Annotated in this window: 182 protein-coding genes, 19 pseudogenes, 2 riboswitches and 2 other annotated features; of the genes and pseudogenes, 114 read left to right on the top strand and 87 right to left on the bottom strand. The window is 33.9% G+C overall.

Going from position 1 to position 184,684, the window contains the following annotated elements:
- Positions 1-1,049: pseudogene (locus J4P91_RS14175) on the bottom strand (IS200/IS605 family accessory protein TnpB-related protein); the annotation flags it as partial.
- A gap of 313 nt (positions 1,050-1,362) precedes the next feature.
- On the opposite strand from J4P91_RS14175, the gene J4P91_RS14170 reads away from it, so the two are divergent.
- The 4 genes from J4P91_RS14170 to J4P91_RS14155 all read left to right on the top strand — a co-directional run bounded on the left by J4P91_RS14170 (position 1,363) and on the right by J4P91_RS14155 (position 3,610).
- The gene (locus tag J4P91_RS14170) at positions 1,363-1,842 is read left to right on the top strand and encodes an HIT family protein (protein WP_207994651.1); all 480 of its coding nucleotides are present in this window, start codon (positions 1,363-1,365) and stop codon (positions 1,840-1,842) included.
- Complete coding sequence (locus J4P91_RS14165; RefSeq protein WP_207994650.1) at positions 1,820-2,668, top strand: PP2C family serine/threonine-protein phosphatase; 849 nt, start codon at positions 1,820-1,822, stop codon at positions 2,666-2,668. The genes J4P91_RS14170 and J4P91_RS14165 overlap by 23 nt, the downstream gene beginning before the upstream one ends.
- 11 nt (positions 2,669-2,679) lie before the next feature.
- On the top strand, positions 2,680-3,126 hold the full coding sequence (locus tag J4P91_RS14160; RefSeq protein WP_207994649.1) for an NUDIX domain-containing protein: 447 nt from the start codon (positions 2,680-2,682) through the stop codon (positions 3,124-3,126).
- Positions 3,127-3,238: 112 nt separating this feature from the next.
- Positions 3,239-3,610 (top strand): DUF4181 domain-containing protein, encoded by a 372-nt coding sequence (locus tag J4P91_RS14155; protein WP_207994648.1) that lies wholly within the window; start codon positions 3,239-3,241, stop codon positions 3,608-3,610.
- Positions 3,611-3,685: 75 nt separating this feature from the next.
- Here the strand turns inward: J4P91_RS14155 and J4P91_RS14150 are convergent, their stop codons facing one another.
- The gene (locus J4P91_RS14150; RefSeq protein ID WP_207994647.1) at positions 3,686-4,531 is read right to left on the bottom strand and encodes an oxidoreductase; all 846 of its coding nucleotides are present in this window, start codon (positions 4,529-4,531) and stop codon (positions 3,686-3,688) included.
- 176 nt (positions 4,532-4,707) lie between these two features.
- Here J4P91_RS14150 and J4P91_RS14145 point away from each other — a divergent pair, with 176 nt between their 5' ends.
- The 9 genes from J4P91_RS14145 (at position 4,708) to J4P91_RS14105 (ending at position 16,150) form a co-directional block, all read left to right on the top strand.
- Positions 4,708-5,667 (top strand): helix-turn-helix transcriptional regulator, encoded by a 960-nt coding sequence (locus J4P91_RS14145; RefSeq protein ID WP_207994646.1) that lies wholly within the window; start codon positions 4,708-4,710, stop codon positions 5,665-5,667.
- Positions 5,668-5,811: 144 nt separating this feature from the next.
- Positions 5,812-7,017 carry an MFS transporter gene (locus J4P91_RS14140; RefSeq protein ID WP_207994645.1) on the top strand — a complete coding sequence of 402 codons (1,206 nt, stop codon included), beginning with the start codon at positions 5,812-5,814 and terminating at the stop codon, positions 7,015-7,017.
- 154 nt (positions 7,018-7,171) lie between these two features.
- Positions 7,172-8,170, top strand: a complete 999-nt coding sequence (acoA, locus tag J4P91_RS14135; RefSeq protein WP_207994644.1) for an acetoin:2,6-dichlorophenolindophenol oxidoreductase subunit alpha — start codon at positions 7,172-7,174, stop codon at positions 8,168-8,170.
- A 17-nt stretch (positions 8,171-8,187) separates the two neighbouring features.
- Entirely contained in the window at positions 8,188-9,222 is a 1,035-nt protein-coding gene (acoB, locus tag J4P91_RS14130) for an acetoin:2,6-dichlorophenolindophenol oxidoreductase subunit beta (RefSeq protein WP_207994643.1), read from the top strand.
- A 27-nt stretch (positions 9,223-9,249) separates the two neighbouring features.
- Positions 9,250-10,455 (top strand): dihydrolipoamide acetyltransferase family protein, encoded by a 1,206-nt coding sequence (locus tag J4P91_RS14125; RefSeq protein ID WP_207994642.1) that lies wholly within the window; start codon positions 9,250-9,252, stop codon positions 10,453-10,455.
- A 15-nt stretch (positions 10,456-10,470) separates the two neighbouring features.
- Complete coding sequence (lpdA, locus tag J4P91_RS14120; RefSeq protein ID WP_207994641.1) at positions 10,471-11,850, top strand: dihydrolipoyl dehydrogenase; 1,380 nt, start codon at positions 10,471-10,473, stop codon at positions 11,848-11,850.
- A 297-nt stretch (positions 11,851-12,147) separates the two neighbouring features.
- Positions 12,148-13,002: an alpha/beta fold hydrolase gene (locus J4P91_RS14115; RefSeq protein WP_207994640.1), complete on the top strand. Its 855-nt coding sequence runs from the start codon at positions 12,148-12,150 to the stop codon at positions 13,000-13,002.
- Between the two features lie 349 nt (positions 13,003-13,351).
- Positions 13,352-13,897: a GNAT family N-acetyltransferase gene (locus J4P91_RS14110; RefSeq protein WP_207994639.1), complete on the top strand. Its 546-nt coding sequence runs from the start codon at positions 13,352-13,354 to the stop codon at positions 13,895-13,897.
- 396 nt (positions 13,898-14,293) lie between these two features.
- Positions 14,294-16,150: a sigma-54-dependent Fis family transcriptional regulator gene (locus J4P91_RS14105; RefSeq protein ID WP_207994638.1), complete on the top strand. Its 1,857-nt coding sequence runs from the start codon at positions 14,294-14,296 to the stop codon at positions 16,148-16,150.
- Between the two features lie 136 nt (positions 16,151-16,286).
- Here J4P91_RS14105 and J4P91_RS14100 read toward each other — a convergent pair whose 3' ends face one another.
- The gene (locus tag J4P91_RS14100) at positions 16,287-16,838 is read right to left on the bottom strand and encodes a hypothetical protein (RefSeq protein WP_207994637.1); all 552 of its coding nucleotides are present in this window, start codon (positions 16,836-16,838) and stop codon (positions 16,287-16,289) included.
- Positions 16,839-17,041: 203 nt separating this feature from the next.
- Here J4P91_RS14100 and J4P91_RS14095 point away from each other — a divergent pair, with 203 nt between their 5' ends.
- Positions 17,042-17,284: a DUF3977 family protein gene (locus J4P91_RS14095; protein ID WP_207994636.1), complete on the top strand. Its 243-nt coding sequence runs from the start codon at positions 17,042-17,044 to the stop codon at positions 17,282-17,284.
- A 219-nt stretch (positions 17,285-17,503) separates the two neighbouring features.
- On the top strand, positions 17,504-17,941 hold the full coding sequence (locus J4P91_RS14090) for an NUDIX domain-containing protein (RefSeq protein WP_207994635.1): 438 nt from the start codon (positions 17,504-17,506) through the stop codon (positions 17,939-17,941).
- A 43-nt stretch (positions 17,942-17,984) separates the two neighbouring features.
- On the opposite strand, the gene J4P91_RS14085 is transcribed toward J4P91_RS14090, so the two are convergent.
- Complete coding sequence (locus J4P91_RS14085) at positions 17,985-18,602, bottom strand: TetR/AcrR family transcriptional regulator (protein WP_207994634.1); 618 nt, start codon at positions 18,600-18,602, stop codon at positions 17,985-17,987.
- A gap of 159 nt (positions 18,603-18,761) precedes the next feature.
- Here J4P91_RS14085 and kynU point away from each other — a divergent pair, with 159 nt between their 5' ends.
- The 6 genes and pseudogenes from kynU (at position 18,762) to J4P91_RS14055 (ending at position 24,476) form a co-directional block, all read left to right on the top strand.
- Entirely contained in the window at positions 18,762-20,048 is a 1,287-nt protein-coding gene (gene kynU / locus J4P91_RS14080; RefSeq protein ID WP_207994633.1) for a kynureninase, read from the top strand.
- 3 nt (positions 20,049-20,051) lie between these two features.
- Positions 20,052-20,681 carry an arylformamidase gene (kynB, locus tag J4P91_RS14075; RefSeq protein ID WP_207994632.1) on the top strand — a complete coding sequence of 210 codons (630 nt, stop codon included), beginning with the start codon at positions 20,052-20,054 and terminating at the stop codon, positions 20,679-20,681.
- A 38-nt stretch (positions 20,682-20,719) separates the two neighbouring features.
- Complete coding sequence (gene kynA, locus J4P91_RS14070) at positions 20,720-21,559, top strand: tryptophan 2,3-dioxygenase (RefSeq protein ID WP_207994631.1); 840 nt, start codon at positions 20,720-20,722, stop codon at positions 21,557-21,559.
- Between the two features lie 505 nt (positions 21,560-22,064).
- On the top strand, positions 22,065-22,307 hold the full coding sequence (locus J4P91_RS14065) for a hemolysin XhlA family protein (protein ID WP_207994630.1): 243 nt from the start codon (positions 22,065-22,067) through the stop codon (positions 22,305-22,307).
- Positions 22,308-22,558: 251 nt separating this feature from the next.
- The gene (locus J4P91_RS14060; protein WP_207994629.1) at positions 22,559-23,467 is read left to right on the top strand and encodes a serine hydrolase domain-containing protein; all 909 of its coding nucleotides are present in this window, start codon (positions 22,559-22,561) and stop codon (positions 23,465-23,467) included.
- A 268-nt stretch (positions 23,468-23,735) separates the two neighbouring features.
- Positions 23,736-24,476, top strand: a pseudogene (locus tag J4P91_RS14055) (hypothetical protein).
- 139 nt (positions 24,477-24,615) lie between these two features.
- On the opposite strand, the gene J4P91_RS14050 reads toward J4P91_RS14055, so the two are convergent.
- The gene (locus tag J4P91_RS14050; RefSeq protein ID WP_017149343.1) at positions 24,616-24,948 is read right to left on the bottom strand and encodes a YqzG/YhdC family protein; all 333 of its coding nucleotides are present in this window, start codon (positions 24,946-24,948) and stop codon (positions 24,616-24,618) included.
- Between the two features lie 145 nt (positions 24,949-25,093).
- Between J4P91_RS14050 and sleB the strand changes: the two genes are divergently transcribed.
- The 4 genes from sleB (at position 25,094) to J4P91_RS14030 (ending at position 28,640) form a co-directional block, all read left to right on the top strand.
- Entirely contained in the window at positions 25,094-25,831 is a 738-nt protein-coding gene (gene sleB, locus J4P91_RS14045) for a spore cortex-lytic enzyme (RefSeq protein WP_207994628.1), read from the top strand.
- A gap of 15 nt (positions 25,832-25,846) precedes the next feature.
- Entirely contained in the window at positions 25,847-27,187 is a 1,341-nt protein-coding gene (gene ypeB / locus J4P91_RS14040) for a germination protein YpeB (RefSeq protein ID WP_207994627.1), read from the top strand.
- A 26-nt stretch (positions 27,188-27,213) separates the two neighbouring features.
- Positions 27,214-27,810 (top strand): YhcN/YlaJ family sporulation lipoprotein, encoded by a 597-nt coding sequence (locus J4P91_RS14035; protein ID WP_207994626.1) that lies wholly within the window; start codon positions 27,214-27,216, stop codon positions 27,808-27,810.
- Positions 27,811-28,142: 332 nt separating this feature from the next.
- Positions 28,143-28,640, top strand: a complete 498-nt coding sequence (locus J4P91_RS14030; protein ID WP_207994625.1) for a GNAT family N-acetyltransferase — start codon at positions 28,143-28,145, stop codon at positions 28,638-28,640.
- A 108-nt stretch (positions 28,641-28,748) separates the two neighbouring features.
- On the opposite strand, the gene J4P91_RS14025 is transcribed toward J4P91_RS14030, so the two are convergent.
- The gene (locus tag J4P91_RS14025) at positions 28,749-29,153 is read right to left on the bottom strand and encodes a hypothetical protein (RefSeq protein ID WP_207994624.1); all 405 of its coding nucleotides are present in this window, start codon (positions 29,151-29,153) and stop codon (positions 28,749-28,751) included.
- A gap of 241 nt (positions 29,154-29,394) precedes the next feature.
- Between J4P91_RS14025 and J4P91_RS14020 the strand changes: the two genes are divergently transcribed.
- From J4P91_RS14020 to J4P91_RS14005, 5 genes and pseudogenes are all read left to right on the top strand, one after another.
- The gene (locus tag J4P91_RS14020) at positions 29,395-30,564 is read left to right on the top strand and encodes a ParM/StbA family protein (protein ID WP_207994623.1); all 1,170 of its coding nucleotides are present in this window, start codon (positions 29,395-29,397) and stop codon (positions 30,562-30,564) included.
- Between the two features lie 11 nt (positions 30,565-30,575).
- Positions 30,576-30,911, top strand: a complete 336-nt coding sequence (locus J4P91_RS14015; protein ID WP_017149350.1) for a hypothetical protein — start codon at positions 30,576-30,578, stop codon at positions 30,909-30,911.
- Positions 30,912-30,981: 70 nt separating this feature from the next.
- Positions 30,982-31,215: pseudogene (locus tag J4P91_RS28905) on the top strand (zinc-binding dehydrogenase); the annotation flags it as partial.
- A gap of 197 nt (positions 31,216-31,412) precedes the next feature.
- Positions 31,413-32,504, top strand: a complete 1,092-nt coding sequence (locus J4P91_RS14010) for a response regulator aspartate phosphatase (RefSeq protein ID WP_207994622.1) — start codon at positions 31,413-31,415, stop codon at positions 32,502-32,504.
- Positions 32,504-32,659 (top strand): Phr family secreted Rap phosphatase inhibitor, encoded by a 156-nt coding sequence (locus J4P91_RS14005; protein WP_017149352.1) that lies wholly within the window; start codon positions 32,504-32,506, stop codon positions 32,657-32,659. Before J4P91_RS14010 ends, J4P91_RS14005 begins: the two co-directional genes overlap by 1 nt.
- 529 nt (positions 32,660-33,188) lie before the next feature.
- On the opposite strand, the pseudogene J4P91_RS14000 reads toward J4P91_RS14005, so the two are convergent.
- Positions 33,189-33,572, bottom strand: a pseudogene (locus J4P91_RS14000) (sensor histidine kinase); the annotation flags it as partial.
- A 292-nt stretch (positions 33,573-33,864) separates the two neighbouring features.
- Here J4P91_RS14000 and J4P91_RS13995 point away from each other — a divergent pair.
- From J4P91_RS13995 to trpB, 12 genes and pseudogenes are all read left to right on the top strand, one after another.
- Positions 33,865-35,052 carry an esterase/lipase family protein gene (locus J4P91_RS13995; RefSeq protein WP_243763853.1) on the top strand — a complete coding sequence of 396 codons (1,188 nt, stop codon included), beginning with the start codon at positions 33,865-33,867 and terminating at the stop codon, positions 35,050-35,052.
- A 136-nt stretch (positions 35,053-35,188) separates the two neighbouring features.
- A complete protein-coding gene (locus J4P91_RS13990; protein ID WP_207994620.1) occupies positions 35,189-36,214 on the top strand; it encodes a homoserine dehydrogenase in 1,026 nt (341 codons plus the stop codon).
- Entirely contained in the window at positions 36,192-36,896 is a 705-nt protein-coding gene (locus tag J4P91_RS13985; RefSeq protein ID WP_207994657.1) for an MBL fold metallo-hydrolase, read from the top strand. Before J4P91_RS13990 ends, J4P91_RS13985 begins: the two co-directional genes overlap by 23 nt.
- Before the next feature lie 48 nt (positions 36,897-36,944).
- Positions 36,945-37,052, top strand: a riboswitch (TPP riboswitch).
- 400 nt (positions 37,053-37,452) lie between these two features.
- A complete protein-coding gene (gene tenA, locus J4P91_RS13980; protein WP_207994619.1) occupies positions 37,453-38,142 on the top strand; it encodes a thiaminase II in 690 nt (229 codons plus the stop codon).
- A gap of 424 nt (positions 38,143-38,566) precedes the next feature.
- A complete protein-coding gene (locus tag J4P91_RS13975; RefSeq protein WP_207994618.1) occupies positions 38,567-40,114 on the top strand; it encodes an alpha/beta hydrolase in 1,548 nt (515 codons plus the stop codon).
- 532 nt (positions 40,115-40,646) lie between these two features.
- Positions 40,647-41,567 carry a macrolide 2'-phosphotransferase gene (locus J4P91_RS13970; RefSeq protein ID WP_207994617.1) on the top strand — a complete coding sequence of 307 codons (921 nt, stop codon included), beginning with the start codon at positions 40,647-40,649 and terminating at the stop codon, positions 41,565-41,567.
- 462 nt (positions 41,568-42,029) lie between these two features.
- A complete protein-coding gene (locus J4P91_RS13965; protein ID WP_207994616.1) occupies positions 42,030-42,365 on the top strand; it encodes a hypothetical protein in 336 nt (111 codons plus the stop codon).
- A 461-nt stretch (positions 42,366-42,826) separates the two neighbouring features.
- Positions 42,827-43,594: a DUF3959 family protein gene (locus J4P91_RS13960; RefSeq protein ID WP_207994615.1), complete on the top strand. Its 768-nt coding sequence runs from the start codon at positions 42,827-42,829 to the stop codon at positions 43,592-43,594.
- A 151-nt stretch (positions 43,595-43,745) separates the two neighbouring features.
- Positions 43,746-43,889, top strand: a pseudogene (locus tag J4P91_RS13955) (helix-turn-helix transcriptional regulator); the annotation flags it as partial.
- A gap of 184 nt (positions 43,890-44,073) precedes the next feature.
- Positions 44,074-44,841 (top strand): CAP domain-containing protein, encoded by a 768-nt coding sequence (locus tag J4P91_RS13950; RefSeq protein WP_207994613.1) that lies wholly within the window; start codon positions 44,074-44,076, stop codon positions 44,839-44,841.
- A gap of 1 nt (position 44,842) precedes the next feature.
- A complete protein-coding gene (locus J4P91_RS13945) occupies positions 44,843-45,217 on the top strand; it encodes a hypothetical protein (protein WP_207994612.1) in 375 nt (124 codons plus the stop codon).
- Positions 45,218-45,410: 193 nt separating this feature from the next.
- Positions 45,411-45,675: a binding site (T-box leader), on the top strand.
- An 80-nt stretch (positions 45,676-45,755) separates the two neighbouring features.
- Entirely contained in the window at positions 45,756-46,946 is a 1,191-nt protein-coding gene (trpB, locus tag J4P91_RS13940; protein WP_207994611.1) for a tryptophan synthase subunit beta, read from the top strand.
- 615 nt (positions 46,947-47,561) lie between these two features.
- Here the strand turns inward: trpB and J4P91_RS13935 are convergent.
- Positions 47,562-48,233, bottom strand: coding sequence for a YukJ family protein (locus tag J4P91_RS13935; protein ID WP_207994610.1), 672 nt, complete (start codon positions 48,231-48,233; stop codon positions 47,562-47,564).
- Positions 48,234-48,679: 446 nt separating this feature from the next.
- On the opposite strand from J4P91_RS13935, the gene J4P91_RS13930 reads away from it, so the two are divergent.
- The gene (locus J4P91_RS13930; RefSeq protein WP_207994656.1) at positions 48,680-49,660 is read left to right on the top strand and encodes a DUF1835 domain-containing protein; all 981 of its coding nucleotides are present in this window, start codon (positions 48,680-48,682) and stop codon (positions 49,658-49,660) included.
- A gap of 354 nt (positions 49,661-50,014) precedes the next feature.
- On the opposite strand, the gene J4P91_RS13925 is transcribed toward J4P91_RS13930, so the two are convergent.
- The gene (locus J4P91_RS13925) at positions 50,015-50,473 is read right to left on the bottom strand and encodes a PQQ-dependent sugar dehydrogenase family protein (RefSeq protein WP_207994609.1); all 459 of its coding nucleotides are present in this window, start codon (positions 50,471-50,473) and stop codon (positions 50,015-50,017) included.
- A gap of 35 nt (positions 50,474-50,508) precedes the next feature.
- Here J4P91_RS13925 and J4P91_RS13920 point away from each other — a divergent pair, with 35 nt between their 5' ends.
- From J4P91_RS13920 to J4P91_RS13865, 12 genes are all read left to right on the top strand, one after another.
- Positions 50,509-51,111: a hypothetical protein gene (locus J4P91_RS13920; protein WP_207994608.1), complete on the top strand. Its 603-nt coding sequence runs from the start codon at positions 50,509-50,511 to the stop codon at positions 51,109-51,111.
- 73 nt (positions 51,112-51,184) lie between these two features.
- Complete coding sequence (locus tag J4P91_RS13915; RefSeq protein WP_207994607.1) at positions 51,185-52,036, top strand: sugar phosphate isomerase/epimerase family protein; 852 nt, start codon at positions 51,185-51,187, stop codon at positions 52,034-52,036.
- 12 nt (positions 52,037-52,048) lie between these two features.
- The gene (locus J4P91_RS13910; RefSeq protein WP_207994606.1) at positions 52,049-52,846 is read left to right on the top strand and encodes a TatD family hydrolase; all 798 of its coding nucleotides are present in this window, start codon (positions 52,049-52,051) and stop codon (positions 52,844-52,846) included.
- Between the two features lie 14 nt (positions 52,847-52,860).
- Positions 52,861-53,691 (top strand): sugar phosphate isomerase/epimerase family protein, encoded by an 831-nt coding sequence (locus J4P91_RS13905; RefSeq protein WP_207994605.1) that lies wholly within the window; start codon positions 52,861-52,863, stop codon positions 53,689-53,691.
- Positions 53,688-54,566 (top strand): UbiA-like protein EboC, encoded by an 879-nt coding sequence (gene eboC, locus J4P91_RS13900; RefSeq protein ID WP_207994604.1) that lies wholly within the window; start codon positions 53,688-53,690, stop codon positions 54,564-54,566. The genes J4P91_RS13905 and eboC overlap by 4 nt, the downstream gene beginning before the upstream one ends.
- A 32-nt stretch (positions 54,567-54,598) precedes the next feature.
- Positions 54,599-55,912, top strand: a complete 1,314-nt coding sequence (locus J4P91_RS13895) for an alkaline phosphatase family protein (protein WP_207994655.1) — start codon at positions 54,599-54,601, stop codon at positions 55,910-55,912.
- A 13-nt stretch (positions 55,913-55,925) separates the two neighbouring features.
- A complete protein-coding gene (locus tag J4P91_RS13890) occupies positions 55,926-57,101 on the top strand; it encodes an inositol-3-phosphate synthase (protein WP_207994603.1) in 1,176 nt (391 codons plus the stop codon).
- Positions 57,102-57,585: 484 nt separating this feature from the next.
- Positions 57,586-59,016, top strand: coding sequence for a PQQ-dependent sugar dehydrogenase (locus tag J4P91_RS13885; RefSeq protein WP_207994602.1), 1,431 nt, complete (start codon positions 57,586-57,588; stop codon positions 59,014-59,016).
- A gap of 778 nt (positions 59,017-59,794) precedes the next feature.
- Positions 59,795-60,211: a hypothetical protein gene (locus tag J4P91_RS13880; RefSeq protein WP_207994601.1), complete on the top strand. Its 417-nt coding sequence runs from the start codon at positions 59,795-59,797 to the stop codon at positions 60,209-60,211.
- Positions 60,212-60,420: 209 nt separating this feature from the next.
- Positions 60,421-61,656, top strand: a complete 1,236-nt coding sequence (locus J4P91_RS13875) for a cytochrome P450 family protein (protein WP_207994600.1) — start codon at positions 60,421-60,423, stop codon at positions 61,654-61,656.
- Positions 61,657-61,933: 277 nt separating this feature from the next.
- Positions 61,934-63,205 carry an MFS transporter gene (locus J4P91_RS13870; RefSeq protein ID WP_207994599.1) on the top strand — a complete coding sequence of 424 codons (1,272 nt, stop codon included), beginning with the start codon at positions 61,934-61,936 and terminating at the stop codon, positions 63,203-63,205.
- Entirely contained in the window at positions 63,195-63,827 is a 633-nt protein-coding gene (locus J4P91_RS13865) for a Vat family streptogramin A O-acetyltransferase (RefSeq protein ID WP_207994598.1), read from the top strand. Before J4P91_RS13870 ends, J4P91_RS13865 begins: the two co-directional genes overlap by 11 nt.
- A 32-nt stretch (positions 63,828-63,859) precedes the next feature.
- On the opposite strand, the gene J4P91_RS13860 is transcribed toward J4P91_RS13865, so the two are convergent.
- Positions 63,860-64,279, bottom strand: a complete 420-nt coding sequence (locus J4P91_RS13860; protein WP_207994597.1) for a hypothetical protein — start codon at positions 64,277-64,279, stop codon at positions 63,860-63,862.
- 191 nt (positions 64,280-64,470) lie between these two features.
- Between J4P91_RS13860 and J4P91_RS13855 the strand changes: the two genes are divergently transcribed.
- Complete coding sequence (locus J4P91_RS13855; protein ID WP_003204488.1) at positions 64,471-64,626, top strand: DUF1540 domain-containing protein; 156 nt, start codon at positions 64,471-64,473, stop codon at positions 64,624-64,626.
- Between the two features lie 98 nt (positions 64,627-64,724).
- Here J4P91_RS13855 and J4P91_RS13850 read toward each other — a convergent pair whose 3' ends face one another.
- Complete coding sequence (locus J4P91_RS13850; RefSeq protein WP_207994596.1) at positions 64,725-65,222, bottom strand: PadR family transcriptional regulator; 498 nt, start codon at positions 65,220-65,222, stop codon at positions 64,725-64,727.
- Positions 65,223-65,362: 140 nt separating this feature from the next.
- Here J4P91_RS13850 and J4P91_RS13845 point away from each other — a divergent pair, with 140 nt between their 5' ends.
- From J4P91_RS13845 to J4P91_RS13835, 3 genes are all read left to right on the top strand, one after another.
- Positions 65,363-66,574 (top strand): cytochrome P450, encoded by a 1,212-nt coding sequence (locus J4P91_RS13845; RefSeq protein ID WP_207994595.1) that lies wholly within the window; start codon positions 65,363-65,365, stop codon positions 66,572-66,574.
- Positions 66,575-66,785: 211 nt separating this feature from the next.
- Positions 66,786-67,646 (top strand): Cof-type HAD-IIB family hydrolase, encoded by an 861-nt coding sequence (locus tag J4P91_RS13840; RefSeq protein ID WP_207994654.1) that lies wholly within the window; start codon positions 66,786-66,788, stop codon positions 67,644-67,646.
- 321 nt (positions 67,647-67,967) lie between these two features.
- On the top strand, positions 67,968-69,752 hold the full coding sequence (locus J4P91_RS13835; RefSeq protein WP_207994594.1) for a PAS domain-containing sensor histidine kinase: 1,785 nt from the start codon (positions 67,968-67,970) through the stop codon (positions 69,750-69,752).
- Between the two features lie 92 nt (positions 69,753-69,844).
- On the opposite strand, the gene J4P91_RS13830 is transcribed toward J4P91_RS13835, so the two are convergent.
- Entirely contained in the window at positions 69,845-70,525 is a 681-nt protein-coding gene (locus J4P91_RS13830; protein WP_017149383.1) for an aspartate/glutamate racemase family protein, read from the bottom strand.
- 157 nt (positions 70,526-70,682) lie between these two features.
- Positions 70,683-70,797, top strand: a riboswitch (SAM riboswitch).
- Positions 70,798-70,933: 136 nt separating this feature from the next.
- Here J4P91_RS13830 and J4P91_RS13825 point away from each other — a divergent pair.
- From J4P91_RS13825 to J4P91_RS13805, 5 genes are all read left to right on the top strand, one after another.
- Complete coding sequence (locus J4P91_RS13825) at positions 70,934-71,482, top strand: ECF-type riboflavin transporter substrate-binding protein (protein ID WP_017149384.1); 549 nt, start codon at positions 70,934-70,936, stop codon at positions 71,480-71,482.
- A 10-nt stretch (positions 71,483-71,492) separates the two neighbouring features.
- Entirely contained in the window at positions 71,493-73,193 is a 1,701-nt protein-coding gene (locus J4P91_RS13820) for an ABC transporter ATP-binding protein (protein ID WP_207994593.1), read from the top strand.
- Positions 73,186-74,013, top strand: coding sequence for an energy-coupling factor transporter transmembrane component T family protein (locus tag J4P91_RS13815; protein WP_207994592.1), 828 nt, complete (start codon positions 73,186-73,188; stop codon positions 74,011-74,013). Before J4P91_RS13820 ends, J4P91_RS13815 begins: the two co-directional genes overlap by 8 nt.
- A 162-nt stretch (positions 74,014-74,175) precedes the next feature.
- Positions 74,176-74,283, top strand: coding sequence for a YjcZ family sporulation protein (locus J4P91_RS13810; protein ID WP_000007809.1), 108 nt, complete (start codon positions 74,176-74,178; stop codon positions 74,281-74,283).
- Between the two features lie 916 nt (positions 74,284-75,199).
- Complete coding sequence (locus J4P91_RS13805; protein ID WP_207994591.1) at positions 75,200-76,012, top strand: alpha/beta fold hydrolase; 813 nt, start codon at positions 75,200-75,202, stop codon at positions 76,010-76,012.
- Between the two features lie 181 nt (positions 76,013-76,193).
- Here J4P91_RS13805 and J4P91_RS13800 read toward each other — a convergent pair whose 3' ends face one another.
- Entirely contained in the window at positions 76,194-77,450 is a 1,257-nt protein-coding gene (locus tag J4P91_RS13800; RefSeq protein WP_207994590.1) for a sensor histidine kinase, read from the bottom strand.
- A gap of 106 nt (positions 77,451-77,556) precedes the next feature.
- Positions 77,557-78,438, bottom strand: a complete 882-nt coding sequence (locus J4P91_RS13795; protein ID WP_207994589.1) for a protein kinase family protein — start codon at positions 78,436-78,438, stop codon at positions 77,557-77,559.
- A gap of 129 nt (positions 78,439-78,567) precedes the next feature.
- Here J4P91_RS13795 and J4P91_RS13790 point away from each other — a divergent pair, with 129 nt between their 5' ends.
- Positions 78,568-79,095: a GrpB family protein gene (locus J4P91_RS13790; RefSeq protein WP_207994588.1), complete on the top strand. Its 528-nt coding sequence runs from the start codon at positions 78,568-78,570 to the stop codon at positions 79,093-79,095.
- 170 nt (positions 79,096-79,265) lie between these two features.
- Here J4P91_RS13790 and J4P91_RS13785 read toward each other — a convergent pair whose 3' ends face one another.
- Both J4P91_RS13785 and J4P91_RS13780 read right to left on the bottom strand, forming a co-directional pair.
- Positions 79,266-79,589, bottom strand: a complete 324-nt coding sequence (locus J4P91_RS13785; RefSeq protein WP_207994587.1) for a hypothetical protein — start codon at positions 79,587-79,589, stop codon at positions 79,266-79,268.
- 365 nt (positions 79,590-79,954) lie between these two features.
- Positions 79,955-80,110 (bottom strand): hypothetical protein, encoded by a 156-nt coding sequence (locus J4P91_RS13780; protein WP_207994586.1) that lies wholly within the window; start codon positions 80,108-80,110, stop codon positions 79,955-79,957.
- Positions 80,111-80,391: 281 nt separating this feature from the next.
- Here J4P91_RS13780 and J4P91_RS29420 point away from each other — a divergent pair, with 281 nt between their 5' ends.
- Positions 80,392-80,517, top strand: coding sequence for a hypothetical protein (locus J4P91_RS29420; RefSeq protein ID WP_279538613.1), 126 nt, complete (start codon positions 80,392-80,394; stop codon positions 80,515-80,517).
- 378 nt (positions 80,518-80,895) lie between these two features.
- Entirely contained in the window at positions 80,896-81,741 is an 846-nt protein-coding gene (gene speD / locus J4P91_RS13775; RefSeq protein ID WP_017149394.1) for an adenosylmethionine decarboxylase, read from the top strand.
- A 217-nt stretch (positions 81,742-81,958) separates the two neighbouring features.
- On the opposite strand, the gene J4P91_RS13770 is transcribed toward speD, so the two are convergent.
- A complete protein-coding gene (locus tag J4P91_RS13770) occupies positions 81,959-82,396 on the bottom strand; it encodes a cell wall hydrolase (protein ID WP_207994585.1) in 438 nt (145 codons plus the stop codon).
- Positions 82,397-82,655: 259 nt separating this feature from the next.
- On the opposite strand from J4P91_RS13770, the gene J4P91_RS13765 reads away from it, so the two are divergent.
- From J4P91_RS13765 to J4P91_RS13725, 9 genes and pseudogenes are all read left to right on the top strand, one after another.
- Entirely contained in the window at positions 82,656-83,252 is a 597-nt protein-coding gene (locus tag J4P91_RS13765) for a TetR/AcrR family transcriptional regulator (protein ID WP_207994584.1), read from the top strand.
- A gap of 60 nt (positions 83,253-83,312) precedes the next feature.
- Entirely contained in the window at positions 83,313-83,633 is a 321-nt protein-coding gene (locus J4P91_RS13760; protein ID WP_207994583.1) for a GDSL-type esterase/lipase family protein, read from the top strand.
- An 86-nt stretch (positions 83,634-83,719) separates the two neighbouring features.
- A complete protein-coding gene (locus tag J4P91_RS13755; RefSeq protein ID WP_207994582.1) occupies positions 83,720-83,998 on the top strand; it encodes a hypothetical protein in 279 nt (92 codons plus the stop codon).
- A gap of 101 nt (positions 83,999-84,099) precedes the next feature.
- Positions 84,100-84,921: pseudogene (locus J4P91_RS13750) on the top strand (SDR family NAD(P)-dependent oxidoreductase).
- A 64-nt stretch (positions 84,922-84,985) separates the two neighbouring features.
- Positions 84,986-85,242 (top strand) — a binding site (T-box leader).
- 82 nt (positions 85,243-85,324) lie between these two features.
- Entirely contained in the window at positions 85,325-86,569 is a 1,245-nt protein-coding gene (locus J4P91_RS13745) for an MFS transporter (protein WP_207994581.1), read from the top strand.
- Positions 86,570-86,643: 74 nt separating this feature from the next.
- Positions 86,644-87,678: a serine hydrolase domain-containing protein gene (locus tag J4P91_RS13740; RefSeq protein WP_207994580.1), complete on the top strand. Its 1,035-nt coding sequence runs from the start codon at positions 86,644-86,646 to the stop codon at positions 87,676-87,678.
- Between the two features lie 504 nt (positions 87,679-88,182).
- A complete protein-coding gene (locus J4P91_RS13735; RefSeq protein ID WP_207994579.1) occupies positions 88,183-88,920 on the top strand; it encodes a YrrS family protein in 738 nt (245 codons plus the stop codon).
- A 201-nt stretch (positions 88,921-89,121) separates the two neighbouring features.
- Positions 89,122-89,577: pseudogene (locus J4P91_RS13730) on the top strand (DUF1453 domain-containing protein).
- Between the two features lie 80 nt (positions 89,578-89,657).
- The gene (locus J4P91_RS13725; RefSeq protein WP_017149402.1) at positions 89,658-90,164 is read left to right on the top strand and encodes a DUF3189 family protein; all 507 of its coding nucleotides are present in this window, start codon (positions 89,658-89,660) and stop codon (positions 90,162-90,164) included.
- Between the two features lie 34 nt (positions 90,165-90,198).
- Here J4P91_RS13725 and J4P91_RS13720 read toward each other — a convergent pair whose 3' ends face one another.
- Positions 90,199-90,909 carry a hypothetical protein gene (locus J4P91_RS13720; protein ID WP_193352104.1) on the bottom strand — a complete coding sequence of 237 codons (711 nt, stop codon included), beginning with the start codon at positions 90,907-90,909 and terminating at the stop codon, positions 90,199-90,201.
- 566 nt (positions 90,910-91,475) lie between these two features.
- On the opposite strand from J4P91_RS13720, the gene J4P91_RS13715 reads away from it, so the two are divergent.
- The 3 genes from J4P91_RS13715 (at position 91,476) to mle (ending at position 94,922) form a co-directional block, all read left to right on the top strand.
- Positions 91,476-92,681: an MFS transporter gene (locus J4P91_RS13715; protein WP_207994578.1), complete on the top strand. Its 1,206-nt coding sequence runs from the start codon at positions 91,476-91,478 to the stop codon at positions 92,679-92,681.
- Positions 92,682-92,883: 202 nt separating this feature from the next.
- A complete protein-coding gene (locus J4P91_RS13710; RefSeq protein ID WP_207994577.1) occupies positions 92,884-93,780 on the top strand; it encodes a glycerophosphodiester phosphodiesterase in 897 nt (298 codons plus the stop codon).
- Positions 93,781-94,067: 287 nt separating this feature from the next.
- Positions 94,068-94,922, top strand: a complete 855-nt coding sequence (mle, locus tag J4P91_RS13705; protein WP_207994576.1) for an alpha/beta fold macrolide esterase — start codon at positions 94,068-94,070, stop codon at positions 94,920-94,922.
- Between the two features lie 186 nt (positions 94,923-95,108).
- Here the strand turns inward: mle and J4P91_RS13700 are convergent, their stop codons facing one another.
- Complete coding sequence (locus J4P91_RS13700) at positions 95,109-95,576, bottom strand: DUF2306 domain-containing protein (protein WP_207994575.1); 468 nt, start codon at positions 95,574-95,576, stop codon at positions 95,109-95,111.
- 145 nt (positions 95,577-95,721) lie between these two features.
- Here J4P91_RS13700 and J4P91_RS29725 point away from each other — a divergent pair.
- The 3 genes and pseudogenes from J4P91_RS29725 to J4P91_RS13685 form a co-directional block, all read left to right on the top strand.
- Positions 95,722-95,796, top strand: a pseudogene (locus J4P91_RS29725) (DUF4269 domain-containing protein); the annotation flags it as partial.
- A gap of 54 nt (positions 95,797-95,850) precedes the next feature.
- The gene (locus J4P91_RS13690) at positions 95,851-96,375 is read left to right on the top strand and encodes a GrpB family protein (RefSeq protein ID WP_207994574.1); all 525 of its coding nucleotides are present in this window, start codon (positions 95,851-95,853) and stop codon (positions 96,373-96,375) included.
- 23 nt (positions 96,376-96,398) lie between these two features.
- Positions 96,399-96,590, top strand: a complete 192-nt coding sequence (locus tag J4P91_RS13685; RefSeq protein ID WP_017149408.1) for a hypothetical protein — start codon at positions 96,399-96,401, stop codon at positions 96,588-96,590.
- Between the two features lie 68 nt (positions 96,591-96,658).
- On the opposite strand, the gene pdxR (J4P91_RS13680) is transcribed toward J4P91_RS13685, so the two are convergent.
- On the bottom strand, positions 96,659-98,104 hold the full coding sequence (gene pdxR / locus J4P91_RS13680; RefSeq protein ID WP_017149409.1) for a MocR-like pyridoxine biosynthesis transcription factor PdxR: 1,446 nt from the start codon (positions 98,102-98,104) through the stop codon (positions 96,659-96,661).
- Positions 98,105-98,258: 154 nt separating this feature from the next.
- On the opposite strand from pdxR (J4P91_RS13680), the gene J4P91_RS13675 reads away from it, so the two are divergent.
- From J4P91_RS13675 to J4P91_RS13640, 8 genes are all read left to right on the top strand, one after another.
- The gene (locus J4P91_RS13675; protein WP_207994573.1) at positions 98,259-99,170 is read left to right on the top strand and encodes a DMT family transporter; all 912 of its coding nucleotides are present in this window, start codon (positions 98,259-98,261) and stop codon (positions 99,168-99,170) included.
- 132 nt (positions 99,171-99,302) lie between these two features.
- The gene (locus tag J4P91_RS13670) at positions 99,303-99,761 is read left to right on the top strand and encodes a GNAT family N-acetyltransferase (RefSeq protein ID WP_207994572.1); all 459 of its coding nucleotides are present in this window, start codon (positions 99,303-99,305) and stop codon (positions 99,759-99,761) included.
- A 30-nt stretch (positions 99,762-99,791) separates the two neighbouring features.
- Positions 99,792-100,130, top strand: a complete 339-nt coding sequence (cutA, locus tag J4P91_RS13665) for a divalent cation tolerance protein CutA (RefSeq protein WP_207994571.1) — start codon at positions 99,792-99,794, stop codon at positions 100,128-100,130.
- Positions 100,131-100,218: 88 nt separating this feature from the next.
- Positions 100,219-100,665 carry an NUDIX domain-containing protein gene (locus J4P91_RS13660; RefSeq protein WP_207994570.1) on the top strand — a complete coding sequence of 149 codons (447 nt, stop codon included), beginning with the start codon at positions 100,219-100,221 and terminating at the stop codon, positions 100,663-100,665.
- 473 nt (positions 100,666-101,138) lie between these two features.
- Complete coding sequence (locus J4P91_RS13655) at positions 101,139-101,384, top strand: heterocycloanthracin/sonorensin family bacteriocin (protein ID WP_017149414.1); 246 nt, start codon at positions 101,139-101,141, stop codon at positions 101,382-101,384.
- A gap of 165 nt (positions 101,385-101,549) precedes the next feature.
- Positions 101,550-102,554, top strand: a complete 1,005-nt coding sequence (locus tag J4P91_RS13650; protein WP_207994569.1) for a serine hydrolase domain-containing protein — start codon at positions 101,550-101,552, stop codon at positions 102,552-102,554.
- A 71-nt stretch (positions 102,555-102,625) separates the two neighbouring features.
- On the top strand, positions 102,626-102,769 hold the full coding sequence (locus tag J4P91_RS13645) for a hypothetical protein (RefSeq protein WP_017149416.1): 144 nt from the start codon (positions 102,626-102,628) through the stop codon (positions 102,767-102,769).
- 304 nt (positions 102,770-103,073) lie between these two features.
- Positions 103,074-104,279, top strand: a complete 1,206-nt coding sequence (locus tag J4P91_RS13640; RefSeq protein WP_207994568.1) for an L-lactate MFS transporter — start codon at positions 103,074-103,076, stop codon at positions 104,277-104,279.
- Between the two features lie 49 nt (positions 104,280-104,328).
- Here J4P91_RS13640 and J4P91_RS28900 read toward each other — a convergent pair whose 3' ends face one another.
- Entirely contained in the window at positions 104,329-104,601 is a 273-nt protein-coding gene (locus J4P91_RS28900) for a hypothetical protein (protein ID WP_243763845.1), read from the bottom strand.
- Between the two features lie 314 nt (positions 104,602-104,915).
- Here J4P91_RS28900 and J4P91_RS13630 point away from each other — a divergent pair, with 314 nt between their 5' ends.
- The 4 genes and pseudogenes from J4P91_RS13630 (at position 104,916) to J4P91_RS13615 (ending at position 106,586) form a co-directional block, all read left to right on the top strand.
- Complete coding sequence (locus J4P91_RS13630; RefSeq protein WP_207994566.1) at positions 104,916-105,353, top strand: NUDIX hydrolase; 438 nt, start codon at positions 104,916-104,918, stop codon at positions 105,351-105,353.
- 33 nt (positions 105,354-105,386) lie between these two features.
- Entirely contained in the window at positions 105,387-105,845 is a 459-nt protein-coding gene (locus tag J4P91_RS13625; protein WP_207994565.1) for a hypothetical protein, read from the top strand.
- A gap of 123 nt (positions 105,846-105,968) precedes the next feature.
- Positions 105,969-106,283, top strand: a pseudogene (locus J4P91_RS13620) (NUDIX hydrolase); the annotation flags it as partial.
- A 120-nt stretch (positions 106,284-106,403) separates the two neighbouring features.
- Positions 106,404-106,586 (top strand): hypothetical protein, encoded by a 183-nt coding sequence (locus J4P91_RS13615; protein WP_207994658.1) that lies wholly within the window; start codon positions 106,404-106,406, stop codon positions 106,584-106,586.
- Positions 106,587-106,976: 390 nt separating this feature from the next.
- Here the strand turns inward: J4P91_RS13615 and J4P91_RS13610 are convergent, their stop codons facing one another.
- Positions 106,977-108,308: an erythromycin esterase family protein gene (locus tag J4P91_RS13610; protein ID WP_207994563.1), complete on the bottom strand. Its 1,332-nt coding sequence runs from the start codon at positions 108,306-108,308 to the stop codon at positions 106,977-106,979.
- 330 nt (positions 108,309-108,638) lie between these two features.
- On the opposite strand from J4P91_RS13610, the gene J4P91_RS13605 reads away from it, so the two are divergent.
- Positions 108,639-109,418, top strand: coding sequence for an LAGLIDADG family homing endonuclease (locus J4P91_RS13605; protein ID WP_207994562.1), 780 nt, complete (start codon positions 108,639-108,641; stop codon positions 109,416-109,418).
- 851 nt (positions 109,419-110,269) lie between these two features.
- On the opposite strand, the pseudogene J4P91_RS13600 reads toward J4P91_RS13605, so the two are convergent.
- The 4 genes and pseudogenes from J4P91_RS13600 to J4P91_RS13585 all read right to left on the bottom strand — a co-directional run.
- Positions 110,270-110,526 (bottom strand): annotated as a pseudogene (locus J4P91_RS13600) (DUF1963 domain-containing protein); the annotation flags it as partial.
- Positions 110,525-110,932 carry a DnaJ family domain-containing protein gene (locus tag J4P91_RS13595; protein WP_207994561.1) on the bottom strand — a complete coding sequence of 136 codons (408 nt, stop codon included), beginning with the start codon at positions 110,930-110,932 and terminating at the stop codon, positions 110,525-110,527. The gene J4P91_RS13595 and the pseudogene J4P91_RS13600, both read right to left, overlap by 2 nt.
- A 21-nt stretch (positions 110,933-110,953) precedes the next feature.
- On the bottom strand, positions 110,954-112,147 hold the full coding sequence (locus J4P91_RS13590) for an alpha/beta hydrolase-fold protein (protein ID WP_207994560.1): 1,194 nt from the start codon (positions 112,145-112,147) through the stop codon (positions 110,954-110,956).
- Between the two features lie 204 nt (positions 112,148-112,351).
- The gene (locus J4P91_RS13585; RefSeq protein WP_207994559.1) at positions 112,352-113,203 is read right to left on the bottom strand and encodes a patatin-like phospholipase family protein; all 852 of its coding nucleotides are present in this window, start codon (positions 113,201-113,203) and stop codon (positions 112,352-112,354) included.
- Between the two features lie 188 nt (positions 113,204-113,391).
- Between J4P91_RS13585 and J4P91_RS13580 the strand changes: the two genes are divergently transcribed.
- The gene (locus J4P91_RS13580) at positions 113,392-113,769 is read left to right on the top strand and encodes a PH domain-containing protein (RefSeq protein ID WP_207994558.1); all 378 of its coding nucleotides are present in this window, start codon (positions 113,392-113,394) and stop codon (positions 113,767-113,769) included.
- 176 nt (positions 113,770-113,945) lie between these two features.
- Here the strand turns inward: J4P91_RS13580 and J4P91_RS13575 are convergent.
- From J4P91_RS13575 to J4P91_RS13525, 11 genes and pseudogenes are all read right to left on the bottom strand, one after another.
- Positions 113,946-114,433: pseudogene (locus tag J4P91_RS13575) on the bottom strand (GNAT family N-acetyltransferase).
- Positions 114,427-114,948 (bottom strand): YfiT family bacillithiol transferase, encoded by a 522-nt coding sequence (locus J4P91_RS13570; protein ID WP_207994556.1) that lies wholly within the window; start codon positions 114,946-114,948, stop codon positions 114,427-114,429. Before J4P91_RS13570 ends, J4P91_RS13575 begins: the two are co-directional and overlap by 7 nt.
- 35 nt (positions 114,949-114,983) lie before the next feature.
- Complete coding sequence (locus tag J4P91_RS13565; protein WP_207994555.1) at positions 114,984-115,502, bottom strand: GNAT family N-acetyltransferase; 519 nt, start codon at positions 115,500-115,502, stop codon at positions 114,984-114,986.
- A 90-nt stretch (positions 115,503-115,592) separates the two neighbouring features.
- On the bottom strand, positions 115,593-116,915 hold the full coding sequence (locus tag J4P91_RS13560) for an FAD-dependent monooxygenase (RefSeq protein ID WP_207994554.1): 1,323 nt from the start codon (positions 116,913-116,915) through the stop codon (positions 115,593-115,595).
- 277 nt (positions 116,916-117,192) lie between these two features.
- A complete protein-coding gene (locus J4P91_RS13555; protein ID WP_017149432.1) occupies positions 117,193-117,972 on the bottom strand; it encodes an undecaprenyl-diphosphate phosphatase in 780 nt (259 codons plus the stop codon).
- Between the two features lie 373 nt (positions 117,973-118,345).
- Positions 118,346-118,549: pseudogene (locus J4P91_RS13550) on the bottom strand (DinB family protein); the annotation flags it as partial.
- A gap of 263 nt (positions 118,550-118,812) precedes the next feature.
- A complete protein-coding gene (locus J4P91_RS13545; RefSeq protein ID WP_017149435.1) occupies positions 118,813-119,187 on the bottom strand; it encodes a nucleotide excision repair endonuclease in 375 nt (124 codons plus the stop codon).
- Between the two features lie 128 nt (positions 119,188-119,315).
- Positions 119,316-119,879, bottom strand: a complete 564-nt coding sequence (locus J4P91_RS13540; RefSeq protein ID WP_207994553.1) for a GNAT family N-acetyltransferase — start codon at positions 119,877-119,879, stop codon at positions 119,316-119,318.
- Between the two features lie 201 nt (positions 119,880-120,080).
- Complete coding sequence (locus tag J4P91_RS13535) at positions 120,081-121,196, bottom strand: NAD(P)/FAD-dependent oxidoreductase (RefSeq protein ID WP_207994552.1); 1,116 nt, start codon at positions 121,194-121,196, stop codon at positions 120,081-120,083.
- Between the two features lie 360 nt (positions 121,197-121,556).
- Entirely contained in the window at positions 121,557-122,207 is a 651-nt protein-coding gene (locus tag J4P91_RS13530; protein WP_207994551.1) for a YdeI/OmpD-associated family protein, read from the bottom strand.
- 470 nt (positions 122,208-122,677) lie between these two features.
- Complete coding sequence (locus J4P91_RS13525) at positions 122,678-123,562, bottom strand: LysR family transcriptional regulator (RefSeq protein WP_207994550.1); 885 nt, start codon at positions 123,560-123,562, stop codon at positions 122,678-122,680.
- 242 nt (positions 123,563-123,804) lie between these two features.
- Here J4P91_RS13525 and J4P91_RS13520 point away from each other — a divergent pair, with 242 nt between their 5' ends.
- Together J4P91_RS13520 and J4P91_RS28895 are read left to right on the top strand one after the other, a co-directional pair.
- A complete protein-coding gene (locus tag J4P91_RS13520; protein WP_207994549.1) occupies positions 123,805-124,143 on the top strand; it encodes a VOC family protein in 339 nt (112 codons plus the stop codon).
- 617 nt (positions 124,144-124,760) lie between these two features.
- Positions 124,761-125,213, top strand: a complete 453-nt coding sequence (locus tag J4P91_RS28895; RefSeq protein ID WP_017149440.1) for a hypothetical protein — start codon at positions 124,761-124,763, stop codon at positions 125,211-125,213.
- A gap of 107 nt (positions 125,214-125,320) precedes the next feature.
- Here J4P91_RS28895 and J4P91_RS13510 read toward each other — a convergent pair whose 3' ends face one another.
- Complete coding sequence (locus J4P91_RS13510; protein WP_017149441.1) at positions 125,321-125,539, bottom strand: hypothetical protein; 219 nt, start codon at positions 125,537-125,539, stop codon at positions 125,321-125,323.
- A gap of 792 nt (positions 125,540-126,331) precedes the next feature.
- On the opposite strand from J4P91_RS13510, the gene secY reads away from it, so the two are divergent.
- The gene (secY, locus tag J4P91_RS13505; protein ID WP_017149442.1) at positions 126,332-127,636 is read left to right on the top strand and encodes a preprotein translocase subunit SecY; all 1,305 of its coding nucleotides are present in this window, start codon (positions 126,332-126,334) and stop codon (positions 127,634-127,636) included.
- A 372-nt stretch (positions 127,637-128,008) separates the two neighbouring features.
- Here the strand turns inward: secY and ppsA are convergent, their stop codons facing one another.
- Complete coding sequence (gene ppsA / locus J4P91_RS13500; RefSeq protein WP_207994548.1) at positions 128,009-130,624, bottom strand: phosphoenolpyruvate synthase; 2,616 nt, start codon at positions 130,622-130,624, stop codon at positions 128,009-128,011.
- Positions 130,625-131,458: 834 nt separating this feature from the next.
- Here ppsA and J4P91_RS13495 point away from each other — a divergent pair.
- Positions 131,459-131,923 carry a hypothetical protein gene (locus J4P91_RS13495; protein ID WP_207994547.1) on the top strand — a complete coding sequence of 155 codons (465 nt, stop codon included), beginning with the start codon at positions 131,459-131,461 and terminating at the stop codon, positions 131,921-131,923.
- Between the two features lie 158 nt (positions 131,924-132,081).
- Here J4P91_RS13495 and J4P91_RS13490 read toward each other — a convergent pair whose 3' ends face one another.
- The 3 genes from J4P91_RS13490 to J4P91_RS13480 all read right to left on the bottom strand — a co-directional run bounded on the left by J4P91_RS13490 (position 132,082) and on the right by J4P91_RS13480 (position 134,456).
- Complete coding sequence (locus J4P91_RS13490) at positions 132,082-132,546, bottom strand: GNAT family N-acetyltransferase (RefSeq protein WP_207994546.1); 465 nt, start codon at positions 132,544-132,546, stop codon at positions 132,082-132,084.
- A gap of 214 nt (positions 132,547-132,760) precedes the next feature.
- On the bottom strand, positions 132,761-133,291 hold the full coding sequence (locus J4P91_RS13485; RefSeq protein ID WP_207994545.1) for an isochorismatase family protein: 531 nt from the start codon (positions 133,289-133,291) through the stop codon (positions 132,761-132,763).
- A gap of 247 nt (positions 133,292-133,538) precedes the next feature.
- Positions 133,539-134,456 carry a DMT family transporter gene (locus J4P91_RS13480; RefSeq protein ID WP_207994544.1) on the bottom strand — a complete coding sequence of 306 codons (918 nt, stop codon included), beginning with the start codon at positions 134,454-134,456 and terminating at the stop codon, positions 133,539-133,541.
- A 147-nt stretch (positions 134,457-134,603) separates the two neighbouring features.
- On the opposite strand from J4P91_RS13480, the gene pdxR (J4P91_RS13475) reads away from it, so the two are divergent.
- Positions 134,604-136,040, top strand: a complete 1,437-nt coding sequence (gene pdxR, locus J4P91_RS13475; protein ID WP_207994543.1) for a MocR-like pyridoxine biosynthesis transcription factor PdxR — start codon at positions 134,604-134,606, stop codon at positions 136,038-136,040.
- A 27-nt stretch (positions 136,041-136,067) separates the two neighbouring features.
- On the opposite strand, the gene J4P91_RS13470 is transcribed toward pdxR (J4P91_RS13475), so the two are convergent.
- Together J4P91_RS13470 and J4P91_RS13465 are read right to left on the bottom strand one after the other, a co-directional pair.
- On the bottom strand, positions 136,068-136,622 hold the full coding sequence (locus J4P91_RS13470; RefSeq protein ID WP_207994542.1) for an undecaprenyl-diphosphatase: 555 nt from the start codon (positions 136,620-136,622) through the stop codon (positions 136,068-136,070).
- Positions 136,623-137,232: 610 nt separating this feature from the next.
- A complete protein-coding gene (locus J4P91_RS13465; protein ID WP_207994541.1) occupies positions 137,233-137,649 on the bottom strand; it encodes a CHRD domain-containing protein in 417 nt (138 codons plus the stop codon).
- A 202-nt stretch (positions 137,650-137,851) separates the two neighbouring features.
- Here J4P91_RS13465 and J4P91_RS13460 point away from each other — a divergent pair, with 202 nt between their 5' ends.
- Entirely contained in the window at positions 137,852-138,067 is a 216-nt protein-coding gene (locus J4P91_RS13460) for a spore germination protein (RefSeq protein ID WP_017149453.1), read from the top strand.
- Between the two features lie 109 nt (positions 138,068-138,176).
- Here the strand turns inward: J4P91_RS13460 and J4P91_RS13455 are convergent, their stop codons facing one another.
- The 3 genes from J4P91_RS13455 to J4P91_RS13445 are packed head-to-tail and all read right to left on the bottom strand — an operon-like array spanning position 138,177 to position 140,811.
- Positions 138,177-139,055 (bottom strand): SDR family oxidoreductase, encoded by an 879-nt coding sequence (locus J4P91_RS13455; protein WP_207994540.1) that lies wholly within the window; start codon positions 139,053-139,055, stop codon positions 138,177-138,179.
- An 18-nt stretch (positions 139,056-139,073) separates the two neighbouring features.
- Positions 139,074-139,415, bottom strand: a complete 342-nt coding sequence (locus tag J4P91_RS13450; protein WP_207994539.1) for a hypothetical protein — start codon at positions 139,413-139,415, stop codon at positions 139,074-139,076.
- Between the two features lie 22 nt (positions 139,416-139,437).
- Positions 139,438-140,811 (bottom strand): aminotransferase-like domain-containing protein, encoded by a 1,374-nt coding sequence (locus tag J4P91_RS13445; RefSeq protein WP_207994538.1) that lies wholly within the window; start codon positions 140,809-140,811, stop codon positions 139,438-139,440.
- A 124-nt stretch (positions 140,812-140,935) separates the two neighbouring features.
- Between J4P91_RS13445 and J4P91_RS13440 the strand changes: the two genes are divergently transcribed.
- Positions 140,936-141,868, top strand: a complete 933-nt coding sequence (locus J4P91_RS13440) for a DMT family transporter (RefSeq protein ID WP_207994537.1) — start codon at positions 140,936-140,938, stop codon at positions 141,866-141,868.
- Between the two features lie 24 nt (positions 141,869-141,892).
- Complete coding sequence (locus J4P91_RS13435; RefSeq protein ID WP_207994536.1) at positions 141,893-143,578, top strand: M3 family oligoendopeptidase; 1,686 nt, start codon at positions 141,893-141,895, stop codon at positions 143,576-143,578.
- Positions 143,579-143,803: 225 nt separating this feature from the next.
- Here the strand turns inward: J4P91_RS13435 and J4P91_RS13430 are convergent.
- The 9 genes and pseudogenes from J4P91_RS13430 to J4P91_RS13395 form a co-directional block, all read right to left on the bottom strand.
- A pseudogene (locus J4P91_RS13430) lies at positions 143,804-144,016 on the bottom strand (winged helix-turn-helix transcriptional regulator); the annotation flags it as partial.
- Between the two features lie 99 nt (positions 144,017-144,115).
- Positions 144,116-144,934 (bottom strand): MerR family transcriptional regulator, encoded by an 819-nt coding sequence (locus J4P91_RS13425; protein ID WP_207994535.1) that lies wholly within the window; start codon positions 144,932-144,934, stop codon positions 144,116-144,118.
- 206 nt (positions 144,935-145,140) lie between these two features.
- A complete protein-coding gene (locus tag J4P91_RS29415; protein ID WP_374192045.1) occupies positions 145,141-145,308 on the bottom strand; it encodes an SRPBCC family protein in 168 nt (55 codons plus the stop codon).
- On the bottom strand, positions 145,305-145,517 hold the full coding sequence (locus tag J4P91_RS28890) for an SRPBCC family protein (protein WP_243763844.1): 213 nt from the start codon (positions 145,515-145,517) through the stop codon (positions 145,305-145,307). The genes J4P91_RS29415 and J4P91_RS28890 overlap by 4 nt, the downstream gene beginning before the upstream one ends.
- Positions 145,518-145,596: 79 nt before the next feature.
- A complete protein-coding gene (locus J4P91_RS13415) occupies positions 145,597-146,094 on the bottom strand; it encodes an SRPBCC family protein (RefSeq protein ID WP_207994534.1) in 498 nt (165 codons plus the stop codon).
- A gap of 170 nt (positions 146,095-146,264) precedes the next feature.
- Positions 146,265-146,723, bottom strand: a pseudogene (locus J4P91_RS13410) (GNAT family N-acetyltransferase); the annotation flags it as partial.
- Between the two features lie 93 nt (positions 146,724-146,816).
- Positions 146,817-147,452 carry an SDR family oxidoreductase gene (locus tag J4P91_RS13405; RefSeq protein ID WP_207994533.1) on the bottom strand — a complete coding sequence of 212 codons (636 nt, stop codon included), beginning with the start codon at positions 147,450-147,452 and terminating at the stop codon, positions 146,817-146,819.
- Between the two features lie 34 nt (positions 147,453-147,486).
- A complete protein-coding gene (gene mtnN, locus J4P91_RS13400) occupies positions 147,487-148,194 on the bottom strand; it encodes a 5'-methylthioadenosine/S-adenosylhomocysteine nucleosidase (RefSeq protein ID WP_207994532.1) in 708 nt (235 codons plus the stop codon).
- Between the two features lie 24 nt (positions 148,195-148,218).
- Positions 148,219-148,332 (bottom strand): annotated as a pseudogene (locus J4P91_RS13395) (DUF3885 domain-containing protein); the annotation flags it as partial.
- Between the two features lie 354 nt (positions 148,333-148,686).
- Here J4P91_RS13395 and J4P91_RS13390 point away from each other — a divergent pair.
- A complete protein-coding gene (locus J4P91_RS13390) occupies positions 148,687-149,382 on the top strand; it encodes a response regulator transcription factor (protein ID WP_207994531.1) in 696 nt (231 codons plus the stop codon).
- Positions 149,372-150,529, top strand: a complete 1,158-nt coding sequence (locus J4P91_RS13385; protein WP_207994530.1) for a sensor histidine kinase — start codon at positions 149,372-149,374, stop codon at positions 150,527-150,529. The genes J4P91_RS13390 and J4P91_RS13385 overlap by 11 nt, the downstream gene beginning before the upstream one ends.
- A gap of 464 nt (positions 150,530-150,993) precedes the next feature.
- Here the strand turns inward: J4P91_RS13385 and J4P91_RS13380 are convergent, their stop codons facing one another.
- Positions 150,994-151,875: a LysR family transcriptional regulator gene (locus J4P91_RS13380; protein ID WP_207994529.1), complete on the bottom strand. Its 882-nt coding sequence runs from the start codon at positions 151,873-151,875 to the stop codon at positions 150,994-150,996.
- Between the two features lie 199 nt (positions 151,876-152,074).
- Between J4P91_RS13380 and J4P91_RS13375 the strand changes: the two genes are divergently transcribed.
- From J4P91_RS13375 to tatC, 4 genes are all read left to right on the top strand, one after another.
- Positions 152,075-153,295: an amidohydrolase gene (locus J4P91_RS13375; RefSeq protein WP_207994528.1), complete on the top strand. Its 1,221-nt coding sequence runs from the start codon at positions 152,075-152,077 to the stop codon at positions 153,293-153,295.
- A gap of 126 nt (positions 153,296-153,421) precedes the next feature.
- Entirely contained in the window at positions 153,422-154,831 is a 1,410-nt protein-coding gene (locus J4P91_RS13370; protein ID WP_243763843.1) for an amidohydrolase family protein, read from the top strand.
- A 170-nt stretch (positions 154,832-155,001) separates the two neighbouring features.
- Positions 155,002-155,205 carry a twin-arginine translocase TatA/TatE family subunit gene (locus J4P91_RS13365; RefSeq protein ID WP_207994527.1) on the top strand — a complete coding sequence of 68 codons (204 nt, stop codon included), beginning with the start codon at positions 155,002-155,004 and terminating at the stop codon, positions 155,203-155,205.
- A 44-nt stretch (positions 155,206-155,249) separates the two neighbouring features.
- The gene (tatC, locus tag J4P91_RS13360; protein WP_207994526.1) at positions 155,250-155,996 is read left to right on the top strand and encodes a twin-arginine translocase subunit TatC; all 747 of its coding nucleotides are present in this window, start codon (positions 155,250-155,252) and stop codon (positions 155,994-155,996) included.
- A gap of 106 nt (positions 155,997-156,102) precedes the next feature.
- On the opposite strand, the gene J4P91_RS13355 is transcribed toward tatC, so the two are convergent.
- Together J4P91_RS13355 and J4P91_RS13350 are read right to left on the bottom strand one after the other, a co-directional pair.
- Positions 156,103-156,420, bottom strand: a complete 318-nt coding sequence (locus J4P91_RS13355; RefSeq protein ID WP_207994525.1) for an antibiotic biosynthesis monooxygenase family protein — start codon at positions 156,418-156,420, stop codon at positions 156,103-156,105.
- A 183-nt stretch (positions 156,421-156,603) separates the two neighbouring features.
- Positions 156,604-157,977, bottom strand: coding sequence for a short-chain fatty acid transporter (locus J4P91_RS13350; protein WP_207994524.1), 1,374 nt, complete (start codon positions 157,975-157,977; stop codon positions 156,604-156,606).
- A 393-nt stretch (positions 157,978-158,370) separates the two neighbouring features.
- Between J4P91_RS13350 and J4P91_RS13345 the strand changes: the two genes are divergently transcribed.
- The gene (locus J4P91_RS13345; protein WP_207994523.1) at positions 158,371-159,381 is read left to right on the top strand and encodes a D-alanyl-D-alanine carboxypeptidase family protein; all 1,011 of its coding nucleotides are present in this window, start codon (positions 158,371-158,373) and stop codon (positions 159,379-159,381) included.
- A 60-nt stretch (positions 159,382-159,441) separates the two neighbouring features.
- Here J4P91_RS13345 and J4P91_RS13340 read toward each other — a convergent pair whose 3' ends face one another.
- The 5 genes and pseudogenes from J4P91_RS13340 to J4P91_RS13320 form a co-directional block, all read right to left on the bottom strand.
- Positions 159,442-160,227 carry a glycosyltransferase gene (locus J4P91_RS13340; protein WP_207994522.1) on the bottom strand — a complete coding sequence of 262 codons (786 nt, stop codon included), beginning with the start codon at positions 160,225-160,227 and terminating at the stop codon, positions 159,442-159,444.
- A gap of 348 nt (positions 160,228-160,575) precedes the next feature.
- A complete protein-coding gene (locus J4P91_RS13335; RefSeq protein WP_207994521.1) occupies positions 160,576-161,037 on the bottom strand; it encodes a DinB family protein in 462 nt (153 codons plus the stop codon).
- Positions 161,038-161,052: 15 nt separating this feature from the next.
- Positions 161,053-161,451: pseudogene (locus J4P91_RS13330) on the bottom strand (alpha/beta fold hydrolase); the annotation flags it as partial.
- Between the two features lie 491 nt (positions 161,452-161,942).
- Positions 161,943-162,431 (bottom strand): GNAT family N-acetyltransferase, encoded by a 489-nt coding sequence (locus tag J4P91_RS13325; RefSeq protein WP_017149484.1) that lies wholly within the window; start codon positions 162,429-162,431, stop codon positions 161,943-161,945.
- 22 nt (positions 162,432-162,453) lie between these two features.
- Positions 162,454-163,068: a flavin reductase family protein gene (locus J4P91_RS13320; RefSeq protein ID WP_207994520.1), complete on the bottom strand. Its 615-nt coding sequence runs from the start codon at positions 163,066-163,068 to the stop codon at positions 162,454-162,456.
- A gap of 95 nt (positions 163,069-163,163) precedes the next feature.
- Between J4P91_RS13320 and J4P91_RS13315 the strand changes: the two genes are divergently transcribed.
- Entirely contained in the window at positions 163,164-163,844 is a 681-nt protein-coding gene (locus J4P91_RS13315; protein WP_017149486.1) for an ArsR/SmtB family transcription factor, read from the top strand.
- Between the two features lie 85 nt (positions 163,845-163,929).
- On the opposite strand, the gene J4P91_RS13310 is transcribed toward J4P91_RS13315, so the two are convergent.
- The 14 genes and pseudogenes from J4P91_RS13310 to J4P91_RS13245 form a co-directional block, all read right to left on the bottom strand.
- Positions 163,930-164,280, bottom strand: a complete 351-nt coding sequence (locus tag J4P91_RS13310) for a hypothetical protein (protein ID WP_017149487.1) — start codon at positions 164,278-164,280, stop codon at positions 163,930-163,932.
- A gap of 158 nt (positions 164,281-164,438) precedes the next feature.
- Positions 164,439-166,379, bottom strand: coding sequence for an AMP-binding protein (locus J4P91_RS13305; protein WP_207994519.1), 1,941 nt, complete (start codon positions 166,377-166,379; stop codon positions 164,439-164,441).
- Between the two features lie 48 nt (positions 166,380-166,427).
- A complete protein-coding gene (locus tag J4P91_RS13300) occupies positions 166,428-167,969 on the bottom strand; it encodes an acyl-CoA carboxylase subunit beta (protein ID WP_207994518.1) in 1,542 nt (513 codons plus the stop codon).
- A 2-nt stretch (positions 167,970-167,971) separates the two neighbouring features.
- Positions 167,972-168,760, bottom strand: coding sequence for an enoyl-CoA hydratase (locus J4P91_RS13295; protein WP_207994517.1), 789 nt, complete (start codon positions 168,758-168,760; stop codon positions 167,972-167,974).
- A 4-nt stretch (positions 168,761-168,764) separates the two neighbouring features.
- A complete protein-coding gene (locus tag J4P91_RS13290; RefSeq protein ID WP_207994516.1) occupies positions 168,765-169,676 on the bottom strand; it encodes a hydroxymethylglutaryl-CoA lyase in 912 nt (303 codons plus the stop codon).
- A gap of 22 nt (positions 169,677-169,698) precedes the next feature.
- A complete protein-coding gene (locus J4P91_RS13285; protein WP_002056745.1) occupies positions 169,699-169,914 on the bottom strand; it encodes an acetyl-CoA carboxylase biotin carboxyl carrier protein subunit in 216 nt (71 codons plus the stop codon).
- Positions 169,915-169,941: 27 nt separating this feature from the next.
- A complete protein-coding gene (locus J4P91_RS13280; protein ID WP_207994515.1) occupies positions 169,942-171,279 on the bottom strand; it encodes an acetyl-CoA carboxylase biotin carboxylase subunit in 1,338 nt (445 codons plus the stop codon).
- A gap of 14 nt (positions 171,280-171,293) precedes the next feature.
- Positions 171,294-172,439 carry an acyl-CoA dehydrogenase gene (locus tag J4P91_RS13275; protein ID WP_017149494.1) on the bottom strand — a complete coding sequence of 382 codons (1,146 nt, stop codon included), beginning with the start codon at positions 172,437-172,439 and terminating at the stop codon, positions 171,294-171,296.
- 215 nt (positions 172,440-172,654) lie between these two features.
- Entirely contained in the window at positions 172,655-173,623 is a 969-nt protein-coding gene (locus J4P91_RS13270) for a YbgA family protein (protein ID WP_207994514.1), read from the bottom strand.
- A 4-nt stretch (positions 173,624-173,627) separates the two neighbouring features.
- On the bottom strand, positions 173,628-174,281 hold the full coding sequence (locus J4P91_RS13265) for a TetR/AcrR family transcriptional regulator (RefSeq protein ID WP_207994513.1): 654 nt from the start codon (positions 174,279-174,281) through the stop codon (positions 173,628-173,630).
- Positions 174,282-174,306: 25 nt separating this feature from the next.
- Positions 174,307-175,326, bottom strand: a complete 1,020-nt coding sequence (locus J4P91_RS13260) for an ABC transporter permease (protein WP_207994512.1) — start codon at positions 175,324-175,326, stop codon at positions 174,307-174,309.
- Positions 175,323-176,048: an ABC transporter ATP-binding protein gene (locus J4P91_RS13255; RefSeq protein WP_207994511.1), complete on the bottom strand. Its 726-nt coding sequence runs from the start codon at positions 176,046-176,048 to the stop codon at positions 175,323-175,325. Before J4P91_RS13255 ends, J4P91_RS13260 begins: the two co-directional genes overlap by 4 nt.
- 208 nt (positions 176,049-176,256) lie before the next feature.
- Entirely contained in the window at positions 176,257-176,508 is a 252-nt protein-coding gene (locus tag J4P91_RS13250; protein WP_207994510.1) for a hypothetical protein, read from the bottom strand.
- 647 nt (positions 176,509-177,155) lie between these two features.
- Positions 177,156-178,622, bottom strand: a pseudogene (locus J4P91_RS13245) (aminoacyl-histidine dipeptidase).
- Positions 178,623-178,857: 235 nt separating this feature from the next.
- Between J4P91_RS13245 and J4P91_RS13240 the strand changes: the two are divergent.
- Complete coding sequence (locus J4P91_RS13240; protein ID WP_207994509.1) at positions 178,858-179,244, top strand: GNAT family N-acetyltransferase; 387 nt, start codon at positions 178,858-178,860, stop codon at positions 179,242-179,244.
- Between the two features lie 15 nt (positions 179,245-179,259).
- On the opposite strand, the gene spoIISB is transcribed toward J4P91_RS13240, so the two are convergent.
- The 8 genes and pseudogenes from spoIISB to J4P91_RS13200 form a co-directional block, all read right to left on the bottom strand.
- A complete protein-coding gene (spoIISB, locus tag J4P91_RS13235; RefSeq protein ID WP_207994508.1) occupies positions 179,260-179,436 on the bottom strand; it encodes a stage II sporulation protein SB in 177 nt (58 codons plus the stop codon).
- Between the two features lie 76 nt (positions 179,437-179,512).
- Positions 179,513-179,641 (bottom strand): D-alanyl-D-alanine carboxypeptidase, encoded by a 129-nt coding sequence (locus tag J4P91_RS13230; RefSeq protein WP_207994507.1) that lies wholly within the window; start codon positions 179,639-179,641, stop codon positions 179,513-179,515.
- Positions 179,642-179,764: 123 nt separating this feature from the next.
- Positions 179,765-180,505 (bottom strand): type II toxin-antitoxin system SpoIISA family toxin, encoded by a 741-nt coding sequence (locus J4P91_RS13225; RefSeq protein ID WP_017149504.1) that lies wholly within the window; start codon positions 180,503-180,505, stop codon positions 179,765-179,767.
- A gap of 194 nt (positions 180,506-180,699) precedes the next feature.
- Positions 180,700-180,771, bottom strand: a pseudogene (locus J4P91_RS13220) (phosphoglycerate mutase); the annotation flags it as partial.
- 153 nt (positions 180,772-180,924) lie between these two features.
- A complete protein-coding gene (locus J4P91_RS13215) occupies positions 180,925-181,410 on the bottom strand; it encodes a MarR family winged helix-turn-helix transcriptional regulator (RefSeq protein WP_207994506.1) in 486 nt (161 codons plus the stop codon).
- A 167-nt stretch (positions 181,411-181,577) separates the two neighbouring features.
- The gene (locus J4P91_RS13210; RefSeq protein WP_207994505.1) at positions 181,578-181,988 is read right to left on the bottom strand and encodes a VOC family protein; all 411 of its coding nucleotides are present in this window, start codon (positions 181,986-181,988) and stop codon (positions 181,578-181,580) included.
- A 206-nt stretch (positions 181,989-182,194) separates the two neighbouring features.
- Positions 182,195-183,505 (bottom strand): DEAD/DEAH box helicase, encoded by a 1,311-nt coding sequence (locus J4P91_RS13205; RefSeq protein ID WP_207994504.1) that lies wholly within the window; start codon positions 183,503-183,505, stop codon positions 182,195-182,197.
- Positions 183,506-183,579: 74 nt separating this feature from the next.
- Positions 183,580-183,849 carry a hypothetical protein gene (locus tag J4P91_RS13200; RefSeq protein WP_207994503.1) on the bottom strand — a complete coding sequence of 90 codons (270 nt, stop codon included), beginning with the start codon at positions 183,847-183,849 and terminating at the stop codon, positions 183,580-183,582.
- Between the two features lie 191 nt (positions 183,850-184,040).
- Here J4P91_RS13200 and J4P91_RS13195 point away from each other — a divergent pair, with 191 nt between their 5' ends.
- Positions 184,041-184,370 (top strand): YkvA family protein, encoded by a 330-nt coding sequence (locus tag J4P91_RS13195; RefSeq protein WP_207994502.1) that lies wholly within the window; start codon positions 184,041-184,043, stop codon positions 184,368-184,370.
- A 240-nt stretch (positions 184,371-184,610) separates the two neighbouring features.
- On the opposite strand, the pseudogene J4P91_RS13190 reads toward J4P91_RS13195, so the two are convergent.
- Positions 184,611-184,684: pseudogene (locus tag J4P91_RS13190) on the bottom strand (glutamine amidotransferase); the annotation flags it as partial.

The raw sequence follows: 184,684 nt of genomic DNA, 5'->3' as shown, positions 1-184,684 counted from the left end.
CAAGCAAAATGATCTAGATTACAATCTACCCCAATTACACCATCCGCTTTACTATAATTTGTGTGAAGGTTTTCCGGCACATCGACTAAACATTTCACAATGTAATACTCCCCATAGTCTTCAACAGACCACGCAATCGATTTGCCATGTTTTTTCTTATTCTTACACTGTAATTGTTTTGTGATCACTATCTCCATGATTTCTTGCCCATACGGGAATGTGACAGCTGGCAACATAACTTGTTTTCCTGTACTTGTCGTCAGCCATAATTCCTGATTCTTGATAACATACTGAAACACAAAATTTCCGTGTTTGGCATCTTTACGGCCAGATAGAATGAGTTGTTTATTTCGAGCACGGGAAAATAATGCTTTCCATTTGTCATGATTATGTATAAATTCATCGATTGTAAATTGAGACCGAAACAGTTTTTTACTTCCAAATACTGCGCTTGGAATATTCGTTTGATAAGATGAAAGTTTTTGCGTTAAACGGTATTGCCGGTGGGTTAGAAGGCCGATTTTCGCCTGAATTCTTTTGATTTGAACATCTAAGTACTGGTGTTCAAACAGATATTCATTTAGCCAAATCAAGGTGTCTTTTTTACGGGATAAGGAGATGAGGTTGTTGTGCTTCGCGAAGTGGGTGTTTTTCGGAAATGTCAGCTTTCCTTTCACACAACTTTGTTTGATTTTACGAAGATTTGTCAGTTTTGTCCGTTCTTGTTTCAACTTTTTCTTGAGCTTCTTGATTTTCTCTTGTGTTTGCTTCTCATATAGTTTTTGTAACTCCATTAAACCTGTAAATAACGCCCTTGCTTCTTGCACCGCGCTGTTTGCATAGTAATCAGTCAATTGATATTTCCGCTTGAGAACAAGATGAAGACTATCCGCATGCATCTTGCGGCCCCAACGTTTTTCTCGGACGATTGTTTGAAACGCATATCGTTTCGCCCTATTAAATATTTCCATTGTCTGTGTCAAGGTATCTACCATTTCATACGATACATCTCTTTTATAGATCCGTTTTGAAAAATACGTTTTCTTCACCTGTTCTCACCTCATTTTGTTTGATAAGACAATTATACAGCAAAACAAACATACGTTCTACAAAGAATGTCTTTTCTTTAAAAAAAAGAAAAAAACCGATTCATCCCCCACTTTCACTTCGTTTAGAGGAGGGAGTCTTCTCGGTTAAAATGACAAATGCCCATATATGTTTAAAGGTGGCTCATTAAAAAATTAAGGTTATAAGTAAAAATCGCTTTAATATTTTAGGTAATTCTGTCAGTTCTAAAAAATCGCATTAATTATTCGTTTTGTGATATTATAAATGGTAAATTTAAGAAATAGAGGGATGCATATGTCTACACAAAGTCACTTTGAAGAGCACTGTTTTATATGCCGGAAACATAAAGGGGAGATTAGGGTGCCAGGCGGAGCAATCTATGAAGATGATCTCGTGTATGTAGGACATGTTCACTGGGAAGAAGATGAGACGTATCTCGGCTATGTAATGATTGATATAAAAAGACATACGCCTGGGCTAGCTGAGTTAACAGACGAAGAGGCAAAAGCTTTTGGCTTAATTACAAGTAGAGTAAGCCGTGCATTAAAAGAATGTGAGGGTGCAGAACATGTTTATGCCTTCGTTTCCGGTAATGGAGTAAATCATATGCACATGCATATCATTCCGCGTTACCCAAATACACCGAAGGAATTTTGGTCGCCAACTAAGATAGCGAATTGGGAAGGTGCACCTCATGGACAAGTAGAAAAAATCCAAAAGGTATGTGAAAGAATACAAACGTATATGGTGAATGAGTATGCATACAACAAATAACAGACAATATTCATGGGTTGGTAGTGATGAAATGTGCTTAGGGGAAATTTCAGTTAAGCAGTATGGTGATATAGTGCTTGGCAGATACGGTGGAAATACAAGTGCAGGGGCAAAGAAGAATGAAGACGGTGTTTTCGTTTGGTCAAATGGAAATTGGGAATTTGCGATGGTCTTAGATGGACACAATAGTGCAGAAAGTGTCGCTTTAGTCGTACATACAATACAAAACGAATATGAAAATATAAAGGTCTTATTAGAAGAACCAATTGAAACAGTCTTTCGTTCTGTTGAAAATTATATCCTTACACTTTTTCAATCTAATTCATTCAAAAAAGCGTGCCAGCAAGTACAAGGTGAAACAGCGTGTTTAATTTGTGTACGAAAAGAAAATTATATTTGGTGGTTTTCTATAGGGGATTGCCTCGTTTATGTATTTCATGAAGAGTTACATAAGTTAGGACAGTATATGCTGAATCAACGTCATTTCTATGAATGGGTTGGGCATGTGAATACATTTTCTTTGCCCGTTCCATGTTATTCATCTGGTATTCGTGAACTACGTACAGGGACAAACAGAATCGTAATGGTAACAGATGGTGTACTCGAATGCGGAGAACGTCGTTATGAAAATCCGCTTCATTTGTATAAAGATATATATGAAAACAAAGTGAAACTAACAGAATGTGTTCAAAATGTATTAGAACATGTTCATCATCAGCTTGGACGAGATAGTGCGACAATGATTAGCTGGGACTTTGAAAATTATGTTTATGCCACTTATCCGAGTGATCAACCAGAGAACATACAATCTTCAAATCAGTCGTAAAGGGGCAGGAAATGAAGAGACCTTTATTGCGCGCAGAAGCTATTATTATGAATGAAGATCAGACTAAAGTTCTTGTTCAGTGTGACAAGCAAGAAGCATTTTATCGTTTTCCGGGTGGATCGATTGAATTTGGTGAGCCAGCATTTGAAACAATTACTCGAGAGTTACTTGAGGAATATGACATACAAATTCAAGTGGAGACACTAGCGATTGTAAATGAGCACATATTTGAGAGTGATGGGGAATCATATCATCAATGTACGTTATTTCATTGGTGCAAGCCGATAACGGAGATAAATGAAGCGTTATTTCATAAAGAACATGAAAATATTATTCTTACATGGAAAAGTATACAAGAATTGAAAGATAAACCGACTTATCCTGAAGGAATTGTTTCTTTAATAGAACAAAAATGTGATAGTGTGGCGCATTTACTTACACAAAGGATATATTGCTAATCAAAGGGAAGGGGAGAATTAGTGTCTCTCATTTTTTTATAAAAAGAAAAATGGGCTATGTATTACACATAATTTTTATTGAATGTATTTTTTGAAAATGGAGGAAATAATTTTGGGGAAATTGTTATTTTTAATAATAATTGTTATTCTATTTTTTCTGTTGGAGAACTTGCTAAGAAAAAAATTAAAGATTACGCGGAAAAATGGTTTTATCTATCGACCTGTTAATAGATTTCATAAATGGGGAGAGCGGATTATAATAATCATCTATTTAGTGGCGGGCTTTGTTTGTATTTACACTTCAGAGTATATAAAGGGTGCATATATATTATTTATATTTTTAGGTACGCAACAGCTTTTTCGGGCGTATATGGAATGGAAATTTGATAAAGAATCAAAAGAATATGTAATTTCTCTCTTGGGAGTATTTTGTTTAATCATTACATTTAATGGAATGATATATTTATTCCAACCTGTTGGTTAAAAGAGCTAGATAATAAGAGTCGTGATCACAATTTCAATGTGTATAACGACTCTTATTTATCGATAGTCTTTTACATTATATCTTTTTAAAACTCCTCAAAACAAGAAACTCCCACAATCTCCACGGAAGAATCTTTTTCGCAACCACCATCAATTTTACACCTTTTCCAATTGGGTATCGAAGTGTTGTGTTTTTCTCTTCGGCAATCGCTGCGATTTTTTTCGCAACATCTACTGGATTGCCAAATGTATCACTGCCATTATAAATATGATTTTGTATTTTATCCATATATGCTTTATAAGGAGAGGTTGATTCTGAATAATTTTCAGCAAGTTCTTTACCAACTTCCCATATGTTTGTGTTATAAGAACCTGGTTCGATTAACGAAACGTCTATTCCAAATGGCTTTACTTCTAGGCGAAGAGACTCACTCCAACCTTCCAGCGCGTATTTTGACGAAACATAAGGTGATAAGCCGGGAAATCCAACTTGACCACTAATACTACTCACATTGATGATTTTCCCGCTTTGTTGTTTTCGCATATAAGGCAAGACAGCTTGCGTTATCGAAATAGCTCCAAATAGGTTAGTCTCAAATTGTTTCCGATATTCTTCTACCGGAATTTCCTCTATAAATCCACCGCTTGCATATCCTGCGTTATTAACGAGAAGGTCAATTCGATTTAATTCTTTTAAAAATGATTGGAATGTATGTATAGATTTTTGATCTGTCACATCTAGTTGATAAATTTTAATATTTTCTTGTAAGTGTAATGCAGTCGCTTGAGATAATAATTTTGCTTGTTTATCAAGATTACGCATTGTAGCGATGACAAGATAGTCTTTCTTCGCAAGTTCAAGGGTAGTTAAAAGGCCAAATCCGCTTGATGCACCTGTAATAATTGCGATTTTTTTACTCATTTTAAGCTCACTTTCTTTTTTCTTACATCATAACGATTTCTATGTGGAAAATCTATTATTCTCTCTGTTAAATCGTGAAGCATACATATTGTTTCTTTACATACGTTTGTTATAATTGAAAATAATTATCAATTAAGATAAGTTGTATATTGCTGTGTAAAAGGAGTGTGAACTTCATGGAAGCTAGCGGTTTTCATGATATTTTTCATAAATATTTCAATGGATTACATGTAGAACAAGAACAGAAGATGCATGTATCAAAACCAATAGGAGAAGGAGAAATACAGAGGTGGACTTCTCTTTCCGGCATGGAAATTGTTTTATCAGACTATCAATTTCATACTAACCATCGCATTCATTTTTCATCAGATGCTGCAATGGTTGAGCTTAATTTTTGTATACAAGGTTCAGGAGAAGTACATATTTCTAATTCGTCCTATAATCTCAAAACTGGAAATTGTTATTTGTACTTTATGAAGGATTTTGAAGTTTTATTTGAGTATGAAAAGCAGAATCCGATGTATTCATTAGCAATCGGGATCCCTGTACCTTTGTTTAATCACTTTATGGGAAATGTAGTACATCCGAAAATACTAGATTTTCATTCTGTTATTGGCGATCGATCCTTTAAGAAGTTTCGAGATCCAATTGATCCAATGACCGTTCATATCATCAAACAAATAATAGCGCGACCTCACAGTCACCGTATTCATCAACTTGATATAGAGAGTAAGGCACTTGAACTTCTATCCATTTATTTTGGTAGATTTCTATTAAATGATAATCATCAAAAAAGAAATGGTCAATTATCAAAAAGTGATCTTGAAAAAATAAGAAGGGCCGAGGGAATTTTAATAGAGAGGATGGAAGCTCCTCCGTCTCTATTAGAATTATCAAAATCAGTAGGGCTAAATGATTATAAGTTAAAAATAGGGTTTAAAGAGTTATTTGGTACATCAGCTTTTGCCTATTTACGTGAAAAACGAATGGAGAGAGCAATGGATTTATTACGTGCTGGAAATAGCAATGTAAGTGAAGCAGCTTCTGCGGTTGGTTACACGAACTTAAGCCATTTCTCAGAACTGTTTCGAAAAAGATATGGAATGAATCCATCTGAATTTTTACGTATATATTAGCCTTTTCAAAAAAATCCGTTATACCGTCAATTCCTCCGTCATTTGGTAGTTGCATTTCAATGGAATGATTATAATTTCTAACAAACGAATGAAGCAATTATCAATATAGTCTTTTATGTAGAGGTAAATGAGGAGGAGTAGAAAATGGAAGAAAAAGCATCGAAGGTTTCAAGTTATTTTTGGATGTTTGTTTTAACAGGAATGTTCTTAATTATAACAACGACTGGTTTCGCTCGAATGGCGTATGGTATCATATTGCCTTTTATGCAAGAAGGTCTTCACTTGTCTACAGCACAATCAGGGATGCTCGGAACAATTTTGTTTTTAGGATATTTATTGACAGTAGGGATGTGTGGCATATTTACTCTTCGCTTTGGGGGTAAAATGGTTTTACTATTAGGAAGCTGGCTTGTTGTAGTAAGTTTACTTGGATTAGGATTTGTTCCTTCCTTTTGGTGGGCTTCTATTTGTATGCTTCTTGCCGGAGCGGGAAGTGCGCTCGTATATACGCCACTTATGTCTATCACAGTAGGGTGGTTTCCTAAAAATAGAGGAACTGTCATGGGACTTTTACTAAGCGGGGCAGGAATAGGAATGTTGCTGAGCGGAGTGATTGTGCCATTTATCGTGCATGTATTGCCTGCGTATAGTTGGCGTGCTGTTTGGCTCATTTTCGGAGCGATAACGTTATTGGTAGTAATAGTAGCTTCAGCTGTATTAAAAAATCCTGATGTTCCTTCAGAAGATAAACAAGAAAAAGAGAAATCTAAAGCGTGGAGAACGAAAGAATTATATACAATTGCATGGTTGTATTTTATTGTTGGAGTTGTATATTTAATTCCAAACTTATATCAAACAAGTTTTATGATTGATCGTGGAATTTCACCAGCGCTTGCTGGAACTGTGTACGCGGTAGCTGGTATTTTCTCAATTACAGGAGCGCCTATTTGGGGAATGGTTTCAGATCGAATTGGCGTAAAGAAAGCATTATCTTTCGCGCTTTCATTAGCTGTAATTGGGGATGTAATTCCAATTGTTTTTGGGAATATGGAAGGGTTTATTGTATCGGCAATCATTTGGGGATCTAGTTTAGGAGGAATTTTATTATTAATTCAAGTTGCGGCTTCCAAGCAAGTATCTCCGAAATATGTTTCGATGGCAATTGGGTTTATCTCTATCTTTTATGCGGTGGGTCAAATGGTTGGACCAGGTTTTGCTGGTTGGATAATTGAAAAAGCTGGTTTTGCGGCGGCGTATGGTTTAGGTGCTTTCTGCTTCTTTGTTAGTTTGTGTATAGGAATGGGTTTGAAAAAAGAAGCGAGTATGGATTCGATACCTATGGAACAATAATGGTGGTGAACAAAAGTGGACATAATGAGACACCAGTCTCATTGTGTCCACTTTTTTCTCTATTAAAAAGAGAAAAAGCTTATCATTCTAAGTTTTTAAATTTGGCACGATACTTGCAATATAAAAGACGAACAAGAAAATAGGAGGGCTGGCCATGTTAAAAACAACTGAAAGTAAAGGGAATGAGATGACAAAAGAACAAGCTCGTTGGATGTATGAAAAAATGTTAGAGATTCGTAAATTTGAAGATAAAGTGCACGAATTGTTCGCACAAGGTGTTTTACCAGGTTTCGTTCATTTATACGCTGGAGAAGAAGCAGTAGCAGTTGGTGTGTGTGCCCACTTAACAGATAGCGATAGTATTACGAGTACACATAGAGGTCATGGTCATTGTATCGCAAAAGGTTGTGATCTAGATGGTATGATGGCTGAGCTTTTTGGAAAAGCGACGGGATTATGTAAAGGAAAAGGCGGCTCAATGCATATTGCCGATTTAGATAAAGGAATGCTTGGTGCAAACGGTATTGTAGGAGGTGGATTTCCACTTGCATGCGGTTCGGCGCTAACAGCAAAGTATAAAGGTACAAAAGATGTAAGCGTTTGTTTCTTTGGGGATGGTGCAAATAATGAAGGAACTTTTCATGAAGGCGTGAATTTAGCAGCAATTTGGAAACTACCAGTTATCTTTGTTGCTGAAAACAATGGATATGGTGAAGCGACTACATTTGAATATGCTTCAAGCTGTAATTCAATTGCAGATCGGGCAAAAGCTTATAATATCCCAGGTGTCAGGGTAGATGGAAAAGACCTTCTTGCCGTATATAAAGCAGCAGAAGAAGCAGTTAAACGTGCGCGTAACGGAGAAGGCCCAACTTTAATTGAGTGTATGACATATCGTAACTATGGTCACTTCGAAGGCGAAGCACAAACATATAAAACAGCAGAAGAAAGAGAAGAGCATTTAAATGAAAAGGATGCGATTGTGAATTTCCGTAAGCATTTGATTAATGAAGGATTACTTACAGAAACTGAGCTTGTCGATATGGAAAAAGCAGTCGATGAAGCAGTACAAAAATCAATTGAGTTTAGTGAAAATAGTCCATATCCAGCTGATGAAGAACTACTAAAAGACGTGTATGTTTCTTACAAATAAGAGGAGGGTGAAAAACAATGACTAGAACAGTAAGTATGTCAAGTGCAATTAATGAAGCGATGAAATTAGCGATGCGCCGTGATGAAAATGTTATTTTAATCGGGGAAGATGTTGCTGGCGGTGCGCAAGTTGATCACCTGCAAGATGATGAAGCATGGGGCGGTGTCCTTGGGGTTACGAAGGGACTTGTGCAAGAATTTGGTCGTAATCGCATTTTAGATACACCAATTTCTGAGGCTGGCTATATGGGTGCAGCGATGGCAGCTGCTGCCACAGGATTACGTCCCATTGCTGAGTTAATGTTTAATGATTTTATTGGTAGCTGTCTAGATCAAGTGTTAAATCAAGGAGCGAAATTCCGTTATATGTTTGGCGGAAAAGCAAAAGTGCCTGTTACGATTCGTACGATGCATGGAGCAGGATTTAGTGCAGCAGCACAGCATTCACAAAGTTTATACGCATTATTTACAAGTATTCCTGGTATTAAAGTTGTCGTTCCGTCAACTCCATATGATGCAAAAGGGTTACTGCTAGCATCAATTGAAGATGATGATCCAGTTATCTTCTTTGAAGATAAAACACTTTACAATATGAAAGGTGAAGTTCCTGAAGATTACTATACAATCCCATTAGGAAAAGCAGATGTAAAACGAGAAGGGTCTGATGTGACAATTGTAGCAATTGGGAAACAAGTTCATACGGCACTAGAGGCGGCTAATCAGTTAACAAAGAAAGGATTTGAAGTGGAAGTAATTGACCCGCGCTGTTTATCACCGCTTGATGAAGACACAATTTTGGCATCTGTTGAGAAAACAAATCGCCTTATCGTTATCGATGAAGCGAACCCAAGATGTAGCATTGCAACAGATATTGCGGCAATTGTTGCAGATAAAGGTTTTGATTTATTGGACGCACCAATTAAGAGAATTACAGCACCACATACACCTGTTCCATTCTCACCACCACTTGAAAAGTTATACTTGCCAACACCTGAAAAAGTAATTGAAACAGTATCTGAAATGATCGGAGACCGTTCATTATTAAACGTGTAAGGAAACAAGAGAAGGGAGAGAGAAAGCATGGCTGTTGAAGTTGTAATGCCGAAATTAGGAATGGCAATGAAGGAAGGAATTGTAACAGCTTGGAACATAAAAACAGGTGACAATGTTACGAAGGGCGAATCAATTGCTAGCATTAACTCAGAAAAAATTGAAATGGAAATTGAGTCTCCAGCAGACGGAACAGTTTTAGATATAGCTGTAGGAGAGGATCAAGGTGTTCCTCCAGGTACTGTTATTTGTTACATCGGTAAACCAAATGAATCGGTGCCGCAGCATGAAGAGAATTCTGCTTCAGAAGGTCCAGCGCCTAAAATAGAACCGCCTACCCAAAATGTACAACATCCAGAACCATATGCGAAAGAAGGAATAAAACAAAGAATTAAAATTTCGCCAGTAGCCAAAAAAATTGCAAAAGCTGAAAATCTTGATATTACTAAACTAGTAGGAACAGGACCTGGAGGAAGAATTACGAAGGTTGATGTTCTAAAAGTGGTAGAAGAAAAAGCTGCAATTTCAAAAGTAGCTGAGCAAGAACAAAGTAAACAAATTCCTGTTACTGGTATGCGTAAAGCGATTGCTACTCGGATGCATGCAAGCTTACAAAATAGTGCGCAATTAACATTAACAATGAAGGTAGATGTTACAGATTTAGTTGCTTTACATAGGCAAATGGCTGATAGTGTGCAAAAACGCTATGAAAATAAATTAACGATTACAGATTTTATTTCTCGAGCTGTTGTTTTAGCACTGGAGGAGCACAAAGGGATGAATAGTGCTTATATTGATGATACAATCCATCAATTTGAAAATGTACATTTAGGGATGGCAGTTGCGTTAGAAAATGGCCTAGTGGTACCAGCAATCCGATTTGCGAGCAATTTATCACTTGTGCAATTGTCAAAAGAAATTAAAAACGTTGCAGCAAAAGCAAGAGAAGGTAGTCTAAGTAGTGATGATATGCAAGGAACAACATTTACAATTAGTAATTTAGGTGGTTATGGAATCGAATATTTCACACCAGTACTCAATACACCCGAAACAGGAATTTTAGGTGTAGGGGCAATTGAGCATGTTCCTGTATATAGAGGCGAAGAACTACAAAAAGGAAGCATCTTACCTTTAAGTTTAACATTCGACCATCGTGTATTAGACGGTGTACCAGCCGCTGCGTTTTTACGTACGATTAAACAATATTTAGAAGAGCCAGTGACAATTCTTTTATAAAAAGAAGGTGAGAGAATGAGTAAATTAGTTGTAATCGGCGGGGGACCAGCTGGATATGTGGCAGCAATTACTGCTGCCCAAAATGGGAAAGAAGTTATTCTCGTTGAAGAAAATGCACTGGGTGGTACATGTTTGAATGTAGGATGTATGCCAACAAAATCGTTGTTAGAAAGTGCAGAAGTACATGATATAGTGAAACATGCAAAGGAATTTGGGGTAAGACTTCCTCAAGATGATGTTCTAATTGATTGGCAGCAAATGCAGAACCGGAAAAAGAACATTGTCACTCAGCTTGTACAAGGCATTCAATATTTGATGAAGAAAAATAAAATTAAAGTGATAAAAGGAAAAGCTCGTTTTCAAACGGATCACCGTTTACAAATTATACAGGGTGGTAAAGGAGAAACTTTAGATGCGAGTCAATTTATTATCGCATCTGGATCAGAACCTACTGAATTACCATTTGCACCGTTTGATGGGGAATGGATTTTAAATAGTAGTCATGTGATGTCCCTTGATCATATACCAGCATCATTACTCATTGTTGGTGGAGGGGTAATAGGGTGTGAGTTTGCTAGTATTTATAGCCGGCTTGGAACGAAGGTAACAATTGTGGAAATGGCACCACAGCTTCTTCCAGGTGAAGATGAAGACATCGCAAGTATTTTAAGAGAAAAACTAGAGCGTGATGGTGTTCAAATTTTTACTGAAACAAGCTTAAAAGGTTTGAATAATTATAAGAAACAAGCATTGTTTGAAAGTAAGGATGGTTCTCATGAGTTAAACCCAGATTATGTTCTTGTTTCAGTCGGTAGAAAGCCACGTGTGGATGGATTGGAGCTTGAAACAGCGGGGATCGAATTTTCGAGCAAAGGAATTGCTGTAAATGAGCATATGCAGACGAATGTTTCACATATTTATGCTGCAGGTGATATTATTGGTGGAATTCAGCTTGCTCATGTAGCCTTTCATGAAGGAGCTACAGCTGCTTTACATGCATGTGGCGAAGAAGCAAAAGTGAACTATCACGCAGTACCGCGCTGCATATATACAGCACCAGAAATTGCAAGTGTTGGTTTAACAGAAAAGGGTGCGCATGAGCGATATGGAGATGTTCTCATTGGAGAATTTCCATTTACTGCAAATGGGAAAGCACTCATCCTAGGAGAACAAATTGGGAAAGTGAAAGTAATGGTTGAGCCGAAGTATCAAGAGATTATTGGAATTTCGATTGTCGGGCCTCGTGCGACAGAACTGATTGGACAAGGAACTGTCATGCTTCATACGGAAGTAACAGCTGATATAATGAGAGATTTTATCGCAGCGCATCCGACATTATCGGAAGCGATTCATGAAGCCGTGTTAAAGGCGATAGGTCATGCTGTGCATGCGTGAGTAATATGGTTGGAAAAGAACAAGTTTGATATCACAAACTTGTTCTTTTTATTGTATGACGAGATTGTAAAATAATGTGGCATCGAGATATTAGAACCATATATTTGTAAGTTGAAAGTATTTCAGTCTAAAAAATCAGATTTGTCAGTTATTGATTAAATGTTATATAATAAGAACGTATATTCTCGTGAAATGATGAAATTTTATTGGGTTTATATCACCCTTTAAAGTATATTTTGAGTTGAATAAAGAAATGAAGTAGAAAACTTTTTGTTTTTAAAATAAGGAGGATTTTTTATGATATGCCATATTAAAGATGCACAAATATATTATGAAATAATTGGTGAGGGAAAACCCGTAATTCTTTTACATGGATGTTCTGTTGATCATAGGCTGATGATGGGATGTATGGAATCAGTGTTTCATAAACATACAGGCTATAAGCGCATTTATATTGATTTACCGGGTATGGGAAAATCGACTGCACCTAATTGGATAAATAGTTCTGATGTTTTATTGGATGTTTTGACTTTATTTATCGAAAAGGTTGTTCCAGATGAAAAATTTCTACTCGCGGGAGAATCATATGGCGGATATTTATCTAGAGCAATCCTTTCAAAAATGCCTCAGCGAATTGATGGTTTATTGCTCATCTGTCCTGTTATAATTGCAGATCATAAAGCCAGAACAGTTCCGAAATATAATAGGATTATAAGTGATGATGAATTTTTAAATAAACTTTCATCGGATGAAAGAAACGAATTTTGTGAGCTAGCAGTGATAGCAAATGCATATACATACAATCGGTATAAAGAAGAAATCAAACCAGGACTTACAGTAGCTAATACAGAGTTTGTTGAAATGCTTCAAAGAAATTATACGTTATCATTCAATGCAAATGGACAAAAATACGACAAACCTGTTCTTTTACTCGCTGGAAGGCAAGATATAGTTGTAGGATATCAAGACTTATTGAAGATTATGGAAGAGTATCCACGAGCAACAATTGCAGTTTTAGATATGGCTGGTCATAATTTACAGATTGAACAACCTGAGTTATTTGAGAATCTAGTCGGGGAATGGATGAAACGAACAGAGAATTCCATTCCTAATGATTCGCATGAAAAGCAACAAAAGGAATCACCTTTATAAGGATATTTCGAGGAAAAGACTGTGTAAAAAATGTCCTGTATTATAGAGTATCAAGTAATCTATGATGTAGGTTTACATTTCAGTAATTAACTATCTTTATATATATTTAACCTATGTCGGCTCTTTTATTTCTCGGTTTATGAAAGGGGAAAGAGGAAAAGGCTTATACAAAGATTACTTGATGGTGACGGCTACATCTATGATAAACTAAGATTATCAAGATTTACCACCTGAAAAAATATTCTATGGAAATAAATCAGGGCAGGCTATTTGGTTAGAATTGTAATGAATTACAAAGATTTTTACCCGTTTCAGTCTTTAAATCAACTTCATATCAAAGGAGTATACCATGATAATTAACAAACAGGAATTTTATGTAAATGGGATCCGTTATACTGTTAGATCCGCACTTGAAAAAGATGCAAAAGCTTTGTCTGATTTAAGATTACAGATTGATGGAGAGACCGAAAATATGGATAGAGAAAAAGGGGAGGCATTCATAGATATACCGGGGTTTGAAGAAATTATACAAACGGATACTGAAAGTCCGAGGAACTTATTTTTAGTTGCTGTAGTGAACGAACGGATTGTTGGTTTTTCAAGATGCGAGGGAGTGTATTTAAAACGATTCTCTCATAAAGTAGAGTTTGGAGTATGCGTATTAAAAGAGTTTTGTGGACATGGGATTGGTAAAAATCTTTTACAAGAGTCTATATGTTGGGCTGACGCTAATGGAATTAAAAAGATTGCTTTGAATGTGCTAGAAACAAACGATAAAGCTATTACACTTTATAAAAAACTAGGGTTTGAAATTGAAGGTGTATTAAAGAATGATAAAAGACTTGCTGATGGTAAGTACTATAATACCATCATTATGGGAAGATTTAATGGATAATAACTTATGAAGTTATATATATTTCTACACGAACAAATTAAAAAATAGAGTAGGAGCATACGTGTAAAGGAGTGAGAATGTTGCAATTAAGAACAAAATTATGCATTAGTATCGTGTCCACTGTTTTGTTCATTATAGCAAGTACCATATTTTTTCTAAACAATCATCCGATGAAGTGGTTATGGGTTTTCATTGCAGTGAGTTCTATTTTGCAAAATCTAGTATTATTTAGAAAGTATAAAAGTATTCATTAAAATATTCGAATTGTTAACATATTTGTGTCATCTCCTTGATTGTATTGAAAACGTTTTTATGGAGTTTTATAATAAAATTATATTTCCTCGCATGCCCTCTTAAAAATGAATCTCCAACAATGAAGAAAAGGGAGATGATAGAATGTTAGCTTCACCGTTTTACTTACATACTTGGAAAAAGTTTGTTGATGAAGGTGTACTCGATTCTGCTAGAATAAACAAAAGAATTTCAGAATCTTGGCACCGATGTAAAGAAGCAAATGTCAATCCGCATATGAATAAAGGTCAGAATATTTTAACTTCAAATACGTTTTTTGAACAAAAGAAAAAAAGCGAAATCTTCCTTGATATAGCCTTACCACACTTGCAAAATATGAAAAAAACAATAGATGAATTACAAATGATGGCCCTATTAATAGATCCTGATGGATACGTACTTTCTATAACTGGAAATAAAGATACGTTAAAGCAAGCTAAGCATATTAATTTTATTGAAGGTGTGAAATGGACAGAAGCAGCCGTGGGAACGAATGCAATTGGCACAGCACTTGCGATAGAAGAAGCAATTATGATAAGCGGTACAGAACACTATTCTGTTGCGTCTCATAGCTGGAGTTGTGCTGCTGCACCCATTCATAATGATGATGGCAAGTTAATTGGTGTTCTTGATTTTTCATGTCCAATTGAGTTTTCCCATCCGTATATGCTAGGTATGGTAACATCTATTGCACACGCAATTGAACGTGAATGTAGTATTCGTGTACATCGACATGAATTAGAATTAATTCATCGTTTTTTAGATGTAATTGATAGTGATGAACCATTGATTATTTGTAATCATCGACAAGTTGTCATTTCTGCGAGTAAACCAGTTCGCGAACAAGTTTCTAATTGGTCACGGATGAAGGTAAATGATTTATTGCAGTATGGATTTCAAAGCCGGATGGAGGTACCTGTATATAATAATGATAGGATGGTAGGGAAATGTATATACCTATCAAAAAAACAACTTGAAAAAGTGTATCACTCTTTTCAAATGCAAAAGGCAGTACATTTTCCAGGAGTTATTGGAACAAGTGATTCATTCCAGCGTACGTTAGAAGAAATTAAGCTTGTTTCGCAGACTGATACAAGTGTTTATGTTTGCGGAGAAACTGGGGTTGGAAAAGAGTATGTTGCAAAAGCGATCCATGAGAATAGTACAAGAAAAAATGGGCCGTTTGTAGCAGTTAACTGCGGAGCACTACCGAAAGAATTAATGGAGAGTGAATTATTTGGTTATGTAGAAGGGGCCTTTACAGGGGCACGCCGTCAAGGATACAAAGGGAAATTTGAGCAAGCGAATGGCGGAACGATTTTTCTTGATGAGATAGGAGAAGTTCCCCCGGAAATGCAAGTAGCACTTCTACGTGTTTTACAAGAGCGTAACGTAACACCGATTGGAAGTGCGAGAGAAGTGCCAGTGGATATTCGCGTCATTACTGCAACGCACCGTGATTTACTGCAGTTAGTAGAAGAAGGGAAATTCCGCCAAGATTTATACTATCGTTTACATGTATATCCTATTTATGTACCTTCTTTATGTGAAAGAAAAGAGGATATTCCATATTTTATTCAAGACTTTTGTAAAAAGAAAGACTGGGATGTTCAATTCCCATCTAGTATTTGTAATCAGTTTCTGCAGCATGAATGGCCAGGAAATATTCGTGAATTGTTAAATGTGTTAGAGCGCATATATATTCTTTCACAAGGGCGGGAAATATGTGAAAAACAAGTTTCTTTCTTATTGCAAACAATGCAGGCAAATCAAAAAGGACTTGAGTTAAAAGAGCAAACAAACGTTAAGCAAGAACATACATTAACTTTCCGTGAAAAAATACAGCGTGACGGAATGATTGAAGCGCTTCAAAAAACAAAGGGAAATGTATCACTTGCGGCAAAGCTATTGGATGTCCCGCGTAGTACGTTTTATAAACGAATGCAACGATTTCAGCTATAAAAGAAGCAGGTTTCTATCAATCTGCTTCTTTTATATGTAAGTGCACGTTCTGTCGGAATATGCGCTTACCGGGGAAATAGTAAACGATAAAAATTTTTATACATTTAAATTAGTTAATAGGATAAAGGTATATCATTCAAATGTGATTTTGCTGAAGGAATCGGGAAATCATATGGTATTCATTCCATACTCTCTTTCTACCGATATCAGTTAAGTGCCATGTATCTTTCGTAAGATTTCTATGATCTTGTAATGGAAGAACATCAATAGTCATGTTGCTAGTAGCAAACGCTGTTGCGATAAGCAAGAATCTCTTCATAAAAAAGGTCTTACCTACTAGTAAAATATTTTTACTTACTGTTGTTTTGGATAGGTGAAGCATTGCATTTTTTATAACATCGTTAGCGGTAGTAGCTTCTCCTGTTATTGGGACAATTATTTCTTCAGAAATGCCTAATGTAGTTAAAATTTCTTTATGAAAGATAAACTCATTTGCATTTAAAAATGCATTATGTACACTGGGAATCATAATCGTTTTAAAGCCTTCCTCATGAAATAATGAAACAATTTGTTCATTTAATTCAGTGTAATGACCAGGATGATAGAGAACAACATCTGGATTTTGAAAATTATTTTGTCTTTCTATAAAAATCATTTCACTTAATAGAGTAGTAAATTGGTTATTCATAATACATATACCTCTCTAAAGACAATATTTACTTATTTTTGAGTTATTCGTCATTATAGAACTTTCTCCTTTATGCTAACTTCAGTAAGGGAGAAACAAAGGAGAATCTGTCAAAACATGCGCTTACCAGGGAAATAGTAGAATGTTTAGAACAACATTTCCTAAGAGGAGATTACAGGTATTTCATATAAGGAGAGTTATAAGTGAAGTATGTAGAAGTTGGTATCGGAAATAAATGGTTTATCCGAACAGAAATAGAGCGAGAAGATGGAACAGAGTTTGAGCAAAAAGGAGTCGTGAAACCTATTTGTTTTGAATCATGCTATTTACGAGTTTGGTTTAGAAAAACTTGTTTGATTTTTGATTCAAAAGAAGGGTTCAAGAAAGTAAAAAAGAAGCGAAATGAGTATAAGTTCATTTTGGGAATTGTAAGTAGATTAAAATAAATTGATTAAATATCGTTACCAAGAATGTTTTGGTAACGATTATTTTTATCCCGCTATTTGCGGGTAGTGATACGCCTTGCTCAAAATCCGATGAAAGCAAAGAAGTTAGATAGGAAATAAACCGCCTGTAAAAGCCTGATTAAAGTTTCACTTTATTAAATAAGAAATAATTATAAAAATTTGCAAAAAATAAATAGAAAGTATTTAAGGAGAATGAACATGGCTATTTCTACATACTACAAACAAATACGTGAAAAATTAGGTTCTGACCTCATTTTCATGCCGAGTGTAGCGGCAATCATAAAAAACGATTTAGGAGAAATTTTATTCCAATATCCTGGGGATGAATATTGGAGCCTCCCTGCAGGAGCAATTGAGCTTGGTGAAACGCCAGAGGAAGCTGTAGTACGTGAAGTATGGGAGGAAACAGGTTTACAGGTAAAAGTGAAAGAAATAATAGGGATTTTTGGAGGGAGAGGCTTTCGTCATACCTATTCAAATGGAGATCAGGTGGAATATATAGTTGTTGTGTTTGAATGTGAAGTGGTAGGAGGAGAACTGGTAGCGATAGATGGGGAATCTTTAAAACTTCAATACTTTTCATCACATGAAAGACCGAAGCTAGCATTGTCATATCCTGAAGAATTATTTTTATAAGAATGATAGAATAGCACACTTTCTTCATGTAAAGGAAAGTGTGCTATTCGTTTTTATATAACCCTGCTGAATACATCTCTGTAAGTGTATAAACAATACCCTCTAAATCTATTTCCTCTTTGTTTCGAACGATCTCCCATTGAAACATTTCGTTCATATAAAACCAACTGCGTGCCACAATTGCTTTGTTTAATTCATTTCGTGCTAAGCCATTTTCTTGAGAATAGGTGATATCTTGCATAATTCGATTTATAAAACGCTCACGAATCTCATTCCACTTTTGACGTATTTCTTTTGAAGCACCGATGGCCTCTTCTACAACTTGCAATATATTCCTTTCTTCCTCAGCTAATTGTAAGAAGGCACGTACTTGATTTTGAATCATATCATGCGCTTCTGTTTTTGTTTTAGGAAAAAAGGATCGCTCAGCAATGTTGTAAAAGCGATTCATCACATCTTCCATAAGGACAGTGAGTATTGCATCTTTATTTTTAAAATAAACATATGCCGTACCATAACCAGTTTCAGCATGTTTAATAATTTGAGAGATTGTTGTTTTGTGAAATCCGTTTTCTAGAAATATATGCTGTCCGGACTTTAGCAATTTATTTCTTGTTTCGAGTGATCGATGTTGTCTGGATGAAAGATGTTCTTTTTTCAAAATACCACCCCTTCATACTGAAATATCTGAAAATATAACTTTATTCTAGTGGAATAGAATGTAAAAAGTCAACTGACATAATATCATTGACGTCATGTCAATGATAATGGTATATTTCAATTAGTTAGAATAAATAGAAAATTAAGAGAAGGTGAAAGAATGTATCAAGAGCCATTTGAACCATCTTATGAGTATGCAACCCAATGTGATAAACACGATGAACTTGCTGAATTTCAAAAAGAATTTTATAAGAAAGCAGATACAATATATTTAGACGGAAATTCATTAGGATTACTTTCTAAAAGAGCAGAAAAATCTTTACTTACCATGTTAAACTCGTGGAAAGAGTATGGAATTGACGGGTGGACAGAAGGGGAACATCCTTGGTTTTTTCTTTCTGAACAATTAGGTGAATTAACTGCTCCTCTTGTTGGTGCTTTACCTGAAGAGGTAATTGTAACCGGTTCTACGACGACAAATATTCATCAAGTTATTGCGACGTTCTATGAACCAAAAGGGGTTCGTACAAAGATTCTTGCAGATGAATTAACGTTTCCATCAGATATTTATGCTTTGCAAAGTCAAATCCGTTTAAAAGGGTTAGATCCAGATGAACATCTTGTACAAGTCAAGAGCCAAGATGGTAGAACATTGCAAGAGAAAGATATTATTGATGCAATGACGGATGATATTGCATTAATTTTATTACCGGCTGTGTTATATCGAAGCGGGCAAATTCTTGATATGAAGCGATTAACTACTGAAGCGCATAAACGCGGTATTCATATTGGCTTTGATTTATGCCATTCAATTGGCTCAATTCCGCATGATTTTAAGGGATGGGATGTTGATTTCGCAGTATGGTGTAATTATAAATATTTAAATGCAGGACCAGGTGGTGTTGCTGGATTATATGTAAACAAAAAACATTTCGATCGCCTTCCAGGGCTTTCTGGTTGGTTTAGTTCTAGAAAAGACAAGCAATTTGATATGGAACATACATTAACAGCAGCTGAACATGCTGGAGCGTATCAAATTGGTACACCACACGTATTAAGTACAGCGCCATTAATCGGTTCTCTTGAGATTTTCAAAGAAGCTGGCATTGAAAGATTGCGAGAAAAATCATTACACATTACCCGCTATATGCTAGATTTAATCAACCATGAATTGAAGGGGATGGGATTTACAATTGGAAATCCATTAGAGGATGAAAAACGTGGGGGACATATATATTTAGAGCACCCAGAAGCTGCACGTATATGTAAAGCTTTAAAAGCAAATGGAGTTATTCCTGATTTTCGTGCTCCGAATGGTGTTCGTCTTGCGCCAGTTGCTTTATATAATACGTACGAAGAGGTGTGGAAGTCTGTGCAAATTTTGAAGAAGATCATGAAAGATGAAGAATATAAAAAGTTTGAAAATAAGCGAGAGGTTGTGGCATAAGCGATGAAAGAATCTGATTGGATTGATATTTCACAACCATTAAATAATGAGATTGCGACATGGCCAGGAGATACACCATTTTCGTATGAAGTATCGTGGTCAAAAGAACAAAGCGGATCTGTCAATGTGGGGAAATTAACGATGAGTATTCATACGGGGACGCATATTGATGCGCCATTTCATTTTGATAATGATGGTAAAAAAGTAATAGATTTAGATATTCATGTATATGTTGGACCAGCACGTATTATTGATGTTTCAGGTATGGATAGTATTGGAATGGTAGAATTAGAAAAAATTGATTTAGAAGGTGTAGAACGATTATTATTACGTACTTCTTCACATGGAAAAGCACAAGATTTTCCAGAAACAATCCCATATTTACGTGCTGATATTGCACCGTTTCTTTCAGAGAAGGGCATCAAGTTAATTGGAGTGGATGTACCTTCTGTAGACCCGTTAGATGATAAAGAATTAGCAGCGCATCATCAATTATTCAAGCACGGTATTCATATTTTAGAAAATGTTGTATTAGATCATGTACAAGATGGAGATTATGAACTGATTGCTTTGCCACTTGCATTGACAGATGCGGATGGTAGTCCAGTTCGTGCTGTAATAAGACCACTATAAGAGTAGACAGATGATGCAGAGAAGGGGTGTTCATTTTTATGAAAGAAAATGAAAAAGTAATCATGGAAAAGGGAATTCATACGGATTTTAAAGAAAATATGACATATGGAGAGTATTTACAATTAGATAGTTTGCTAGGAAGTCAAAAAAGGCTTTCCGATCATCATGATGAAATGTTATTTATTGTCATTCACCAAGCAAGTGAACTTTGGATGAAGTTGATTTTACATGAGCTTAGCGCAGCGATTGAATCTATTCAAAATGAAAGGTTGGCACCAGCTTTTAAAATGCTTGCGCGTGTTTCAAAAATTCAATCACAAATTATTCAATCTTGGGATATTCTTGCAACGCTTACACCGTCTGAATATATCGAGTTTCGTGATTCACTCGGTCAAGCATCGGGATTCCAGTCTTACCAATACCGCATGATTGAATATGCACTTGGCTATAAAACACCACACGCATTAAAAATTTATGAAAAAGATCCAGAGTTGCATGCCCGTTTGCATAAAGCACTTCATTCACCAAGTCTTTACGATGTGGCAATTCAGGCACTTGTAAAAGAAGGATTTCCAATTCACAAAGATGTATTAAATCGTGATATTACACAGCCTTATGAAGAAGATGCGACAGTTGAAGCAGCATGGTTAGAAGTATATGCTGATGTGAAAAAATATTGGGATTTATATCAACTTGCGGAGAAGTTAATCGATATTGAAGATTGGCTCCAGCAATGGCGTTTCCGTCATATGAAAACGGTAGAACGTATCATTGGACATAAAATGGGAACAGGTGGATCATCTGGTGTCTCTTATTTAAAACGTGTTCTTGATCAACGTTTTTTCCCTGAACTTTGGAATGTGCGGACAAAGCTATAAAAAGTCAGTAGCTCTTATTAAGGTGACTAAGAAGTTCTATCTTTAGTATTCTTGTTTAACAGTACCCCAACAGAAGTCCCCTTCTTCAAACGACTCGTAAGGGTGTTAAGGAGAGGCATTCACTAGAGTGTTATCTAATTAAGGTTTTTTAATAATAAATAAAAAAGACCCTTCAAATAAATGAAAGGTCTTTTTTCGTATGGAATTCCATCAATGTAAAGATGTTTAATGAAGCAGATTATTTATTGTTACTAGACAAATGTAAAAACAAATGAAACGGTTTAGCTAGGTGAAGAGAAACATATACTAGTACAAAAAAGTATCACACTTTTAAAACAAGGTTATAAATGAAAAATTGCTAATAGCGTTGGTTTTATTTATAGAAGAACGTTTTTGTTATCTTTAGAATAAGATATATAGATGTTATAAATGTTGGTTAGGAGGAGGGAAGTCAAAATAGGAAAAAATATTGTTTCTTATTTATTTCAAATAAGGAAGTGAAAGAATGGAAGAGTTAAAAGAACTAAAACAACTTAATCAAAAAATAGATAGCTTAAAGTCAGAGCAAAAAGAGATAATGCGTGATATCCGAAATTTAGAAACGCGCACTACTATAAATGAAAAAGATATTGCGACAATTAATAAGCAATTAGAGAAAATTAGTATGAACACAACTTGGATTTTGCGAATTATTATCGGGGCAGTTGTAATGGGGATTTTAGGCTTATTGATGAAAGGTACATTGTAATACAACAACGGATTTAAAGTACAGATATTATTGTGAAAAAAGAGGGACAAGCGTCTCTCTTTTTATTTTATGAATGATCAAGAGATTTTTTTAAAAGACAAAAATAGTAGCTATTGATAATTAGTATTACTTATAATAAAAATTACTAATACATAATTGGAATGAATACCAAATATTCTCGATGTAAAACATATTGTCTAAGAAGATATGTAAAGACTATTAGAAAAAGTAAGTATTTGGAGGAATAAATATTGGATTTTCACACGTTAGAAAATATGTTTAAACTGAAGAAAGTCAATGCATTTCTTGTATTTCAACGAGGTGAGTTGACTACGAGATACTATAAAACAAAAGAATGCGCACAAAATTTATATAAAATTAATTCAATCACTAAAAGTATCATATCTATTCTAATTGGTATTGCGATAGATAAAAGTTATATAAATAACATACATACACCTATTACAAAATGGATTCCAAATGTACCAAAAGAAAAGAAAGAATTAACTATTTATCACTTGTTAACAATGACAACTGGTGAAGAGTGGAAGGAGTTCGGGAATGGAGTCGTATTTCCTAATGATTTTGTGGAATCAGACGATTGGGTAAAATACATTTTACAGAAACCATTAATAGAAGAAATGGGTACGAAAATGAATTATAACTCAGGTTCTTCCCATCTGTTAAGCTATATTTTACAAGCCGCAACAAGAATGTCGACTGAACAATTTGCGAAGAAATATTTATTTGAGCCATTACATATTGCTGAATATGAGTGGCAACAAGATCCCCAAGGAATTCATGTTGGTGGATTTGGTATGAAAATGAAGGTCGATGACTTATTAACATTAGGACTGTTATGTTTGCAAAATGGATTTTGGGATGGAAATAAAATTGTATCAGCAAGATGGATTGAAGAGTCGAGTGTAGCTCGTTTTCAAACATATGAGCATGTCGGAGCATATGGATATCACTGGTGGGTGTTAGATAATGAAAGATTTCACATACCGTATTCTATGTATTTTGCAATGGGGTATGGTGGGCAATATATTATTATTGTGCCACAGTTAGAACTTGTAGCAGTAATAAGCAGTCAAATGCCAAAGCGTGGGTTAGTACCGCTTAAATTATTTATAGAGCATTTACAAGAGTTTTCATAAACTCTTGTTTTTATGTGAATGTAAAGTTAAATGGTAATAAAAAGGGGAATATTAGCGCTAAATGAACACACTCTAAGTTTTGAGTGAAAGAATAAATAAAAATATGAAAGTTGTAATGGTGTAACTAATAAGTAATAGTTCATTTGCTGGTTGAGGTTTACATTGTTAGAAAAATAAAATTCTACTAATTATGAGTAGAATTTTATTTTTCTTTATTAATTTTTAATATCTTTGTATTATAAAATTACGATAAAAAAGGAGATGAAATATGACAAAAATAAAAATTATGTGGAGTCTACTCGTTCTGTTGCTACCATTAACATCTTGTGACATATCAGATAAAGAAATTGAGAAAAAAGCACAGGCTTATGCAAAGTCTTATTATGGTATTTCTGTTAAGCTAAATCAAGTTGAAACACATGGGGACGGAAAGAATTTATTTGGCCCAGAAACGAGAACTGCTTATGTAAAACAATTAGAAAACCCAAATCTGGAATTCCAACTTAAGGTTGATGGCCAAATTTCTCCTAAAGTAACTAATGATAACTATAAACTAAAAAAAGAAGCAAATGACTTACTAGAGAAATATAAAAAATATAATGCCAAATTGTTAAATAACAATATATTTTTATTTGATCAAATGGAAACGGGAAATGTCGTTTTTGATAAAAAAATTGTTGAGGAAGCAACTAAGAAAAATTCGAATCATTATTTTACAGCGGTTTTTAAAAGTAACGTTTTTTTAGATTTAAACAACTCTTCACATATGGAAGAATTAGCTCAAATTGCAAGGGATATACAAAGTTTTAATAAAACAATTGAACAGAGTAAGTGTAGAATTGAAGATATGAAAATTATTTGACCAGATGCTGATGAGAACTTAATACATAATCTTGTAGTAGATTATGTATTAACAGCTGAAGAAGCAAAAAAAGCTCTTGAGAAGAGAGAAACGTATGTAAAAGCTTTGCAGTATACAAATGATAAACAAAAAGAGGGAATCGAATGATTCCCTCTTTTTGTTTATTGCATGAATGAACGTCAAGAATTGAAGAAACAAAAGAAAATAGGTGGGAAAACTGTCCGTGAAATCTGGATTGGTTTACTAACCATCAGTGTAGAAGAATGCATGCTGATGGAACCTCATTTTAACTACTACTTTTCTGAAATGTAATCTTCAAAAACTTCTCCGTTCTTGTATCAAACTCTACATCAACAAAAACCCCATACTCTTTTCCATCTTCACGCAGCCATAATTTAAATTTTTCAGTTGTTATATTCACCGTCTTCGGCTTTCTCCCAATATGAAGGTAATCAATAATTTGTGCTGTTGGATATTTTTCTTTCGTTTTTTCTACCGCAAGTTTACCCCATTTTGCATAGGGTGGTTGTGCGTGAACAACAGATGAATGGGTATATGTATTGCAATATGCTGTAGCAAATACAATTCCTAATACGAAACATGCAAAAATACGCTTCATAATAAACTCCTTTTATTCGTTTTCCTTATTGTATACATGCAGTCTAAATCATATAAGTTTGGATTTTTTTGTCTTTTTTACATAAAAGCGTTTTATTTACAAAACATAACCATGAAATCATTACTACAAATAAGGAGGGAACTATATGCGTCATACAGTTATTTTTAAAATACTGATTTTATTTGTATTAATCGGTATATCTATAATTGTAAGTAGCGGGCAAACGAGAAATGTCCAAGCCTTTTCTAATCAAGTAATTCAAAGGGGTGCCTCTGGAGAAGATGTCATTGAATTACAGTCTCGATTGAAATATAACGGATTTTATAAAGGAAAAGTTGATGGTGTATTTGGTTGGGGTACATATTGGGCACTGCGAAACTTCCAACAAAAGTTTGGTTTACCTGTTGATGGCTTAGCGGGCGCTAAGACGAAGCAGATGCTCGTGAAAGCAACAAAATATAAGAAACCGACTGGTGGACAAAGTAATAAGCCACCCCAAAATATAGGTTCAAATGTACCAAACGGTTATTCAAAAAATGACATCCAATTAATGGCGAATGCTGTATATGGTGAATCTCGTGGTGAACCGTATTTAGGACAAGTTGCAGTTGCTGCAGTTATTTTAAACCGTGTAACGAGTCCATCTTTTCCTAATACAGTATCTGGCGTTATCTTTGAGCCTCGAGCTTTTACTGCGGTTGCGGATGGACAAATTTATTTAACACCAAATGAAACAGCTAAAAAAGCAGTATTAGATGCTATCAATGGTTGGGATCCTACTGGAAATGCACTGTATTATTTTAACCCTGATACCGCAACGAGTAAATGGATTTGGAGTCGACCGCAAATTAAAAAAATTGGCAAACACATTTTCTGTAAATAGAGTGGAGGTGAAAAAATGTTACGAGGTATCATAATTGTATTGTTAACAATTGGTGTAGTAGGAACAGGATATTGGGGTTATAAAGAACATCAAGAAAAAAATGCAGTACTGATTCGAGCTGAAAACAGCTACCAGCGAGCTTTTCATGATTTAACATATGAAGTTGATTTATTACACGATAAAATTGGAACAACACTCGCAATGAATTCACGTACATCATTATCACCGGCATTAGCAGATGTATGGCGTCTAACATCGGAAGCTCGTTCTGATGTAGGACAATTACCTTTAACATTAATGCCGTTTAATAAAACAGAGGAATTCCTAGCGAATATTGGTGATTTTAGTTATCGTACTGCAATTCGCGATTTAGAGAAAGAGCCTTTAAACGATCAAGAGTATAAAGCATTGCAAAATTTATATTCAAATGCAGGGGATATTCAAGACGAGCTTCGAAAAGTACAACATCTTGTTTTAAAAAATAATTTACGTTGGATGGATGTAGAACTTGCGCTTGCATCAAATAAAGATCCAGCAGATAACACGATAATAGATGGATTTAAAACGGTTGAGAAAAATGTAACATCCTATTCTTCAACTAACTTTGGTCCGACCTTTACAAGCTTACAAAAGGAGAAAAAGGGCGGATTTCAAGCAGAAGGCAAAGCAATTTCAAAAGATGAAGCAGCAAAAATTGCAAAATCGTTTTTAAATTTAAAAGGCAATGAAAAAGTAGAAGTTGAGAAAAGTGGAAAAGGTGCGAAAGAATCCTTTTATAGTGTAAAGATTCTAGATCCTAAAACAAAGAATGAAGTTTATATGGATATTACCGAAAAAGGTGGATATCCAATTTGGGTGATGAATAACCGTGAAATTAAGGAACCAAAAATTAGTTTGAATGACGCAGGAAGTAAAGGATTAACATTCTTAAAGGACCATAAGTTTACCAATATGGAGCTATATGATAGTTCACAATACGATAATATCGGTGTGTTTACCTACGTTGTTAATGAAAATAATGTGCGTATTTATCCAGAAGCAATTCAAATGAAAATTGCTTTAGATGATGGATCAATTGTTGGTTTTTCAGCAAAAGATTATTTAGCATCACATCAAAAGCGGACCATTCCAACTGCAACATTAACGGCCGCGGATGCAAGAAAGAAAATTAATCCAGATGTAAAAGTGATGGAAGAGCGTCAAGCGGTTATTGTAAATGACGTGCATAAGGAAGTATTGTGCTATGAATTTATTGGTACACTAGGAAAAGATACGTACCAAATTTTTATTAATGCGAATGACGGAAGAGAAGAAAAAGTGAAAAAGATGCAGGCTGTCGAAAAAATTTATGATTAAACATCAATGATAAAGTGGTGAGAATAATGAAAATTCTTATATACATGCTTATGATTTGTTTTGCTGTTACAGGATGTAGTGTTGGGAAGCAAAATAATGCTCAAGAAAAACCAGAGCAACAAAATATTTCCATGAGAAACGTTAACTATAAGGCAGACCAAAACAGGCCCAATGAAAAGGTAGCAGACCATTTAGCATCTTTAGCTTCTAGTATACCAGGGGTGAAAGATGCAACAGCAGTAGTTGTAGGAAAATATGCAGTTGTCGGTATAGATGTAAAAGCGAAATTGGATCGTTCTCGAGTGGAATCAATCAAGTATTCTGTTGCTGAAAGCATAAAACATGATCCAAATGGTGCAAATGCAGTTGTTGTAGCAGATGTTGATACGTATGAACGATTAAAGCAAATGGGGAATCAAATTAGACATGGAAAAGCTGGCGAAGGAATTCTTGATGAACTTGCTGCAATTGTTGGACGTGTTATGCCACAAGTACCAAATGATATGATAGAAAATAAAGAAACGAATCCAATTAAAGAAAATGACAAACAATTACCGAAAAATGAGGAAAACCAATTAAGAAAAGAACAAGAAGATCAATCGAATAATCATCTTAAAAGATAACAAAAACATCTCGTGCTATATGGCGCGAGGTGTTTTTGTTAATTATCAATATTCAGTTTATTGGAAGAGGAATATATGGTTAAATAATAATGAGGAAGTTACAATAGTTCAACAATATATAAAACCATCTGAAAATGATGAAAAATAACTAACAAAGAAGGAGGTTTACATATAAAACAAGGAAATGAAAATTCAGCTAACTATAAACAAACTTTTGCATGGAAAGGAAATACACCGTAATCATTTGCTGAGATTATCTTTTTAGATGGAAGAGTATGTTCCAAGTCACAGCAAGGATTAAGTGAGTAATGAGAAGAAATGGGGAAATGAAAATGAATTTGCAAGCAGAAGATATTCAACTTATTCCATATGATGAAAAATATAAAGAAATCATAGAAGCATTTATTTTACCTAGTGAACAAATTCAGTTTACAGCAAAACCGAGTGACTTGCTTGAAAAAGCTAAAAAAGATGTAACTCGAAATGTTGTTGTAATTATGGCAAATCATCATACACCAGTAGGAATTTTTGCATTGCAATCAGGAGCAAGGGTAGCTGAATATACAGATAATCCTAATGCTTTACTTTTAGTTGCTTTTTCTATCAATTACGAGAAACAAGGAAAAGGGTATGCGAAAAAGGGATTAACATTATTACATGACTTTGTAGCATCCCATTTTCCGAATAAAAATGAAATTGTACTAGCTGTAAACGAACGGAATATTCCTGCTCAAAAGTTGTATTTACAAGTAGGTTTTGAAGATAGAGGTCAAAGAAGAATGGGCCCGATCGGAAGACAACTTGTTTTATATTTACCATTAGAAAAGTAAATAATTATAGTAAAAAAGCTTACTGCAAAAATATTTTATGCAGTAGGCTTTTTTATTATTTTAACCGAGAAGCCCCCCTCCTCTAAACGAAGTGAAGGTGGGGGTAGTTCAATGATATCGTTTCGAAACAATAAATTCTACAAATGGAATAATAATGAATGAAGAACAAAGTGCAATAAATAAAGGGAGATTACGAATATCATCAAGTGAGTATAAGGTAGAAAATCCTTCTGACCAAATCAATAAAATAAACATAATAACGACTAATACAAAATATCCAATTTTGAAACTTTTATATGTAATTTGTTGTCCCATTTCATCTTGACTTTCTTTCGAAACACCATTTGGATCTCCCCATGTAATATGATTCATTAAATAACTAATTATTAAAGAACCAGCAAAAATGGTCCCTCCGAGAATAGTTCCTTCAGTCATATATTTATATGTGCTATATATGAGTATTCCAAATAATGATAGTACAATAACAATAAAAATAAACTTATTCTGATTCATCTGATTCACCCCTTTATACGTGTAAAAAACTCTTTACACGTAATAGTATAAAAATGGTAGAGAATAATGTCAAATATATTTTACACAAATGAGGGGATTTATAAAAATTCACTATTGATTTCTCATTGTAGAAACAAATATCAAAAAATAAAAATGAAAAAGATTTTTATTTGACTTGAATGTCAAAGTTGTGAGCCGCATATATTGGGAAGGGATGTCAGATTAAATTAGGGGGGTATATATGTCCGTACATTTAAAAGCTGGTGCAGATGCTGGGAATAACGGTTTGAAGTTAATGGTGAAAGGTCAAAAGCCGATTTATATTCCGAGTATTTATTCACTATATATTGGAGAGTCGACAGGTTTATTAGATGAAGAGGAGGTGCAGATGTCAGAATTAGAAAATCATATTGATGTAACAATTAGTTCTCCATCTCTCATGTTAAATAATGTCCGTTACATTGTTGGTCAAAAAGTTATCAATGATCAGCTGAAAGGGACAGAAGTGGAGAAGAAGTCTGATAAATCTACAGATGAATTGATGCTTCTTACGATTTTATCTGGTTTGGCAATTAGTGCTATGCGCCATAACCCAAATTCCAATCATATCAATATTCGATATGATTTATCAGTTGCGCTACCGATGCAAATTATTACGCAAGAAATAGCAGCAGAAAATTCCAAACGTTATATGGGAAATCATAAAGTTATATTTCATTATCCAAATGGAAGAAATGTTATGATAAATGTTTCTGTTGAGTTTTGCAAATGTTTACCTGAAGGAGCATCCGGTACTTGGGGGATTGTGTACGATGAAGACGGAAATGTTTTAAAACATAAAGTTGAAAGTGAACAAAATGCAATTACTGAGGTTGATTTCGTTGACAAGACATTATTGTCTTTCGATATTGGTGCTGGTACAACTGAAGAAGTTGTTTCATTTGGAGTGAATTTTAGACCGCAATTAAGTAAAGGATTGTCCTATGGAGTTAAAGAAACTTTATTGCAGATTATTACAAGATGGAATAGGAAGCATCCGAAAAAAACAATAGATAGTATTACAGAGTTTAATCAAATTTATTTAAATGAGAAACACCCAAGGCATGCTCTACTAGTAGAAGAGTCCCAACAAGCACTTTTAGGATTAGCCGCACGAGTTGCAACGGATATCATTAATAAAATTGATGATATGAAAGATGATCCATATGTATTTATCTATGGTGGTGGAGCGGTTATCATTAAAAATAGTTTGCAACTTATTTTAAAACAAAAAGGCCGTTTAAAAAATGTAATATTTGTAGATAATCCTCTATTTACAAATGCACGTGGATTATTAGTTTATACGTGTTCACCACGATATAGAGAACATAAACAAAAAGAATTAGGATTTACGAATTTAACAATTAGTTAGTTGGTGTGACTATGGGGCGCAAGCGTTATAAACGTGGCGATCGGATAAAAATACATTTAAATAAGTCTGTATCTCCTGAAATGATTGATTGGATTAATAAGCAATCTGATGTAACAAGCTTTTTCTTATACGGTGTCCAGCAATTGTTTAAACAAGTGGGACATATTGATGTATCTAAAACATTACCAACCAGTCATGCTTTTTCCATGTATATGGAACCTACGTCTATGTTTAAAATTGAAGTGAATCCTTTTCAAAAAGTAACCATGAGAAAGAAAGAATTTGTTGAACGTGTAGAAAATAAGCCTTGGGAATGTATTGATCAAATAGATTGCCCCTTCTTTTAAAACATATAAAAGAATATTTAAGACCCTCCACTGTACATATGGATTAAGTGGAGGGTCTTTTTTTCTCGTATTTAAAAAGTTAATATTAGAATACGATATCGTATTAGATACGATTAGTGAAGAAGTTCAAGAGAAAAGCTTTCAAATTTTAAAGAAAAAATGGTGTTCTTATTTCTATTGTGCATCCACCTATTGAAGAAGAAAGGGATTAAAGGATATAAAAAGACTTTTATGGTTACAGCCTAATAGAAAGCAATTACAAGAATTAAGCCGGCTCATTCAAATTGGTAAAATAAAATCAATTAGTCAGGGTTTTTTGTAAAAATTTTTTTGAAGTATATCAGGGAGTTCCAGAAAAGAGAGACCAGATAATAGAAGGAACTGAAATTATCAGAGTATTCAGATTTTTATTGAGAAATAGCGGAATCTCCCTATCTAAATTTAATATCTGTTATTGTTTAAATTAAGCATAGTAAAATATAAATAGAAGAGGGGGATATTATGTTTGTCCAAATAAAGGGAAATGAACAAGTTACAAATCTTTTAAATCAATGGTATCACTTAATGATCCAGCAGCAAGTTGTTTCGGCAAGCCAAATAAAAAAAGAAATCGATAAAAAAATTAATGATATAGAAGAGTCAAATTTATTGCTGTATTATGCTCTTTTAGATTTCCGATATAAAGTTTTAACAGATATTTTAAATATAACTCCGACAAGTTTTGAAAAAATCGATTCATTAGAAATTCCAAAAGGTAATTCCTTATCTTATTATTATCATTTTTTCAAAGCAATTCATGCCACACTTCTTACAAATAACAATGAGGCTATGGAACACTATGAAAAAGCTGAAGGATTATTAAAACTTATACCAGATGATTGTGAAAAAGCCGAATTTAACTATCGAATTTCTTCTTTTTATCTCCATACTTATCAGCCATTAGAAGCAATTAAACATGTAATGAAAGCAAAAGAATTTTTCACTAAAAAATCAGGATACGAGAATAATACAGCAGCTTGTGATAACATTCTAGGTGCAGCCTGTATCGATATTAAGCAATTTCCACAGGCGGAAGAAAGTTTTAATTCGGCTATAAACATTCTAAGTAAACAAAATGAAGAAACATTAATTTTAAAAGTACGAAGTAATTTAGGGTTATTATATGCGAGCCAAAATTTATCTACTTTAGCAATAAGACATTTATCCGAGGTTAATCATAAAATCCCTAATCAATTCAGAACTTTGTATCTAGAAGCTAAAGAGCACTTTAAATTAGGTGAAACAAATATTGCTGAAGAAATTATTAAAAAAGGATTGGATATTTGTAATACAATAGACAATGAGGAATATAAACATCATTTTGTGATTTTAGATGAGCTTAATAAAAATGTATCAGCCGAAAAACTTGAAGAAACAATTATTAAGGGAATTAATTACTTTAATAAAGAACAACTTTTTAATTACACACAAGAATATGCAAGTATATTAGCAGTTAAGTTTTATGAAGAAGATAACCATTTAAAAGCAAGTAAATATTTCTACCTTAGCCATGAAGCTAAAGGTAAAAAATTCGAAAAAGGAGCGTTAAAATAATGAAAAAAATCACATCGATTATCACAGGTCTTGTGTTTACCTTCATTGTAACATGTGGATTGAATATTTCTTCAGAAACACATCAAGCAACTAAAGATATCTCATCTAAATCAAATACTCCTATTGTCCAGTACAGCCATGCAGAAACATGGTAATAAAAAAGAGTGAAATAATTAAATAAACTTTTTAATAACATAATTAGAGCGCAAGGACTTGTATGTATGAATCCTTGCGTTTCTTATCTCTATGATCTTTATTTTATTAACCTGTCTATACAAACTATCCCATTGGAAAGATTCCCATTCATTGTTGTATAGTCCACTTTCTCATATGCTAGCTGTTTAAAATCCTTCATTCATTCCTTTACTCGTTCTTCATGATGTTGACGCAAAATATCTCCATCTGGTAATTCAAATACACCGTATGTGTGTCAAGTTGTTGCTTCACTCAAAACAGCTCAAATGGAGCTACCGATTGAATACATAGAAATGCTAGGTTTTTCATTGTATATATATAGGAAAATAGTTTTTATATTAATAAGGGGAGAAGCATCCCTTTTCTACACCGTATCTTTCATCATAACCAACCTTTTTCATCGGCAATACGAATAGCATGAAATCTTGATTCAGCTTCAAATTTTGAATGGCAGATGATAAATAATTTCTAACAGTTCCGTTTGTTACATTGAATACTGGCTGTATGTAATAGCTCACGAACGTGAGTAAATTCATTTTCGATTGATATATATTTCATATCAGTAACAAGTTTACGCACTTGTTTTGATGCAAAGCGTGATGTATCTAGAATATCGTTTAATTCTCGTTTTGCTTGTGGTGGCTTCTTTTCTATTAATCTTATTGTCAGTTCACTTTTCACTTTAATCATTGTTAATGTTTGTCCGAGTGTATCGTGAAGGTCTCTCGCGATTCAGTGTCTTTCTTCTTCTTGAATATATCTTTCAATTTGAGAGTTTGCGGCGTTTAGCTCTTTCTGTAAAGACTTTGCTTTTTCATGAATTTGGATGACAAATGGCTGTACAAGTTAAAGAATAAAGGTAAGAAGAAAAGAGAATTGTCAACAAAACTTTATCAACTATGTAATATTTCATAATTGATAGACAATTCAAATGATGTAGTTTACAGTATCTTTAAGTTAATAAATGTGATAGAGAATTGGAGATCCACACTATATAACCTTTGCGAATTGCGTAGGTATATCTTTGTGAATCTTTTTTCTATTACATAAAAAGGGGGTAAAAATGAAAGCGTTTTATTAGAGGGGTAGAAAAAAGAAAAGGGGATGTAAAATGAGAAGATTATTTTGGGGATTATTAATTTTATGTTTTATCGCTTCGAGTGTAATGCTGCCAATGCCAACGCACGCAGAGGAGGGAAAGAAAAATAACAATCCTATTATTTTAGTACATGGTTTTACGGGATGGGGAAGAGATGAATTGTTGGGTGTAAAGTATTGGGGTGGTGTACATGATATTCAAGAGAATTTAAAGAGGAATGGATACAATGTACATACCGCCGCCGTTGGGCCATTATCAAGTAACTGGGACCGTGCTTGTGAATTATATGCTGAAATTAATGGTGGAACAGTAGATTATGGAGCAGCACATGCGGAGAAACATGGACACGATCGATATGGTAGAACATATACAGGGTTTGTTCAAAATTGGAATGAAACAAATAAGGTTCATTTAGTAGGACATAGCATGGGTGGTCAAACGATACGCGCGCTCGTTCAATTATTGAAAGAAGGAAATCAAGAGGAGAGGGAGTATGCAAAACAACATGCAGATGTGAAGATGTCTCCATTGTTCCATGGCGGAAAATCATATGTTCATAGTGTAACGACATTGGCAACGCCTCATAACGGGACGACACTTGCAGATGGAAGTTTACTTCTGCCAGCCGTAAAGCAATTACTAGTTGCAACTGCTGGAATTGGAGAAAATAACAATCTATCACTATACGACTTTAAATTGGATCAATGGGGAATTAAAAAGAAAGCCGGAGAGTCATTTCTTCAATATTCAAATCGTGTGTTAAATAGTTCCATTTGGAATGGGACGAAAGATATAAGTCAATGGGATTTAAGTACAGATGGGGCGAGGGAATTGAATGAATGGGTAAAAGCGCAACCAGACGTATATTATTTTTCTTACAGTGGACATGCCACACAAGCAGCTCCTATAACAGGGCTTCACTTACCGCACATCACAATGAATAAAACGTTAATGGGGAATGCGATTTTCTTAGGATCATATGAAAGGTACGAACAAAATCAACCATTCATTGATTCATCTTGGTGGCAAAATGACGGCGTGGTAAATACAAGTTCGATGGTAGGGCCATCAACTGATACAATCATAAATAATAATGGTGCACCAGAGATTGGAAAATGGAATCATATTGAGACAAAACAAAATTGGGATCACCTTGATATGGTTGGACTAAGTGTTTCGGACTCATTAGGTTTTTCTGATATTAATACTTTTTACCGGACAATTGCTGAAAAGTTATCCAATTTACCAAAATAACTGGATTCATATTTATATTGAAAAGCAAGAACTCCCTCAAAGTATGGTGAGGGAGTTTTTACTTCGTGAATTGTATCGTACCTTCGGAGTATAATGGAGCTAACATTAAAATAGCATAATAGTTTGAGGTGATGATATGAGAGTTAACATAGTGATATCTGGATATGGAACTGTTGGAAAAGAGTTTGTGAAATTGGTATTGGAGAAAGATGCATATATAAAAGAGATGTACGGAATTGAACTTGTCTTTACTGGAATTATTGGAAGTACAGTCAATCTTTATAATGACAAGGGCTTACATATTAAAGAACTATTAATTTATGGTACTGGTTCTTGTGCATTAGAGAAATATATCAAACACTATCCACTTGATAAAAGTGAAAAAATTCCTTTTGGTAATGTATTAATAGAATCTACACCAACAAATCTTCAAACTGGCGAGCCTGGAAGAACATACATTCAAACAGCGATTAAAAACCATATGGATGTAGTGTCTATTTCAAAAGGAGCACTTGTTACGAATTGGCAAGAAATAAAAGAAAAAGCAAAACTAGCAAACGTACGTATTCGCTACAGCGGTGCAACTGCAGCTGCACTCCCAACTTTAGATATTGGACAATTTAGTTTAGCTGGATGTCAAATTGAAAGCATAGAAGGTATTTTAAATGGAACAACAAATTATATTCTTACAGACATGTATGAAAAAGATGTAACATTCCAGGAAGCATTACATCAAGCACAGCAAAAAGGAATAGCTGAAACAGACCCATCATTAGATGTAAGTGGAATGGATAGTGCTTGTAAACTATTATTATTGGCAAATAGTTTGCTGCAAGCAGAAAATTCATTGAATTGTATATCTATAAAAGGTATAGAAAGTGTTACGAAACAAGATATACTGAAAGCGAAAGAACAAGGTAAATCTCTAAAACTAATAGCAAAAGCATATAAAGATTATTCAGGAAATCTTAAACTTGAAGTCTGCCCGTGTGAAATAGGGAAAGAACATCCGTTGGCTCATGTAAATGGAACGGAAAAAGGAATCACTTTTCATACTGATACGATGGGAAAAGTTACTTCAACCGGAGGAGCTTCGAGCCCAAGAGGAGCAGCGGCAGCGGCTTTAAAAGATTTGATTAATTTATATCGAACAAATATATGATGAAAAAGAAGCTATATTAGTCGATACTGGTATGCCAGGACAATTGAAACAAATTCGTGATGTGATGAATGATGTTGGTGTGCCTTTCGAACAATTACAAACAATCATTTTAACACATCAGGATATAGATCATATTGGGAGTCTTCCTGAAATACAACAAAAAGCAGATCAACCTATTGAAGTGTACGCACATGAATTAGATAAGCCGTATATTGAAGGACAAGTGCATTTAATGAAAACAAATCCAAGTAACATGAATAAAGACCAATGGGATGCACTTCCGGAAGTTATGCAATTTCTATATAAAAATCCACCTATAGCAAAAGTAAATCAAACATTAAAAGATGGACAAAGTTTACCCTTTTTCGGAGGCATTAAAGTAATTCATACACCAGGGCATACTCCGGGACATATTAGTTTATATAGTGAAAAATATAAAGCATTAATTGCAGGTGACGCAATGGTATGCGTTGATGGAAACTTAAAAGGGCCCGTCCCGCAAACGACACCATATATGGAAATAGCTAAAGAATCGCTTAGAAGATTTTTAGAGTTTGATATTGAGACTGTAATTTGTTACCACGGTGGTGTTTGTAATTTAAATGTTAAAGAGCGGCTTGAACAATTAGTGGGAATAGATGAAAAATATTTTATAAAGTTTGAACGTTCAAATAATATTTGACAGTTCTATGAATTGTGTTATGATAAGTATCAAATTAAATAGTTAATATCGATCCACTAGGAGTGCCTTTAGATAGGCTGAGATCAAAGTATACCTTTGAGACCCTTAGGACCTGATCTGGCTGATACCAGCGTAGGGAAGTGGAAGTGATGGGACATTATATTTATAAAATATCGATGATTTCCAAAGCACTTTCTTTACGTATGTGGAGAAAGTGCTTTTTATTTTATCCCGCTATTTGTGGGCAGTAAGACCCCCACCTCAAAGTTCAGCGAAAGCAAAGAAGTTAGGTGGGGGATTAACTGCCCGTAAAAGCCCGATTCGTGAGGGCTAATAATCAGTAGTGGGATGAAGAAAACCCCCACTGATTAAAGTTTCACTTTATGCATCCATTTATATGCACTGCATGCTGCTGAAAGTCAAGTTTTGGTAAAAGGGCAAGTCGTCTAGGTACTGATAAACAATTGGTGGAGAAATCTGTTTTAGCTTTCTATTTTATAAAAAATACAGATTGTAACTATTATTTGTAATTTATATATTTATTGGGGGTCTTATAATGTCATTTTCACAGTTATTACGCAAAGAAGTTAATTCAATTTGGGAAACAAGCTTTAACCATCCGTTTGTCACAAAACTAGGAGATGGAACGCTAGATTTAGCTAGTTTCCGCTATTATGTACTGCAAGATTCATATTATTTAAGTCATTTCGCAAGAATCCAAACGTTAGGGGCGGCGAAAGCTACTGAATTAGAAACGACAGCTCGCATGGCGCATCATGCACAAAATACATACCAAGCTGAATTATCGTTACATGAGAATTTTGCAAAAAAATTAGGAATTACTGAAGATGAAAAAGAATCATTCGTTCCTGCACCGACGGCTTATGCGTATACATCACATATGTATCGTGCTGCCTATGAAGGACATTTAGGGGATATTATTGCAGCGATTTTACCTTGCTATTGGCTTTATTATGAAATTGGTGAACGTTTGAAAGAATGTCAACCCGAAGAACCAATTTACCAAGAATGGATTTCCGCATACGGCTCTGACTGGTTCCGTACTTTAGTAGAAGAGCAAATTGCACGATTAGATGCAATTGCTGAAACAGTAACAGAAGCTGATCGTAAGCGTATGAAACAACATTTTGTAATTAGCAGCCAGTATGAATATTCATTTTGGGAGATGGCTTACACATTAGAAAAGTGGCCAGTGGAAGAAAAGGGAGAAGGTGTAAGTTTGTAAGGAAAAGATATTACTCACATTGCAAAAGTAACTGCGGATTACAAAAAATGGCTAACTTAGTTTAGTCATTTTTTAGTGTACAAAAATAATCTCTACGTTTTAGAAAAATTAAATTCAGTAATTTGTTGCGGACATATTATAAAAAAATTACACAATAAAAAGAGGGAGAGTATGATTTTTATTGAAGATTCTTAAGAGGGAGGAAATAGCTGTAAAGAAAATTATTGCTCTCTATTTATCTTACAATAATTGGAATATAGATTGATATACTTCAAATTTAGCAAATCATTCACTTTTTCTTGAAAGCTTTCCTAGGGATAAGAATTTAATTAAAGGAAATAATCAACAAACGTATTTTTAGAAAATGTAACTACCTAGATTGTACGATAGTTATAAAAATTTAATATTGGAGGAATCGAAAAATATGAGAACGAGAAAACGAATAGGGAATAAGTTATTACTTGTAAGTACAATTTTTGCGATAAGCATTCCGACTGTTACATATGCGGAAGAAACAACTACACATACGAAATTCTCCATCGCACCCGGTTTGAATGAGATGAAAAATACAGATGAATTGAAAACAAGTTTTTATCCTGATTTATTTATTAATTCGTATAATAATCCATTGTTCAGCCAGCAATTAACCTCAATGTTAAAAGAAACAAACACAAATATTAAGGAAGTAGAGAATACCAGCGATGAAAACCCTTTTATATCTACTACTCTTAAATTTATCCGTGATATGAATACTGAAAATTATAAATCTGCATTTGATTTAACTTCTCGATCTTTGCAAAAGGTAATATCTGAAAAATGGTTGGAAAGCTATTGGAAGGGACTCCCGCTACAATTACAAGCAGGTCATTTTATCGGAATCGGGGAAGTGAAACAAAAAGAAACAAATTCCGTTCATACAAATGTAGAAATCGGATTAATTTTTGAACAATTCACTGTGCCTTTACTAATTAAATTGGATCCATCTGGAAAAATAGATGATTTTCAACTTAGCATGTCGTTTAATTCTGTTGCAGAACGCCCATCATATAGTAAGCCTGAATCATTTGTTGAAAAAGAAGTAGTAGTTGGAAGTGGCGCGTTTCCATTACCAGGAACATTGTCTGTTCCGAAGGGGGATGGACCTTTTCCAGTGGTTATTCTTGTTCAAGGATCTGGAGCCAGTGATAGGGACGAAACTGCATTTGCATTAAAACCGTTTCGCGATCTAGCTGAAGGTCTTGCTTCAAAAGGAATTGCTGTCCTTCGTTATAATAAACGAACGTACGAACATAGCTTAAAAACACAATTAAGCCCTTTTTACACAGTTGATAAAGAGACAACAGATGATGCCCTCCTTGCAACTCGTTTTCTGCAAAATCAACCAGGGATAGACAAAAATCAAATTTATATTCTCGGCCATAGCCAAGGGGGCATGATGGTCCCGCAAATGATTGAAAAAGATCAAAACCAAAACATTGCTGGGGCAATTGTGATGGGAGGACCAGCTCGTACGATCCAAGATGTTGTTTTAGATCAATTGGATTACTTGTTTTCTATTGGAGGAATGAAACCTGAAGAATATCAGTTTTACAAATCGCAATTTGAATTATTAAATGATCCTAATTTCTCTAGCCAGAATCCTCCAAAAGATTTTCATTTAGGCTCACCAGTATTTTGGGATTCTATCCGTAAAACTAAGGCAGCAGAAATGTCCAGGGAACAAAAGACACCGCTTCTTATTATTCAAGGAGAAAGAGACTATCAAGTTCAATCAAAAATCGAAATTCCTCTCTGGAAAGAACAATTAAAAGAGCGAGATAACGTAGATTATCGACTTTATCCAAAGTTAAATCACTTCTTTACAGAAGGAGATGGGGAATTAAGTAAACCGGATGAATATTATAGTCCTGCCAATATCCCTGAGTATGTTATAAATGATATTGCTACTTGGGTGCAAGGAAAATCGAAATAAAAATAGGAACAGTATTATTTAATAACGATTCTCTACATTTAAGATAAAATCATTTTTTTATTGAGAGACACATATAATCATAGTATGATGTAAGCAACTATAAAGAACGGAGGAATTTACCTGATGGCATTTTTTAGATTCCGATTTCATACTTTGAGCCGCTAATTGAATAGTGCTACAAAGGCTCTGCCTGTGCGCAGAGTAATCGGGATTGGTCTGCCTAATTTAAGGTAAACCCTATTTGGGTGATACGTAAAAAGAGAGCGGAGCAAAACTGCTCTCTTTTTTGTGTCTTTACAACTATAATAAATAATGCCATATGATTTATAATCACTTCTATTTTTCGGATGAGGTGTGAATCATAAATTATTCCATTTTATTCAAAGACCCTTCATAAGACTGAGAAGATCACGATTTAAAAAGGGGGATTTTTTCAGTTTATTTGTGATAAATTATTCCGTTTACTCAAAGCACAGGTAATCAGCCTGTGTTTTTTGTGCTTATATGAAGAAATTTAAAGGAGTGTTTATCTATGACAAATGCAAATGAACAGAAAAGTATAGAAGAAATTTTAAAAATCGCTGAAAAGAATGGCTTACAATTGAATAAAGAAAGCGCTGAATTAAATGAATCAGGAATGGACTTTCAAGTGGTGTTCGCTACTGATGAACAGGGGAGTTCATGGGTGCTTCGCAAACCAAGAAGACCAGATGTCATTGAAAGAGGAGCGTTAGAAGGGAAAATACTAGGGCTTGTTCAAAAGTATTTACCTGTTGCAGTACCAAATTGGAAAATCAATACAACAGAATTAATGGCTTATCCATTAGTAAAGGGTAATCCCGCTGCTGTGATTGATTTAGAAATACAAAATTATGTGTGGCACATTCAAAATAATCCACCATCTATAACGTTTGTTCGATCTTTAGCAGAATCGCTCGTCGCTTTGCATTCGATTGATCATAATGAGGCGACTAAACACGGAATTGAAGTTCTTCAACCTGCTGAAGCAAAGCAATTGTTAATAGACAGGATGCATCAAATAAAGTCGCAACTTGGTGTGTCAGGTGAACTATGGGAGCGCTGGCAAAAATGGCTTGCAAATGCAACGTATTGGCCAGAGCATTCTGCATTTGTTCATGGTGATTTACATCCACCGCATATTTTAGTTGATAAAAATGCCAAAGTAACAGGCCTGTTAGACTGGACAGAAGCGAAAGTAACGGATCCAGCTACTGACTTTACTCTTTATCTCACAATCTTTGGAGAGGATAATTTGAAAGGATTGTTAAACGAATATGAAAAAGCAGGAGGGAAAGTTTGGCCGAGAATGCTTGAACACATTATTGAACTTGGTGCTGCTTATCCGGTGATGATTGGATTATTTGCTCTTCAGACGAAGGAGGAGGCGCATATGGAGATGGCGCGTGGAGCTTTGGGAGTGAATGAGAAATAGTAAATATGCTATCGTGTGAAGTATATGCGTTATGAGTGAAAGTATAATCGTATTAAAATGGTATCTTCAAGTCTCGGATCTCTTGTTCATCACACCCTTGCAGATATAAAAATAATGACAAGCATCCCTGCTAGGTAGGGGCAGGGATGCAAGGGTAAAGAAGGCTATTTATTATTTATCGAATTAAGTCGAATTCGATAAATTAATAATATCACTAATTATTAGGAAAGTAGCATGACAGATGTGTCTGAATTATAAATAAAGTATGAAGAAATTTTAAAAAACGCGTTATTTGGTGGAAGGAGAATGAAGAATGGATAAAACAAATGAAAAAGAGTGGTGAGACGGATGTTAATTATTAATTAATCTTATAAAATCAATTAATAATTAAGAAGAATACTTTATTTTATAATATAATGTATTATAGAGTGTTTTTAATATATAGAAAAGGAATAGAAATTAATGTCTAGACAAAAGATTTTGCTACACATAATACCGTTTCTCATTGCAACATATATAGTAATTGTTGGTGGTGGGATATACCTTAAAGAGTGGTGGAAGGCAATAAACAGTTTTGGCGATATATTTTTTATGATAGGTCTGGCTGTAATTGTTGTAAAAGGGAAGCTAAATAAATGGACAGTGACTTTCTTTATAGTTCCTGTGATTATAAATGGGATAGAGGTTATAAGGTATTTTTGGCTACATAATTATGTTGAGTCCCTATGGAATATAATAACAATCATGTTGTGTTTTTATTTGATGAATGGACACTATGTAAAAAAAGAACAGAAATAAAAAGATTAAGATAATAAAAAATTAAATATTTAGTCCTGCTAGAAGAACCGGCGGATATCAAGTCATAAAGAGCATAAGCAATAATGTACTTTATGATTTGATGTTCGCTTTTTATTTTTCATTAATAATATAGACCAGAAGAGTTTAAATATGACTCAATTAACTATGTTTAAATACAATAGGGTAATTTAAAAATCTTGCTGATTTATAAATAGCGGGATTTGTCATTTCTTTATATAAATGTAGTTATCTATTGTCATTTATAGCTATGTTTTTTTGTTTACTTTTTGGCATGAATAGGATTAAGATATCTTTTAGGAATGTTTTTATTTCATTGAGCGTTAACCTATGCAAAATACATTTATGCTATAATTTTTCAGAAGTGAGTAATATGTTAGAAAAAAATAAAATTCGCTGTGCTATATAGAAGGTAGAAAGATAGCTGAAAGGGATGGAGAATTGTGAAGAAACTTGATGTACTATTAATGGTGCTCAGCTGCCTGTTTCCAATTGCAGGTATTATGAAACAAATCCCTCTAGAATTGTCATTGTATATAGGTGGATTATTATTTTTAACTAGTTTAGGAAGTTATTATGCAAAACGAATGCATTCGCGAATATTTAGTTGGATAGCTTATACTATATTTATCATATTCTTGCTGGCGATTTGGGATCAATACGTAACAATGAGCTCCTTAGTAGCAAATGCAAAAATTGCTGCATGTATTGCGATAATTCCGTTATTATTCCGATTTCGTACCTATGCAATTACCTTAGGGTTACTTGCATTATGGGGAGCGTTATTATGGGATATAAAACAAATCCAATCATTAGTAGTTCTTCAGCGTATTATGAACTTACTGACAGCAGAACGATTGTATCTGCTTCTGCTAGTAGTAGGCTTTTTATTTGGTGGATTTCTTGCAAACGCACTACATCGTGAAAATAGTAATGAAAAACAAGAAAAAACAAACCTATTCAAACAAAAAAAGAAACGAATCAAACCGAAATTTAAGATTCGTATTCCGAGTTTACCTAGATTTAAAGTTAAGATGTTAAAATTCGGTAGAAAATCTTCTATATCAAAAGAAACACGTACGTATGAACCAAATCGTGAAGAAAGAGTCCCAACGTACCATACAACGCAACCAGAGTCCAAACATCATGAAGTTGAAACACCACAAGGTCAAACAAGGATGGAACGAAGAAAAAATCGTTATAATGTATAGAGAATGTTTTTATATAAATATCTAAACCCGAAATGCTCCTTCATACAATTGATGGGGCATTTCTTGTTTTTCACTGTATAATAATTAACATATGAATAGCTTAATTATCGATGAGTTTTATTTAGAAGAATAACGATAAGAAAGGAATGCTATGAGCAAATTAAGTAATTGTTTACGAATGATAGAATTGTTACAAGCAAGAGGAAAAATACAAATTCGAGAATTGGCTGAAGAATTAGAAGTTAAAGAAAGAATGATTCAACTATATAAAAATGATCTTGAAAAAGCAGGGGTTATAGAGGGAAAAGGACAATTATACATAAAACTAAATTTCATTTCGTTCCTGGGCGATTCTCCAACGTAGAAAATTCGCCTTTTTGTTTGGCAGTTCACCCAATTATACAGGGACAATCGCTCAAAAAGTAAACAGCTAAATATTATAGCTAAAAAGCTAAGATTAAGATAAGGAGTGATTGTCTTTGTATCAACCATATTATACCTATGACCAATGTATGTTTAATTGCCAATCCGGACCTGATGGAGGGAATTATTATGAATGTAACCATATGTGTAAGAAGTATAAAACACACCCTTGGTATACAGTACCTTATGGAATAAACCAAGCACCTATAGTAGCAGTACCTTATGGCGTAACTCAAGCACCTGTGACAGCAGTACCTTATGGAATGAACCAAGCACCTATGGCAACAGTGCCTTCGAGTAGTTATACGTATGACCAATGTATGGCGGAGTGCCAAGCAGGGGGAGGGTATTCTTATGAATGTGCCCCGGCATGTAAGATGTTTGGAAGACCAAGCCCTTACGGAATAAGTTCAGTCCATGCTCTTTTTATGAATGAACGGCAAATGATAAGCCGCATTAATGGAGAAAGACAAAAAGCTGGGAAACATGGTTTATCTATAGATCAACGTTTAGCCAATGTAGCCTATGCAAAAGCAAGGGATATGGCTACTATTGGGCGTTGTCCTGCTGAACATTATAGTCCTACCTTTGGTGGAGACGAGGGGACCATGTTAAAGAATGCAGGTATTACAGCAGCGAATTTCGGTTGGATTATTTATTGTGGGCAACCTGGAACTGCTTCTGAAGCAGTAAACTGGTGGATGAATATCAGCACATATGGGCACAGAGAGAACATTTTGAACTCAAGTTTTAATCGCTTCGGTGTGGGGACTGCTGTATCACGAGATGGAAGGCGTTATTGGTCCGTGATTTTCAGTAGCTAGTATGCTGTTCAAAACAAGCCATCTACTATACACCTCAATTTTTAGTTTTGATAGCAATATAAAAAATTTAGATGAAGTTAATGTAAATGAAGCGGGAGAAATTTTATTTAGAAAAATTGATGATTTTTATAGAGAAAAAATAGAGTTGATTGATAATAATGATATATATAAAAATATATTAAGTTCATTATATATAAATCACTGTTTTTATGGTTTACATTGGTATCAAAATAAAGAATTTTATCCAGAGTTTTCCATTTGTACAACAGAAAAAGCATCATTTAATTTTTTTATTTCAAATTTAAATAACGTGAATGATAGTAAAAGATTATGGTATCCTACCCAAAAAAATTCTAAGAAAGAGTTTTTTAGATAACAACTTAAAAAATAATCATTTTTAGTAATTTGAAAGGTTCTATTTCGATTACGTGGAAACGATAAATTCTTTATTTTCCCGTATTTCGTATTAAGTGCTTGCTAATAATATCAGTTGAGACTATTGGATGTATAATTTTTGTAATTGACAAAACAAAAATAGTTCTATAATATCATAATTAAATTTCAATAATCAAAAATCGTTGACTAAGAAGAGTACGTTTAATTGATGCGTTACAGAGAGCTGGGGTTGGTGTGATCCAGTACGATAGATTATTCCGAATGGACTTAGGAGAGGTACGCTGAAACATTAGGAGTATGCGACCCGGGTTCCGCCGTTACAAGGATGAGGATATCGAATTTATTTTTCCGTATCCAAAAACGAGAGGGTTCTGAGTCTATGTGATAAAGAACCAAAAGAGGTGGCACCACGGTATAATCGTATATATCGCCCTCTACATGCATACAGCATGTAGAGGGCTTTTTGCATTTTTTTACTTTTCTCATTCAATATTTATAAATTACAAGGAGGAATTAACATGAATTTATTACAAGCGGAAAATGGATATTTCGGAGATTTTGGGGGTAGTTTTGTACCAGAACAGCTACAAGAGGCTTTACTTCACCTAGAAAATGCGTTTAATCAATACAAAGATGACCCAGAGTTTATAAATGAATATGAATACTATCTTAAAGAATATGTAGGGCGCCCAAATCCGTTGTATTATGCGAAACGTTTGAGTGAAGAAATTGGTGGTGCAAAAATCTATCTTAAGAGAGAAGACCTTAATCATACAGGAGCTCATAAAATTAACAATGTATTAGGGCAAATTTTACTCGCGAAGAGAATGGGAGCAAAGCGCATCATTGCAGAAACTGGAGCGGGACAGCATGGAGTTGCTACAGCTACTGCATGTGCGATGTTCGGAATAGATTGTACGATTTATATGGGAGGGATGGATACAGAACGTCAACAATTAAATGTATTTCGTATGGAACTATTAGGAGCGAAGGTAGTTGCTGTTCAAGAAGGGGGACGTACTCTGAAAGAAGCGGTAGATGCAGCACTTGAAGATTACGCTCAAAACTATGAAAGCACATTTTATTTATTAGGTTCTGCACTGGGACCACATCCGTACCCAACGATTGTTCGTCATTTCCAAGCTGTAATTGGAAGAGAAGCAAGAGCGCAACATATTGAAAAGGAACAACGTCTACCTGACTATTTGGTTGCTTGTGTAGGTGGAGGAAGTAATGCGATTGGGTTATTTGCCCCATTTTATAATGATAAAGAAGTAAAAATGGTAGGTGTTGAACCAGGTGGTAAAGGGATTGAAACAGGTATGCATGCAGCACCTCTTACAGCAGGAGAGCCTGGTATCATCCACGGATTTAAGTGTTATATGATGAAAGACGAAAATGGAGAAATTGCAGAGGCACACTCCATTGCCGCGGGACTGGACTACCAAGGTGTTGGACCAGAGCATAGTTATTATAAAGAAACTGGACGTGCAGAATATGTAGCAATTAATGATAATGAAGCATTAGAAGCGTTTCATAAATTGTCTCGTGTGGAAGGTATTATTCCTGCATTGGAAAGTTCGCATGCGGTGGCTTATGCTATAAAGCTAGCAGCAACCTTACGAAACGATCAAAGTATTATTGTTAATTTATCTGGGCGCGGTGATAAAGACGTACAACAAGTATTTGAAATGAACAACCAAAAATAAGCGTATATTATAAATAGAATATAAAAAAGAAAATTTCAAAAATAAAGAATACTGAATCAGTATTACCAGGAAGGAGGTTGAAAAATATACGTTTTTAATTTCACAAAACGAATGTAGAATTAGAAAGGCGATCTTTCATTCAGTCTTGAATGGAAAATCGCCTTTTTCTATGTTCTTTTTTATTTTGGTTCTTTCAACATAATCCTATTCTTTTTCAATTAGAGCGACAATTTCATTGATTTCACGTGATTTTATCACAATTATATTCAATAGTTGTTGTATTGTATTGGAACGTCAGCATTTTTGTAACTCAAACTAACGATTCAGGTGTTACTACGATGGAATTTTTTTATCATAAGGTTGGTGAGGGAAATTACAACTTATAAAAAATTTAAAAATAACAGTGGAAGTTAGTTTGAAAAATGATTCTTGAATAAGTATATTTACCAAATTCAGAGTATTAGTATCTCCCATAATTAAGATGGGTACAATCATTGTTATGGGAGATCTTTTCACAAGCTGAAACTTATATCGAAAATAAATAAGTTAAGTTCCATTATATAAAGGGAGTGTACATCATGGACATATTTTAAAAAATTCGCTTTATTTTTCATCTCAATCTTCATGTGTACAGTCTCGAATTGGATGCCCCAAATCGTTTGTGCACCATGATTGAGACTGAAATGCTAAAAAGATAGCAACCCAATTATTTGTAAATTGGATGAGAATTCCCCCATCATGCCAGATTCCGTTATCATCTCCAAAACGTCCATTTTCATCATTACCTTGGTTCATATGAACATTATGAATCCCTCTTTTTGGAGAAAATCTAAACTTGTCATCTTGACCTTTTTCAGGTCCCCACTTAGATCCATATACATAAACGATTGCATTTTCTTCTTTCGCCTTTTCTATGTACTTAATAAGTAATTCATTTAAATCATTATCTGGCCCTGAAACATTATGAGGCAAAGGTTTCATAGTTCGGGGGTCAAATAAGTTACCCCGAATATAGTCAAGCGCTATTTCTTGTCTATTACAGTAAATAATTGGAGTAAATCCCTTCTCCATTTTATGAAGTTGAGTAATAGCAGAAGCATCATATTGTTCGTCCACTTTATAGAGAAGCACAGATTCATCATCACTAGACATGACATTAACAGCGATTCTGTAATTTCTATTAAATTCACCTATCATGTGAATTTGAAAGTGAGGAGTATCATTATCTCTTTCTTCATCCCAATTTTTGACGTTTCCTTTAAATACACCGTAGTTTTCAATAGGCATGTTTGATTCCTCCCAATTATGAAATCGTATGTTTTATAACTATCTTACCCTTCAAAGATTTCGATATTCGTAATATTTTAGTATGCTCAGTATGCCTGTTCTAAAAACAGTGGCATTATTTCAAAGGTACTGTCTAATTTTAGAAAACTTCTGAGATACAAAGGATTTCCTTCCAATATTGCTCTTAAATCGTATCTTTCTATCTTTAGAAAAAATATTTTTTATATAAAAAGTTGATAAAAAGAAAAGAAGATTTTATTCTTGCGCGGTTGGTAACGAGGGTTTGATAAAAGAAAGTAATTTTTGCTACTTTTAAGTGAATTTAATTCATTATTTTTATTTTCAAGAGGTCTTTGTATGAGCTCTTCTGATATACTACAATTAACTGTAACATACGAAAGAGAGGATTATACGTGATAGAAAAACTGAATCAAATTATTAAAAATATGCCAGATGATGAAGCGAAATCTTTACTTCATCACATCTTAATTCAACTTGATTTAATGGAAACAGATTTAAGTGAAGATAGAGTAAAAATATTAACAGAAATCCCAAAACAACTCATTGAATCACAAAAACCTAGGCTACATATTAAAGAGAGTAAACATGTACATATTGCATTTGGTGACTCGCCAGCTGGGTGTATTAAGTACATGCTGAAACAAGCTAATTTAACAGAAGACTATGTAATTCTTTTCTCAGATGCATTCTCTATCGGGCCAATCCATCAATTGGAGTTAGAAGCTGGACAAGTAGGACGTCAGCAATGGCTATCTAGAAATTTAAATTCTTATGATCTTTATTTTGAAGAAGAATATTTATCAACATTTAGACAATCGATGGAAGAATTACAGTCTATTCCTCTAGATATACCAATCACAATTTGGAAAGCTGATAATGCGCATGAACATGTAGGTCTTTGTTTTGTACTTGCACATTTACAAGATCGAGATACTATTCAAGTAATTAACACATCAAAAGCATATAGAGAATTGCTTCCAGAAGCTTATGATATACGCGGGACAGGGGAGTTATCCCCAGAGCAATTAGCGATTATTTATGAGAAATATGAAAACTCCGCATCACTAACTGAAGAAGAACGAAAAGGTTTTGAACAAGAATGGAAATTATTATCTGAAACTACGGATTTATTACGAATTTGGAATAAAAACCAAGTTAAATCTGTACAAGAAGATTATTTCGATTCTTTCATCATTGAATGTGCAAAGAATTTGGAGAAAGAAAGAACAGAAGGAGATTTTTATAAGGCTCCAAGACTAATTGGCGAAGTTCTTGGGAATTTGGAACAGTCAGTTGGAGATGTTTTTCTTGAATATCGCTTGCGTAAGTTAATTCAACAAGGTGTATTTGAAATGGAGGGTACTTTGAAAGCGATGCGCTATTATAGTGTTAAATTAAAAAAGTGAAGGACAAACATTGGGACTCTATTTCAAATTTACAGTAGGTAAATTCCCAAGCTATATGACACTAAACTGTTAATATGTATAATAGCAAAAGGTGCCTATGTCACATAGGCACCTTTTTTGCATAAATGAGATTAGATACGAGAAGTTTTTATATTTAGATATCGTATTAAGATACTTCCGTTAGCTTTTATCATACTATTTCTATACTCCCCTTTATAGGAAGGAACACTAAAGGGAGGGAATGTGCCTGTCCATACTTGCTCACTTGAAACACCGGATAAATAATTTTATGTTCTAAAGTTTTGTCCGACTAGCGGAATAAAGGAGCCGGGATGTTCATGAAAAAAAAGAATATTACTTTACCCAACGGCTATTATCTTCACCAACCACACCGGAATTTGTAGCTGTTCTTTGCCCAAAATACATTTTTCCATCGGGACCAAAAATAACACGGTTGTTATGATGATCTCCAAGGCTAGGTAGTCCTGAAATAATATCCTTCTTGGAGCCATCTAGTCTTACAATAGTAATAAATCCTCGGTGCGCAACATAGATATTACCTTTGTAAAAAGTAATCCCGGTAAGTGGGGGGAATCCCGCAGCTATTACTTTTGTTCCGGTTGGAGTAAGCATTAACACCTTCCCATTTCCCGAAGCAATTCCAGCATCTGCAATTAGCAATTCCCATCGATCTGTAAACGTTAAGTTAATGGGAGTTGTAAGATTTTCAGCAAATACTTCCATTTTATATCCCAATGGAAACAAGATATCTTCTGGCTTTAAAATCCTTTCAATTGTATCACTACGATACATCAAAAAGCGCAAAGGAATGAATAGTATAAAAAGTGATGAATTGGATATTTTTAGGGGGTGTTTTAATCAATCGCTTTGTTCGCTATTGGTATCAATCGATGATAGAGACAGGTGCAAACTATGTCCATGTAAGAAAAATGGCCCTTGCAACCAAGTTAGTTATTACAGCCTTATTGAGTACATTTGCCACTATGTTTCAATCAGCGGGGGGCTTTATGCCTGGTATAGGTTTTCTGATTAGTTTTCTAGCGACATTACCAATTTTTTTAGCTACTTGCTTTTCTGTCCGCCAGGGGATCCTCTCTTATACACTTACGATTTTCCTTTTATTTATTATTCAGCCGAGTGAACTAATTATCTTTCCCTTTACAACAGGTTTATTAGGTATAGCGATGGGTGTGGCCTTTTTACATTTGAAGAGGAGAATTGTGGTTGTCTCCTTTTCAGCAATATGTCTTCTTACGGGTATTATGACGATTCTGTATGTATTCCGTTTTCCAGTGCTAGGCCCTGCTGTTGATACAACTATGGATTCAAAGGTTATTGCAATAATATTTATATTGAGTTTTCTTTACTGCTGGATCTTCGCGGAGCTTTGTAGAATACTCATGAATAGATTGTGTCAGGGATTGCCTTAAAAGTTGAGTAAAATCTTTTGGAACGAATAAGCGTTGTAATGCCACATATATTTGAAAAGAAGGAGGAGACAAGATGAAGCTGGCGTTTAGTACAAATGCATTTACAAGCTACACTTTGCCTGAATCTATTTCAGAGATTGGACGTTTGGGGTATAAGGGCGTGGAAATTTTAGCGGATGTTCCCCATGCTTTTCCACCTTTACATAATGCCCCTTGGGTTAGTGATGTGCAAAAAAGAATAGAACAATATGATCTCGAGGTATCAAACATAAACGGAAATACGGCAGCTGGATTTTTTTTGCATTCTACTGGAGAACCTACATTTGAGCCGTCCCTATGTAACGCGAGAGGAGAGGTGAGAAATCAGAGAATTGGATATACGAAGCAATTAATAGATTTAGCTGCAATGGTAAATGCAAAAAACATCAGTATTACAAGTGGTAGGTGTCTTTCTGAAAACCCACCAGATCAGGCCATTAATCATCTGATTAACTCATTAATGGAAATTATGGACTATGCCGAACGACGCGAAATCAACGTGGGGATTGAATACGAACCTGGTCTTCTAATAGAAAACGGCAAGGAATTGAGTGAACTGATTCAAATAGTAGGATCAAATAGGCTGGGAGCAAACCTTGATCTCGGGCATGCGGACGTGATAGGAGAAGATATTCCTGCTCTATTATCAAGTCTAAAGTCACGAATATGGAATATCCATTTAGAGGATATTGCAGATCACAAGCACTATCATCTCATACCTGGTAAGGGAAACATTGACTTTAATCAATTGTTTAATCATATAAAACAAATCGAATATACAGGATTCATAACAGTAGAATTATATACCTACAGTGACAATCCGGTTATGGCAGCAAAGGAATCTATCGAATTCCTTACACCATACTTTAAGAATAGCCATTTATGAGGGGGAAAACCTATGAAATATTTTGATCCGCATATCCATTGTTACTCCCGCACAACAGATGATTATGAAAATATGAGTCTGGCTGGCGTACGCGCTGTTGTGGAACCAGCGTTTTGGCTTGGAAGCGAACGCCGATATCCTGAGACCTATTTTGATTACTTCCAACATTTGCTTACCTTTGAGCCGCAGCGTGCTAAGCAATATGGAATCGATCATTATTGTTGCCTAGCTATGAATCCAAAGGAAGCAAACAACCTTGATATTGCATATCAAGTAATCGATGGACTGTCCGAGTACTTGCAACATGAGCGGTGTCTCGCGATTGGGGAGATTGGTTTTGATAGAATCACTTTAGAGGAAGAAACCGTGATGCGCAGGCAACTGAATTTGGCTAAGAAACTCCATATGTTGGTTATGGTACATACCCCCCACCAAAATAAGCGGGAGGGAACAAGAAGAACGATAGAAATCCTAAAGGAAGAAGGACTTGAACCTGACAGGGTATTAATAGATCATAATAATTCAGATACTATTGATCTTTCCATCGAGTATGGCGGTTGGAGCGGGATGACAATTTATCCGACAAAAGTTTCAACTGGCGAGGCAATTGAAATCATCGAACATTACAGCACAAATAAGATCATGATTAATACGGCAGCGGACTGGGGACCGTCTAATCCTCTTAATGTAGTAAAAACTGCGCTTGAGATGAGAAAGAAAGGGCATACGGAAAATATCATCCAAGAGCTAGTTTGGAATAACCCTGTCCGCTTTTATGAACAGTCTGGAAAGTTGAAACTAGATTCATAAGGGGTGAAAAGACCATGAAACTCGCATATAGCAGTAATGGATTTAAGAGATTTGACCTGTTAATAACAATCGACTTATTAGCTGGAATCGGATATGAAGGAATAGAAATCTTACTAGACATCCCGCATGCTTTTCCACCTGAAGTGACCAACGAGAAGATAGATAGGATTAAAGACAGGTTGAAGAAACGAAACATGACTATATCAAATTTGAATGCGTTCATGCTGTACGGAATAAAAGATAATTGGCACCCGTCTTTTGTTGAGGCTGATGAAGTAGAACGAAGACAGCGTATAGAACATACGCATAACTGCATTGACTTGGCTCGAAAACTCGGTGCAAAGACATTGTCTACCGAACCAGGGGGGCCACTCATCAATGTAGGAAGGGAATGGGCAAATAAAGTTTTTATTTCGGCAATGGAGGAATTAGCTGATCATGCCGAAAAATCTGGTGTAACAATTCTTGTTGAACCGGAGCCGGACTTGCTAATTGAAACATCTGATCAATTTATTGAATTCAAGAAGTCTGTTCCCTCCCAGGCAATTGGATTAAATTTTGACATAGGACATTTTTTTTGTGTTGGAGAGGATCCGACTACATTAGTTCATAAGTTGTTGCCCTATACAAAGCATTATCATCTGGAGGATATTGCCGAGGACCGTGTTCACGAACATCTCATTCCAGGGTATGGCGCTATTCCTATTCTTGAAGTTTTACAATCTATAAAGAAAACGGGCTATGATGGTTTTGTTACCATTGAATTGTACCCCTATGAAAGTCAGGCGATACAGGCTGCCACGGAATCTTATGACTATGTGCAAAGCATCATTAACAGCCTATGAGAAAGATTCGCACCTATTTTGAGCTCATACGATTTCCGAATACCTTTACAGCTATGGCAGATATATTGGCAGGTACTTGGATTGCAGGTGTAGTTTTGGATCAGAGCTACTTCATTCAGATTATCCTTCTCATGTTTGCAAGTGCATGTATATATGCGACAGGAATTATTTTAAATGACTTTTTTGATTTTGAAATTGATAAGAAAGAGCGACCTGAAAGGCCTTTGACATCTGGCCTCATCTCACTTCGTTCAGCGCTGCGTTTTAGTCTTGTACTCCTTACGGCTGGTGTTGTATCTGTATGTTTTGTGTCCAAGATAAGTTTTTTGATTGCGTGCATTCTCATTGTTTTGGTATTCGTTTATAATCGCTATTCAAAGCATCATGATGTTTTTGGCCCGTTGACAATGGGAATTTGCAGAGGAGTCAATTTGTTATTAGGGTTGAGCGTGGCAACAGATAAATTAGCGCAATTTTGGTGGATAGCGGGATTAGGATTTTTATATATTTTCACTGTTACTGTGATGTCCAAAGGCGAGGTTGGAAATGGCAGTCATCCGAATCGAGTTAGAATCATGGCAGGGTCGGTTTTAACGTGTGCTATTGTTATTTTATTCTTGCAATTCGACGGTACAAGGGGAGCAACAGTTATTGCTGTGATCTTTTTTTTGTTATGGACTTTTTCAGGGATTGTACCGGCACTAGCAAAGCCGACATCACCTAACATTAGAAAGGCTGTCGGAACATGTATACTAGGTCTTCCGTTATTGGATGGGGCGATTGCTGCTCCATTTGGAGGATGGCCAGCTTTTTTTTCTGTATCTTCTTTCCTAATTCTGAGTTATATCATGTCTCGTATCTTTCCGGTCACTTAGATGAAAGGATGGTATCTTTGGAGAAAAAAAACGTGGTTGTATTAGATATTATCAGTTTGACAGTGGAACATCTGAATGACGCCGAATTAACTCCGAATATTCAGGAATTATTAAAGGATGGTCAACATGCAAGAGTTAAGCCAGTATTTCCCGCTGTAACTGGTTCAATACAAGCTACTTATATCACTGGAACTCCGCCAGCTGAACATGGAATTATTTGTAACGGCCTCCCAAACTTGGATACTAAAGAAATTACAATGTGGAATCAGACGATGGTTCCAATTCAAGGCGAAAAAATCTGGGAGAAGTTGAAGAAAGAAGACCCGACAGCTGAAACAGCAGTGCTATTTTGGCAGTTCAGCAAGCTGAGCACGGCGGACTATGTAGTTACACCTGCCCCTATCCATCTCGATAACAAAATGATCTTGTGGTGTGATTCAAAGCCGAGGGACTTATACGGAAAATTGAGGGAGAAATATGGGGAATTTGACCTAAAAAGTTTCTGGGGCCCACTCTCCTCTGTCAAGTCCAGTAAATGGATCTTACATGCAGCAATAGATGTATTAGAAGACTACAAACCAAGATTATCGCTTGTATATTTACCCAATATAGATTATAACGCGCAAAGGTTTGGACCGAATAGTGAAGCTGCAAGGAGATCGGTTAAAGAAATTGATGATTTGATTGGAAATTTTATCGGGCAACTGGAAGAACGCGGATTAAGGGATCACACACGTCTCGTTGTTTTATCAGAATATAACTTCAAGTCAGTTAACAGACCTATCCTTATCAACCAAACGTTGAACAAAGAGGGATATGTGGCTATCAAACATGTTGAAAATATGGATTTTCTCGATTTAGAGATGTCGAGAGCCTTTGCCTTGGCAGACCATCAATTGGCCCATGTGTATATTCAAGACCCACATGATATAGGGGCAGTTAAGGAAATTCTTGAAAAAATCCCAGGTATAGCCGAGGTATGGGGAGAGGAGGAAAAGCGAGCTCATAAGATTGATCATGAGCTTTCAGGTCAGTTAATTGCAATTGCAGAACCCGACAGCTGGTTTGTATATTACTGGTGGCTGAATAGCGAACAGGCACCAGAATTTGCATACACTGTGGATATTCATAGGAAGCCCGGTTATGATCCAGTTGAGCTGTTTGTAAATCCAAAAACATTCCAAATCCCACTAGAACCGGATCGAATCAAAGGATCTCACGGTTTGCCGCCAAAGGACGAAGGGGATTATGTATCACTTGTAGTAACAGGGAACGATTTTGAACTTCCAGAAACATTAGAAGCGACCGAAGTCCATGACTTATTGTTACAACTTTCAAGAAAATAGAAGAGGTGAAAAAGTGACATATCAAACGGGTGTGTTATTCGTGGGGATGCTGGGTGCGGTTGCAACAACAACAATTTCAGGACTCTTTGCAGTCAATCAAAATCTTGCTCCGTTAAGGGGAGTTATTTCTTCAGAGAAGGAATTTGAGGCGCTGCAGCTAACTCCGCTTGACCAAATTGCTTTCGGTGGATGGGACATACAAAAAAATTCATTGATAGAAGCAGTAAAGAGTCATGGTATCATACAGGAACCTATTTTGCAGAAGATTGAAATGAATCTCAATGATGTTCCTGTTTGGCAAGCGCCACTGGCTAATGTGAATGATTTTGTCAAAGGAGTATATAGATTGAAAGGAGAGCCTGAGACTTTAGAGAGCGCAGTGGATAAGATACAAGAAGACATCGAGGTATTTAGGAAAAAATATGATCTTGAGAGAATTGTTATGATAAACACCGCTTCGACAGAAGAAAAAACAAAAACCCATTCGTTATATCAATCATTAAAAGCATTTGAGACCGCGTTAAGAGAGAATTCACCGGACATTCGACCGGGTATGCTTTACGCTTATGCGGCAATGAAGGCTAAATGTGCTTATGTGAACTTTACGCCGAGTGTGACGGCTGAGATACCGGCGCTGCAGAAGCTTGCAGAAATTCAGGGTGTTCCGACAGCAGGGAAAGATGGAAGGACAGGACAGACTTTATATAAACATGTTTTAGGGAAAATGTTCAAACAGCGAGGGTTGAATATTGTCGGATGGTACAGCACGAATATCCTAGGGAATCAAGATGGTGCAATTTTGGATCATCCGAGGCATTCTTCAACAAAGATTGATTCAAAATCCATTGGATTAGAACGTATACTAGGGTACAGTCATTTTGATCATAAAGTTAGAATTGATTATTTTCCTGTCCGGGGAGATAGAAAAGAAGCATGGGATACGGTTGACTTTGAAGGGTGGCTAGGAGAGAGAATGACGATGAAAATCAATTGGCTAGGCATTGATTCTATTTTAGCTGCTCCCCTTATAATTGACCTTTCCCGGTTTATGGATCATGCACTTCGGAAGGGGAAGGCAGGAATAATGGAGCACCTATCACTCTTCTTTAAATCCCCAATTGGAACAGATGAATATGCTCTTGATCAGCAATACCAAACGTTATTGGAGTATGTGAAACATTTTGAATAACAATGCTTAATCTCCTTAATTTAACGAATGTAATACATGATCTACAGTATAAGGCATCACTACGAACGTATGGTGATGTCTTATTTCATTAGAATATCAATCGATAACCTAGAGAGTAGATTGTTAGAGATGTACAGAGACAATAAAGTCTTTGCATACTGATGTGAAAAACTAAGAGCAAGGCTACAGTTTGTAAGTAGGATTGCCCTTTAAAGTTATTCAATCCGCAATAAATAAAATCGTAACTATTTAAAAAATGGATAATAAAGTTGTTTTAAAATAGATTTTACACCTTAATTGCGTTGAGTAATATAAACAGTTTGAAATTTTTATATATCCACCTTAATATCCACATAGAACCTACCAAAAACGTACCAAAATTAAAAGGAAATTTACCCAATTCCTCGGCCCTAATTTGATACTAATAGCACAGTTCTAATCATATTCTTATAAAAGAAGACAATAAGAAGGAGTGTAAAGTTAGTTGATAAAAGTTAAGGTTAGTTTACGACCCATTGTAAGTAAGATAAATTTACCTACTGTTTTGAAAACAGCTATACTTCCGGGTGACTCAATTGAAAGATTATTTATTGCAACCCAGGTAGGAGAGATCTTTTACACAGGAAACGGAGATATAAGGACTTTTTTAGATATTCGCCCGCGAATCATAAAACTAGGTGATTCTGAACTAGGTGTTTCTGGTAGTGGATATGATGAACGGGGATTGCTAGGGCTAGCATTTCATCCAGAATTTTATTATAACGGTCTGTTTTATCTTCATTATTCAGTAGCTGGAACACAAGGTCCAGGTGCTCTTCCTGAATCTTTTCAGCCTAACCCGTGTGATCCCAGAATTTTAAACCTAAGGTGGATAAATAGAGAAATTCAATATGATCATATTGATACAGTTGAAGAATGGATTTTACAATCGAATGGTCAACCTCAAAAACGACGGACATTACTTAACTTAAGAAGACCATTTTTTAATCATAATGGTTTCAATAGCTTAAACTTTTCACCTGAAACCGGAAAACTTGTTTTAACAACCGGAGATGGTGGTTCAGGCTATGATCCATTTAATTTAAGTCAGGACGACATGGAAATGGCTGGTAAAATAATTGAAATTGATGTAGTTAAGAATACATTTATCTCTAATCCCCCCGTAGTCACACGTTTTAATGAACTTCCCGCACCTATTCAGGAAACGCTTACAGTAATCGCCAAAGGGGTTCGTAATATACCAGGCATTTCATTTCAAAAGCTTTATAATCAATATATTAAATATGTGGGAAATGTCGGACAGGATTTGGTAGAGTCGATTTTTTCATTCGTTCATTATAAACAAATACCGGTTACACAGCTTATTCAAGCTTCATTAATGAACTCTACACCTGATCAAGAAGGATTTATAAACTTTGGCTGGCGAGGGTGGGAAGGTGCTTTTCCTACTTCGTTTATAAGGGGCTGCACTGCAGATCCGGCTTTGGATGAAAAAACAATCGCTTATTATGATGAAGCAGTAAAAACTTCAGTGAGGCGTCTTCAGCCTTTAACTAGTTATTTTCATAAAGATCCCCGGCCCAATAAGTTTGGGGGAACTGCACTTACAGGAGTCCAGCCATATATGGGGAATGGAATCCCAAATTTAACGGGAAGCGTTGTATTTACCGATCTTGCCCGGTATGAAGAATCTCGGCCTCCGGTTAGAGGGGTTTTAGCCTATACCAGAGTAAGGACAGATTGTAAACTAAATGATTTTAGTGTTATTGAAATCGATTATAATTTTGGATCTCAATCAGCTTATTATGTTAATTTGGGAACGAATCTGGATCAAACCAGACTATATTTAGGGGTTTATGGCTCTATGAAAGTGACTGATTTTAACCGAGGTACTGTTTTTGAAATTGTTCCGTGATTTATAATTATAAAATTCGACGGCTGGAGTATTTGTCATGCATTTATGACGATAAAGACAAAGAAGGAAAAAATTTTAAAATAGAGTGAATTGTAGCTTTGATATAAAGTTTGTTCAAAAATGTAGTTCTGAAAAGAAAATAGTAAAAGGATTAGTTTTACTGCGAATCAAATAAACCTCATGTTATCCATGAGGTTTATTTGTGTTGGACTAATAAAGGCATTTAATTCTGTTCTTTGGGTACTATAAAATTTTAGCTTGATGGTTATGGGGCACTCCACTATTTTGGGGACAGGCTCTGTACGCCTTACATAAATCCCCATAAGTTTTTAAATAACTTCTCCTAATAGTGGGGTACTTTCCAATAAAAACTTCTATTGTTTTATACTCTTTCACGTATAGTATGTAGTCTTTTATTATTAACTAATTTATTATTAAAAAATTATAGAAACATCGTGACTCTATTTCAAATTCATAGTAGTGATAAAACGAAGAAGAAGTCATAAAAAATAAACGTATCCAGCAAAGTGTTGATACACCTTAAAACTTCATTTTTAAACAACATGCTTCGTCGTGTAGTAATACTTATATTTCTTTAAATATTTTAGATTCAGTATTACCTATTAATAGGAGTCTTTTTTACTTCAAGATGAGAAGATGGGTTGATTGAACACTTAAAAATCTCCTCGTTATTTTGGGCTATATAAATAAGCTACATATAAAAACGATACGACATATGAATGGATAGAGTGATAAATCATAAGAGGTGATTTTTTCTATGTATAATCAACCAACGTATTTTCCATATGTAGAGTATAATCAAACACCGTATTATAATCCACACAACTTTGGATATGAACCATCTAGTGAAGTAAGAGAAACTGAGCATGAAGAATATCGACCTGATGATGCTGAAGACGCTCCAACGTCACCACCACCATCACAAGCGCCTTCTGTACCATCAACATTTGCTGCTCCTGTACAAAGCAGTAATATAAAATCATGGATGTGCAATTGTCTAGGAAGATGGGGATACTTACGTTTACATCGACCAGGACCTTTTGGAAGAGATTTATGGTTTTTCCCAACTGAAGTGAGAAGGAATGGAGTATCAGGGTACACTTGGCAAGACGGGCGTCGCCGGAAAGTAAGTTACCGATATCAACAAATTAGCAATTTCATGTGTTTCGCTTAGCAATAAAATAAACGGAGGGAAAGAAACTTTCAGTAGGCGAGAGGAAAAGACATTCTTCTTGCCTATTTTTTTGAAAATGTCATCGTTTTATTATTTTTCAATACTTAAAGTAAGATCATAACACTAAATTTACAATTTTCGCATTTTTATTAAGTTATAATTCATATATTGAAGTGATTTTTACAAATATATGAAAGTGAGGGAGTACAATGTCTTCTAAAAACAAGGTTGGTCAAAAAATAACAGATGGTATTCAGTTAGCTTCTCGGGAATTTAAAGAAGATGCCTATGACATTTATAAGGAATCACGCAAATTACAACCTATTTTGTTTGTATATAAGGGGGAATTGGGTACTGAATGGCTTATTACAAGATATGAAGATGCATTAGCATTTTTAAAAGATTCTCGTTTAAAGAAAGACCCTGAAAATGTATTTGAAAAAGTAGAGATTAATCCATTTCTTTCTGTAGACAATGGAGACTATTTAACGACTCATATGTTAAATTCGGATCCGCCCGATCATAATCGATTACGATCATTAGTCCAGAAAGCATTTACTCCCAAGATGATTTCACAATTAGATGAACGTATTCAGCATATTGCGGATAATTTATTAGATCATGCCGAACAGAAACGCTCTCTAAACCTTGTTAATGACTATGCGTTCCTATTACCAATCAATGTAATTAGTGAAATGCTTGGTATTCCAAAAGAAGATCAAGAGAAATTTAGAGTATGGTCTCATGCGGTAATTGCTTCACCTGAAACACAAGAGGAAATAATGGAAACGGAAGAAAAACTATCTGAGTTTATTACATACCTCCAATATTTAGTTGATGTGAAAAGAAAAGATCCAGAAGAAGATTTAGTTAGCGCATTGATTCAGGCGGAAAGCGAAGGAAGTAAATTAAGTGCACCGGAGCTTTATTCAATGATTATGTTACTCATTGTAGCTGGGCACGAAACGACTGTGAATCTCATTACGAATACAGTACTAGCATTATTAGAAAATCCAGATCAATTACAGTTATTAAAGGAAAACCCAGAGCTTATTGATTCCGCAATTGAAGAAGGATTACGTTATTATTCTCCTGTTGAAGTTACGACAGCACGCTGGGCAGCTGAACCTTTTATGATACATGATCAAGAAATTCAAAAAGGGGATATGGTGACTATTTCATTAGCTTCAGCGAATCGTGATGAGAATGTTTTTGTAAATCCAGAGGTTTTTGATATTACAAGGAAAAATAACAGGCACATTGCCTTTGGACTTGGGAGTCACTTTTGTTTAGGAGCACCGCTTGCACGTTTAGAGGCGAAAATTGCAATTACTACATTGTTAAAACGTATGCCTAATATACAAATAAACGGTGAGCGAGAAAAAATTAAGTGGCAAGGTAATTATTTAATGCGTTCTTTAGAGGAATTACCATTGTCTTTCTAGAATAAATAAATTGAGACACGCATACATGTTTGGTGACTTACATAAAGTATGTATGTGTGATTTTAAATCGAAACGGAAGGGTGAAGACATCCCAATGATCAACTAATTCTATTTTTTAAGAAATCTTCGTTATAAAACGAAATATTCTTCTGAATAGGATTAGTATGTACATTTTTATATGTAAAAGGGATGTATTTTCGCACTGCGAATAAACTGACTTTTATAATATGATGATGGTGCTGCCTCCTGTTCAGAATGTAGAATAGGGGGCTTTATTATGTCTATGAATGTAGAAGCGAAACAAAAGAGTAGTATGTCTGTAGTATTAAAAAATCGATTTGTGCAAGCAATTATTGCTTCAGCATTATTTCTCCAGATTGGAATTTGGATCCGAAACTTTGCGGTACTGCTGTATGTAATGGATATGACGAATGGTGATGCGTTTGCCATTTCTATGATTTCAGTTGCGGAATTTGCACCAATTTTTATTTTTTCATTTATAGGAGGCACATTCGCGGATAGGTGGAAACCAAAAAGAACGATGATTTGGTGCGAAACTTTAAGTTCATTATCTGTATTTGCAGTTCTTTTCACACTTATGTTTGGTACGTGGAAAGTTGTATTTTTTGTTACACTTATCTCTGCAATTCTTTCGCAATTTTCACAGCCTTCAGGTATGAAATTATTTAAACAACATCTATCTACAGAAGAAGTACAGTTGGCTATGTCATTATATCAAACCATTTTTGCGATTTTCATGGTATTAGGTCCTATACTTGGAACATTTATATTTCAAGCCTTCGGAATTTACACTTCTATTATTGTGACAGGTATTGCTTTTTTATTTGCGGCTTTAGTTTTGTTATTTCTGCCAAAAGATGTTGAAGAACAAGAAGAAAAGAAAAAAATGAGTTTGCTGCAAGAAATGGTGGATGGAATTAAATATGTAAAAGCAAAGAAAGCATTAACATTACTCGGTATTTGTTTTATGGCAGCAGGATTAGGGATTGGTTTGATTCAGCCACTCGGGATTTTTATCGTGACAGAACAATTAGGTTTATCAAAAGAAAGCTTACAATGGCTGTTGACTGTAAATGGAGCTGGGATGATCATTGGCGGAGCTTTAGCGATGGTATTTGCGAAAAATATCGCTCCGCAAAAGATGTTAATTTTAGGGATGTTTGCACAGGCAATTGGCATTGGTATCATTGGATTTTCGACAAATATATGGATCACACTTATCGCTCAGTTTTTCAGTGGCCTAGCTCTTCCTTGTATCCAAATTGGGATAAACACACTAATTATTCAAAATTCGGATACAGACTTTATTGGGCGAGTAAATGGGATTTTAAGTCCATTATTTACAGGTTCAATGGTGTTAACAATGAGTGTAGCCGGCTCATTAAAAGAAGTATTTTCACTTAGTACAATGTACGAAGGAACAGCATTACTATTTATTATTGGTTCATTATTTATTTTGCCAATATATAATTTGAAACCAGTAGTAGAAACTTCAAATGAAGGTGGTGCTGTCCAGCATGAATCCTAATTCGAATGTGAAGTATCCTATCGAAGGAAACAAAAGTGTTCATTTTATCAAAAATACAATAATAAAACCTAATATTATCGTTGGAGATTATTCTTATTATGATTCGAAAAATGGAGAAACATTCGAAGAGCAAGTACTATACCATTATGAATTTTTTGGAGACCGATTGGTTATGGGGAAATTCTGCTGTATAGCACCCGGTGTTACATTTATTATGAATGGCGCAAACCATAGAATGGATGGGTTTTCAGCATATCCATTTAATATTTTCGGTCATGGCTGGGATAAATTCACGCCTACACTTTCTGATTTACCGTTTAAAGGAGATACGGTAATTGGAAATGACGTATGGATTGGAATGGACACAACGATTATGCCTGGAGTTACAATAGGGGATGGGGTCATTATTGCTGCTAAATCTGTTATAACAAAAGACGTTCCACCATATACAATTGTTGGTGGTAATCCTGCTACTGAGATAAAAAAGAGATTTTCAAATGATGTAATAAATGAATTGTTAGAAATAAAGTGGTGGGACTTGGACATTAAGACTATTTCTAAAAATATTGATGTGATTGTAAGTGGAAATATGGATGCGTTGAAAAAATTATCAGACGCTTAAGTGTGAAAAATATGCAAAAAAGGATGACTCCATTATGAAAGGTGAGTCCTCTTTTTTTCATTCACTTTATCAATTTTATAAACAAAACCACCATCACACCAAAGATCATAATTAAATGTTTCTGGTTTAGATAGAAGGGTTTTGGAGCGTTCAACCCATTTTAAAATATCTGTATTTGTTGAACTTGCTGCACTTTGTAAGATGTTTTGAAGGTATTGTAAATCATATGTGTTTCCGTCAGTCCGAATAGCATCTCCAACTAATAGATATAAACAATGAAGAAAAAAAGTTTGATTAGGACAATTTGTATCACTTGCAATACTCAGTATAATTTCTGCTGCATTAGTGATAGTACAAACCGATAAGTCCCAGTCTTGCTCAGGGAAAACAGCATGTTCTGTATAGGCCCATTCCATAATTTCTTGTGTTGTAGGGTTCCACGGATCTTTCATTACACAATCTCCTTTATGATTTATTAAATAATAAATCAATTATATAACAGAGAAAAAGTTTGAGGAAAATGTTTTTCTTGTCCAATTTTTCATGATAATTAAGCAAGCGTAGTATCAATACAAAGAAAAAAATAGAAGTATCATACCTCCCAAATTTGTTAATGATAAAAGAATAAGGAGGTGTGATACTTATGGCACAAGATGTTTTATGCGAAGTAAATAACTGTAAATATTGGGGTAACGGAAACAAATGTAACGCAGATGCAATTTATGTAGTAAGTCATAAAGGTAACCAAGCATCTACAACGGAAGAAACTGATTGCAAAACATTTATTCCTGAAGCTTAAACGATAAAGGGTAACCGCAGCTGGTTGCCCTTTTATTAATTATAGTATTGATAATAAATTTCATTTTCATTCATTGTTTTTTCTTTTCTTGTTATTTTTTATATTTTTTTCATGAGAGAAGTAATCCAAGCTAGCTCATGTTCAATACGTGATTTACTATGCTGTACGACCTCAGAAATAAAAAGTGATGTTTCAGCTAAAGATTGAATGGAGCTTAATTGTGTGTATAGCACATTTTGACGAGTCATTAAAACTTCTTTTCGAGCTTCGTAATCCAGTTTCTCAAACAGTGCAACACGTACAAGAAATTCAGCATCATTAGCAGCTAGTTTCTCAGGGAACTCTCGCATCATTTCATAAAAGATTTCTTCACCTGTAGGAGTTAATGCATAAATGTTACGGTTTGGTTTACCTATTTGTTGATGAATCTTTTTTGTAATTGCTCCCATATCTTCAAAACGACGAAGAGTAGGATAGAGCATGTTATGATTCAATTCAAAATTTTCTCCAAGACGATTTTGAATATTTTTCTTTATTTCATAACCATACTTTGGACCAGAAGTTAATTCTGCGAGTAGTAAAATATCAACATACATATGTATCCCCCTAATTTTTTCTCAAGTTTATATCCGTAAATATCTCCTTTATATATGTTAAAATAACATATGTTAGTCTATACATCTTTGAACTGCCTACCTATTACTTTTTATTTTAAAAGAAAAGGGAGGAAAGAACTATGAATTCGCCTGAAAATGTGATTTTGGTTCATGAAATTTCAAAACTCAAAACAAAAGAAGAGCTGTGGAATCCTTATGAGTGGTATAAGCATATGAGGGAAAATCATCCGGTCTATTATGATGCGGAGCAAGATGTATGGAATGTTTTTTTATATGATGATGTGAACCGTGTTTTATCTGATTATCACCTATTTTCAAGTAGAAGGGATCGTCGTCAATTTTCCGTCCCGCCTTTAGAAACAAGAGTAAATTTAAACTCTTCTGATCCTCCAGAGCATCGAAATGTTCGCTCTATTGTTTCAAAGGCATTTACCCCAAGAAGTCTTCAGCAGTGGAAGCCACGGATACAAGCAATTGCAAATGAACTTGTACAAGATATGAATAATTATGGTGAAATTGATATTGTAGAGCAATTTGCCGCACCTCTACCTGTAACCGTCATTTCTGATTTATTAGGTGTTCCAACAACAGACAGGAAAAAAATTAAGATGTGGTCAGATATTTTGTTTATGCCATATAGTAAAGAGAAGTTTAGCGATTTAGATAAGCAGAAAGAAGTTGCTTTACATGAATTTAAAGCCTATCTTCTCCCGATTGTTCAAGAAAAACGATACCATCTGAAAGAAGATATTATTTCAGATCTGATCAGAGCAGAGTATGAGGGAGAAAGATTGACTGACGAGGAAATTGTTACATTTTCATTAGGGCTTTTAGCCGCAGGGAATGAAACCACTACAAACCTTATTATTAATAGCTTTTATTGCTTTTTAGTAGATGCACCTAAGGTATACAAACAACTAAGTGAAAGTCCAGAGTTGACTCCTAAAGCGATAGAAGAGGTACTACGTTATCGCTTCCCAGTTACATTAGCCCGTACTATAACGGAAGATACAACAATATTTGGACCAAAAATGAAAAAAGGTCAAATGATTATTACGTGGATAAGTGCTGCCAATTTAGATGAAAATAAATTTTCACAAGCAGATTGCTTTGATCTACATCGGCCTGGAAATGAAAAACATTTAACATTTGGCAAAGGGCCGCACTTTTGTTTAGGTGCACCACTTGCTCGTTTAGAAGCCGAAGTTGCATTAACTACATTTATTAGCAATTTTAAAAAGCTAGAGCTTTCTCCATCCTTTCATTTAGCGAACTGTATATTAGAGAATGAACAAACGTTAAAACAGCTTCCTATTCTTTTAAAGAAATGAAGCATAAAAAATAAAAACTCCTATTTTAAGTAGGAGTTTTTATTTTTTATAATATCTAAGATTTTTTCAAACGAACTGAAAAATATCCCTTGACCTGAAACGCTTTTCATAAATTATAACTAAGGTGTGCTTGACGATGCGAACATGGAAACGATACCTCGTTTGTGTATTTATACAAGTATGTTTATTTATAGAAAGTGGTGACGGAACAATGAAACTAATCGCAATTGATTTAGATGGAACTCTTCTTTCCGGAAATAAAATGATTAGTAAAGAAAACGCAGAAGCTATTCGGAAATGTCAGGAGCAGGGGCATATAGTAGTGATTTGTACAGGACGTTCTATAGTAGATATTGAACGTCTATTACTCGAAGCTAATTTACAATGTCCTATTATCGCAGAAAACGGTGCTCTTATTTATACGGATCAAAAAATGATGAAGCGATACCCAATTCAAAATACACAAGCATTTGAAATTGTCGAGTATCTTGAACGAAATCGTATGTATTATCAACTATATACAGATCGAGGTGTATACGTTCCGGCGTATGGTGAAGAAAGTGTAAATCAGGAAATAGAATGGATAAAAAGGTCAAAAAAAGATATAGATCAAGAAGAGCTAGAAATCATCGCAGCATTGTATCTTGAACATACAGCATTTCATATAACAGAAAGTTGTAAACTGATATTAGAAGAAGAGATTTATGTGCATAAACTTTTACCATTTTCCTATAATATCGAGAAATTACAAAAGTTAAAAAAGCATTTTCAACATAATACAGAGCTAGCAATTACTGCTTCGTATTGGCATAATTTAGAGATAAACCATTGTGACGCCCAAAAGGGGAATGGTTTATATACTTTAGCTGAACATCTTAATATTCCAGTGGAAAATACTGTTGCAATTGGTGATGGGTTAAATGATATTTCTATGATGGAAAAGGCACATATATCTATCGCAATGGGAAATGCAGTGGACGAAATTAAACGGATTTGTCACTATGAAACGCTATCGAATGAAGAACACGGAGTTGCACATGCTCTTTATCAATATGTCATGGTAAAAAAGTAAAAAAGAATCCATCAAGGATTCTTTTTTACTTTTTTATTAGGGGTAAGGTATTCTATGAGATTCATAGAAGCCTTATTACATTTTATTTTATAGAATATACTGGAAGAATTGTATATATTTTTTTGAATATTTTGTGAATTATTTGTGAATATCACATTTATGGCAATTGAATTATACACCATTTTAAACAATTTTTTATTGAAAAATAAAATTTATTTGAATAATTATGCTTCTACTATATACCTACGAGAACATTATTCGTATAATGGAGAAGCGTGAATAAAAAATGGTATTAATTTTACATATAGAGGTGGAAAGAGGATGAATGCTCGGCTATTGGAACTCATTGATGTGAACACAATAGAAACCATGGCAGAACAATTTTATAAATTAACAAATATTTCGCATCAACTTATTGATCAAAATATGGAATGTGTTTTTTCATTCGGTATCGATCAAAAAGAAAATATACAACTTACAAAGATTGAAATTCCGTTTTTTTTACATGAGCAACATCTTGGATCATTTGTTGCTTATTCAACAAAAAATGACATCCGTACTTGTCAAAAATACTTCGAAATGCTTTCAAATCTCATTGTAGATAGTGCAATGAATAAACTTCAAAACCAAACAAAAAATATACATTTACTTTCTCAAAAAGAAGAACAGCTACATACCATTTTACAAAATATGCCTATTTTAGTCGATGCTCTCGATAAAGATGGAAATTTCATATTATGGAATCGTGAATGCGAGCTTGTAACGGGCTATGTTGCGGAAGAAATTGTTGGAAATCCAAAAGCACTTGAATTGCTATACCCTGATGAAAGCTATCGCAAGCAAATCCAAAAGAAATTTTCTACTCGCGGAAAAAGTTTTCGAGATTGGGAAATGAATTTAACATGCAAAAATGGAGAAATAAAAACAATCATGTGGTCAAATATTTCAGAGCATTTCCCAGTACCTGGTTATAGTTATTGGGCAGTTGGCGTTGATATTACTCATCGAAAAGGAATTGAAGAGCAATTAAAACAACAAACTTCTGAGTTAGAGCTTATTTTCAAAGCATTACCTGATTTGTGTTTTGTAACTGAAGCTGATGGAACAATTATAGATTATAAGGCCGGTTCAACAGCTAAGTTTTATGTACCTGCAGAATCGTTTATGGGGAAGAAGTTTTACGAAGTCTTGCCATCACCTGTAGCACAGCAATTTCGTGAAGCAATTCACCAAGTACAACAAAAGGAGTCGACAGTCATAGTCGAATACCCGCTTACACTCAAGGGGAGTATTAGTTTTTTTGAAGCCAGGTGTTTACCAATGTTAAAAGATAAAATTATGATAATTGTTCGGGATATTACAGAACGCAAAAAGACTGAGGAGTTATTGAATAAATCAGATACACTTGCAGCGATTGGACAATTAGCTGCAGGCGTAGCTCATGAAGTAAGAAATCCGTTAACAGTGATTAAAGGATTTATTCAATTATTTCAAATTAACCAAGAAGAACAAGATAAATATTTTGATCTTATGCTATCAGAAATTGAGAGAATTGAAGCTATACTACATGAGTTTTTATCGATTGCAAAGACTGATGTCATTCCAACTGAAAAGAAAAATATTTGTTCGATATTAAGAAATGTCGTTTCGTTAATCAACACAAAGGCAATCATGACAAATATTCAAATTGATCTGCATATAGAACCAGAAGAATTAATGATTGATTGCTGTGAAAATCAATTAAAACAAGTTTTTATTAATATTTTACAAAACTCAATTGAAGCAATGCCAGATGGAGGGGAAATCTCTATTTTTGTGAAAAAATCAGAGCGTGAGGAAGTTATTATTAATATGGTTGATGAGGGCGTAGGAATTCCTGAAGAAAGAATAAAAAGGCTTGGAGAACCTTTCTATAGTACGAAAGAAAAAGGAACGGGTATTGGGTTAATGCTCAGTTATAAAATTATTGAAAGTCATCAAGGAAGAATTAGTATTATGAGTGAGGTGGGAGTAGGAACATCGGTTACTATTTATTTACCCCTGTTTCAAAGTGAGCAGGTTACTTTTCATTCAGCTATGCCCTCTATAACAGGCGCTTTGCAATAGAGATTAATGAGGAGATTATTTTCCCATTAATATAGGGCAATAATAAAGAAAAGAAGCTATCTTATCATTTGTAAGATAGCTTCTTTTCTTTATTATCCAGCGAATTGCACTGCAGTTTTAGCATGTAAAAAAGCAGTGTCAAATACAGGGATAGAAAGATCTTTCTGTGAAATGAGTAGCGGTATTTCTGTACAACCTAATAAAATTCCTTCTGCACCATTTCCAATGAGCTTTTGAATGATTTGTAAGAAACAATCTTTGGATTGCTGTGAAATAATGCCTTTACTTAATTCTTGAAGAATGACATGATGAATGAAATTTCGTTCTTCTTCTTTCGGAATAATTGTTTCAATACCATAATTAGCTAGTCTTGTTTTGTAAAAATCTTGTTCCATTGTCTGTTTTGTTCCAAGTAAACCAATCCGTTTCACATCATGTTCAACAATTTCTTCAGCACTTACATCACCAATATGAAGAAGGGGGATAGATATTGCTTGTTCTACTTCTTCCGCAAATTGATGTACTGTATTTGAACACATAAGTATACAATCTGCACCAGAATATTCTACTTTTTTTGCTACTTGAACGAGTTGATTTTGCACTTCCTCATATTGTTGATTTTGTAATAAATTTGTCACTTCACCAAAATCCATACTATATAAAACAAGCTTTGCATTATGATTATATTGAGATAGAGTTAGCGTATTAATATGTTTATAATAAAGAGATGTTGATTCCCAACTTAATCCACCAATTAATCCAATTACTTTCATGTCCAATTCCTCCCGCTAACATGTTTGTAACGTTAATTATTCCATAATTCCGATAAGAATACAATGATTTGTTTGATAATTTCACATAAAAGTAAAAATAATAAGAAAAATATTGAAATCAATTTGCATTAGTACAATAATACAAATTACAAACGAATACTTATCTAGAGAGGTGGAGGGAACGGCCCTATGAAACCTCAGCAACCCTTATTTACTACAAATAGGAAGGTGCTAATTTCGCAAAGGACAGATTGTCTTTTGAAAGATAAGAGGATCATATATTCATATGCAAATGGCCTCTTATAGCAGAGGTCATTTTTTATTGGGGGGAGGGCAGTGAAGACTCATAATTCAGTATTTTTTTACATAGGACTAATAGAAACTAACTAGAATGAGAGGGGAATTCATATGAACAAATTATCTACAAAATTAGTTGTAGCAATCGGAATTGGTTCTGCAATATATGGTGTACTAGGTCTGTGGGGGTTTTCAATTGCTCCAAACACATTTATTAAGCCTGCCATAGCTATATTAACGATCTTTAGTGCAATTTTCGGGCCATTTGCAGGACTTTTGATCGGGCTTATCGGTCATACGGTCACAGATACGATTGCTGGATGGGGAATTTGGTGGGGATGGGTAATTAGTTCAGGTATTATTGGATTTACGATGGGACTTGTACAAAAGCGAACAAGTTTCAGCGTAAAAAATGGAACATTCCATAATCGTGATATTTCATATTTTGCTGTAACAGGTTTAATTGGGATTGTCATTGCAATTATATTTGCCGGTGCTTTCGATATTATCCTCATGGGAGAGCCTTTCGATAAAATTGTTATTCAAGTACTTGGTGCAACGATTGCAGATGTCCTTGTTTTCTTAATTCTTGGTTTACCAATTACACTTGGATTAGCGAAAGCAAATAAAAAACATACACATTTAAAAATTGAAAAGTAGGGATATTACTATGAATCCGATTATTTCTTTTGAACAATTTACATTTCAATACCAGCGGGTAAAAGAGCCTACTTTAAGGGATGTTTCATTTCATATTTATCCAGGAGAAAAAGTGTTGATTGCCGGCCGAAGTGGATCAGGAAAATCAACATTGGCCCATTGTATAAATGGGCTTATCCCTTTTTTCTATGAAGGTTCAAGCACTGGAAGAATTTCAATATGTGGTAAAGATCCACGAAAAGGCAGTATTTTTGAGCAAAGTAAGCATGTGGGAACTATTTTACAAGATCAAGACTCCCAGTTTATTGGTTTAACTGTAGGGGAAGACGTTGCTTTTTCGTTAGAAAACGATTGCGTGGAACAGAAGAAAATGAAGGCTGTTGTTATGGACTCACTGCAGAAAGTACAGATGCATACATTTCATTCACGAAGCCCACATGAATTATCTGGTGGTCAAAAACAAACTGTCTCTCTTGCTGGACTACTAACGACAGATGCTGACATATTACTATTTGATGAGCCATTAGCAAATTTAGATCCCATAAGTAGTTTGAAAACAGTAGAACTTATTCAAAAGGTACATCAACAATTAAATAAAACAATTGTTATTATTGAGCATAGAATAGAAGAAATATTAAAATTAGACCTTGATAAAATCATATTAATAGAACAAGGGGAAATTGTAGCAATCGATTCACCAAAAAGGATTTTACAAACAAATATTTTACAAACTATAGGGTTAAGAGAACCTGTATATATTGAAGCGTTAAAAAATCTAAAAATGAATATTTCAAATGAAGAAATATATCCAATTGAAACTTTAAATAATGAGAAGTTAAATAAAACGGTGAAACAATGGATGTTGAACGCTACTGCTTCTAAAAAACAACAAAAAAAAGAAATCTTATGTCAAATAGAGAATCTCTCATTTTCATATTCTCACAAAAATTTTACATTAAAGGATATAACACTCCCTATACGAAGGGGAGAAATTTTAGCATTATTAGGTCATAATGGTGCAGGTAAATCTACATTTGCCCATATATTAACGGGAATGAACAAAGCTAAGGAAGGAAAAATTATAATTGATAATGAAAATATAACTTCATGGTCTATTCGTAAGCGTGGAGAAGTAATCTCATACGTCATGCAAAATCCTAATCACATGATTACACAATCTACAGTTTGGGATGAAGTTGCTTTTTCATTAAAATTACAGAAGGCTTCTATTGCAGAAATAAATAAACGAGTGGAAGATGCATTGCAAGTTTGTGGGTTATATCCATTTCGAAATTGGCCGATTCAAGCGTTAAGCTACGGGCAAAAAAAGAGGCTTACCATTGCATCAGTTTTAACATCAAATCCAAAGCTTATCATATTAGACGAGCCAACAGCAGGACAAGATTATTTTCATTATAAACAATTTATGTCTTGTATAAGTCTATTAGCAACACAAGGCATATCATTTATTTTTATTACACATGATATGAACCTAGCTTTAGAATATGCAGATCGTGCGGTTGTCCTTCATAAAGGGAAAATACTTGCTGATGATACTGTTCCAATCGTATTAGCAAGCAGCATAATATTACAACAAGCTAATTTACAGGAGAGTTCGCTAACAACATTAGCAAAATTAAGTAAAGTTCCTTTCCCAGAAGTTTTTGTACAAATGTATATGGAAGCAAAAAGGAGGGGGGATTATGAGTAAATCAGATTTATTTTATATAGACAATCATACATATTTTCATCGTATGGATGGCGCAATTAAATTGTTATTATTTATAATTTGGATGACTCTTACGTTTATATTTTTTGATTTTCGTATTTTACTATGCTTGTTTTTCATTGGTTGTTTAGGATTAGTGGTTGCTAAAATCCCTGTAAGAAAAATTGGCATTATTTTTAGTTTCTTTTTCACATTTAGTATGCTAAATTCAGTGATGATTTTATTAATTACACCAACCCATGGATCTGAGTTAACTGGTACAAGTACTGCATTCTTACATATTGGATATGCTACGATTACATTCGAAACATTATTCTATGCTCTTACGCTCTCATTAAAGTATTTTACGTTATTACCATTTACACTTATTTTCATATACACGACACACCCAAGTGAGTTCGCAAGCAGCTTATATAAAATTGGTTTACCTTATAAGATTGCCTATGCAATAAACATTGCGCTACGTTACATACCAAATATACAAGCGGAATACAAGTTGATTAAGCACGCTCAAGAAGCCAGAGGTGTACCATTTGAAAGAGGAGAGGCAAATTTTTGGAAATGTATTAAAAACCGGGTACTCATTTTTTGGCCACTTGTTATTCAATCTTTAGAGCGAATCGATACCGTTTCAAATGCGATGGATTTACGAGGATTCGGAAAAAAAGAGAAGCGAACATGGTATTTTACAACAAAGGCAAAACAAGAGGATTATATAGGACTCATTATTGGCATTATAATTTTATTACTTGCCATTTATCTAAAATTCAATGTTTTCAAAGGGTTTTGGTATCCATTGTAAGTTTTTTCGTTGTTATGGGGATAAAATTTAGGCGCTCAGCGGAGTGTCTTTTTAATTTTATCAAGACATGCTCCAAAATCACATAGATACATACTGTATAATACGAACCCGTTAATAAACGATTAATTATCCATTAGCTTTATACTAAAAGGAGGAGAAAATATGAGTTTCGGTGGTTCTTGTGGTTTTGGAGGAAGCTTTGCGTTATTAGTTGTGTTATTTATTTTATTAATTATTGTTGGATGCAGCTGCTGGGGCGGAGGGTATTAAAACACATACGATTTTTTAATCATTCGTCACAGAATCATGTAATCAGAAAAACTATTAAAGATACTTTTTTTAGTATTAATACGAGATTCAACATGAAAAAGGAGCTATCATGCTCCTTTTTTCAATAGAAAGTTTCTAGAGTTTTGAATTATTTTTGTGTACCGGTGATTGATTCTAATTGAGTTTTACAAATAAAAAACTTAATGAATAAATACGTGAAGAGTGGTACAGCTATGATTTAAATCAAAATGTTACCGAAATGACAAAGTTTAATTTCACATGATTTATGTTGCAATATTTTATAGGAATTTATGATGCTAATCCTTTTTGATTCTTTTTCCTAAAAACCCTAAGTCTACTTGTAAGGCTCACTCATTACAAAGAACAACATGTACAGATTAATAAAGATTTTAAATTCATTTACATAATGTTTATTTAATCAATGAGATGAAGTTACAGTAGATGAGATTAAAAATGATGATATTCATTTTCTATGTAATTTATGGAACAAAATCCATCGTAATTTATTCTAAATAGTTGCCAGAATAGAAAAAAAGAAGTACCACATAATAACAAAAGTGAGTGAAAAGACACATCGTCAAGTGTACTGTAAGAGGTGATTTATAGCACAACATTTAAAACAACAAACCATCTGTTTTTCTATCTAAATAAAAAGATAAAAAAACTTAAGGAGCAACTAAATTTATTTTTTAAAAACGAAAATCAGCTTCAACGTTATCAAGAACGTATAACAGAATATCATCACCAGCTTATGGCTAACAAATTATAAAGGAATTAATAATAAAAGGAGAATGTTCATGTACTAAAATTAATTTTTTATATGCGTCATTTTTTTAGAGCTACTTTTTTGAAAAAGAGTCGGGAATGATTACAGATTGTTGAGGTGATTATATACATGCCAATGTTAGATGTGGACGGTAGTAGTTTGTATTATATCGTTAAGGGAAAAGGGGTTCCTATTGTTTTTATTCATCCTCCTGTACTTACTTGTATGAATTTTGAGTACCAAATAGAGGAATTATCCCGAAATTTCAAGGTGATTGCTTTTGATATTAGAGGACACGGAAGGAGTCAGTATTCAAAACAACCGATAACCTATCGGCTGATTGCTGAAGACATTAGATGTTTGTTGGATCATTTGGAGATTAATAAAGCATTTTTATGCGGATATTCGACTGGAAGCTCTGTCGCATTAGAATTTTTGCTGGCTTTTTCTGAAAGAGCATTAGGGGGTATTCTAATCGGGGGAATGTCAGAAGTGAGGGATGGATATTTAAAGAATAAGATTTCACTTGGCGTGAAACTTGCAAAAGCGGGTGCAGTTTCATTTTTAGCATTGTCTATTTCATGGGGCAATTCAAATACACATAAATTGTTCAGAAAGATGTTTAAAGAAGCACGAAAAGGGAATGCCAAAAATATAGAGCAGTATTATCGTTATAGTTTGCATTATAATTGTACGAATCAGCTTAGAAATATTCAGCTTCCGGTTTTGTTGGTTTATGGTAAGAAAGATAAAGTATTTTATAGTCATGCGAAATTACTGCATGGAGAATTGCCATGTAATGAATTAAAATTTATTGATAACGTAAAGCATCAAATTCCTACAAAGGCAGCGAAGCACTTAAATGAAATGATTCAGCAGTTTGCTTTTATCCATACTGAGATGAATAAGAAAGAGACTTTTTCTTTACCCATAAAAAGGTAAATTTATTTCGAAGTTACATACATCTATTGTGTCAGAAATTCAATGGGAAGGGAGCTATCATGCTCCTTTTTATACTTAACATTTCAAATTTTTTTGTACAGGTGATTGTTTCGGATTGAGTTTTTTATAGAAAAAATAAAAAGGAGCATAGAAGCTCCTTTTTAATCAAGATGTTATTTTATTAAGCAATCTCATTATTTTGTGGAAATGTAATCGTTAAAGTGGTTCCTTTATTAACGATACTCTTTATATTTAAAGTGCCATTCATCGTTTCAATGATTTTTACTGCAACCATAGTACCTAAACCTGTTCCTTTTGTTTTTGTACTAAAATATGGTTCGCCAAATCGATGTATTTGCTCTTGTGTCATACCAATTCCGCTATCTTTAATGACAATAGTGACTTTGTTTTCAAAAATAGATGACTCGACACTTAGTTTTCCACCATTTGGCATCGCTTCAATGCTATTCTTTATTAAGTTTAAAAAGCATTGCTGGAAATGTTGTGTATTCCCGGTAATGGAACCTGTCACTAATTCCTCAGAAATATTTATAGAATTCATATTACATAATGGCATCATCATACTTATTACTCTTTTTAATTCTTGATCTATTACAATGGTATCAAGTTTTTGTGATGCAGGTTTAGCAAATGTTAAGTAGTCATCAATGATAACCTGAGCGCGGTTTAGCTCTCCAAGAATATGTTCAATATATTGTTCTCGCGACTCTTGTGATAAATCTGGAGTTTTCAGGAGCTGAGTAAATCCTTTTACTACAGTAAGAGGATTTCTCACTTCATGTGAAATACTCGCAGCAAGTTGACTCACAATCTCCATCTTCTCCATTTTTACTAATTTAGATCTCATAAGAACTGCATCTCGTAAAATTTCGTTCATGTATACAACAAATAGCATGACAATTGGAGGCAGTAGAATAAAATAAATAATATATGATTTTGTAACTGGAAAATCTGATAAAATCACAACGATAAAGGTTGTAATTAAGGCCAGTATAAAAGGTAAAGTCATAGACATTATAAGCTTTTTCTTTCTATTTAATTGATTAAATTTAGAAGAAGAAAAGGCAGTGAAAATAAGCATTGTAATATAAACAATAACCGTTAAAAAGTTCACACCATAAAAAATAAATCGAATCAATAACATAATAGTTAATAAGGCAATCCCAACTGGTAAACCACCATAAAGCGTACCAATTAAAAAAGGGATCTGTCTTAAGTCATGAACGCAATTTTCATCGATGTATATAGGGTATTTCATGCATAAAATCAGTGGTACACTGGTACATATAATAATAAGAATCTTTTTGTATTTTTTTAAAAACATTCCGTTATTATATATAAAATAAAAAACAAAGACGCTACTTAAAATGTAAAGCAAATTATTTAATACGTTTTGGTTGATGTATACAAAATTCATCTAACACGCCTCATTATTGTAGTTTTCAGTACTATAAGTTATTATACAGAAAAAATGTAACTTCTTCATGTATTATTATTTTACTAAAATGAAGAGGGCGTTACTTTTAAATGATCATTTTGTTACGAGCAGATTTCCATGCTATGTAAAATTCCTCCACCGAAGCATAACGCTGATTTCTATTTTTTTCTACCGCACGAGATACTACGTCATACAGTTCTTTTCCTGCTTCCCATTTAGTGCAAGAGCGATCACGCTCTCCTCCTAAGAGTGCAAAAGCGATTGCTCCCATATTAAATACATTCGTTTTCCCATCAATTACTGCGCCTAATTCGAATTCCTCTGGTGACATAAATCGTGATGACCCCCAAAGTCTTCCCATTGTATTGATATAAGGTTTCTTTTTATATAAGTCGATATCACAAATTTTCATTCTATTTGTTTCAAAATCATATAAAATGCTCCCGTCATAAAAATCAATTGCTACATAATTTTTTCTTTCAACATGAACATGGAAAGAAAAAATATGATCTAGTGAAATAAGACGTTCTTCAACTGATAACTGTTTATAGCGATAAAATGGGGAATCTGGATTACTATATTTCGCTGGTGGTGGAAATGACCAATGTGAATGAAGGCATTCCCCGTTAAACCAATTAAAGATTGCCACATAGCCATTCTGTACTTGAAAATGATCTACTAATTCAACTAAATGGTTATGTTTTAAGTTTTCATAAAGTAACACGGCTTGTTTTAAATTCGCAATTGCATCAACTGGAACTCCTGTATACTCCATTGTCTTTGCCCCAGCAAATTTAACAAAACTTTTCTTTCCGTCCTTTTCAATACCAAAGCAAATATTTCCTGAATCTTGTTGATCAAAAACTGCAAATACTTTACCAAGATTTACAAGCCAACTGAAGTCTTGTTGTTCTTTTAATTGAAAAGTGACGTCATCTAAATGAATTGTAATAGGAATTTCGTTCATTTTACACCTCTTATTTTGTATAATCAGATTAAACATTAATATATTCGAGGGAAATAATGAAAGTCCTGTTTCGATTAGTTAAAAAAGATTGCTTATAAAATTAGATACTGAGTATGAAAGGAGAAAAAGATGGATAAAGAAATTATCATTGAACCATATAATTCAAATTGGCATACGGAATTTATGAAAGAGAAAGAAAAATTTATCACATTACTAAAAAAGGAAATTTTAGCGATTGAACATATTGGAAGTACGTCAATAGAAGGTTTAGGTGCAAAGCCACTTATAGATATGATGATAGGTGTAGAAAATTTAAATGTAGTTAATCAGTGGATAGACCCACTTCAAACAATAGGATATGAATATGTATTTCATAAAGAATTCCCAAATAGGCGTTTTTTTAGAAAAGGGAAGTGGAGAGCGGGTACGCATCATTTACACGTCTATATGTATGAAAGTGAGGAATGGAATAATAACCTGCTATTTCGTGAGTTTCTGAGAAAGAATGAGTGGGCTCGTGCAGAATATAGACAAGTAAAGCAGGATCTCGCTGCGAAATATCCATTTGATCGAGTTGCGTATACAAAAGGAAAATCTCCATATATTGAAAAAATCATTTCAATAGCACAAGGGAATTTAGATGAAAGCACTAATTAAGTATAGTCTCTTCTCGTATTTAATGAAATGATACATTTTATCGAGTGACTTGATAACTGTATAGGAATATAGCTGATGTATTAATATGTTGTTCAAAATCTTATCTCTAAGTAAGAGATTCCCGTGAACACGTTAGTTAGCAGGAATCTCTACTTCCAAATGGGGATAGTTCAAGGGTTTGTATACCTCATCCATCCACTCTCCGATCGTTTCGCTTTATACTTACCGTAAGACAAAAGTTTCATTGCTGAACGAGTAGCTGCGTGAAAAACTAAACTTATCTTCCATTCTTCCTCCATTTCATTAGGATAGGACGTGGACTCGTAAACATAATAGGCAGCCATGATGCACGGGATTACTTGCTCCGGCTCAAATTCATATGCAGCTACATCATCAATAATTAAATCAATGATGCAGTGGTTCCCATCTTTAACTTTTTTCTGGAGTAACGTTTTTACCGCTTCTGGTACTAATTCTAATACCTCGTCTTTCATAACAATCACCTCATTCTTTATGATGTCCAAACAGCTTTAAAAAAATATGAACGTCTTGTATCAAATTGGGTGAAATTTGAATCTTAATTTCGCAGGTTGAATAGAAGCTTAAACATAACGTGTAAGCTTCTTGAATTCATTTTATTACTGTTTCTAGTAATAATAATCGCTTCTTCCATCAGTAATGGATACTCGAGCAGTAACCGCCGATGGAAGAGGGGAATGATCATACAGAATCAGAGGTAACAAGAATTCTTGATGGGCCACCGAAAAGAGAATGTCACTTACTTGTTATTTATTAGTAAATGATATCAGTGAAAATTATTAAAAATGAAAAAAGCCCTGAAAAAAATCCAGGGCTTTTTTCATTTTTTCTTCGGTCTTTCAGCACGAAGAACAGCGTCATTCGTTGGTGTGTTAGGTACAAAATTGCCATGGTTGTCGATGCTGTGCGCTTCTTTATCGTATTGTCCGTTAGCATTACGCTTCTTTGTTGTAAACGGGTTTTGATTGTGTCCCATGATTGTCACCTCCAATAAGCATAGTATGCGCCAACAAGAACGTGTTTTGTCAAAAAGAAAGTTCACAAAAAGTGGAAAAATGGTTGTAAACATCATCGATTCATAGTGCATTAGACTAAAAAGATTAAAACGATGAACAAAACATACACTTTTTGTATCCCTTAAAGAAATGAATAAATTTTTTTATAGAATAATATGAGACTACACTTACGAAGTAATCTGTATTAAATAGTTCCTTTTGTACAAAATAGGTACGAATCTTAATAAGAGGAGGATAATTTATGACTAATCGAAATGATAATCGAAAACGCAAAAACAAATATCCGAATAACCTAAAAAGCGATACTGAATTCTCAAAAGATGTAAACATTAGAAGTGGAGTAACCAAAAAAGATTTAAATAAATAATGTTTAAATTGAGAATATAATTGAGAGTAATTATAGAAATTGACACAGTATTTAATTAGTCTTGAGCATAGAGAAAAAGAAAAGATGTGCAAGCTGACGTGAGCTTGTACATCTTTTCTTTTTTGATTAACCTAGTCAGAAGGGTTTCTTGATTCAAACTCTACACCATTGCTATTTCAAATTTCATTTACCGTATTTTTACAATAAAAATAAATTGTGTATTTATTCCACATGATTACCATCAGTGAATTAGAAATAACTACTATATTGCAAACGATTCTAATTCAAAAGAGTATGCATGAAAAAGTTGTAGTATGGAATTATATTGCATAAAGGGTTTATAAAACATTATTGAACAGAAGAATGGGGAATCTTATCATGAAACTAACACCAGAACAACGGATTCAATTACATGGATTTAATAACCTCACAAAATCATTAAGTTTTAACATGTATGATATTTGCTATACAAAAACAAAAGAAGAACGAGAAGCTTATATAGAATACATAGATGAACAATATAATGCAGACAGACTAACCAAGATTTTGAAAAATGTCTCGGACATTATAGGAGCACATGTACTAAATATTGCTAAACAAGACTATGTACCACAAGGGGCAAGCGTAACTATATTAGTATCAGAAGGCCCGGTGGTAGAAGTGCCGACGGAATCATTCACTGAATCTCCTGGACCTCTTCCTGATTCAGTTGTCATGCAGTTAGATAAAAGTCATATAACGGTTCATACCTATCCTGAATATCATCCAGATGAGGGGATCAGCACTTTTAGAGCAGATATTGATGTAGCTACATGCGGTGAAATCTCACCTCTTAAGGCATTAAATTATCTTATCCATTCATTTGATACAGATATTATGACAATCGATTACCGTGTTCGGGGATTTACAAGAGATATAACAGGTAACAAATTATTTATTGATCACGAAATAAGTTCCATCCAAAATTACATTCCAAATAACGTGAAAAATCTCTATGATATGATTGATGTTAATGTCTATCAAGAGCATATCTTTCATACAAAATGTAAACTAAAAGAATTTGACTTAAACAATTATCTATTTGGATATACACAAGAAAAATTATCCGTAAAAGAACAAGAGGAAATTACAAAAAAATTAAAAACAGAAATGGATGAAATTTTTTACGGGAAAAACATGAATCATGGATTAATTGAAGAGGATTTGGACGATAATTCTTTTTGAGGAACTACAAATAATTCATAAGCAGATTTAGCGATTGATTAGAGAAATGCCAATAGAAAAAGCCTTGCTAGTACATGAAACATAGCGAAGGCTTTTTCTATTGGCTAACTTTTGAAAGAAAAGATGAATGTAAAAAATGTTTTAAAGGTATATCCATTTTCATTTACATAATTTTCGTTATTCGTAGTAAATCTTTGAAACTCTAAAATATAAACACTTATTTTCCAGCATATACTTTGGGACAATCAGAACTCGTTGGTTGATAGAAACAATGTTCTTTGTATTGTCCTGCTAATGTCTGGTTCCACCAAACAGGCGGACAATTTCCTACGGGATTAAAAAACCAAAGAGAATTGGTTGCGGGATGCCCTCTCCAATATTCCAAGCATTTTCTCGCCAACTCTTTGTCAATTTCTCTTGCACGTTGATAAAAATATCCTTTTGTCACAGCTTCGAATGAATAACTTCCGCCTTGTTGTTGGTACACCATTTGTTGGATATTTGTAATTCCTTTAAAGTCTAAACAATCGCACATTACTCTGTTCACACCGACATTTCCAACATCCAACATTCCTTGCTGTCCTTCTCCTTCTGCTTCTGCTCTCATTAGACGAGCTAACAAGTCCACATCACTTTCTGTATATGCAATTCTCATTTCTGTCCCTCCATTCTCTTTACAAATATATGTAAAGAGAATTAAAAACACGAATTTAAAGTTCACGCAAATAGGGAATTTCACGCACCGTATTTGTAAGAGAATAAAATAATTTAAACCAATAAGCCAATATAAATATCTATTTTCCGTAAATACCACATTTTTTATTCTAATAGTTGCTACATAAAAAAAGGTTGCATAAACTATAATTAGAACAGCCGTTCAATTATTAATAAATTTAATCGAAAGGAGAAAACCGTTGAATAAAAGGCGTTATGACAGTGAACAAGCAAAACAAGTAATAGCTGAAAAAGCAACCGAATTATTTTCTATAAAGGGCTATGCAAAAACTTCTGTGGAAGATATTGCGAAGGCCTCTGGTTATAGTAAAGGACATATTTATTATCATTATCAAAATAAAGAGAACTTATTTATATATTTGGCGCAAAAGGGTATGCAGCAATGGGATGAGAAATGGCAAACAACAACAAAGAAATATCACACAGCAACAGAAAAGTTATATGGAATGGCTAGACACGTCCTTTATAATTATAAAACCCCTTTATTAAAAGCTGGGCAAGAACTTGCATCAGATCCTACCACCAATCCTACTACAGTACAGAAACTGTACGAATTAGCAATTACTCCCATACAAGCATATCAACATATTTTAGAAGAAGGCATTAGAAATGATGAATTTAAAATAGATGACATTGAAAAAACAAGTATTCTATTAGGATCATGGCTAGGAGGTTTATGCCAATTTATATACACAGTTGAAACTGAAAAATTAAAACATTTATTTGAAGAAGCCATCACTATATTTTTGTTATCTATTTCTAAAAAGAATTCTTAATTCATTCTCGTCTTTTATTTCGATTTCATAAAAGAAATATGAATCATGGAGGAGAAAGAAATGAAAATAGCGTTATTTGGAGACAGCTTAACTGAGGGAAGACCAGGCATTTCCTTTTACAAAATATTAAAAGATCAATTTCCAAACGATACGTTTTATAACTTAGGAAAACCTGGAGAAACAGTGACAAGTTTATATAATCGAATCAAACAGTCTAAAGATGATGACTTATTCGATATTTCTTTTCTTTGGATAGGAGTAAATGATATTTACGCCAAAATATTAGGTATAAAGTTGCAACCAGTGGTATCCAACCAAGAAAAGTTTACTGAACAATATCAAAAAGTTCTTGAAAAGATTCTTAATAGGTCAAAAAAGTAGTTGTAGTATCCCCTACCATAATTGGAGAAAAATTAGACAATGAATGGAACAAAAAAACATATGAACTAGGAAAAATTATTTGTTTATTGTCTCAACAATATCAAAACGTATATTATCTTGATTTACACAAAGAATTTACAGAAACACTTGCAAATTGGAATAGCTCTGAATATGTTACAACAAAACCAATTAGAGTAATTTTAGATGTGTTGTTATTAAGAAAACAAAAACGGATTGAAGATATATCGAAAAGGCGTGGACTACATTTAACATTAGATGGTGTACATCTAAATAGTAATGGAGCGGCACTTGTTGCGAATCAGTATACACATATGATCCAAAAGCTAATGCATAAAGAGAATTAAGTTTTATACTTTTATTTTTCGTTAAATTAGAACAATCGTTCAATTTTTAAATTCAAAACAGTAAACCGCTTGCATTATTACAATGTCAGGAGGGTTCTATGTTGAAAGAACAGAAAGTGGCAATTGTAAACGGTGGAGCTTCTGGGATTGGTCGGGCTTTATGTATAGCATTAGCAAATAAAGATATATTTGTGATTGTTGCTGATATAAATGAAATAGAAGGAGAGGAAGTAGCGAATCTAATTAAAAATAACGGAAAGAACGCAAGGTTTGCTTTCTTAAATGTAACAAAAGCAGTTGATATTGAAACACTTGTATCAGAAATTTTTCATGAGTTTGGAAGAATTGATTATATGTTTAACAATGCAGGGATTGCCATGTACGGAGAGGTGCTTGATATGTCACTAGAGGATTAGCAAAAAATTATAGAAATCAATCTTCTTGGCGTAATTTATGGTATTCAGGCTGCATATTCACTTATGAAAAAGCAAGGGTTTGGCTATATCATAAACACAGCTTCAGCAACAGGATTAGGACCTGCTCCACTCTGTGCTGCGTATGCAACAACTAAACATGCAATTGTCGGCTTAACAACATCATTACATTATGAAGCGGAAACGTATGGTATTAAGGTGAGTGTATTATGTCCAACCTTTTTGGATACTCCCATATTCCAAAAAGCAGAAGCAATTAACATGGATAGGGCACTCATTATGGAACAATTAAAAGTGAATAAGCCAATAACAGCAGAGAAGTTTGTAAAAATTACCCTTAAAGGTATAGAGCGAAATCAATTGATTATTTGTCCAATGCCTTTAAGAAAAATAATGGATATATGTTTTACACTCTTTCCGTTTCTTCATAAAAAGCTAATGCGATTTGTTTGTCGTATTGCTCGAAAAGCAAAAATGAAAACGGAATAAATAATTTGATTATTTTTACTTTTCGATTTACAATATCAAGCACCTGTGATAATATGTTAAAAAATTACATGCGATGAAGAGAAGAGTAAATAAAGTGCATTCTTCACAGAGAGCTCCGTTAGCTGAAAAGGAGCAAGAATTTTTTATTGAACCAAGCCTCTGAGCATCGCACCGGAACCTTAAAGATGGGGGTGGTGTGACGGGAGCTCCCGTTATAGAGCTAAGGTATAAGCATTTTTGAAATGTCGTACCTGATAAGATTAATATGGTGACATATTAATAAACTGGGGTGGCACCGCGATGATAAATCTCGCCCCCAAGACTTTAACGTCTTGGGGGTGGGATTTTTTTATTGGACAAAATGAGAATAGCTAAAAAAATTTATTAGAAGGGAGATAATAAAATGAAAAAAGTATTAGAATCATGGAAATATCCAGCGCTTTTATTGTTTGGGATCGGCATTGCAAATCTTGGTGCATGGATCTATTTACTCACACTGAATATTGTTGTTTATAACATGAGAGGTTCACCTTTAGCTGTAGCTACACTATATGTCATCAGACCATTAGCTACTTTATTTACGAATGCTTGGGCAGGAAGTATGATAGATCGTCTAAATAAGCGTAAATTAATGATTCACCTTGACATATATCGTGCATTATTCATCGCTGTTTTACCATTGCTTTCATCTATTTGGCCCATTTATGTGATAGTTTTCTTTATCAGTATGGCTAGCGCAATATATGAGCCAACAGCTATGACATATATGACAAAATTAATTCCACCAGAGAAAAGACAACGTTTTAATTCACTTCGTAGCTTAATAAACTCCGGAGCATTTCTAATCGGACCAGCAATAGCAGGAGTACTTTTGATGATTAGTACACCAGGATTTGCTTTATATATAGATGCTATTGCATTGTTTGTATCAGGAATGATTACATTACTTATGCCGAATCTAGAAAAAGAAGCCTTTTCAGATACATCCAATAACAAACTATCTCTTACATTATTGAAAAAAGATTGGAGTACAGTTTTACATTTTAGTAGACAATATGTATATATCGTATTAATTTACTTTTTATTTAATGGAATGATGGTACTCGTCACAGCAATGGATTCACTTGAATTATCTTTTTCTAAAGAAATTCTTTTGTTATCAGATAGTCAGTATGGATTTCTAGTAAGTATTGCTGGGGCTGGCTTTATTGCTGGAGCCCTAGTAAACACCATTTTTACAAAGAAATTAGCTACTTCATTTTTAATTGGTATAGGGTCATTATTCATCTCAGTTGGATATATGGTTTATGCTTTCTCAAATCATTTTTTAATGGCAGCTATCGGTTTCTTTATCCTATCCTTTTCTATGGCCTTTGCAAATACAGGATTTTATACATTTTATCAAAACAATGTACCTGTAAATATGATGGGGAGAGTGGGGAGTATGTATGAATTGCTTATAGCAATCCTCTCCATTCTTATAACCATTGTTTTTGGCATTGCTACAAAATTCATTTCCATTCAAGTGATAGTGATTGCTGGTGCATTTATAATGCTATTCATAACGATTGTTTTAAGTGTATTAAATTTATTACCATCAAAGACAAAATTTTATTCGTCTCATCCATTAAGTTTTAAAGAAATTTGAAATAGAGAGGGAGTTATCGTTTAAATATTGAAGGTATTAAGGAAAAAAATCACTTAAAAACGAGGAATGATATCATGCTAAAAATGAAGAAGGAAATTGATAAGGCTATAAAAGAAATCACTGACAAGGTAGAGTTTTCAGGGGTTGTATTAATGAAAGATGAGAATGAGGTGGTCCTTGAATCAGCATTTGGGTATGCGAATAGATCGGAAAAGCTACTTAATACGATTCAAACAAGATTTGGAATCGCTTCAGGATCTAAATTGTTCACTGCTATTGGAATTTGTCAACTGGTTGAAAAAGGTATGTTAACCTTTGATACAAAATTGATAGATTGTTTAGATATACATTTTCCTAATTTCGATAAAGATATAACGATACATCATCTTTTAACGCATAGCTCTGGAATCCCAGATTATTTTGATGAGAGTGTTATGGAGAATTTTGAAGATCTTTGGAAGGAAACACCGATGTATTTATTGAAGAGTCTACATGATTTTTTACCTTTATTTCAAGAAGATAAAATGATGTTCACACCTGGGGAAAGGTTTCATTATAATAATGCAGGTTTTATCTTATTAGGATTAATTATTGAAAAGCAAACAGGTCTTGATTTCACTGAGTATATTAGTAGAAATATATTTCATGCGATTGGTATGAAATATTCAGGATATTATTCTTTGGATAAATTACCAATCAATACAGCCCTTGGGTATATAGAAGATAAGAAAAATCAAAGTTGGAGAACCAATGTATATTCTATCCCTATGAAAGGTGGGGCTGATGGCGGGGCATTTATCACAGCACGAAATATGATGGGATTTTGGGAGGCGCTGTTTAATCACAACCTATTGAGTAAAAAATATACCGATATCCTATTAACTCCTCATATACTTGTAGCAGATAATCATTTTTATGGATATGGGGTATGGATAGAAAAAAGAAATCAAGATATCTTTAAATATCATGTGATGGGATATGACCCTGGAGTTAGTTTTCGTTCAGCAGTCTATCCTAATTTGAAAATTAAATTGGTTATTCCGTCAAATAGAGGATTTGGACCAGAGCAAATGATGAAAAGGTTAGAAAAAATTTTTAACATGTTATAGCTATTTAGGGTAGATTTTATGGAAGTTCGATCATACAGACTAGAAGCTAATAAATATTGGCTAGTTAGTATTCATCTAAATTCTCTAAGGTTTGAATGCTTCTGTATCAGGAAATTTGAAATATAAATCATAGAAATATAAAAAGACGTGCGAATCTAAAAGTACGCCTTTTTATATTCGGTTTTTTAAATGTTTTTATAAGAATAGTTGCGTAGTTGAGCAATTTAACACTTGTAATAAAAATAATAGAAATTTTCTCGTTTAAAATTAATTTTATTATTGATATTCTGAATATTAAAATGTAATATAGAAAAGCATGTGTATTAAAATGATTATTTTAGATAAAAGAAATGTATCTAATTGATTAGGGGCAAGGTTTTAACGATTATACATATGAATCTTAAAGTTTATCTAAATGTAAAATATGAAAATAAACTAACTAGAGTTTAAAATGATCAACAATGCATACAGTTTCACTGTAAAAGTTATATGGAGGTTTCAGGAATGGAAAATGAAAGTAGGTTTCAAGAAAAACAACAAATTCGTCGACAGCGCGGTTTTGTGAATATTGGATTAAGTTTAGTGTTATTGACTGTTAGCATGATATCTTATCAATTATTTTTCACTACTCAAACAAAAGGAAAAGAGCATTCAGAAGAGAAAAAAGCAGCCCAAATAGCATCTAAAGAGGAGAAAAACAATAAATTAGATGATCGAGAAACAAAACAATCAGAAGAAGAATTATCAAAAGAACAAGAAAACAAAGAGATTGAAAAACAAAAATTAATAGAGCAGCAAAATCAAGAGAAAGAAAGTTCAAAAATACAGGAACAAGAAAAACAGCGTAATGAAAATCAAGTAAAAAAACAAGAAGAACAAAATAATAATAAAATAGAAGAGCAGAAGGCTAATGAAGATGTAATAAATAAAAATCAACCTGAAAAAAATGCGGATCAAACAGAACAAAATAAGCAATGGAAGCCAATTGGTACAGAGCAAGGGACAAAACCTGCCATGCAATTTAAAGAGGGAACGACGGATTGGAATGAGATGAAAAAAGCAATTTCCTATGCTGTTGATGTTCCTGAATCACAACTCATTTATGATTTTATCGGAAATAATGGAACGAATAAAGCTTACGGTAATGTGCGAGATAAGCAAAGCAATAAAAAATATAAAGTATATATTGATTGGGTAGAAAATAAGGGGTGGAAACCAGTATCTGTTCAGGCTGTGAAATAACTATAACGAACTATATTCTACTGTTTGTTTATCAATAAATTATATCTAGTAAAACACTATTCTTTTTATTAAATCAAAAGAATAGTGTTTTTTCTGTTCAGTTTTTCTTTTAAAATGTAATAAATGTTTAATGTTTTTGTGTATCCAACAAAAAACAATGAATATAATTTTTATTATTATAGTATGGAATTGGAGGATAATATGGAGATTATTCTCATTATTTTTATCGTAATTTTAATACAAAGAAAAGAATGGAAAGTAAAAAAAAATCGACTTTGGTTCGTTCCAGCTTTACTTCTATACGTTACGAGTCAATCGATTATGAATATGAAATCGATCACTTTATGGGAAAGTGTAATCTTTCTTTCCAATTTCTCAATTGGTTTAGGTATCGGTGTTATAAGGGGAAGAGTATTAACCTTTCGATTAGATAGTGAAACAGGAAATGTGTTACGAAAAGGAACTTGGCTAAGCGCTATTATTTTATTGTCTATTTTAATTGCAAAACTTTTTATTAAGTAAAGTGTGTTTTCTAATAGTACACAGTATACATTAAACGTACTAACAAATACTTTTTTATGTATGACACTTGGTACCGCTATTAGTAGAAGCTATTATATATGGAGGAAATATCGAGAATTAACAAATGAGATATAAAAATATATCATTCCATGATTAGTAAATATTAAAATGGAGATACTAATATACATTGAATGCATATGACAAGGGATGATATGATGATTTATATATATACTGACTTTGGCGGAACACATACAACTTCACTTGCAGCAGCATACCATTTAAATAAACTTCCAACCAATCGAAGGCTGACTAAAGAAGAAATTTTAAATGTGGACTATTTTAATAAACTCAAAACTTCCGATATGGGAAAAATCATTTTTCGCGGGCGAGATGAAGAAGGAAATCCGGTTTACACAGTAGGGCACGGGACATGCAAGATAGTTGTTCCAGCTATGAAAAATTTAGGGGAGATTCTTCAACATCAATATCAAAACAATGAAAAAATCATTTTTTCAAATACATCACCAACAGTTCCGCTTCCTATGACGTTAGGGGGATTGTTTTCAAGAAGGTTGCATATTGATTTTATTGGTGTTCCATTACTTGTATGGGGAGCGAAATTGTGTTGTGATAATATACAACGACTTGTTAGTTATACAAAAGAGGCTGGAAGAATGACTAACGATTATGTTGTTATTTTAGATAATGAGACTTTCAAATAAAAAATGCAGGATTGCAATATATCCTGCATTTTTTCTATATCAACTCGACTTTTTTTCGAATGACAATCTTATCAATCTCGTCTTCTTCATCACCAATATATAAGCCACGTTCTTTTAAATATGTTTCAAAATATAAATCTGCTTCTGCACGTTCATCATAAGGTTTTACAGATAAAACAAACCCTAATTTATTTTGTTCCTCTAAATGCGAAGTAGAGATATAAGCCGGAGTATTATGACGTAAAAAAAGCTCCTTAACAGGAATTATCATATCCTTCATTAGTTTTGATAGCATGCTCATTTCAAAATCAAAGTTAAATCGTTCAATACTAGATAGATCAGCAAATACAACCCCGATAAAGCCGGTATTAAATACTTCTTGAAATTCGGCGTCTTGATTGTCGTAAAAATTTTTTTCGATTAAGTAGTTTTTAAAATAAGCAACACCATCAGCTTGTTCGAAAGGCTTTGTTGAAAGAACAAAGCCGATTTTTTTTTGTTTATGTAAATACACACAAGACATATGTGCAGATATATTATGCTCTTTAAATAAAGAACTTGTTGCTCCTGCAAGACCATCTAATACATGATGGACAATTTGTAACTTTTTACGGGCGAAATAATAGGATTTTTTTTGTAGTTCCAATGTATCAATAAACACAGAACCGATAAAGCCTGTATTTGAGATAGTAGGTGTATGCTTTTTTCTTCCTCTGCGCTTGTTTTGAGCCATTGTAAAAATCATCCCTTCAAGTACGATTGAAATAAAAAAAGAACGTTTGTTCGTATATTTATATTTTACTATTTAATCGCTATAAAGTAAAGGGATTTTAACCAAAAAACAATAAAAAAGACACCTTTTAAAAGGTGTCTTTAACGTGATAGGGAAGAGGTTTCAACCCACTTTATTTGTAATTTATATTATGAAACAGAGACAAGTTCTTCTGCATCGTCTACATCTAAATGACAATCCATTGTACGTACATCTTGATCTTCATGACTTCCGAAATAAATAGTAATTTTCATATGTATCGCTCCTTTATTCTAGGAATACCTAAAATAATTACTAGTAATGTTACTGCCTATTATATACCACTTTTTCCATTTCGACAATCTTATCCAGTTTATAATTTCATTTTGTAAATATTAAGAATTTTTGTTACGATACTCTTAATTAAATGTAAGGAGGAATTAGCATGTTAGAAACTTTAAAAACATTCTCAAATGAAGGAAGAGGAGTGAAAGGCATTTAAGCTAACTTAACACTCCTGCTTCCGCAAAGAATATAAAAATTGGAAAGTAGGAGAACGTTTGAATAAGTATACGCTGGCAAATCATAATATTTCTATTTTATTTTGGGTCCATTTTTTTGGAACAATTAGCTTTTTACAAGCCGTTATGACATTGTTTTATGTAGAAAGAGGATTAACTCCTTCAAATATTTTCATTATATTAATGTGCTGGAGTGGAGCGGTTCTAATTGGAGAAGTACCAGCAGGCGTTTTTGCAGATCGTTTCGGTTTAAAACTCTCTTTTATAACAGGTGCTTGCATAAAGATTATAAGTATTTCTATTTTGTTCTTTGCCGATAATATATGGCTATTTTGTTTATATAGCTTATTAAATGGTTTATCAGTCACTTTCTTCTCAGGTGCTGATGAAGCTTTAATATATGAATCTTTAAAAGAAACAAATGAAGAACATCTTATGGATAAAGCTATGGGCAAAATTCAATCAGCGAGCTTTATTTCAATGTTGATTGCCGTGATTTTTGGATCTTATTTTGCTAAAGATTTAAAGGAAGAGCAATTTCTAATTTTAATTACACTTGGATTGCTATTCCATTTCGTTGAATTGATTTTACTTCTATTCATAAAAAATCCGGCGGCGGGATTTGAATATAATGAGTCGTCGTATTCACAAGTGGTTGAAGGAATAAAAGTTATTCAAAAAGCACCACAATTACTCATCATGTTCTTAAATATATCACTTGTATTTATTCCAGCAAGTGCTGTTTTTGACAACTATGATCAACTACTTTTAAAAAATGCAGGAGTTCCCGTTTTTGCTATTGGTATATTGTATGCAGTTGCTGCAATAGGCGGATATTTTGCATCCATTTCTATAGGATGGTTAACCCAAAAATTCTCTCGTATATTTTTATTGAATTTTTCAGGCGCATTAGCTGTCGGAGGTTTACTATTAGCAGCGTGCTTTGGAAATACGTTATGGATCGTCTTAGGTGCATTTATTATATTACGATTTGTAAGAGCAATAAGATATCCGATTTATTCACAGCTGAGTAATGATATAATTCCATCACATGTACGCGCAACAACAATTTCATTGTTATCAGTACTTGATTCTGTGCTGGATTTAATTATTTTTGGTACGTTATCTTTACTTGCTGTATACGGATTACCTGTTATGTTTATTGGATGTGCTATAATTGCACTAATAGGTTTTTGCTTACCAATTAAAGGTATAAGGGAAGTACCTAAAAATATTGAATTGTAAATCGTATTAAATAGACCATCCTTTAAGGTATATTCAAACCTTAAAGGATGGTTATTTTTTATCAAAACATTAGCTATGCAATTATCCATTATATAGACTGCATACTTTTGTTACAAAACCTTAATAACATATTTATACGCACTTAAATTTTACCGTGTAATATATATAAATAGAGTACAAAACTAGGAGTTAAAATATTACTATGAAAAAAGCATTTTTTACTACGACCATTTGCTTCTTGATAGGAATAAGCATCGCCATTCTACAGCAAATAAATGAAAAAAAGTATACAAAAGCTAAGAATCAATCAAGTAACGTAATAACTATTTCTCATAGAGGAGCATCCGCATATGCTCCAGAACATACAATACCAGCCTACAAATTAGGCCAACAATTAAAAGGGGATTATATAGAAATAGATCTTCAAATGACAAAAGATGGGCACTTAATTGCTATGCATGATGAAACATTAAATCGAACAACAAATGGATTAGGACTTGTTAAAGATCATACATTAGAAGAAATAAAAAGACTTGATGCTGGTAGCTTTTTTAATAAAAAATATCCTAATTTAGCAAAAGGAGAATTTAAGGACGTAAAAGTACCAACACTTGAAGAAGTTATTCAAACGTTTGGACATGATGCTCGTTATTATATCGAGACAAAATCACCAGAGGACTATCCCGGAATGGAAGAAAAACTGTTAGAAACACTTAATCGATACCAATTAAGTGATCCGACCATTGTAAAAGAAAAGGTAATTATACAGTCATTTAGTAAAGAAAGCTTAGAAAAAATTCATAGTCTAAATTCTAGTATTCCTCTGGTACAACTATTAACGTATAAAAAAGCAGCAGGACTGACAAATACAGAATTAGAAGATTATAAAAGTTACTGCATCGGTTTAGGAATGAATTATAAAGCACTTGATGCTGAAGTTATTCAAAAGATACATAATCAAGGGTTAAAAGTTCATCCATTTACAGTGGATAAAGAGGAAGATATGGAAAAATTAATTGGATGGGGTGTAAATGGCATGTTTACAAATTATCCGGATCGTTTACAGTATGTAATTTCAAGATTTTATAAAAAATATTAATAAAAATGCCATATTAAAATTATAATATGGCATTTTTATTTCAGTTTTGTTCCTCAATAATGGAATAGATTAACATAAATTCAAAAAATATATTATAATAAATAGTGGGCTAAAACCCCTTATTCATTTCTTATAAGGAGAGTGCTTATCATGATTATTAAGTTCATTCGTTTCCGTTAATTTAAGGTACATTACATTTATACTCATTCATTTTTTTAGTGAATTTTGGGTTGTTTGGGTGTACCTTTTTTAAAATGACCAAATTCGAATGAAATGAGGAATGAATCATGAATGAAAAGATAAATAAAATTAATGGAATTGATATATGCACAGAGAGTTTTGGAAACCCCAATCATCCAGCGATTTTACTGATTATGGGCGCAATGTGTTCAATGGTTTACTGGGATGAAGAATTCTGCCAAAGGTTAGCCGATAAAGGGTTATATGTTATTCGATACGATCATCGTGATGTTGGCCGTTCTGTTACCTACGAGCCAGGAAGTTCTCAGTATACTGTGGTAGACATGGCGGATGATGCTGTTGGAGTGCTCGATGCATACGATATTAATCAAGCACATATTGTTGGCATGTCTTTGGGAGGTATGATTTCTCAAATTATCGCAGTAAGGCACCCTCAAAGAGTTCTAACGATGACTTTGATTGCATCAAGTATTTATGGGTCTGATGAGAACAATCGAAATTTACCTCCAATGGATGAAAAAATTCTTGCTTATCATGCGAATGGAAGTAATTTGGATTGGACAGATAACGAATCTGTTGTGAATTATTTAGTTAGAGGATCAGCATTACTATGTGGGCTAAAGCATAAATTTGATGAACAAAGAGTTACGAACCAGGTAACAAAAGAAGTAAAACGAGCAAATAATCTACTCAGTATGTTTAATCATGCACTGCTTAAAGGTGATGATTACTATGAGGGGAAATTAAAAGAAATAAATATACCTGCGCTAGTTATTCATGGCACAGAAGATACGGTACTTCCGTATGAGCATGCTTTGGCTCTTGTTAATGAAATTCCTAATGCATCGTTACTACCACTAGAGGGAACCGGTCATGAAATTCATTTCGACGATTGGGCTAATATGATTAACGCTATATTGGAACACACTTCAAGAGTATAAGCATTATAAAATCAATACAGACAATCTAAGAAAGTTTGCTACTTTTTTAGATTGTCTATTCAAAACCAACACAAAATAAAAAAAGAACCCAGATAATATCTGGATTCTTTTTTACTTCACTTTACTCATCCATTTTTATTGAATAATCAATAGCGATTCTACTTTTTCAGAGATTAATAATGCTTTTTACTCGTTTGTATGTTTCTTATATTTTTTTACTACATTTATTATAAGTGGGGCACCGATCAATGTAGGTAAAAACCAAAACCATAGTTTAGGAAGTAAATTTAAAATCGGTATAGAATTCCCTATGTTCACTAGAAGAGCTGTTACAGCACCTATATATGAACCTAGCATACCTCTAATGTGATGGTGAATCCAATTTTTCCAGCGTGTCTTTCTCGCAAGGTAGCCATAAATAGCAAATGAGTAAGAAAAAAGTGCGACATAAAACAAATAAGCAATCTCATTCCAATGCAAAATAGATAATATAACTGCAGTAATGAATACTACAACATAAGATGCGTGGTAAATTTCACCCCATTCTGTATGAGTTCCTTTTCTCTTTTTTGCAGATATTGCGATCGCTCCTGAAATTAAACAAATTGTTCCAAATAAAATATGAATTATTAAAAGTATGTGAAAGATATCCAATAAATTTCCTCCTTTGTCATTTTAATATTTTTGATTTAAAATATAGCCTTGATTCGACTTAATATATTGAAATTAAGGTGTTTCTAGAACATCTTCTACCTATAATAATTTTCATCATATTTTGTTAGCTGATTTAATTTAAAATATACATTTAAAAGAACGAGGTATAAAAACAGAACCTGCTTTTGAAAAAGTTCTAGGGATTGATGGAGATCCGTATGAACAACTTATTTTATTAGAAAAAAATGAAATTACGGTAAGGAGGCAGACGATAATGGCTGAAAAAACAAGAATAATAGAAATTATGCCTTATAACCCTGAATGGAAAACGGATTATAAGAAAATTAAAAAGATGATTGAAGGTTATATCGGTGATTTAATTTTACGAATTGAACATGTAGGGAGCACTTCTATTGAAGGTTTAGCAGCGAAACCGATTATTGATATTGATGTAATTATAGATAGTTACGATATTTTACCAGTCATCATACAACGATTAGAAAAAGAAGGCTATCAACATCAAGGGAATCTAGGAGTTGAAGGACGTGAAGCTTTCCAAAGAACCTATAAAGATGATTTCATGAAGTATCACCTTTATGTTTGTCCAAAGGATGGGAAAGGTTATTTAGAACATATCGCGTTACGGGATTATTTATCAGCTAACGAGGCTGCACGAAAAGAATATGAAGAACTGAAATATCGATTGGTGGAAAATTATCGATATGATATTGATGGTTATTGTGAGGGGAAAACAGATTTTATAAGGAAAATTTTAAATAAAACACTTTACAGTGAATAAGGGGTACGGAAACGATTCGCAGATTGAGAATTCGGTTTGTTGACTTAGCAGGTACTAAAATTATAGAAAATAGAAAGCCAATTGATTCCTTAACTGAAACAGTTCAAGCTGGAAAGCATGTTAAAAGAAAAGATGCATTCAGTGTAACTGGAAATGCTCTATATGAAATTTATTATACTGATTTTACATCTGGAACAAAGGCAAAATTAGTATAATATATTACTGATATGATAGTTCATATTTATAAATCAAAAGTCCTCTTCCAATAAAGAAGAGGACTTTTCTATGATTCCATTAACTCTCGAATCATTTTACTTAATTGGTAGATTCCTTTTGTAAGATCTTCTATAGGTGCATAGCCATACGATAGTCGAATATGCTGATCGGATTCTTCTTCATAAATACGCCCTGGGTTAAGAAGTATTCCGTTAGATACTGCTTTTGAAAATAGTTTTCTCATTGGAATTTTAGGTTGTATCTTTAGCCATATAAAAAATCCTCCGCTAGGAATAACCCACGTTGCGATGTCTTTACAATACATATTTAATGCTTGAATCATCACGTTTCTTCGCTCTTTTAACTGCAATCTCACAGATTCTACATGCCGCTCATATAACCCACTAGATAACCATTCCGCAGCAACTCTTTGTGATAAAGAACTAGAACCATAATCCGTTTGCATTTTTATATCTGATAATCGTTCAATTACAGGTTCAGGACCAATAATCCATCCGATCCTTAAACCTGGACTTAGCGTCTTTGATAAACTACCTATATGTAATACATGTCCATGTTTATCCATTGCTTTTAATGGGAGAGGAGATGGTTCATCAATCCATAACTCACGGTAAATATCATCTTCAATTATAGGGAGTTGTTCTTTCTCACATACTTTGATAAGTTCTTTCCGCCGAACTTCTGTCATTACAGTTCCTGTTGGGTTATGAAAACTAGGAATAGAATATAAAATAGTTTTCTCTCCAGTGTATTTATTTCGTCTAGATAAATTATTTGGTATAATCCCTTGATGGTCCATTGATACCCCTGATAAATGCATTCCTGCTGACTGGAATACATGAAGCGAATAGAGGTAAGAAGGTTGTTCAAGTAAAACTGTGGATCCCTTCTGTAGAAGACCAACAGATATCAACTGTAAAGCTTGTAAGGCTCCAGAGACAATTAATATTGAAGATGAAGAAACATGAATTCCAAATGATTTTACATAATTACTAATAGCTTCACGTAAAGGTAGAAACCCCTTTGGTTCTTCGTATCCGAAAACAGTAAGCTTTTTAGATACTTCTTGTATGACTAACTGCATTGTTTCTAATGGGAAAATATCAGAAGCAAGTTCGCCTTTACTAAGATGAATGAATTGTTTATTTGATTCGGCCTCATTAATTTCTTGAACCATTAATTTACTAGGTTTATGTAAACCTGCTTTCACATACTCGTTCCAATTAGGCGGGGGATCAGTTGCTAATAATGACCATGTATTATTCGTTACAATTGTCCCCATGCCCATTTGCCCTCTAATTAAGCCGTCTGCCATTAGTTCTTCTAATGCTGTAATCACCGTACTTCGATTTACATGAAACAACTTTGCTAGTTTTCGTTGGCTTGGGATTTTACTTCCAATGGGCCATTCACCGTTTGCAATTTTTTCTTTCATATAATCAATAATCTGTTGGTATTTTGGAAGATGTTTATCCCATTTGTTATTGTCCATGCTAAAAAACTCCCCTTATTCATCATAAAAGTACAAAGTGGTTGGTTTTTTCCATAAATAACTGGTTGAAGACATTGTATCAACTATTGAATATGATGGAAAGAAATAATTGGTAAAAGAAAATTGGTTGGCTTTTAAGAGAGGGAGGAAAGAAATGCAGAACAAAAAATGGGATTTTCGTATTTTATCTGCACACGGTCTTACTATTATTCTTTGGGGAACAGCCTTTCCAGTGATTCGTTTTGGACTTGAGGCATTTTCACCAGAACATCTAACATTATTGCGTTTGCTAATAGCTTCTTTTGTGTTACTTATCTTTGCAGTTATAAATAAAATGCGTTTACCAGAATTAAAAGACATACCCGCAATTTTCATATTAGGTGGCCTAGGGTTTACTGTATATCATCTCGCATTAAATTGTGGAGAAAAAAGTGTTGCTGCTGGACCAGCGAGTCTGATTATATCAGTTACTCCTATATTTACTGCAATTCTTGCACTTATATTTTTTGGTGAAAAATTAAGATTAAGTGGATGGATTGGCGGTGTAATTAGCATGATTGGAGTAGCCTTTTTATCATTAGGTGGTGGAGATCTACTACAATTAAATAGCGGAGTACTATTTATACTATTAGCAGCATTTTCAGAAAGTCTATTTTTTGTTTTCCAGAAATCATATTTGAAAAAATACGGATTTTTGGCATTTACAACCTATACAATCTGGGCTGGAACTTTATTTATGCTTATCTTTTTACAAGGAATCCATCAAGAAATAATAAAAGCCCCTATAGAAGCGACTCTTAGCGCTGTGTATTTAGGTCTTTTTCCAACTGTATTACCCTATATAGCATTAGCTTACATTACATCTCATTCAGGTGCTTCCGAAGCAACAAGTTCTCTTTATTTAACACCAGTGATTGCAGGTTTTGTAGCTTGGATTTGGTTAGGAGAAATACCAACTTTCATGGCCATAATCGGAGGGGGTATTACCATGCTTGGAGTTTTAATTACTCATATAAAATCTATAAATAATCGTGAAGAAAGAACTGAAAAAATCCAATCACTTTAAACAGGTTCTTACATTTTTTAGTCTTAATTTAAAAAGGGAAATACCACAGTTCGCTGAATATAGAAAGAAGATTACAGATTGGAGGTTTTTTAGAATGTCAAATAATCTATTTTGCAAAAGGGATGTTATAAGATGAACATACAATTAAAAATTGTAACAAGAGAAAACTGGGAAAAAGCACTGAAATTACAAGTATCTAAGGAACAATGTCAGTTTGTACCAGCTGTAGCTGTATCAATTGCAAAAGTATATATCAAACCAGATGGTGACAATGTAGAATATATCCCATTTGCTATATACGATAACGATGTTATGGTTGGTTTTGTTATGCATGCCTTTGAACCAAACACATCGGACATGTATTGGATTAACGGATTTATGATCGATGAGAATTACCAAAGAAAAGGATATGGTAAAGCAGCCCTATCTGAAATGATTAGATGGATTACTAATCGTTTTTCTCAGTGCAAAGAAATTCGACTAACTGTTCATAAAGAGAACATTCCAGCAAAAATGTTATATGAAGGCTATGGTTTTGTAGATATTGGTCATGTTTATGATGGAGAACAAGTATATCGTTTATTTGTTTAACTTTAATTAAGAAAAGGCGTGAAACAAAGTATGAAATTTAACGAAGTAAAAATCGAAATATATATTCCAGAAGAATACATTGAAACTCTGCGAGATGAACTAAATAAAGTTCATGCTTGTAAGGTAGGAAATTATGATCATTGTCTATCTTACAGCACTGTTAAAGGATATTGGAGGCCGCTAGAAAACTCATTACGTTATAATGGAGAAGTTGGTCAAATATGCGAAGGCCAAGAATGTAAAGTAGAAATAAGGTGCAAACAAGAAATTGTAAAAGACGCACTTGCGGTTATTCATCGAATTCACCCTTACGAAACACCTATGATTTATATTATCCCACTATTAAATGAGTATTTTGAACAAGTGTAATTGGTTATAGAAGAACAAAAAATAATAATAAAGATTTAATAAAAATAAATGCTATAAAACAGTTACTACAAAAGGAGGGGAATCTTAATTGAAAACAAAATTTCATCATATTGTAAGAGGGATAATTATAAAGGATAAAAAGCTTTTAATAGCAAATTACAAAGGGTATCATTTTTTTCTACCAGGTGGTCATGTTGAATTAGGAGAACCTGCAGAATGTGCATTAATTCGAGAATTTAAAGAAGAAATAGGTATAGATTGTGAAGTTAAGCGCTTTTTAGGAGTGATTGAAAACCAGTGGCAAGATAGCGAGACACTTCATTATGAAATTAACCATGTTTTCGAAGTCGATAGTAACGACCTACATAGTGATATAGCACCGATTTCTAAAGAGTCTCACCTGGCTTTTCATTGGATCATTCCTAATAATAAAAATCTAATTACATATAAAATAATGCCCGAACCTTCTGTTCAAAGATTAATAGAAAAGGTACAAAAAGAAGATTTATCAAATTGTTGGATTAGCAATTTATAAAGTATTAAGGATGGATATTGGGTACTTAAGTGTTAATAAAAGTACTGCATAAGTACCCAGCTTATTCTTAATAACCACTAAAGAAAGCTATAATCACGATCAAGTAAAATAACTGATTCGCCTCGATTGTATGAAAGAAATAAACCTCAGCCCATGTTCCTACAAAGAATGTAAGATTACCTCCTATATTTACAAATGAAAAATTCATATGAATTTAAATACCATTGTCTAATTTCATATTTTTAAATTCTCTCTTATCATTTCGTTTATAAAAATGAATCCAACATACAAGCTATCTAAAAATAGGCACCCGAACAAGTTACACTACCCAGTAAAAACTCATATTTTGTTGTTGTACGTATTGAAATTAGTTTATTGTCCTATGTTACGCAGATTAAACATGCAAAAAATATAGAAAAGCATCGATGAATTTTGCTGGATAGAAGCTTAATTTATAAACGGAGGTCATAAAAATGAATGAGTTTCAACAAGAACTACAATCATTAAACCTAAATGATTATCAGTCTGGAAATGTTGTGTATTGGGATCAACAAAACCAATATCCATATTATTATGTTCAAGAAGGTGCTCGTCAATTCGGTGGTTGTGGACGTTGCGGTGGTTGCGGACGTTGTGGCGGATGTGGACGTTGTGGTGGATGTTTCAGATGTTTCGGCTGTTTTGGCTGTTTTGGTTGCTGGAGCTGGTGGTTCATTTAAGTTCAAAACATAGGTAACGTTTTATATGAAAGAAAAGTGCATATACATGATTGAATTGCAAAAGCACTTTTCTTTCACTTTGTAGAATAGACAAATTAAAGGATAGTTTCTGTTTCCAACGAATTTAATATTTGATATAGATTTCATATAGAGGTGAACAATACATTGGATACATATCAGAAATTAGTTTCATGGATAGAAGATATAAAAGAACGGAATTGTAGTTCTGCAGCAGCACTTTGTATTATGAAAGATAATAAAATAGTACTAGAATATTATAGTGGTAACCATTCAAACTCTCCAAATAGTCCAAAGGTAACCGTTTCTTCACAATTTAATGTCGCTTCCGCTAGAAAGAGTTACTTAGGTTTAGCAGTTGCTTATGCACTATATGAAGGAAAAATAAAGCATCTCGACGACTATGCAGCAGATTACTTTGAAGACTATAATAAAAATTTGCTTGGTAAGACAACCATAAGACATTTAGTAACCCATTCACATGGTTTAAATGAGAATAGAGACGGAACTATTTATCGAGAATTTGAGCCTGGACAAGGATGGGCATATAGAGATATTAACATACGTATGATGACACACCTTATTTATCAACTATATAATAAAAGCTTTCCTGAGTTATTAAAAGAACGAATTTTTATACCTGCAGGCTTTAAAGAGACTGGATGGAGAACAAAGTATCACGAAAATTTGGTAAAGATAATAGTAAATCCTCATGAAGAAGCAGTATGTAGTACTGGGATATTAGATGACGGAACAGAAAAGAATCTTTTTGTTTCTGCCAGAGAATTTGCCTATTGGGGGAATTTGCATTTAAATAAAGGGTATATTAATAGAAAACAAATTGTACCGAAAGAGGTCATTGAAATCGCAACAAGTGTCCAAAGTCCAACATATCAAAATAGAGATTTACCACAAAACGGATGCTTTTGGTACGTTCAAAACACACCAGCTTTACAAAGCGAACTTGGTGAAAGGGTCCCTAAAGGTTCCTATCAAATATTGGGCATTACAGGGCCCACCATTTTAGTTATTCCCGAGTATAATGTTGTCGTTGCTAAAATGTATAACAAAAGATATAACTATGGGGGAGACAAGTATCTGTATTATTTACGAGAATTTAGCAATTTAGTCGCTGATATATTTGCAAAATGATCTTTTACATACCAGTAAAAATATTTAAATTAGGGTATAACTACTTTTATACAGAAAAGGAGTGAACCCTTATGAAAAAACAAACTAATAGAAGTAAAAAACAAAACATCAAAGACACAAGCATTGAGCAAAACGCGATTTATAGTGATCCAAAAGACGCGTCAAATATGCAAACCGTCCCGCAACCAAAAGATTATGAGGAAATCGAATATTAATTTTTGCTTTTTATAAGACTTTTTTATGAAAGAAAAATACATCTTAAGCCTCATAAAAATAAAGACATCATCTGGTACTATATGTATATAAGCATTTGAAAATGTCTTATCTTAACACAGCTTTTCTACAATAAATCCGTATATAATCTAATTGACAAAAAGGCGCTTCTGAACGAAGTGTCTTTTTGTTTATTTTATATAATAACTCTAATTTAATTTCCAGTTTGAAATCTGTATCTTGCATATCATCATGGATATACTAAATTGTGATAAATCATGTCATGATAAGAGAGGGACAGTTCGCATGAAACAAGCATCTGTAAATCCATGGCTTATTGTCCTAGGCACAATTATTGTGCAAATTGGTCTTGGAACGATTTATACATGGAGTTTGTTTAATCAACCTTTAGTAAGTAAATTTGGCTGGGAACTTCATGCTGTGGCTATAACTTTCTCAATTACCAGCTTTTCTTTATCGTTTTCAACTTTATTTGCAGGTAAATTACAACAAAAGATGGGACTTCGTAAACTTATCGCAACCGCAGGAATTGTTCTTGGGATTGGATTAATACTTAGTTCACAAGTTTCTTCATTATCATTACTTTATTTACTAGCTGGTGTCGTGGTAGGTTATGCAGATGGTACAGCCTATATCACATCATTATCAAATTTAATTAAATGGTTTCCAAATCGTAAAGGTTTAATTTCTGGTATTTCAGTTTCAGCATACGGAATGGGAAGTTTAATTTTTAAATACGTAAATGGCAGGCTAATTGATACAGTTGGTGTATCGGAAGCTTTTTTATATTGGGGCATAATCGTTTTGATTATAGTACTTGCGGGATCTTTCTTCTTACGTGAAGCCGCTACGAATGAAACAGTATCATCTGAAACTGTAAGTAGTGATTATTCAACTAGAGAAATGTTACGTACAAAACAAGTGTATTTATTATTTTTCATGCTATTTACATCATGCATGAGTGGCTTATATTTAATCGGTATGGTAAAAGATATCGGAGTTCAACTCGTAGGCCTTAGTGCAGCAACCGCGGCTAATGCAGTTGCAATGATTGCGATTTTTAATACTGTGGGCCGAATTGTTCTTGGAACATTATCAGATAGAATAGGTCGATTGAAAATTGTTTCAGCAACTTTTATAATAATTGGCTTATCTGTTTTCACACTCAGTTTTATGAATGTAAACTACGCGATTTATTTTACTTGTGTTGCAAGTGTTGCATTCTGTTTCGGAGGCAATATTACCATATTTCCCGCAATTGTTGGTGATTTCTTCGGTTTAAAAAATCATAGTACAAATTATGGAATTGTATATCAAGGGTTTGGCTTTGGAGCACTTGCAGGTTCGTTTATTGGAGCGTTGTTAGGTGGATTTCAGCCAACTTTCATTACAATCGGTATACTATGTATTGTATCCTTTATTATCGCCATTTTAATTCGACCTCCGAGCAAAGAGAAAGAGACACAAAAATTATATCGAAAAGTAGCTTAATCCTTATAGAATTTGCCGTAATAAAGAGCCCTTCCTATTAGGGCTCTTTTTAGAGAGATTTAAATTTTTTATTCCCAGTTGCTTTATAAATAATATAATTCACACCATGGTACGTTACACCAAATAATAACAAAAACGATATAAATAAAATAAGAGTTATTAAACAACCTCCAATATCTCCATCAATATTTGCATCTGCATTTGAAAAATCCCAGTCCTTAACTTTGCTGATAATATGCCCTAGAATATAGGATAACACAAAGCAAATTATAAAAGCCAAAGCAAGGTACACTGTATATTCTCGATGCGATATTGAATCCACTATGTAACAACCAAATGCCACAAATGCAAATAAAAAACTTAAAATAAATAATACTTTAAAGCATTTTTTGATGTTAACCCAACATTGAATTGAAAATTCCCTAAACGTTCTCCGGTTATGTCGTTTCTTTTTACGTCTTTTCTTTTTATGGGGTTTCATTTCATCCATCCACAATCATTTTTTCTACTATTATATCTTTAAATAAGAACAATAGATATCCTTAATATTCCATATAATAAATTTTAAATTTACTAGCAAGGGAATACAACACTTTATATAGAACTGTATACTGGAAATCTACTAAGGAGGTTTATATGAAAAAAGTAACTGTAACTTACGTATTACTTTATGATGAGCTTCGAGAAAAAGTATTGATGGTGAAAAATACAGGAGCAAATGTTTCTTATTTTACTTTACCAGGCGGCGCAGTTGAGGTTGGTGAAACGTTAGAAGAAGCAGCAATTCGCGAAGTAAAAGAAGAAACAGGGTTAGATATAGAGGTAGAAGGAATTTTCTCAATAAGTGAAGCATTTTTTGAAGAAAAAGGGCACCATGCTATTTTTATTAACTTTGTTGGGAAAATTACAGGTGGAGAAATACATATATCAAGACCCGAAGAAATCGAGGAAATTACATGGATGGAGGTACAAACTGCAGAAACATATTTACCACTTCCTGAACATGTAAAAGATCTATTGCAAAGAAAAGAAACTGTACCATATATTTTTAATGGGACAATTAGTCACAAATAGTAAAGCTAATATAAGGGATTAGGAAGGAGAAATATGCAAGTATATAACGAAATATTTAAAAGCGAAAAACTTGAAGAACTTATCCTGAATGAAAGTGGAGAAATACTAGAAGATTTAAATAACAAAGAAATGTTTATTAGTAGTTTCATTGATTATTTTACAAAAGAGTATGGGAATGCAGAATGTGATTATGTGGAACTATTTGATGTTGACGGTCCAGAATATATGAAAATTGAATTACTAGATAATAAAGTGATTGTTACTGCTTCTTTGTTTGCGGGATTGTCTATATGGTTGGATAAAAAACCTTTAGGAAAGGTTACAGCTACTATAGAGGGGATTTATTCATTTGTATTGATTGATAAAAGGAGAAACATTATTATTGTAGACGAAAAATTCCATTTGCATGATAATGCTTTTACCATTACAAACTTTAAAGTAGAAAAACTACAAAGTATCGATCAATATTTTGATGACTATACGATTATATAAGTAATGGTTGCTTTACATTAAAATTAGAAACGTCTTATATATTTTCTTGTCGTTATTACAAAAAATAATACATAAAAACAAATGAAAAAAGGGGTAAAACCATGGATTATGACACACTTTCATTTCAAAGGAATCATAACATGGGAAGCAGATCATACATATTCAGGTGGCATGTATGCGTATGTAGTAGATGTGTCTAATAATTTTTACTACCAGACTCCTAAAAAGACAACCGAAGGAATTTTAGACTGGAAAAGCGTGTCATGGATACTTAGTGAGTATAATTATGGGGTAGGAGAGATGATACCTCATTTTCTACCTAAACTACTCAATAGTCCAGAAATATTTGAACACAAATGTGTTTTTACAAACCATATATTAGTAGAATATAAATACAAAGATCTTAAAGGGTTAGATGAAAAAATAGGACAGTGGTAGTTAAAGATTTGTTATACATACTTTTTTTCTTTGCAGTCACGAATCTTGGACAGGCTTATCTAGCCGAATTTGCAGATGTTGTTTGACGGAAACAAAATATTATTAGAATAAGAGAGGGAAATGCGTACTATGTTTTTAGGATTTCAATGGTTGCCGAAAAAATGGGGGAAAAGAAAAATTTCCGAAAGATTTTTTCAATCTAAATTTGAGTTAGAAGGCAAAGGAATTACAATAACTACTTATTCTGTAGATTTATATATTGTGTCTATTCCTTTAAGGGTAAAAAAATATAATACACTTTAATTATCTTATCCATAAAATAATAGGAGTAAAAAAATAAAGCAGACTTGCTAGATACTTTTAAACTTCATTTTCATCAAACTCTTACAAATTTGTAATATTTATGTCACCTTCTTGAATGGTACCCCAAAATACTTCTTTTATATACTTAAAATAAATTTACTAAAAGAGAGAGGAAAAAAAATGCACGAAGTAATTGGGGAAGTAGTTGTTGGTCTTTGTGAATTCGTTTTTGAGGTTTTTGCTTATGGAGATGCAGATGAAGAGGAAAAGGAGTAATTCCATCTGAATTGATTGATTCATAAGATTATTAGATATCTATATACAGCATCTTTTCTTGTTCATCTTCAGATAAAAAAGCGCACCATCTATTTTATTGGTGCGCTTTTTGCTTTATTTAATTCGCGAAGGACTAATATGCTCTAACCAGAGTATACCATCATAATGTTGATTAGGAATCATATATTCAGGCCATATTCCCCAATATTGTCCTATAATCTGTGAGTACATCCAGGACGTTTCAGGACGATTCTTCTCATCTTTTAAATTTACAAATACTTGCGGATGTTGAGCAGATCTCAAAATTTCTTCAATACTATTTGCCTGATGTTTATCAATTACATATTCAATCTTATCGTTCTGGTCATTTAAACTACTTCCACTATATGCATATAACCCTACGGAATACATTTGATCTTTCAAGTACTTCGGTAAAACATCGATCATATTAGGATATTTTTTGGTGTACGGAAAACCCATAATCATTTTAGAATTCTGTTTTCTTATGTGGTAATTATGCCCCCATACAATTATTTTTTTATTCTTAAACTGCATTTCACTTAACCATGCTAAATTTTGTCCCATTTTTTGATCACGAGAATAAAATGTATAATCCATACCAGGTTTTTCTTTCACCTCATATGAAATATGTGTTTTGAGTGTATCCATTCGAATATTAATTGTTTTTTCTAGAAGGTTTACATCATAGGATTCATTAGAAACTACTTGTTGTAATTCATTCTTATGTTGTTGGATAAATTCTTTTACTCTTTCATATTTACTTAAAAGAGGTTTCTGCATTGTTTGGAACTCTTCATAAGAAGAGACAGAACGATATTTCACAATTTCTTTTTCTGCTTCTACGAGTAGTTTCCCTATTTCAGGATCCAATTTACTAATCCATTCATTTGCAAATGTTGCAAAAGTAGCAGTTGAAGCATTCCACGGGATATTTATATCGAATCCCGTTAAAATAAGGGGCGTTCCTTTTTCTTTCTGTTCTTTTATATATTGAAATAATTCTTCTAGATCTTCTGTATGCCATACTCCATAAATAGCTTTCTTCATTGCTTGCTCAGCTGTTAAATCATCTATGTTTTGATATACAGCATTCGCTTCTGCAAAGCCTGATTCAAACGCAATCACATCATATCCCATTTCTTCATGTAAATATTTAATCATCCGGACTTTTGATTGATTCATTTCGGTTGAACCATGAGTAGATTCACCTAGTAAGACAATACGTTTGTCTTGTAAAGTTTGTTTTAAAAATGACAAATCCTCAGTAGTACTAGCAGTCGGTTCCTGTAATTTGACTGCATGTTCACCAACCCATTTCTGCCACTTTTGTTGATCTGCAGGCAGTTCTTCAGCAGATGCTACTGTCGAAAACGTTGTTAGTGCAAATAAAGTAGTTACTAATCCTTTTTTCCATTTCGAAAACACACATACCCCTCCTAAATTTTTATAAACCTTATCGCATAAATCTAATCATCTATGATTCATTTAAACAAAATAGGAACAATTAAATTTATATATTTATACTAACGGGTGGAGTTTATACAAATCAAGAAGAAAAGGGCGATGATTCTATTTAATTTAAAAATTCTATAAATTTAAAGGTGTAAAAAGAATCGTCGGAAGAGAACTCTAGGAAAAATGCTACATAGCTGCCACAAAACGATAGATAACAATAGACGGAACATTTGTTCTTTTATATGATATAAAGGAAGGGGCGCAGCACTTAATTTATATCTTTGAAAGGAGCGAATCAACATGAATGAAAGGAGTAAAAAGAAGTCTAAATGCACACTGGAAACAGCAGAAATGATTAAGCTTTATTTAGAAGGAGAGAGCACATCAAATATTGCGAAATTAGCTAATGTTACTCCAAGGTATATTCGTATGGTCTTAGCAGATAACAACGTTGAAAGAAGAGCGAGAGGGAGCTGGAAACGTAAATATAATTTGAATGAAGATTACTTTAAGTATTGGTCTAACAATATGGCGTATATTTTAGGATTTTTCATTGCTGATGGGGTCATAATGAAGGATAACCAAACCGTGAGCATTTCTCAAAAAGAATCCAGAATTTTAGAAGATATAAAAACAGAACTCAACTCAAATCAAACGTTATACCAAAACAAAAAAACTGGCGTTTACATGTTGAATTTGAATAGCAAAATAATGAAAAACGATCTAATGAACTTACACGGAATTATGCCTTGTAAATCATACGATGTACAATTCCCGTTTGTCCCACAAGAGCATCTGCATCATTTTATTAGAGGATATTTTGATGGAGATGGACATGTAAACCCTCGGAAAAATTTTGTTAGTTTTGTTGGTGGTTCATATAACTTTATGAATTCTTTAAAACAAATCCTTGAGGATCACAACTATCAACCGAAATTTGTTGATAAACAAAAACAGTATCGCATATATCTAAGTGGTGAAAATACTATTAAAAATTTCTCGGAATGGATTTACAAAGATAAGAAATTATTTTTGCAACGAAAATATAAAATCTTTCAACTAAAGAATCACCAGCTCTAAAATAGCAAATTCACTTCGTTTAATTAATAATTAATAAGCAATCAGTTCGAATGCTAAGCAATCCCACAAACACCAGAACTGATTGCATATTAAAAAATAAAAAACACAGCTAAACACAGAGTAGGGGTTCGATTAACATTAAATACAAGTTACTTATTTTTCACTAGTTGACATAATATATATTATAGGTAGTCATAGAAAAGAAGTGTTTCTCTGTCTCTAAATGCAAGTAAACTATACAAAATGAGATGAAACAGAAATTTTTATGAAATACGCTTTATATACTGTTCATTTAAATTTCTATAGTTTTTATAGTAAATTTACGACTAAACATTTTTCTACAGCAATTCAAGAATAAAAATTTCGCTGAGATTACAAAACATATTGATGAACAAAAAATTATAACGTAATTCGTTAAAGAATTTTTTGTTATCAAATTGCATTCATATACACATTTAGGTTTTTTATCGATTGATTATTGATTTCTTTATCATTTCTTTATCATTACATCTTATTTATTTAATATAGTTAAATTTTGTATTTATCAATGTAAATTGCTTATTTTGTATTTTTCAGTTTAGTTAACATAACCTACGCTATTCACAAAAAAAATCTCCCTGATTTTCCAGGAAAATTTTTAAATTAATTCATACTTAACTTTGTAAGTTATATTGACTCTTCGCACTAAAATTCTTGCTATAACCTTTAATAGATATAGAGAAATATTACACCCCCTCTTCCCTACTTCTTAATTTTTAATAGTTTTAATAGTTTTTATAGTATTTCTAGATTTAATAGCGATCCCAATTATAAAGTACATTGGAAAAGTCTAGCTTTAGTAGATCCTCTTTTCATATAAAGAAATTGGCACCACCACAATAACCCATATAATTTCTAATGAATCATCCGTATCAATTTGCAGCAATAAAATATTATGTTCTTGATAGGTTTCTTCCCATTCTCTTGGATCTGTTTGTGTATAAAATGGATAGCCGCCAATTTTCTGCCCTCGGCTCTCAAAATGTTTACTGTACAATCTATGAAATTTCATTTTTGTGCTATCATCATTGATTTCTTCTAAATGAATTGCATCTCTAAAAAACTCTTTAATGCTCTAATTTTACTCTCATTTTTTGCACAGATGGTGGACAAATTAAATTGTGTTCTAGAATCTTTTTATTAATCATTCGAACTAACTTAGCTGCTTCCTTTGAACTTATATTTTCTTCTAGTTTTTCTTTTAAATGATCAATTTCCCTTGAAAGCTCAATCCACCTAGGTAAAACATGATTATCTTTCAATGTTTTATAAAGTTGTTTTTCAGGATTATACGAAAGGCTTTTATCAATATTAAGTGGTTTGCCTTTGCCAGGTAGGTCATCAAAGTCTCCTGCTTTTTCTGCTCGCTTAACGATAGAACTAATATGATCTTCATACGTGAAATCCCAAACCTTCTCATCTTTTACTAAAATCTCCTGCTTTTTTAACTCTTTATCTAAATCTTTTTGATCCATATTTTCCCTCCTCATTTCTTTTTAAGATAGCGTTCTTGAATTATTTAATGCTAATAAACCCTCAGTAAGTTGTTCTCGCCACCAGATTTCGTCATGACCGCCTTGAAATTCACTATAGGTAATTTGATGTTCTTTTTCTTCAAGTGTCTTATATAAGCTTCTATTAGCTTTTAAAAGCGATTCATTCTCAAGTGTGCCAGCTGCCATATACATACGAAGTCGTAACGTATTATTCATTGATAAAAATTGTTTCTCAATCCAAGGAAGATTTTCTTCATACCCGCCTTTTTTCCAATGTACAGAACCTGACAATGACAGCACATTTCCAAAAATATGAGGATTCTGAAGTGCTGCATAAAACGCCGCTAGGCCACCGAGGCTTAAGCCAGCAATTGTTATATGCGACGGATCCTTGTGTACATGATATTTCGTTTGAATCCAGGGAAGTAGCTCTTCTGTTAAAAATGAGTTCATTTTGTAGTTGTAGGTAAGCTCATTCAATCGATCTACATGATCAATCCCAACAACAATACACGAAGGAATCTTTTGTGTATGAATGAAATAATCAAGTGTTGCTGGTGTTGAAAGATTTTGCATAAATGAGTCTCCATCGAATGTGATGATAAGATCTTGAAGGCTGGATGTAAGAGAATAATCATGAGGTGTGTAAATATATATCTTTCGTGTATTACCTAAAATAGAGCTGTAAAAAGAATATGTTTCAACTTCTCCCTGAGGATTATAATTTTTAGGGAATCTTTTATCGTACGACATTTCCATTCCTATCTCTAAAACAGCCGCTCTATCTGTTCCTTCTCCAAATATATTACTGTTAAATGGATCTAACTGATATTGTTCACTACGCGCTACCCAATTGTGTTCAAAATAATCATTAACTGAAAAGTGATAGGTAGAAATAAACTTTTCATTCGTTCGAAACGTCTTGTACCATAAATTCGTGTCTGAAAGTCGTTCTAGTTGATTAGAATTAATGTCCCAACCAGGATAACTACCAAATACATATACATTTTCAGTTCCTTTATCCCCAAGCCATATGTAAGTAATAAGATGATACTGACTATTCATTGGACAAGTTTCTATAACTGGCGTCCTAATTGTTTTGAGTTCATTTAAAAATGTGTGATAAGCTCGTTTATCTCCGTCGATCAATTGATCTGTAAGTTCTGCTATCTTAGGGCTTAGTATTGATTTCATTCCTCTTCCCTCCTCTATCGTATTACATTACTTCTTCTTTCTTAATAAATAAATTCCTATATAAATAAGGTACTAATGTTGTATATTTTATGAACAGAAAAAACACACAATCAATATAGTCTGTGTGTTTCCATTCTTATTCACCAAGATAATAAGGTAATAATTTACGTGTTCCTTCCTAGCATTAAATTTTCAATCCTATAGCTATCTCTCTATCCATTCTAATAACTGCTCATACTGGTTCTTGGCATCCTGATATCCAAGATTATATAAATTAACAAGCTTATCTTTATTTCTTTCAATCCCACTAACAGGAAGCTGCATACTTGGTTGAATTACAAAAAAGTTTTCTTTTTGTTCATTTGAAGACATATAAGAAACGGTTTCATTATAAAACCGATAATGCTCTACTAAAAGCTCAGCTACTTTCGGATATCGTCTATATAAATATTTTGCCATCGGTGAAAACTTATTACGTTTTTTCTCATATCCTTCTGGCTTTGTCATAATAACAATGTTCTTTTGAAATCCATCTTTTTGCGCTTTTCGAACAGGAATAGGATCAATGATTCCACCGTCTAAAAGTTTTTTACCATCATAGTCCACAGCCGGAGCAATAAATGGTACAGAACTTGATGCACGAATGATTTTTAATATATCATCCCCGTGCTCTTGCTTATTATAATAGACAGCTTGTCCTGTCTCGCAATCAGTTGTGCCAATTACAAACTGCTCATTTGTATTTAAAAAAGTTTGAAAATCAAACGGTACAATTTTATTAGGCACTTCATCAAAGAGAAAGTCCATACCAAACAATTCCCGTTTTCGTATTAAGTTTCGATAAGATATGTAACGATAATCAGACACTAATTCTGTATTTACTTTTTTATTTCTCCCTTTTTGGCGAGATAGGTACGTTGCGCCCATACATGCTCCAGCCGATACTCCAACTACATATGGAAAAAATAAATCATTCTCCATAAAGTATTCAAGTACTCCCGCCGAATATAACCCTTTCATGCCTCCGCCTTCTAATACTAAACCGATGTTTTTCATGTATACTCCCTCTGCACTTGTTTCTTGATTTTATTAATTATATTTTAGCATAAGATATTATGATGAAGTGTTAATAAATTCATTGCATTTGCTTTAAAAAGCTCTTACTGCATTGTAAGAATCTCTTAGTCTATAACGTGATACAATAAAAGAAACTCATTCCACAGATTATAAAGGAGGAATTTCATATGGGTTTATTCAGTGGTATTTTAGGAAATGCATCTGATACGAATACAGAAAATGTTGAGCGTGACTTACAAAGGATTATGCTTGATGATGAACAAGTTGAGTATGCATATAAATTGATTCGAGACTTAATTGTATTTACAAATCGACGAATGATTTTAGTAGATAAACAAGGTGTAACTGGTAAGAAAACAGAATATCATTCTATTCCATATAAAAGCATTACACAATTTAGCATCGAAACAGCAGGTCATTTTGATTTAGATGCAGAACTTAAAATTTGGGTATCTAGTATGCACGAACCAATTACAAAAGAATTTAAAGGTGATGATAGTATTTTAAGTGTCCAAAAAGCATTAGTAAAATATACAACAAAATAATAACTTGTATTTTTATGCAAAATCAAAAGTATTAACCCCGTATTTTTTGGAACAACATGCATTATTTTCTTTTAAAAATACAAAAACATTTTACTTTATTGTATTTTATAGGACCAAAATAAAGGGATAGATGATACAGATTTACTCTGTTTTATCTATCCCTTTAAAAACTATTTTTATAATGCCTTCTGATAATAAACAAGTGTTGTATTATCATTCAACTTCTTTTTTAACCCCGTCTTAATGTAACCTATTTTTTCACATAGATAACAATTACGTTCTTCTTCTAAAATTGTAGCCAATTCCCAACTAGTTGCTTGTGGAAACATCTTCTCTATTAAAACGAGTACTTTTTGAGCTATCCCTTTCCCTTGATAATTAGGCAGAATAAACATAGGACTTATCCAGAATTGCGTCGTCTTTTCTTTCCAAAATACACAAATAGCTCCCACGAGAATATTATCAACTAATATTTTATATAATCCACCGGTAGGATTGTTTATTCTTGCAATTACTTTCTCAATCGTTTCATTAGCAGGGTTCGTTTTATAGTCCTTATATTTTTCTAATAACGGCATAAATGCCTCTACTTGAATATTAAAAATAGATTCTGCATCAAAATCTATCGCTCTTTTTAGTGTTATTTCCATAACAATTTTACCACCCTAATCGTTCCCGCAAAGAAGTAATATGTGCAGTATGATGACGACCGTGCCACGCATATAATCCGATTGCCACCTTAAGTTTTGTTTCACCTGATTCTGGGTGATTAAAAGTTTTCTCAAGATCTGCCTGTTCTAAAGAGTTTAATAAATTTACCCATCTTTTATGTAGTGAGTCTAATAATACAAGGGAAACGTCTACAGGTAATTTTGAATCAGGGAGCTCTGCCCATTTCTCCTCCATATACGGTTTAATTGTCGGATTATTTTCTGTAAGTGCTAATTTAAAACGAATATAACTGTTCATATGACTATCAACAACATGATGAACAACTTGCCTTACTGTCCATCCGCCAGTTCGATATGGTGTATCTAACTGCTCTTTATCTAAATCTTTAATTGCCTTTGTTAGTTCTGTAGGGAGATTTTTAATTTCTTGAATCCACTTTTCTACCATTTCCTCCGTAACATTTCCTTCATGAGTAAACTTCCCAATTGGATAACGTAAGTCCTTCATTATAGTGTTCCCCTTTTGTTTTAAAATTTCTTGTATCATATTGTAGTATGTTTCCAAACGTAATGAATGGAATTAATCTTTTGACCATTTAGCTCTAAAACTGTTTTATCAATTGCGGCACCTGAAAAACCGCTTTTTTCTAATACGATTTGTGAAGCAATGTTATTATTGGTTGTCTTTGCATGAATTTCAGTAATTTGATTGTTTACTGCTTGATTTAGAAGTAATTGAACGGCCTTAGTTGCAATTCCTTTTCCAATAAAAGCTTCTCCTACACGATAACCAAGATATCCCAATTGTTTATCTTTCTCTATATCTACTAAGTTTATTCGACCAACAATGGTCTTTTCCATATTCCGTATGAGATAGAAGGAGGAAATGCCTTCTTTTTGTTCCTTTAACAATGTCTCGTGTTTGCACTGAAACGTCTCATACACATAGTAATCATCACCACGACTCGGTACCGTCTTTTCAAAAAAGGTTCTGTTATAACACTCAAAAGCAAACAACTCTTCCGCATCTTGTTCCTTTAATTTTTCTATGTATATTTCCATTCATGACTCATTCCTTTTTGATCAATTAACTATTATAAATTCGCCATTTAATAGTTAACTTCCTTCTGCTTGTAGTAGGATTAACCTCCTCTATTTCTGTCGAGCCGTAAGAATAGCAAACCATACCTTGGGATGAAAAAGATGTAGAGGACTACGAATAAGGTTCATTACCCGAACCAAACGAATATAAATGTCTGTATTACTTGCGGAAAGTTGATATATTTTTTTCGTATACCATTGTTGAAATGGTTGTATAAAAGTCTTTTTTCCTTTTATCTTGGGATGGCGAAATGCTTCTGTTGTTACCATTTCCCAAGGAGTTGCAATAATCTTAGAAATACGCTTATAAAATTCTCGAGTAAAACCATTATGTAGCGATGTTGTTTTCATTAAACTCATTTGTAGCGCTACAGCTTCCATAGCAGCGACAGAAATTCCTTGTCCAAAAACTGGATCAAAGCGACAGTGAGCATCTCCAATTACTAAAAATCCTTCTGGCATATTTTTCACTAAATCAAATCGCCGACGTACTTGATAAGGAATCTTATGTATTTTTATATCTGTAATCGGTTCTGCTTGTTCAAGAAAATGAATGACATCTGGTGCAGGTAACTTATGAGCAAATGCAAGGAATTCTTCATCTGTTTTTGGTGCATTCTCATTGGCGTATCCGCTAAAAGTCACGAAATATCGATTGTCTTCAATAGTTTGAATAAAGGCACCATAAGGATTTTCAGGAAAGCTAGGAGAAATAAGTAAATTGCACCAATCAGGGCGTTCATTCTGTTTTAGACGGAATACCCTAGTCGCGTAAAATAATTGAATCCATACTTTTTCTTCTTTTACTTCTATTCCATGTATTTCTAACCACTCTATATTTTTCGAACCAAATCCACTTGCATCCACAACTAGATCTGCTTGGAAATTTTCTTTGTTTCCTGTTTTCATGCACCGTACTTTTACTCCAGAGATTTTGTTATGCTGTCGATCTACTATTAATTGTTCAACCATTGTTTCATACTTTGTTGTAATATTAGTTACTTGACTCATTCTTTGTTGTATATGCCACTCAAGCATAGGACGACTTTGTTGAACCGCATTCAAATCCCCAATAAATGGTTGTTTCCATAAACCAAAATGATGCCATTTCAAATCTCCCGTAAAATTATTTACAATGCCACCATCTTCTTTTAATTGGGTCGTAATTGCAGGAAATAATTTCTCAATTGCTACTTCACCACCCTTTAATAACACATGCGGATGATGACTTTGAGGTACTCTTTTTCGAGGGCTTTTTTCACGCCATTCTTCGCCTGCTTCTAAAATAATTACTTCTTGAAAAAAATCAGATAAAGCTTTTGCTGCTAGTTTTCCAGCTATACTACCACCAATAACTATTGCTTTTTCTAACATTTTTTACCTCCCGAAAGATATTTTCGCTACTTTCATGATGCGAAAATATGATTTTTTATTTTCCTTTGTATTCTCCTGACATATTAATAGAATCATAAAATAAAAAATCCTGCTATAAAATTTCACAGCAGGATTTTTTTATCAACATTTATTCATCTTTCCCATTCATTACAAGTACTGCGTAAACAAATAACTAACATGTAATTATGTTTCACCAGCAAGCCCCATCATAAAATAAGTTTACTGCTTGACTGTGCTTCTTAAAATTTCTTCCTCCTTAAAATACGCCAGTGAACTGTAAAGTTAAAATTAAAGCACCTAGAGCCCATACATAATACGCGAAAACTTTAAGGGAATGCTGTTTTAAGTATTGGATCATCCAAGATACTGCAATATATCCGAAAAATGCCGCAGATAAAGTACCAACGATTAACGATGTAGTTGAAATGGTTTCAGCTTTCCCTTGGAATACGTCCACAGATTGTAAAACGATAGCTCCAACGATAGCAGGCGTTGATAATAAGAATGAAAAATATGCCGCTGTTTCACGATCTAATTTTCTCCAAAGTGCAGCGACAATTGTCATACCAGAACGAGAGATTGCTGGAAAAATAGCAAACGCTTGAAACGAACCAATAATGAAAGCATCTTGATATGTAATGTCATCCATTTTCTTACGTCCATTTTTTTGTTTCTCTGCCATATATAAAAACAAACCTGTCACTAAAAATTCCCACCCAATTGTTACACCTGTTTTTGAAATCTCTTCAAAGAAGTCTTTAAATAATAGACCGATAACGACCGCTGGAATTGTTCCAATAACAAGTAAGAAAGTAAGTTTTGAAAATGGATTTTTAATTAAATAGATAAACTCTTTTTTATAATAAATAAACACTGCTAGCAATGTACCAATATGAAGCATCGTGTCTAAGAAAAGACCAGCTTCATCTAAGTTAAATAAATGTCTTCCTAAATACAAGTGACCGGTACTGCTTATAGGTAAAAATTCCGTTAACCCCTGAATAATTCCTAATATAAAGGCTTCTAACCAGTTCATGGTGATCTCCTTTCTTGTTTGCTTGTACCAGTATATGTTTATTTTTACCTGTTATGAAAGAAAGGAAAAGGAATACGAGGTATAGGGATTTTTCAGACAAAAAAAGAGCGCATACACGCTCTTAATATACTGAAATTTGTTTTCCTTCTTTAAAACTTACTCCTATAGAATGGATTAAAAAACAGTTGAAACTAACGGCTCCTTGTTTATGCAGTAATATTACAACGATACCGCATTTTCCTTAATTTCGTATTTAAACTAACCTTCTCTGTTTGCTCAAAAAGAAAAAACCGAAATCTATCTGTGATTTCGGTTTTTTCTTTTTTATAAACGATTAAACCTTTTTCAAAACGGTAGGGCTTTTTTTATTTTGTTACTTTTTCGCTTCTATAATACGTTTCATCGCTTTCATTTGACCGATATGATCTGCTTCATGGTACAGCATCATACCGTAAAGCTCACCTACCGTCCCTAATCCTAAGAATGGCTCTGAAAGTTTCTTTTCAAATGATTCTTCCGGAATTCCATTAATGCGCTGTGCTTGTTCTTGCAATTGAGACATTAACACTTCTAAGGTTTGTTCTTGCGAAATTATACAAACCCATTAAAGTAAAACCAAGAAAAATAAGTGAAGCAATTATAAGTGCTACTGTTTTTTGTTTATCTTTATTCGCATGCATTTTATTCCTCCTAAAATTAGTATTTTATTTCAATCAATTGTGTATGAATAATAAAGTCGTTTAATTATATTCTTACAAATACAATAACCATCTATCTGTTTAACGAAAAAAAACATGACCTTAATATAGTACTAAGATCATGTTTTAAATTGCTCTTATTTTATTTATAAAATACCTTATCAACATTATACTTCGCTTGAAGCTCATTAATAATATATGTTTCGTAAATTTCTCTTTCCGTTGGATCTTCTACAATACATACATCAATGCGGTATACTTCATCACGATGTGCTTTAATTGGTGAAACATTGTCTTCAAAATGCTTTTTAATACGCTGTCTTATTTTACGTGCTTTCCCAACAAAGAGAAGTTCGTCATTAATATTATAAAACATAAAAATGCCGCCTTTATCTCTTGGGAACAAGTGGAAATCGATGAATCCATGAATTGGAGTAATTCTTGGCTCATCTCCTTTTATCACTTGTTTTCTTTCTGTTATAGAAACATCAACTGCAGGTATATCAATTTTAATCAAGTTACTTCACGTCCTCTTTTATTATAAAGGTAAATAATAGCACAAGTATGTAAGAAAAGCTATTCGTGTTGATTATAAATGCAATTTAATTAGATTTGTACAAACGATTTGCTAAAAAACAACTTTTACTATCTACTAAATATTATAGGTATATCTTTTATGCATTTTCTCCAAATCATATGATCATATGATTTACCCCAATAATCCTTTAGCAAAAAGTTAGGCTCTCCAAATTTTTTCTTCCATATTTTCTGTGCGTTAGTATATCCGCTATCCAAACAGAATTCTTTAATCCCTCTACCTAATAAGGTAAGGAGTACCACATTTAAAAGTAAATTTCCGATGCCGCGTCTTTGATAATTCGGAAGTACAAATAAAGTACCTAGTTCATACAAGTCTTTTAATGCGCCATCTGTGCAACTATTAATAAGTTTACTGGATGGACCAAATTCAATTGTGCCGATAATTTTATTACAACGTTTATCTACAGCTATCAAAAAATATCGATTTTTCCCATCGTTATCAAAGTCACATTTCAAGTACTGCTTTTTAGTTTCAAGTTCATTTTCTATGTCATCAGCCAACTCCGATAAACCTTCTCTAGCAAACGTATCCATAATGACTGTATGAAACAATTGATTTAACTCTTCATAATCACCGATGATTGGTCTTCTTATCTCAACATTATTCACCCAAGATAACTCCTTAATCTTCTAAAATTCTGATTTATAATTTTTATACTATCTATTTCAAAATTACAATCCATATAGCTTTTCTCCAACATACTCAAAATTCCCTCTGCACATATAAAATTTACTACGGACATTGTAGAAAGAAGCAACAAAAAAGATTAGGTAGTTATTCCTAATCTTTTTTGTTTCTAGATCTAATAACTATTCAATTGCACCAGCTACATCATAATGACTTAAATCTAATTCTATCGGTTGTCCTAAAGCAAGTTTCGCAAGTTCAGAACCTAAGTATGGACCCGCTGTTAATCCAGAAGCACCTAGACCATTCGCAACTAGTATACCTTTAAAATTAGGTAACGGACCAATGACTGGGAGAAATCCTGGTGTAAATGGTCTAAAACCAACTCTCGTTTCCAGCATCGTACTATTTTCTAACCCTGGTGCCACAGACAATGCCTTATCAAAGACTTCATGTAACCCACCCGCTGTAACACGATAATCAAGACCAGTATCATTTTCATGTGTTGCTCCCACAACTACACGGCCATCTTCAAAGGTTAAAATATACTGATCGTTTGGCGGCATAACAACTGGCCAGCTTTCAGTATTCATATTTGGCATATGTAAATGAACAATTTGTGCTTTTTGGAAAGTCACAAGAAAGTTAACCCCAAGTGGTTTTAGCAATTCATTTGCCCACGCTCCTGCTGTAACAATCACTTGATCTGCCGTTACTGTTTCACCATTTACAGTAACACCTTTGACATGATTATTTTCATGAACTAAAACAGCATCGCCTTTTATAAAAATAGCACCATGCTTTTTCGCAGCATTTACGAGAGACTGACGAAGCGCTCTTCCATTTACTCGAGCAGCACCACTTATATGTACTGCAGCATATTCTTCAGATAATGGCGGGAATAAACTTTTTGTTTCCTCTGGCGATAGACGAGTGACTTCACCGATTTCCGGAGCATCCTCACGTCGCTTATACGCTCGCTCCTCCATTTGATCTAACTTTTTATCATCTGTATGTAAGCTAATAGCACCTACCTGGTTATAACCTGTATCTGTTTCGCCATCATCTTCTAATTGCTGAATTAAAGAAGCATAATATCGCGCCCCGCCTTTAGCAATTTTATACCAAGCTTGATTACGACGCTGCGAAAGCCAAGGACATACAATTCCTGCCGCCGCATCCGTTGCTTGACCTAAATCCTGACGGTCAACTAATGTAATATGGGCTCCTGCCTTAGCAAGGTGATAAGCAGTAGACGCTCCTAAAATTCCAGCTCCAACTACAATATACGATTTCATTTCAAACACCTTTTCTTATTCATTCTTTTAAGTTTTATTTACTGTATAAAGGTCCTACACATTTTAGATGCTGTAAAAAAGCAACTCTCATAAATCCTGAACCATATTCAGTATACTTGAAGGAGAGGTTTTTTCAACTTTTTCATACTATTAATTGTGTCATCATTATGTATTTTAATATCGAAAATCGAATTTCATAAAAAAACATATCCTTGATTCCTTATTTATAACATGAAATCAAGGATATGTTTTACATCTTAAGATTAAACATACATATCTAATATTAATGGGGCATGGAGACCGCAATCTTTAAAAAGTTAGGTCATTTTGACATGCTCCAGTTCCACTACTGAAACTTCTTTATTTCTTCTTTCTGCGGAATAAATCAAGTGACTTATATCCTTGTGAAAGGATTTCAATCATTTGCTGCCCACGCTTTTCACGTGTCTGTTGCTGTTTCGCTGAGAATATGTGACGTGCCCAATCTTTTTGATATCCTGGTGTTAAACCTTGATAAAACAGAAGTTCATTTGGGTGATCAGCTAATAATGCTTCTACATCTTTAATATTCTCTACATAATCAGCAACACATTGACTAGCAGCAGATGTTTTCTTAATTTTCTTTTTTTCGCGTTTCAAACCAACGACAGTAAAGACATCATCCATACTTACCATTCGTGCGAACTTGATATCACTATTACCTACGTATCCATCTTCTCCAACGTTCATTGCTGGAAATATTTCATCTCTGTGAATAAAAGTTTCATAACGAGTGTTACCTTTTTTCGGATAAGCAAAAAATAAATAGCCTTTTTCAAGTAATAGTTGTTTATTAAGAATAAGTTGCGTGTGCTGAACCATCTCATCAATTGTTTCTACAAAAACGAAAATAGCATCATGATGGTTTGAAAGAGTAGTTGCTTGTTTAGTAAAGACATCGTAATCTTCTGGTTGGTTGACAACCACCACATTTGTATATTTGTTAAGATTTAATTTATCGATAATTGTCATTGCTGGCTCCTTCTTTCAATTCAAGTTTTCATTATATTTTATTATTGTTTTCATAGCACAATATTACTATAGGAAGTATCACCAGTAAATCGAAAAAAACTACGCTTTAAAAGAGTCATACCACCAACCTTAGCAACTCTCCCCGCAACATCGGTATCATTAATTACCTTTATTAACGCATTCTTTAATATCCCTTGAAGTTCTGACTCTTTTGAGAAACATCTCTACCAAACTATCTATAGCTAAAATTTTTGAGCGATAAATCATCCAAAGTAACAGCATATATCTTTTAGGTAAGTATTGATGTTTAATTCTTGTAACTAAACTGTAAAAAATACCGTACTAAAAATCGGAACAGTGTTAAAAATAGTTGTTTAATATCTTGAAACGTAATTGAAGAACCTAGCAAATATGTTTACCGCCAATTCCTATAGTTTTAGACTCCTAAAGTTCGAATCGATATTAAAGGTTTATTGCTTTGGTAATTTAGTAAAACTCTGGACGAAAAACTCCTGAAGCTTACGTTCCGCCACAGACATATAGCGCCCTTCAAGCCATGCAATTTGGTAAGTACGCTGACAATTAGGATTATCGATATGTACTAAATGAAATGACGTCTCTATTTTTTCTATTAAGGTTTCCGGCATAAAAGCAATACCAATTCCCATACGGATGAAATGACCTACTGCAGAATGTTCGTCAACTTCACATATAATATTCGGAGAAAATCCTGCTTTTTGACAAAATTCATCCGTCATTTCTCGGAATCGATTCCCTTGCTTTATACAAATAAAAGGATCATCAGCGACTTCTCTTAAGTCTATGTTGCTTCGATTAACAAATCGATGTGTATGGGGAACAGCTAGTAAGATTTTTTCAGTGAGAAAGGACAATCCCTCTATTCCTTTCTGCTCAATGGGAGGGAAAGTGATACAAAAATCGATTTCTCCATTTCGGAGCTGTTGCACCTTTTCTCTCTCTGAAGCTTGAGTAATTTGAAGTTTGACATCAGGGTGCAAGGAAATAAAAGAACCTATAACATCAGAAAAGCATTTATGTGTTGTTGTTGCTAAAGAAACACGTCCTCTTTCCATTCCCGCAAGATCTTCAACTTCTCTTCGGCCCTCTTCAAGCAACATGAGTGCCTTTTCCACTTTCTTTAGATACGCTTTTCCAAATGAGTTGAGTCGAATCTTCCTTCCTTGGCGATCAAATAATGGTACACCCAAACCCTCTTCCAACCTAGCGATGGTTTTGCTGAGAGCAGGCTGCGCGATGCGAAGCTCTTGCGCAGCCTGCGTCATATGCTCCAACTTGGCGACTTTTAGAAAATAATGCAGTTGCAGCAGTTCCATGTTCGTCACTCCTTCATTCATATACTCGAGTATATGAAGAGATATATTAAAATGTCTTTTTATTTATTAATAATCAATTATAGAATAAAACATGTAAGCAACAAAAGCTTTCAAAGATTTTAAAGGATTATACTGTTTTGATTATGAGTATTTTTTCTTAACTACTTCCCGTTTTGGAGGGCATTTTTAAAAAGTGAATATAGGGATGAAGGTATTATAACTATAGAGAGGAAGTGGAACCTTTGAAACTAAACCATATCAATCTAACGGTCACTGACGTTAACGCTGCTCGAAAGTTCTTGGAGAAATATTTCAACCTACAAACTAAGAGCACGCATGGCGATTCATTCGCTGTACTGTTAGACGAAGATGGATTATTGCTCGCTTTGATGAAAGGTACTCAGGTCAGTTACCCGAAGTCCTTTCATATAGGATTTTCGCAGGAGAGCGAAGAACGAGTGAACGAGATCTATCAACACTTGAAGAATGATGGATTTGATGTGAAACCGCCAAAAAGGGCTCATCGCTGGACATTCTATGTTAAATCCCCAGGTGGATTTAACATAGAGGTGTTTAGTTAAATGAAGATATTCAATGATCGTTCAATAGCAGAATATGTTAATTCGTAATCTTAGGATTACATTTTAAAATAATATGAATGGAAATCCCTCCTGACTCATGACATACTGATTATTCATTGGACTTCTTTGGTTTGCTATACAAAGATATCAAAATACAACTTAGATATTTGAATCAAAAAATCCAATTCTAACCTATATGTGGTTAGAATTGGATTTTTCATATCTATTTTACTTCACATGTTTTTTTCAAAATGTTGGCGGTATCCCATGCCAATCAAGCTAGTGAAAAGAAATACCCCATTGTCATCAATCTAACAGAACAGGTTGCCCCCAAAACGATAAAAATGAACAAAATTCTCATAGATAACTGTGGATAGATAATAATTTTGTTTTGTGAGCATTTCAAAATATTAGCAAGGTGGACGGGGTTATTCATTATTTAAGTTGATGGACAGGTGACGATACCCCAAAGAGAAGTTTCATTACCTTTTCCATCTATCAATTTAAGGATCTATACAAAAAAGAGGAAAAAGAAAATCTCAATCCCCCAGAATTCTTGTCCAATCACTCTTTTTATATAATTCATAAGTTAATAATAAAGGGAGGGGAATCTTATAGTGACTTTACTACAATTAATTAGACCATCCGCATTTAGAGCTGTAAAAGCATTTAACCAGAATGTAATTATTGAACGATTTCAACAGATTACGTATGAAACTAAACAATTTGATTTAAAAAATGAATATAATATATCCGATTCAACCTTTGTTCCTCAAAGAAAGGGAGTATATATTATTACTGCAGGTGCAGCATTTCTTGCTAAATTTCCTTTTGATACTTCTCGTACTACAACAATGTTAATACGTGTAAATGATATTGATATCGTCAAAGAAGATCACCATTTTGTGCCAGAATTAGCTGGACGACCTTATGCCGTAAGAATAAGTACTATTCTACAATTAAATAAAAGGGATAAAGTCCAAGTATGGACAATTATTAGCGGAGGAAATATGACTATTTTGAATAACGAAGGGACACATTTTGAAGCAGCTAGATTTTCATCTCCATAAAATTGCATCATTGTATCAGTATAATCACAATTAACTAAAAATAATTTTTTTCTTTTTAATTATAAAAAGAAAAAAGAGCTTTTTTCAAAGCTCTTTTTTCTATCTAATTATTCAATACGAAGTGCTAAAATATCTCTACAATCTAAAACAATCACAGTTCCTGGTTCTGTTACATTATCTACAAAAGTTGCACAAAAATTTTCCATATTGAAATTAACAAAAATAACGTCTTCGATTGTATTTCCACTTAAAAAAATATCTACTTCTGTACCTAATGGTAAAGTTACTAACTGTTCACATACGCATTTTTCATGACGATGAGACACTTAAAAACACCTCCTTCTAGAAATATTGAATTCATTATATTCTATGTTTAAATACAAGAATTACTTGTTTCATAGTCTATATTGAACTCATTATATTCTATGTTTAAATACAAGAATTGCTTGTTTCATAGTCTATATTTCAAAGAAGTGGTATTTCACTATCCTATACAAGATTTCATACAAAAAAAGAGAACAAAAAAATCGCAAAGATCTTTAGAATCCCCGCTATAACAACAATGTATAAAATCATGTATATAAATTGGACAAATACAAAGGAATAACGGTATTTTTTATACCATTATTCTTAGGTTTTTTACTTTTCATTAAAATATATGTCTCTCCTAACTGTTTTGTAAAGTTTTCGATGATTCTACAATATCAACTGTTTGTATCACTTTCGCAAAGGTCACTAATCGATGCATTCTGATAAACCAAGGTAAATCTTTTAAAATATATTCATCAATTCCTGTTAGTTCGTATAAGCAATGATTAATCTGCACAGATAATAATGTATAAGTTCTCTATGATTGTATTTTTCACTCTTTTCGGCCTTATCTATGTACATTTATTTATTTTTTAGTTATATTATGGTTATTGAATGATTACGAAATTTAATCTTTCGCTTATAAAAAGATCTGTATTTTTTATATCCATAACAACACTACAAAATGTATGAAAATCCATTTGTCGAATGAATTCTACACGGAAGGAGGATTGTTGGTTGTTCATCAGGATATAAAAATCAGTTTTCTTTCATTAAGAACGCTGATAAAAAATACAGGAGGCGACATGATGTTTCGTACGATTTCAAACTTTATGAGAGTAGCTGAGATAAGAAGGAAGATCCTTTTTACACTTGCGATGTTAATTGTTTTTCGAATTGGCACGTTTATACCAGTTCCTCATACTAACGCAGAGGTATTAAAAGTACAAGATCAAGCCAATGTTTTAGGTATGCTTAATGTATTTGGCGGAGGAGCTTTGCAAAACTTCTCAATCTTTGCTGTAGGTATCACGCCATACATTACAGCTTCCATCATTGTACAGCTGTTACAGATGGATGTTGTACCAAAATTTACAGAGTGGGCAAAGCAGGGTGAAATGGGCCGCAAAAAATCAGCTCAATTTACCCGATACTTTACAATCATTCTCGCATTCATTCAAGCCATCGGAATGTCTATTGGCTTTAACAATATAGCAGGTGGACAGTTAATTTCTAATCCAGGCTGGACTACATATTTATTTATCGCTACAGTGCTAACTGCTGGTACTGCATTTTTACTTTGGTTAGGTGAGCAAATTACTGCAAACGGCGTAGGTAACGGAATTTCAATGCTTATCTTTGCAGGACTTGTTGCGGCAATTCCCAATGTAGTAAATCAGATTTATTTACAGCAATTCCAAAATGCCGGAGATCAACTCTTTATGCATATTGTCAAAATCGTATTGATTGGATTAGTTATTTTAGCAATCGTTGTCGGTGTTATCTATATTCAACAGGCAATTCGAAAAATACCTATTCAATATGCAAAAGCTGTTTCAGGGAATAATCAATATCAAGGAGCAAAAAATACTCATTTACCTCTTAAGGTAAATAGTGCTGGTGTAATTCCAGTAATCTTTGCTTCTGCATTTCTCATGACACCGCGGACAATCGCACAGCTTTTCCCGGACTCTAATGTTTCCAAATGGTTAAGTACAAATCTAGATTTTGCACACCCATTTGGCATGACACTTTATGTTGGTCTCATTATTGCTTTCACATACTTCTATGCATTTATTCAAGTAAATCCTGAGCAAATGGCGGAGAACTTGAAAAAGCAAAATGGATATGTTCCAGGCATTCGTCCAGGTAAATCAACAGAACAATATGTAACAAAGATTTTATATCGTTTAACATTTATTGGTGCCATCTTCCTAGGCGCTATCTCAATTTTACCACTTGTATTCACGAAGGTTGCTACTTTACCACCTTCTGCTCAAATTGGTGGTACAAGTTTACTTATCATTGTAGGGGTAGCACTAGAAACAATGAAGACATTAGAAAGTCAGCTTGTAAAACGTCATTACAAAGGATTTATAAAGAAAGTAAACTAATGCTTTGTACATACAAACTCAATATAATGGTCCCCTCCCGTTTTATATACGAGAGGGGTTTTCATATTGCTTTAAAAAATAGTTTAATTATATTGTTGCTTTAAAATAAAGTTTGATCAAATTGATACTAATAACCTTGATAAACGAACCAAAAGAATAAGCGTGTTTTGAAAAAATTTTGATCAAAACACGCTTTTAATATATGCAATTCTATCATTCTTTTATAAAAAAGTTTGATCATTTCCTATCTATATTGCTTCACAATCGCGCCCGTTAGTTGAATAAAAAAACTTAAAACATAAAAATGATTATTCTATAACAAAAGATAAGAATTTCAATATAACATCTTTCTTACTGTAATGTATTCAACAATTACAATATTTCGATATACCCTTCTGTTCCATGCACGCGAATTCGTTGCCCGTCTCTTATCATTTTGGTAGCATTTTCCACCCCTACAACTGCTGGTAAGCCATATTCACGTGCGATAACTGCTCCATGGGTCATCAGTCCACCAACTTCGGTGACGAGACCTTTTATGGATACAAACAATGGTGTCCAGCTAGGGTCAGTAAAGGCTGTGACTAAGATATCTCCATCTTCTAGATTTGCATCTTCCATTTTTAAGATGACGCGTGCTCTGCCCTCTATAACTCCGGAAGAAACCGGTAGACCTACAATAGCTTCAGCTGGGAGATGTTCTCGTTTGTATTTACCTACAATGATTTCACCATCAGACGTGATAACACGTGGGGGAGTTAGTTTTTTATATAATTTGTACTCGTCTTTTCGTTTGCTGATGACCTGGTAATCCAGTTTATTTGTGCGTACGACTTCGCGAAGTTCTTCAAAATTGAGATAGTATATATCTTCTTTTTCATGAATAACGTTGGCTTGTACGAGTTGTTCGACTTCTTTCAGTAAAGCCTGCTTATAAACGAAGTAGCGATTAATCATGCTGTATTTTGGATACTCCCGATAACCGATGAAATTCCGGATTAGGTCGATCATTCGTTTTGTTTCTTTGGCTTTTTGTTCACCATCCGGTAATTGCTTCAATCGATCTAATAACTCTTGTTCTTTTTTCAAAGCTTCCTGTCGCCCTTGCTCAAATTTCCGATTGCTAACATTAGGCTCAAAGTTTTTGATATTACTAAGAATCATGGAGACAAGTGTAATTGGTTTTTCGCTCCAACGGGTTTTAGTAATATCGATTTCTCCGGTACATCGCATTCCGTATTTGCTGAGATAAGCATAGATAGCGTCTCGGATTTTTTGTCCACCTTCAAACTGAACCAGTTCATCCAAAAAGTTATCATCTTTTACATGTTGTAAATAATCAATTACTTCTGGATAAGGACGAATCACATCTGCGACATCCAATAATGCTAGACCCATTTCTGAAGTAATATTGTTTGGTACAGATAGAGAAAGCGTGTCAGCTACGTTCTTTTCACCTAACCACTTGTTCATTTTTTCATTGATCCATGTTGAAGCATCCATAGCAGCCATAATCACACCCAAACTTTGTGGGTCAAATAAAATCTTCTTTAATTTTTGGATATCTTCTAGAATAAAATCAAATAAATCCGATCCTGATTTCGTTTGGATGTTTTGTTTTAACTCTTCTATCGATGCTTGACTACTCTTGATCAAATCAGTAACGATTGTCGGATCGTTTTCGATTTGTGCTTGAAAACCCGCAGACGATATACCTTTATTGCTTTTACTTGAACTCTGTTCTTTTTTATCATTTGGGAACGATTTTATAAAATTTCCTCGCTCAATTATGGTCATAAGTGCATCTTTTATGAGCGGATCGGATTGTCCCAAGGTATCTATTATCGTTTTTCTGCTGACAGGCGAAGCCAGATTATGTGTGACATCAACAAATAACCTTCCACCGGCTTTAAACCTGGGTCCAAAAGATGTTAACTGGAATAAAGACAATCCCAATGGTTTCATGGGGTCGGTCATCATTTGCTGGTGACCGACAGATACATAGACGTGATTTTCTTGATCATTTGCTTTAGGGATGGGGTATAAAGTAGTGATTGGACGACTCTGGACAATATAAAATGTATCATCAACCAAACACCATTCGATATCTTGTGGGTAACCAAAATAAGCTTCGATCTGTCTTCCTATGCGTGCTAGTTGTAATATTTGTTGTTCAGTAAGTGTTTGAGTCTTTTGCTGATCAGGATCGATCTGCTGTGTCTCTGTTCCGCCTTCTTTTAGTGCATAGATAGCCAATTTTTTGGTTGCTATCATCTTATCGACGATTTCCTCTTCCTGTACTTTATAACAATCGGCAGATACTAAGCCGGAGACAAGTGCTTCTCCTAGTCCAAAGCTAGCATCGATGGATAGCAGCTTTCGATTGGAAGTAATCGGATCAGCAGTAAATAGTATTCCGGAAGCTTGCGGAAAAATCATCCTTTGAACGATAACAGATAAATAAACTTGGCTGTGGTCAAATCCGTTTTGCATTCGGTAGATTACCGCACGATCCGTAAATAGGGAAGCCCAACATTTGCTGATATGCTGCAAGATTGCTTCTTTTCCAATGATATTTAAATAGGTGTCTTGTTGACCAGCAAAAGAGGCATGTGGTAAATCTTCAGCAGTCGCACTAGAACGTACTGCATAAGCATGTTCTTCGCCAAACTGGGAGAGATAGTGAACAACTGCTTTCACAACATCGGAAGGAATTTCTACTTCCATAATGATTTGTCTAATCTTCCTACTGATTTCACCAATTTGATCTCGATTCTCTATTTTTAGCATTGTTAGTTGATCCAACAAAGCTTGAAACGTTTCGTTTTGTTCGATGGCTTTTTTATATCCTACTGTTGTAATACAAAATCCTTCTGGTACTTGTATTGCTTGAATTTTTAATAATTCCCCTAAATTTAACCCTTTTCCGCCAACGAGCAAAAGCTGTGTTTTTTCTATCTCCTGAAAACCGAGAACCAAAGAACTCATTCTACATCTCTCCTAACCATTAATGTTCTATTGATTTTAGCAGTAGTAAATGAGAATAAAAAGTCTATATTAATCATTTTTTAAATGCTATAATTAAATTAGGAAGAGTTCAAAAAATAGCTAAACCTTACCATACAGTAGTAAACTGATGCCTCGGTTCATCCACTCGAAAGTAGCTCATATGCCTTTTAGCCCACAATGAATATGGTTAAAATCAACTTTTTTCATTTAATCTGTTTATTTTCTCCAAAATATCTTAAATTAATATGAGATATCAAGTTCTTAATAAACTAACCTGCCCGTTGGCATAAGTACAGTTCTTCACAATCTCCATTTTCCGTATAAAGAGTTATTCCACAATCTGGCCCTTTAGTTGAATAACTTTATTGCTACTCAATAGTTCCTTAATTCACCTTTCAGTTCAGATCTTCTTTTCACTTTTCACTATAAAAACATCCCTTTAGATAAACAGATCCAAAGGGGCAAAACATCGCAACTTTTTTATAAACGTCGCGACTTTATTTTAAAACTGCATATATGAATGTTGAGTTATCAGAAAGACTTTGTTTTCTTTTTTAAAGAAAAATTAATGAAAACATTTCATCCTCTAATGTTACAGGTCACATATTTTAGAATAAAGGCCAATCAAAATTTTTTAAGATTTATAGATATGTTGAATTTCGATATCGTTACATAATGTAAAACTTACAAAAATAGAATACACATATAAAGTTCTCAACCACCCCCTCTCTCAAATGGGATGATTAGGAAAAAGAGAGGATAAAAATGGGTAAAAGAAGACTTTGGTGATCAAGAAAGGATTGGTGAAGAACCATGAATCAAGTAAGCGATAAAATCCAAACATACTTTGAAGAGTTCAATCGGGCGCATAATGCGTTTGAGCCAGGTCTTTTGGCCCCTCATGTTAGTGATCCTCTTGTGGGTGCCGATCCTAGTGGCGCTCTCCAGGTAGTCTCGAAAGAAGATTATCTGACTGGAACTGAAAAAAGTCAGGAATACTTACATTCCTTGGGTTTTCAATTCGTCAAAACGATCCCAGTTGAAGAGATTCCCCTCAATCCTTATTATACGATGGTGAAAACAAAGGGTAAGATGCGCCTAGAAAAAATCCCAGGTCAGCCAATAGATCTGATCCATGATACTATTTACATCTTGTACATTAAAGATGAGAAACCTAAAATGGTATTTACTCTTTCTCACGAGGATCCTATGAAAATGGCAGAAGAGCAGCACGGTATATCCTACAATGAGCAAAGTTCATGGGATGATATGCAGTAAATATAGTTAAATACCTTTGTTACTGTTTTACCCCTATAGATAATTTTATCCAAAGGGGTAAAACAGTACGTCTTTTATATAAATAGTTAAAATTCGTTTTAAACTTGCAATTAATTTATATAACTTTGAAAAACAGCAGTATACATATTGAAAACTATTTAATTACATGTCAATTCCATTGTCATAAATACACTATTGGGATCCTCTATATATTCCGAGAACGGTTTGCAATATTGAAATCCCATACTCGTATACAAATTTCTAGCTGGTTTGAACACATCCATAGATCCTGTTTCTAAACTTAACCTCTGGTAACCACGTCGCTTTGCTTCCTCAATTATATGTTGAAGAAGCCGCTTCGCAACACCCTTCCTTAAATGTAAAGAAGCAGTTTTCATTGATTTTATTTCTCCATGTTGGCTATTAAGTTCTTTAAGTGCACAGCATCCAACTAAATCATTTTCTTCCCACGCACTCCAAAATGTAATATCCGCTTTTCGCAATCCGTCTAAATCTAGAGCATGTCTGCTTTCTGGAGGAGAATGTAGTGCCATGCTTTGCAGATGATCCATCAATAATTTTTCTACTTCAGTACCGGTTAAATTATCTATTTTTATCTCCATAAGACTCCCCTTATTATCAAGATTTCCCTTACTTTTTATAAATTCATAAACAAACATACTAACTTTTTTAATTGATGCTTGTGCTCTAACTCCAAGAGGATCACTTGTCATTCTCTAGCGGTTCTTCTTTAATACCAGAAATCATAACATCTAGCATTTCCCCCCTTTTTTATTCAAGTTGTTTAATGGGATTGGCAAAGCCTCATGAATCCTCTCATAACTTATATAAATCAAGCGGCTGTATTTGTACAAAACGGTTATTCCATACAGATTCATGATGCTCTATAATTTGCTCTGCGCTGAGTTGGTTACTATTTAATGTACTATGCGCGCTTTTTACTAGTAAATTATGCTGATAGCCCTTACTATAGGCGATTCGTATTGTCGTATCTAAACAAAATTCAGTTTGAGCCCCCACGAAAATCAGCTGTTCGATACCTAATTGTTTTAATGTTTCCTCTAAAGTAGTTTGATAGAAGGAGTCCCATGTGATTTTCTCGATTACAATATCACTAGTTTCTCGGTACAGCCCTTTATGTAATTCCCAAGCGTACTTACCCTTTGCCATTTCATTTGATGGATTTTGGTCTGTATGTTGGATGAAAATAACCGGTACTGCCTTGGTTTTTGCCCAGTTAATGACCATATTTACATTCTCAAGCAACTGTTCATGCTGATATAAGTAATTTTTTTCTTCTGAAAAAAAGATTTCTTGCAAATCGATAACAATTAATGCTTGTTTCACATGTATCTCCCCTATCCGTTTGTTGAATTAAAATTTTTATTGCCCTTTAATATATATTATCTATCTTCTACTTCACAATTCAAAAAAGCCCTATCATATACAGGGCTCTTTTATTAAAATGATATATAATTATAACATATAAAAAGTTCTAACTCTATCTAATAGTTTGTTTTTTCTGTTATTTATAGGTGCGTTAAGTTTCTATAAAAGTATTATTCTTCAATTTCATAACTAAAATTCAATCATGTTACGTTTCTTTTTTCAATAATCCCCCCTGTTTAAAGTACACTTTAAGTGTAGAACGATTTGCTAAAAATACACCGATTAAGATTAAGCATGCTCCAATCCCCATTACTGGATTAATCGGTTCTCCTAAAAATACATATCCAGTAATAACAGCAATTAATGGAGATACATACAGCCAAGTTGATGGGAATACTGGATTGGTCTTTGACAAGAGCCAATAATATAGTCCATGCCCACCAATTGATCCTACAAATATAAGATATAAAATCGGCCACTGTACGCTCCAAGATGTTAATATAGCTAGATTGGGTTGTTCTATGAGAATAGAAGCGATCAGCAGAAAAATTCCGCCGTAAAACATTTGAATTCCATTTATGAGAAACGGTGATACTTTCGGGAAGTCTGAAAGTATTTCTTTTGAACGGATGGAGCCTATTCCGTAAAATAATTCACCGACTAATATGATAAGGCAAGCAATACTCCATATGAAAGTAAGTTGCTGATGCATTCCAGGTAAGGAGATACAGCTCACTCCTATAAGCGCTATGATTAAGGCAAAGAGCTGTTCCCTTTGTAGTTTTGTTTTATTTCTCCTCGATTGTAGTAATAAGATCATCATCGGCCCTGTTGCAGAAAGAACAGCTGCTAATCCTGAAGAAATATGCTGTTCTGCCCAATATAATGTTGCGAACGTCATAAAAGTTAAACAAAAACCAGCATACATAATCCGTTTAGATAACAAGTACGGCGTAACATCTTTTCGCTTTAACATAAATATGATAATGAGAATACTACCTGCTAAAAAGAAACGAATTCCCGCCGAGAATAATGGCGGGGCCCCCGCTTCAATCCCAATTTTTATCGTTAAAAATGTTGTCCCGAAAATGATACAAATCAAAATATAATTTAAAATGACCATTCTGTTTCCTCCTTTTCATTCTTGAAATGAGTATAGAAGAAACAGTGTATAACAGTACAGCAAGGTATATAACAGTTAAATGAATTTTCATTTGATTGTAGATATTATTTCGGTTTTAATAAAAGAAAAAGAAATCCAGGTGAAATCATGAAGATTGTACTGCATCAAAAATCTAATATACCAATCTACCAACAAATCTACATGCAAATTGTTCAGCGTATTCAAAATGGCATGTTAGCAGAAGGTGAGCCCCTCCCTTCTCTACGTAGCATGGCAGATGACTTGAAAATAAGTGTATTAACAGTTCGTAAAGCATATAAATGGCTCGAAACAAAAGGTTTTGTACATATTCAACAAGGGAAAGGTGTTTATATAAAAAGAAACGAAAATCATAATCCAAAGACGCCTGAACCATATAAATGGCAACATTTGAAAACAGTTAATGTCGCGAGATCTCAACATGTACTAAGTGGACATAGAAAGTATTATGATTTTTCACAAGCAATCCTTTATCCTCGCCTATTACCTAATCCATTTCTTTCAAATGAAATGCAAAAAATAATAAATAGAGATCAAATGATATTAGCCACTTACGGACCTGTCCAGGGAGATGAGGAACTACGCATAGAAATCACAAAATATTTAAAGGATTATCAAGATTTAACGATTAATCCAGCCCAAGTACTAATTACTAGTGGTGCCCAGCAAGGGATTGACTTAATTGCTCAAACGCTATTAAAGCCAGGAGATATAGTATTGGTAGAAAGCCCATGCTACGGTGCAGCGATTGATGTATTTGTAAATAAAGGCGTGCAAGTCATACCAATTGAACTTGATGAACAAGGGATTCGTTCTGATTTAATCGATGAAGTTTGTCAAAGCAAAAAACCAGTTTTATTATATGTAAATCCTACTATCCAAAACCCTACTGGAACTGTAATGAGTAAACATAGAAGGGCTGAACTTGTAGAACTAGCAGAGTTGTATCAGTTTTTTATAATTGAGGATGATTCTTTTGGAGAAATATATTTCGAAGAAGTTAAACTCCCAACTCCACTTAAACACTTAGATACAAATGGTCATGTCATTTACTTAAAGGGATTTAGTAAAACATTAGCACCAGGACTTCGCATTGCAGCATTAGTGACAGAAGGACCAATCTTTGACTGGCTATACGCAGTAAAAGCTTCAATGGATATAGGGAGTCCACTATTGACTCAAAAAGCCATTCTCCCTTTTTTACGAGCTGAGAGAATGAAAAACCATTTAGAAAAACTACGCACTGCCTTACAAGTTCGACGTGACACGGCAATAAAGATACTTTCTCCTTTAACAGATACAATTTATTTTCAAAAGCCGCAAGGTGGTTTTAATTTATGGATCAAACTCCCTGATTCAATAGATTCTTTTGCATTACTTGAAAAGGCAAATGAATCTAACGTTTCTTTTTTACCTGGAATTGCTTGTTATGTTCATGAATCACAACATAATCATTTACGTATCAGTTATTCAATGTTAAATGAACAAGATTTAATTGTTGGACTACAAAGACTTTATAAAATTATTTATGATTTTCAAAAATGAAAGAGGAGGGAATCTATCCCCCTCTTTTTATCTCATTGATTTTGTTAACGATGTATATGTATTTATTATCCAAGTGACAAAAGGCTTCAATGTATATGTATTCTTATCAACCACTATACTAATTAAACTGCCCATAAAAGCACTTCCAATAATATCAAATGGATAATGATGTCCTACCCAAATACGTGAAAAACCTGTCAAAATGGCTAATACCCACATAATAGAACCAACTAAGCGGTCTCGAAGTAAAACGGAAGTCGCTATAGTAAAAGCTAATGCCGTATGTTTACTTGGAAATGAAGAATTTTTCATTGCCGGGATAAGTAAACGAACATCACGTGAAATAAATGGGCGCGGCTTGAAGTAAAAGCGCTGAATGATCCGGTTTACAAATAAAGTGAGTCCTGCCGAAACACCAGCATACAATATAACTTTTTTGTATACATTACTTCTAAACCACATAAAAACTAGCATAAAAAGGTACACATATCGAGCTTTCTGAGAAATTAACACCATAATCGTATCCATTGCAGCATTACGTTTAGCAAGACGATTAATAACCTTAAATAGCATATAATTCATTACAAATGTTCTCCTTTATCTCTGAATCTGAAACGGTATATACATATCATTCCCTTTCCAAAGACAAACATGTAACTGTAAATCCAAGTTGTGGGCATATCTAGTCAGCGTATTGGACGCGGCCGCTCAATTTTTCGTACAACCGTCAAGTTTCTTCAACGGGAAATCGCTCACTTCTGCATATGGTGCTTAATTCTTTCGACTAATCTTTTGGAGATTACTGTTCTGACTATTTTTAGTGCCGTAAATCTTGTTGCTTCATATATTTATTAAGTCAACTGATGAATAAGAAGAGAAAAACGCTCTATGACTGAATTGCAGGAACGAAAGCGATTTCTAAATGGCAAGTCAATAAACATTTGTATGCATAAAAAGTCAAGATGGTCCCCACAAGCCATAAACCATCCCACCAACAAAGAATGCTAAAGCTAAAGCTATAGCAATAAAAAGAAGTATTACATTTTTATTATTTTCCATAAAATTGTCTCCTTACAATTTTTTATTCTTCTCAATGTTTCAAAGTAAAAAACCTTTAGTCATAATTATGGCTAAAGGTTACTGTCATCATACTTAACATAAAGAAAAAGGTCGACTCTAAAATTACAGATGATTACGAATAATACACTTGTTTGATTTGACCTCGTATTTCACCATTTGGATGGTTTTCTGTATGAACATTTACATAAGTATTTCTATCTTCCATTTCTCTTGCAAGATCTAATAAAGACATCCCTTGTAAAGGTCCGACAAGATCGCTTTCTGTAATTATCCCCGTTACCACCACTCTATCGACACTAATACCAGGTGTAACTGGCCCAAAAAGAAATGCGACAACATCGCCTTCTTCACCCCTCATTCCTAAATGAATATGAGCAACGGTTAGCTTGTCTATGTCATTAACAACCAATTTAAATCGAAGTCTCGTAAAGTCATTGTTAAATTTAAATTGCGCTATACCACAAGCATCTGTTATTACGGGAGGCACTTCCTCCCGCCCTGTTAATTTAGCAAAAAAACATTTAGACATAATATGGTCCACTTCCCTATTTATTTAATACTATATTTATATTCACTTAATGAAAAACGGCTTGTTCGTTTTCACTATAAAAAGGTATTTGACACATATGATACATTCCTCTCTGTTCAAACTATCTGTATACTAAGATGCACTTTTAAAAAGGCGAATCATATAGTGTTTTAAACAATCCTTAATAAAGTAGGTGAAGACTATGCCTTCTGTTGTCGGAAATCTTGTCGTTCAAAATAGTAACGGTTCTTTTAACTTAGGTGATTTTTATAACGTTTCTCCGAAAGAGAATACAAAAGCTTATAACGGTTCAGGATCATCAAATGTTGCTTTTATTACTAATACCTTTAACGGTGTGAGTGCAACAAATACATTTGATTCTGATGTTGCAGACCAAAATCAAGTTGGAACAGCATGATGATGTAGTAAAAACATTTACAAAACCGAAAAATGAAGGCTAAAACACCTTATATGTAAAGTGTTTTAGCCTTCATTTTATTTTAACATTTTACAAAAACGATATAATATCACCGTTCGCTTATAACGTTCTCTTCAAAATATTTACCCCAATCAGGTTGTCTCCCGTCAATATCTTTAAATCCATATTCTCTGGCAAGCTCCCATGAGCTAAGCGCTTTTCCTGTTTTATTATGAACATTCGAATCACTTGCTAAAGCAGCGATTGCCCTTCCAATAAAGAAAGGTGTTTCGGATGCGATAAAGTGGGGATCTTTCTTTGCACCTTCTTGCCAATTTTCCTCCGTTACACCAAACAAATCTAACATCGCTTCAGAACGGAGGAAGCCAGGACTTACCGCAACAGCAGTAATATGATGTTTCTCTAAATCTTCCGCCATCGCTTCCGCTAAATGAATTGTTGAGATTTTCGCTAAACTATAATATAGATTCCCGCGGTATTGATAATCTACACCATCTGTAATTTCAATGACAAGCCCTTTCTTATTTTTCATCATAAGCGGTACACCATAATAACTTGTCATCATATGCGAATGAACAGCACGTTGCTGCATCAGCAATCCATTATGCAAGTTATGCTCCCAAAAAGGTTTTCCCCATTCAGTAAGTGGATCTCCGCCCCAAACATCATTTACTAAAATATCAAGCTGCCCGTTTTGTTCTATTTGAATTCTTTCAAAGAGTTCTTTTATATCTTCTTCGACTGTATGATCAACACGGACAGCAAACCCTTTTCCTCCTTGTTTTGTAACTAGTTCTGCTGTTTCTTCAATCGTTTCTGTTCTTCCCATTGATGATAAATTACCTTTTGTACTTCTTCCTGTTACATATACAGTTGCTCCAGCTTCACCCAGCATCATTGCTATACCTCTTCCGGCACCGCGTGTTGCACCGGCTACGACTGCAATTTTTCCTTGTAATGGTTTCATATAAAATTCTCCTTAATGTTAATTTTTTAATTGAATCAATTTAGGTACATGCTCACGATCGTATTTTTTTGTATATTTCTCTCCATCTGGAGTAACAAATTGTAGCGTAATCTTACCACAAACACCAGTGTAAAATTTGAATCCGCCTTGTGAATTTGAAATAGCACGTTCCTTATTTGTAATCGAATCTTCATAAATTTTCACATCTGCAACAGGTAAGTTGTTATGATCTACAACAGTTGCTTTTATAAGCATAGCAACCGCTGTACATTGTTCTCTTTCTTTATTGTATATCACAATTGCTAACGCTCCGGTTCCTACGACAATACATATCAACAAGGCTATTATGTTTTTCTTCATAATAAACCTCCTATATGAAGGATTAGTCTTTCTTAAAATGGAAATCTACATCATTCACTTGTTTCATTTCTTCAATTATTTTATGGATACCTTCTTCAATTTTGTTTTCTTTCACATTTGATACATTTAATTTTAAAAGCTTTTCTTTATGGAAAGAAGCCAAATAATTTTTATCAACAGTCTCTATAAATACTTGATTCTGCCTTAATTTTTTAATAAGCATTTCCGTAATAATATTTTTTTGTAATGATAAACACGTATGTATTCCTATTTTGTTCCCTGTTTTATATGTAAATAGATGTTGATTTTCTTTATAAGCTTTTTCTAATGCTCTAAATAATGCCCTGGATCTATTAAAATAAGACAATCGAATTTTTTGTTTATGCCGTTCAAACATCCCGCTTTTTATGTAAATTTCCAATGCAGCTTGTGAGATCATTGAACTATCAATATCTAATATTTTTTTATATTTATGAAAAGCCTCTGCAATAGAAGGAGGAATGACTGCCACGCCTACTCGTAATCCTGGGAACATAACCTTTGAATAACTTTTTAGATAGATTACATGTGAAGAATCATCGTAACTATATAGTGGATCTGCCTTTGGATTTTGTTCTAAATCTGCTAAATAATCATCTTCTACTATAAATACATTATATTTCTTCGCGAGGGAAATAATCTTTTCTTTTTCTGTCTTAGAATATGAAGTGCCAAGTGGATGATGAAATCTTGGAATTGTATAAAAGAACTTAATTTTTCCCGTTTCGAATATTCTTTCTAACTCAATTAAATCAATACCTTCAGCAGTACGTTTTATACCCATTACAGGTATTCCATTTGTTTCCAGATATTCAATGTATAAATGATAACTAGGTTGTTCAATAAGCACTGCTTTATTTTGATTTGGAAATGGTATGGAAGTTAATATTGCTAGTGCTTGCTGGACTCCTGAGGTGATAAAGATGTTTTCTTCTTTTGTGAAAACTTGATAGTTTGTTAGTTGTTTTTGCACAACTGAAATTAAAGATGGTAACCCTTTAGGTGTACCGTATATAAACAAATCATTCTTATACGTATCAATCGCTTTATTAATACAATGCTGAAAATCTAAGTAAGGAAATACATCAGGATCCGGAGCTGACGAAACAAAATCAATATTTTCCGTTTCATCTACTTCATAATTCGCTATTTTCTTCACCACATAATATCCACTTTGAGGTACGGAATAAATAATATGACGCTTCTCTAATTCATGGAGCGCACGTATAACTGTTGCTTTATTGCACTGATATTGTGTCACAAGTGAACGTATTGACGGTAATTTCTTTCCTTCTTTGATCTTTCCTTTTTGAATCATGCTTTCTAAATCATTTAATACTTTTAAATATTTATACATGATTGTCCCCTATGTCTATTTTGTACCGGTACAGTTTATATTTGTTCACATTGTAGCACTGATTCAGAAAGATTACCATGTACATATACTGGCCAGTAACAAATTGACTATATGAGGTGAAATTATGAAAAATACAACGAAAGCATATTTAGCCGCATTACTATATGCATTTATTATTGGTTTTTCATTTATGTTTGTGAAATTAGCATTAACAGTTACAAGCGCTCTTGATACACTTGCTCATCGTTTTACGGTTGCTTTTTTAATAGCAACTATTCCTGTCATATTTGGTTTTGTAAAACTAAATATTTCATCCAAAACCATACTTGCAATTTTGCCAATAGCAATATTTTATCCAGCACTATTTTTCGCTTTTCAAGCTTTCGGTTTAGTATATACCAGCTCATCTGAAGCTGGAATTATACAAGCTGCTATACCTATATTTACAATGATTTTAGCTTCTTACTTTTTAAAAGAATATACAAATGCATGGCAAAAAATATCTGTACTCATTTCTGTAATGGGCATCATTTATATATTTGTAATGAATGGTATGGAGACGCATGAAACTAGCTTTATTGGAATTATCCTTATTCTGTTATCAGCATTATCCTCTGCTTGCTACAATGTATTAGCTAGGAAAATGACAAAAAAATTTAAGTTAATAGACTTAACATATATGATGACAACGATTGGTTTTCTTAGCTTCAATTTAATAGCTATCATTGAGCATATAAATAAAGGTACCGTAAATGTATACTTTAAACCATTTACAAACGGGACATTTCTTATATCCATTTTATATTTAGGATTACTATCTTCCTTGCTAACAGCATTCTTACTCAATTATTCATTGTCTTATATTGAAGCAGCTAAGATGAGTGTCTTTAGTAATCTATCTACTCTTATCACGATTATTGCAGGGGTATTATTCTTACACGAACAAATCGCATACTATCATATCGTTGGAGCTATGATGATCATCCTTGGTATAGTCGGCACCAACTTTTGGGGTAAAAAAGGAATTTATAAGAAAGAAAAGAATACCTCTATATAGTAAATAAAAAGTGAGGGATATTTCATGCAGCAGACCATACCTATCAATATTAGTAATATAGATGAATTAATAAACAAATTGGATGTACTATTAAATGTATCAATATCTTCTAGTCAAGAGCTTGAGAATTGGTTAATAAAACAATCACAGACTTTAAATTCTATCAATGAACAGCTTATGAAACATTATATCGCCTTTCAACGAAATACGAATGATATAGAGGCAAAAAACATTTTTGACTTTAATCAAAAACACGTACAGCCTGTATTAAAGCGTTATAAAAGTCTATTAGACCAAAAGTATTATGAATCACCCTATCGTTCGCAATTAAATCCTTCTCAGTTTGGGTTCTTAGATACAAAAATTCAAAACACTAGAGAACTCTTTAGCGAAGAAAATATTAGTTTAGAAATTACTGAAGATGAGTTAATAACAAGATATTTTGAAATCACTGGTAACCTCACTTCTATATGGAACGGTGAAGAAGTAAATCTTTCTGAATTAAGTGTCTATCTACAGGAATCAGATCGAAACGTTCGTCAAAAAGCAATGACTGCTATCTCTGAAAAATTTCTATCCGTAGAAAATGAAATTCAAGAAATCTTAAACCAGTTAATTATTCTTCGAACAAAAAAAGCTAGGAATGTTGGTTTAACGAATTATCGTGACTACATGTTTAAAAAATATGAGCGCTTTGATTACTCTGCCGAGCAATGTAATCAATTTGCCGAATCGATTCGTAAATACGTCGTGCCACTTCAAGAAAAAATGCATAAACAAATACAGGAAAATCTTCAAGTAGATACATTACGTCCGTGGGATATACAGGCTATATCTACAGATTACAAACCTTTACAGCCTGTAAAAAATGAAAATGAATTAATAGAAAAAAGTAAGCTACTTTTCTCAAGGATAGATACAGGTTTTACAACCCTTCTAGACAAAATGCATAACCATTTAGATTTAGAAATCAGAAAAGGAAAAGCACCTGGTGGATTTTGTGAGTATTTGCCCGCATCTAAATTATCATATATTTTTATGAACCTAACAAAAACACAAGCTGACGTAGTTGTTTTCTTACATGAGATGGGTCACTGTATCCATCATGATTTAATGAAAGATATTTCGATACATCAATATCAACATTTACCAATGGAGACTGCTGAATTAGCAAGTATGACAATGGAACTATTTACAATGGACAAATGGGATATTTTTTATCGTAATAAAGAAGATTTCAAACAAGCTAAGCAAGAACAATTAACACAAATTGTAGAGTATTTACCAATTACGCTTATCATCGATCAATTTCAACACTGGTTGTATAAGAATCCAAATCATACTACCGAAGAACGAAATGCTAAGTTTTTAGAGCTCTCTACAACATATAATTCAAGCGTAGTAAATACAAATGGGTATGAAAATTGGATAGTCGCACAATGGTTATCTGTCCTGCATATTTTTGAAGTACCTTTTTATTATATTGAGTATGCAATTGCACAAATTGGCGCTCTGCAAATGTATAAACAGTACAAAGAAAATCCACAACAAGCGCTAGAAAACTATAAAAAAGCTTTATCTTTAGGTAGTTCTAAATCTGTAAAAGAAGTATATGAAACAGCTGGAATTCGATTTGATTTTTCTGATGAAACAATAAAAGAATTAATGTGTTTTGTAGAAAAAGAGCTCGAGTTACTAGAACAAATATAAGTAAGTAACAATATGCTCTCTTATCCCCCTATCATTACTACTATTGTGGGATAATGATGTCGTTTAAAAAATATTAAATTTTAAAAATTGAAAAGCAAATGTATAAAATATAGCAAATATAGATTGAACATTCCATATTTCGAAAATGTAGTATCTTAATATATCTATTTTGTTTGCTAGTCTAGTAAGTTTACATAATAAAGTTATAGTAATTTATATTCGAGATTAATCATTCTCTTCTTTTTCACAAATAAATTCTAAATGTCCCCTCCCCCAACTACACATACTATCTAGGACATTACTCACCGTTTTTCCATGTTCAAATAAGCTATATTCCACTTTTGGAGGTATTTCTTGAAAAATTTCACGATTAATGAGTTGATCTTCCTCTAATTCTCGAAGCTGTTTTGCTAGCGTCCCTTGTGATATGTCTATAATTTATTGAAGAACATGTTTACATCTCTTTTCCGATCCAAATAAGAAATGCTGATGAAACGAAAAAAAGCACAATGCATGTGCTTTTTTTCGTTTCATTCTTCATTGTTTTTTTATCGGATAACAAACTTCTGTAACCCACTTATTAGGGTCTGCTTCTGTCGCTGGGCTGACATGATAAATATTGAACATCGCTCCTGCCAATTCATAGCCCTCAGATTCAATCCATTTTGCCGCAGCTTCATTCACCGCTGTCATTTGTTCATAACTTCCATTCACAGTAATGGAAGCAATTAAAGATGAATCTATATTTTTAAACGTAACGTTTTGTGTATTTTCATATTCACCTACTACATTTATTTGTATTTCTACATCTACATCTTTTTCCTTATACTCTTTGTCATGGAATATTGCTAGACTATAATTAGTATTAGCTACAGTTACATTTTTTAATGTTATTTCTTTCATTAGTAGATTCCATAGATTCCCTTCATCATTATAAGATTGAATTACTTTCCGTACACTCGCTACTTTTCTTTCAGGAATCTCTTTTATAGAAACATGGTAACTCATTTCAATAACATCCTCTCTCATTGTTTTTATTGAGTCTTCGAGAAGGCATAACTGTCTTTGGAGATCATTCATTTCTTCTTTTATTTGAGAACTACGAATCAAGAAATGTTCTTTTATAGATTCTAAGTTTTCATTACTATCTAATATTTCTTTAATAACCGCTAAGCTAAATCCCATTGCTTTTAAATTTTGAATTTGATTTACTTTCTTTAATTGCGCAGCTGAATAATACCGGTAGCCTGTTTCGGCATCAATTTTTCCTGGCTTCAGTAATTCTACTTTATCGTAATGTCTCAACATCCGAATGCTAATTGAAGAAAGTTTCGAAAAATCTCCTATTCTAAACATTGGTTCCTCCTATATATTATTGTTATTTCGAAGCTCAAATATAGTGTAAACAATGACATAATGTGAGAGTCAATTAATACTAAAAAAAACATTCCCTAGCGCAAATATTATTTGTATATTTATAACTTCTTCAAATTGGAACCGAGAATTAAAAAGAAAAACAGCACAGGTAAATGCTGTTTTTCTTTTTACATTACTCTTAATTTTCATTTAACTCTTTCAATATGCTCAGCTAATTGTTCAAACGTCCCAGCGAATCCTTTTTTCACGCCTTCATGTGCTTCTTGGAATGTTCTATGTTCTTCCTCAATTGCAGATACGGGAGTTCCTTCCATAATAAGTTTCGTTTTCCCTTCATGTTCAACAAATGTCAATGTATTTTGAATTTCAAGCGCCCAGTTGTGCTGAAAGGAGCACGAATTGTATTATCTTTCTCATTAGAAAAAGAATTAACAAATACAAGCTTTTCTGGTGCGCTTCCTTCATGATAAACAAACTTCCCTCGCATTTCTTGACCATCAGGAGTTTGCATACTGTAATGCAACATATCACCAGAGCGAAGTCCTGATTTTGCAATGTTCATTGTTAATTAACATACATACAATGATTTCTATTTCACAATAAAAACATTTTTATTGTATAATAATTGTATAATAAAAATGTTATTTCACGTCATTAATTTTGATTTTGTTAATAACCAACTTATATCTTTCATACCATTTTTCCCACTCATCTTTTGGAAACTCCATATCATGTCCATCTAATATGGAAGAAAAAATTTCTAAGCATATATGCCATCCAGATAAATCTTTTGGTGTGTGATCATTTATTTCATGAATGAACTCCTTTAATATCAATTGACAGCCATCTGGATTTTTATGTACTTCAAATCGAACTCGATCTTCTCCCCATGTAAATTCTAGTACAGAATTTATTTGACATTCCAAAATATCAATATCAATAAATTCTCCAGAACCATCCATCATATCAAACTTTATCATACCGCCCTTTCGCAAATCTTCTATACGAAGGTTTGGCATCCATTTTGCTAACTTATCATTCTCTGTTAATACAGCCCAAACTTGTTCTACTGAATAATGTAACGGACGATTAAATTGAGCTACATATTCATTATTTATTTTCTCTATTAGAGCTAACATTGTCATACCTCCATTTAAATTTACAGAAACGAACATACGTTCTTATTATTTTAATATCACACAAAACACATGAAAAAGCAAATAAAAGCTTACGGTGTCTATAAAAATAGAAATCCTTCAGTTTCTTTATTAGTATGCAGCTAAAGAATTCTTCTATTTCCCTCTAAACGTTACAATGTATAATACATTTCATACTGAGCTAACGAACTTTTCTCGAATCCATACTTTTTTACAAACCCTTCAAGTAAACCATTATTCGGGAATCCAATAGAAAGACTGGAAAGCTGTAATTCTTCGCTTACTGTTTGTAGTAGACATGTAGCCAGTCCAATTCCTCTATATTTTCTATCCACAAATAATAAACTAATTTTACCATTGTCACTAACACATATAGATCCTTTTAAATCATTGTTAATATATGCTCCATAATACGTATTACTTTCAGCTTTCTCTATATAATCGATATCATTTTGCCAATTTATATGAAAGTTTAACCATTTTTGTATTCCATTTTGAAATTCACCAAACGTAATTTGTTTTATTTCTATATTTTGTAGGCTCTTACTTGTCAAATTAGAAAGATCCTTCAAATTATAGTAAGACAAATCATATACTTTTTCATATCCTAACACCATCTCGAAAAGCTTCGTATACGAAGTCTGTATTTACTTCGCTACATTTTTTATAATGAATCATAATAAGACTTTCATCTACCTTTCCTACTAATTTGAAATAAAGGGACATTTCTTACTATACATTTCATCATGAATTTGTTTTATAACAAACGGCGCAATATCTCCATTTTGAATTTTAATTCCTGGTAAATCTCTGAGACTCTCTTTTATTTTACCGGTCCCTTCCCCGTCTACAACAAAAGGTAATCGTACAATAGTCCAATTCACATTACTATCTCGTATCAGTTTTAACTCCTTATACTTATCTTTCATCATATCTGAAAGTAACAAACGAAATAACATTGCCCCTATTTTATTTAATACACTCTTAGCATCTCCTTTTACATCCATTGATCCTCCAGTAATAAGAACATATCGCTTGATCCTGTATTCTCCCATTACTTCTAAAATATGATTTGTAACCGTGCTAAATATATATGACTCTTTTTTAGGCTGACCTACTGCATTAATAACAGCATCGCAAGCTTGTAGTAATTGACGTATTGCAGAAATATCGCGAGCATCTCCTTTTACAACTTCCAAATGTTTATGCGAGATTTTAAACTTTTGTGGGTTTCGTGTAAGAATACGAACAAAGTAGCCTTCTTGCAGTGCTTGATTTACAAGATATTTACCAGCCTTTCCGTTTGCGCCGATAATTGCTATTTTATTTATTATTTTCATGACTAAAATTAGGCTCCTTCTAAAAAATAATGATTTATTGACGAACTGTAGTTACTTCATATACACGTAAAAACGCAAGTAAATATTCACACGCTCTCTCACAAGCGAACATTTTAAAAATCTTTTGTTCTTCTACCGTTCTATCATTTGCTTGATCTGAAGCTGCTTTCAAACAGAGAAAAGGCTTTTCATTCACATGACATACGTATGCAAAAGCTGCCACTTCTTGATCGACAGCTATTGCACCATATACAGTATGTAATAAACATCTCATTTCCGTACTACGAATACGTTGATCTCCTGATATAAAAGTTCCAAAATGGACTTGATCATAAGATTGCATTTTTTTCATTTGCCTCACAAGATATTTCGTTGTTTCAATAGGAGCTGTTCTACCGGTATATAAATCGAAACTATCCGTTCCTGTTCCCGCAGCTGTTACATCATGCTGTAGTGTGTTAAGTGCAACAACAATATGACCATTCTTTACTTTCTCAGATAAACTTCCACAAATACCTGTCATAAATAACTGTTCAGGCTTAAATTCACTTATTAGTAACTGTACACAGCTGGCACAGTTCACTTTTCCCACACCGGTAATTACAGATATTATTTCTAATTTATTTATAGAATGAAAATGAAATTCCCAAGCAGCTCGCTTTTCTACACGATGACTTGGATAATGCTGCTGCAAGTATGTAAGCTCTGGTTCCCATGCGGATACAATTGCAATACGTTTCATTACACTTTTCACTTCCCCCTATTTTCATTTGAATAATCTCTCAATACTTTTTCGTTCATAACATGGAATCCACTCTTTATATTTTTTATATAAATCTCGTATCATTTCTTTATTCTTCGCAATTACCTCACATCCTCTTCTACATCCTTTCTAATCTACTATTTCTTTTAAACAATTCAAATTCCACTTATTTTTTATTTTAATTCCCAAGTGGTTGTATTCTAAAAAAATGTTTTATGTCACTTTCCCAATCCCCACTTGCCTCAAATGTATATAGGTTTTTATGTAACATGTTACTCTCTCCTCGATAAAATGTTGATTCAACACATCATTAGTATCAAATCATCCTCTTATTTTTTATTCGTGATGTATTTTTTAAATCCTTTTTAATACGTTACATGAAATTTTGTATATGATCTTAACTCCCAAACACCTAAATGTTTGTTATTATATTAATAATGAAGAAATGCAAAGAAAGGAATTAAGTATACGATGGAAAGAAACATTTTAATTATTGATGATGATAAAGACATTGTAGAATTACTAGCAGTTTATTTACGAAATGAAGGTTACAACATTTATAAAGCATATGATGGTGATGAAGCGTTACACATGCTCTCACTTCATCAGGTTGACCTTTTGATATTAGATATTATGATGCCAAAAAGAAATGGGTTGGAAGTCTGTCAGCAAGTTAGAGAAGAAAATACAGTACCTATTCTTATGTTAAGTGCAAAAGCAGAAGATATGGATAAAATTCTAGGTCTTATGACGGGTGCCGATGATTATATGATTAAGCCCTTTAATCCATTAGAGCTAATTGCTAGGGTTAAAGCATTATTACGTAGGTCTTCATTTCAGTATGCTGCATCACAAATAAAAGAAGACGGGATCATTCGGATTCGTTCCGCGGAAATACATAAGCATAATCATACCGTGACAGTAAATGGAGAATTTATTAAACTTACATCCATTGAATTTGATATCTTATATTTGCTTGCTAGTAATACTGGTAGAGTATTTAGTTCAGAAGAAATATTTGAACGTGTCTGGAATGAAGATGGTTACGGTTCTAATAAAACTGTAATGGTTCATATTAGTAACTTAAGGGATAAGCTTGAAACAGGAACAAATGGTGAAAAACTCATTCATACTGTTTGGGGAGTGGGTTATAAAATTGAAAAATGAAACGTTTGATATATTGAAAGTAATCCCCAAATGGAAAATCGCATTTTGGCTTTTAGTATCTATTTTGCTTACACCAATTACCGAGGTTGTCATATCCCGTCTTGTTACGAGTGTAATTGACAGTTCACTTACATTAACGGCATTAAGTGGAGAATTTGTCAGAATTGTCGGCTACGAAAAGTATAGAGGTTTAAAAGAGTCTCTTTGGACAATGATGGGATCCTATTTATTTTTATTCTCAATTTTTTCATTCTATGTTTATATTTTTTATCGTCACGAAAAAAAACTATATTATGAAGTATGCATAAAGCAAATGATTGACGAAATTCGTTATATTGCAGATGGTAATTTCAATCATAAAGTATCTATTTTACACCATCATTATTTAGAAGACTTAGCAACTGGTGTCAATCATATTGTAGAGCAGTTAAAAGTTTCAATTGAAGAAGAGCGTCAAACTGAACAAGCGAAAAGTGAACTCATCACAAATGTATCACATGACTTACGAACACCGTTAACATCCATAGTTGGCTATGTTAATCTCATTCACCATGATAATTACAGAGATGAAGTAGAATTACGTTATTATATTCAAGTTATTTATGATAAAGTAAACCGCTTAAATATGTTGATGAATGATTTATTTGAATATACACGTGTCCAAAATAAAGAACTAAGTCTAAATTGTGTCCCTATTGATATGATTGAATTACTAGGACAACTAACTGTTCAATTTCGTATGCAACTTCAGGAAGCTAATATTGAGTGTAGGCCTACTTTCCCATCCAAAAAGTTAATGGTACTTGCTGATGGGGATAAATTAGTACGTGTATTTGAAAATTTAATTATAAACGCCATCACCTATGGAAACGATGGAAAATATATTGATATTACCGCATACGAAGACAACAACATGATTGTAATTGATATTACAAATTATGGACAACCTATCCCAAGCACGGATTTACCTCATATTTTTGAACGCTTCTATCGTGTTGAAAAATCTCGCTCTACACACACAGGTGGATCAGGACTTGGATTAGCAATTTCCAAAAGTATCGTGGAACTCCATAATGGAACCATTGAAGTATATAGTAATGATGAAAAAACAACATTTACTGTAAAACTGCTTCCATATAATCACTAAAAGATATTTCGTCTCAATAATTATATAAATTATCTACTAAAACAATAAAAGTATTGTATTTTAACAACAAAATAATGATACTATCTCAAAAAGAATCATTTCATTTCGAGATAGTATCATGATAACTGGCATTTTTATACTCTGAGTTATCTAATATATATCGTTTCACGATTTCAAGGAAATACTCTATACCTTCCCCTCTATCATCACTTCAATATTTGTCGGTTCGTCAAAAACTAGCACATTGAATCTTACCAAAACAGTTGCTAGAATACTAGCTGGATTACTTTTCCACTACTTAAATTACGGACATTCTTTCTTAAATCATCTCCTCTGACAGCTTTTGTAGAAATGATAATCTCTTCTCCTTGCTCTAAAGTATGGATATGTATGGTTATTGCCCCTTAACCATTATTTACTGTAATCGCAATGGTATTACCTAATGGGCATTCTTTACACAGATATCAAATTTTTAATATGGACTTATATAAATTAACAAAGTTTTGAGCGATACTTGATAATTCATGATGTTTTAACCAAATTAAACCTGTAGAGGCAGACAAATTTGTATCGGCAATTTTAAAAGCTTGGATAGGATAGCCTTTATGTCGTTGAATTACGGTTTCTGGAACAATGGACGCTCCAAAGTTAGACGCAACTAAATCTAATAAAATAGAAATATCAGAACACTCAGCAACGATATTTGGGCATAACTGATATTTGGAAAATACATCTAGAATCATATTATATACGCCTAATCCCTCCGTGCTAGGCAAGATTAATGGGAATTTTTTCATCTCCTCCAAGGTAATCTTACGATTAGCTAATTGCTGTTTTTTTGAAGTAATTAAATAAAACGGTTCTGTATGAAGATGGATCACAGAAAAATCATCCAATTTTAGCGGTAATCGAATTATTGCCAATTCTACTACTCTATCTCTCACTAACTGACAAAGCTGAGCTGACTCATTTTGTTGAATTTTATACGAGACTCTAGGATATTTTTCATGAAATTGTTGCAGCAATTGAGGTAACCCGACTACTGATAAAGTATTGACACCAAGTGTTAGCCTACCTGTTATCCCATTCCCCACTTCTTTTACTTCCATTTTTGCTTCTTCTAATAATTGCGTCATTTTTAATGCGTATTTATATAAAGCTTGACCTGCTTGCGTTACTTCTAAAAATTTCCCGGATCTCTCAACCAATTTTGTTCCTAGTTCCTGTTCCATCGCTTTCAAGTGTTGACTGAGCGGAGGTTGTGAAATATGAAGTCTATGAGCAGCAGCCGAAATTTGTCTTTCCTCGACAATCGCAATAAAATAACGCAGTTGTCTTATATCCATAAATAGAAAACACTCCCTTTTGTATATGAAAAACTTAAGTAAAATTAATTTTTTTTATATTTTTCATATATCCTTCTTTAGTTTATCATAATCTTATGAATCTTTTTACGTTTCCCTTGTAATATTTCCTGACTTATTAAAATTTCACAAGGGAAAAAGACCATTTTAATCATTTATAAAAGAAAGGTCGGGATACTCTATGAGCACCGCTTTTTGGTTAATCAATGCCAAATTAGAAAACGGTCACTACGTTGAAAATGGAGCCGTTACAGGAACGAAGACAGGCTCTTACCATCTTCTTATTGACAATGAAAAAATCGCAAAAATTGTTACGAATGACGAACCTTTCCAAGATCACTTGCCGAAAGTAGATGTGAAACAACTACTAATTCTTCCATCGTTTATTGAAAAGCACTGTCATTTGGATAAAACGATAATGGGTGACCGTTGGAGAGCAGTAACACCTGTTAACAGTATTTTTGAACGACTTGAAATGGAAAAAGAGGTTCTTCCCTCTTTGTCTACCACTACCCAAGAACGGGCGGAAAATTTACTAGAGACTTTCTTAAAAGCTGGAGCTACTCATATTCGTACACATGTAGATATTTATCCAGAAATCGGTTTACAAAATTTAGAGGACATTCAAAAAGTATTGCAAACATTTGACGGCAAGTTATCTTATGAAATTGTCGCTTTTCCACAGCACGGTTTATTGCGCACTCAATCAGGGAATTTAGTAAGAGAAGCAATTCGCCAAGGAGCATCTCTTGTTGGCGGTGTTGATCCGGCTACTGTTGATGGAAACATCGAAGCATCATTACAAGAAATGATTGAGATTGCTGTGGAAGGAAAGGCAGGTATCGATTTACATTTACACGATGCCGATCACCTTGGTATTTTTACGATGAAAAGGCTAGCTGCCCTTACAAAAGAAGCCGGGCTACAAGGAAAGGTCGCCATTAGCCACGCATTTGGCCTAGGAGATATTCCGCTACATCAAGCAAGTGAAATGGCAGAACTGTTGGCGGATGCAGGAATTTCAATTATCACGAGCGTTCCAATTGACAGAAGTTTCCCCCCTGTTGGGTTATTACATAACAAAGGAGTGGACGTTGCCTTGGGATGTGACAATATTTTTGATGTTTGGTCGCCATTTGGCAACGGAGACATTCTCGAACGCGCCGGTCGTTTAGCGGAGTTTTCAAGATGGATAGATGAACAGTCATTGGCTCAAACTCTAGGATTTATTACGGGTGGCAAGACACCGCTCAATCATGAAGGAAAACAAGTTTGGCCTCAAGTCGGGGACGATGCAAATATCGTGTTTGTCAAAGCATCTTGCTCCGCTGAAGCCATTGCAAGAAGAGCTGAGCGAGCAGCCACTATGTATAAAGGGAAAATCGTTGCAGGTTCGCTTTAATCTAGTGAAGAAGCAAGATCTTAATCATTTTTAAATTAAGATAAAGGGTAAGTGAAATGCGGATATCGGGTTATAAAGTGCATGCTTTAGGCTCCATGCAAAGATTATAAGAGGAGGATATTCCAGATGGATCAAGAAAACAAAGGTTTTTCTCGCAGAAAGTTTCTAGGTAACGTCTGCAAAATTGGAGGGGCTACAGCTGTTCTCGGCGTCACGGACGCAATGGGATTATTTGTCCCTGAAAATGTAAGCGCGGACGAAAAAGAAAAAAAAGATGATAACAACATCAAAAAACCGGAAAAAAATAGCTCCTACATGTTGTTGAATGTGCGATTGGAAAGCGGATATAAATATGAAAATGGCCAGGTTGTCGCAACGGACACCATACTCTGTAATCTTCAAATCGATAAAGGTATTATTACAAAAATATTAGATACAAAAGTTCCTTATAAAAAGAATATCGATCGCTATGATGCGAAAGGCATGCTGCTGCTTCCTTCCTTTAAAGATATGCATATTCATTTGGATAAAACATTTTATGGTGGTCCTTGGAGAGCTGCATCGCAAAGAAAAAACATTTTTGACATGATTGAAGTTGAACAGACGCTGCTACTTGAGTTGCTGCCAACTGCCCAAGAGCGTGCGGAAAAATTAATTGAATTGATTCTCAGCTACGGATCAACATTTGCCAGAAGTCACTGCAACATTGATCCTGTCGTCGGCCTCAAAAATCTCGAGAGTTTAAAGCGCGCCTTAGCGAACTATTCAGATAAACTATCGCACGAAATTGTCGCCTTCCCTCAACACGGCTTACTTCGTTCCAATGCAGAGGGACTGCTGCGTGAAGCTATGCAGCTCGGAGCAACACATGTTGGTGGACTAGATCCCACTTTGGTTGATGCAGATATGGAAAAATCACTACAAACTATGGTACAAATTGCGGTGGACTACAAAGCAGGAATTGATATCCATCTTCATGAAGGCGGTGAAACAGGTTTGAAAGCAATTCATCGATTGGCAGATTTGACTGAAGAAGCCGGTCTGCAGGGCAAAGTGACAATCAGCCATGCTTTCTCACTAGCATCGCTGACAGCCGGCGCCGACATCGAAATGGCAAACCGACTTGCTTCGCTGGGCATCTCGATTGCATCAACTGTTCCAATTGGCAAAAATACGATGCCAATTCCGCTTCTTCAAAAGCAAAAGGTGAATGTCATGCTTGGCAATGACAGTATTATGGATCACTGGTCCCCGCTTGGGATTGGTGACACGCTGCAAAAAGCTCATCTTGCTGCAGAGCTGTATGGATGGTCCTACGAATACAACTTGTCCCGCGCACTTTCTCTTGCTACCGGCGGCATTACGCCATTAGATGAGTCCGGTAAGCAAGTATGGCCAAAGGTTGGCGATGCTGCTACCGCCATACTTGTTCCTGCCAACTGCTCGGCCGAAGCGGTAGCGCGGCTGCCAAAGCGTGCTTCCGTGCTACATAAAGGTACTCTAGCTGCCGGTTCTCTTGATAAAGCCAAAAACTAACCGCTGTGAATACGAATAAAATTGATAAAATTTGTTTGGTATACAACTGAATGGAAGGCAGAAAAATTTCACAAAAACTTTGTTCTAAAGATTCCTTTTTCAAAAACGATTTCAAATATTGCTATAAGTATGTAAAAGAAATTACAAGACTCGATACTAAGGAGGAACTTATGTTTCAGAATATTGGAATCCCCGGATTAATACTTGTTTTAATGCTCGCCCTGATTATTTTTGGCCCTTCTAAGTTACCGGAACTAGGAAGAGCATTCGGCTCAACATTAAGAGAATTTAAAAAATCTACTAGAGATCTTATCGCGGATGACACAGATGATTTACAAAAAAATCCAAATAAGAAAGAAAAACTAGACAAATAGATGAATAGGAGATGTAAGACATCTCCTATTTCATGGGGTGATTAATGTTGGAAGATAAAAATATGAAAACCATTCAGCACCTTGAAGAGTTACGTAAACGCATTATTATCACTTTAGTTGTTTTTTTGCTGTTTTTTATACTGACATTTATATATGTACAAGATATTTATCATACACTGGTCAAAGATTTACCATTTAAGCTAGCTCTGTTAGGACCGAGTGATATCTTACTCGTTTATTTAACAATTGCTGCCATCGCTGCCGGTACAATTACTATACCAGTTGCTGCACATCAAGCTTGGTTGTTTGTACGTCCAGCGTTAACACCAAAAGAACAAAAGGTTGCGATCGCTTACATTCCAGCACTATTGATTCTATTCCTTTTGGGGATTAGTTTTGGTTATTATATTTTACTTCCTCTTGTATTACATTTTTTAATGTCACTATCAAACGATATGTTTACTACTTTCTTTACAGCGGAGAAATATTTCCGATTTTTGCTTCATATGACATTGCCGTTTGGATTTCTATTTGAACTACCCGTTGTTATTATGTTTTTAACAAGTTTGGGAATTATCAATCCATACCGTCTGCAAAAAATTAGGAAATACGCCTATTTTTTATTAATAGTCGCTGCAGTTTTAATTACGCCGCCAGATTTTCTATCGGATTTCCTTGTGGCCATACCGTTACTGCTCTTATACGAGGGAAGTGTCAGCTTATCTAAATTTGTATACAAACGGCAGCTCAGAGCTAATGAAAGGAACAAAAAAGCATACGAATATGTTTAATTTTTCAACTTGATGAAGCCCATGGAATTTTCCCATGGGCTTTTATGTCCGGTATAACGAGTTTTCAATATCAAAGTGAAAAACAAAAATTTAGAATGTAAGTAGTTTACATATTTTCAATATTTTCCACCAACGTATAGTATCCACCCTCTACTCCTTCAATTAGATATTCAATCTTGTTTAAGTGTTTGGAGAAGTCATTTTTTTCTAACCAATCTTTATGATATTCAATACTTTCAAAAGTAGTCATCATAATTGCCTTGTTATTATCAACAGAACGATGCCAACGACTACTAATCCAACCAGGAATACCTTTCCTCTTAAAGTTAAGTAGTTCTTCAGCTTGGATAGCAACCAATTCATCTAGTTTACCTGGTTTGGCAGTAAATACATTAATCCACACTATCGCTTCACTAGAGTTCATCTAAATAACCTCCTTGAAATAAAATTATCTTTTCTACTTAGAACACCATGGATATCCGGAAAATTGATACTGAAATCTAGGATGTTCATAAATGCCCCACCTGTACTTCTAGATTAGTTTTGCTTTCATTTCAAGGGTATTTCAAGACCTTAACTTAATGGCGATAACATATACCTATGCAAGCTAATATACAAACAACATCAATACGCTTGTGACAATTCCGACCCAAATACAGAGAATGAAGCAATACCCCATGATATCTTTGATTTTTAAACCTAGTACCCCTAAAAGAGGTAATGCCCAGAACGGCTGAATCAGATTGGTCCATGCGTCTCCCCAACCTACCGCCATGGCGATAGTAGCTGGATCTACACCTAACTTCAAGCCTGCCGGGACCTGCAGTGGTCCTTGCAAAGCCCATTGTCCCCCGCCAGACGGCGCCAATAAGTTCACTAATCCCGCTGACCAATATGTAAATATATCAAATGTATCCTTTGACGCAATGGATGCCATCCATTCGATGATAGAGCTTCCCAATCCTGAACTTCCTAAAACAGCAATAATTCCTGCATAAAACGGAAACTGTAGGATAATTGGAGAAATGGATTGCGCGGATTCTTTGAATCCTTGTGCAAAGTTTCCAAGAGAACCATGCAGTAGCAAACCGAGTGACAAGAAAAACAGATTAATAATATTTAAATCTAAGCTGTGACCGTTCATGAATTCATATATACAATACAACGTACCAATTACACCTAATAATATTCCCAGAACCGGCGTCCATTCCAATTTTTCCGCGGCGGTTAAATCTTTTTGAAGAGGTTTTACAAAAGAAGTTGTATCCGTTTCGGGTGCTTTATATCCGATAATCCCGCTTTTTGGAGCCATAAGTACAATAATAATAGGCATCGTGATGAACAGAGCGAAAAAAATAATTAGAGTAGAGTAACTAAAAATTGTTTGCGAAGTAGGAATAATTCCAATCATATCTGCAAGAAAATGATCCTTTGTGGCAATAGTCAAGCCAATAGAACTGGACAGACCGGCACTGTATAAGGCTGTCGGAGCATAGGCAGCTGCTACAAGCAATGGAAAATGTGCATTTGGATTCTTTTTCGCCACTTCCTTCGCAATGATCGCCCCCACAACTACTGCCAGTCCCCAATTGATGTAGTACGCCATTGCACTAATCAAAAATGTCATCGTATAAGCCTTTTGAGGTGTGTCGGCTAACTTAGCAACAGACTGCAAACCTCTATTAACGAACGGGACGGAAGCTAACGTCATCCCTGTAACCATTAGCAATATCATTTGCATTGTAAAAGTCAAATAAGTCCAAAACCCATCTCCCCAAGATTTTATGATTGCGTACGGCTTAGAGGGATTCATCAACAAGGCCACAATGAAAGTGAATAAGGTGAGCAGCACAGCAATAACAAAGGCATCCGGGACATACTTCTGGGACCATCTCGAAAATACATTTGCACACCTTGTAAGCAATGATTCTTTCTTTCCTGGATCTACACCTGTGTTTTTCTCCAATAGGGAATGCTTCATAAATATTCTCCTTTCCAAATTTTAATAAGGTGAATGTAAATATCATTCCACAAAAGAAAATAAAATCCTTTTGCACATGCGGATTCTTTCCCCACTGGACTTAAAGAGATTTTCATCTCTAGCTGCTATTTCCATTTCATAATTTACTTCTATATTAATAAAACTGGAATAATTTATTCTTTAAACATTCTTAATGCATTCCTGTCCTCTAATGTGAAATCTTCTTTATATATAAATGTGAATGAAAGTACATTTTCACTGCCTCATCATGACCATAATTATCCAAACTTAATGTTTTCCTTATAATTCTTTAGAAATTCTTTAACTTTTCTTTCCTCCTAGTTAAATATTAATTTTTACACTAGTAATATCGATGTACAAGGAGGATCGCTTATGCAATATGTTAAGAAATTGATGCTTCTTATCTTATCTTTTCTTATTATTACAATTCTTGTTTTTTATTTTTATTTCTATGTAAATGGACCTTCAATTAAAGCAAAATCGGCTATATTAATAGATGCAACATCAGAAAAAATTGTTTATAAAAAAAATGAAGATACTCCTTTCCCTTCAGCAAGTTTATCAAAAATGATGACTGAGTATATTGTGTTAGAACAAATACATAAAGGAAGAATACAGTGGGATGATCATGTAAAAACAAGTAATCCTTCCATTCAAACGGAAGGAGATAATATCGATATAACGGCTAAAGATCAAATAACAGTTCGTGATTTGTTTCATGCAATGGTTCTTGCATCTGATAATAGTGCGGCCGTATCTTTAGCAGAACATATTTCAAAAAACGAACAAGAATTTACGAATTTAATGAATGAAAAAGCGACACAATTGGGGTTATCTCATAAAACTTATTTTGCAAATGCAACCGGCATAATGAATAAGCAAAAAGAATCTAAAATAACCGTCTTAGATGCCTCGAAACTAGCCCAGCATTTAATAACAGATTATCCTATAATATTAAAAATCGCCCAATTAACCTCTTATCAATTTACCTTCAAAGATATACATGTTTTCAATACAAATAAAATGTTGTATTCACTTGATAGCAATGTAAAATTTAAAGGAGTAGATGGTTTACAAACTAGCTTTTCAAATACTGCTGGATATAGTTTTGCCAGTACAGCAAAACAAGGAAACAAAAGGTTGATTTCGATTGTAATAGAGGCAAATGGAGAAAATAGTACGTTTATCGAAACCCAAAAACTATTTACTTACGGTTTCGAACCAACTCACCTTCCATCTCTGCAATCTGTTAAGGATTATTTGATATCGTGGATATCTCTGCTTCAGTTTAAAAATCTATTTTTGCAAGCAATAATAATTTTTCTTGTTATCGCCATTTCTCTATTAGTACATATACGAAAAAAAGATTCAGAGGATTTTTAATTTCAAAGCCTCTTTTACATAAAAAACCGACTTGCATTTTCAAAACAAGTCGGTTTATCTTTAGTTTTCTTTTTCTGTTTCTGTTTCTGTTTCTTTTTCATAATATAACTCATTTGCATATTTTCTATTTGTCCCCTTTAAATATGCAAAAATAATTTGAGGTCTCTTTATCAATGCCCAATCACCGTGTTCATCAAATTTTCTACATGAAGTTGTCATATACGCTTTCTTTATCGTAGTGAATTTTTTTTTACACGTCTTACCATGTTTTTTTAAACGCATCGCAAATTCTGCATCCTCAGCCATTAACAAACTTTCATTAAAACCACCAATTGCATTAAAGTCTTTCCTATAACACCAAAACATCCCAACTGATATGAACCCATATTTAAATATAAGAGGAATAATTAAAAATAAACCTGATACTATGATTCCTAGTGAAATACGTTCAAACTTTCCTTTAACGCCCCCACCTATATATTTTCCGGTCATTAAATGCCTTTCTATTTCAATCAACATATTCTCACTCATCGAGCTATCTGCATCTATTGTAACAATGATTTCTCCCCTAGCTATTTTTGCACCAGCATTTCTAATTTTAGAAAGGTTTTTATTTTCATCTTGCACTGTTATGCAATGATATGACTGTGCAATTTCTTCTGTTCGATCACTACAGCGATTTAGCACAACAATAACTTCGACCTGATTTTTATAAATGTTTGATGCGGCCACAATAGAATCCAGACATCTACCAATATACTTTTCTTCATTGTGTGCAGGGACTATAATAGAAAATTTAATGTCTTGTTCATTATCTCCCCCTACAAAACAACTACACCTACCCATATCGCATCTCTCCCAATACAATTTTTATATTTAGGCATTGCTTTTACTATAGAACAGATTTCTGTATTCGCATTGAATTATATTCATTCATGAATACAACCCTCCTACTTTTTCATACAAAAAACACCGGAATTTAGAATTTATGCCTAACGACTCGGTGTTTTTTGTCTTATGACAACCCCCACTGATTAAAGTGACACTTTAATCAGTGGAGATCTTACTGCCCATTAATGCTGGATAAAATAGTTCAATACAAAATTAGTATCCCTATATGAATTTTATTAGGTATAATACTTTTCAAGACAACCACCACTTTATAGATTTTCACAAAAAAACTTTCCCTGTTTCTTACATTAAACCTCTTCTAATCAAGTTAGCTGACACAGGTTGAAGACCTAACTCCCTTGCCCAAATAGATAATTGACCAATATGATGGATCTCGTGTGCAATCACATGCCGTACAACTTCGCCATATTTGTACGTCTCTTCAGTCCATGAGGCTGTTAATATTTTATTCTCTAAATTACTTGACCATGTTTGCAAAAAAGAATCCATTTCATTTTTAAAAGAATCTGAAAGTTCCTTCACTTTTTCAAGTGATTGATAGTCTTGAAATTGCAGATTCAAATCTTCTTCTCCCTGAAGAGCACGTATCCAGCTATATTCTACATCTACAATATGAAACAAAGTCTTCAAAATACTCCCTACTCCTCCAACACGTTTACAGAGTAAATCTTCTTCCGAAAGCTGCTTACACCATTCAAACCATTGCTCTCTAACTTGCCAATTATATAGAAATAAAGTTTTCAATCAACTTCTCTCCTTTTACATATGAGTTAATACCCATTTAACGGCTTCTATCACATATTCAGGCTCATCTCTTTGAATATAATGACCGCTATTGGGTGCAAGAATCAATTCGTTGTTATTTGATAATTGTAATAATTCTTTTTGCATTTGTAGCCATTTTACTTGAGCTTCAGGAGAATAAAACGCTTTTTTTCCAGCAGCAACTATAACAAGTGGAATCTTCCTTATTGATTTACAATGAAGACCAGCCTCAGCCAAGCTACTCATAAACTCTTCATACGTACTTTCATATATAAATTGTTTATAATATGCTTCTTGAAATTCAGGAGGCATTATGGATAGAAAATCTTCTCTATAGTTTTCTGACGTTGAATCTACTAATATTAACCCTGCTGTTTCTTCTGGATAAAAAGAATAGCAATTATGTATCAATATTATCTGTCATAATTAATTTTTCAGAAGTATATTGTCTTATTTGTTCATAAGCAAGTTCGATTACGTGTTCTTTTGAATCTATCAAAGAGAGATTACGTGTTAGTGGATTCCAATATTCATAACCCTCGTCTTCTGTCCAACGAAAAACTTCAATTGTATACAAATTGTCGTTTCGCTTGATGATTTGTGCTTTGTACTCTTTGGTTTTTGTATATAATTCTAAAATGACAAGCCCCCTCAGATTATAACCACCTCTCGTATATATTAATCTACAAATGAGAAAATTATACTTCTAGATAGATTCACATTCCGAAAGTTTATCATCATTTTCACACGAGTACATTCTCATATCTCTCACTTTACTATATTCTGGTCAGTTCATTCCATTCCACCTAGATGCATACTCTCTTCCATCTCTTGCCTGTTTGTTACATTCTATTAAACCATTCATGTTCTAAAATACTCATTTCCTACAAACTCCAATACTCATCTCCTATTTTCCTCGCATCTCTCAATAACTCTTTTTTTACAAATCCAACTTTTTCATAACATGCAATGGCAGATGTATTAAAATCAAATACTCCGAGAGAAACTCTATGCAATTTTAGTTGTCCAAATGCAACGTTGAGCACTGCTTCCATCATCTTTTTCCCAATAGATTTCCCTCTCATACTTGAGTCCCCAACTAAAACTTTTCCAATTCTTGCAGAGTTATTTATTCGGTCAATTTTCCCAAGCGAAATATGCCCTATAACCTTTCCAGTTTTTTGATCAATCACTTTATATACAAATACGTCTGCATTCTCATAATTTGCATTCTTTATATACTTCTCTAATTGTTTTTCCTGTAATGGGTAAGTAAATGCTGGTCCTCCCCATTGCAATAAAAATTCCTCTGAATGAATCCAACCCAGCAGCTGTTTGAAATCGCTTCTTTCAAAATATTCAAGTTTAATCATTACCTCTGGCCCCTTTTAAGATTTAAGCTCGATAATTCTTCCCTAACTCTTTTCCTATTGAAAAATAATGTCTAAAACTATAAAATAACGGATTCCATTTTTCTGGATTAATATGATTTTCCCCTTTAATTATTTCTTCATGGGCATATACATGAAGAACTTCCGTTTCAACAATTGCGAAGAAAGGACCATATTCTGGAATACGTATGTCTTTTACTTTTGCCTCAATTTGTAGTGGACATTCTTTTATTCGTTGTGGTTTTACAGATTTTGAATCAATTGGTGTAAAACCCGCTATTGTAAATTTATCTTTTTGATATGTATATCCCATTTCTTGTTTATAAACCGGAACTTTCTCTACCCCTGTATAAGGTGAAATTTTTTCTACTTGCTCCCACTGCGATGAAGGAGGTAAATTAATTACGCACTCTCTGTTTCTTTCAAGATTCTCAATTGCTTTTCCTCCAAGTCCAACACCTAAAATAATATAGTTACCTAAAGCCCATGAAGAAGACATTGGACTTATATTTGTTGTTCCATCTTCATTTAATGTTGATAATAAATAAATTGGCATTCCGTAATATAAAATTTTTGGCTTGATTTCTTTACAGGAACCTTGTTGAAATGTGAAATCCATAAAATCACTCCTATTCTTATTTCTTCATTTGTATTGTAAAACACAAATAATTCCATTATCATCGAAATATGGATGTAAAATAAGGAGTGATGCAAATGAATGTAAATGCAGCAAAAATAGCTTCTCTTATTAGCGATAGATCACGAGCAACAATTCTAGTTCAACTTTTGGATGGTCGTCCACATCCAGCTACCGAATTAGCACATGCAGCAAAAATCAAACCACAAACAGCCAGTTTTCATCTTCAAAAACTATATGAAGCACAGATTATAGATGTTGAAAAACATGGAAGACACCGTTATTACAAAATAGCCAACCATGAAATAGCAGAATCGCTGGAAAAAATACTATATTTGGCCTCTCCAGAACCAATTCGATCCTTTAAGCAATCAAAGGAGACTAAAGAAATTCAATATGCCCGAACTTGCTATGACCATTTAGCCGGAAAATTAGGTGTTGAAATTACAAATTCACTTTTAGACAATGAAATATTAATCAAAGATGGTTTACAATTTAAAGTAACGAAAAAGGGACAAGAATTTTTTGAGAGTTTTGGTATTGATTTAGATTCGTTATATAAAAAAAGAAGGTTTTTTTCAAAATGTTGCTTAGATTGGAGTGAAAGGCAACATCATATAGCGGGCTCTTTGGGGAACGCTATTTTGGAGCAACTGTTACATGAAAATTGGATTGCTAGAGCCGAACACTCAAGAGCAATTCACATTACTCCATTAGGAAAGAGAAAAATATATGAGACTTTTTCAATACAGATATAATATCTAGTACTCACTACAAAATAACAGGAGTGTTTATGACTACTTATCAAAAAAAGCTGCCCTAAACAGAGCAGCCTTTTATCAACTAAATCGCATTTGCTCTTGAGAAAAACTCAATTTCGCAAACCGAAACTGTTGTCCGTGTAGTGCCTGCAACAATATCAACAGTGTCACATGAGACAGCTGCAACAGTACCAGTCACTGTAGCACCACTTTTAGTAGTAATTGTTACAGCAACACCTGTACCTATGAAAGATCTTAGTCTCTTAACTAGACCTGTTGTGCAACAACAATCGCATTTTTCATTTCGATCTTTTTTGCACTTCTTAAATTCTCTCCAGCAGTCATCATCATGATCATCCCAGCATTTAGAATGCTTTTTGTGATCCCAACATTTAGAATGTTTCTTTTCAAACCAATCTTCACGACAACTCATTATTTCACCCCTTTATCCTTTTACTATAAATTATGTAGAAAGAAATAAAGTGATAGAGACAAACACATAGATACAAGAAAACAAACAATTGTCCTATACCGTGTTTAAAATAGAGATAATAAAAAATGAGCTCTTTATAAAGAACTCATTTTTTATTATTATATTTGTTTAGCTTTTAATTCCTGAATATATGAAACAACCTCTGGATTTACTAAAGAAGATAAATCACCCAATTCCTTTCCTAAATACGCCGCTTTAATTACTCGTCTCATCACTTTTGAATTGCGTGTCTTAGGCAAATCCTCTACAACATGAATATCTTTTGGACATAACGCCTTTCCAATATGTGAATTTACTAAATTCATCAACTCTTTTTTGAGTTCAATTGTAAATATTGTCCCTTCTCGTAAAACAACGAAACAGTGACAAACCTCGCCTTTCACTTCATCTGGTACACCTATTGCTGCTGCTTCTATTACATCATGATGCTTTACAAGGATTGATTCATATTCAGCTGGTCCGATACGCTTTCCAGCAATATTTAATGTATCATCAGAACGTCCTGTAATGATATATTGCTCTCCGTCATAGATTACCCAATCACCGTGTACCCACTTGTTTTCAAAACGTGACCAATACGTATTGATGTAGCGCTCGTCATCTCCCCAGAAGCTTTTCGTCATTCCAACCCATGGTTTTTCTAAACATAATTCGCCAACTTCATCACGAATTGGAATTCCTTGTTCATCTAATACCAAAGCTGCCATCCCAGGTAAAGATGCATTGAAACTAATCGGTGCAATTGGTTTAACTAAGACGTTTCCGAAGATTCCACCAGAAATTTCGGTTCCGCCTGAATAGTTACAAATTGGCACCTTTCCTTTTCCAACTGTTTCAAAGAGCCACATCCAAGGATCCGGATTCCAAGGCTCACCTGTTGAAGCAAATACCTCTAAACTTTCTAAAGAATGTTTCTGTACATTTTCATCACCTTTTGCCATCAGTGCTCGAATTAATGTTGGTGAAATTCCAAGGTGAGTAATTTGATATCGATCAACCGTTTCCCATAATCGATCTGCTTTAGGGTAGTCTGGAACACCTTCATACATTACCATTGTTGCCCCATTGATAAGAGAGCCAAATAATAAAAATGGTCCCATCATCCAGCCCATATCAGTCACCCATAACACACGGTCACCTTGCTTAATATTCATACCAAACCCTGCATCAAATGCTGATTTCAGTGGAAACCCAGCGTGCGTGTGTACCGTTCCTTTCGGCTTGCCAGTCGTCCCAGATGTATAAATGAGCATCAGTGGGTCATCACTTTTCATTTCTTCAGCATGTGAAAACGGCTTTTCTTTTTCAAGAATACTCCATGAAAGGTCATAGTTATGAGGTGTAAAATCATTTCCCGCATGACGTACAATTACAACTTTCTCAATAGATGGGCAATGTTCACACGCTTTATCTACTTCATCTTTTAAAGAGACAATTTTACCACGGCGTGAGAAACCATCAGCTGTAATAATCATTTTTGATCCTGCGGCTTGTACACGCGTCATGACTGCATCAGCTGCGAACCCAGAAAAAATTGGGGAAATAATCGCACCTATTTTCATTACTGCCAGCATGGCAACAACTGTTTCTGGTATCATCGGCATGTAAATAGTTACACGATCACCTTTTTCGATTCCAGAATGCTTTAATCCGTTTGCCACACGGCTTACCCATTCATCAATCTCTTCATATGTAAACGATTTTGTCGTTCCATTTTCTCCTTCATACATTAAGGCAGGCTGTGTTTTCGTTTCTTCATCTGCAAGCCATCGAGATAATGCAGATTCTACAACATTGCAAGTTCCCCCTGTATACCACTGTGCAAATGGCGTACCGTTTTCTAAATCTAGTACTTCTGTGTATGGTTTCATCCATTGATAGCCAACTGCACGTTCTGCTTCCCCCCAAAACCATGCGGTTTCTTCAATTGACTTGTTATAAAATGCTTCATAATCTTCATAGCCAAGCGATTTCATCCATCCATATAAGCGTGTTTTATCTTTATATTCTTCTGTTGGAAACCAAACAGCTTGTTTCAATGTTTTCCCCTCCTCATTTTTCGAACAAGAAAGCCCTTAATAGGGCTTTTATACTGGATAAACTGGATGTTTTCGATCTGTAAATACTTGATATTTACTCATGTACATTTCAAAGCGTTTTTTCAGTTCTTCACGTAAATCATTTGGATGAACAATACCATCAATTACCATTTCTGATGCTAGACGATAAATATCGATATCTTTTTTATATTCTTCACGTTTTTCAGCAATGAAGCTTGCACGCTCTTCTTCTGTTAATGCTGCGATTTTATTTGCATACACAGCATTAACAGCAGCTTCAGGTCCCATTACAGCAATGGAAGCCGTCGGCAATGCAAGGCAGCAATCCGGCTCGAAAGCTGGACCTGCCATTGCATATAGACCAGCACCATATGCTTTACGAACAACGATTGAAATTTTCGGTACTGTCGCTTCACTCATTGCAGAAATCATTTTCGCACCGTGACGAATAATGCCAGCTCTCTCAACTTTCGTTCCAATCATAAATCCAGGTACATCCGCAAGGAATAATAATGGAATATGATACGCATCACATAAATTAATAAACTTCGCTGCTTTATCGGCAGAATCGTGGAATAATACGCCGCCTTTCATGCGCGGTTGGTTTGCGACAATACCAATAGGTTTCCCATCGATTCGTCCTAACCCTGTAATAAGTTCTTGTGCAAATAATTTTTTCACTTCAAAGAAAGAACCTTCATCGATAATACGATTAATAAGATCTTTCATATTAAAAGGTGCATTTTGATTTTCTGGGATGATTTGTTCTAACGTTTTTTCGAACTGTTTTGGTTCTTGAGGCTTAGTCATAGGAGCATTTTCTTGATAGTTACTTGGAAAATATGAAATATATTGTCTTGCCTGAGCAATCGCATCTTCTTCTGTTTTACATAGTACATCTCCGCATCCTGATACGGAGCAATGCATACGAGCGCCGCCCATTTCCTCTAGTGTTACTTTTTCACCAATAACCATCTCAGCCATACGCGGAGAACCTAAATACATAGAGGCATTCCCTTCAACCATCATAACAACGTCACAGAATGCAGGAATATAAGCACCTCCAGCTGCAGAAGGGCCAAATAATAAACAAATTTGTGGCACCTTACCTGATAACTTCACTTGGTTATAAAAAATCCGACCCGCACCGCGGCGCCCTGGGAACATTTCAACTTGGTCAGTAATACGAGCACCTGCAGAATCAACAAGATAAAAAAGTGGTACACGTAACTTTTCAGCTGTTTCTTGTATGCGTAAGATTTTTTCAACAGTTCGAGAACCCCAAGACCCAGCTTTAACTGTTGAATCATTTGCCATAACGCATACAGTACGACCATGTATGTTACCAGTAGCAGTTACTACACCATCTGCTGGTAAGCCTGTTTGCTCACAATTAGCAAATAATGCGTCCTCTACATACTCACCATTATCAAATAGAAGAGCTAAGCGATCTCGAACAAAGATTTTTCCTTTTGTTTTATTTTGCTCATGATATTTTGGTGCCCCGCCTTGTTTAATTGTTTCAACACGTTCTTGAAATGAATTAGATTGTTGTTTTTGTTCTAGCACATTTACTCCCCCTTATACATCGGCTTACGTTTTTCCTGAAATGCTTGAAGTCCTTCCAAACGATCTTTCGTATGAATTACACCTTCATACGCTTGCTTCTCCATTTGTAATCCGGTATGCAAATCCACTTGTATTCCATTTGAAATTGCTTGTTTCGCTAATCGAACGGCAATTGGACCATTACTAGCAATCCTTCTAGCAAATTCAATTGCTTTTTCTTCTAATAAGTTAGCTGGTACCACAAACTCTACCATTCCATATTCCTTTGCTTCATGCGCTGAAATGCGTCTCGCTGTATAAATCAATTCTTTTGCTCGGCCAACACCAATTAGTCTTGGCAGGCGCTGCGTACCACCAGCTCCTGGGATAATAGCTAAAGATGTTTCAGTAAGTCCAAGGCTTGCTGTTTCTGCTGCAATTCTAAAATCACACGCTAAACTTAATTCGGTACCACCACCAAGTGCAATTCCATTTATTGCAGCAATAACAGGTTGTGATAATTGCTCAACCATATCCATTGTGGAGCGAATCATTCTAACTGCATGACGTACTTGCTCTTCATTCATATTGGCACGTTCTTTTAAATCAGCTCCGGCACAAAATGCTTTTTCACCATAGCCTGTTAAAATCACAACGCGAACATCAGCTTCTTCATTAATATGATTTAATGTAGATTGCAACTCTTCTAATAGTGTAAGAGACAATGAGTTTGCTTGCCGTTCACGATTTAATGTTATTTTTGCGATATGCGGTGTTACATAATTTACTGAAATGTTTTGTAATTGTAGCATCTTCTCACCTACTTATTGTTTTATGTTGCAACGCTTTATACACATGACTTGGCAATTGAATATCTAGCTTACTTTGAATAAATTGACTAGCCTTTAATAACTTTTCCTCATTTATATTTGTTTGTACGCCCATTTTATGGAGCATATGTACTAAATCATCAGTTGCAACATTACCTGATGCCCCTGGTGCATAAGGACAACCACCAAGACCACCACAAGAACTATCAAATGTCGTAACACCGTATTCTAATGACTGAACGACATTTGCAAGCGCCATTCCGTACGTATTGTGAAAATGCATTGCAAATTGAGAAGAATCATATTTTTTAAGTAAATGTTCTAATACACGCTCTACTTGTAATGGATTTGCTACACCAATCGTATCTCCAAGCGAGACTTCATAAATGCCATATGAGAAGAGTTGATTACATAACTCGTCTACAGCATCAATACTCACGTCTCCTTCATAAGGACAACCAAATACAGTAGAAACGTAACCTCTTACTCTTTTACCTGCAAATTCTGCTTGCTTTGAAATATCTTGTACGACAGATAATGCTTCTTTAATGGACTTATTAATGTTACTTTTATTATGCGACTCACTTGCTGATAGAAAAACATTCACCTCATCTATATTTTGCAAAAGAGCTCGTTCCAAACCATTTTGATTTGGAACAAGCGCAGCATAAGTAACATCTGTTTTCCTTTTTAGCTCTGTAAATACATCACTTGCATCAGCTAAAGCAGGAACCCATTTTGGGTGAACGAAAGAAGAAACTTCAATATATGATAATCCAGCTTCTGAAAGTAATTGAATCCATTTCACTTTATCTTCTGTGCCAACAATTTTCTTTTCATTTTGTAAACCATCACGTGGTCCCACTTCTTTAATGACAGCAAAAGTAGGTAGCTTCAATACATTTCACCCCTTTTTTCCACTATTCAATCTCTACCAATACATCTCCTTCATTAACAAAATCGCCCTCTTGCACATTTATTTTCATGACTGTGCCAGCTTCTTCTGAAACGATTGGAATTTCCATTTTCATAGATTCCAAAATGACGACATCCTGTTCTTCTTCTACTGTGTCTCCTACTCCCACAACAATCTTCCAAACATTACCTGCCATCGATGCATACACTTTTGTCATCATTTTTTCCCCCTTCAGTATTCATAAACCTTATTTTTTTACAAGTTGTTTTGTTACAAAACCTGTTGTATAAATGCCACTTTGGAATACTTCATCTTCTAGCACTTGCAGAAGCATTGAGGTATTTGTTTTAATACCTTCCACTTTCATTTCTTGAAGTGCATCCTGTAATTTTTCAATTGCTTCTTCACGCGTTTCTCCATGAGCAATCACTTTTGCAATCATCGGATCATAAAACGGTGTGATTGTCACATTTTTTTCCAAAAAGTGATCAATACGCACTGCATTTGGTAGAGTTAGCCCCGTAATCTTCCCAGGAGATGGGAAAAATGTCTTTGGATCTTCCGCATAAATACGCGCTTCAATGGCATGACCACTACGATTTATATCCTCCTGCGTAAAGGAAAGCTTTTCACCAGACGCAATAAGTAATTGTTGTTCAACTAAATCTAGACCGGTAATTTCTTCCGTAACAGGATGCTCCACTTGTAATCTTGTATTCATCTCTAAGAAATAGAAGTTTTTCTGATCATCTACAAGAAATTCAACAGTACCTGCATTTGTATAACCAAGAGCTTTTGCTGCTTGTACAGCAACCTCTCCCATCGCTTTACGCGTTTCTTCATCTAAAAATGGAGACGGTGCTTCTTCAATCACTTTTTGATTACGGCGTTGCACAGAGCATTCACGTTCCCATAAATACACAGTATTACCGTGTGTATCCGCAAGAAGTTGAATTTCGATATGATGTGCATCTGCAATATAACGCTCTAAGTACATTTCACCATTACCAAAAAAGTTTTGCGCGCGCGTTTTATTGCTCTCAAATGCCTTGGTGAGCGTTTGCTCAGTTTCCATCAACTGCATTCCAATGCCTCCGCCGCCCGCGGATGCCTTGAGCATTAATGGATAACCAATTTGTTTTGCAATTTCAATCGCTTCCTCAGCAGTCTCAATATTCGTTGTGATTCCTGGTACAACTGGAACATTTGCTTCTTGCATTGCCAGACGTGATTCGATTTTACTACCCATCTTTGCAATGATTTCTTCAGAAGGACCGATAAATACAATTCCTTCTTCTTTACAGCGAATCGCGAAGGAAGGATTTTCTGACAGTAATCCATACCCTGGGTGAATCGCCTCTACATTCGTTTTCTTTGCAATCTCGATGATTTTTTCAAGGTTTAAATAACTCTCTTGAACACGTGGACCACCTACCACATAAGCCTCATTTGCTAACTTTACATGAAGCGCATTTTCATCTGCCTCTGAATAAATAGCAACTGTACGAATTCCAAGTTTTTGACAAGTTTTAATAATACGAACTGCAATTTCTCCACGATTAGCAATTAATATTTTTTGAAACATAGTGAGTCCTCCTTTTATCTACACCCTAAATGTCTTGCAATTACGAGACGTTGAATTTCAGAAGTTCCTTCACCAATTTCTAAAAGTTTCGCATCACGAATATGACGCTCTACTTCATATTCACGCATATAACCATATCCACCGTGAATTTGCACTGCTTGATTCGCAATACGGCTTGCTGCTTCAGATGCAAATAATTTTGCCATAGCCGCTTCTTTACCGAAAGGTTTATCATGATCTTTTAACCAGGCTGCTTTATGTACTAAATTACGCGCCAATTCCACTTCAGTAGCCATATCTGCCAGTTTAAATTGAATCGCTTGGAAATTAGAAATCGTTTTTCCAAATTGCTGGCGCTCTTTTGCATATTGAAGTGCACGCTCAAAAGCAGACTGTGCAATCCCTACAGCTAATGCTGCGATTGAAATCCGGCCTCCATCAAGTGTATATAAGAATTGCTTAAATCCTTTATTTACATCACCAAGAATATTCTCTTTCGGTACACGAACGCTATCAAGTACGATTTCACAAGTATTAGAGGCACGAACACCCATCTTATCGTATGGACTTGAAATCGTTAATCCCTCACTTGTTGTTGGTACAATAAATGCAGAAATACGTTTTTTTCCATTTTCTTCGACACCGTTGACAGCGGTTACAATAATTGTATTTGCATACTCTGCATTTGTAATCCAACACTTCTCACCGCTAATCACATATTCATCGCCATCTAAAAACGCTTTTGTTTGTGTTCCACCTGCATCGGATCCAGCGTTCGGCTCTGTTAAACCAAATGCACCTAATGTTTTTCCAGATGCCATTGGAACTAAATACTTCTGCTTTTGTTCTTCTGTACCAAAGTAATAAATTGGCGAAGCACCTAATGAAATTGTTGCAGCATAACTTAAACCTGTACCGCCACAAGCACGGCCAATTTCTTCAACAGCTAACGCATACGATAGAGTATCGCCGCCAGAACCTCCATACTCTTCTGGGAATGGGATTCCTAATAGTCCTAGTTCGCCCATTTTTTGAAATGTTTCGTATGGAAATTCAGCTGTTTTGTCATAATACACAGCTTTTGGTGCAATTTCCTTTTCAGCAAAGTCACGTACCATTTCTTTAATCATTTGTTTTTCGCGAGTTAGAGTAAATTCCATTCCGCTACACACTCCTTATCGAATATTGAGTTTCGACAGCGTGCGAGTCTGTACTACAAACATTGCTTTTCAAAAGACAAGATTATTAGTTAGATAATTGTTATAATTCTGTCATAATTTAATTTTAAAACAGATTCTGTACTCATGCACAAAAAAATTCCTACATTGTTCTACAACAACGTAGGAATTTTCATGTCGAATTATGCGATTTTTCTTTAATAATCTCTTCCTTTACCTGAATCTGATATTTCTACTAATGCTTCAGGATATGGTTCAAAATATGTTTGTCTTAACAAATAGTGCTCTTCAAAACGAAAGACCCACGACTTTAAAACGACAAGTAAACTACTAAGAGGTATTTTCTTATCTGCATATTTTTGAAGCAACGTTAAAAAATACTCTTTTTCTTGCTTTTTTAACTTACTTTTAAAGTATCCAAAAATGTGCTGGCATACGTTTATATTTGATGTATAGCGAGGTGTTCGCTTCAATAATTCATATAAGGTTTCCTCATAATTGTCAAAGATATTTTCAATATTATCCTTTGTATGATTCGCAATAATTCGGCCTAATTCCTTCTGTTTCACCTGATTATATGCCATAAATAAATATTTGTGATCTGACTGAAATGATACTAATTCTTTCAAAGCTTTATTCTGTTTAATTGTTTTAAAGTGAGCGATTGTAAACAACCTCGTAAAGAAATGCTCACGAATAATAAAATTCGACAATCTACCTTCTTCTTCTATCGCAACATGCGAAAATTTTTTTAGTACGGCACTACCAAATAGACCTGCACCTTTCCCTTTTGCTGGTGATTTTTCATATCCCGTATAAATTTTCACATCTCTAGTTCCACAACTCGGAGAACGATTCTTTAAAATAAAACCATCAACTTCCGGTAAAGTACTTAAAAATTGATCAGAAAACCGTTGCATTTTCTCTGTCACATCTTCTCTTGTTGAAGGCTGTACAAGCTTAGGAACTCCACTATCTTCGACAATTCGAATGGTTTCGCGTGGAATTCCTAATCCAATTTCCACTTCAGGACATACGGGAATAAACGTAACAAACGGCTGTAAGTTTCGAATTGTAACATCAGGAATCATATCTCCATTATAACGACAAGCATCAAATTCTAGACATTTACTGACAACAACTGTCGGCTTAGCAAATTGTCGCATTTTATTACCTCCGAGGCGTTAATCCATACAAAATAAATTGAATTGTATTTTCGATTTCCACTTCATCATCCCATTTTTCTTCGGGTAGCAATAAAAATCGAGTTAAAATCAAGCCCATTATAACTGATAAAGTAAAACGTATAACTGAAGGTGTCGGCATTTCAATAATTTGCCCTTGTTGTTGAAAATACACAATTAATTTTTTAAAGCGGGAAAAAAGTTCCTCCTCTACTAATTGTTGTATTTCATTTTTTAATTCTGGTTGAAACGGTACTTCTTGCATTAAAATTTTTAACATTGGAAAATGTTTTTTAGCGAACTCAAACCGATTTCGAATCGCCACTCTTAAAAACTCTTCATAAGATTTGTACGTATTTTCAAGTACTTCTTTTGCAAAAGCTTGTACAAAAAATGGTGCAGCGAACTTTGTTAATGTAGGCATGACAACCGCTAATAGTAAATCTTTTTTCGTTTTATAGTAGCGGAAGATCGTTCCCTCCGCTACACCAGCACGCTTTGCAATCTCACTCGTTGAAGTGGATGCATATCCTTTCTCTCCAAACATATCAACCGCTGCTTCTAATATACGCATCTGCCGTTCATTACGCTTATCTGTATCCGTAGCAGCGATCAACTCCTCTAACCAATCTTTTTTCATTCAGAATGCCCCTTTTTTATAAACATTATATTCTGCGATGTTTCTTTAAAGCAAATACATTTCCTACCGCAAATAATAGCGCAAAAAGAAGTAACACACCAAGATCTCCTGCAATTTCAGTAAATCCTTGATTACGAATCATCACTTGTCTCATCGCATCAGCACCATATGTGAGCGGAAATAGCTTTCCAAGCATTTGTAGCCACTTATTCATTGATTCCATTGGAAACAAACCTGAAAAGAAAATTTGCGGTACGATGACTAGCGGAATAAACTGAATCATTTGGAATTCATTATTCGCATATGCTGATAAAAATGTTCCTAATGTTAATGCTGTTAATGAAAGCATACATGTAATCAGTAATGTAAGCCACGGAGATCCTGCTACATATAAATCAAGAATATAAACAGAGAAACTTACAATGATAACAGATTGTAAAAACGCAAAAATACCAAATCCGAGTATATAACCTACAACAATTTCCCATCTTCGCACTGGGGTGGATAAAAGTCTTTCCAACGTTCCACTTAACCGCTCACGTACAAAAGATACACCTGATAAAATAAAGACAAAGAAAAATGTAAAGAAACCAATTAATACAGGCCCAAGTCCATCAAACATTGTAAAGTCTGCAGATCCATGTAAAAAATCAATTTCTGGTTTCATACCAGGCATTTCATTTTTTTCGGTGCCCTTTTGTAATACTTGTAGCACGGCACGATTTTTCGAAGAGTCACTACCTTCTAATAATACGTTTACTTTTCCATTTTCTAAAGTTATAATCGCATCTATTTTTTGCTTTTCTAATTTAGAATGCGCATTGTCTTTACTATACTTATAAATTGTTGCATCTTGTTTTTTCATTGCCTCCACAACAGGTGTTGGAACATCTACTAGCGCAATATGAGGTGTATAATCCTTCTGAGTAAACACAAGCGATAATAACCAAAGGAGTAACATCGGAGCTCCAAACATCATCGCAAGTGATCGTTTATCTCGAAAAAACTGACGAATAATACGAATAACTACACCACCAATTCTCATGATTCAATCGCTCCTTCCAATAGAAAGACATCTTCAATCCGTCCTGATGAAGTTCGATCTTTTAAGTCATTTGGTGTTCCCGTCGCAATTAACTTACCATCTCTAATTAATCCAAGACGTTCACAAAATTCCGCTTCATCCATAATATGTGTTGTCACAATAATCGTTGTTCCTTGTTTTTTGAGCTCATAAAATTTCTCCCAAATAGATTTACGAAGAACTGGATCAATTCCAACAGTTGGTTCATCTAAAATCAATAACTTTGGCTCATGTAAAAGTGCTATTGCAAGTGATAAACGTTTCTTCATTCCACCTGAAAAATGTTGTACTTGTTTTTTGGCATGCTGTGATAATTGAACTAATGAAAATACTTCTTCTATTCTCTCTTTCTTATGCTTTCCCTTTAATCCGTACATCGTTGCAATAAAATCTGCATTCTCATAAGCTGATAACTCCTCATACAGCGCATCTGCTTGTGCCATGTAGCCAATATGCTTCATCTCATCTAAATTAGGCATTTTCGTTCCTAAAACTGTTACATCACCTAAAGTTGCTTCACTAATACCGGCAATCATCTTAATAAGTGTCGTTTTTCCAGATCCGGATGGACCCACAAGACCAAAAATCTCTGTGTCTGCTACAAATAATGAAATATTGTGCAGTACTTCTTTCTTCCCAAAATGCTTTGATACATCTTGTAAAATGACTGAAGATCGTTGCAATATAATCCCCCCTTAAAATGAGTGAGTACTCACTTTTATTTTACTCTTGAAGTATTATATGTCAAACTTTATTTAAAAGTCTTATTTCCTAACCTTTTAAAAACAAATACCTTTCGGGCTTTTGCGGGATAAAACAATGAAACAGAGTCGACGATAGAATGAATTTCTCATTGCCGACTCTGTTTCATTTTAAAACATTATTTTTTAGCTATGTCTCTAAATTTAAATACTTTCTAATCCTAGCAAGGTCAAAAGAATACTCAATTACTAATTGCTGTATAGGCAAAATAACTTTTTCAGGATACAAGTGCGCATATTTCAATGTTTCTGTATATTTTTCTAACCTTTTTTCTAAATACTTTACAATTTGTTCAGGGTGATTCACCAATAAACACTGACTATAATAATGAATTTGTTCTTCAATTGCTGTGTATTCCTCAATTTCAAATTCTTTATGCATGTGTACACTCCTTTATAAAAAGTTTTTTATATGCACAAACCATAAACATTCTAATTCAATTAAAAACTGAGTATTTTAATTATTTACACTATAACAAAGAAAGGCCGTCAAAATTTGTTAGTTTATGTAGTGTAGAACAAATTTAACAAAATTGTAATGGATACTTGTACTTTGTAGTACAACTTAATTCAACTGTACGACTGCAATTTCTGATCTATTGAAAATTCTTTGAACTGAGAAGGTATTTTACTAGATGTTATTACTATTTTACTTACACTTAATAAATTATTTTGTAAATATGAGAATGTACTCACTCCTATTGCTAACGCACTTATAATGAATAATCTTTTATATCCTTTTTTCATATTTTTTCCCTTATAAAAGTTCTATTACATATATTTTTAGCACTTCTTTTTAATCACATCATTAAGATTTTATCAAATAGTGTATTTTTTAAATTTTTCATTTCTTCTTTCAATACAGTACATGAAATTATCGTTCTCAAATTCCATCCACTTTAATTAAAATTACAAATATCCTCTTCATCTTATTGATTTTATCTGTATACAAATTTCTATGTGTTTGCCATCCTAATACAATAAAAAACTACCTAAGGAAATCTTAGGCAGTTCAATTAATTTATATATTTATGCTAATGTTTTCGTTTCTCTCATAACATCAACGAAATATCCCCAGTTATTCACAACTGAAGAAATACTAATATGCTCATCTGGTGTATGAACGTTGAAAATATCTGGTCCAAATGAGATCGCATCTAATTCAGGCATTTTTTGAACAAATACACTACATTCGATACCAGCGTGTACCGCAAATATTTCAGCATCTTTGTTATATTTTTCTTTATGCACTTTTTCAAACAAATCACGAATTGGTGAATTTGGATTGTATGGCCATTCTGGATACTCTGATTCCTTCTCAAACTTTGCTCCAACTAATTCTGCGATATACTTAATTTCATTCGTAATGTGCTGTTTTAAACTGCTTACAGAGCTCCTTACTTCATTTCTTAATTTAATTTCATTATGTAACGTTTCAATAACACCTAAGTTTGTTGAGCTTTCTACAAGTCCATTAATATCCATGCTCATGCTTTGAATGCCATTTGGAATCAAGAATAAAGAAGAAATAAGTTGTTTCTGTGTTTCTGCTGCAAATACTTTTTCTACTTTTTCTTCTAATTTTGTAAGAGAAACATGTACATCAGGATCTACAGCACGTAGCTCGTTTTGGAAAATGCGTGTCCATTCTGTCACTTTCTCTTCTACCTTTTGTACATTATTTACAGATAATAAAATTGTTGCTACACTTTCACGCGGAATTGCATTTGTTTTTAATCCACCATGAACTTCACTCATGTTAAATGAGATTTCCTTTGATAAATCATGAAGAACGCGACCTAAAACTTTATTGGCATTTCCTCGTTGTTTATTAATTTCCATACCAGAATGGCCACCTTTTAGGCCCCCAACATATAAACGATATACTTCTAGTTCAACAGGCACTTCTTCTCAAACAACAGGAATCGTTTCAACAGCTTTTGCTCCGCCTGCACTGCTCACTAATAATTTATGATCTTCTTCAGAATCAATATTAATAAATATTTTTCCATCAAAGTGCTTCGAATCAACAGCAAAAGCACCACCCATTGTTGTTTCTTCTTCTGTTGTAATAACAACTTCAAGAGCTGGATGCGGAATATCTGTTGAATCTAATAGTGCTAATGCATATGCAACCGCAATACCATTATCTGCACCTAAAGTCGTTTGGTTTGCATACAACATGTCTCCATCAATTCGTAACTCAATTGGATCCTTTTCAAAATCATGAACTGTTGCTTGGTTCTTCTCGCAAACCATGTCCATATGGCCTTGAATAATAATTGCAGGAACATTTTCATAGCCAGCAGTTGCTGACTTTTTAATAATTACGTTTAAAGCTTCATCCTGTATCACTTCTAGATTACGACCTTTTGCAAATTTCACTAAGAAATCACTAATTTCTTTTTCATTTCCAGATCCTCTTGGAATCTTTGAAATTTCTGCAAAATGATAAAATACAGGGTGCTTTGTTAATTGTTCTAAATTAGAATACATTTTTAAGCTCCTCTCTTACATATAATTCATTGAATAAAAGTTCATTTTAATTCATTCTTCTCCTTACTATTATACCACGCTTCATCGTTTCAATTTTTATTAATGTTTTGAACCTTCCCTGCTCTACTTATCAAAACTATTTTCTATTTAACTCTTAAAGTGTTCTTCGTGTAATTACTTTCGAAATGTTAGTATAAATTAACACATTAAATTTTCAATTTTAAGGAGAATGTATATGCATTTTACAGAGGAGCTCCCTTGTCCTGAGCATATTTTCGATTTGTATGATTCTGTCGGCTGGAATGATTACCTGAAGTTATCAAAAGAACAATTATTTAAAGCTACTGCTCAAAGCACTTTTGTAGTATCTGCCTATGACAAAAATCAATTAATAGGTACAGGGCGCGTCATTTCAGATGGAGCAATCAATGCTTATCTTTGTGGCTTAGTCGTCCATCCACTATACCAGAATCAAGGAATAGGTAGAAAAATAATTGAGAAGTTGGTAGTGAAGTGTCAACAAACGAATCTTCATTTACAATTACTTTGTACAGAGGAAAATGTTCCCTACTATGAGAAACTAGATTTTAAGGAATTTGCGACAGGAATGAAGAAGAAATAAAAAAAGAAAATGCTTTTATACATTTTCTTTCAATTTTTTCCCTTGTATATATTTTGATGCATCACCATTCATGAGCTTTTCTAGTCGATTAATATTTTCCGTTAATGCACCTTTCACAAGAGAGAAATCTGTATTCGGTGCTTCTTTTTTTTCCTTAAAAAAAGAAAGTTTTTGTTGTTTCATTTCTTGCATTTTTTCCTCCCCCTTTTTTAAAAAAGATACAATCTTTCTCACTTAATTATATCCCAAATATAAACCAGACGCACTTCTATCCTTTTCTTTTTAATTCTTCTTCTAAATCTTCTACTTGCCGCATTGTATCTCCTTTAATTAAAGAAAAATCTGTTGTATCCTCAGCTTCTTCTTTAAAGAATTCATTACTATACTCTTTTTCCACTACAATCACCTCTACGTGCTAGTGTAGGAATGATTGTCCGATTTTATTCAACTTTTGTCCGATTAACTCGGAATTTGTTCTAAATTATGTATTGGAGAAAAGGACAGAATTCATATTCTGTCCTTACTTCCTAAAATAACTATGATGAATCGTTAAATTATATACATTTTCAAAATCTCGATCTTGAAGATTGTTCTTTTGACCATCAATAACAATACAAACATCTTTTACTATTTTTGCAGGTATGATACCGACATTTTCAACTTGCACCGCTTTTTGTTCATTTAACTGCTCTATATGTTCTAAAGGTACTGTAATACTAAATTGAGAGCGGATACCACGGAAATTCGTATTCAATTCATCTGCTGTCACAAATACAACGATTTTCGCTCCAATTTTTTCAGCGTACGTATCAAGAAATGCATTTAAACTTTGTGCATACTCAGCCTCTGCCCGCCACTCCATCGTACCAAATGCTGCGGGATTTACATTTTGAATAATTGTAGTATAAATCTCTCCTCGTGCTTTCGAAGCAATTAGTGAGCGTTTAATGGATTGAACGGTCTTTCCGATATCACTAAATTTCGCACCCCATATTTCTGAAATGTTTGGAGTTAAAATAAATGCAATATCAACAAATATCACCATCGCAACGAACAGTAAAATATTTTTCCAGAGGGTCAAATCAATTCCTTTCATCATGAAATAAATTGTAACCGATGTAATAAACACACCATACCATGTTTTTCGAATAAGTTGCTTTTTCTCTTCGTACAGTTCTTCATTTTTCCAATAAAAGAAAATAAGAAATAAAAAAACTAGTACGAGAAAAAACAAACCAATTCGAATGTTAGAGACTGTCAATCACATCACCCTCCATTCAAAAACTTCTCACGATATCATTACATGCTCACTTCACTCTCATTATGACAAAAGACATGGACAACCTTCTAAAGTAAGCTACATTGCATATACTAAAAAGGAACCCACGTCTTTTATAATGAATCTACATTGTATATGTAGACAAGCATGCATTTCAAATTTCCACAAATATTTTTTTATAAAGATATATGTTTTGGAATTACGCCTTCAGGTACTTCTCCGTCCATACTTAAATAGTAATGACGAATAATAACGATTTAAATTTTACAATACGTACACATCATAAAGTATTTGGTAATGTTCATTTTTTATCTATGTATTCTATGATCCACTCATAGTTGCCAAAATACATGGATAAAATCAATTCTTTTTCAAACTCTAAAAACAGAAAAATTATTTACTTACTCATTTTGATCAACTGGCTCTTCACGCTTAGATAACCATGCATCAAAACCTAAGCGGCTATTTGCTAGTTCCGTCATAACTTGATGCCAATTTTCTTCGCATGTTTCACCAAATTTTGAAAAAATACTTCCCATTTGCTTTCTTTGCACATCGCTTAATTTTTTCTCTAGCTCTGCTCCTTCTTTGGTTAGGACAAGCTGTTTCACGCGACGATCATGTTCTGCTTCATTGCTTTCAATAAGCCCCTTTTCGAGAAGCTGACGAAGTGGTCCGTGAAGAGCTTGTTTACTTATTTCTAACAGAGATAACAATTCATTTATACTGAGCCCTGGAAAACGAGCAATAAAAAATAAAATTCGATGATGCACTCGCTGTATACCATATTTTTTTATAATCTCATCTGGTTTTTCTGTAAATGTTTTGTATGCAAAATAAAACAGTGCGAGCGCCTGATTCATTTGTTCTTCTTTGTGCTGTGTCATCTACTTTCCCCCTATATGTAAATTATACCACAATTTATTTCTGAAATATTAAATCAACCGTTTTGACTTAATAAAGGGGATTCCGCTTAAACTTATTAGTAGCACTATGAATAAAAAAACGTATTACTCATTAAATTGAGAATACGCTTTTATTTACTAATATATACCTAGTTTTCAGAAAGGTTTAACTGCCAAGAAACACCATACTTATCATTTAGCCAACCGAATTTCTTGCTGAATGGATAAGCTGTAAGTGGCATTAAAACTTCTCCTTCTTGCGCTAACTTATTAAAAACTTCAGCAATCTCTTCCTCTGTATCACAATTTACATATAACGACATCGAAGGAGTAAATGTAAACTCATGCTTCACATAACTATCGATACACATAAACTCTTGTCCATTTAATGTGAATGTAGCATGCATTACAGTTCCTTCTTTGCCTGGTCCATTTGCATCGTAACGAGAAATATTTATAATTTCCGACTGATCAAATAAAGAAGTATATAAATTCATTGCTTCCTCTGCATTGCCTTCAAACATTAAAAAAGTAGTAATTTTTTGTTTTAAATTCTTCACTTAGAAACAGCTCCTTTTATGTAGATACACATGAAATTGTTAGTCCCTCAGTAAACGGAACATACATTCTTATAATTGTATTTTCCTCAAAAGATACTAAGTTGTCAACTTATAATAACTTCTAAGTTTTGAGAGAATAACAAAATAAAAAAGTCGTTCCCTTCTTTAAAGGAAAACGACTTTTCACTATTAATACTTACTCTATATTAACGACTGCGTCTTTGCTGACCTTGCTTTGTATCACTTTTCTTTTTACTTGATTTATCAAATGATCGTTGTTTTTCATTTTTGGATCCTTCACGATTATCTCTTTGACGATATTGTCCCGTTTTCTTTGGTTTCCTTGTGTGTTCTTTTTTCTTTTGCTCATTTTTTACAGGTGCTTGATTTGCAGGCAACTCCAATTCTTGTCTTTGCAGCGTTGTACCAATGCCTTTTTCAATCTCTTTTAAATGCATTTCATCTTTCGGTGCAACGAATGTAATTGCAAGTCCTGATCCACCAGCACGTCCAGTTCGTCCAATTCGGTGTATATAGCTCTCTACATCTTCAGGTATATCGTAGTTAAATACATGCGTTACACCTTCTACATCTAATCCACGAGCAGCTACATCTGTTGCGATTAAGTATTGAATTTTTGCATCGCGGAAACTTTTCATCACTCGTTCACGTTTCCCTTGCGATAAATCACCATGAAGTTCATCGCAGTTATAACCATATCCTTTTAAATCATCATATAATTTACTTGCTCTACGCTTTGTACGACAAAAAATAACAGCTAAAAACGGCTGATCACGGTCCATCACATGGCGCAGCGCATCTTGCTTTGCACGGTCTGTCGTTTCAATTACACGTTGCTTAATATTATTCACCGTTACCTCTTCGCTTTGAATTTGAATCATCTCAGGTTCTTTCATATAGCGCTTCGCAAGCTTTTTAATATCTTTTGGCATCGTTGCCGAGAATAACATCGTTTGTTTACTCTCAGGTGTTTCTTCTAAAATGTCTTCTATATCGTATAAAAAGCCGAAATGAAGCATTTGATCCGCTTCATCTAACACAAGCATAGAAACATTTGATAATACAATCGTTTCACGACGTAAATGGTCTAATAAACGTCCTGGCGTTGCTACAACAATGTGTGTATTTCCTTTTAGTTTTCTCATTTGCTGCGCTACATCTTGACCACCATATATCGCAAGAACATTGATATCTTCTTTATAAACAAGCATCTTTTCAATTTCAGTTGTAATCTGCAGTGCTAATTCTCTAGTTGGTGCAACGATTAAAGCTTGTATATCACTTGATTCGGGATCAATTTTTTCTAAAATTGGTAAAACAAAAGCAAGAGTCTTTCCTGTTCCTGTTTTTGCCTGACCAATTATATCTTTTCCAGCCATAACAACTGGGATTGCTTTCTCTTGGATTGGCGTTGCTTCAGCAATCCCAGTTTCACGTAGTGTATGATTAAATGTTTCACTAATTCCTAATTCTAAAAAGTTTTTCAAACAGATCACTTCTTTTCCTTATTTTTCACATTAAGTTTATATTGTACCATTTGTTTCACTAAATATGAAAAATAAGATAATTCTTATCTCCTTTTTTCATACTCGCTATGAATGAATTGGATCAGTTCTTTCTGTTTCTCTATTGATTTTGGTTGCAATTTCATAATAGCAGGCGACAAAATAAATTTCTTGATTTTTCGATTGTTCCAAATCAAACTTGTATACCTTGAATCTTCATGTAATTTCCGAAACCATTCTTGTTCGCTTAGTTTCGCAATATGATGCTTTAACTTCACATCAGCCCTTGGATAAAACAATATAATATCTGCTATTACATCAAACAATCCCCACATGTTCCCCCTCCTATCCTCTTCCTTTTTTATTCTTATGAAAATTAACAACAAGAAATATATGGTAAAGAAGGTTATTTTATCGATTATTTGTCTATCCTTTTAAAAACTCTATCCTTTTAAATATTTTTTACATAATACTGAATATGCTTGTACAAAATTAACGAAAAAAAGACGAGATGAGGAGTGCTTGTATGGAGAAGCAGAAACTATGGAGAAAATTAAAGAACGGTGCAACAAAGTTAGGTAAGTCCGGTGTATATGAGAGTATTATTTTATATTACACCTTAAAAAAGAACGGGCTGCCTGCTAAAGCCAAGATGATTATATTAATTGCGCTATCTTATTACGTATGGTCAATAGATTTCATTCCGGATTTAGCGGCTATTATTGGAATTGGCCTGTTAGATGACGTTATAGCAATTGCCTGGGCACACAGATATATCATGGTACATACAGATGCCGAAATTCGAGAAAAAGGAAAAATGAAAATGGAATCCTTATTTGGCTCAGCACATGCATGATACACAAAATAATAAAGACGGTCTTCATATATTATTGAAAGCAAAAAATAAGCTATTATACCTTGGTTTGTAAAGGGATTAAATATAATGTTACACATTATATAGAGAAAAAAGAAAAGGATAAATAATACAGGTGACCTCATTTACTACTACAACATATGAAATTTACTGCAATGCATTTCTGGCTAACAATTCACTTGAATTAAACTAATATAAAACTGCTCAGTTGATTTTTTTAGCTCATCTATTTATTGAATTCATTAACTGGAAGAAGTATTCAGGTTTATGAGTCTTATTTAGGTTATACCATGAAT

The sequence above is a fragment of the Bacillus sp. XF8 genome (assembly GCF_017498755.1).
GTDB classification, from domain to species: domain Bacteria; phylum Bacillota; class Bacilli; order Bacillales; family Bacillaceae_G; genus Bacillus_A; species Bacillus_A bingmayongensis.
The sequence above is the reverse complement of the archived record's forward strand: the minus strand, read 5'-3'. Positions and strand labels throughout refer to the sequence as shown.

Excerpts from the sequence above, each read along its gene's own strand:
- J4P91_RS14170 (WP_207994651.1), top strand. The coding sequence starts at position 1,363 with ATGTCTACACAAAGTCACTTTGAAGAGCACTGTTTTATATGCCGGAAA.
- J4P91_RS14165 (WP_207994650.1), top strand. The coding sequence starts at position 1,820 with ATGAGTATGCATACAACAAATAACAGACAATATTCATGGGTTGGTAGT.
- J4P91_RS14160 (WP_207994649.1), top strand. The coding sequence starts at position 2,680 with ATGAAGAGACCTTTATTGCGCGCAGAAGCTATTATTATGAATGAAGAT.
- J4P91_RS14150 (WP_207994647.1), bottom strand. The coding sequence starts at position 4,531 with ATGAGTAAAAAAATCGCAATTATTACAGGTGCATCAAGCGGATTTGGC.
- J4P91_RS14145 (WP_207994646.1), top strand. The coding sequence starts at position 4,708 with ATGGAAGCTAGCGGTTTTCATGATATTTTTCATAAATATTTCAATGGA.
- J4P91_RS14140 (WP_207994645.1), top strand. The coding sequence starts at position 5,812 with ATGGAAGAAAAAGCATCGAAGGTTTCAAGTTATTTTTGGATGTTTGTT.
- acoA (WP_207994644.1), top strand. The coding sequence starts at position 7,172 with ATGTTAAAAACAACTGAAAGTAAAGGGAATGAGATGACAAAAGAACAA.
- acoB (WP_207994643.1), top strand. The coding sequence starts at position 8,188 with ATGACTAGAACAGTAAGTATGTCAAGTGCAATTAATGAAGCGATGAAA.
- J4P91_RS14125 (WP_207994642.1), top strand. The coding sequence starts at position 9,250 with ATGGCTGTTGAAGTTGTAATGCCGAAATTAGGAATGGCAATGAAGGAA.
- lpdA (WP_207994641.1), top strand. The coding sequence starts at position 10,471 with ATGAGTAAATTAGTTGTAATCGGCGGGGGACCAGCTGGATATGTGGCA.
- J4P91_RS14115 (WP_207994640.1), top strand. The coding sequence starts at position 12,148 with ATGATATGCCATATTAAAGATGCACAAATATATTATGAAATAATTGGT.
- J4P91_RS14110 (WP_207994639.1), top strand. The coding sequence starts at position 13,352 with ATGATAATTAACAAACAGGAATTTTATGTAAATGGGATCCGTTATACT.
- J4P91_RS14105 (WP_207994638.1), top strand. The coding sequence starts at position 14,294 with ATGTTAGCTTCACCGTTTTACTTACATACTTGGAAAAAGTTTGTTGAT.
- J4P91_RS14100 (WP_207994637.1), bottom strand. The coding sequence starts at position 16,838 with ATGAATAACCAATTTACTACTCTATTAAGTGAAATGATTTTTATAGAA.
- J4P91_RS14090 (WP_207994635.1), top strand. The coding sequence starts at position 17,504 with ATGGCTATTTCTACATACTACAAACAAATACGTGAAAAATTAGGTTCT.
- kynU (WP_207994633.1), top strand. The coding sequence starts at position 18,762 with ATGTATCAAGAGCCATTTGAACCATCTTATGAGTATGCAACCCAATGT.
- kynB (WP_207994632.1), top strand. The coding sequence starts at position 20,052 with ATGAAAGAATCTGATTGGATTGATATTTCACAACCATTAAATAATGAG.
- kynA (WP_207994631.1), top strand. The coding sequence starts at position 20,720 with ATGAAAGAAAATGAAAAAGTAATCATGGAAAAGGGAATTCATACGGAT.
- J4P91_RS14065 (WP_207994630.1), top strand. The coding sequence starts at position 22,065 with ATGGAAGAGTTAAAAGAACTAAAACAACTTAATCAAAAAATAGATAGC.
- J4P91_RS14050 (WP_017149343.1), bottom strand. The coding sequence starts at position 24,948 with ATGAAGCGTATTTTTGCATGTTTCGTATTAGGAATTGTATTTGCTACA.
- sleB (WP_207994628.1), top strand. The coding sequence starts at position 25,094 with ATGCGTCATACAGTTATTTTTAAAATACTGATTTTATTTGTATTAATC.
- ypeB (WP_207994627.1), top strand. The coding sequence starts at position 25,847 with ATGTTACGAGGTATCATAATTGTATTGTTAACAATTGGTGTAGTAGGA.
- J4P91_RS14035 (WP_207994626.1), top strand. The coding sequence starts at position 27,214 with ATGAAAATTCTTATATACATGCTTATGATTTGTTTTGCTGTTACAGGA.
- J4P91_RS14030 (WP_207994625.1), top strand. The coding sequence starts at position 28,143 with ATGAATTTGCAAGCAGAAGATATTCAACTTATTCCATATGATGAAAAA.
- J4P91_RS14025 (WP_207994624.1), bottom strand. The coding sequence starts at position 29,153 with ATGAATCAGAATAAGTTTATTTTTATTGTTATTGTACTATCATTATTT.
- J4P91_RS14020 (WP_207994623.1), top strand. The coding sequence starts at position 29,395 with ATGTCCGTACATTTAAAAGCTGGTGCAGATGCTGGGAATAACGGTTTG.
- J4P91_RS14015 (WP_017149350.1), top strand. The coding sequence starts at position 30,576 with ATGGGGCGCAAGCGTTATAAACGTGGCGATCGGATAAAAATACATTTA.
- J4P91_RS14010 (WP_207994622.1), top strand. The coding sequence starts at position 31,413 with ATGTTTGTCCAAATAAAGGGAAATGAACAAGTTACAAATCTTTTAAAT.
- J4P91_RS14005 (WP_017149352.1), top strand. The coding sequence starts at position 32,504 with ATGAAAAAAATCACATCGATTATCACAGGTCTTGTGTTTACCTTCATT.
- J4P91_RS13995 (WP_243763853.1), top strand. The coding sequence starts at position 33,865 with ATGCTGCCAATGCCAACGCACGCAGAGGAGGGAAAGAAAAATAACAAT.
- J4P91_RS13990 (WP_207994620.1), top strand. The coding sequence starts at position 35,189 with ATGAGAGTTAACATAGTGATATCTGGATATGGAACTGTTGGAAAAGAG.
- tenA (WP_207994619.1), top strand. The coding sequence starts at position 37,453 with ATGTCATTTTCACAGTTATTACGCAAAGAAGTTAATTCAATTTGGGAA.
- J4P91_RS13975 (WP_207994618.1), top strand. The coding sequence starts at position 38,567 with ATGAGAACGAGAAAACGAATAGGGAATAAGTTATTACTTGTAAGTACA.
- J4P91_RS13970 (WP_207994617.1), top strand. The coding sequence starts at position 40,647 with ATGACAAATGCAAATGAACAGAAAAGTATAGAAGAAATTTTAAAAATC.
- J4P91_RS13965 (WP_207994616.1), top strand. The coding sequence starts at position 42,030 with ATGTCTAGACAAAAGATTTTGCTACACATAATACCGTTTCTCATTGCA.
- J4P91_RS13945 (WP_207994612.1), top strand. The coding sequence starts at position 44,843 with ATGCTGTTCAAAACAAGCCATCTACTATACACCTCAATTTTTAGTTTT.
- trpB (WP_207994611.1), top strand. The coding sequence starts at position 45,756 with ATGAATTTATTACAAGCGGAAAATGGATATTTCGGAGATTTTGGGGGT.
- J4P91_RS13935 (WP_207994610.1), bottom strand. The coding sequence starts at position 48,233 with ATGCCTATTGAAAACTACGGTGTATTTAAAGGAAACGTCAAAAATTGG.
- J4P91_RS13930 (WP_207994656.1), top strand. The coding sequence starts at position 48,680 with ATGCCAGATGATGAAGCGAAATCTTTACTTCATCACATCTTAATTCAA.
- J4P91_RS13925 (WP_207994609.1), bottom strand. The coding sequence starts at position 50,473 with ATGTATCGTAGTGATACAATTGAAAGGATTTTAAAGCCAGAAGATATC.
- J4P91_RS13920 (WP_207994608.1), top strand. The coding sequence starts at position 50,509 with ATGAATTGGATATTTTTAGGGGGTGTTTTAATCAATCGCTTTGTTCGC.
- J4P91_RS13915 (WP_207994607.1), top strand. The coding sequence starts at position 51,185 with ATGAAGCTGGCGTTTAGTACAAATGCATTTACAAGCTACACTTTGCCT.
- J4P91_RS13910 (WP_207994606.1), top strand. The coding sequence starts at position 52,049 with ATGAAATATTTTGATCCGCATATCCATTGTTACTCCCGCACAACAGAT.
- J4P91_RS13905 (WP_207994605.1), top strand. The coding sequence starts at position 52,861 with ATGAAACTCGCATATAGCAGTAATGGATTTAAGAGATTTGACCTGTTA.
- eboC (WP_207994604.1), top strand. The coding sequence starts at position 53,688 with ATGAGAAAGATTCGCACCTATTTTGAGCTCATACGATTTCCGAATACC.
- J4P91_RS13880 (WP_207994601.1), top strand. The coding sequence starts at position 59,795 with ATGTATAATCAACCAACGTATTTTCCATATGTAGAGTATAATCAAACA.
- J4P91_RS13875 (WP_207994600.1), top strand. The coding sequence starts at position 60,421 with ATGTCTTCTAAAAACAAGGTTGGTCAAAAAATAACAGATGGTATTCAG.
- J4P91_RS13870 (WP_207994599.1), top strand. The coding sequence starts at position 61,934 with ATGTCTATGAATGTAGAAGCGAAACAAAAGAGTAGTATGTCTGTAGTA.
- J4P91_RS13865 (WP_207994598.1), top strand. The coding sequence starts at position 63,195 with ATGAATCCTAATTCGAATGTGAAGTATCCTATCGAAGGAAACAAAAGT.
- J4P91_RS13860 (WP_207994597.1), bottom strand. The coding sequence starts at position 64,279 with ATGAAAGATCCGTGGAACCCTACAACACAAGAAATTATGGAATGGGCC.
- J4P91_RS13855 (WP_003204488.1), top strand. The coding sequence starts at position 64,471 with ATGGCACAAGATGTTTTATGCGAAGTAAATAACTGTAAATATTGGGGT.
- J4P91_RS13850 (WP_207994596.1), bottom strand. The coding sequence starts at position 65,222 with ATGTATGTTGATATTTTACTACTCGCAGAATTAACTTCTGGTCCAAAG.
- J4P91_RS13845 (WP_207994595.1), top strand. The coding sequence starts at position 65,363 with ATGAATTCGCCTGAAAATGTGATTTTGGTTCATGAAATTTCAAAACTC.
- J4P91_RS13840 (WP_207994654.1), top strand. The coding sequence starts at position 66,786 with ATGAAACTAATCGCAATTGATTTAGATGGAACTCTTCTTTCCGGAAAT.
- J4P91_RS13835 (WP_207994594.1), top strand. The coding sequence starts at position 67,968 with ATGAATGCTCGGCTATTGGAACTCATTGATGTGAACACAATAGAAACC.
- J4P91_RS13830 (WP_017149383.1), bottom strand. The coding sequence starts at position 70,525 with ATGAAAGTAATTGGATTAATTGGTGGATTAAGTTGGGAATCAACATCT.
- J4P91_RS13825 (WP_017149384.1), top strand. The coding sequence starts at position 70,934 with ATGAACAAATTATCTACAAAATTAGTTGTAGCAATCGGAATTGGTTCT.
- J4P91_RS13820 (WP_207994593.1), top strand. The coding sequence starts at position 71,493 with ATGAATCCGATTATTTCTTTTGAACAATTTACATTTCAATACCAGCGG.
- J4P91_RS13815 (WP_207994592.1), top strand. The coding sequence starts at position 73,186 with ATGAGTAAATCAGATTTATTTTATATAGACAATCATACATATTTTCAT.
- J4P91_RS13810 (WP_000007809.1), top strand. The coding sequence starts at position 74,176 with ATGAGTTTCGGTGGTTCTTGTGGTTTTGGAGGAAGCTTTGCGTTATTA.
- J4P91_RS13805 (WP_207994591.1), top strand. The coding sequence starts at position 75,200 with ATGCCAATGTTAGATGTGGACGGTAGTAGTTTGTATTATATCGTTAAG.
- J4P91_RS13800 (WP_207994590.1), bottom strand. The coding sequence starts at position 77,450 with ATGAATTTTGTATACATCAACCAAAACGTATTAAATAATTTGCTTTAC.
- J4P91_RS13795 (WP_207994589.1), bottom strand. The coding sequence starts at position 78,438 with ATGAACGAAATTCCTATTACAATTCATTTAGATGACGTCACTTTTCAA.
- J4P91_RS13790 (WP_207994588.1), top strand. The coding sequence starts at position 78,568 with ATGGATAAAGAAATTATCATTGAACCATATAATTCAAATTGGCATACG.
- J4P91_RS13785 (WP_207994587.1), bottom strand. The coding sequence starts at position 79,589 with ATGAAAGACGAGGTATTAGAATTAGTACCAGAAGCGGTAAAAACGTTA.
- J4P91_RS13780 (WP_207994586.1), bottom strand. The coding sequence starts at position 80,110 with ATGGGACACAATCAAAACCCGTTTACAACAAAGAAGCGTAATGCTAAC.
- J4P91_RS29420 (WP_279538613.1), top strand. The coding sequence starts at position 80,392 with ATGACTAATCGAAATGATAATCGAAAACGCAAAAACAAATATCCGAAT.
- speD (WP_017149394.1), top strand. The coding sequence starts at position 80,896 with ATGAAACTAACACCAGAACAACGGATTCAATTACATGGATTTAATAAC.
- J4P91_RS13770 (WP_207994585.1), bottom strand. The coding sequence starts at position 82,396 with ATGAGAATTGCATATACAGAAAGTGATGTGGACTTGTTAGCTCGTCTA.
- J4P91_RS13760 (WP_207994583.1), top strand. The coding sequence starts at position 83,313 with ATGAAAATAGCGTTATTTGGAGACAGCTTAACTGAGGGAAGACCAGGC.
- J4P91_RS13745 (WP_207994581.1), top strand. The coding sequence starts at position 85,325 with ATGAAAAAAGTATTAGAATCATGGAAATATCCAGCGCTTTTATTGTTT.
- J4P91_RS13740 (WP_207994580.1), top strand. The coding sequence starts at position 86,644 with ATGCTAAAAATGAAGAAGGAAATTGATAAGGCTATAAAAGAAATCACT.
- J4P91_RS13735 (WP_207994579.1), top strand. The coding sequence starts at position 88,183 with ATGGAAAATGAAAGTAGGTTTCAAGAAAAACAACAAATTCGTCGACAG.
- J4P91_RS13725 (WP_017149402.1), top strand. The coding sequence starts at position 89,658 with ATGATTTATATATATACTGACTTTGGCGGAACACATACAACTTCACTT.
- J4P91_RS13720 (WP_193352104.1), bottom strand. The coding sequence starts at position 90,909 with ATGATTTTTACAATGGCTCAAAACAAGCGCAGAGGAAGAAAAAAGCAT.
- J4P91_RS13710 (WP_207994577.1), top strand. The coding sequence starts at position 92,884 with ATGAAAAAAGCATTTTTTACTACGACCATTTGCTTCTTGATAGGAATA.
- mle (WP_207994576.1), top strand. The coding sequence starts at position 94,068 with ATGAATGAAAAGATAAATAAAATTAATGGAATTGATATATGCACAGAG.
- J4P91_RS13690 (WP_207994574.1), top strand. The coding sequence starts at position 95,851 with ATGGCTGAAAAAACAAGAATAATAGAAATTATGCCTTATAACCCTGAA.
- pdxR (WP_017149409.1), bottom strand. The coding sequence starts at position 98,104 with ATGGACAATAACAAATGGGATAAACATCTTCCAAAATACCAACAGATT.
- J4P91_RS13675 (WP_207994573.1), top strand. The coding sequence starts at position 98,259 with ATGCAGAACAAAAAATGGGATTTTCGTATTTTATCTGCACACGGTCTT.
- J4P91_RS13670 (WP_207994572.1), top strand. The coding sequence starts at position 99,303 with ATGAACATACAATTAAAAATTGTAACAAGAGAAAACTGGGAAAAAGCA.
- cutA (WP_207994571.1), top strand. The coding sequence starts at position 99,792 with ATGAAATTTAACGAAGTAAAAATCGAAATATATATTCCAGAAGAATAC.
- J4P91_RS13655 (WP_017149414.1), top strand. The coding sequence starts at position 101,139 with ATGAATGAGTTTCAACAAGAACTACAATCATTAAACCTAAATGATTAT.
- J4P91_RS13645 (WP_017149416.1), top strand. The coding sequence starts at position 102,626 with ATGAAAAAACAAACTAATAGAAGTAAAAAACAAAACATCAAAGACACA.
- J4P91_RS13640 (WP_207994568.1), top strand. The coding sequence starts at position 103,074 with ATGAAACAAGCATCTGTAAATCCATGGCTTATTGTCCTAGGCACAATT.
- J4P91_RS13630 (WP_207994566.1), top strand. The coding sequence starts at position 104,916 with ATGAAAAAAGTAACTGTAACTTACGTATTACTTTATGATGAGCTTCGA.
- J4P91_RS13625 (WP_207994565.1), top strand. The coding sequence starts at position 105,387 with ATGCAAGTATATAACGAAATATTTAAAAGCGAAAAACTTGAAGAACTT.
- J4P91_RS13615 (WP_207994658.1), top strand. The coding sequence starts at position 106,404 with ATGCGTACTATGTTTTTAGGATTTCAATGGTTGCCGAAAAAATGGGGG.
- J4P91_RS13605 (WP_207994562.1), top strand. The coding sequence starts at position 108,639 with ATGAATGAAAGGAGTAAAAAGAAGTCTAAATGCACACTGGAAACAGCA.
- J4P91_RS13595 (WP_207994561.1), bottom strand. The coding sequence starts at position 110,932 with ATGGATCAAAAAGATTTAGATAAAGAGTTAAAAAAGCAGGAGATTTTA.
- J4P91_RS13590 (WP_207994560.1), bottom strand. The coding sequence starts at position 112,147 with ATGAAATCAATACTAAGCCCTAAGATAGCAGAACTTACAGATCAATTG.
- J4P91_RS13585 (WP_207994559.1), bottom strand. The coding sequence starts at position 113,203 with ATGAAAAACATCGGTTTAGTATTAGAAGGCGGAGGCATGAAAGGGTTA.
- J4P91_RS13580 (WP_207994558.1), top strand. The coding sequence starts at position 113,392 with ATGGGTTTATTCAGTGGTATTTTAGGAAATGCATCTGATACGAATACA.
- J4P91_RS13570 (WP_207994556.1), bottom strand. The coding sequence starts at position 114,948 with ATGAAGGACTTACGTTATCCAATTGGGAAGTTTACTCATGAAGGAAAT.
- J4P91_RS13565 (WP_207994555.1), bottom strand. The coding sequence starts at position 115,502 with ATGGAAATATACATAGAAAAATTAAAGGAACAAGATGCGGAAGAGTTG.
- J4P91_RS13560 (WP_207994554.1), bottom strand. The coding sequence starts at position 116,915 with ATGTTAGAAAAAGCAATAGTTATTGGTGGTAGTATAGCTGGAAAACTA.
- J4P91_RS13555 (WP_017149432.1), bottom strand. The coding sequence starts at position 117,972 with ATGAACTGGTTAGAAGCCTTTATATTAGGAATTATTCAGGGGTTAACG.
- J4P91_RS13535 (WP_207994552.1), bottom strand. The coding sequence starts at position 121,196 with ATGAAATCGTATATTGTAGTTGGAGCTGGAATTTTAGGAGCGTCTACT.
- J4P91_RS13530 (WP_207994551.1), bottom strand. The coding sequence starts at position 122,207 with ATGACAATTATCGATAAATTAAATCTTAACAAATATACAAATGTGGTG.
- J4P91_RS13525 (WP_207994550.1), bottom strand. The coding sequence starts at position 123,562 with ATGGAACTGCTGCAACTGCATTATTTTCTAAAAGTCGCCAAGTTGGAG.
- secY (WP_017149442.1), top strand. The coding sequence starts at position 126,332 with ATGTTTCGTACGATTTCAAACTTTATGAGAGTAGCTGAGATAAGAAGG.
- ppsA (WP_207994548.1), bottom strand. The coding sequence starts at position 130,624 with ATGAGTTCTTTGGTTCTCGGTTTTCAGGAGATAGAAAAAACACAGCTT.
- J4P91_RS13495 (WP_207994547.1), top strand. The coding sequence starts at position 131,459 with ATGAATCAAGTAAGCGATAAAATCCAAACATACTTTGAAGAGTTCAAT.
- J4P91_RS13490 (WP_207994546.1), bottom strand. The coding sequence starts at position 132,546 with ATGGAGATAAAAATAGATAATTTAACCGGTACTGAAGTAGAAAAATTA.
- J4P91_RS13480 (WP_207994544.1), bottom strand. The coding sequence starts at position 134,456 with ATGGTCATTTTAAATTATATTTTGATTTGTATCATTTTCGGGACAACA.
- pdxR (WP_207994543.1), top strand. The coding sequence starts at position 134,604 with ATGAAGATTGTACTGCATCAAAAATCTAATATACCAATCTACCAACAA.
- J4P91_RS13470 (WP_207994542.1), bottom strand. The coding sequence starts at position 136,622 with ATGAATTATATGCTATTTAAGGTTATTAATCGTCTTGCTAAACGTAAT.
- J4P91_RS13465 (WP_207994541.1), bottom strand. The coding sequence starts at position 137,649 with ATGTCTAAATGTTTTTTTGCTAAATTAACAGGGCGGGAGGAAGTGCCT.
- J4P91_RS13460 (WP_017149453.1), top strand. The coding sequence starts at position 137,852 with ATGCCTTCTGTTGTCGGAAATCTTGTCGTTCAAAATAGTAACGGTTCT.
- J4P91_RS13455 (WP_207994540.1), bottom strand. The coding sequence starts at position 139,055 with ATGAAACCATTACAAGGAAAAATTGCAGTCGTAGCCGGTGCAACACGC.
- J4P91_RS13450 (WP_207994539.1), bottom strand. The coding sequence starts at position 139,415 with ATGAAGAAAAACATAATAGCCTTGTTGATATGTATTGTCGTAGGAACC.
- J4P91_RS13445 (WP_207994538.1), bottom strand. The coding sequence starts at position 140,811 with ATGTATAAATATTTAAAAGTATTAAATGATTTAGAAAGCATGATTCAA.
- J4P91_RS13440 (WP_207994537.1), top strand. The coding sequence starts at position 140,936 with ATGAAAAATACAACGAAAGCATATTTAGCCGCATTACTATATGCATTT.
- J4P91_RS13435 (WP_207994536.1), top strand. The coding sequence starts at position 141,893 with ATGCAGCAGACCATACCTATCAATATTAGTAATATAGATGAATTAATA.
- J4P91_RS13425 (WP_207994535.1), bottom strand. The coding sequence starts at position 144,934 with ATGTTTAGAATAGGAGATTTTTCGAAACTTTCTTCAATTAGCATTCGG.
- J4P91_RS28890 (WP_243763844.1), bottom strand. The coding sequence starts at position 145,517 with ATGAACATTGCAAAATCAGGACTTCGCTCTGGTGATATGTTGCATTAC.
- J4P91_RS13415 (WP_207994534.1), bottom strand. The coding sequence starts at position 146,094 with ATGTTAGCTCTAATAGAGAAAATAAATAATGAATATGTAGCTCAATTT.
- J4P91_RS13405 (WP_207994533.1), bottom strand. The coding sequence starts at position 147,452 with ATGAAAATAATAAATAAAATAGCAATTATCGGCGCAAACGGAAAGGCT.
- mtnN (WP_207994532.1), bottom strand. The coding sequence starts at position 148,194 with ATGAAACGTATTGCAATTGTATCCGCATGGGAACCAGAGCTTACATAC.
- J4P91_RS13390 (WP_207994531.1), top strand. The coding sequence starts at position 148,687 with ATGGAAAGAAACATTTTAATTATTGATGATGATAAAGACATTGTAGAA.
- J4P91_RS13380 (WP_207994529.1), bottom strand. The coding sequence starts at position 151,875 with ATGGATATAAGACAACTGCGTTATTTTATTGCGATTGTCGAGGAAAGA.
- J4P91_RS13375 (WP_207994528.1), top strand. The coding sequence starts at position 152,075 with ATGAGCACCGCTTTTTGGTTAATCAATGCCAAATTAGAAAACGGTCAC.
- J4P91_RS13370 (WP_243763843.1), top strand. The coding sequence starts at position 153,422 with ATGGATCAAGAAAACAAAGGTTTTTCTCGCAGAAAGTTTCTAGGTAAC.
- J4P91_RS13365 (WP_207994527.1), top strand. The coding sequence starts at position 155,002 with ATGTTTCAGAATATTGGAATCCCCGGATTAATACTTGTTTTAATGCTC.
- tatC (WP_207994526.1), top strand. The coding sequence starts at position 155,250 with ATGTTGGAAGATAAAAATATGAAAACCATTCAGCACCTTGAAGAGTTA.
- J4P91_RS13355 (WP_207994525.1), bottom strand. The coding sequence starts at position 156,420 with ATGAACTCTAGTGAAGCGATAGTGTGGATTAATGTATTTACTGCCAAA.
- J4P91_RS13350 (WP_207994524.1), bottom strand. The coding sequence starts at position 157,977 with ATGAAGCATTCCCTATTGGAGAAAAACACAGGTGTAGATCCAGGAAAG.
- J4P91_RS13345 (WP_207994523.1), top strand. The coding sequence starts at position 158,371 with ATGCAATATGTTAAGAAATTGATGCTTCTTATCTTATCTTTTCTTATT.
- J4P91_RS13340 (WP_207994522.1), bottom strand. The coding sequence starts at position 160,227 with ATGGGTAGGTGTAGTTGTTTTGTAGGGGGAGATAATGAACAAGACATT.
- J4P91_RS13325 (WP_017149484.1), bottom strand. The coding sequence starts at position 162,431 with ATGATTAAACTTGAATATTTTGAAAGAAGCGATTTCAAACAGCTGCTG.
- J4P91_RS13320 (WP_207994520.1), bottom strand. The coding sequence starts at position 163,068 with ATGGATTTCACATTTCAACAAGGTTCCTGTAAAGAAATCAAGCCAAAA.
- J4P91_RS13315 (WP_017149486.1), top strand. The coding sequence starts at position 163,164 with ATGAATGTAAATGCAGCAAAAATAGCTTCTCTTATTAGCGATAGATCA.
- J4P91_RS13310 (WP_017149487.1), bottom strand. The coding sequence starts at position 164,280 with ATGAGTTGTCGTGAAGATTGGTTTGAAAAGAAACATTCTAAATGTTGG.
- J4P91_RS13295 (WP_207994517.1), bottom strand. The coding sequence starts at position 168,760 with ATGCTACAATTACAAAACATTTCAGTAAATTATGTAACACCGCATATC.
- J4P91_RS13285 (WP_002056745.1), bottom strand. The coding sequence starts at position 169,914 with ATGATGACAAAAGTGTATGCATCGATGGCAGGTAATGTTTGGAAGATT.
- J4P91_RS13280 (WP_207994515.1), bottom strand. The coding sequence starts at position 171,279 with ATGTTTCAAAAAATATTAATTGCTAATCGTGGAGAAATTGCAGTTCGT.
- J4P91_RS13275 (WP_017149494.1), bottom strand. The coding sequence starts at position 172,439 with ATGGAATTTACTCTAACTCGCGAAAAACAAATGATTAAAGAAATGGTA.
- J4P91_RS13270 (WP_207994514.1), bottom strand. The coding sequence starts at position 173,623 with ATGCGACAATTTGCTAAGCCGACAGTTGTTGTCAGTAAATGTCTAGAA.
- J4P91_RS13265 (WP_207994513.1), bottom strand. The coding sequence starts at position 174,281 with ATGAAAAAAGATTGGTTAGAGGAGTTGATCGCTGCTACGGATACAGAT.
- J4P91_RS13260 (WP_207994512.1), bottom strand. The coding sequence starts at position 175,326 with ATGAGAATTGGTGGTGTAGTTATTCGTATTATTCGTCAGTTTTTTCGA.
- J4P91_RS13250 (WP_207994510.1), bottom strand. The coding sequence starts at position 176,508 with ATGCATAAAGAATTTGAAATTGAGGAATACACAGCAATTGAAGAACAA.
- J4P91_RS13240 (WP_207994509.1), top strand. The coding sequence starts at position 178,858 with ATGCATTTTACAGAGGAGCTCCCTTGTCCTGAGCATATTTTCGATTTG.
- spoIISB (WP_207994508.1), bottom strand. The coding sequence starts at position 179,436 with ATGCAAGAAATGAAACAACAAAAACTTTCTTTTTTTAAGGAAAAAAAA.
- J4P91_RS13215 (WP_207994506.1), bottom strand. The coding sequence starts at position 181,410 with ATGACACAGCACAAAGAAGAACAAATGAATCAGGCGCTCGCACTGTTT.
- J4P91_RS13200 (WP_207994503.1), bottom strand. The coding sequence starts at position 183,849 with ATGTGGGGATTGTTTGATGTAATAGCAGATATTATATTGTTTTATCCA.
- J4P91_RS13195 (WP_207994502.1), top strand. The coding sequence starts at position 184,041 with ATGGAGAAGCAGAAACTATGGAGAAAATTAAAGAACGGTGCAACAAAG.